The organism is Bacillus cereus group sp. N14, from assembly GCF_016483555.1.
Lineage (GTDB): Bacteria > Bacillota > Bacilli > Bacillales > Bacillaceae_G > Bacillus_A > Bacillus_A wiedmannii.
On sequence record NZ_JAEHBQ010000001.1, the window covers coordinates 402,535 to 633,220 of the forward strand.

Below are 230,686 nucleotides of genomic sequence, written 5' to 3' on the forward strand. Positions count from 1 at the left end.
GAAATACTCCTTGGCCCTTTTTTATTATTCAGTAACGATGCCGTGCACTAATGTTGGTGCATCTACATGTTCGTTAGCAATCTTCATGTTCTCATAAATTTTTGCTTTTACATCTTCCACATTTTCACGGTTTGCGTAAATTGTAACAAGGGATTCACCTTTTTTCACGCTGTCCCCTACTTTTTTGCGAAGCATTAAGCCAACTGCTAAATCAATTTCAGATTCCTTCGTCGCACGTCCTGCTCCTAAAAGCATTGCTGCTGTTCCGATTTCGTCTGCAACGATTTCTGATACATAACCGTCTTCCTTCGCTTCTACTTCAATTTTAAACTGTGCTTGTGGTAATTTAGAAGGATCATCAACAACAGAAGCATCGCCGCCTTGCGCTGATAAGAACGTTTTAAATGATTCTAGCGCTTTACCGTTGTTCATTACTTCAATTAATTTCTCACGTGCGTCTTCTAAAGATGAAGCTTGTCCAGCAAGGTATACCATTTGACTTCCAAGCGTTAAACATAACTCTTCTAAATCTTTCGGCCCCTTACCTTGTAATGTATCAATTGCTTCTTGTACTTCAAGTGCGTTACCAATCGCCTCACCAAGTGGTTGACTCATATCAGAAATAACAGCCATCGTATTACGACCAACGTTATTACCAATGCGCACCATTGCTTCTGCTAAACGTTTTGCATCTTCATCTGTTTTCATAAATGCACCTGCTCCAGTTTTTACATCAAGAACAATTGCATCTGCACCAGCAGCAATTTTTTTACTCATAATCGAACTTGCAATAAGCGGAATTGAGTTTACTGTTGCCGTTACATCACGAAGTGCATATAACTTTTTATCGGCAGGTGTTAAGTTTCCACTTTGACCAATAACTGCGATTTTGTTTTCATTTACAAGTCGCATGAATTCATCATTTTCGATTTCAACATGGAATCCTGGAACTGCTTCTAATTTATCAATTGTACCACCAGTATGTCCTAACCCACGTCCAGACATTTTTGCAACCGGTACACCTAAAGCGGCTACTAATGGACCTAACACAAGTGTTGTTGTATCACCAACACCACCTGTTGAGTGCTTATCTACTTTTACCCCTTCAATAGCTGATAAGTCGATTGTATCACCGCTATTTACCATTGCCATCGTTAAATCAGCACGTTCTTGATCGTTCATATCTTGGAAGAAAATTGCCATTGCAAGTGAACTTACTTGATAATCAGGAATATCACCATTCGTATATCCTTCAACAATAAATTTAATTTCTTCTGTCGCTAATGCATGTCCGTCACGTTTTTTTGCAATTAGGTCCACCATTCTCATTGTGAGGTCACCCCTTCATTTGTTTTACGATTGCTTTTACTAATGCTAAGAAGTTAGCTTTAACACGTTCTGTCGTTTCAATTACTTCATCGTGGTGAAGTGGCTGATCTAAAATACCAGCTGCCATATTTGAAATACAAGAAATACCAAGTACTTTCATACCAGCATGACGCGCTACAATTACTTCTGGTACTGTTGACATACCAACTGCATCTCCGCCAAGTGTACGAAGCATACGAATTTCAGCAGGTGTTTCATATACAGGACCTGTCATTCCAACGTATACACCTTCTTGTACTTTAATATTTAAGTCCGCTGCAACTTGTTTCGCCATTTCACGAAGTTCTGGTGTATATGATGTAGACATATCAGGGAAACGTACCCCCATTTCAGAATCATTCGGTCCGATTAATGGATTTGTACCCATGAAGTTAATGTGGTCTGAAATTAACATAAGATCGCCTGGCTCAAATGATGTATTTACACCACCAGCTGCATTTGTTACAACAACTGTTTCTACACCTAGTTCTTTCATAACACGAACTGGGAATGTTACTTTTTGCATGTCATATCCTTCATAGAAGTGGAAACGTCCTTGCATTGCTACTACTGTTACACCTTGAAGTGTACCGAATACTAGTTGACCTGCATGACCTTCTACAGTTGATACTGGGAATTCAGGGATTTCACTGTAAGGTACTGTTACTGCGTTCTCGATTTCATCTGCTAATACACCTAGTCCAGATCCAAGGATTAGTCCTACTTGTGGCGTTTCTTGAAATTTCTCTTTTAAGTATGAAGCTGATTTTGTAATAAGTTCACGATTCATTTGTTTATCCCCCTATTTCTTTAGCTCGTTTAAGAAGCTTGTTCCGTGTTCTGGCATTTTCACGCCGAAGTTTTCTGCTACCGTTGCACCAATATCAGCAAATGTTTGACGAAGTGCTAATTCTTGTCCGCCTTCTTTCATGCTTGGGCTATATGCTAATAACGGTACATATTCACGTGTATGATCAGTACCAGGATGTACTGGATCATTACCGTGGTCTGCTGTAATTAATAATAAATCATCTTCTTTTAGTTTTTCGAATACTTCTGGAAGACGTGCATCATAGTCTTGCAGTGCTTCTCCATATCCTTGTGGATCACGGCGGTGACCGAATAATGCATCAAAGTCAACTAAGTTTAAGAAGCTAAGACCTGTAAAGTCCATGTTTAATGTATCTACAAGCTTATCCATTCCATCCATGTTAGACTTCGTACGAAGTGATTCAGTTACACCTTCACCATCATATATGTCAGAGATTTTACCGATAGCAATAACATCGTAGTCACTATCTTTTAATTCATTCATTACCGTACGGCCGAATGGTTTTAACGCATAATCATGACGGTTTGGTGTACGTGTGAATTTCCCTGGTTCTCCAACGAATGGACGAGCGATAACACGACCTACCATGTACTTTTCATCTAACGTTAATTCACGTGCAATTTTACAAATTTTATATAACTCTTCAAGTGGCACTACTTCTTCGTGTGCTGCGATTTGTAATACGCTATCAGCAGAAGTGTAAACGATTAAAGAACCTGTTTCCATTTGTTCTTGACCAAGTTCATCAAGAATCTCAGTTCCAGAAGCTGGTTTATTACCGATAATTTTACGACCTGTTTTTTCTTCTAATTCATCAAGTAATTCTTTTGGGAATCCTTCAGGGAACACTTGGAATGGTGTATCAATGTAAAGACCCATAATTTCCCAATGCCCTGTCATTGTATCTTTACCAGTAGATTTCTCTTGCATTTTTGTATAATATCCAAGCGGTTTTTCTACTTTAGAGATACCTTTCATTTCACGAATGTTACCAAGACCTAACTTCACCATATTTGGCATTTGTAATCCATTCATATGCTCAGCAATGTGACCAATTGTGTCAGAACCTAAATCACCAAATTGCTCAGCATCCGGTGCTTCGCCGATTCCTACAGAGTCCATTACGACTAGGAATATACGTTTATATTTATTCATAACTGCGACCTCCTATAAGTTCAGTTCTACTTCTTGTAGTATGTTCAAAACGCTATAAAGTGAAACTGTTCTCCATAAGAATTCTCTTTCGTTCTCATTGTCAAACAGTACTTCTTTAATTGATTCTCTAACCTATTTCGTTTACTTCGAAACGACTCAAAAACATTTCTAGTTTTTTCTAAGTCAGATGTCAGACATCTGATACTGATATCATAACATGTTTACGCTTTCTTTTTAATACATTTTCGTAGAATTTCTCATTTTCTTCACACTTCTATTGTAATCCATTATGCAAATAAGTGCTAATTATTTTATGATTTATTTCTTCATATAAAGTGAAACTTTGATTAGCAGGAGTTTAGTTCTTCTCCACTGATTATTAGCCCTCATCAATTGGACGTTTACGGAATAAAAATAAAAATAAAAAGCAGCTCTAAAGAGCTACTTTTTATTTTATTTCTACTGTTTCTTCTTTATGTTCATGTAGTTCGCCTTTTTTAACATGAACTTTCACTTTGTAAGAACCGTTTTCTTTGAAAGTATGTTTCGTTTCATACTCTCCTTTATTTCCTTCTTTCGCTGGAATAAATTCGTGTTTTTCAACACCATCTTTCCAAATCTCAAGTTGTACTTCAGCACCAGTTAACGCTTCTTCTTTTTGTTTTAAATGAACTTTCATAGTTGATTCAGCATTTGCTTTTATATCACCAGCCATAAGATGGATCATTGTATCGCTTTTATGATCGCCATGCCCTGCACCGTGATCACTATTTTCTTTTTTCGCATCTTCTACTTTCGCATTTCCTACAGCCACTTTTACTTCTGGCATAACATGCATTTCACGTGCATTTGTGTGAGCGATAATATGGTACACTCCATCCGTCTCAAACGTTTTCTCTACTGCATAAACACCTTTTCCTTTATGCTTCCCATCTAACATCTCGTGCTTTTCGTCGCCAGCTTTCCAAATTTCAAACTTTACATCATCAGCATCTGTTACTTTTTCTTTTCCTTGTGTAACAAGTGCTTGTACTTCTGTTTTTTCACCAGGTTTAATTTCTTTCGGATTTGTTTGAACTGCTACTTTTACAGCTTCTAGTTTCTGTTCTTTTTTCGGTTCTTCTTTGTTTGTATTACAGCCAGCCAATGCTAGCATCGCGATAAATAAAGTCATAATAAGTTTTTTCATCATCATTTCCTCCTTCATACCTTATTTAGTATAGAGGAAATACATTGTAATATTCTAGTCTTCTGCTGAAAACAATGTACGAAATGTTTGTGAAGTTTTTGTGAAGTACTATAGCCTTTTGAATCTATGAAAAAAAGAGCATAGTAACTATGCTCTCGGATGAAACTGTTTATATACATCTTTTAATCTAGCTTTTGAAACATGCGTATAAATTTGCGTCGTTGAAATATCTGCATGTCCTAGCATTTCTTGCACAGCACGCAAGTCTGCTCCATTTTCTAATAAATGCGTAGCAAAAGAATGGCGCAACGTATGTGGTGTAAGCTCTTTTTCAATATTTGCTTCTTTCGCCAATCGTTTTAAAATTTTCCAAAATCCTTGTCTTGATAATCGATTCCCATGATGGTTTAAAAAGAGTGCATCTACTACTTTTTTACCCATCAATTCTCTTCTTCCCTTTTCAATATACTTTTGAATCGCTTCCGTCGCTAAACTTCCTAGTGGAATAATTCTTTCTTTATTCCCTTTCCCTATGCAACGAACAAACCCCATCGTTAAATGTACATCTTCTAAATTTAAGGCAATTAATTCCGAAACACGAAGTCCTGTTGCATACAATAACTCTAGCATCGCTTTGTCACGAACCCCAAAAGCACTCGTCATTTTTGGCGTCTGAAGTAACGCCTCTACTTCATCGATTGATAGCACTTTCGGTAATTTCCGTTCTCCTTGCGGCGTTTCAATATGTACGGATGGGTCGTGCTCTACCGCTCGTTCACGAAGTAAGAATTGGTGAAACGAACGAATCGATGCAATATGACGTGCTAATGTTTTCGAAGATTTTCCGTTTTCTTTTAAGTGCTGCAGAAAATTAACAATGTGCAAGCGTGTCACTTCATGAAAGCTTTTCGCCTGTTCTACATTTTGCAAATACTTTACATAACTTTTTAAATCACGTTCATAAGATACTACTGTATTTTTCGCTAGCCCTTTTTCGACAACCATATAATGAATAAAATCTTTTAATTGATCTTCCAATCTACACTACTCCCCATTTTCATAGAAAAACATCATTCTATTTACGAAAGCATCCTTTGCCGGCTCTTCATTCCCTGATACTTTTTCTACAGTCTCTTCTTTTGGTTTTTCATAACGATGATAACTTTCATATTCTTCATTTATCCATAGTATAGCGAAATAAAACAAAATCGTACAACTTGTAAATAATAAAAATACTTTTATCCCATCAAAAGTTAATTTTAAAGCTCGGCGCATTGTAAATTCCTCCAAAATATAAGTTATTACAACATATGCCAAGCTTTCACCAATTTATACCTTATTCAAATAAAAAACCTCTTCCTAGATAAATAGGAAAAGGTTATTTTTCATCCGTTTCATTTTCTTGACAATTTTTACAAATCCCATGGAATGTTAAACGATGATCTTTCACCTTAAAGCTCCAGTCACGTTCTACTTTCCTTTCCACTTCACCAAGTAAATCTTCTTGTATTTCTTGTACAGCACCACATTGTGTACAAATCAAATGATGGTGAAAACGCTGCGCACCTTCTTGGCGTAAGTCATAGCGTGAAACACCGTCTCCGAAGTTAATCTTATCGACAACTTTTAACTCAGATAATAGTTCTAAAGTTCGATAGACGGTTGCTAATCCGATCTCTGGCGACTTTTCTTTTACAAGGAGGTAAACATCTTCTGCGCTTAAATGATCTTCTTCATTTTCTAGCAGCACACGAACTGTTGCTTCACGTTGCGGTGTTAATTTGTAGCTCGCTGCATGTAATTGCTTCTTAATTCGTTCAATTCTTTCTTCCATTCGGTACTACTCCCTCCTCGCCACTCTTACACCATTATATCAGAAGAAGGGCTTCTGTCAAAAGAAAAACAATAAAAACAAATTGATAATTATTCTCAAAAAGTATTTATTGTTTATTAATAGCCTCAACGACTTCTTTCATTAAAACTGGTGATGCATAAGCTTCTACACTAGAAGCAAGAGCTAACACCGCTCCAATTACAAGAAAGAAGCATGTATAACGAATTAATAATGGTAATAATGGCTCGGTTATTTTCCTGATAAATTGATGCCTAATCATGCGTAAGGAAAAGCTTGCGGCAATTGTTGTCATAACGAGAAATACTGGAATAATAATGAGGTTTTGTGGCAATACAGAAACGAATGCTAATAATAATCCATTCCATCCATGCTGACTGACTAAAAAACCTACTGTAAATCCGACAACTACTCCTTTTACAAATAATAAAATAAAAATAAGTGGCAATCCAATAATTGAAATCCCCAAAATCCAAATAAATCCAATGTATTTTAATTGCGAAAAGTAACTTTCTCGAAACATTTCGCTCGCAATAGCAAATTCTCCTTTAGAAACTTGTCCAAAAAAACGTTGTAAATAAAATGATAAATCTTGTTTTTGATTTAATTGTAAACTATTTACAAGAATGGCCCCAAATATTACTCCCATCAATAATAAAACAGCGTTAAATATATATAATGAAGAGTTTTCCTGTATGTGAGACATTACACGGTCTTGCCAAGTTTTTCTCCACATTTTTCTTCCCTCCGTTCACACTCTTACTAAAAATGTATGAAAGAAAGAAAAAAGTATGACGAATTAACATTGAAATTCCGCTCTACTTTGCTAAACTAAAAAGTAGAGAATAGGAGGGATTTCTCTTGAAACCATTATTATTAGATTTTCCAACATTATTTCAAACTGAACGCTTACAAGTTCGTAAGCCATTTCCAGGTGATGGTGCAGAAGTGTATGAAGCAATCCAAGCTTCTCTAGAAGACTTAGTACCGTGGATGCCAATTAACGCTGAAACAGAAGAAAGTGCTGAAGAAATCGTTCGTAACGCTCACGGGCAGTTTTTACTTCGTGAAACACTTGATTTTCACTTATACGATAAAGTATCTGGTACATTCATCGGAGCTATAACGCTCAAGCCTGAAAACTGGGATATTCCAAAGTTTTCACTTCACTTCTGGCTGCATAGCGCTTATACAAAACAAGGCTATATGACTGAAGCCATTAAAGGTGCCATTCAATTTGCCTTTGATAAGCTAAGTGCTAGAAGAATTGAAATTCGTACTGATGCAACAAATGCAAATGCATGTAACCTAGCAGAACGTTTAGAATTTATTCTAGAAGGTACAATGGAAAATGATTTCATAGCACCAGATGGTAGCTTACGTGATGCACGCGTATACGCAAAAATCAATTAAAAAACACTCGCCTTTGGCGAGTGTTTATTTTTGTAGTTGTAAATATTGTACTGCAAACATCGTCTTCGCATCATGAATACGAAGATCTTTCATAAGAATAATCGCTTCTTCTAACGATACTTCCATCAATTCCACGAATTCATCTTCATCTAACTCGGCTTTATTTTCTTTTTTCGTCAAACCTGTCGCTTTATATACATATAAAATTTCATCTGCAAATCCTGGAGATGTATAGAAAGAAGTAATAAGCTCCATATTTTCACATACATATCCTGTTTCCTCTTCTAATTCACGAACTGCTGTCACCTCAGGTTTTTCACCAGGTTCTAACTTGCCAGCCGGAATTTCTATAATCGCCTTTTCAAGCGCTTTACGATACTGCTCAACAAGCACAATTTTCCCCTCATCAGTAATAGCAATAATAGCAACTGCACCAGGGTGATTTACAATTTCACGTTTACTCATTGCTCCATTTGGTAATACTACATCATCAACACGAACTTTTATAACTCTACCATCAAAAATTGGCTCAGTTTTTACTGTTCTCTCTGCAAGATTACTCATACTACTTCATCTCCCTGTTCTATTTCCTATTCTTTCCTCATACATTTTACCACATTGAAAGGAGCGTGATAGAAATGAAAGTTTATATTTTACCAAATCGCGTCACTTTAGTCGGAAAAGCATGGCAAATTCGCCATAAACTAAAACAATATAGCAAAGAGTATACAACTGTACAAGAGTGGATTACAGCAAATAAAGTGAAACTTTAATCAGAGGGGGTTTTGTTCATCCCCTCTGATTATTAGTTGAACGAATCGGGCTTTTACGGGCAGTTAATCTCCCACCTAACTTCCTCGTATGAGCCGAATTTTAAAGTGGGGGTCTTACTGCCCGTTAAAGCGGGGTAAAAAGTAAACGTTTGTCAACCTCTTTTTCCTTTCGTACAATAAAGGTAAGGAGGTTGACCTATGAAAAAACGTCAATTAGGAAACTCAGATTTGTTTGTTACAGAAATGGGCCTTGGCTGCATGTCTCTCGGTACATCTGAAACAGAAGCTATGCGTATTATCGATGAAGCAATCGATTTAGGAATCAATTTTTTTGATACAGCGGATTTATATGATTATGGATTAAACGAAGAATTTGTTGGAAAAGCCTTAAAAGGGAAACGAGACCAAATTGTTCTTACAACAAAAGTTGGAAATCGATGGACAGAAGAAAAAAACGGGTGGTCTTGGGATCCTTCTAAAAATTACATAAAGGCTGAAGTGAAAGAAAGTTTACGTAGACTTCAAACTGATTATATTGATCTTTATCAACTTCACGGCGGGACGATTGAAGATCCAATAGATGAAACAATTGAAGCCTTTGAAGAATTAAAAAAAGAAGGTATTATTCGCCATTACGGTATTTCTTCTATACGTCCAAATGTTATCCGTGAATATGCTAAACGTTCAAATATCGTTAGTGTGCTAATGGAATATAGCCTTTTAAATCGTCGCCCTGAAGAATGGTTCCCACTTCTAAGTGAACATCAAATTAGCATTATTGCTCGTGGGCCACTTGCAAAAGGAATTTTAACTGATAATAATGCAAGAAAGATAGAAAGAGTAAAAGAAAAGAATTATCTTTCTTATTCTTACGATGAATTATATGCGACACTCGCGAATGTAAAAGAAATAATCGGAGAAAGCTCTCTAACAGGAACAGCTATTCAATATTGCTTACATAACGAAACTGTTGCAGCTGTTATACCTGGTGCAAGCTCTATTCAACAATTGCAAGAAAATGTACAGGCTAGTAAACAAAAAAAGTTAACAACAGCAGAATATATACAACTTCAGCAAATTTCTAAATGTGATACTTACGCTTTACATCGTTAAAAAGACGCTACCATACCGGTAGCGTCTTTTTATAGCGTATCATATTTATCAGGATTCGTTCCTACATGTAAATTACGATTTAACGTATTAATTTGAGTCATCTCTTCTTCTGTTAGTGAAAAATCAAAGATAGTAAAATTCTCTTTAATACGGGATGGTGTAACAGATTTAGGAATCGTCACTACCCCGCTCTGAATATCCCATCTTAATATAACTTGCGCAGGTGTTTTTTCATATTTCGTAGCAATGGCCTGAATAATCGGGTGCTGAAATACTTCCCCGCCTCTCATTAATGGGCTCCATGCTTCCATTTGAATTTGCTCACCTTGACAGAAATTACGCAATTCAAATTGCGCTAACATCGGATGAAGTTCCACTTGGTTGACCATCGGCTTCACTTTACAATTTGGTAATAACAGTTCTAAATGATGTTTATGAAAATTTGAAACACCAATCGCGCGCACTTTACCTTCTTCATACAGTTTTTCTAGCGCTCGGTACGTATCGACATACTTCCCTCTAATTGGCCAATGTATTAAATATAAATCTACGTAGTCCATTTGTAATTTCTTTAAGCTTTTTTCAAACGCCTCAAGTGTTTCCTCGTATCCTTGATCGTCGTTCCAAACTTTTGTTGTAATAAATATGTCTTCTCTCGGAATCCCTGATTCACGAACCGCTTCTCCGACACCGCTTTCATTTTCATATACAGTTGCTGTATCAATCGAACGGTATCCAACTTCTAACGCTGTTTTTACTGCTTGTTTTACTTCGTCGCCTTCTTTCGCTTTATAAACGCCTAGACCAATCATCGGCATTTTTACGCCATTATGAAGTGTAGTTGTTGGAATGTGCACAGTCGTCTCCCTTTCATTCTTACATTTTTTATAAGCCACCACTTTATTTCAACAAGATTCAACCAAAAAGTCAAAACATATGTACAGTTTACATAATAATTTTATACACTAAAACGCAAACTCAATTATTCATATTTCCTTCTCTCCATTCTTTCGCTTTTTCATCAACACTACGCACAAACTCATTTTTTCCTTCCGTATATAACGTGCCATCATATGTATATTTTTCGGCTAATTCTTTCTTTAAGGTTGCATATGCCTCTGCTTCTTCACAATGAGCCATCATATAATCACGAAACGCTAAATGCCTTACTATCTCGGGATTTCCTTTTTCAAAAACGTGTAAGTGATACGAGCGTTTTTCCTCCGTTCCATGAATAAAATAACGACGTCTTGAAATACCATTTTCCCCTTTTACGATATAACCAAGCTCTTCAAAACGTTCATTCCAATGATCTACTCTGTCGATACTCTCTACTTCCATAATCATATCTATAATTGGTTTAGCTGCCAGTCCTGGCACTGATGTACTTCCAATATGATGGACTTTCACCATTTCTGGCATCGCCAATTTTAATCGTTCGGCCTCTATTTGAAATTTTTCATTCCAATGATTTTCATGCGGAACGACTACAATTTTTCTCATTAAAACTCCCCTTTTCTTACAAGCTCGTCAAAAAAATGATCAGCGGTATGCACTGATCATTTTTTATATTATTTAAAGTCTTTCCAAGTAAGGCTACTTTCACTTAACAGTTCTTCAAATGATTTATTCTTTTCACGTTCTTTTTGTTCTTGGCGCTTTCTTTCCAGTTCAGCTGCCTCTTTTTCCTCTTCTCTCACTTGCAATTCTTTCTTCTTATTCTTTAATTGCTGCATGAGTGAATCATTTAATTGATCGCCTAATGTAAGCGACTCTTTCTCTAATTTATTCACTTGCGATTGTCTTTGCATTTGTCTTTGTTTCTTTTTCTTCATGCTACTCACCTTTTACTTTTTTCTCCATTATAGTAGATACACGATGAAATCGACAACAAAAAAGGGTCATTACTCTATTATTCATCTTTTGTAAATATGTTAATTTTTCGAAAAAACTAAATTTTTATATAGATATAATCCTATGAATCTATTAAAATTATGTCGTATGATGTCAGATTATAAAAAAAGGAGAAATGAATTATGTGGAAAAAAATCATTCCTGCTGTTGCCGTTTTAAGCACCATTACTTTTTCAAGCGTATTTGCCGCTCCCCCATCTCAGACTCCAGCTGAACAAAACCGCTACATAGACGTACAAATGCTTGGTATTAATGATTTTCATGGACAACTAGATACTGTTAAAAAAATTTATAATAAAGAAGCTGGTGGCGCTGATTACTTAGCTACTTATTTAAAAGATCGGAAAAAACAAAACCCGAATACACTTCTCGTACATGCTGGTGATATTGTAGGTGCTAGCCCACCAGTTTCAGCATTATTACAAGATGAGCCTACAATTGAATTTTTAAATGACTTAAAGTTTGATGTTGGTACAATCGGAAACCATGAATTTGATGAAGGTATCGATGAAATGAAACGCCTCATTTACGGTGGATATCACGAAAAAACAGGGAATTTCAAAGGTGCTAACTTCCCTTATGTCGCTGCAAACTTCTATAACAAATCAACCGGTCGCCTATTTTTACCGCCATTTACTGTAAAAATGGTAAATGGTGTGCCTGTAGGATTCATTGGCGTTGTTACAACTGATACACCAAATGTCGTTATGCCTACTATGCTTAAAAATGTAGAAATCACTGACGAAGTAGCAGCAATTAATAAATCAGCGCAGCAATTAAAGCGTCTCGGTGTTAAATCCATCATCGTCCTTGCCCATGTCGGCGGAACAACTGATGATTCTGGCGTGACAAATGGAGACCTTACTCGAATTGCAAATGAAACAGACTCGGAAGTTGATGTTATTTTCGGTGGACATAGTCACACGTATGTAAATGGTACTGTAAATAATAAACTAATCGTCCAAGCGAACTCTTATGGAACAGCTTTCTCAGACGTAGATGTAACAATTGATCGTAAAACAAAAGATATTGTAAAGAAAAAAGCTGAAGTAATTACAACATATCATGAAGGTGTAGAACCTGATAAACAAGTAAAGCAAAAACTAGATCAATATAAAGAAAAAATCGCACCACTTGTAAATGAAGTTGTAGGAAAATCTACAGCACCTATCGACCGTAAACAAAATGATGCTGGTGAGTCCACTCTTGGAAATTTAGTTGCCGATGCCCAGCGCCAAACGATGCAAACTCAAATCGCACTTATGAATCCGGGCGGCATTCGTAATGACTTAGATGCTGGCGATATTACATGGGGCGAATTATATGGTATTCAACCTTTTGGAAACCAATTGATTAAAGTAGATTTAACAGGTCAAGATATTCGCGACATTTTAAATCAGCAATGGCAAAAAGGAACGACAAGAATGCTTCAAATTTCAGGTATTCAATATACGTGGGATGCAAACAAACCAAACGGTGAAAAAGTTACAAATATACGTTTAACAAACGGCGAAGAGTTATCTCCATCTAAAACGTATAACGTAGTTGCGAATGCTTTCTTAGCTTCTGGCGGTGACGGATTCGTATCATTTAAAAATGGCAAGAATTCAGAAACTGGTCCAAACGACTTTGAAGCACTAGTCGATTACGTAAAGCAATTAAAAGAACCAATTCAGCCAGTTATTGATGGAAGAATTCAAAAGGTAAATTAAGTATTTCCCTAATATGCGATCCAGATTTTTATTGTAAAGGATACGCACTTATACTTAATCCACAATATTAGTAAAACCTAAAAAGGATACTCGTTCTTACAATGAACATAGTATCCTTTTCTTTAGTTATCAAAATTTGATGTTTTGTTAAAATCATATTGTTGTAAAAATTGTTGTAACGCCTCTTCTACAAGTTTAGATTTTTGAATTCCTTTCGATTCTGATATAGCGTCTAATTTTGCTAATATTTCTTTATTAATAGAAAAAGTACGTTTCTTTTTTTCTGTACTTATATTCATAATGGGCGCAATTACTTCTTCCCTCTTTCTTAATAGCTCATAAATACTTTGTAATTGTTCATAAATTAATAATTGATAATCCGTTGTCGCATATTGAAGGGCTGTCGCTTCTTGGAGTTGTAAGTGACGCGGTTCTTCTCCATCTCCTACAAAAATACGTTTTTTCTGTTCTCCATCATATTCGTATCCAATCAACCTTAATTTCTTTGATAATGTATACGGGCTTATTTCAAGACGTTTTGCTATAATAGCGATGGATTCACGTCTATTTAAACAATCTATAATTTCTCCAATCGTCACAATTTCCCACCTCCCGTGTTGAAATGACACTAGTATGGTATGTTACAATGATTTTCTAACAGTATATGCAAAACGAATAGCCTGTGCGATTCATACGATTTCAGAAAAGGAGGTTTTCCATATGCTTTTTCGTAGCTATACCCCACAGTTTTATAATGAAAATAAACAATTCATTCCTAATAGTATCGCTACGATGGAAAGCGTTATGATTCATAATCGAAAACAAACTCTCCTTATGCGTGGGCAAAACGTAGAGCAGCCTATTTTATTATGCTGTCACGGCGGGCCGGGCATGGCACAAATCGGATTTATTCGTCATTTTCAAAAAGAATTGGAGAAACACTTCATCGTTATTAATTGGGATCAGCGCGGGGCAGGAAAATCCTTTTCAATGAAAGATTTCGGAGCAATTTTTACAATCGAACAATTCGTTTCCGATGCAAAAGAAGTGATTCAATATGTACTTAAAAAATTCAATAAACAGAAACTATTTCTCGCTGGTCATTCTTGGGGAAGTATTATTGGGCTTAACATAGCACATCAATATCCACAGTATATCGAGGCTTACATCGGTATTGGGCAGATTGTACATATGAAACAAAACGAAGAATTGCTATATCAGCATTTAATTCGTTCTGCAAAAAAACATGATCATAAAAAAGCATTAGCGTCCCTTTTAAAATTAGGCAAACCACCATTTTTAGATACGAGACGCCTTATTATTCAAAGAAAGTGGCTTGGCACATTCGGCGGAGCAATCCAAAACGGATCTTCCTTTTCTTTCATACGAAAAGGCTTCTTTTCCCCTGAATATACGCTATTAGATTGGTTCAAGTTTCTCGCAGGAAATTTAAAATCTGGCGTTTTATGGGAAGAAATGTTGACAATCGATTTCTTTTCTTCTATTTCAAGCTTATCTATTCCGGTTTATTTTTGTTCTGGTCGCTATGATTATCAAACTCCTTATGCTCTCGTTCAGGAATATTGTGATGTGATAGAAGCCCCCATAAAAAAAATGATTTGGTTCCCAAATTCAGCACATTCTCCTGATTTAGAAGAACCAGAATTATTCGCCAATTCTTTACAATCAATTAAACAAGAGCTAGCTTTTCAACATTAGTAACAAAAGGCTCTTTTACATTTCATAGAAAACAATTTATAATAATATGTCGCAACTATGTATAAATATAGTAAAGTGCTTCATATTTACTTGCCTTAGCACAATAAAATTTTAGGGAGATTACATTTATTATGAATGCTGTACTCGTCGCAGTAGCAGTTATGCTATTGCTTAGTTTGTTACGTGTCCAGGTCATTGTCGCCATCATTGTTGGAGCTTTAACAGGCGGAATTATCGGTGGACTCGGTATTTCAGAAACTATTAACACTTTTACAACTGGCCTTGGAAACAGTGCTCCAATCGCTTTAAGTTATGCAATGCTTGGCGGTTTCGCTATTTCCCTTTCCAAAACAGGACTTCCAGATGCCATGATTCAAACTGCACTAAAATGGATTGGCAATGAACAAGACACGAAAAAACAAGTTTATTCTAAAATACTAATTTTATTCATCATTTTAACGATGGCTTGTTTCTCACAAAATGTGATTCCTGTTCATATCGCTTTCATCCCTATCTTAATTCCAGCACTTTTAAAAGTATTAAATGAGCTGAAAGTGGATCGCCGACTTGTTACATGTATTATTACATTCGGATTGATTACTCCTTATATGTGGATTCCAGCAGGGTTCGGAAAAATTTATCATGACGTATTGCAAACAAATGCTGCGCAAAGTGGTCTTACATTTGATGTCGCACTTATTCCAAAAGCAATGACTATTCCAGCAATCGGTATGATTATTGGATTATGTGTAGCGGTATTCATTACGTACCGGAAACCTCGTACGTATGAAACAGAACAAGTTCATACTACCGCAAATGAAATCGTTCCCTATACAAAACGTAGCATTACTTTCGGATTGTTATCTATCATAGCCACATTAACTGTTCAATTAGCAACAGAATCAATGATTTTCGGTGCTTTAGCGGGGATTATCGTCTTATCAGTAAGTGGTAGTCTACCTCTTAAAGAAGCAGATGCGATATTAACAAGCGGAATGCGCATGATGTCCTTTATCGGTTTTGTTATGATCGCTGCCGCTGGATTTGGCGCTGTTCTTCGAAAAACAGGACATGTTGAATCTCTTGTGCAAACGAGTGCACATATAATTGGAAATAACAAACCACTCGCTGCATTTCTTATGCTTGTGATTGGACTTCTCGTTACGATGGGAATTGGTTCATCCTTTTCAACCATCCCTATTTTAACAACAATTTTTGTGCCTCTTTGCATGCAGCTTGGATTTAGTCCAATGGCCACAATTGCAATTATCGGTACCGCTGGAGCGCTAGGCGATGCGGGATCTCCAGCATCAGATAGTACACTTGGGCCAACATCCGGTTTAAATGCTGATGGTCAACACCATCATATATGGGATACATGTGTACCAACTTTTCTGCATTATAATATACCGTTACTTATATTCGGCTTTATTACCGCAATTACATTATAAAAGGTGCGTTTTATACGCACCTTTTACTTTTTTATTTTTTCTTTTAATTGTTGTAAAGCTATTTTCCCATTTTCTTCGGCGCAACTTTCAATTTTCATGAGTGACGAGCCTATCCATTCACTGTCTATGCTCCCGTTCGGTCCAATAATTTTCAACTTATCCGGTATACGGATATTGAAATTTTTCGCTGCTTGAATTAACTCAAAAGTAACCTTTTCACTTGAAGTTACAATTCCATCTATATACGGGTAAGTTTGTAAGAATGTAATAAACTGTTTATTCGTATACCCTTGTACACATACTTCTCGATAAGAGATCCCTTCCTCCCAAACAGCGTCTAAAAATCCTGATATGTGCTCTTCCATTTCTTCACTATCTTCTCCCTCATCGAAATAAGCAAGAAATTGACAGCCTTTTTCTTTTAATAAAGAAACCGTTCTTTGTCCACTTTCATAATAATTTGCATGGGATTTTTTTTCATCAATCACAACAAACGGAAGTGGAATTTCTCCTATACTTTTAAAAACGGATCTTGTTAAAATAACACCTGCAACGTTATTTTCCTTCAACATATATATGTATCTATCTTTATTCTCTATATTACAAACAATGATTTGATATCCTTCTTTATATGCTATTTCCTCAATACAATGTAGCAAAGTGATGTTTGATAGGTCATATAGATTATCTACAAGTAATGCAATTATCGTTGAATTCTCTTTAAATAATGGCTTTGCTGCATTATTTGGCCTATAACGTAATTCCTCAATTGCTTCCTTTACTTGTTTTACTGTGTCCTCATGAACGTATCCTTTTTCATTAATAACTCGTGAAACGGTTGCGACTGAAACACCTGCCAATTTTGCAACATCACGTATAGTTGCCACATCGTCACCCCTTAATATGGTAATAGATTACAATTTTACGGTAACCTAAATTACAATATTCGTCAAGGTTAATAACTTATATTTCTGAAAATTGTTACATCAGTTTATTAAACGATACTCCAACTGTATTTCATGTAAAATTGGGATGTTATCATATCCGATACGCGGAATTTCTTTCTTTATTTTTCGTGCCTCTTCCACTGCATTCACATATAAATTAGTCATCATAAAATTACGTTTTTGGTAAAAACGTAACGCATTCATATTATCATTTGTTGTTATGAGCCAAACCCGCCCGCACCGTTCTTCTTCTGCAACTTGTAATACACAATCTACAAGTTTCGTCCCTATTCCTTTTCTTTCTTCAAAGCTATCTAACGATACAATTTCACACATATTTCCGGTCACTTCATACGTTATAATTCCGATTATTCTGTCATCCGAGAGCGCAACAAATCCTGGCAACTCTTCTAACTGATGCCCCTTACCACGTGAAACCATCAATGAACTCCCCCAGTTCTCACACATGAACATTCGGATTGTTTCTTTCATCGCTGGCGTAATTTTTTGTATATACACCATTTCCTATTTCTCCCCTTTTCTATCATTGTGATACAATGTAAGTGTATCACATGTAACGGTATTTGGAGGATGAGGTAAAGTATGAAACGTTTTTTTGCAGCATTGTTTACTATACTAGGTGCGATAACTGCCCTTGGGATTTTCTTTACAAATAAAGTGATGTACTTAAAGAAAAAAACAGAGGAAGAAGTACTCGAAAGAGAAACGAAAAAACATTTTCGTTTAGAGGATTTTGATGCTCTTCATAAAGAAGAAATTCATATTCCTTCGCAATTCGGATATGATCTTCACGGATATTACATTCCTGCTGGTCATTCCAATAAGTTTATGATTTTTTGTCACGGCGTAACTGTAAATAAAATGAACTCTGTAAAATATGCAAGGTTATTTTTAAACAGAGGGTATAATGTCGTTATTTATGATCATCGTCGTCATGGTAAAACTGGCGGAAAAACAACAAGCTATGGATACTATGAAAAACATGATTTAAAATCTGTAGTTGACTGGCTAAAAAGTCGCTTTGGAACAAATATAACACTCGGTATTCATGGTGAATCTATGGGAGCTGCAATACTTCTTCAATACGCAGGACTTGTAGAAGATGGTGCTGATTTCTATATTGCAGATTGTCCTTTTTCTGATTTCTACGGGCAATTACAACACCGTTTAAAGGTTGAATTCCATTTACCTAAATGGCCTTTATTACCTTTAGCAAATGCTTTTTTAAAAGTACGTGACGGTTATACGATTCGCGAAGTTTCACCAATCGATTGTATAAAAAATATTAATAATCCCGTCCTCTTTATTCATAGTAAAGATGATGATTATATTTTAGCTGATATGACGAAATCACTATATGAAGCAAAAGAAAACAATAAACAACTTTATATTGCAGAACGCGGTGCACACGCTTGCTCTTATAACGAAAATAAAGAAGAGTATGAAGCAGCCGTTGATCAATTTTTAAACTCATATGTAAAAGAAACAAAAAACAGGCTTGCATAAGCCTGTTTTTTTATTGCGCTAAAACGTCTGTAACTTGTTCCATATTTACAGAAATCCATTGCATTGCATCATCTAACGTTGGAAATTCTGTCGTTTGAAATGTTACTTCATCTTGAAGTAACCAAACATCCTTTGCCTCTTGCCCTACACCTGCAATGGACCAATGTAACAAACTATATGGATGATTATCATTCAAAAATGATGCCCACGTGCGCTCATTTGCAATGTTTCGTAATGTATGTAATTGTTTATCCATCTCTCGTCACCTTACTCTAGTCAGTTATAAAAAACATTATAACACTCTCTTCTCTCCCAAAGAAAGTGCTCATTTTACCCCGCTATTTGCGGGCAGTAAAACTCCCACCTCAAAACTCAGCTAAAACAAAGAAGTTAGGTGGGAAATTAACTGCCCCTAAAAGCCCGATTGGTTCAACTAATAATTAGTGGGGATACCTCCCCCACTAATTAAAGTTTCACTTTATATTGTCAAGTACTTCTCTTAATTATATGATGAAATTAAGCGTTTGGGAAGGAGGGATGGCGTTGGCGAAAGTACAAATTAAAGTAAATGATAATGGCTCTTTTCGCGTTACAGGGGACGTGGAATTAGTCGATTCACAAGGGAATGTATTCCCAGCAAAACCGGCATTTTCTTTATGCCGTTGTGGTTTATCAAAAAATATGCCTTATTGCGATGCTTCGCATAAAGGGAAATTCGAGTCTGTCGTTAGAGCACCAGAGGCAGAATAATTTCACATGTGACATGCACATTTTTTTGTGCATGTTTTTTCTTTTCATTAACTCTCGTCCCCCTTTTCCTTACAACATTCCTCGTACTTTTGTCCTCATTCCAACTTACATATATTTTCACACAATTCTTCACATTCGAATATTTTTTTCTAGCCTTTTATTTTTTTTGTGCTATAATTTGAGCAAACAACATCCTTCGGGGTCGGGTGAAATTCCCAACCGGCGGTGATGAAGTGCAAACTTCTAAGTCCGTGACCCGTTTTCAACTCGAAAACGGTGGATCTAGTGAAACTCTAGGGCCGACAGTATAGTCTGGATGGGAGAAGGATATGTTTTCTAGTAATTTTATATAGCGAATACACTTTTATTTCAGTATGCATATTTTTAAAGTTTCGTTTTGAATCTTTATATATGTTTTATTTTGTATACTTATGTTTCTATACTGAAATAAAAAGATACGACTAGCGTTTGAAAAATCCGATATTTTTGCTAGTATTTTTCCTTATGCAAAAATACCAATCATCGTTAGGTTTCTTTCCTGTACTTTCGTATTCGAACTATATTTCTAGAAATCACGTCTCCCAAACCCCAAGGATATAAAATCCTTGGGGTTTTTTGATTTTTTCAGGAGAGGTGAAGAGAATGACAGATCAAGAATATATGAGGATTGCCCTGCAGTTAGCAGAAGGAACATCTGGACAAACAAGTCCAAATCCTATGGTTGGTGCTGTTGTTGTAAAAGAAGAAAACATCGTCGGTATTGGTGCTCATTTACGTGCTGGTGAAGAACACGCAGAAGTTCACGCGCTTCATATGGCTGGTGAAAAAGCAAAAGGAGCCACCGTTTATGTAACACTTGAACCGTGTAGCCATTTTGGAAAAACACCACCTTGCTGTGAATTGCTCATCAAAAAAGGAGTCAAACGGGTTGTAATTGCTACTCTTGATTGCAATCCTCTCGTTTCTGGTACTGGAAAAAGGAGATTAGAAGAAGCTGGCATCGAGGTAGCTACCGGTGTTCTTGAAACAGAAGCCACCTTATTAAATCGTTTCTTTTTTCACTACATGAAAACGAAGCGTCCATTTGTAACAATAAAAACAGCGATGAGCTTAGATGGAAAAACAGCAACTGTCACGGGGGAAAGTAAGTGGATTACAGGTGAAGAAGCACGAGCTGATGTTCACCAATATCGTCATACACATGATGCGATTCTCGTTGGAGTGAATACAGTTATAGCTGATAATCCGCATTTAACGACAAGAATTCCTAACGGGGGTAAAAATCCTATTCGTGTTATTTTAGATACTCATTTACGAACGCCACCATCTTCTCATGTCATAACAGATGGTTTAGCACCGACATGGATTATTGTCGGTAAGGATGTAAATAAAGAGAAAATAGCTTCTTATGAATCTGAAAATATAGCTATATTCCAAATGAAAACAAAACATATAGAAATCAAGGACCTCCTTTTCTTTCTTGGCGAGAAGCAAATTCTTTCTCTATTCGTTGAAGGTGGTCAAACAGTTCATGCAAGCTTCTTACAAACAAAACATCTCAATGAAATTGTAACTTATATAAGCCCTAAATTAATTGGCGGGAAAGATGCCCCTACTTTATTTGGGGGAAATGGTTTCGCAGCATTACATGATGCACTTTCCTTGGAAATTCAAGAGATGAAACAAGTTGGTGATGATATAAAAATCGTTGCGAATGCCCGAAGTGAGGTGACGGAATGTTTACAGGAATTGTAGAGGAGTTAGGAACGATTGCAAACATGCAACAAAGCGGAGAAGCGATGAAGTTAACGATCCATGCGAATAAAATTTTATCAGATGTTCACTTAGGTGATAGTATCGCGGTTAACGGTATTTGCTTAACTGTAACGAGTTTCACAACAGCTTCATTCACAGTGGATGCAATGCCTGAAACGATGCAATCAACATCACTTCGCATGCTTAAACCACACTGTAAAGTAAATTTAGAGCGGGCGATAGCTGCAAACGGACGATTCGGTGGGCATTTCGTTTCAGGACATATTGATGGCATCGGAACGATATTAAACAAAAAACAGCACTATAATGCCGTCTATTACAAAATAGCTATTGCTGATGAATTGCTGCGCTATTGTTTGCATAAAGGATCCGTTGCTGTTGATGGAACGAGTTTAACGATATTTGATATCGACGAATCTTCCATCACAATCTCACTCATCCCGCACACAGTAAGTGAATCTGTTATCGGAGAAAAGAATGCCGGTGACATCGTAAACATTGAGTGTGACATGATCGGTAAATATATCGAACGCTTTATTTCTAAACCTGTAAAACGAACAGGTTCAATGAGCGAAAGCTTTTTACAAGAAAACGGATTTCTATAAGGGGGAATCATTATGTTTCATCGTATTGAAGAAGCTCTAGAAGATTTAAAACAAGGAAAAGTCGTTATCGTATGCGATGATGAAAACCGTGAAAATGAAGGCGATTTTATCGCTTTAGCAGAGTATATTACGCCAGAAACGATTAACTTTATGATTACACATGGGCGTGGTCTCGTTTGTGTACCGATTACGGAAGGGTACGCAGAACGTCTACAATTAGAACCAATGGTAGCTCATAATACAGATGCGCATCATACTGCATTTACAGTGAGTATTGATCATGTTTCTACAACAACAGGGATTAGCGCTCACGAACGGGCAACTACGATACAAGAATTATTAAACCCTGCATCAAAAGGTGCTGATTTCAATCGTCCTGGACATATCTTTCCATTAATTGCGAAAGAAGGCGGTGTCTTGCGCCGTGCTGGTCATACAGAAGCTGCCGTCGATTTAGCACAGCTTTGCGGAGCAGAACCAGCTGGAGTCATTTGTGAGATTATCAATGAGGACGGTACGATGGCTCGCGTACCTGATTTACTACAGTGCGCAAAACAATTTGATATAAAAATGATTACAATAGAAGATTTAATTGCTTATCGCCGCCACCATGAAACACTAGTGACGCGAGAAGTGGAAATTACATTACCTACAGATTTCGGTACTTTCCATGCAATTGGCTATTCTAATTCATTAGATACGAAAGAGCATATCGCACTCGTAAAAGGTGATATTTCAACAGGAGAGCCTGTACTTGTACGCGTTCATTCAGAGTGCTTAACAGGAGATGTATTTGGCTCATGCCGCTGTGATTGCGGACCACAACTCCATGCTGCACTTGCTCAAATTGAACGTGAAGGAAAAGGCGTTCTTCTTTATATGAGACAAGAAGGACGAGGCATCGGCCTTCTTAATAAGCTTCGCGCTTATAAGTTACAAGAAGAAGGATTCGATACGGTAGAAGCAAACGAAAAACTTGGATTCCCAGCTGATTTGCGTGATTACGGTATTGGCGCTCAAATTTTAAAAGATTTAGGTTTACAACAGTTACGATTATTAACGAATAACCCGCGAAAAATTGCTGGCTTACAAGGTTACGATTTAGAAGTAATCGAGCGTGTTCCATTGCAAATGCCAACAAAAGAAGAGAATAAAACGTATTTACAAACGAAAGTAAACAAATTAGGACATTTACTAAACTTATAATAAAAGGAGAGATTCATTATGGTATTCGAAGGTCATTTAGTTGGTACAGGATTAAAAGTTGGGGTTGTTGTTGGACGTTTTAATGAATTTATTACAAGTAAGTTACTCGGCGGAGCTTTAGATGGATTAAAGCGTCACGGTGTAGAAGAAACTGATATCGATGTTGCTTGGGTTCCTGGCGCATTTGAAATTCCTTTAATCGCTAAAAAGATGGCTAATAGCGGAAAGTATGATGCTGTAATTACGTTAGGTACTGTAATTCGTGGTGCTACAACACATTACGATTACGTTTGTAATGAAGTAGCAAAAGGAGTTGCATCTTTATCACTACAAACAGACATCCCAGTTATTTTCGGTGTATTAACGACTGAAACGATCGAGCAGGCGATTGAACGCGCGGGCACGAAAGCTGGTAATAAAGGCTATGAATCCGCCGTTGCTGCGATTGAAATGGCTCATTTATCAAAACAATGGGCATAAAAAATAAAAAAGAGGCTGCGGCCTCTTTTTTATTTTTTTACTTTTTTCCGTACATCTTTTATTAATTCATCCATTGTTTTTCCTTCTGTTTGTATACGAAGCGTTTGTGCTGTTCTCCATACATTCTCTCTTTTCTTCGCCTCTTCTATAATAGTAATTTCTTTTCGCACTTCCTTTAAGTCTTTTCCTTCTGTTTTCAATCCAAAATGTTCAGCTTTCGTTCGAAAATGTTGTTCAATTCGTTGTTGCATCTCTTTTTGTTCAGGATTTTCGGCGGCCTTAACTGGATCAGCACTTATTGCTTTTAGTAAAATTAGACAAGTCATAATCGCTAATATATATTTGTGCATGTAAAATCCTCCAACCCAATATAAATTACATATTTACTATGTACAATTGGGGCTTGGAAAATTCGTCCACCAAAATTCTTTTTTTTGCTCAAAAACCAATAGTATCAAGCTTTCACAACTATTTATTACATTTTATTTACAAAAAAGCAAACTCTTTTACAAGTTTGCTTTTTATCTATCTTATAATGCACATTCTTCAATCTCAAACCCTAAATCTTCAATCATACCCCAGTCTGCAGTCGGTTCTTGTCCAGCTGTCGTTAAATAATCTCCAACAAAAATAGAGTTTGCTGCAAATAAACCGATTGGCTGTACAGAACGTAAATTGATTTCACGTCCCCCTGAAATGCGAATTTCTTTCGTTGGGTTTACAAAACGCATCATCGCCAGCACTTTTAAACATTCTACCGGCGTTAATTCTTTTTGTCCTTCAAGCGGCGTACCCTTTACAGCAACAAGGAAATTACATGGAATTGAATCTGCATCTATACGTTGTAATTCAAATGCAATTTCAGCACGTTCTTCTATTGTCTCCCCCATTCCAAAAATTGCCCCAGAGCATGGTGAAATGCCCGCTTGTTTTGCTTTTTGAACTGTATCAACACGATCGTCATACGTATGAGTGGAGCAAATGCTTTCGTAATTATTTGCATGTGTATTTAAGTTGTGGTTATAACGATGTACACCCGCGTCTGCTAAACGTCCTGCTTGATCTTCGTTTAAGAAACCTAAACAACAACAAATCTTTAAATCTGTCGTTTCACGAATCTCCTTAACTGCTCCAATTACGTGATTCACCTCTTTATCCGTCGGACGACGACCAGATGCCACAATACAATATGTACCTGCTTTACGGCGAATTGCTTCGTGTGCTCCTTCTACAATCTTTTCCTGCGTTAGCCATGCATATTTATCAATCGGCGCCTCTGAAATAATAGACTGTGAACAATATCCGCAATCTTCAGGACATAATCCAGATTTCGTATTAATAATCATATTCAATTTTACTTTCTTACCAAAGTGATGATGGCGAATGATGTAAGCTGCATTCATAATTTCTAACACTTCTGTATCATCAGCTTCTAATATCGCAATCGCATCCTCTTTCGTAATCATTTTCTCTTCTACTACGTCATGTGCAAGTTTTTTCCAATCCCTTTTTGTTTGTACTTGTTTCATTTCATCTCTTCCCCTCTTTTGTTATATGCATAAATAAAGCATGATACGTCGCCATTATCCCTTCATTTTCCGTGAAGTCTCTTTCGTATATGCGAAGCATCGCACGAAAGAGTGAGGGACTTTGACAATATGATTCTTCATTACTATTGGTCGCTCCTACTTTTCGAATAGAGTTTAGAAACTCCCTAACTTCTGTAAATCTCTCTATGTAACATGTTTCAGAAACATGCACATCCCCTGTTTCTATTTCACACATATGGCGCAACTGATTTTTCGAATAAAAACGTTGCCCAATCGATGTTTCATTTTGTATATTTTTTTCTTCTTTCGCCCGCTGGAACGAAGCATGCAATTCTTGAAATGTTTCATGTCCAAACGTTGAAAAGAGTAATATCCCATCTATAGACAAATGATGAAATAAATTTCTTATCACTTGTTTTAAATCATTTAGCCATTGAAATGTGGCATTTGAAATAATGACATCATATGTTTCTTCTAGTCGTAATCTTTCGATATCCTCACAGTAAAACGTTACATTTTTCACATTTTGTCTAGTTTTCGCAACTGCAATCATACTTTCAGCAAAATCAATGGCTGTAATATGTGCTTTCGGAAATAAGTTTGATAATTGCTCTGTAACATATCCTGTCCCGCATCCAAGTTCTAAAATACGTATCGATGAATTTGCACTATATCGCCGATTTAATGTAGAAAGTAATGAATGTGCCATCTTTTTTTGTACATTTGCATATTGATCGTAGGATACAGCTGCCGCGTTAAACCGTTTTTGTAGTAACGTTTTGTTGATCATGTCGTATCCCCTCTACAAATTGAATTATCTCATTTCCGCAATATTCGAAATTCGTTACACATAATGCGTGTCCAGCCTCACTTACTACCTTGAGCGTGGCAGTCTCATTCTCAGACATACTACGTGCTGCAGACAATGGACAAATTACATCCTGCTCTCCGTGAATAAGTAGTATAGGGACTTTAATTTCTTTCAGTTCTTCTCTCATATCTGCTTCTATTAAATACTTCAAACCTAATTGCAAAGACTGAATAGAATCACCTTTAAAGCGTTTTATCATATCTTCAAACCTTGTATTCTCTTTCAGCTCATCCTTTGTAAACATATTTTCATAAAACCGCTTGAGCGTATCTTCTTTCTTTCTCGCTACATTCTTTTTTAGCCGTTCTACATGCAGAGTATTCCATCCACTCGTATAATCGCTCGTATTTGTAAATTTGGCAGTACCACCAATTAGTACGATACCTTTTGCCTTAACCTTTTTATGAGCTTGAACTGCTGCTAACGCTCCTAGTGACCATCCAACTAAAATTACATTTTCATCTTTTGCTACATCTATTATTCGCCCCGCAAATTCACTTTGTTCTTTCACATTACGCCAATTGATACATTGAACAGAATATCCTTTAAAATACGGCAGAACTAAAGTCCAAACACCTTCTTCCATTCCCCACCCAGGAATAAAAATAATCTTTAGCTCTTTCATACGAAAAACCCCTCTTCTTTACCAATGCGTATAATATGCTGAATAGCCCATTTCAAATCAGCTATTGTATGTTGGGACGTAACCGCAAAACGGACCCGTGAACTATTAACTGGAACCGTTGGTGGACGAATTGCAATTGCTGCAATACCTACCTCTTGCAACCTTTTACTAAACCGTAAAGCTGTTTCATTTGAACCGACTACAATCGGTACAATATGAGTTGAGCTATTCCCAATATCAAAACCAGCTTCTTGCAAATGTGTCCTAAAATATGCTCCATTCTCTATAAGTCTCTCTCTTCTTTCATTATCTTCTCTCACAATTTCAATTGCTTTTTGTACCGCCCCTAACATTCCTGGTGGTAAAGCAGTAGTAAAAATAAAGCTTCTCATCATATTTTGTAAATACTCTATATACATTGCATCACCTGTCAAATACGCACCATAACACCCTAAAGCCTTGCTAAATGTCCCCATATGTATATCAATATTTTGAGCAATATTTTTTTCTATATGGGACAATCCTGCTCCATCAATTCCATATATCCCACTCGCATGTGCTTCATCAACTATAATCATTGCTCCATATTTCTCTTTCATTTGCACTAAATCTCTTAAATATGCAGTATCACCGTCCATACTAAAAACAGTATCTGTTACGATTAATTTCTTCTTTTTTGGCGGTGCTACTTGCAACAGCTTCTCTAAATGCTCTAAATCATTATGACGATACCTTTTATGCTCTGCTCCGCTTAATATAATTCCATCAACGATGCTTGCGTGATTTAATTTGTCACTAAACACAATGTCGTGACGACAGGCTAATGAAGAAATCACTCCAATATTTGCGGTATATCCGCTATTTACAACTAAGGCTTTTTCAGTGCCTTTCCAATCGCATATACTTCTCTCAACCTCTTCATACAGTGAATAATTTCCTACAACGAGCCTTGATGCCGTCGCCCCAGTTCCATATTTTCTTGTGCATGCAATAGCAGCTTCTTTTAACCTCTCATCTCCAGCTAACCCTAAATAATTATTTGACGCTAAATTTAACATCCTTTTTTCATCTCGAATAAGCCATGTCTCTTCTGCTTGTTCTGTTACATGCAAATTGCGATACTGCCCTTGCTCATTTAATTGTTGCAATTTAGATTGAAGATGTGTGCGCCACGTTTGATTCATTTCGGATAAACTCCTCTAATTTTGAAATCATTATATACTCTTTTGCAGATTCCAAGACTTCTTCTTTTGTAAACGCACCTTCAAAGAATGGTAATAAGCCTAAAACCGGTACCCCACTTAGCTCTTCAATCATTTCTTTATTTTCTTGTACTCTTTCCATTTCACATTCTTTGCAGCCTGATAAAATTATACCTGCTACTGTTAAGCCCTGTGCCTTTGCATAAGCAATCGTTAAAACTGTATGATTTACTGTTCCTAATGTAGGGCGTGCGACTATAATAAGAGGAAGCTGTAATTCCTTTGCGAAATCAATTACTAAAGCGTCTTCTGTATATGGAACAGCCAGTCCACCTGCTCCTTCTACAAATAGGCTATTAAACTCTTTCAATAGTTCATTATAATGATCAGTAATGTCTTTTAAATGTACTACTCTTCCAGCTCTTTTCATGGCAAGTCTCGGAGCAAGAGGCTCTTCAATAGAATAAGGACAAATTTCATTTTCTTTTGTCGGTACACCTGATAATGCTTTTAACCTTGCTGCATCTCCCTCTGGATTTGATGCAACATGTCCACTTTGCAACGGTTTATATACCCCGATGTTATATCCCAATTCTCTAAATACACCTGCTAATGCACCGGCAACTACAGTTTTCCCCACTTCAGTATCCGTTGCTGTTACAAAAAAACCGTTCATTATTCTCCCTCCGTAACATCCGAGATTGCTTTATACAAAATATGTAACATATCATCAATCTCATCAATTGTAGAAGCAAGAGGAGGCATAAATACAATTGTATTGCCGAGTGGCCGTAAAATCATGCCCAGCTCTCTTGAGCGTTTACATACTTGAACACCGACTCTCTCTGTCCATTCAAACGCTTCTTTCGTTTCCTTATTCTTCACAAGTTCAATTCCAACCATTAATCCGCACTGACGAATATCACCTACATGTTTATATGTAAAGAGTGCTTCTAATTGCGTCGCCACATATTCTGTTTTACGTGCTACTTCTTCTATTAAATTTGTTTTTTCGTATAGTTCTAGATTCGCAATTGCTACCGCACACCCTAACGGGTTCCCTGTATAACTATGACCATGGAAAAATGTTTTTTGTTCTTCATATCCTCCTAAAAAGGCATTATAAATTTCATCTGTCGTTACGGTGATTGCAATTGGTAAATATCCACCTGTTAAACCTTTTCCGGCGGTTAAAATGTCCGGCGTTACATTTTCATGTTCACATGCAAACATTTTCCCGGTACGCCCAAATCCAGTCGCTACCTCATCTGTAATAAATAAAACATTATATTTTGTACATAAATTACGTAGTCCTCTTAAGTATCCTTTTGGCATTGTAATCATACCACCAGCACCTTGCATTAAAGGTTCTACAATAATTGCTGCAATTTCTTCATGTTTATCTTTCAGCAGCTCTTCCATTTCTTCTAAATGTTTTTTTACAATTTCCTCCTTATTATTTCCGTAAGGAGAACGATATGTATATGGATAAGGCATTTTAATTGCCTCAAATAAAAGTGAACTATAAACTTGGTGAAACAAGTCTATCGCTCCTACTGAAACAGCTCCAATTGTATCACCGTGATATGCTTCTTTTAATGTAACAAATCTTTGTTTCTTCGGTTTTCCTTTATGCTGCCAATATTGAAAGGCCATCTTAATTGCAATTTCAACGGCGCTAGAACCAGAGTCTGAATAGAATACTTTCTTCAAACCTTCTGGCACAACTTCAATTATTTTTTCTGCTAATAAAATAGATGGAACGTTAGCAAGTCCTAGCATAGTAGAATGAGCAATTTTATTTAATTGCTCACGAATTGCTTCATCTAGTTCCGGTACTTGATGTCCATGAACATTTAACCAAATAGACGAAACACCGTCCCAATATTCATTTCCATTTACATCGTATAGCTTTCTTCCCTCTCCGCGTTCAATAATGACAGGATCTTCTTCTAAATAATCCTTCATTTGTGTAAATGGGTGCCATACATAGGCTTTATTTTTTTCCGATAACTCTTCATATGTATAAGACGATTTTTCAGTCGTATTACTATTAACAGTCACAATTGTCACCCCTAATGTTAACTTGTTTATAAATATAGTTAACATTAAATCCAAAAGACTGTCAATTATTTTTAAATCAAATAGTTCTTAAAAAAGAACAACTTATCGTATGATAAGTTGCTCTACTTTCCGTGTTGTATCTTTCCAATTTCTAAAATAATCTCTTCATCTTTTTTTCCTTCTGTATCAATTCCAAGTTGTTTTGCATGTTCAATTAATAGATCGTGACGTTTTTCAAATCTTGCAGTATTTACTTCTTTCTTAACCTCTTCTTTTGTTTTCCCATCAGTAGAAACTCCTAGTTTCTCAGCTGCTTTTTCCATCGACTTCTTCTCTTCCGTTTCTTTCACTTTCTTCACTTCTGACTGCTGTATTTGCTTTTGCTTCGCCTGCTCTGATTCAGCTGCAAAAGCTGTGTAAATTCCAGCACTTCCGCCAATGACTAGTAAGGTGGTAAAAAGAATTATTTTTTTCTTCACTCTTTTCCTCCCCTTTCAAATTCATTATAACGCACAAATTTAGAACATTAAAAATATTTAACCTTTATTTCCCTAAAAAAATATTGAACATTTTTATTGACATATAAGATGAAAATGTGATAAAAATTTAACTAACATCATATGAATCGGCATTGATAGGATTTAGTAGTATTTCGATTTCTGATTTCAGAGAGCTGGTGGTCGGTGCGAACCAGTACAGAGCGAATTATGAATTACCCCCTGGAGCTTCTTTTGCGAAACGTAAGGAGTAGTGAAAGACGGTTATAGACCGTTATATCTAAAGAGTGGTGAAACGAAACTGTTTCACAATTTAGGGTGGTACCGCGAATTTTTCGTCCCTGCATATATTGCAGGGGCGTTTTTATTTTATTAGCGCATATCATACGACCCTTTATTTTGTGATACATTCATTTCACAAGCTAGGGTGGTACCGCGATTTCTTCGTCCCTGCATAATTATATGCAGGGACGTTTTTTTATCCAATCATTTCCGTATCATATTGAAGGATCAACAATTACCGGTAATTTGTCGCGAAATTCTAAAATTTAGAAGGAAATAAACAATATTGGCGAATTTTATATAAAAAAGAGCTATTTTAGATTACTTAGGAGGGAAAAACAATGGTTTCAAAAATTGAATCTGTTCTTTTAACATTATTTATCTTTTTCTGTATTGGCTTTAGTGTTATCCAATTAGAAGTTTCACCACACATCCCAATTTTATTTGGTATCGTTCTTTTATTAGCATTTGGATTTATGAAAAAAATCTCTTGGTCTACTATGGAAAAAGGGATGATCAGTAGTATTTCAGCTGGTATTCCATCTATTTTTATTTTCTTACTGGTAGGCGTATTAATTAGTGTTTGGATCGCTGCTGGAACAATTCCAACTTTAATGGTATACGGGTTCCAGATTGTATCTCCTAAAATTTTCGTTCCAACTGTTTTTGTAGTTTGTGCAATTGTTGGAACAAGTATCGGTAGCGCCTTTACAACTGCTGCAACTGTAGGACTTGCCTTTATGGGTATGGGTAGTGCTCTTGGATACGATCCGGCTCTAATCGCTGGTGCAATTATTTCTGGCGCATTCTTTGGAGATAAAATGTCTCCTTTATCTGATACAACAAACTTAGCTCCTGCTGTAACGGGTGTAGATTTATTTGAGCATATTCGTAACATGCTTTGGACAACAGTTCCAGCTTTCATTATTGCTTTTATCGCATTTTTCATTTTAGGAAGCGGTACAAGTGGAGACGTTGACTTCACAAACTTTATTAGCACATTAGAGAAAAATGCAACGATTTCTATCGTTACACTTATTCCAATTTTATTACTGTTCCTATTCGCATTTAAAAAAGTTCCAGCTGTTCCAACATTGCTTGCAGGAATTGTGGTAGGAATTATTATTCTCTTTATTTTTAAACCTAGCACTTCTTTAGCTGATTTAATGAAAATTATGCAAGACGGCTACGTTTCTAAAACTGGTATTAAAGACATTGATAGCTTACTATCTCGCGGTGGTCTACAAAGCATGATGATGTCGATTGCCCTTATTTTCCTAGCTCTTTGTATGGGAGGATTATTACAAGGAATGGGTATTATCACGCAACTAATGAATATCATCTCTAGCTTTGTAAAAAATAGTACACGCTTAATTATTTCTACTGCTTCAACTGCAATTGGTGTAAACTTCTTACTTGGTGAGCAGTACTTATCCATCGTTTTAACAGGACAAGCATTCGCTAATAAATACGATGAAGTCGGTTTAGAACGTCGTAATTTATCACGCGTATTAGAAGATGCAGGTACAGTTATTAACCCGCTCGTACCATGGGGTGTAAGTGGTGTATTCTTAACAAACGTCCTTAGCGTTCCAACATTCGATTACCTTCCATACGCAATTTTCTGTTTAGCTTGCCCAGTCTTAACCATTATCGTCGGCTTTACTGGATTTGGCCTTTCATGGAAGAAAGAAAAAGCAGTAACAGTTTCATAATATACTAAAAAGGATTACCTGAATCGGTAATCCTTTTTTATATTTCTCGACTATCTATTTGCTTTCTTTCTTCTAAATAACAGAAGTAATCCCGCTCCAACAAACGCCAAGCCTGCTCCAATTGTAGAAGCAACACTTGTACCTGTTTTCGGTAAATCACGCTCTTCTTTCTTTTCACTTACAGTTGTTGTTGTTTCTTTTGAGTTTTGATTATCCGTTGTAGTTTGTCCAGATCCTGGCGGTGTCGTTGGATTTTCTCCATTACTGCCTTCACCTGTTGGTGGTGTCGTTGGATTTCCTCCATTATTTCCTTCACCTGTTGGTGGTGTCGTTGGATTCTCTCCATTATTTCCTTCACCTGTTGGCGGTGTCGTTGGATTTCCTCCACCAGTTTCCTTATCATCATCGTTCTTCTTCGTTATATCAATTGCATATTTAGCAAATTCATTTGCAGATGGTCCAACATATGATATTTTCCCATCTTTCTTTATATACTTTTGTGCATTTGGTGAAGAATCGAATGTTGTATTTAATTTTTCTGCAACAATCGGTTTAAACGTCCAATTTTTATCTGCTGCTGGATTAATAACTGGTGTTTCTTGCATATACTTCACAATGATTTGACGTGTTTCATCTTGTGATTGGTATACAACTTCTCCTTTACTTACACCTGGGAACGTTTGGCTACTTCCGCGATAGTTATTTGTAGCGACGATGAACTCTTGATTGTCAGCTACTGGCTTACCTTCATATGTCATATTTATAATACGATTCGTATTTGCATTTACAACTTTTCCATCTTTATCGTATTTCGTTGGTTGTGTTACATCAATTTCGTATTTTAAGCCATCTAAAATATCGAAGTTATATGTAGGATAGCCTATATTTACTAACGGCTGTTCTTCTGTTTTCTTTGGATCAATTTGATTAAACTGACCTGCAGACATTTCAAGCCATTCTTTCACTTGTGCACCATTTACTTTTACAGCATATAACGTATTTGGATATACATATAAATCTGCAACGTTTTTAATCGCTAACGTTCCAGCTGGAATATCCGTATAATATGTAGCACCGTTTCGGCCACCTGCTTTAAATGGTGCGCCTGCAGATAAAACTGGAATTCCTTTATATTTGCTATACTGTCCATTTTCAGCAAATAACTTTTCTACATACCATTTTTGTGCATTTGTTACAAGTTGTACAGAAGGATCATCTTGTACTAATGAGAAATAACTATTAATTGGCGCTGTCGTTTTTCCTACAGCTGTATTGACATAATCAATTGTCGCTTGGTGATCATCTTTAATTTCATTAACTAATTTTTCATCAGACTTTACTAATGGATTCCCTTTACTATCAGCAATCGGACGCAGTTGCGGCTTCGATTGCTCTTTTTGTATTTCCCATTTTCCGTTTACCTTTTTCAATTGCATATCAATAATACCTAGGTTACTTCCAAAGACACCAGGCATTACAACTGGAACACCATTAAATACATCCTTCATTTCAGTATGTGAATGTCCCATTAATACTGCATCTACATCTGGAACTTCTGTTAAATAATACGACGCGTTTTCCATGCCAACATTGTATCCACTCTTATCAACGCCCGAATGCGCTAGTGCAACGATAACATCTGCACCTTCTGCTTTCATTTTTGGCACCATTTTCTTCGCTGTTTCAACTATATCTTTTGCTTTCACTTTTCCTTCTAAATTCGCTTTATCCCAGTTCATAACTTGAGGTGGAACAAATCCCATTACGCCAATTTTCACTTTTTGCTTTTGACCTGATTCATCTTCTACTTCTTTTTCAAAAACATGATATGGTTTAAAGTAATTTTGGTCGTTCTCTTCATTATTATCTTTATCATCTTTATAGACGTTCGAGTTAATAACCGGGAACTCTGTTTTACTAATTACTTTGTTTAAATAGTCTAAACCGTAGTTAAATTCATGATTCCCAAGAGAGATGACGTCATACTTCATTAAATTCATTACACGATATAATGGATGTGTATAACTAGGATCCACAGGCTTCTTCGGATCATTTATTTTATTCGCTACATAATCTCCAAGCGGTGTCCCTTGTAATGCATCCCCATCATCAAATAGGACAGAGTTCTTCGCTTCTTCACGTGCTTTATTAACAAGTGTTGCTGTTTGCACGAGACCTACTTTATTATCTGTTTTCGTTTGATAATAATCGTAATTCATTAAGTTAACGTGAATATCTGATGTTTCTAGAATTCGTAAGTTAACCGTACTCTCCCCGTTGTTCTCATCCGCATGAGCTGTTGTTGGCAACACTTGCGGCGCTATTACACCTATAGCAAGAGTTGCTCCAGCTAGCATTTTTTTTGACTTTTTCACAAAAAATCCCCCTTATACAATTACCAAAAATAATGAAATAAACCTCTATTTGCCTCTAACCACATACCTTTTTTCTTCTATTAGAGACAGATTTTCATTTCATCCTGCGCTAATGAGTAGTCCCCTTAAACGCCCGATTAGTGAAACTTTAATTAGTGGGAAATAAAGCCCTACTCATTAAAATTTCACCTTATCTGACATTATCATATATAATGTACTTTCATATCGTCAATATTTTTTGACATACTTCTACAAATTTTCTGTAAAGTTGTTGTAAACTTTTCATAAACATATAATATGCCCTTACATTGTTAATACTGCTGAATATGATACAATTACCAATTACAAGGAGGATGAATATATGAAAAAAGTCATCTTAACAATTGTTTGTCTCCTCCTTCTAATCATTTCTTATTCTTATTTTGAAAAGAACGATGAGACAAAACAAAATGAACCCGAAGAAAACACAGAAAAAATATCTACTCCAAGTTGGATTGATAAGCAAACAAACGATTCCTTTTATCATCTCGTACTAGGTGATTCACTCGCCAAAGGATATGGATCGACACAAGGGGGATTTGCTGAATTAGCTTCTAGACAAATAGAAGCACAAATTCATAAACCAATTACCGTAGAAAACCTTGGGATAAACGGTCTTACAACAGATCGTCTCGCTAAAAAAGTGCAATCAGAAGATGTAAAGCAAAAAATTAAAGCTGCAAATATCATTACAATTAATATTGGAGGAAATAATTTATTCCGTTTAAATCGTGATGTCGGTGTTATAGATGGTATTAAAATGTTAAATAAAGAAAAAGCTCATTTTGAAGCGGATATAAAAAATATTGTAAAGACAGTTCGAGATCAAAATCCGAACGCTTTACTCATTCTCTCAGAACTCTATAATCCGTTACAACTCGATGACTCCATCGCCAGTTATGCAGATATGTTTTTAGATGGCTGGAATGAATCCGTTTATTCCATTTCAAAAGCAAATCAACCATCTATCGTTTTACCAATTCGTAAATTAATATCAAATGATAAAAAAGATTTACTCTTTGACCAAGTACACCCAAATGATGATGGCTACGCGATTATTGCCGATTCATTTACAAAAAAAGTGTTGGCCTACAAATATTAAAATTTCCATGAAACAATTCTATTTTTATAACATGTCTTTTTTGTTACAATGAGAGTGGAAGGGGGCCTTTATATGGAATCACGCGAGTGGGAACGTATTGTTGATCATCTTCTTTCGCTAGTGCCTCTTTTTTATCGCAAATTTATGCTTCCTGGAGAATTTTCTTCTCAAAGACATATGCCGCCATCACATACACAAGTATTACTGCTTCTGCATGAAAATGGCACATTAGCAGTTTCCGAAATCGGCAAGCGGCTAGCGATTTCACGGCCTAACATGACACCTCTATTAAACAAACTGATTCAAGAAGAACTAATAGAGCGTCATTATAGCGAAAAAGATCGACGGGTCATTTTAATTTCCTTAACAAGTGAAGGGAAATTGTTAGTAAATCAGTATCAACAATTCATTTTAGACAAATTAAAAGAAAATTTCCAAACATTATCTGAGGAAGAGCGTGAGAAGCTCATCCATTCTCTTCAAACCATTCAAAATTTAATTTTGAAAACAAACGCATAAAGCTGCTTCTAAATAGAAGCAGCTTTATGATTCGTAATAATTACCATAGTATACATTTGAATACGGCCATGTCGTTAAATATGGTTTTTGATCTTGCGTAGGTTGTTGTGATGGTATTTGTGGTAATTGCTGTAATTGTTGTTGTCGATATAATTCGTATTGTCTATTCATATCATAAACCGGATGATAATTTACATATGGATATACTTGCGGTACGTAATAATAATACATTCATTCTCTCCTCCTTTTTCTTAAACATATTCAAAGGAGAAAATGAATGTGACACTCTTTATATTTGCACGAGTGGCTCTCTCACTCGTTTCTTTCTGTTCTTCAAACGTAGCTTACGGTTCTTTTCATATAAATAATGCACAACGAAATATGAAATCCCCCCAAAAACAACTCCTAAAATCGCCATTCCAATTAATACATACACTTCACTCTGCAATAACCCCTTTAATATCGTAAAAATATGACTCGAAAACAAGTCAGATATCGTAAATGGTTCATGATGTATTTTTTGTATATGAAATGGATATATCATTTTTCCTAACGCATAAGCAAATGGAAATAAAAATATCGGTAGAAACGATATTTTTCCAATAATATTGCCAATAACCGCAGCAGGAAAAGATCCCTTTGCTAATCGAACAATCGGATAAAATATTATATATACGAGCGATGCCGTATATATGACCAACATCTCTAAGCCAAAACCAATCGCAAAACCTAATGATACTTTCTTTGCTCCTTCTGGTGATCGAAGTAACTTATAATATTGAAACTTTAATATTCTCCACATCCGCTGAAAAAACGAATATGTTTTCTTAGTTGTTTTCAAATTCATCATCTCTTTAACTATATTTTTTCTATCTAGCATGTCCTTACATGATATGAAAAACAAATTTAGTTTACTCTTTTTATTATAAATGATATAGAGATGATTAACCAAATATACATACGACATTTCAATCTAAAAAGCACACCTCCAATTGTTATTCGTGCTTAACAATTGGGGTGCACATCATTTAGGAAAGCTCTTCTACATTTTTAAATAAACTTACTAATAATGCTTTTTGCGCGTGCAATCGATTACCAGCTTGCTCAAATACGATAGACTGTGGTCCATCTATAACTTCTCCTGTTACTTCTTCTTCACGATGGGCAGGTAAACAGTGTAAGAAACGATATGTTTGCTTCGCATGCATAACAAGTTCTTTATTGATTTGGTAAGGTTGAAATAAAGTATATTTCTCTTCTTCTCCCTCTTGCCCCATACTCATCCAAACGTCAGTATAAATGAAATCTGCTTCACTCACTGCTAATTCAGGGTTATGCAAAATTTCAATTTCAGCTCCTGTTTCTTCAGCAATCACTAACGCTTTTTTTACAATTTCCTCACTCGGTTCATATCCTACAGGCGTTGCCACAGTCATATTCATTCCAACTTTTGCACTCGCTAACAACAAGGAATGACATACGTTATTCCCATCACCTACATAAGCCAATTTTATTCCTTTAAATGTATTTACTTCTTCATATATTGTCATTAAATCTGCCAACGCCTGACAAGGATGATGATCATCCGTTAAACCGTTAATTACAGGTATGCACGATTCTTTTGCAAGCTCTTCTACATCGGCATGTGAGAATGTACGTATCATGATCCCATCAATATAATGAGATAATACTTTCGCAGTATCTGAAACGCTCTCCCCTCTTCCAATTTGCATCTCTTTCCCACTTAAAAACATGCCATGTCCTCCCAGCTGTACCATTCCTGCTTCAAAAGATACGCGCGTACGAGTTGAATGTTTGTCAAAGATAAGCCCTAATATTTTGCCTTGTAATAAAGGCTCCTGCTTATTCTTTTTTAAATATATAGCGAACTCAATTAAAGAAATGATTTCTTCTTTCGTTAATTCTTCTAGTGTTAAAAGATCTTTCGTATTTAATTTCGGTACTTGTACAGTTGACATGAAATTTCCCCCTTATATGATTGATACGTTTTTTGTACAAACTACTTTTTTTATCATATATACTGCCTGTTCTAACTCTTCATTCGTTACAATAAGTGGCGGTAATAGTCTTATCACATTTGGCCCTGCTTGTAATACGAGAAGTCCCTCTTTTTCTAGTTCTTCTATAAAACTTGTAACTTCATGCTTACACTCAATCCCAATCATAAGCCCCTTACCACGTATATTTTGAATATATTCGACATGTTGTAATTCCTCTCGCAACTTCTCTAATACGTACTCGCCCTTTTCTTGTACTTCTTTTAAAAACGATGGTCTTTTACTTACTTGCAATACTTCTTTCGCTGCAGCCATTGCAACATAATTCCCGCCAAACGTTGAACCGTGTGATCCTGCAGTAAACGATGTTCCAAGTTCTTTCCGGCCAATCATCGCTCCAACTGGAATGCCATTTCCAAGCGCTTTAGCGGTAGTAACGATATGAGGATTTATTCCTATTTGTTCGTAAGCAAATAATGTCCCTGTTCTTCCGATCCCTGTTTGTACTTCATCTATAATAAATAAGGAACCGAACTTATTACATAATGCTTCAATCTCTTGCAAAAAAGATAGATCAGCAGGTATGACTCCTCCCTCTCCTTGAACAACTTCTACCATTACTGCCGCAACTTCTTCATTCATTACTTCCTTGAGCGCTTTTATATCGTTAAATGGGGTATGTAAAAAAGACGGAAGGAGCGGACCAAATCCTTCTTTCACTTTATTTTGTCCTGTCGCACTCATCGTTCCAAATGTTCTACCGTGGAAAGACTGTAGACATGTTACAACGAGAGATTTTCCAGTATGCTTACGAGCTAGCTTCAATGCTGCTTCATTCGCCTCTGCTCCGCTATTACAGAAAAACACATAATCTAATGCTATATTTTCTGTTAATAATGACGCGACTTCTTCTTGTAAGCCGTTTGTAAATAGGTTAGATATATGCCATATATTATCAAGTTGTTCTTGTACAGCTTTCATAACAGTAGGATGACAATGTCCTAAATTACATACACCAATTCCTGATGTAAAATCTAAGTATTGGTTACCTTTGTTATCAATAACTTCCGTTCCCTTTCCCTTTACAAACTCAACAGTTCTTCTCCCATATGTTTGAAAAAGATGACTTGTCATACAATACTCGCTCCTCTCGTTACCGTCGTTCCGATACATTCTCCTGTATCTTCAGTAAAATCTTTTGTACCATTTACGATACTTATCTTTTGCACTCCCATTTTTAATGAAGCTAGTGCCGCCTGTACTTTCGGAATCATCCCGCCTGTAATAACTCCTTTTTCTATAAGAGTTGCAATTTCAGACTCATCTGTTTTCTTTACCAATTTCCCTTCATGTAATATCCCATCTACATCCGTAATAAAAACGAGTTCTTTTGCGGATAGTGCGGCCGCAATCCCCGCTGCAGCGGTATCCGCATTTATGTTATAAATCTCATTATCATGAATCCCGACCGGAGCAATAACAGGAATATAATTCATATTTATTAATCCTTTTAGTAAGGCTGTTTCGACATAGCTTACTTCTCCCACATATCCTATCTCCTCGCTGACAGGTTGAACTTGAAGTAATTTGCCGTCACACCCTGAACAACCTACCGCCAGTAAATTATGCCTTTGCAAATTCATTACAAACTTTTTATTCGTACTCCCGCATAGCACCATTTGAACAATATCCATAACTTCTTTTGGTGTCACTCGTAATCCATCTCTTTTTTCTACTTTGATATTACAATTTTTTAAGTTGGTATCAATTTCTGGACCACCACCATGGACAATCACTACCTTATACTTCTGCTGCAATTTCTTTATACAATCAAAAAACACATCATTTAATTGCTCTAGCATACTACCGCCGCATTTCACTACAATATAATCGCTCATCTTCCCTCTCCTTATGTACGATAACAAGCGTTTATTTTCACATATTCATAGCTTAAGTCACAGCCCCAAGCTGATCCAGTCTCTTCTCCTAAATGTAAATACACATCAATCATAATTTCATGTTCTTGTAATTTCTTTTTCATTTCCTCTTCAGAAAACATTTGAGGTTCACTATTTTTCAGCACAACGATAGATTGAAGAGTAATATCAATTGTATTTGGATTAATCGCTACTTCACTTTGTCCAATACTGCTAATAATTCGCCCCCAATTTGGGTCTTCACCGTGTATTGCGGTTTTTACAAGACTTGAACCAATTATTTGCTTTGCAATTTTCTTTGCCTCTTCACTCGCTTTCGCGCCTAGCACATTTACTTCTATTAACTTCGTAGCACCTTCACCATCTTGTGCAATTTTTTTTGCTAAATCTTCACATACCTTCTGTAAAGCAAATACGAAAGCTTCCCAGTCTGTATGTTCCATATTGATTGGTTTCGTTTCTGATAATCCACTTGCCATAACGATGACCATATCATTCGTAGAAGTATCTCCATCCACCGTAATTTGATTAAATGTATGATTCGTTATTTGTGATAATGCTATTTGCAATACATCATGTTCTATATGAGCGTCTGTCGTAATAAAACTCAGCATCGTTGCCATATTCGGATGAATCATTCCTGAACCTTTAGCAACACCAGCAATCGTCACTTTTTTCCCATCAATAATCATTTCATAGCAAGTTTCTTTCGTTATAAGATCCGTCGTTAAAATCGCTTCAGAAAAAGAACGCGCTTCACTTTCTTCCTTCGTCGGTATAAGAGTTACAACTCCCTTTCGAATTATATCCATCGGTAAAGGAACACCAATTACACCAGTCGAAGCTACTGCAACGTAATTTTCTTTCACTCCAAAATATTCCGCCCCTAATGCACGCATCTCGTAGGCATCTTGTAATCCTTTCATTCCTGTACAAGCATTTGCATTTCCACTATTGACGATAATCGCTTGTAATTTCCCCTCAGCTGCTATACTGTCTTTCGTTACTTGCAAGGGGGCTGCTTGTATTTGATTAGTTGTATAAACAGCAGCACATGATGCCGGTACATCACAAACGATTGCTCCTAAATCCTTTTTCTCCTTTTTCAAACCAATTGCAGTACCAATTGCCGAGAAACCTTTCGGAGTTACAATCGAACCATTTTCTACTTTTATAATAGACGCTACTTTAATCATCATGTCCCCCTTATAGATAAAGCGGCATATGTTGTAAACCTGTTGTTTCTTCTAGTCCCGCTACTATATTTGCATTTTGAATCGCTTGCCCAGCCGCACCTTTCATCATATTGTCTATAACAGAAACGACTGTCACTCTTCCTGTTCTTTCATCGTAAGCTATCCCCATATCACAATAATTTGAGCCTCTCACTTCTTTCGGACTTGGAAACTCTCCTTGCGTGCGAATTCGAATAAAAGCCGATTGTTCATACGTTTCTTCATATAACTTTTGAAGTTGCTCTATTTCCATTTCTCGTTTTACTTTCGCATACAGTGTAACCATAATCCCTCGTGATATCGGTATTAAATGTGTACTAAACGTGATTGGCTTCGTTTCCCTATCCCACTCTGCAAGCATTTGCTCAATCTCAGGAACGTGTTGATGCTCATTTACTTTATAAATACGCAAGTTATCGTATAACTCTGGAAAGTGAGTCATCGTTGTTGGTGTTTTGCCTGCTCCAGATACTCCTGATTTTGCATCGATAATAATTGAATCTTCTTCAATCATGCCGCTACGTACTAACGGCAATATCGCTAATAACGAAGCTGTAGCAAAACATCCTGGGTTTGCAATTAAATTTGCATTTTGAATCTCGGACTTTTTCCATTCACTTAACCCATATACAGCTTCACTAAGAACTTCTTCTTTTGCAGCTGCCCTTTTATACCACTGTTCATATATGAAAGGATCTTTCATACGAAAGTCTCCAGATAGATCAATTACTTTTAAACCTACTGCTAATAATTTTGGAGTTAACTCTGCTGATACTCCTGCTGGAGTTGCTAAAAATACAATTTCTGCTTCCTTCTCTATTTCCTCCGCATTAATTTCTTGTAACGTATGAACAAGAATATTTCGAAGATGCGGATATACATTTGTTATACACTCGCCAACTTGTGAAAAAGAATGGAGAGATGCTATCGAAAAATATGGATGTTGCTCTAATAACCGAATTAACTCAATACCTCCATACCCAGTTGCTCCAATAATCGCGACTTTCATATGCTCCTCCTCATATCAATTCTTTAAATTAAGTATGATTATAATATTGTATATTTATAGAGTCAATTAAATATTTATTAATTTTATAAACTTACAAAACTTAATTTTACTAGAAAAACAATATACACAACCGAATTTTTATACAAAAATAGTGCATAGTAGTTTTTATATTTCACTTCAAGTACAATAAAACAATACATACGTACATACAGGTGGGGAAAACATGCATGCAAAATTAATTGAGAAAATGATTATAAAAAGTTTTCAGCAATATCAATGTAATCCTATGTCAAATGAGGATCAGGAAATGCTAATTAAACATATTCAAACGATAATTCATTCAAATACTGAAATTGATGTATACGAGGCAGTTGAGGATATCGTTTACGATTATGTGACTGGAAAATAAAAAAATAGGAGATTTCCATATGGAAATCTCCTATTTTTTACTTAATGATTTACCTGCAATACGCTCAAATAAACCTGGGAATAGTACATAAAGTTTCGGACCAATGCCCATCCACTTCGGTAAGTTTACTTCACGCTTTTTCGTTTGCATCGATTTTACGATTTGCTCTGCTACATATGTTGGTTTTAACATGTACCGTCCCATATTTTTCACATATGTACCGGATTGATCCGCTATTTCAAAAAAGTTTGTATCTATCGGACCTGGATTAATCGCTGTTACGAAAATATTTGTACTAGACAACTCCATGCGTAAACTATTCGTAAATCCTAATACTGCATGTTTCGTCGCTGCATACGCACTCGATTTTGGAGTTGCAATTTTCCCAGCAAGTGAAGCAATATTAATAATATGTCCTTCGTTCCTTTTCACCATATAGGGTAGTACCGCTTTCGTACAAGCTACTAATCCAAATACATTTACTTGGAACATATCTTTCACTTCATCCATTGACGCATCTTCAAATGTTTTAAAAATACCAAATCCCGCATTGTTTACTAATATATCAATACGTCCCACTTCTTGTAATACCTTTGAAAAAACAGATTGTACTTCCATCTCTTCACTTACGTCTAATACATAATAATAGCAAGGCGTATTATAAGTTTCTTTAATTTTCTCTGCTAACGCTTTTAATTTCTCTTCTGTTCTAGCCATTAATACTGGAGTCGCCCCCTGCTCTGCAACTTGCATTGCAACTTGCTCTCCAATTCCACTAGAAGCACCTGTAATGACGATTACTTTATCTTGTAAACGTCCCGTCATTGCTGTCACCTACTTTGCATAATAAATCAATTGTTGCGAAGATTCATCAATCATCACTTGTTGATTATATGCTAAAAAGTCTAATTGTCCAACAGTTTCTGAAATAGTAAGCGGCAATTGCTCCTTATATAATACCGGAAATAGTTTTACACATACTTCAAATGCTGTCATTGGTTTTTCCTTTAATAACTCAAGCACTTTAAACGCACGTGTTTCTTGCTTTTGTAATCTCGTTTCAATAAGTTGTTTCACATTTAGAACATCTTCTCCATGTCCTGATAAAATGCGCGAAATATTCATTTCACTTAAACGCTTTAACGTTTGATTATATTGTAATAACGGGCGCGCCCTTTCTGTTTGTCCTTCATATGGTGGTTCTAATATGGGATTCGAAGAAATATGGCTAATGAGAGCATCCCCGCCAATTAATATTCCATCAGATTCTCTATATAATGAAATATGAGTGGAAGCATGACCTGGTGTTTCGATTACTGTAAACCCAGGTAAAGAATCAATACGATCTCCCTCTCTCACAGTATGCGTTAACGATCTATTACAAGAATATTTAAGTGTCTTCGTCGTCAATAACGCCTCGTCTTTCAAAAATGCCGCTGGAACACCAAATTGCAAAGCTGTCTCTCTAAAAAACTCATGATACCGCTTTAAAAATTCTGGATTTTGCGTGATCCAAGGCTCATTCCAAGGATGTCCAATAATGTTCGTTTTCTCAGAAAATATATTTAAAAGCCCACAATGATCCGCATGATGATGCGTAATGACTACTGTTTTAATATCTTCTATCGCATATCCTAATGTACCCAATTGCCTTTCTAACGCACTTCTTGCCTCTTCTGTATTCGTCCCTGTATCAATTAATGTTAATGTCTCCCCCTCAACTAAAAACACATTCACAGTTTCAACTGCAAATGGCACAGGAATCTCCATTCGGTGAATCGCCGTCATGCTTAGCCCCCCTGTCTCTTTCCGGTTCAAAAATGAATACTTCTTCAGTTTACAACTTCTATATATATTTGTCATTATTTTCAGATAAAAAGAGGTGTTTCCTATAAAAAAACGAATGTATGTACATTTATAAGAATTTCTAACCAAATTTAAAGGAGGAACATCATGTCTATTCAAAACATTTCCTTTCTCGGTGCAGGCTCTATTGCTGAAGCTATTATTGGTGGCTTGTTACATGCAAATGTTGTGAAAGGCGAACAAATTACCGTAAGTAATCGTTCTAACGAGACAAGATTGCAGGAGCTACATAAAAAATATGGCGTCAAAGGTACGCATAATAAAAAAGAGCTACTCACTGATACAACTATTCTTTTTCTAGCAATGAAACCAAAGGATGTTGCAGAAGCGCTTACTCCTTTTAAAGAATATATACATAATAACCTGCTTATTATTTCCTTATTAGCAGGTGTTTCTACTCACTCGATTAGAAACCTACTTCAAAAAGATGTTCCGATTATTCGTGCGATGCCAAATACATCTGCAGCTATTTTAAAATCAGCTACTGCTATCTCGCCTTCAAAACATGCAACAGCGGAACATATTCAGACTGCCATAGCTTTATTTGAAACAATCGGTCTCGTCTCTGTTGTAGAGGAAGAAGATATGCATGCTGTCACTGCATTATCTGGAAGTGGGCCTGCTTATATTTATTACGTAGTGGAAGCGATGGAAGAAGCCGCAAAAACAATTGGTTTAAAAGAAGATGTTGCAAAGTCACTCATTCTTCAGACGATGATTGGTGCTGCTGAAATGCTAAAAGCAAGTGAAAAACACCCTTCTGTTTTGCGAAAGGAAATTACTTCTCCTGGCGGAACGACCGAAGCAGGCATTGAAGTATTACAAGAACATAAATTTCAACAAGCACTTATTTCTTGTATTACACAGGCTACACAACGATCACATAATCTTGGGAAAACATTAGAACAACTAACAAAAGAAAAATAAAAAATGGAGCTCAATCTTACTTGAGCTCCATTTTTTTATTAACATATATTGTTTAGTTATTAGTCTTCCCAAAAATCTCTTCTTGCAGACGGCGACCAGTTGGTGTTGCTGCAAGTCCACCTTCAGCTGTTTCACGAAGTGCTACTGGCATCGTTTGTCCGATTCTAAACATCGCCTCAATCACTTCATCACATGGAATTGTACTCGTTACGCCAGCTAATGCTAAATCAGCTGAAATCATCGCATTCGCAGCTCCTGCTGCATTACGTTTTACACAAGGTACTTCTACAAGCCCTGCAACAGGATCACATACTAAACCAAGCATATTCTTTAATGAAATCGCCATCGCTGTAGCTGCTTGATCTTGTGTTCCACCAGCCATCTCAACTGCTGCTGCTGCTGCCATTCCACTTGCTGAACCTACTTCAGCTTGGCAACCTCCTGCCGCACCGGAAATACAAGCATTATTCGCAACAACCATACCGAAAGCTCCTGCTGTAAATAAAAATTCGATCATCTCTTCGCGTGTCGGCTGTAACTTTTCTTGCAGTGCAAACAGTACACCTGGCACTGTTCCAGCAGACCCTGCTGTTGGTGTTGCACAAATAATTCCCATCGCTGCGTTTACTTCATTTGTTGCAACAGCTTTACTCACCGCGTCCAAAATCGTATCTCCAGATAATCCTTTTCCGCTATTCTTATACGCCTGAACTTTTACAGCATCTCCGCCAGTTAAACCAGTTGGTGATTTCACTCCGCGAATACCACGTTCTACTGCTTGCTCCATCACGACTAAGTTCTTTTCCATACCAGCAATTACTTCTTCACGTGAAATACTTCTTGTTTTCATTTCACATTGAATCATAATTTCTGCGATTTTTACATTTTGTTCTTTAGCTTGCGCCACTAGTTCCGCTGCGTTCCGAAACATGGTGTGTCCCCCCTGCAATTATTCCATAATAGTTACTTGACAAATATTTTGTTGCGCGTTTATTTCTTCAATCACTTCATCTGCTAATAATTCATCTGTTTCGATAACCATAAGCGCTCTTCTTCCTTTTTCTTTACGAGAAACACTCATTGTACTAATGTTAATTTCATGTTTCGCAAGGATTGAAGCTACTGCTGCAATAGCACCGAAGCGATCGTTATTTACAATAAGTAGTGCTGGACTCGTGCCTGTTAATTGAAGATCGAATCCGTTTAATTCTACAACTTCAATTTTACCGCCACCAATTGAGCAAGCAACAACTTCAATTTCTTCTTCACCTTTATACAAACGAATTCTCGCTGTATTTGGGTGAGGTGCATTTGCATCTTCTTCAATGAATTCTACTTCGATTTTGCGCTCTTTTGCTATGTCTAGCGCCTCTGGAATACGTAAGTCATCTGTTTCAAACCCTAATATTCCACCGATCAATGCTACATCCGTACCATGCCCTCGATACGTCTTTGCAAATGATCCATATAATGAAATGCTTACTCTTTCTGGTTCATGACGAAACAGCTGGCGAGCAACTTGCCCCATTCTTGCTGCGCCTGCTGTATGTGAACTTGATGGACCAATCATAACTGGACCAATAATATCAAATACTGAGCGATACTTCATCATAACTCCCCCTAAACCTCTATGCAAAAATTTTTTACTATTCTATTAAGCTACCGAATCGGTTGCTTTTCCAGTTGTACGACGAATTTGTTACGCTATACGAATTGGATAGTTTTTGAATAACAGTGAAACAATATATCCTGAAATAATACCAATTATCACAATAAATAAGAAACTTAGCATTACCTTCATTTAAAAATAATATAAGCTAATCCAGAATAAAGTCTGGTGGCAATCCAAAGTTTAACACAGAACCCCTTACAAGCATAGCATAAAGTGAACCTATAATCAGTGGGGGTTTTGTTCATCCCCCACTGATTATTAGTTGAACCAATCGGACGTTTACGGGCAGTTGATCTCCCACCTAACTTCTTTACCCCAGCCGAATTTTGAGGTGGGAGTTTTACTGCCCGTTAATGTCGGATAAACAAGTGAAACTCCCATTGCTTTCATACCTTTTAGTGCTTTAAAGCTAAAAAGTGAAAAAAGACTTAGTACAAATAATAGTAATATCCTTCTTATTTATAATTCTCATGTTTCCCTCTCACGATTTAGTCAACTCCACTTGTTACGACAAATGGCTAAAACGCATGTAGCCTACAATAAATTATAATCTGCCCTCATTATAGCTTGTTTTTAATAAAACGCTTACTTTTAATAAATTTTAAAAGTTCTGAATAACGATCCATTTTTGCTATTTGTACCACTCGTATGTCATCTGACTTATATAACAGTTTTTCTAAACAATCGGTACTATGTATTTTTATCCTATCTCTTCACATCATTAAAACTTTCTGTTTCATCCAATATAAACATAAAATGATAACAGTTTTATTTTAAATTTTTTTAGAAATAAAAAAATGGCAACCATTCGTCACCATTTTTTCACACCATTATTATCTATCTACTGGAAATGATTTCAAATCCGTAGCTATTTCTGTATTAGAAAATAGCTCTCTTGCCTCTTTCCATAATTCCTTATATGTATCTCCTTGATAACGAGAACTAATATGAGTCAATATTAATCTTTTTGCATTTGCCTGAAGTGCAATACTCGCAGCTTGCTTAGATGTAGAATGAAAATAATCATACGCTTGTTGTTCATCTTCTGCTGCAAAAGTGGCTTCATGAACAAGTACGTCAGCGTCTTGTGCCAGCTCTCTACTCGCTTCACAATATCTTGTATCACCTAAAATGGTAATAATTCTTCCCTTTTGAGGTGGACCAATAAAGTCTTTTCCATTTAGTATCGTACCATTTTCTAATTCAACTACTTCTCCATCTTTTAAACGTTTAAAGAGCGGGCCAGGTTTCACCCCCATCTCCAGCAATTTATCGACTAAAAGAGCACCTTGTATATCTTTCTCTACAATACGATACCCAAAACATTCAATACCATGTGACAATCTTTTCGTTTCCACGTGAAATTCATTATCTTCAAATACAGTACCTTCTTCTGTTATCTCCACAATTTCAAGTGGATATTTTACATGTGTCGTACTTACTGATAATGCCACTTCAATAAATTGTTTAATTCCTTTTGGTCCATACACTGTTAAAGGTGTAGTCCCTCCTTGAAATGAACGGCTTCCTAATAAACCAGGCAAGCCAAAAATATGATCACCATGTAAATGCGTAATAAATATTTTTTCAATGCGGCGTGGGCGTACTGATGTATGTAATATTTGATGTTGCGTCGCCTCGCCACAATCAAATAACCAAGTCTGTCCTCGTTCTTCTAACAATTGTAAAGCAATTGCCGAAACGTTCCTTCCTTTCGAAGGAACACCTGCACCAGTTCCTAAAAATACAAATTCCACTTTCTTTCCTCCAGCTCTTTATATAATCTACCTTTCATCTTACGGAATGTTATTTCAAATGGCAAATCGAATTTACATAACCAATCATCTAGACAACTATATATCACGAACGTTATACTCAAAAAACTTAGTAATCGTTCGTGTTTTATGTTAAAATGATTATACTACATTTTAAGGGAGCGTTTTATTATGAAAGAAGCATTTCGTTTACAAACTGATTTTTCATCTTCATTTGATCGCTGGGTAAGTTCTTTCGTGTCTGATCACCCAGCACAATTAGAATGGACGACTTTGAAAGAATTAATCCATGAATATACAACAACACATACAAATGATTCATTACCAACATATATTTCTTCAGCTTTAACATATTACGCACAACGCGTTTCAACAACAAACAGTTCAGAAATTGTTATTTTTGAAAATGTTACAATCTCTTAATCTATCATAAAAAAGCACTGGTTACAGTGCTTTTTTATTTATACTTATTTAGCAAATCGTCATATTCCGCCCCAAGATCTTTATACATACTTCTATCAAACTCATCTAAATTTATCCTTTCACTTAATTTATTTAATAATTCCTTTGCTTGTAGTGCAAAAGAAACAATTTATTTTCTATAAAAACTTTATAGTAAAAAATTTCATAGTTAATTGTAAAAATAAAAGGTGTCATGATATTTACTACGTCATGACACCTTCTACATAAACTTATTTTCTAATTTTTGCTGAAAAGACTTTTCTTGCTTACGTAATAATTGACTACCTCGTTGTAAAATCGGCATTCCATACTTATCATTAATTTGATCGATGACAGCAAGTAGCGGCTCTTCTTTCGCATCTTCTTCAAATGAAAACAAATCTAATTGTTTCACCGATTCTGTCTTCCACTCTATTTCAGTAGCTGTAACACCTAGTAAACGAACGGAATCACCGTCCCAATGTTGCTTCCATAAACGAGATGCTGCCTGAAAAATATCTCGTTCTTCCCAAATCGCATTTTTCAATTGCTTACTCCGCGTTACTGTCCGCCTATCATGATATTTAATCATAATTTGAATATTATAGCTGACAAGAGTTCGCTTTTGTAATCTTTTACTCACTGATTTTGATAGCCGTTCTAACATATCAAGTAATTCTTTCTCTTCATCCATATCCTTTGAAAAAGTCATCGAATTACCGACACTTTTATGTTGTCCCATTTGACTCGGGTCAACTTCCCTATCATCCATACCTTTTGCCCGCCTTTGTAAATCAACACCATGCTTTCCAATTTTAGCGCGAATGATATGTTCGTTCCCTTTTGCTAACTGCTCAATTGTTTGTATATGAATATCATTTAATTTTTCAGCTGTTTTTTCTCCAATTCCATGCATCGCTTCAACTGGAAGTGGCCAAATCATTTCTGGAATATCTCGTTTTCGAAGCACGGTAATACCGAGAGGCTTTTTCATATCAGAAGCTGTTTTTGCTAGGAAAAGGTTAGGAGCAATTCCGATGCTACACGGAAGCTGTAACTCTGTTAATAACACCTGCTGAATCATCTTTGCTATTTCAAGAGGTGAACCGAGTGCGTAGCAATCTGTAATATCTAAATACCCCTCATCTATAGAGACTGGTTGTATTTTTTCCGTAAAACGGGAAAGGATTTGAAACATTTGAAATGAAGCTTCACGATATAATGTAAAATTAGGACGCATTACAACTAATTGCGGGCATAACCTTTTTGCTTCCCAAAGAGGCATCGTTGTACGTATTCCATAGTCTCTTGCCTCATAACTACATGTTATAATAATTCCTTTTCTTTCTTTTTCATTTCCAGCAACTGCTAACGGCTTCCCTTGTAATGATGGGTCATGAGCAATTTCAACAGATGCGAAAAAACAATTCATATCTACATGCAAAATAACACGACCATTTTTCGGATACATTTCTCGCATAGTACTCACTCCCTAATCAGAACGTTCGTTCTTTCATTATATCAAATTTTGCATAATAGTTATAATAATTACTTGTTCTTTTCCCTTTATATATTCGATATAATTTACATAAAATAGATATAATTGTAAAAAGGGGTGATTGTGATGAAGTCAACTAATAAACTCAACTATACGTTCCTTGTGATTATATTAATCATAGCCATTAATTATTTACTACTTCCTATTTTCAACTTTAATACATTTGGATTCTTCCCTCGTCTAGTACATATAGCAACAACTTATATATTGCCATGGATTTTCTTGTATTGGCTGATCCGGCTTGTAAAAGTAATCGAATCAAAATAAAAAGCGTGTAAATCAATTGTGATTTACACGCTTTTTCTATTACATTACTTCGCTACTTCTTCAATAATTGCTATAACTAATTCTGCTGTTTTTGCTAATTCTTCAACAGGAATCTTTTCGTTTGTTGTATGAATTTCTTCATAACCAACCGCTAAGTTAACTGTTGGAATACCATGTCCTGCAATTACATTTGCATCACTTCCGCCACCACTTTGGTGAAGAGAAGGTGTACGACCAATTTTTTCAGCTGCACGTTTTGCAACTTCTACAACGTGATCGCCCTCAGCAAATTTAAATCCTGGGTACATAACGTTTACTTCAACGTCTGCATGACCACCCATTTCTTTTGCAGTTGTTTCAAATGCTTCTTTCATTTTTGCAACTTGTGCTTCCATTTTTTCATTGATTAAAGAACGCGCTTCTGCAAAGATTTGTACATGATCGCAAACGATATTTGTTTGTGTACCACCTTCAAAACGTCCAATATTTGCAGTTGTTTCAGAATCAATACGACCAAGTGGCATCTTCGCAATTGCTTTCGCTGCGATAGTAATTGCAGATACACCTTTTTCTGGTGCTACACCAGCATGAGCTGTTTTCCCACGAATAATCGCATTCACTTTCGCTTGTGTTGGAGCTGCAACAACGATTTCACCAACTTTTCCATCGCTATCTAATGCATAACCGTATTTCGCTGTAATGCGCTCACGATCTAATGCTTTTGCACCAACAAGACCAGATTCTTCTCCAACTGTAATAATAAATTCAATTGTACCATGAGGGATATTTTTCTCTTTTAAAACACGGATTGCTTCGAACATGGATGCTAATCCTGCTTTATCATCCGCACCTAAAATCGTAGTACCATCTGATACGATATATCCATCTTTAATAGAAGGCTTAATTCCATTACCAGGAACTACTGTATCCATATGAGAAGTAAAGTAAATTGTATCAACGCCATCTTTTGTTGCTGGTAATGTACAAATTAAATTACCTGCACCATGCCCAGTAACAGCCATTGTGTCATCTTCAAATACTTCTACACCTAAATCTGTAAACTTCTTTGTTAATACTTTGCAAATTTCTGCTTCAAATTTCGTTTCAGAATCTACTTGTACTAATTCCATAAATTCATTTACTAAACGTTCTTGATTAATCATAAGACTGCGCCTCCTGCACTACCATTATGTATGTAACACTATTAATTATAACAGAATTTCGCAAAAGTTTCGAAATACAAGACAAAAAACAGACGGTTTATATGTCTAGATAACCATCTGCTTTCTATTACTCATTTAACAATACCCAGCGCATATGATCTTCCCATACTCCATTTACCATTAACATTTTCCTAGACACGCCCTCATATTGAAAGCCTATCTTCGTCACGACTTGTATAGATGCTAAATTTCGTGGCATAATCGGTGCTTCTATACGATGTAACTGAAATTCCTCAAAAGCAACTTGAATCGCTTTTCTAAGCGCTTCTGTCGTATAACCTTTGTTTAACTCTGCCTTATCTAATTTATAGCCGAGTACACAAGATTGATAAATTCCGCGAACAATTAAATTAAATGAAATACATCCAATTATTTTCGTATCATCACCCTTTTTAAAAATCCAAAGCCTGATGATTTTACCTTCTGCAAACTCTTTTCTATCCTTTTGTAACTTTTTCTTCTGATAATCTAACGTAAAAAAATCATCCGGTCTATACTCTTCCCAAGCTTTTAAAAATTCACGATTCCTGTCGTAATATTGAAGAACTTTTTCAGCATACGACTCATTAATTTCCCTTAAATGTAAACGATTTGTTTCATATATTTTCATCATCGTATCTCCATTCTTCAGCTTGCATAACAAAAAACTTATACTCTATCATTAATTATATATTCTCTACATACATACAAATTTCCTGTTATACTTTACATGCACTTCTCGAATTTTGTCACTTCTCTCCCCTTGTCCACAATATCATTTCTCGTTACAATGATATTGTACTGATTTGCAAGGAGGTTTAACGATGCATAAAAAAGCTCAAAAAGTTATGATTTATGTAATGCTAATTTCTATGCTTGTAACAACATTACTTGCTGGCGCAAGTATGTTTTGGTAAAAAGGACGATGTATTCGTCCTTTTTTTACTTTTTACACATAACATAATAAAATAAACCATCTCGATATCGAGATGGTTTATTTTATATAAAGCACAATCGCTACAATACTAAAGGAAAATGACATTACAAGTGCTGTTATAAAACTTGTATATTGTTTCTGCTGAAATGCTCCAATAACAAAAGTAAGATTGAGTAATGCCATACATACAATTGCTACAAGATAAGAACATATATTAAAAGTTGCCAATATGAATGTAATAACAAATAGAAATCCCATAAAAAATTGCATATACGAAATTTTTGGATTCAAGTACATATGAGCAACCCCTTTATCTAATTTTTTATCCCGATTGGTGAGGGCTGATAATCCGCGGGTAAAAAACATCCCACTGATTAAAGTTTCACTTTATCTTTCTATACTCTCATTAACTCATGGTTATGTACACATGTCAAGACAACTTATTGCATATGAAAAAGCCAACCTTTTCGTTGGCTTTTTCATATGCAATGGCTCCTTTTTGTTTTGCCAATTGCTGAAATGATTTTTTCGACTTCACAATCCATACTTTCGTTCCAATTGGAATGCGGTCAAATAAATACTCCACATCGTTTTTCTTCATTCTTATACATCCTTGTGAAATATACTTTCCAATTGAACTAGGTTGGTTTGTTCCATGTATTCCATATTTACTTCCATCAGTTCCTCTTGCATTAAATCCAATCCACCTTGACCCAAGTGGATTTTTCGGTGACCCACCTGGAATATCCTTCGCAATATAATACGGATCCTTCGCTTTCATTACAACATCAAAAGTTCCCTCTGGAGTTAATTCATTTGTCTTCCCTGTCGCTACTGGAAAAACCTTTTGAATCTTTCCATCGTCAATATAAGCTAGTTTATTCGTCGCTTTATTTACAATAATAAAAGGATCTCCGGCACGTGGATTGTCACCAAGAGGCCAAATAGGCGATAAAGAAAGACATAATATGAAAGAGAGAAGATACGGCATAATAATTCCTACCTTCTATATAAGTTCTTTTATATTATCCTTTCCCTTAAAACGGCTTTTAATGAGTAAATATTGTTCCATTTCATACACAAGTTGAACAAGCTTCGCACGTATCTCAAATTCTTCACGTGTAACGGGCAATGGCATGTCTCTAAATAATTCTCTCATTTCTTGAAGCTGTCTTAAGGAAATAACCCCAGTACTCTCAGGGCTAATAGCATTTCCAATGTTTTCAACCACATCCGCAATCATATCAGCTTGTTCATATGTCCATGATAAAGAAGCTGCTAATGGTATCATCCGTTCTAAAATTTCGAATTGTTGCATGCGCATATTAAAATAACGATAATAATAGCCATCTTCTCGCATAAATGCATTCTCAAGTTTCTTAAACGATAAATCCCTTGCTTCATTTAGCATATTTTCAGTTTCAATAAGTTCTGCCCCGCTCCAGCTACTTTCTCTGTTTCGTAAATACACGACCATTTCAAACAAAATTGTTTTAAAATTACTTTCTATTGTATCCTGATACTCTTTTAGCTTATTTTCACTACTTGGCATATACATATTCACTAATAAAGCCACGCTAATTCCTATCGTTAATATCGCAATTTCATTCCCAACAATAAGCCATGTAATTTGTTTCAATGAATATAGATGCATCACAATAACTGAACTTGTGACAATACCTTCTTGAATTTTAAGCATAACTGCAGTCGGAATAAATGTAAGTAATAATATACTAATTGCAAGTGGTGTATATCCAATTGTTTCAAAAATACAAAAAGCGAATACCATTGATAATACACAAGCTAAAAAACGATGTAACGACACTTGAAGTGATTTACGTTTCGTATTTTGTACACATAATATAACTAAAATGCCCGCTGAACTATAAAATTCTAATCCTAATAACTGCGCAATAAAAACTGCTGCGCCTGTCCCTATTGCTGTTTTTACTGTACGGTATCCAATTTTGAACATAGCACTGCTCCTATATGTATAAACGTATTTACAGTTAGTATAAAAAAAGGATGACACAATGTCATCCTTTTCTTCTTATTATTCACGCAACCTTTACATATTACAATATTTTTTGTAAAAATTGTTGCGCACGTTCACTTTTCGGTGCTACAAAAAATTCTGCTGGCGCACTATCTTCTACAAGCTTTCCACCATCTAAAAAGAGAACACGATCTGCTACTTCTTTTGCAAATCCCATTTCATGTGTAACAATCACCATTGTCATTCCTGTCGTAACTAATGATTTCATAACTTCTAACACTTCTTTTACCATCTCTGGATCTAGTGCTGATGTTGGTTCATCAAATAACATAACTTCTGGTTCCATCGCTAACGCTCTCGCAATTGCTACACGTTGCTTTTGTCCTCCAGAAAGACGATTGGGATACGTATCTTTTTTATTTAATAAACCGACCTTTTCTAAAAGTTTCTCGGCTTTCTTGTCAGCTTCTTGTTTCGTTACTCCTTTTACATTGATAGGAGCATACGTAATATTTTCTAATACAGTCATATGAGGAAATAGGTGAAAATGCTGAAATACCATTCCGACATTTTCACGAACGTGCATAATATTCGTTTTCGGATTCGTTACTTCTTCCGTTCCAATCCAAATGTGACCATTTGTCGGTGCTTCTAGCACATTCATACAACGTAAAAATGTTGATTTCCCTGATCCAGACGGTCCAATAATTGCTACTACTTCCCCTTTTTCAATCGTTGTTGTAATCCCTTTTAATACTTCGTTTTTTCCAAATGATTTATGAAGGTTTTCAATTTTAATCACTTTTCTTCATTCTCCCTTCAATTGCCTTCCCGACTAATGTAAGAATAATGACTAGCATATAATAAATTAGTCCAACAAAAAGTAATGGTTCAAGATATTTAAACGTCTCACCGCCTACAATGTAAGCACGGCGCATTAAATCGGTCGCTCCTATTACTGTTACTACAGCCGATTCTTTCGTAAGTGTCGCAAACTCGTTCACAAGCGCTGGTAATATATTTTTTAATGCTTGAGGGAAAATGATATTTCGCATCATTTTCCCGTAAGGAATCCCTAAAGCCATCGCTGCTTCTGTTTGTCCTTTATCAACCGCTTGAATGCCGGCACGAATTACCTCTGACATATATGCACCTGAATTTAAGCTAAATGCTAATACAGCTGCTACGAATGCTGGTATTTCATAACCAATTATTTGCGGGACACCGAAATAAATAATCATTAATTGCAATACAAGTGGTGTACCACGGAAAATTGATGTATAAAAATCTGCCGCTATATTTAATGCTCGTATTCTAGCAATTTTGCAAAGTGCTAATAACGTTCCTAAAATAAACCCAACTAACGCTGATACTGCTACAATTTTCAAAGTAACTTCTAGGCCTTTTAGTATATATGGTATCGAAGGCGTAATCGCCGAAAAATCTAAGTTCATTCTTTTCATTCCCCTCACAGAAAAGTGAAAGGCAGCTTACTTCTCGCTGCCAAACCATTTCTTCACTAATTTATCCATTTCTCCATTTTCTTGCATTTTTTTAATTACTTTATTAAATTCTGCTGTTTTATCACTGTTTTTCGGAAGGGCAATTGCTGCTCCTACTTCTTCTGGTGCTTCTTTAATTTCAATTCCTTGTAATTCTTTCATTTTTTCTAAATAATTTTTAGCAACTGTGTCTTCTATAATTGCAGCGTCAAAACGACCAGCTTTAATTTCTTGTACGATTTCTGGTATACGGTCACGTCCCTCAACTTTGAAATCTACTTGTTTTTTAAATTCTGCTGCTTTCTCTTCTTGAATAGATCCTGTTTGTACTCCTACTTTTTTTCCTTTTAAATCCTCTACAGATTTAATGTTAGAATCCTTTTTAGAAACGACCATGTTTTTTGCAACAAAATAAATATCTGTGAAATCAACATTATTTTTACGCTCTGCCGTTGGCGTCATACCTGCCATTACGAAATCAACTTTTCCTGAGCTAAGAGATGCTAATAAACCACCAAAATCCATATCTTTCACTTTCACTTCATAACCAAGTTCTTTTCCGATATATTTAGCAACATCAACATCAAAGCCGATAATTTCATCACTTTTTGAAGCTTCTACGTATTCATATGGTTTATAATCTGCTGAAGTCCCCATAACCAGTACTTTTTTATTTTTTCCAGTAGCTTTTTCTTCCCCATTACTACATGCGCTGAACATACTTACAATTAAAATAAGTGCAAACGATATTGATAATAACTTCTTCATCTTTCTTCCCCCTAATGATGTATATTTAAAAGTTTAATAGAATATTTATTCGATGTTTGTATTGTATCAGCACTTTAATTTTTATGCAATATATAAAATAAAAATAGATTAAAAAACACTATTAACAATGTTTAATATGTATAAAATAATGCATAAAATAACATGACTATGCATGTCCCATAAATTTTAATACTAAATAAAAAAGGCGGTACATCCACTTGATTGTGGACGTACCGCCTTTTTGCTTATTTTTATCCCGCTTTAACGGGCAGTAAGACTCCATCTCAACATTTAGCAAAAACAAAGAAGTTAGATGGGGATCAACTGCCCGTAAAAGCCCGATTGGTGAGGGCTGATAATCGGTGGGGATAAACCACCCCCACTGATTAAAGTTTCACTTTATAGTTCTTCACAATTCTCTTCGAAATAAGATTGTAGTTTTGCAATAACTTGCATTGGTTCATGACCTTCAATTTCATGACGTTCTACCATCGTTACAATTTTTCCATCTTTTAATAAAGCGAATGATGGAGAAGAAGGTGGATATCCTTCGAAATATTCACGAGCTTTTGCTGTTGCTTCTTTATCTTGACCTGCAAACACCGTTACAAGATGGTTAGGACGTTTATCATAATGTACGGAATGCGCAGCAGCAGGACGAGCAATACCACCTGCACAACCACATACAGAGTTTACCATTACAAGTGTTGTTCCATTTCTTTTAAACGCTTCTTCTACTGCTTCCGGCGTCGTCAATTCTGTATATCCAGCAGAGACAATCTCTTCACGTGCTTGGCGGACAACATCATTCATAAAAAAGTTAAAATTAATCAATCTTTTCCCTCCTCTAAAACTATCTATTTGTATCTTACCAGTTAATGTTTATGAAATACAAGTAAGTTTACTTGTATTTAGGCATAGAAAAGGTGTTAGAGCCCTTGCTCTAACACCTTTTTTTTAATGGCCACGATGCTTTTGCTTTGCTTTTTGTACTTTAATTAAACGTCTTCTTTGTTTTTCAGCTTCTCGCTTCTCTTTAGACTGCACTTTCTTTTCTTGTTTATGCAGTTCATAAGATAAGCTAATTGCCTCTTGTGCCTTAGTAAAACGTTTTACATTTACTTCTTTTGCCGCTTGTCGTATGATACGTTTTATATTTTTGGGACGCTGTTTTTCTTTCACTTCCACACCGCATTTTGCAACGTGCTGGAAATATGCTAACATTGGACCATTCACAAATATAAGTACTTCTTCGTCTGACGGCTCCGTTCCAAAAATATGCCTTGCTCCATACAATTTCCCTGTTTCTTTACATGTAATGATTCCAACAAAAAATTGGCCATCGTAATATACTGTCAAATCCATTGACAGCCCCTCCTTTAAAAAAATTAGAAATACGGGACATCCCGGAGGGGAAGGTTACTGACATGAAATCATGCGTCTGGACTACCAACCAGAACTGTGTTTTTGTATTTCTTTCACTATTATTACATCTTTTTTTCCATAATTTTCATATATTCAGCAATCATTTTTTTATGCGATCCTACAATATAGTCAGGTAGTTCTGTTAGTGGGAAGAATGTAAGCTGAACCGCTTCTTCTTTATTCATAACAAACTCCCCTTCATATTCCTCGGTATAATAGGCTGTCGTTACGGATTGAAATTCATCACCATTTGCTAATTTTGTAAAATAGTTCGCTCCAGAAAATACATTAATTAATCGTAAGTTCTTCACTTTTATTCCTGTCTCTTCATATACTTCACGGCAAGCTGTTTCTTCTGGTGATTCGCCAAGCTCCATTAATCCGCCAGGTAGCCCCCATTTTCCGTAAGGCTCTGTTCTTTGCTGTAATAATACATATCCATTTTCATTTATAACGAGTACAACAGCACCAACTAAAATTAAAGGGCGATGACCAACTACTTTTCGTAACTCCTCTACATATCCCATCGTATCCCTCCTTTTTCGTTGTCCACACTATTGTATCATATGTATGAAACGACAAAATGCGTATATTTTTCATTTTTTTAACAAAATATTTATTTTATGAGCTTCATCTACTGTAGCTAACATAATGGATTCGACTTCTGCACTCTTCTCTAGAAATTCTCTCGCCCACTCTTCTGTTTTTCCTACTAAAGCTAGAACATCTTGCTGAATCCTCCCATCCTTTACTAATACAAAAGAAACTGGAGATTTTTTTCCCGCCACTTTCAGATCAAGCCGCGAAACTGCTTCATATTCTGGATACCGAAATATAGAAACAACACCATTCGCTTCCCATAATGCTAATCTAATCGTTTGAATATCGCTCACATTTCGCATGCGAAGTTCCGAAAATAAATATTCCACCGTAATTCTCGCTTTTTTCAAATTGCTAAAATCAATGGAACCATTGTGTATAAGAATAATAGGTGCTGGCTCTAAAAAGCGTCTCCATCTATCCCATTTCAACATTAAGACTGAGCTTATAATGTGAAGTACAACGAGTATGAACGTTGTACTCATCGAGCCGAATAATCCCACTTTTTCATCAGATAATGCGTTAGAAATATTCCCACCAAGCAATAACACTAATACAACATCTAAAAAACGAAGTTGCGCGATGGACCTTTGCCCCATCGCTTTCGCAACTAATATTAAAAATATGTATGCTATAATAGCCCGAATAACCCATTCACTATTAGAAAGATGCCGTGCCCCTTCAAAAATATGCATATGCATCACTTTGCACTCCTTACCCATCTCAAACTGCTACTTTGCTTTAGTTTGCAACGTTTAAGAGCATATATGTAAAAAAGCTGATTCGTTTTTAAACGAATCAGCTTTTCTTACTTGACGGAAAACATATACTTTTTATACGTTTTTCGTACGGATAATATGAGACCCATCATAATCATATTCGAGAACAAGGAACTCCCCCCATATGATAAGAACGGTAATGCAATCCCTTTTACAGGCATTAATCCAACGATCATACCGATGTTTTGGAATATTTGAACCGTTAATATCCCAATTGATCCAGCACATAATAATGTACCGAATAAATTATCAGCAGAATAACCGATAATAATTGTTCGATATAGTAGTAATAGGAATAAGAATACAACTAACGCTGCTACGATAAATCCACCTTCTTCGGCAATTGTAGCGAAAATAAAGTCAGTATGCTTCTCAGGGATATAGACGTTCCCTTCGCCAAATCCTTTTCCTTCCATACCGCCACTACCTACAGCTAAAATCGATTGCTGTGTTTGATAACCTTGATCTGTATGTTCAAATGGATCTAACCAACCTAAAATACGTGATTGTTGGTGAGGTTTTAGTAACGTAACTAACTTATTAAAGAAGAAATCCTCATACCTTACGTAAATAAATATTAACGCCGATAATATGGTGACTGGAATAACTGTACATAACGCTATCAATTTCTTCTGAATACCTGACATAAATAAAATACATGCAATTGCAGCAGCATATAAGAACACCATCCCTGTATCCGGTTGGCTATATACAACAGCCATAGGCGGGAGGGATACTAACACAATTTTACCTACTAATTGTAAATCCGTTTGGAATGTCCTTGCCATATACTGTGCATTATGTTTCACTGCTATACTTGCTACTACGAGAAGCAATGAAATTTTGAAAAACTCAGATGGTTGAATTTGTCCAACTAACGGAAATACAAACCATCTTTTTGCACCTAATTTTTCAGGTGTGAAAGTGGAAACCGGTAGTATTTTCAAAAGAATAAGTGAACCAAATCCAACGATATAAAGTGGCCAAGACAATTTTTGTAATTGATCTAAGTCGATGCTTGCAACAAGCAATAACAATACAACTCCAATTATGTAGTTCAAACCCTGTTTCATCGCAAAGTTTGCCTCTCCATATTGGCCAGTTTGCTGACTGCTATATATAGCAGCTATACTCGTAACACATAATGCTAACAAAATTAATATTAATTTTACATCTAAACTTTTTAGAAACTCGGTACTTCTTTTCATGACATCCTCCTGAAACATTGTTACAGCAAAATAAAAAACCAGGAGTCAACATTCTTCATGTTTTGACGACTGATTACACATTATCTATAAAACACTTATATAGAATAACTCTCTTTTTCATACAATACAATATATTATACTACAGTTTCGTCAGTAAGATTTGCCAAAAAAATTATTCTTTTCTTATTTTATATCCATATACCATATATCAGCAATGTATTTTCATAAATTCCTAATACATAATCGTTCATTGTAAGATTACTGGGGAAGATATTATACATATAGTAGGATGTAGATGAAGAAATAAGATGATAAAAAGCTCGCATAAGCGAGCTTTTTATTAATATACAGATGTATTATTTTCTGACGTATTTTCTAAAATTTCTTTTACACGTCCTAAGAACTTACCACAAATTAAGCCATCTAGTACACGGTGATCAAGTGATAAACATAAGTTAACCATGTCGCGAGCACCGAACATACCATTATCCATAATTACTGGGCGTTTTACAATCGATTCAACTTGTAAAATAGCCGCTTGTGGGTAATTAATAATCCCCATAGATTGAACAGAACCAAATGATCCTGTGTTATTAATTGTAAATGTTCCACCTTGCATTTCGTCCGCTTTTAACGATTTCGTACGTACTTTTCCTGCAAGCTCTGTAATTTCACGAGCGATACCTTTAATCGTCTTCTCATCCGCGTGTTTAATTACTGGTACAAATAGTTCGTCCTCTGTTGCAACAGCGATAGAAAGGTTAATATCTTTCTTCTGAACGATCTTATCGCCAGCCCACATTGAATTGATTTGAGGATACTCTTTTAACGCTTGCGCTACTGCTTTTACGAAGAAAGCAAAGAACGTTAAATTAAAGCCTTCGCGCTTTTTGAAATCACCTTTAATTGAATTACGGTATGACACAAGGTTTGTCACATCTACTTCAATCATCATCCAAGCATGTGGTGCTTCGTGTTTACTACGTAACATGTTCGCTGCAATTGCTTTACGCACACCTGTTACTGGAATTTCGATATCGCCAGGCATTGTTGGTACAGAAACTGGTTTTGCAGCTTCTACTTTTTGTGCTACTGGCGCTGCTTTTGGTGCTTCTGGACGCGCTTCTACTACTGCTGCTACCGCTTCCTCTTTCTTCGCACCTGCTTGCGGAATATTTCCAGATTCCACTAGCTTTAAAATATCTTTACGAGTGATACGGCCATTTGCTCCCGTACCTTCTACTAAATCTAAATCAACATTATGCTCACCTGCAAGTTTTAAAACAGCTGGTGAAAAACGTGGTTTTCCATCAGTTGGTTGTTTTGCTTTCGGTGCTTTTTCAGACGTAGCTACTTCTGACTTTGGTTCTTCTTTTGTTTTTTCCTCAACAGCTGTCGCTGCTACTTCATCTGCGCCTTCTACTTGAATAACACAAACTACTTCACCTACAGCTAACGTCTCACCTTCACCAGCAATTAATTCTTTCACAATACCAGTGAAAGAAGATGGTACTTCAGCATTTACTTTATCAGTCATTACTTCTGCAAGTGGATCATACTTGTTTACATGATCGCCAACATTAACGAGCCATTTACTAATTGTACCCTCTGTAACGCTCTCCCCGAGCTGAGGCATTGTGATATTTTCTACAGCCATGTATAGTCCCCCCGATTAAAATTCCGCAAGTTCACGCATTGCTTTTTCAACTTTATCTGGATTTACCATAAAGAATTTTTCCATTGTTGGTGCATATGGCATTGCTGGAACGTCTGGACCTGCAAGACGTGCGATTGGCGCATCTAAATCAAACAGACAGTTTTCAGCAATAATTGCTGCCACTTCACTTATAATACTTCCTTCTTTATTGTCTTCTGTTACAAGAAGAACTTTACCTGTTTTAGAAGCTGCTTCAATGATTGCTTCTTTATCTAATGGATATACAGTACGTAAATCAAGAACATGTGCAGAGATGCCATCTTGCGCTAACTTTTCAGCTGCTTGAAGAGCAAAGTGAACACATAATCCGTACGTGATAACAGTAATATCATCACCTTCGCGTTTTACATCTGCTTTTCCGATTGGTAATACGTAATCATCCTCTGGCACTTCACCTTTAATTAAGCGATATGCACGCTTATGCTCAAAGAATAATACTGGATCTTCATCACGAATTGCTGCTTTTAATAAACCTTTTGCATCATATGGTGTAGAAGGAATAACAATTTTCAAACCTGGTTGGTTCGCAAACATCGCTTCCACAGATTGCGAATGATACAATGCACCGTGAACACCGCCGCCAAATGGCGCACGAATTGTAACTGGACAAGTCCAATCGTTATTAGAACGATAACGAATTTTTGCTGCCTCAGAAACAATTTGGTTTACTGCTGGCATGATGAAATCGGCAAACTGCATTTCAGCTATTGGACGCATACCATACATTGCCGCACCAATTGCTACCCCAGCAATTGCAGATTCTGCAAGCGGTGCATCAAGCGCACGATCTTCACCAAATTGATCATATAATCCGTGTGTCGCTTTAAATACGCCACCTTTTTTACCAACATCTTCACCTAAAACAAATACTTTCTCATCGCGTTCCATTTCTTCGCGCATTGCTAATGTAATAGCATCAATATAAGACATTACAGCCATGAAACGTTCCCCCCTATTCTGCGTATACGTGCTTCAATGCATCTTCAGGTGCTGCATACGGAGCATTTTCTGCATATTCTGTTGCTTCATTTACGATATGCATAATTTCGTCTAACATTTGTTTTTCAAATTCCTCAGTTAACACGCCAGCTTCTTTTAAATAAGCTGCAAATGTTATAATTGAATCTTTTTTCTTTGCTTCTTCTACTTCTTCTTTATCACGATAAACACGATCATCGTCGTCACTAGAATGTGCTGTTAAACGATATGATACTGTTTCAATTAAAGTTGGGCCTTCACCACGACGGCCGCGGTCTGCTGCCTCTTTTACAGCTTTATATACTGCAAGTGGATCGTTTCCGTCTATTGTATATCCAGGCATACCGTAACCAATTGCACGGTCTGATACGTTTTTACATGCTAATTGTTTTTCAACTGGAATAGAGATTGCGTATTTATTATTTTCACACATGAAAATAACAGGTAGTTTGTGTACACCAGCAAAGTTTGCCCCTTCATGGAAGTCACCTTGGTTTGAAGAACCTTCTCCAAATGTAACGAACGTTACTAAATCTTTCTTTTCCATTTTTCCAGCTAATGCAATACCAACTGCATGTGGTACTTGCGTTGTTACTGGAGATGATCCTGTCACAATACGATTTTTCTTTTGACCGAAGTGACCAGGCATTTGACGACCACCAGAGTTTGGATCTCCAGCTTTCGCGAAAGCAGACAACATAAGCTCTTTAGCTGTCATACCGAACGCTAGTACAACACCCATATCACGGTAGTATGGTAATGCATAATCTTTCTCTCTATCAAGAGCGAATGCTGCTCCAACTTGTGCAGCCTCTTGTCCTTGACAAGAAATTACGAATGGAATTTTACCCGCACGGTTTAATAACCACATACGTTCGTCGATTTTACGTGCAAGTAACATCGTACGGAACATTTCTAATACTTGCTCATCACTTAAGCCAAGCTCTTCATGGCGCTTTTCTTTTACTTCTGCCATTTTTCATAACCTCCTAAATCCACATTTTTATGCGTGTAACGCTTTTCCATCTACAGCTAATGCTGCTTCACCAATCGCCTCAGATAATGATGGATGCGGATGAATTGTATGTGCTACTTCCCACGGTGTTGCATCAAGTACTCTTGCAAGACCAGCTTCAGAAATCATATCTGTTACATGTGGTCCAATCATATGAACACCAAGAATATCATTTGTTTCTTCATCAACTACAAGTTTTACGAAACCATCTGATTCGCCGTATACAAGTGCTTTTCCGATTGCACGGAATGAGAACTTACCTACTTTTAGCTTATAGCCTTTTTCTTTCGCTTCTTGTTCTGTTAAACCGACAGAAGCAACTTCCGGACTGCTATATACGCATTTTGATACCATAGAGTAATCAATTGGTGTAACTTCTTTACCAGCAATATGTTCTACTGCAACAATTCCTTCATGAGAAGCAACGTGAGCAAGTTGTAAGCCACCGATTACATCTCCAATTGCGTAAATATGAGATTCTTTCGTTTGATAAAACTCATTTGTTTGAATGTATCCTTTTTCCACAACGATATCCGTATTCTCTAAACCAATATTTTGCGTATTGGCTTGTCTTCCTACAGATACAAGCATTTTTTCTGCTTTAAATTCTTTATTCTCACCGTTATGTTCAGCTTGAATTGTTACTCCATTATCTTTTACCAATGTTTCTGGTAATACTTTTGCACCAGTTACCACTTTAATACCTTTTTTCTTGAATAGACGTTGCATTTCTTTTGAAACGTCCTGATCTTCTAGTGGTAATATCGTTTTCGCATACTCTAATACTGTAACTTCTACACCGAAGTCAGCAAGCATAGATGCCCACTCAATACCGATTACACCGCCACCAACGATAATAACTGAGCTAGGAAGCGTTTCCATTTTTAGAGCATGATCGGAAGACATTACATACTCTCCGTCTAATTCTAAACCTGGTAATGAATTCGGACGAGAACCTGTTGCAACAAGTACATTTTTTGGAATTAACATTTCATTCTCTTCTCCACTTGCAAGTTCAACTGAAATTGTCCCTGGCATTGGAGAGAAAATAGATGGGCCAAGAATACGGCCGATACCTTCAAACACATCAATTTTACCTTGTTTCATTAAGTGTTGAACACCTTTATGAAGTTGCGTTACAATCTTCTCTTTACGCTCTTGCACTTTCGCAAAGTTTAGTTCTACATTACTTGCAATAACTCCGAACTCTTCGCTTTTTTTAGCAGTTGCGTATACTTCCGCACTACGTAAAAGAGCTTTACTAGGAATACATCCTTTGTGCAAACAAGTACCACCAAGATTTTCTTTTTCAACAAGTGCAGTTTTTAAACCTAGTTGTGATGCTCGAATAGCAGCAACATATCCACCAGTACCGCCGCCAACGATGACTAAATCATATTCTCTTGCCATTATCTCAACCCCTAGCTACTGTTTGTTTTTCTCGTACAACATACTCTTTCGGCGCTTCTTCTTCACGTAATACACGAAGTGCTCCTTCTGCTAATGCTTGTAATTCATCTTCCCCTGGATGTACGATAACATCTGCAATCCAGTCAACACGTTCTTTTATTTCATCAACAAGAATTTTACTGTACGCAAGTCCACCAGTTAAAACGATTGCATCAATTTTCCCGTGAAGTACAGCGCTAGCTCCGCCAATCTCTTTTGCAACTTGATATGCCATTGCTTTATAAATAAGAGTTGCTTCCGGATCACCTTTTTCAACCATTTGTTCTACTTTGATCGCATCATTTGTACCGATTAGGCTTACAAGTCCACCTTGTCCAACAAGTTTTTTAACCATTTCGTCACGGTAATACTCACCAGAGAAACACATCTCCACTAATTGCCCTACCGGTACTGTACCCGCACGCTCTGGACTAAATGGTCCTTCTCCGTTTAAGCCGTTATTTACATCAATAACTTTTCCTTTTTTATGAGCACCAACTGTAATACCGCCACCCATATGTGTAACTAATAAATTTAAATCCTCGTATTTGTGATTTAATTCTTCAGCCACTTTACGAGCAACCGCTTTTTGGTTTAATGCATGGAAAATACTTTTACGTTCCATACCAGCAATACCGCTTATACGAGCAATCGGCTCCATTTCATCTACAACGACAGGATCTACTATAAATGCCGGAATATTTAATCCAGAAGCGATTTCATATGCTAAAATACCTCCAAGGTTTGAAGCATGATGACCGCTAAACCCATTTTTTAAATCTTCTAACATCGAATCGTTTACTGTGTATGTTCCGCCTTCGATTGGACGAAGTAATCCCCCACGCCCACAAACTGCGTTTAACTTTGAAATGTTAATACCATGAGAATGTAGAACTTCTAAAATCGTTTCTTTGCGAAACTCATATTGATCGATAATTCTCTTATATTTTCCAATTTGTTCTTCGTCATGACGAATAGTTTCTTCTAAAACGGGCCTTTCATTATCAAAAACACCAATTTTTGTGGATGTACTACCCGGATTAATAACAAGAATTCGATTTAAAGACACTGTTGCTACCTCCACTAATAAATTCAAAAGGAGGTGGAAACCTCATAAGAGGTAACCACACCTTTTGTAAAAGTAATATATGAATGATTAGCGACGGCTAATAATGTCGTGACCGTTGCGTAAGTATGTGCTACGAGAATTTTTCAAGCTTGCAATGCGCTCTTCAGCTAAACGATCTGCTGCTACATAAGTTGCAATGCCATCGCGTTTTGAAATTTCGATTACTTTTGCAATTGTGTCATAAATAGACTCAACACGTTTTAGTGCACGTTCTCTATTGTATCCATATAATTCGTCTGCTACGTTAATTACACCACCAGCATTAATAACATAGTCTGGTGCGTATACAATACCCATTTCATGAATCATGTCGCCGTGACGATTTTCTTTTAATTGGTTATTTGCAGAACCTGCGATTACTTTTGCTTTAAGTTGTGGAATAGTTTCGTCATTAACTGTTGCGCCTAATGCACATGGTGCGTAAATATCACATTCAACACCGTAAATTTCATTTGGCTCAACTGCTGATGCACCGAATTCTTCTACCGCGCGTTGTACAGCTTCTTTATTAATATCTGTAACGATTAATTTTGCTCCTTCAGCATGTAAATGTTTGCATAGGTGATACGCTACGTTACCAACACCTTGAACAGCAATTACTTTTCCTTCTAAATTATCAGTACCGAAAGCCTCTTTCGCAGCTGCTTTCATACCACGATAAACACCGTATGCAGTTACTGGAGATGGGTTACCAGAAGAACCGAATGATGGTGAAATACCTGTTACAAAATCAGTTTCTTCGTGAATAATATCCATATCATCTACTGTTGTACCAACATCTTCAGCTGTAATGTAACGTCCGTTTAGTCCTTGAATGTATCGTCCTAATGCACGGAACATCGCTTCGCTCTTATCTTTACGTGGATCACCGATAATTACTGTTTTCGCACCACCTAAGTTTAAGCCGGCTGCTGCGTTTTTGTATGTCATCCCTTTTGCAAGACGCAATGCATCTTCAATCGCCGCTTCTTCAGAATCATATGTCCACATTCTTGTTCCACCAAGAGCTGGTCCAAGTGTTGTATCATGAATTGCGATGATTGCTTTTAAACCAGATTCTTTATCTTGACAAAATACTACTTGCTCATAATCATATTTTTCTAAGTATTCGAAGATTTCTAATGTCATTGTCGTTTCCCCCTAGTGTTTTACCCTGTTTGGTTTATTTTGAAGCAGTCGTAACTGCCAATGCTAATGAATATACTTTTGTTTCTGCTGAATCAGCACGAGATGTTAAAACAATCGGTGCTTTTGCGCCAGCAATCATAGCTCCTACTTTTGCATCCGCAAAGTATACGAGTGATTTGTATAGCACATTTCCAGCTTCAATCGTTGGGACGAGTAAAATGTCTGCTTTACCTGCTACATCACTTACTATGCCTTTATGTTCTGCTGCAATTTGTGATACTGCATTATCTAAAGCAAGTGGTCCATCAACGACACAATTTTTAATTTGTCCGCGGCGATTCATTTGAGTTAACATCGCGGCATCAATTGTCGCTTGCATCGCAGGATTCACAACCTCTACTGCTGCAATTGGTGCTACCTTTGGCAAATCTATTCCTATTGCCTGGGCAACTTCTACAGTATTCTGTATAATAGCAGCTTTTTGTGTTACATCAGGTGCAATGTTCATCGCTGCATCTGTAACAAAGATAAGACGATCGTAATTTGGAACTTCAAATGCTGCAACGTGTGAAAGTACGCTACCTTTACGAAGTCCCCACTCTTTATTTAATACAGCTTTCAAAATATTTGCTGTTGGGATGTTTCCCTTCATAAGCACATCTGCTTCGCCATTTCTTACAGCTTTAACAGAAAGTTCTGCAGCCTCAGCACTTGACGCTGCTGCAATCACTTCAATGTGTTCTGAAGTTTGTAAACCATGTTCTTGTAGCATCCCCATTATTTTTTCTTGATTTCCATATAGACGAAATTGAGCTAGCTGTAATTTAATTGCTTTCGCTACAGCTTCAATTACTTCATGATCTTCAGCTACTGCTACAGCCACATTTTTTTTAGGCTGTCCTGCTGCTTGATCAATTAAGTGTTCTAACTTCATATTTTGTAATCAACCCTTTCCGTCGTCCCTCGTCTATTTATAAAGCAAATACCGTGCCAACTTTTAAAAGTGGTCTTACCAATAATGAAAACGCATTCAAAATGCAGTAAAATCAATACTTTGGAAAATAACAAAACATTCTGTCTTTTTTTGTCGCATTTTGTATACCATGCAATAAATTGCATGGTACGCAATTTATTGCATGCTATTTTTTGCACACTCATACTTTTCTAGCTTGTAATATAAATTTCGAACCGAAATTCCTAATGCTCTTGCAGTTTTTGTTTTATTTCCATCAAACCTCTCTAAACATTCATGAATGATACGCCCTTCAAACTCTGTCACTAAATGTTCAAGTGGCTTTTCTTCTAATTCAGGTAATAATTTATTTTGTTTTACCTCAGTCTGCTCTTCTGTATGTAAAGGTGGTAAATGATGGACATCAATATATATTTCATTATAATTCATAAAGATAATAGCTCGTCCTAAAATGTTTTCAAGCTCCCTCACATTTCCTGGCCATTCATATGATTGTAAATATGAAATAGCCGAATCAGTGAGCCCCTCTACATTCCGGCCATAATCTTGGTTAATTTTTTGAATCAATCTGTCTGCAATTGCTGGTATATCTCCTTTTCGCTGACGAAGAGACGGAATTTGAATTGGAATTTTATTTAATCGATAATATAAATCCTCTCTAAACTCTCCTTCTAGAATGCCCTTTTCTAAATTCACATGTGTTGCTGCAATTACCCGGACATTTATAGGTATCGCTTTCGTTCCACCAACTTTTACAATTTCTTTTTCTTGCAACACGCGAAGGAGTTTCGCTTGCGTATTTGCAGACAATTCTCCTATTTCATCTAAAAAGATACTACCGTTATTCGCTTCCTCAAAAAAACCTCGTTTTCCGCCTCTTTTTGCTCCTGAGAATGCACCTTCCTCATAACCGAATAATTCACTTTCTAATAAAGTCTCGGAAATAGCAGCACAGTTTACCCGGACGAATTTATTATATTTTCGATTACTTCCATTATGAATTGCATGTGCAAACAATTCTTTACCCGTTCCAGATTCTCCGCGTAGTAATACTGTTGCTGGTGTATTCGCTCCAAGTTTCGCCTGTTCAATAGCGGCCGTTGTTTCATCTGAATTCCCGACAATGTCATCAAATGAATATTTCGCTTCTAACGTTCGAATAATTTGCCTTGCTCTATTCAATTCATTTGTTAACTTTTGAATTTCTGATACGTCACGAATTACACCAACGCTTCCTTTCAATATCCCATCCACTATAACTGGCGCTACGTTTACAATTACATCACGCTTCTTTTGTCCAATCTTCATATGTATTCCGCGTACCGCCCTACGCGTTCGAAGTACTTTCATATGCATACTTTCACCTTCTACAATATCAGTTGTAGCCGGTTTCCCAATAATGTCCTCTTCTGTTAAACCTGTTAATTTCGTATAGGCAGGGTTAATTACTAATCCTCTTCCCTTTTCATCCACGACCGAAATTGCTTCCTCAGACGAGTTGATAATCGCCTCAAGTAACGTTTGAATCTCCTTTAAATCTGTAACTTCTTCCGCAAGATCTACAACCTCTGTTATATCTTTAAAAATCGCAAATGCTCCTTGTACCTCTCCTCCCTCTTTTAATATTGGAATACGGGTTGTAATAATTTTCTTTTCATTTTCTAATGTCAGTTCATAATTTACTTCTATTTGTTTGGTACGTATAATACGAAGCAACTTACTAGTCGGAATAACTTCTAAAATATATTTCCCTACCGCATCTTCTTTTTTATATCCGATAATACGCTCTGCACTTTTATTAAATAGGCGGACTTGTCCCTCTCGATCAATCACAATCATACCGTCATGCGTAGAATTTAAAATTAAATCCCCTTGCTGCGTCTGTTCTTCTAACTTTCCAATTAAACCTTCCTTCTCATGTGCTAATCTCGTAACAATTTTCGCAATATCACCTGGTATAAGAAGAGTATCTTTATGCTTTTTCTTTATTAAATCTTTATGTAAATCATCGTCACCCGTCATATCAAACATTACATCAATATGCATAGAAAGAAACGGCGTTACACTCTCTCCAATTGTAACCCCATATTCCTTAGCCATTTGTAATCCCTTTGCTATCGGATTTATATCAATAATTCCTATAATTTGAAATATATTTGAACTTTGTAACAGATTCAGCAGTGTACTACCACCTTCACCTGCACCAACAATTAAAACTTTTTGTTTCATATATTACACTTCCTCTCGAAGTATCTCTGCAAAATTTTTCACACCCTTATCTTACTCGTTCAGCCCCCTCTTGACAAACCCCCTTTTCATATAACATCATTGAAATAAACAAAATAATCTGAAAAGGAGCGTTTATATGCAGCGTTACCTTGCTCTATCATTAGCACTCATCCCTATTTCATTAGCTGTATTTGGCATTAAGTTAATGAGAGATACTGTATTCGGGATTCTATTTCCTCCACTCTCTATACTGTGGTTACAATTTTTAATTGGCGCTCTCTGCTTCGCGCTCGGGTTTTATATCTTCGGAGGCTTCATCTTACACCGAGACCGTAAACAAAATAAAGTACAAGCTCGCTTTAAAAGATAGGAAAGCTCCACTATTTATAAATAAAAAATGAGACCGTTACACGCGGTCTCATTTTTTTATTGGCAATAACATTCTTGCCGTTTCAGGATAATCAGTAATAATCGCCGAAATATTCATATCAAAATATTTACGCATAAGCGTTTCTTCATTAATTGTATAAGGGCGAACCTCTACACCACTCTCCATCGTTAATTCAGCAACAGCATCTTGAAGATAACGATAATTAGGGTGCACTGCTGTAGCGCCCATTTTTTTCGCATACGCCCACGGACTATGCAAACCTTCGCGATATAAAATCGCTGTTTGAATATCAGGAGCCATCATATGACACCTTTTCATACTGTAGTGATTAAATGAAGAAAATATAACACGATCTTCTAGATTACATTTCCGTACAAGCGTTATAACTTCTTCCTCTAAATCTCTGTATGGAATTTTATTATTTTTCAGTTCAATATTAAGTAGCAACTCTGTTTTATCAATCCATTCTAACACCTCTTCTAAAAGAGGTATTTTACAAAAGCCTACTTTATCACCGAATTTATAGCTCGCATCTAATTTACATAAATCCTCATATAAATAATTACGAACCGCACCTTTTCCATTTGTTGTCCGGTCCACTGTTTCATCATGAATGACGACAACTTTTCCATCTTTCGTTAATTGAACATCAAGCTCAATTCCATCTGCTCTAAAAGATTCAGCTGCTTCAAATGAAATCATTGTATTTTCTGGGTACGTTCCCGCTGCACCACGATGTGCAAATATAAGAGTCATCCTCACTCCCCCAATCTTATGCTATACTATACGAAAAAGGAGGTACTTCTATGAGACCATTACAAATTTCTCCAGACACTGCAGTCCGCCTATCAAAAGCATTAGGTGTTCCACTTGAACAACTTATGCATATGCCGCAGCACATTCTAATTCAAAAGTTAGTTGAATTAGAAAAACAAAATAAAGACGAAGAATAATACAGTCCTGTTTTGCAGGGCTTTTTATTATTTTCTATTATATCACGGATGACTTCCCTACTAAAATCCTTTAACAGATGTACTGCGATGCGATTTAGCCGTTCCTTCATCATTTAATAATGAATTACATCTTTTCTTTTTTGTTACACGTCATAAAGAAAGCAGACTATTTATTTATAAGTCCCATTGCGTCCTTAAGACACGATAATAAAAAAACTAGAAGCCCCTTACATTATTTTTTATTGAACGTGCGGAGTATCCCCTGATTCGTACAGTTCTTTCGCTTTTTCCTCCCCGAATGTAGTTAAAATATAATGTTGCTCTTCTGCCGCATCCATCGCTCTAGTCGCTTTACAAGTGCTACCTTCTTGGGTATCCGAGAAATAATTGTGATCTTCTACAATTTGACTAAAATCTTTTTTCGCCCATCTATCAGTAATCTCTAAAAGCTCATTTTTTTTCGCAAAGCCACTCTTATTTATGATATTTTTTAATTTTTCAGCATTATTTTGAATCATTGGAATGGATTCTGATTTTCGTTCTGCCACTACTTTTTGATGAGTCATGTGATGCATCACTGTAATGACTTCGCTTTCAGTAGAATTTTCAGTAACATACACATCAACAAAGACTCCATCTACCTCTCTACCTACTATCGTTGGATCTTCTTTTTTATCTATTTGAGCATTCACTTCTTTATCTACTGGATTATCGGCAAGTTCTAACATTCCAAATGTAACTGCAACAGCAAGAACTCCCATAGCTGCTACTATTCCTAGCCAAGTTAATATTTTATTTTTCATTCCCCTTCTCCCTATCTATACCTATTTAATTATCTTATAAAAAAACTCACTTATATGTAATATTAATAAAAACGGGATTTATCTTCCATGATATCAAATGATCTCTTGTTCTCAATAAAATAAAAAGACCAACGAATTCTAAAATTCATTGGTCATTAAATAAAAAGTTCATTGGTTTTACATTTAATATCGAGTATAAATTTAAAGAATGATTAAGCTTTACTAAAACTTAAATCCCTTACTATCTTTACTCTCAGCTAGCCTTATGTTCAAGTCTAAGCTTATCCGCAACCATCGCAATGAACTCGGAATTCGTAGGTTTTGCTTTTGACATGGATACTGTATAACCGCCGCTATATCAAGGCATTGTATATTTCATAACTATCATTAAATGCTTCTATTTATTGGTTAGAAGTGCAAAATTTATCGCTTATCTAAATTTGATTGTATCATCTATTCAAAGTACCATCAATAAAAAAAGGTAATGGACATTATAAAAGCTTATGATTAGATATTTTTCAAATCCTACACCTTACAGCAAGTCTTAAAAAGATTAAATATAATAGTCCGGATTTTCATCCATTTTAATTAAAAATCCTTCTAAAGAATCCGCTATTTTCTCATCTTCAGAGTAAATAGGACATTGACCTAACTCATTTTCCTCTTTAAATTTAATTGTTAAAAAGTTAAGTTCTGTTACTTCAAAAAACACTAATGATTCTTCATCATCTACATCATCTAGGTTTGGATTATATTCATAAATATCTTGCCTTAAACGGAAATCTGCAACTGAAATTGGGTCCATAAATCTGTTGAAAAACGTTCTTTTATCAGACTTTAAAAACCCACAACCTATTTCTTGATAAAAGCGTTTCAGTTCTTTTGGAAGTTCCATTTGTAATAAGCTTTCTGCCTCATCTATCTCATCTTGATATATAGGATAGAAAATAGGTTTTTGTTTAGAACGGACACTTCTGTCTGCTACAACATATTCTTTCAAAAAATTAAACATAATTTTTACTACCTCCGTTATTTACTTTTTCTTGAAAACCTCTTTTGAAATACCTTCCTTGCCATGGATTCCACCTTGGTGTTCATTAGGATATCTAGCTGGATGCATATTCCACCATTCATGTTCTCCACCGTGTGCATTTTCAATAAAGTGATGGGCATCATACGGGTCATCTACATGTCTTAGTGGTATTCCTCTTCTTGAAAGAATTTCTTCTTCATAAGTAGGCCATTTTTGATTAGTCTCAAGTTCCCACTCTTTTATTAAACCATCTTTTAATCTACCAAATTCACTTCTTCTTTTTGCAACTTCTTCTTTGCTTAATCGTTCATACGCATTTTTTTCTATAGCTTCCTGAAGTAATTCTCTTTGATTTTCAGGAATTTTCCTATTTGTTATTTCTTCTACTTGGCTAAGATAGTCTTGGAATTTAGGTGTATTTAAATTACCAGAGTCAGCAAACATAAATGTATTACGTGCTTCTTCTAAAGAATTAAAAGAAGTTTTTGGAATATCTCTAAACTCACCAATACCAGCATAGGCAAAGCGGTCTCCCGTTTGCAATTTATTTGAAAAATGTAAAATGCTTTGCTTGGCTTTTTCCCCTAGTGTAGTTACTTTACTCACTTGACCTAATTTACTTGCTTTACTTAATCCTTTATCACCAATGAGACCTAGCCCAACTTGAGTTAAAGCATAACTTCCCCACTTTGCCCGACTTTCTGCGTCACCATTTATTACATCATTAATAAATGAATCCGACAATGCATTATACATGGTACTAAGGGTATCAATAGGGTGCAAAGCAGCGTTCCCCATGTTTTCCCACGTTTCCCAATCTCCTAAAGCTTTTATTCCGTCTATTGTATCGCTAACTGCTTGTCCCGTACCATCTACAATACCGTCCCAAATTTTTTCACCAGTAGATTTTTCAGGTAGCTTACCACACATTTCACCTTCTTCAATTGAATTGGCAGCTTGACGTGCCCTCTCCTCTGTAATTGCTTGAATTGAAGTTGTCCATTCCATATTCAATCCTTGCGTACTAAATGTACCACTTGCAGGACTAAAACCTTTTCCACTTTGTACCTCTGCTAAACCTTGTGCGATACTAGTAGCTAGTTGAAGTGCTGTATCATAATTACTACTAGAAGCATAATTAAATTCGTATAAATGTTCTAGTTTCTCTTGCAGTTTTTTCCTCATGACAGTAAAAAGATTCGCCATAGCGTCCATACCTGGGATTGGCATAGCTTGACTGATGGCTTCCATACTTGTCTTCATTCGGTCAATTTCTCGAATTTGTTCTAGTATCTCTTGTTCAATAACATCTGTCGAAGCTACTTGTGATTGAAAGGCACTTGGAAAAGCATCATTTTGACGGATTAATTCTTCACATAAGTAAATGATTCCTTGTGCTAAAGGACGAAAGGTTTGTACAAAAAATGATTTTGCACTACTATAAGTTTGTCCTTGTAGAACAGTATCAATTGCAAAAGCGTCAATCGACTGAATGGCTTGTTCCATACCTTGAATAGTAGCAGTACATACAGCATTCATGCTTTGAGTTTGGTTTTGTACTTCTCCCAAATACATATTTAAACTCATGCGTTATCCTCCCTTGCTAGTTGTTGCTGTTGATAGGAAAAATCATTTTTCACTCGAACCATAATACCCCTTCTTTTCCTAGTATTTCATAAGGAAATTATACCATGCTTAATTATTGCACCGTTCTAAACACTTGGCTTTTTTTAAGAAAAATTTAATATGCCTCCTTTAAAAAAGGTCAATTAACCAGTTTTCTTCTATTATAAATAAAAAGAACATATACGGCAGTCCTTTCAAGATATATCCTTTCTTAATTTTCTCTTTGCAGAATCAAGTATCCGTCTCACTCTTTCAGGATGATTTATCCCATGTAAATGCCCTAAGTCTCTATATGATAAATGAGGACTTTCTATATACGTTGTTATTAAATCCGCTTTAATATCATTACAATACTGATTAATTAATAGTTTAATTTCTATATCATTCTCAATACGAAAAGGTGAATCCATCTTTTCTAAGTCTGCCATAAGGTCAACATTTTGATGATTAGCCCTTCGCTTATCCGTCGTTAATTTCGCTTTTACTAGGTTATAACCTGTACATTCTAATGACTTTCTGATTTTTTCATACAGATAATACTCATCGTTCCATGAATGTTCTCGACACACATGCCATAACTTCTCCCAAAATACACTTTCAAAATCATCTCGATAAATCCACTTATTTTTCCATGCATTTTCAAATTTATTGAGATTTGTTTGAATTAACCATCCTATTAAATAATCATTAAAAATGATATGGAAGGCATCCTCTCCTTCTTCCAATCGAAGTAAAGCATACTTATCCCATGTTTTTTCTACTGCAAGCACCTGCTTTACTTTTTTATCATCATAAATTCGCTTTATTCGTTCTAGCTTATCTTCCTGCTGTATTTGAATGTGTGTTTTCTTTTCTCTTTTGTATAATTTCATGTTGCCGTCCCTCACTGATTTTTATAATTTTAAAAGTTTACTGTGACAAAATCATAAAAAATGTTGTATTTATGAATGTCTAAGAAGGAAAAGAAAGTATTTCCCTCCCCTTTCTATTGGTCTTTACACACACAAAACGTGACACTAAATCCTAAAAAATTATTAATCCATGAATTGACGACACTAAAACAAAAAAGGCAAGGAACAATCCCTTGCCTTTTTACAATCAATGCTTATTTGCTAACATACCCAATCTCTAATAATGAAAATTAAATTGTTAGACAAATATTGAGAAATATAAAAATTGCATTTCCATTGAATTATATTCTTGCTATCCTTAATTATAAGAATATTCTAAAATAGGAGGGGACTTCATGAACGTTCATACAAAAGATGATAAACAGATTACGCAATTACTAAACGAATGGTATCAATCTATGTTGTCACAACAAAATATGCAGGCAACAAACTTAAAGCAAGAGATAGAAAATAGACTTTCCAATACCAAGAAAGATGAACACTTATCACTATATTATTCGTTACTAAACTTTAGATATACAGTATTAACAGATGGACTTAGCATCACAAAAGATAGTTTTAATAAAATTAATTCCTTCGATATACCCGAAAATAGCTTTCTATCCTATTATTATTACTTCTTCAAAGCTATTCATGAAACAATGATTTCAAACTACAATAAAGCTAGAGAAGAATTTGAAAAAGCAGAAAAACTTCTAATGTATGTACCAAATGAAATAGAACTTGCGGAATTTAATTACCGTATTGCTTCATTCCACTATCAAACATACCAACCTCTAGTGGCAATTCAACATGTAACGAAAGCGAAAGATATCTTTTCCAAACATGAAGGTTACGAAATTAATGTAGCTTCCTGTAACAATGTTTATGGGCTATCATGCATAGATTTAAGACAATTTGAACAAGCGGAAATCAATCTTAATTCTGCGTTAGATATTCTACAAAGACACAATGAAGAATCTTTAGCCCTTAGGGTAAGGCATAACTTAGCATGGTTATATGCAAACCAAAATCTTTCAAACCTAGCAATTCGACATGTATCTGAAGTAACAAAGAACAATCCTAAACATTTCAAAGCCCTTTTTGTAGAAGCACGTGAATATTATAAATTAGGAGAACATGCCCGTGCGGACGAATTGATTGACAAAGGACTGCACATTTGTAATGAACTTAAAAATGAAGAACTTCTACCTCATTTTATGATTTTAAAAGAACTAAATAATAAAACTTCTGCATTATCCTTAGAAAAAATAATTTTAGAAGGGATTTCTTATTTTGAAGGAGAAAAACTATGGGATTGCGTGCAAGAATACAATGAAATTCTAGCAAATGCATTCTATCAAGAAGAAAATCATGTACAAGCTAGTAAGTATTTTTATATGAGTAATGAAGCAAGGAGAAAATATGAAGAAAAAGGGGCGTTAAAGTAATGAAAAAGATTGGATTAACAATAGTTGGATTATCCGTATTAGGAATTACGTCTTTAGGATTTGGGCATACAAATGAAATAGCAAAAACGAAACAAAAACTAATAGCAGTAAATATAGGCGATACCTGGTCACCTCAAAGACCTGATTTAGCTTACAGTCACGGTCATACTGGTGGTTCTCCTGAATATACACATGGAGAAGGTTGGTCTCCATCTTACACACACGGGGAACCTTGGGGTATAGCTGATGGCAATACTGGTGCACCTGCTTACGACCATGGAAGACCGCCTGCACCTACGAACACACATGGTGAAACAATAATTTAACAAACAAAAAGAACGTCCTAACCCTTACATTAGGCGTTCTTTTTTCGTTGTAAAAATAAAACCCGCGCATTAAATCGCGGGTTCTTGTAATAATTCTTGGGCATCTATCATAATATCCGAGACGTTAACACCTCTACTCTTGCACATTCCTACTATTGCAGGAATAATGATTTGAAATTCCTTTTCTTTGATAACACTTGTATACGAAGCCCTAGCATTAGTTTCTCTTGCGATAGTTCTCCGAGATTTTAAATTAATCCCGTTCTCTATCTTGTTTAAAAGATGACTGCAAAGTTCTTGCCAGCCTTTATTTGTACGAATAGTACCATGAATAACCATGGAATAACGGTTAACAAGTTTACATAGAAGTTTTTTAGGGTCTTTATATTGCATTTCCTCTTTAGCTAACGTTTTAATAACCATTTTTTGTTCCTGTAACTTGTTTTCAACTTCCTTAATATGACGACTTTTAAACTCTATTAATTTTTCAGATGCGTGTGCTAACGCATTAATATCGCCCGACATAAACGCCTGTCCTACCGCCATTTGTAGCGATTGTTCTTCGTTAATGTCCGCGACTTTAACTTCTTTTGTCGTCTTCTCTTCAATGTTTAATAGTTGGGTGCGAACTTCTTTCGCAATTTCACTATCTCGTAATAACATTCCAACTCTTAAAATGGCACGACGTGGGAAAAGTCCATTCGGCTGATAGCTTAATTTAGTTTCGTTTCCTTCATATTTGTAAATAAAGTGTCCTCGTTTGCGAATTATTTCTTGCCCTTCCTTTAAGGAAGACTCTAAGTCTTCTCGAATATCTTTACCTTTAACCGTTATATAACCATCTGAAGCAACTTCTTCCCGATTGTCATGCACTAAACTATAAACAGCTTGTGTCGGAACGTCATAAAAATCGGCAACTTGTTGTGTTGTCGCCATTTCTAAATTGGGTAATAGTAATAAACCTTTCACCTTTTCCAATACCTCGACACGGTTCATATGTGATTCACGAACGTTAGCGTCAATAATGAATGTCTCTTCGTTTTTAATAATTGTAGTCATAATAAAATTCCTCCGAAAGTGTTTGATTTTTTTCCTTACACTTTCTATTGGTCTCTCGTTCCTCAATTTGTGACATGCATTTTGTGATTAACAAAAAGAAAATTCATTACGAAAGGAACTAATTGGAATAAAATTTATTACGTGTATTTTCGATGGGCTTTACTTCAGGGCTATTTGCCCCCTTCCCCCGTGATGGGGGCCTTATCGTCTTTCGATTAAATTTATAAATATATTCTACTGGGGCTAACCCAATGAAGAGAATCGAAATATTTACGAAAGAAAAAATTGAAAATTAATATTCAAAACAAAGTAATTCAAATAGATTAAATGATGAAAGGTTTGAATGAAGATTCAATTACAATAAAACATTAGCAAATCAATATCAATGAATGATAAGTAGACAATTATCATTGTTGTTCCATACTCAAGACATACGTTTTGTATGTAATAGTAATAACATTTATTAGTAGTCATTGCGTTACGGGAACAATGGGATTCGATATCCATAATGAGATACGATAAACAATGCGTCATGGTGTTGCTTACATGTTATTCGATAGCGATAGATAGGTAATGATATACGTGTTTAACTGCCCTGCTTCCCTCCTGCCGTGTGATAGCATTGACCTAATATTAGTTGTTCCATACCGTTTGGAATAGGGTTCGTACAAATGAAGTACAGGGGCTTTAAATACGTACCACCTTTTGAAGTGTACCCCCTGTTAATTTGCGGTGACCTTGCAATGACACTGCGGATACATTTGCAAAGACAGGGCGGGGGTGCAATGTACCGCACCCCTTAAATTCTACTCTCGTACTCTTTTACTTTCTTGTAGAACGTCGCTTTCTTCATATCTACCTTGTCCATAAATTCAATGGCTTTAATCTTTCCGTCTTTCCATTCTTTGTATAGCTTATCCCACTCTTTAGGAAGTTCCATAACAGGACGTCCCAAATGCTTACCCTTTGATTTTGCAACGTCGATACCTTCTCTTTGTCGCTGTCTGATTGTTTCTCTTTCTTGTTGTGCGATAGAAGTATAAACCTCAATGATAATATTATTAATCATATCTATAACCCATTCTTGCCCTGCGGGAACGTCCTGCATTGTCGTAGGTAAGTCGATGATTTTAACTCGGATTCCTTCTTTTTTGAAGTATTCCAAGTAATCCTTGATTTGTTGTTTGTTACGTCCTAAACGGTCAATAGATTTAATGTAAAGAGTGTCGCCCCCACGCATAGCTTTAAGCATGTTTTGGAAACCCTCGCGTTCCATATCTTTACCGCTTGCTTTATCACTGTATATGTATTTCTCGTCCGTTACATACGATTGTAACGCCGTGAATTGTCTGTCTAAATTCTGTTCCTTAGTTGATACACGAATATAACCGAAGTTGATTCCCATAATTAAAACCACCGTTCATTTATTTGATAGTCTTAATATATAACGACAGTCCATAAAGGTCAATTACTTTATAGACGTACATAAAGGTTTATTTCCGTTAATTAATGTACTGTTTTATGATGGATTACCTACCGTCTACAAACGTGTACCTTTTAAGACTATCAAATTTTGTTTTCACATTCCCTTTTAGAATAATCCTTTGGGATTGCTTACAACCCTTACAACGATGCGAATTCTTTCGGCTTCGCTACACAAATACGGAAATGAAATCTGTTACACATTCGGGTGGTTTCGTGGATAGTTATAGCTTCAATTTCAACGTATCTAGCGTCCTTCTAGCGACGTCCTAACGATTCATAGATTTTATTTGTTCTATACAAATAAAAAAGAGAGGAACAGACATCCTACGCCGCCCATTCCCCTTATTGTGCATATTTATCATGAATAGCCGCTATACGCCCAGCAATCGCTTCTTGTTCAGCTTGAAGACGTTGAATCTTTCTAGCGTCTTTATGAAGACCGGGGGCGTTTTCCCCAACACTCTTTGCATAGCCATTGCTGATATTTACAAATGCATTGACATTGCTATATGGATTATTTGTTAGCATTTGTCCGAATGTTTTCGTTTCAGGTCGTTGTTGATTCGTTACCGCTTCCGTAATTTCTTTTTCATCTGTATAAGGGTCTTCGATTGCCCCATAACCTAACATTACTTTTTCCATTGGTGATAAATTGTGTATCATAATTATTTTCCTCCTATAAGATAAACAAACTAACCTTTCAATAATGCGTCTAGTTCCGCAAGTAGGTCATCCGTAATTCCTTCTTCTTTGATTGTGATTGCTTGTTTGGTTTGGATTTCAGCGACGTCTTTAAGTCGCCCAGTTGATTTTAAATAGAGTTCCGTCCATTTTGGCGATTTCCCCGAAACCGCGTTTTTAACTAACGTTTCCATAACGGATTCGTACGCATCATTAATAAGACGTCTTCGCAATTCCTTTTCCATTTCGGCCCATTCAGTACGTTGACGCCAATTGTAAATGGTCCGACGGTCTAGTTTCATATCTTTTGCGATAGCTGTTAACGTTTCGCCCGCCCTTTGTCTCTCGAATATTTGTGTTAGGACTTCTAATTGTTGAGGTGTAAGTTTACGCTGTTTCATCCACAACGCCCCCCTTTTTGTTCTACAAACATATTGATTACGTAAATATCCTCTACGGAATATCCAAGCCCCGCTAACGCTTTCCATAAACGAACGTTCATTATATTCGAAATCAGGACTTGTCCGCATTCGGCTTTCTTTACTACCGAATGACTTACAAACATCCTGTCAGCTAATTGAACAGCCGTAACACCTTTGATTCGACGTAAAATACCGACTGTTTTTGGCTTCAACATAATTTCGATTTTGAGTTCTTTTTGTTCCATATGAATATTCCCCCCGTTTGTTTTTTTACTACGGAAAAGGTAGCTAAGCTTTCCCTACTCTTATGTCCATCTGTACCTCTATTTAACAAGAAGAAAATGAAACTTTTTATACAAATTGAGAAATATGAAGACATAAAAAAGAACCCACGACAAAACGCCGTAGGCTTCAAGAAGAAATATTAATTTAGTAAGAAAACGAAAAGGCTTATCCTCTAATTTATCTTGTAGTTTGTTGGAGACTTATCAAATATCTTTTTCTAAAAAAACTTGGCGTAGCCTAGTGAAGACCATTAGGTCTGAATGACTTGTTTTATCTTTTCAACGAAATCTCGTTAGATTTATTCATTAAAAAGAGTATAAGCAAAGCTTTAAATTTATTAATAACGTTTATTTCTTTCGTTTAAGTTCTTCTTTACTTATAGCACAATCTGTGTGACCATTTTACAAGAAATAAAATGTTGAATTTTCATGACAAATTAACTTTGCTTTTATGTAACCTCATAATAAGCCTATTGCACAGCATACACCTTAAAAATTCTCTACGTTATGTTGTAACATACAATTTTCTTTTTTTCTAAGACGAAAACTAACCAAGAATAAAACAATGCTTAATGCAAAGAAGAAAGTCATCCAAAAATGATTTTGACTGTTCTCTTCTACGAAACTTAATGGTGCAATGTATATTAACCACCACCAAGATATAAGATTAGGAACCTCAATAATAGCCAGCATAAAGAACTTGGTTAATTTAATTTCTATATTATCGCACCAATCAATAATAAAACCATTATATATAAAAGTATATAATGCGAAGAAATATACACTTGTGAAACTCGTATCATTATTTAAAGGAAGATATTCAAGATGAAAATATCCCATCTTTTCAAAGATATAACAGAATGAATAAGAAGACCCCAAAACAGCTGTTATAGCAATTCCAATGTACATTATTCTATTTCTATTCACCTCACGATTGGTCAGCAATTCAAACCCTTTTATAGCAACACATATAACCCCAGTTACCATTATAAAAGCATTAAGTAAATTAAATTCTATAGGACGAATATTTGCAATTGGAAATTGTGCCCTTATACACATTACCAAACCAATTAGTAATGAAAAAGAAGCAAATAATGCTACAGATTTCCCTCCACTTAATTTATTCGATTTCTTCATCGATTATCCCCCCGAACGTAAAACGCTTATCATATATAATTCCTTAACGAAGATAGCCTCCATATAAATTTTACCATAATTTTAAGGGGTCTATGTAGCATTGGAACCAAATCACGCTATAATGCCAGCGGACATAAAAGTAAATTTTCTCCCTGGAAAACATTAAAATCTTCACCGAGAAACACATTTCTAGACAACTAACTTTGCTTTTATGTATCTTTTGCTAATTCCCTTCTACCCCCCTTCGATTCTGTACGTTCTTATCTACTTATTCATTCGAGAAGATACTGAATATTAATAGGCAATACTACATAAGCCTTCATAATATATTGTTGCGTAGTATTAACTCCTTTCCCGTCTTATACAGTAATAAATACAATATTTTTCGTTAGTTTGTCACAACAAATAATATTTTTATCCGAATAACAAAAAAGCAAGAACGTAAATTCGTCCCCGCTATACAACATTTGCTATCTATCTGTATTTCTCATTACACCTTGTTATTAATAAGGTATCCCCGTCACTACTGAAAGCATTTAGCAGTCTTGTCGGTTTATCAGCCTCTTTAGGTTTACCTAAATTTTATCCATGATATTGACAAAGAAACCTACGACCTTATTATGAAAGTATATTCGAGAAAGATTCTCTTAATTGTTCTATTTGTTGCTTATTAAACCTTTTTATTTCAGAAAGTGTGCCAGCACTCTCTATTTCTACTAATAAATAGTCGTTAGTTCTGTAATCTTTCATAATTCGAATATCTTGTTTTGGGGGATTCTGTTGTTTTTCCGAATCCTCTTTTTTTATCGGCTTCACTGTGTCCTTTATCTCTTTTAGTTTCCCTATTAACTCATCATCAAATATAATCTTTCCCATTTCATCCCTTTTTACAGAGAGATTATTTCGTTTAATCCAATAGCTAATAGTACTCTTTCCAATCCCTAGGATTCCAGCTACTTCAGTACGGTTCAAATACTTTCTACCTTCATCGTTATGCAATACTAACTGCTGTTGCATTGATGTTTGAGATTCTTTATTTTGAATTTTTGATATAGGTGGCACTTTTTTCTTCAATTTTTCTATCTCACTTCTTACATCTGACTTTTGATTATCTCCACAATTCGTTACAATTAAATTGCATTTTCTCAAATCATAAGGATTATCTGTCAAATTTACAACGTGTTTTATCCTACTATCAATACCCATAATGAGTCGTGCCAAATTAATTGTTTTTCTTCCAACACTTCCACCTATATACTTTTTCTTATCCCTTTTCCAACTTTTCCATGCCCCCTCGATAGCCATATCAACCTTTGAAAAATCTTCTGTTTCAATATACACTTCTTTCACTTGTTTTGTTGCTGCATCCGGACAATATATTACTGTATACCCTTCTCCCAAATGCCTAAATTCATTTATCATCGATTATCAACCTTTCATTTAACAGAAATTTTTAAATCAATTAAAATTTTATAATTTTCAATCTTAAAAATCTACATAAACTTACAATTTCGTTTAAATACGGTGACAAATCCCCTAAATCTAATCATATATTCCATTCCTTCCAATAGTACTTTTACATGTTCCTCTATATCTACTCTCTATACAGTAATCATTTGCTATAGTTTCACTATACTTTGCATATTAGTTTTACCTTAGGCGACTAACAGCTTAAGGTTTTTAGATTTCGGTGTTATTCGCATTGACTTTTTTCTTTGAAGGTCTTCATACTATCGAATTGTTACGAGGAAAACGGCTTGGTGGATAGACTTCTCCCTTTCAAAAATTCACAAGATTAAAGTCTATCCACAATACTATCGTCATGCCGACGAGGTCTCCGTATTGTATAGAAAGACGCATTGACTGCAATCAGTTATAGCTGTAAAAAGGCTATACTATTTGCTTGTAACTTATCGGCTATTAATACAACATGTTTTTTCGCCGTACGGTGCGTGTCCACGCCCTACACCGTTCCCTTTCGGGTAATTCGTTACAAAACCCGCTAGCCTCGTAACAAAGTACGAAAACAGCCGTGAATCAGTGTCGTAATCGCCGCTTAATAGTAAATGGCTAACTACAGCCGTACAATTACGTCTTATTTGACCCTCCAGACACTCTTTACCATCCACGTCTTGGCTATCATCGCGGCTAGAACTTACGTCCCTTAGGCTTCGGTATACAAGGCTTTTGTCCTTTACCTCGCTTACGTTATACGGTTGTAAATGCGTCAATGAACCGATATCCGAATGTATTTTCTGCGTTGGCTACATTAAACCCCGTTTATTGTAGGATACACTTCACAGCGTTCCTTCATGGGCACGGTATCCACGTTCGGAATTCCCGCACACCAACGCCACTAATCACCTAAAAAAGACAATAAGAAACTAGACCTCTTGCTATCCATTTTTCAAAAATGGTATAATACAAGTGCTGAATGTACGGAATATCCGTTATTTAGTTTTGAATTTAAACTTAACTTTTGGCCCTCAGTTCCCGCTGGGGCCTTTTTTTCTTTTACTTAGAATTTCATACTTGCTAGCGGTGAATGACGTTGATATTTATTTTTAATCTCATCATCAGTAAAGTCTAAATACGCCCTTTGAGTTACTTCTACCGACGAATGACCTAATACCCTAGACAAACTAAACCAATCACCACCATTAAGAATGTAATACTTTGCAAAGTTATTTCTTAATTGGTGAGGCGTGAAATGTACACCTACCTTTTTACCAATACTTCTAATACTCGCCTCAAAATTATTGACGTTCAGCATTGTCCCTCTTATCGTAGGAAACAAATACTCTGCATCACTAAATCTATCCCTATACTTCAACCAACGCTTTAAATCGTTAGCCATGATATTAGAAAAATACACATATCGTTGTTTCTTATTTTTCGGATTCGTAATTAGGATACTTTTATTTTTTATATCCAGGTCTTCGGCTTGCATACTACAGCATTCTCCTGCACGTATACCTGTATCTAAAATAAGTTTAATCATGACGTAACTTCTAAACCCATGGAATGTACTTATATCAATTGAATACAGCACTTTCTTTATTTCATCTACTGATAACAATATCTTTTGTTTCCGTTGCGGCTTAATCGACTCAATTTTAGATACCGGATTCTTAACAATATCCTCTTCAGCTTCTAAAAAGTTAAAAAACACCTTAATATTACGAAGGTAATTAGCAATTGTTGTTTCACTAATGGTCTTTCCATAATCTGTTCTACGTGTTGGATAATTAATTTGTTCACTAGCCGTATTAGATGTAAATGTGTATTTACCACGTTCCCGCAAATATTTAATGTAAGTTCGAATATGGAGAGGTTTCACCTTATCAACATCCGTAATCTTTAGTTCTCTTTCCAAATATGAAGCAAAAAGTTTCAATGTTTGGTCGTATGACCGAATTGTTTTCCTACTTAAATGCTTTCCATCGCAATGAAGTAAAAAGTTTTCAACATTCATCTGAAAGTTATTCATACAACAAAAAAACCCCCTAACTATTGGAATTAAAATTTCAATCCAATAAATAGAAGGTTTTTAAATTAACCGCCAATTACCTATGTACTTTATTGCCGACATACGTAATTCGTTGGTTATTAAATTTTGTTATGAAATACGCTTAACATCTTGATAATACAGCGTTTACGAAGCTTTATGTTCAAGTCTTAGCTTATCCGCAACCATCGCAATGAACTCGGAATTCGTAGGTTTTGCTTTTGACATGGATACTGTATAACCGAATAAGGACGAAATAGAATCAATATTCCCACGACTCCATGCTACTTCAATTGCGTGACGGATTGCACGCTCGACGCGGCTTGCTGTTGTATTATATTTCTTCGCGATATCTGGATACAATACTTTCGTAATAGATCCAAGTAATTCGATATCATTGTACACCATAGAGATTGCTTCCCTTAAGTACATATACCCTTTAATATGAGCAGGTACACCGATTTCATGAATGATACTCGTAATGCTCGCGTCTAAGTTTTTCGGTTTTCCATCTATTGTAGTTGCTGAACGGAAAGATGGAAGTGGACGTTTAATGGTAGCGTTCGCCTTACCGCTCACTTGACGAATATGACTCGTTAAATTCTCCATATCAAATGGTTTTAATATGAAATATGAAGCACCTAAGTCAACTGCTTTTGTCGTCACATCTTCTTGTCCAAATGCTGTCAACATAATTACGCTAGGCTGTCTTAGCCTTTCAATATTTCGCATTTTCTCTAGTACAGCTAAACCATCTAAATGTGGCATAATAATGTCTAAAACAAGTACATCCGGCTGCTTATCATTTAATAAATTTAAACACTCTTGACCATTATAAGCAGTACCGATTACTTCCATATCATCTTGAGCAGCTACGTAACTCTCTAGCATTGATACTAATTCTTTATTATCATCCACAAGACAGACTTTAATTTTCTCCACAGCTTTTCCTCCCTTACCGAATCGATTCTCCGACATGTGTATCCTTCTAGGCTACATGAATTGTTCGACAATTGTGTGAAAATTCCCTTTTAAAGTTTGTTACTTTCCGATAAAATCACAAAAAAATATGTTTATCGTTCATTTATTCCCTTTCGCAACACATTCCATCATAGAAATACAACGAAACGTTCAACCCTTTTCTTTTATTTTACAACAAAAAACACCTCTTGCGGAGCTTTTACAAAATTTCAACGAATTTTTCAACAGAAAAGCGAGCTAATTAATAATTAGCTCGCTTTTCTTTCTTGTTCATAAATGTTAATTCCAGCCTCATGTAACATCCATTCAATATGAACACCATATCCTGATGTTGGATCATTTACAAATACATGTGTAACAGCACCAATTACTTTCCCGTTTTGTACAATTGGACTTCCGCTCATGCCTTGTACGATACCACCCGTTTTCGCTAATAAACGTTTGTCTGTTACTTTTATTACCATGCCTTTTGTAGCTGGAAACTTTTGCGGTACTGTACTTACAACTTCAATATCAAACGCTTCCACTTTATCTTTATCAATAACTGTTAATATTTTTGCCGGTCCCTCTTTTACTTGATGAGATAGTGCAATAGGCATCGCTTTATCCATTACGCCATTTGGTATATTTGTATTTAATTTCCCGAATATGCCAAATGGACTATTTATTGTAATATTACCAATCACTTCACGATCTGGTGAGAACCTCGCTAATTTCTCTCCTGGATTCCCATGACTACCTCTTTCAATTGATGTAACTGTCGAACGCATAATTTGTCCATCTTCGACTTGAATCGGCTTTTTCGTATCGTTATCAGAAATGACATGACCAAGTGCCCCATATTTCATAGAATCAGGATGAACAAATGTCATTGTTCCGATTCCAGCTGCCGAATCACGAATATATAAACCAATACGATAAGACGATTCTCCACTGTCTTTTTGTGGTGTTAACTTAGTGCGAATATGTTTTCCATCTCTTAACAAAACAAGATTAAGCGGTTCACCTGTTTCACCACTATTATGAATAAATGGTGCTACATCACTCATCCTTTCAATTGTTTTACCATTAATTTCAGTAATCATATCTCCAATTTGCACACCAGCTGTTTCACCAGGAGATACTTTCCCTTTTTCAGTTTGAATTAAATGATGGCCTACAACAAGTACCCCTTTTGTATTTAACTTCACACCAATTGATTGTCCACCTGGAATAACTTTAAAATCTTTCAATACTTTCACATTTACTTTTTTCACTGGAAAACCAGCAAGCTGAAACACCATATCTGCTTCACCATTTTGATGAGGATTTACCATAAGTCCTTGTTTTTGTTCATTGGAACTTACTGTAAACACATGACGATCTGTAGATGAAGCTTGAAAAACTGGTAATGAAGCTATTTCTGATTGTTGCCCTTCAAAAACAACAAGTTGCTTCGGGGATGAAATAAACGTCCGAAGCGGTTTAAAACACCCAATAAAAACTAAAGAAACAAGGAGACAAAGACCTATTATTTTGCGAAATCTTTCTAATCTCAATTTGTTCACTCTCCTCGCTCCTACCCCACATTCAGCCTCTTGGCTTCACTTTTTAATCTCTCCTTGCAGTGCTTTATTTATAACCGGAAGAATTAAGAAATCATTATTTGAGAAAAAAAGCTATCCATTACTGGATAGCCTCTGCTGTCTGTTTAAAATGATGCGCTTGCGTAAGTAATTCTTTCGCATGTTCTGTCGTTAAATCTGTAATTTCCACACCAGAAATCATTCGAGCTATTTCTGTTACTTTATCCTCCATAGTTAAAACGGTAACTGATGTAATTGTCCGATCATTCGCTACTTGTTTTCGAATAAATAAATGTGAATCCGCCATTGAAGCTACTTGAGGTAAGTGCGTAATACAAAGTACTTGCGAGTTTACTGATACTCGATAAATTTTTTCCGCAATAGCCTGTGCAACCCGACCACTTACACCAGTATCCACTTCATCAAAAATAACAGATGCAACACCTTGATGCTTAGAAAAAATGCTTTTTAAAGCTAAAATAATACGAGATAACTCTCCGCCCGAAGCGACCTTTGAAAGTGGTTTTAGCGGCTCACCTGGATTTGTTGAAATATAAAATTCCACATGATCGTAGCCATCCGCCGTAAGTCTTACCGGGGCACCCTCAACAAGAGGCTCTTCAGCATTTCCTTCTCTCTTCATGATTCTCACTTCAAATTTTGTTTTCTCCATATATAATTCTTTTAATTCCTGATGAATGGCATTTGTAAGATGCTCTGCAAGCTCATGACGCATATTACTTAACGACGTTGCTTCTTGCATAATAACACTTTCTAATTCCTTTAATTGCTTCTTCGTCGTTTCAATATGAACGTCTTTATTTTCAATCGTAAAAATTTCTTGTTCAATTTTATCAGCATACGCTAAAATCTCTTCTACAGTATTTCCATATTTTCTCTTTAGCATACGAATTTCATTTAAACGCGTTTCAATTTCGTCTAAACGCTTCGGATCATATTCCATCATATCGAGCTTTTCTCTAAGTTGATATGCAACTTCTTCTAATAAGTAGTAGCTATTTGCAATTGAATCATGATTTTCTTGATAAACTTCATCTAAATGTGTAATACTCTCCATTTGTCCCATTGCGCTTCGTACATTATCTAACCCTTGTCCGTCAGCGCTTAATGAGCGATATGCATCGCCTAATGCTTTATAAATTTTTTCAAAATTAGAAATTCGCAATCGTTCTTCAGTTAATTCAATTTCTTCATCCATCTTTAAATCCGCCTTACTGATTTCTTCATGCTGGAATTGAATTAAATCTAAGCGATGCGCCATTTGTTGTTCATTTTCACTTAACGATTTTAACTGTTTTTTTAATTTCTCATAGTCAGCGTATACATTTTGATATATACCCAATTGTTTAACAATGCGATCTCCATCAAAATGATCAAGCATAAATAGATGACGCTCTTCATTCATTAAATCTTGTGTTTCGTGCTGCCCATGAATATCAACAAGTGTTTTTCCAATTTCCTTTAATATACTAAGGGTGACCAGTTTCCCATTTACACGACATACACTTTTTCCGTTTGCAGCGATATCACGCTTCAAAATAATCATGCCGTCTTCTATTTCTATATCCAACTCTTCTGCTTTTTCAATACACGGATGCTTATCATCTTCTACATAAAATAGCCCTTCTATCTCAGCTTTTTCTGTTCCGTATCGAACAAATTCCGCTGAACCACGGCCACCTACAAGTAAACTAATCGCATCAATAATAATCGATTTTCCGGCCCCTGTTTCACCACTTAAAACCGTTAACCCTTTTTGAAAAGAAATATTTAATGCCTCAATAATAGCAAAGTTTCTAATCGATAATTCCGATAACAATGCCCCATTCACCTCGTTATAAACTAATCCCCTATTAAGGGCTTTTCTCAGTTCTTCATTCAAATAGTCAAACTATATGTTTGTATGTATAAATTACTTTTCTAACCGCTCCATTGTACCAAACATTCGTTTTACGGGTCAATCCACCTATTTTCTAATTTTATTCAAAGAAAATATTATATTACAATTAAGAATTCACATTTTTAACCAATAAAAAAATCCTGTTCACTTTCCACTTTACAGAGGAAAGTAAACAAGATTTTTTTTACAACATATTTAAGAAACGATCAGAGACAACACCTGTATCTTCAGGTGTACGGCAAATAATTAAGCAAGTATCATCACCACAAATGGTTCCGATGATCTCATCCCACTCTAAATGATCAATAAGTGCTCCAAGTGAATGAGCGTTACCAGGCAGTGTTTTTAGCACAAGCATATGTCCTGCCGTGTCTAATTTTACAAATGAATCCACTAGATTGCGTTTTAATTTTTGTAACGGGTTAAATCGTTGATCTGCTGGCAAGCTATATTTATAGCGCCCATCATGTAATGGCACTTTCACTAAGTGCAGTTCTTTAATATCGCGCGATACTGTTGCTTGCGTTACATTAAATCCCTCATTACGTAAAATATCAACTAATTCATCTTGTGTTTCAATTTCTTTGTTCGCAATAATTTCCCTGATTTTAATATGGCGCTGACCTTTATTCATACATTTGCACCTCACACTATCTCTTACCATAGTTTAAACATTGGTATACTTCACTTATTTATGTTAACTTATAATTCGTTGCTTGTACACAATTGTTTTTACAATCATTATACAATTACAACAAAAAGAGGAACAACATATGTTATTCCCCTTTTCCTTTTTGTTTTAGGACATCATGCGCCTCTGTAACTACTTGCTCAACAGAAACTGGAGAATGATTTTCGCCATTCTCACGTTCACCATGCCATTTCAGATGAACTAAAAATTCAATATTACCATCCCCGCCCGTAATTGGTGAGAATGTTAAACCTTCTACGTCGTACCCTTCTTTTATAGCAAAGTCGACAATCATTTCTACGACAGCCTCATGTACTTTTCGATCACGAACGATACCTTTTTTCCCAACTTGCTCTCTTCCAGCTTCAAACTGTGGTTTAATTAACGCTGCTACATCCCCATTAGGCATAAGCATTGTTTTTAAAACCGGCAGTATAAGCTTTAATGATATAAATGAAACATCGATACTAGCAAATTGCGGTAAACCACGGTCTAAGTCTGCTGGTGTCACGTAACGGAAGTTTGTCCGTTCCATTACGACAACACGCTCATCTTGACGCAATTTCCACGCAAGTTGATTGTATCCTACATCTAATGCATAAGATAATTTCGCTCCGTTTTGAAGCGCACAATCTGTAAAGCCACCAGTTGATGAACCAATATCTATCATAACTTTATCTTGTAAATCCAGGTGAAATGTCTCTAATGCCTTTTCAAGTTTATAACCACCACGGCTTACATACGGCATAACTTGTCCCTTCACCGTAATCTCTGTATCTTGTGGGATCTTCTCTCCTGGCTTATCAAGTCTCATCTCATTCGCATATACAAGTCCGGCCATAACGGCGCGTTTTGCTTTCTCACGTGTTTCTATAAGCCCTCGCTCTACTAATAGTACATCTACTCTTTCTTTTTTTGCACTCATTTGTTACGCCCTTTTTTGTTTTGATGGAATCATTGTATGAATACGGTCTACAACAGCATCTGTCGTTAAACCAATTTCTTCTAATAATTTTGTTACACTACCGTGCTCTATGAAACGGTCTGGAATACCCATTCGTTCAATTAACGCACTATGGTACCCGTTCTCAGATGCAAATTCAACTACTCCCGTTCCAAAACCACCAATTAAACAAGCTTCTTCAATCGTTAAAATCGGTATATTTTTCCCTAAGAGATCATGTAAATATGCTTCATCCATCGGTTTAATAAAGCGAGCGTTCACTACTTTTACTGAAACTCCAGCCTTTTCAAGACGCTCAGCTGCTTCCATTGCCATTGGTATTGTCGTACCAAATGTTAAAATAGCCGCTTGTGTACCTTCTTTTAACGTTTCCCAAGTACCGATTGGAATCGCCTTTAATTCTTCATCCATATGAACACCAAGTCCATTACCGCGCGCATAACGTAATGCGATTGGTCCATCTTCATATTGCATCGCCGTATATACTAAATGTTGCCCTTCATTTTCATCTTTCGGCATCATAAGTACCATGTTCGGCAAATGACGTAAGAATGAGATGTCAAATACACCTTGATGCGTTTCACCATCTGCTCCTACTAAACCAGAGCGATCGATTCCGATGAAGACATTTAAATTTTGGCGGCATATATCATGAACAACTTGATCATATGCTCTTTGTAAAAATGTTGAATAAATCGCTAAGAATGGCTTCATTCCTTGCGTTGCCATACCCGCCGCCATTGTTGTAGCATGCTGTTCTGCAATACCTACATCAATCATACGATCGGGGAATTCTTTTTGGAATTTCTCAAGTTTCGATCCAACAGGCATTGCAGGTGTAATTGCAACGATACGCTCATCCGTTCTCGCTAGCTTAAGTACTGTATCACTAACAACAGTACTCCATGCTGGTGCAACTTCTTTCGGTTTAACGAAGTCACCTGATTCAATTTTATAAGGCCCTGTTCCATGCCAAGTTCCAATAACATCACTCTCAGCTGGTTTAAAACCTTTTCCTTTTTTCGTAATAACATGAACAAGCACTGGGCCTTTTGTTTTCTTTGCATATTGCAACGTTTCGAATAACTTTTCATAATCGTGCCCATCAACTGGACCTAAATATGTAAAGCCTAATTCTTCGAAAAAGACACCGGATACTAGTAAATATTTAAGACTATCTTTTATTTTCTCTGCTGTCGCAGCAACTTTCCCACCGACTGCTGGGATTTTCTTTAATATATACTCTAGTTCATCTTTTACCCAATGGTATTTCCCTGCGGTACGTAGACGTCCAAGTACATTATGAAGCGCACCAACGTTTGGTGCAATTGACATTTCATTATCATTCAAAATAACAATCATGTCCGTTTTTTCATGTCCAATATGGTTCAATGCCTCTAAAGCCATTCCGCCGGTTAGAGCACCATCTCCAATGATTGGTATAACATATTCTTTCGTTTTCTTTAAATCACGTGCTAGAGCCATTCCCATTGCAGCAGATAATGATGTCGAGCTATGGCCAGTTTCCCATACATCATGCTCACTCTCGCAACGTTTTGGGAAACCACATAGACCTTGATATTGCCTTAATGTACCGAATTCCTTTGCACGTCCTGTTAAAATTTTATGTACATAGGATTGATGTCCTACGTCCCATAAAAATTTATCTTTCGGACTATCAAATAATTTATGCAGAGCAATTGTGAGTTCTACTACACCTAAATTAGGTGCAATATGTCCACCTGTTTGAGAGAGCTCTTCAATTAAAAACTTACGAATATCCTCACTCAATCCCTCTAGTTCACCGATAGACATATCTTTCAAAAAACTAGGGTTTTGAATTTGCGTTAGATCCACATGGATCACTCACTTTCATTTCATAATCTGTCAACATGTCAAATATTATAAAAAACATTTACACAAAACAAGAAATTATCTTTTTTTTATTTTTCACCTTGTCCTGCAATTAACCAGTCTATTGCGCCCTAATCCTATTATAAACCATATTTCTTTAGGCGATGAAAAAAATAGCCGCTAACACGAAGTGATAACGGCAATGTAATCTACATATATTTTTGCCAATAACAAGAAAAGAAAAACCTTTTCCTACATTTATATCATAAAATGATGAATGACTCAACAAATGGAAACGCTGTTATATTAGTTATTACGTTTTGCAATCAAATCGCAAATAGATAGTAAATATTCATCTTGTAATTGCAAGGAACGAATAGCACCTTTTGCTTTTGCAATTGTTTCTTCTAAAATATCCTTTGCTCTATCTACAGTAAATAACGTCGTATATGTGCTCTTTTCGTTGGAAACATCACTACCAATCGGTTTTCCAATCTCTTCTTCGGTTCCTTCCACATCTAAAATATCATCTCGAATTTGGAAAGCTAGGCCGATATATTTTGCAAACGCAAGTAACTTTTCTTCTTGTTCTTCTGTGGCATCAGAAAGTATCGATCCTGCAAGTACAGCGAATTCAAGTAGTTTCCCAGTCTTATGCTTATGAATATACTCCAACTCATCAATCGTAAGCTGTTTCCCTTCAGCTTCCATATCTGCCACTTGTCCGCCAACCATTCCTTCTGGTCCTGCCGCTTTTGCAAGCTCAAGTACAAGTCTTACTTTTTTTTCAGCAGAGATTTCCTTTTGTTCATATGCCATAATAACTTGAAAAGCATACGTCAACAAACCATCGCCTGCTAAAACTGCCATCGCTTCACCAAATACTTTATGATTTGTGGGCTTACCTCTTCTTAAATCATCATCATCCATACAAGGTAAATCATCATGAACTAACGAGTATGTATGTATCATTTCAAGAGCACAAGCTGCACCTATTCCAAGATTTTTTTCTTTACCAAACGCTTGTAATGTCGCAAATAAAAGTAACGGGCGGAGACGCTTTCCACCCGCTTCCAAAGAATATGCCATCGCTTCACGAAGTACATTTGGACATTGTAATTCATTTGCATAGCTTACAAGCTTCTCTTCTACGAAAGTTTTACTTTCTTTCAAAAAAGTATCAAAAGCAATAGTCACTATGCTTCATCTCCTAAAGCAGTAAACGGTTCAAGCTCTCCATCTTCCCCAAGAATAACTGCCATTTGTTCTTGTACGTTCTTCAACTTCTCATCACAAAGCTTAGATAATTCCATACCCTCTTTAAAATAAGAAATTGCTTCTTCTAAAGGTACGTCACCTTGCTCTAGCTTAGAAACGAGGTGCTCAAGTTGCGAAATTGCCTCTTCAAAGCTTAATTTATTTTCCATTATTCAATTCACGCTCCTCTATGCCTGATACGCTACAATCTAGTATTCCATCTTGTAATTGAACTGAAACAGCATCTCCAAGGCTGACATCTTTCACACTTTTTAACACTTGCTTCTCTTCATCATATACAAGCCCGTACCCTCTCATCATTACTTTAAGCGGACTTAACGCTTCAAGTTTTTGAGCAGCTCTTACAAAGGCAAATTCTTTCGTTTGAAGTAATGTTTGCATTTCACGTTGCAATTGCTTTTGCAATGTTTCAACCGCTACCTTCGTTTGCATAATTTTTTGAGCTGGGTGGTGCTTCTCTAAATAAAATGAAAGCTGTTTTAACTGATTTACCTTTTTATCAATATAGCGCTCTTTCGCTAAAACAAGCTGTTCTAACGCTCTATCTAATTGCTCTTCTTTTTGCTCATATACTTGTCTTGGATAACGGAACGCATAAGATTTTTGCAATACTTGTAGTTTTTCTTCTTTTTTATGTACTAACTCTCTCATTGCTCTTTGCAATCTTAGAGTTCTTTGTAATACCTTTTCTTGTAACTCTATAATGTTAGGCGCTGCCAGCTCAGCTGCTGCAGTCGGTGTTGGCGCACGTAAATCGGCAACAAAATCCGCAATTGTAAAGTCCGTTTCATGGCCTACTGCCGAAATAATAGGGATCTCACTCTTAAAGATTGCCCTTGCTACCATTTCTTCATTGAAAGCCCATAACTCTTCAATAGAGCCTCCCCCTCGCCCAACGATTAGGACATCTATCTCTCCCATTTCATTCGCTGTACGAATCGCTTGTACAATTGAGGGAGCTGCTGACTCCCCCTGTACAAGTACCGGAAACACAATAACATTTCCAATTGGATAACGACGTTTAATCGTTGTTATAACATCACGAATCGCTGCCCCTGTTGGCGACGTAATCACACCTATTGTTTTAGCATAAGGAGGAATTGTTTTTTTATAAACTTGAGAAAACAAACCTTCTTCCTCTAAACGAACCTTTAATTGTTCGTAAGCTAAATGCAGGTTTCCGACTCCGTCAGGCTGCATGTCTTGAATATAAATTTGATAAGAACCACTCGCCTCGTAAACGGAAATTTTCCCTTTCACAAGTACCTTCATCCCATTTTCAGGTCTGAATTTAATATTACGATTATGACCCGCAAACATAACCGCTGCGATTCTTGCATTTTCATCTTTCAATGTAAAGTACATGTGGCCACGACTATGATTTTTAAAGTTGGAAATTTCACCTTTTAACCAAACAGACTGCAAATGCGGATCATATTCTATTTTTGTTTTTATATAGCGTGTTAACGCTGTAACGGTTAAATATTGTTTTTCCATTTCTCTCTCCTCATAGCCGACTCAAATTATTTACAAACGACACCTGCACGCTTAGCAGATTCAACAGTATTATGAAGAAGCATTGTGATCGTCATTGGACCAACACCCTTTGGCACAGGTGTAATGTAACCTGCAACATCTAACACGTTGTCAAAGTCAACATCACCACAAAGTTTACCTGTTTCTAAACGGTTCACACCAACGTCGATTACAACCGCTCCTTCTTTAATATAATCAGCTGTTACCATTTTAGGTCGTCCAACAGCTACGATTAAAATATCAGCTAACTTCGTTAACTCTTTCATATTTTGCGTTTTAGAATGACAATATGTTACAGTTGCATTTTCATTTAAGAACAATTGCCCCACCGGCTTGCCGACAATATTACTTCTTCCAATTACTACAACATGTTTTCCTGAGATATCAAGATTTGTTTCTTTTACTAATTCTACGATACCGTGCGGTGTACATGGAAGGAATGTATCTTGTCCCGTCATCATACGTCCCACGCTGATTGGGTGAAATCCATCTACATCTTTTTCTGGTGAAATTCTTTCAATGATAGCTTTTTCTTCAATATGTTTTGGTAAAGGTAATTGCACTAAAATGCCATTAATACGGTCATCGCCATTTAAGCGATCGATTTCAGCAAGCAAACGCTCCTCAGTAATTGTTTCAGGAAGTTCAATTAGCTCTGAATAGATTCCTACTTGTTCACAGCCCTTTTCTTTTCCTTTTACATAAGAACGAGATGCTGGATCTTCTCCAACTAGAATAACTGCTAATCCTGGTACAATCCCTTGCTCTTTCAACTTCACAACTTCTTCTGTTAATTGTGCTCGTTTTTTCTCCGCAACTTCATTTCCTTTGATGATTACTGCTACCATTTTAAGATTCCCCCTTAAAGAAATTACAGTGTATCTTTTATATTAGATAAAACGCCGTTAATAAAACGACGAGATTCCTCATCCCCAAATGTTTTAGCAATTTCAATCGCTTCGTTAATTGTTACGTTGTGTGGAATTTCTTCCATGTATTTCATTTCATACACAGCTACACGTAAAATACTGCGATCAACAATACTAATACGCTCCAGCTTCCATTTTTTTAAGTTTTGACGAATCGCTTCATCAATTACTTCTTTATTTTCTACAAAACCTACTACAAGTGATTCTAGAAAATCATTTGTTTCTTCACCTTCATCTAGCGTGTTTTCCACCGCTACTTTCGGTTCTAATTCACCTGTAATATCCATTTGGTATAATGCTTGCATAGCTCTTTCTCTAGCCGTCCTACGTTTCATTGTAACTCTCCTTTATGCTTCAAGTCTTTCCTTATGCTTTGTTATATTATTATAATTTATAAGCCGTCAATTCACTTACTCTTACAGTTTTCATTGATTTTCCAACCTTATAATACAATGATAATAACACAATTTATCGTTTCACACACGGGTTACAAGGCTGAAAAATAATAAAAAGATTAACTTCAAGTTACATATCTTATCACAATGTACGTTTTTTGGAAAAACGAAACATCTTCTTTTTGATTTCTTATTTTTTGAAATAGTATAATAATTAGAGGGTTTTAATTTGTGAAGAAATGAAACGATAAAAAAGATGCCTATGTTACTAGGCACCTTTTTCATTCTTACACTGGTTCAATTTCTGTTTTTTGTGTTTCGAATGTTACGCCAACGATGTGAACATTCACTTCTTTTGGCTCAAGCCCTGTCATTGTAAAGAGTGCCTGGCGAATGTTGTCTTGAATCTTTTGTGCAACAACTGGAATTGCTACGCCAAAATACATTACAACATAAAGGTCAACGATAATATCTTCGTTTGCTAATTCAACCTTTACACCTTTACCATGATTTTTCTTACCTAACTTCTCAACAACATCTGTAGCAAAATTACCACGCATTGCCGCTACACCTTCTACTTCAGCAGCTGCAATACCTGCGATTACTTCAATTACTTCTGGTGCAATTTCTACTTTACCAAGAGTTGTATCTTGACCCATATCTAACATATGTTCAGCCATGAAAAAAAACCTCCTTTAATGTATCACTGCGTCACAAGTTCATGCTCTTCCAAAAACTTCGTATTAAACTCACCTTTTACAAAATCAGGATGATCTAGCAATTGCAAATGGAACGGGATTGTTGTATGTACGCCTTCAATGACAAACTCACTGAGTGCACGCTTCATTTTTGCAATTGCCTCTTCACGTGTTTTTCCGTGAACAATTAATTTAGCAACCATCGAATCATAGAAAGGTGGGATTGAATATCCCGGATATACAGCTGAATCGACGCGAATACCAAATCCGCCTGGTGGCAAGTACATTTCTACTTTACCTGGGGATGGCATGAATTTTTTGGCAGGGTTTTCCGCATTAATTCGGCATTCAATTGCCCAACCATTAAATTGTACTTCTTCTTGCTGTAACGATAACTTTTCTCCAGAAGCAACACGAATTTGTTCTTTAATTAAATCCATCCCTGTTACCATTTCAGTAACTGGATGCTCAACTTGAATTCTCGTATTCATCTCCATGAAATAAAAGCTTTTCGTTCTATATTCATAAATAAACTCAACCGTACCAGCACCTGTATAATCAACCGCTACCGCCGCTTTAACTGCCGCATCACCCATCTGCTTGCGAACATTTTCATCAAGTGCAGGTGATGGACTTTCTTCTAGTAGTTTTTGCAAGCGGCGCTGAATTGTACAATCACGCTCTCCTAAATGAATGGCATTTCCATGTGTATCTGCCATTATTTGAATCTCAACATGGCGGAAATCTTCAACGTACTTTTCTAAGTATACACCAGGGTTCCCAAAAGCGGTACTAGCTTCTTGCTGTGTAATTTGAATTCCTTTTACAAGCTCTTCTTCATGGCGTGCAACACGAATACCTTTTCCGCCGCCACCTGCAGTCGCTTTAATAATAACTGGATATCCAATTTGATTAGCAAGCTCGATCGCTTCTTCGGTATTTTTAATAATCCCTTGTGAACCTGGTACAATCGGAACCCCTGCTTCTTTCATTGTATCACGAGCAACGTCTTTTGTGCCCATCTTTGAAATAGCTTCTGGACTTGGACCGATAAAAATCAAGTTACATTCACGGCATAGCTCTGCAAAATCTGCATTCTCTGCTAAAAATCCGTATCCTGGATGAATAGCATCGCAGCCTGTTAACTTCGCAACACTAATAATGTTCGTCAAATTTAAATAGCTTTCTTTCGAAATCGTTGGTCCTACACAATACGCCTCATCAGCAATTTGTACGTGAAGTGACTCTTTATCTGCTTCTGAATAAATTGCGACTGTTTCAATATCCATTTCTTTACAAGCACGAATAATTCGTACAGCAATTTCCCCACGATTGGCTATTAATACTTTTTTTATCATCACAAAGACTCCCTTATTACGCTTTTACAAGAAATAGCGGTTGTCCATACTCAACAAGCTGTCCATTATTAACAAGAATCTCAACAATTTCACCATCTACATCTGCATCGATTTCGTTAAATAACTTCATAGCCTCAACAATGCATACGATAGAATCTTTTGATACTCTGTCTCCTACACTTACATATGCAGGTGTATCAGGCGAAGATGAAGAATAGAATGTACCTACCATCGGTGATGTAATTTTATGTAGGTTTTCATTTTGAACCACTTTTTGCTCTTCTTGTTTTGGTACTTCCACTTGTGCTGCCGCTACTGTTGTTTCAACTTCAACAGGTGCTACTGGTTGCACGACTTGTTTTGCTACAGGTGCTTGCACCGCAACAACTTCATTACCACGCTTTTTCATTTTGATTGTCGTACCATCTTTTTTGTATTCAAATTCATCAATATTAGAGCTATCAATTAATTTAATTAATTCACGAACTTCTTGAATTTTAAACATGTAAAATCCACTCCCATACTCTTGTTTGTCTCGTTTTTACAGATTCTCGTCACTAAAACTAGATTGACTGTAAAAATACGATGTACTCTATTAGAAAATGTATTTCATTTACTAATAGAAATAATTGCTATTTCCATCTTACGATAAATTTTTTAAACATTCCAATTTATATTTCTTTATAATAAATCGAAACTCCTGTAAAAATATTATTTCAATAAAAATTTATTACCTAGTAATAATACCAAGTTTCACACAAAATTGGCAAGACCACTTCCTAAAAAACATTCCTTACTTTTTCAAAATGCTACACAATAAACAGATCATTACCGCTCCACTCTTCACTTCATCTATAGTCAACAACATATTTTTACCAAATATTATTTTTTTGTTTACACACCGTTCATCATTCCTTCATATAAGAATAGTATGTTCAAAGTGTAGAAAATATATCGTATCGAGGTGTGGACATATGATATGGCTCATTCTCTTCTTACCTGCCGTAATGGTCTGGGCATTCGTTCTCTTCATCCACGTCAAATCTGGAAAAAGTAATCATCATTACCATGAACCGCTAATCTTTTACTCACAACGTATTTCTCCGTTCCGAGTTGAACATAATAAAAACAACTACAAAGACGAAACAGAAAAAAGCTATCGAAAATGATAGCTTTTTTCTATAACTATTTTCAAACAATTCGATTTGTAAAAACTAATAATCCGCGAGGGAATCCCTCGCGGATTATTAGTTTTTATTTTGTTGGTGGATCAAATTTCACACCTACATCTTTTGATCCGCCTTCACTTCTTACAAGCTGTATAATTTTATTCGCTTCTTTTTGTGAATGCTTTGCTGCTTTCACAGTTACTTTAATGTCAGTTCCATCAGCTCTTACAAGGGCATCTTTATATCCTCCTTGAGACTTAATCACTGTCTCAAGTAATTCTTGCTTCGTTTCCATTGTAGTAATTGCATCAAAATTATCTTTCGCTTTACTCTTTTCTGTTGCTGAAGATTTTGCTGAATTCATCACTTCTTGTAATCTTGATTTTTGTTCACTTAGCTGATCTTCCATTTGCATACGTAACGCTGTGAAATTTTCATCACTGGATTGAACTGTTACGTTAGCATCTTTTTTACTTGTTTCTTTTTGAGCACTCTCTTTTTTGTTCGTTTCTTTGTTTGTTTCTTTATTTGATGTTTCCTTGCTTGTATTTTCTTTTTTTGGCGTTTCTTTAGGTGCTTCATTTGTTACTGCTTTATCAGTACCTTGTTTTTCTTGTCCAATCTTTTCACCTGTTGCCGGCGATGCTGTATTCATTTTGTCAGGAGTTGTTACGTAATAAACAGATAGTACAACAACTAAACTTAACATCGTTAATAGCCAAACCGTTTGTTTTTTTAACACTTTATTTCCTCCCTATCAATTTTTCGGTGATACTGAAACACGATGAGCTGGTACATCTAGCAGCCGTATGACAGCTTCTTTTACCATCGCTTTAACTTGTATATTATCCACTCCTTTTGCTACGACAAGAACACCTCGTACTTTCGGTTTCTCTGTTCGTAAAACAACGGGAGTTTCTTTATCACCTTCACGTATAATGACTGTCTTTTCATCAAGGGACTCATCTTCTACTTCCCTCTTACCACCTGTCTTATCTGTTTCACCTGTTGTTTGTGAACGTTTCACTGTGTTTTTTTCTAATATTTTTTCCTCAGATGAATCTAAATTTACTTTAATCGTTACATTTTTTACTCCCGCTATTTCTTCTAAGGCTGCTTTTAATTCTTGTTCATACGCTTTTTCATACTTTTCTACATTTGACATACTATCATTATTTTTTTGTCCAAAAGTTGGTACGTCTTTTTCTTGGTTTTGCGTTTTTTGTTCTTTAAATACAGGTACTTCTTCTTTTTCACTTGAAAAAAGACTACTAGAAAACATAAGCAAAATCCCAAGAATGAGTAGGACAAGTAAAAACTTAGGTGTTATCTTTTTTCCCTTCTCATTGCTTTCTTTTTCATCCCCATTCAATAAGTTTCGAAAAAATGAGAACTTCGAATTTTTATCTTTATTGTCCATTTACTCTACCTGTCCTCCCTTCCATTTGAACTTGGATTTGTTTATTCTCTAGTTGCCACCTGCTTGAAAAGAAATCTTTCATTTCTACATTCGTTTCTTCTACTTTTTTCGGAGGTTCCTTCGTGTTAATTTCAACTGGTTTTACTGTTTCGATTGCATCATTTTTACTACGTTCTTTTTCTTTCAACGTCACAACAACAGTTTGAATATCTTTTGCTGACTTTACTTCCGCTGTACTTTCCGCTGCGACTATTTGTATTTCAGAGACTGTCATACCATACTTTTTCTCGAATTCTTTTCCTACTTCTTTTTTCATTTTGGTAGCCATCTCTTCTAAACTATATGCACGTGTTAGAGCTTGTATTTCTTTTTTCTTCGAATCTATTGAATTTTTTACAGATCCTTCTGCTACGTACTTCTCTTCATTAAAATTTGCGATTACTTCATTCACATCTGTTTGCAGTAGTTTAAAAAGGGGCGTTAAGATTAAAACAACTAATAATAGACTTACAACGAATTTAACGTACTTTTGCAAATTTGAATTTGGAAGAATAAGATGAAGCATTGTCGCTAAGAGTAAAAAAACGATAATGTTTCTAATCCACTCTGTAACAAATTGCATACCCTTCACCTCCTACCGCATCATAAGTGTAATGTTCCCCGCAGCGATAATAATTGTGATACTTAAAAAGAACATAAATGATACGATAGCTAAGCAAGCAAATACATAAATGATGCTTCGCCCAATAATATCTAAACATTGAATAATTGCTCCGCTGCCAACTGGCTGTAATACTGCTGCTGCGAATTTATAAATAAACGCAATACAAAAAATTTGAATCGCTGGAAAAGCAACAATTAAGCATAGAATGACGAGCCCGATAATTCCGACTGTGTTTTTTAATAATCCCGATGCACTAATAACAGTATCCGCCGCCTCTGTAAACATTCTTCCTACTACGGGAATAAAGTTCCCTGTTACAAATTTAGCAGTTTTCACAGCGATTCCATCAGCAACAGCTGTCGCTGTTCCTTGTACAGATAATACCCCTAAAAAAATCGTTAAAAAAATACCGATAATCCCAACGCTAACGTTTTGCAGAAGCTTGGACAATTTCGTAACTTTATATTGATCACTCATCGTACTTACAATACTTAATATCGTTGCAAGTAATAAAAGTGGTAGAACGATATAATTCATCAAAAGCCCGCTCGTGTTCATTAAAAAGATAATAATTGGATGAAAAAACGATACAGATACAACACCACCTCCAGTTGCTATAAGTGCAAGCAAGATTGGCAATAGCGCTAATATGAAATCTACCATTGTTTGTATCGTTTCTCTTGCATATGTCATGACGACATAAAAACTATTTAAAGCGAAAATAATAAGTACCATATATACAACAGCATCGGCAATTTTACTTACACTGCTCTTTGAAAATGCAGATTGCAGTGATTGCAACAATGCACTAAAAATTGTAAGCATAATGAGCGTTCCAAGTAGCTTCCCATTTGCAACAAGCTCGTGAAATAAATACTTTAATAAACCTAGCATCCACTCTTTTATAGAAATTTCTTTTTCTCCCTTTACAAACTCCATAAAACTACCTTTTTGACTCTCTGGTAAATAACCTCCATATTTTGTAACAAGCCCGTCCCAAAATTGCTTCACATCTTCAATTCCGAGCTTATCCAATTGTTGATCAACGACGTTTGTTTCTACAGGAGAAGCTTGTACAACAACCGGTAAAGAAAAGAAAAGGAAGCAAGCAAATAGCAGCTTAGCTCCAAACCCCCTCAACATTCACTCCCCCTTATCCCGTCGGTAAAAATCCGAGAATAGTTTCAATGACAACCGTCAAAATGGGAATCGCCATTACTAAAATTAAGATTTTTCCAGCTAATTCAATTTTTGAAGCGATTGCACCCTGCCCTGCATCTTTTGTAATTTGTGCTCCAAACTCAGCAATATAAGCAATCCCAATAATTTTTAGCAACGTTTCTACATATACGTTGCTAACTTTCGCTTCACTCGCTACTCTCTCAATCATTTGTAAAATAGAGTGAATTTGATCAATTAAAATAAGAAACATCACGCTACCTACGAACACAATAAATAACGACGTAATGCTAGATTTATGCTGATTTAATACAGCCGCTAAAAACGTAGCAACGAGGCCTAATCCGACAATTTGTATAATTTCGATTCGAACCGCCTCCTTTACTGGAAGAGAAAGACACTCTTAATCTTGTCGAATAGCGTATTAATTAAAAATGCCACATGAAATAAAATAACGACAAAACCGACAAGGATAACCCAATTTGCAATATCCTCTCGCTTTAATTCTTTTAGTACGGTATGAATAAAAGCTAAAACAATGCCGATTCCGGCGATTTGAAATATTAATCCAACATCAATGGACATCGCCTTTCTCCCTCCTATAGTAGTAAAATTACGATAAGTAGCCCCGCTAGTACCCCTAAGCTCTTGATCATTTTTTCGTATTGCAGTTGTAATGCTTTCGCTTCTTCTTCTTCTCTCTCTAAATGTGTAATGCATAAGCGAATATGTTTTTGTTGTGATTCACGATCATGTTGTCCGAGCGTTTCACCAAATTGCTGCAAAATTTCGTACTCAGTTTGTTGAAATGCTGTTAGCTTCCAATTTTCTTTCAAACTATCTATCCAAGCTTCTCTTACTGTTTGTTCTCCGCCTTCTAGCCTTCTAGCGAAACTTTGAAATATCCAATTTAACGGCTTAGGCATTTGTTTCACTAATCGCTCGGCAGCTTCAGACAAAGGTGTGTGCCCATACATAATTTCTGCCTCTAATGATTGAAGTGCCGCTTTTAATAATCTAAGTTGCCTTGGTCTCTCACTGTATCTTTTAGCGTATGAAAATCCGAAAAAGGTGCTGACCGCAACGATTAACACTGCACCAAATATTTTCACCATACGCTTTGCGCCTTTCTATGAGGTAATACCGATTTTCCATATTTATCTTTTACTTGCATAACTGTTCCTGGCCCTCTTGCTTTTGATAGCTCCACAAACCTATCAAATATACCGAGCTCCAGCACCGCTTTTAGTGATGGACGTTTCACAACATCATCATAAGAAAATCCATGTGCACTTATAAAAAGCTGAACCCCAGCATGCACCGCCTCCATAATTGCTTCACTATCTTCTTTACGCCCAATTTCATCTACAATCAAAATATCTGGACTCATAGAACGAATCATCATCATCATTCCTTCAGCTTTTGGACATGCGTCTAACACATCTACTCGTGTGCCGAAGTCATATTGCGGAATACCTTTCACACAACCTGCAATTTCTGACCGCTCATCAACAATCCCCACTTTACAAGAAGGAATTTTCGAAGCACTTACACCTTGACTCATACAACGTGCTACATCTCTTAAAAGTGTTGTTTTCCCCGTTTGCGGTGGGCCAATTACCATCGTGTTTAACCATCGTGATTCATACAAATACGGCAAAAGTGGTTCAGCAATTCCTATTTTTTGACGAGCGATACGAATATTAAAGGAAGAGACATCTCGAATCATTTTCACTGCGCTTTTTTCTGTAATGACTTTTCCAGCTAAGCCGATTCTATGTCCTCCTCGAAGTGTCACATACCCACGTTTTAATTCCTCTTCCATCGTATAAATTGAGAATTGACTTAACTTATTCAATAAGTAAACGGCATCCTCTGCTGTAACGATATAGTCATAAAAAAACACTTCGCCATGAGCAATACACTCTAGCGGTCTTCCAATTCGAACACGAATTTCCTCTAGAGCATCATATTGCTTACAACTTTCCACTAGCCGCTTCATCGTTTTCGGTAAAACTTCTAATACTTCTTTCATCAGCTTCTCCCCACTATACTCGACTTACTATTTCAACAACGCGATAAAAATGCAGCCAATTCCAAGCGCTAGAAAAAAGAGTTTCAAGAAAGAAATCTCACTTGCCACACTCGCTATGCCTATTGTCATTGTTAAAATTAATACGGTCGGTCCAACAAACGCCAACATACCATTTATAAACAATGCTTTCTTCGCATCATTCACATAAAGCATAAGCAAAGCGGCGAATATTTCCGCGCTACCTGAAAACAACCGAAGTAACCCCATTACAAGCACGGATGTTTCCATTGCCGCTAGCCACTGTTTCATTCTCCCACCTTCTCCCATAACGGTTACTAATGCTATATGCTGAAAAAGAATATATTTGTACAACCATATGCAAGGGTTGTCTATTTCAGAAGTAAAAACATAATATTTCTCTATCTTCTATACGTAGTCCGAATATTCGTATTGTTCAATGGGATATTATGGTATATTCAGTAGTGATGGAGAGTATAGACGATGCAGCATGAGAGATAGAACTAAAGTCATCTCGTGTACTACATATCGTATCGCGCCATTTTTAAAAAATTGACTATATGTGCAAAATGAGGGGGGGGAAAGTATGAAGGTATTGAAAATTAGTTTAACAATTGTAATAGAATTAGCTCTTATTTATCTTTTTTCAAAATTGGTCGGTTGGTCATTTATGGAGACCTTTTTCCTTGGAAGTTTAGCGATATTTGCAATTATGTGGTTAATTATTATGAATACTCATAGAAACAACATTACGGATCACGCAATCAGTAAAACACTGACTGGCGTTGAGACTGGCGAAATAAAACCATTTCAAATTGTTTTCACTCCATATATGGCGGGTACTCTTTCACTTGTTTTAGTTAGTTTTATTATCACTACTATTTACTATCTACCCTATTTCCTATAAAAAAAAGCACTCGTGATGATCACGAGTGCTTTTCTACTATGCACGAGAAACGTATTTACCTTCACCAGTGTTGATGATAAGCATTTCGCCTTCGTTAATGAAGATTGGTACTTGTACAACAAGACCAGTTTCTAATGTAGCTGGTTTTGTTACGTTAGAAGCCGTATCGCCTTTAATACCAGGCTCTGTTTCTGACACTTTTAATTCAACTGTGTTCGGAAGTTCAACACCAAGTACTTCATCTTGGTATGTCATAATAGATACTTCCATGTTTTCTTTTAGGAATTTAAGTTCGCGCTCGATTTGGTTTTCACCAAGTTCGATTTGCTCGTAAGTTCCGTTATCCATAAATACGTGAGACTCACCGCTCGCGTATAAGTATTGCATACGACGGTTTTCGATGTGTGCTTTTTCTACTTTTTCACCTGCACGGAATGTTTTCTCTTGAACAGATCCTGTGCGAAGGTTACGTAGTTTAGAGCGAACGAATGCGGCACCTTTACCTGGCTTTACGTGTTGGAAATCCATTACTTGCCAAAGGGCATTGTCCACTGAAATTGTTAAACCTGTACGAAAATCGTTTACTGAAATCATGTAAAAAAATCCTCCTGTATATTACAAAATAATAAGTTCTTTTGGTGATTTCGTAATTACTTCATTACCTTCACTTGTTACAATGATATCATCTTCAATACGTACGCCGCCAATACCTGGAATATAAATACCTGGTTCTACTGTTACAGCCATTCCTGGTTCAAGTACTGTATCAGAACGGAACGCTAAACCTGGTGCTTCATGGATTTCAAGACCAATTCCATGACCAGTAGAGTGTCCAAAGTATTCACCATATCCTTTTTCCGTTATGTAATCGCGCGTTAACGCATCCGCTTCACGGCCTGTTAAACCAGCTTTAATACCGTTCACACCACGTAATTGTGCTTCTAAAACGATATTATAAATTTCTTTCAATTTATCAGATGGTTCACCAACTGCAATCGTACGAGTAATATCAGAACAATATCCTTTGTAATAAGCGCCGAAGTCTAATGTAACGAAATCTCCTGTTTCTATCACTTTTTCAGATGCCACGCCGTGCGGTAATGCCGAACGAAGACCTGAAGCAACGATAATATCAAACGAAGAAGATGTTGCTCCTTGTTTTCTCATGAAAAATTCAAGTTCATTTGACACTTCAATTTCAGATACTCCCGGGCGAATGAATGATAGAATATGTTCAAAGGCAGCATCTGCAATCTGTGCAGCTTCCTTTAATATCTTAATCTCTGAATCAGTCTTTATCAAGCGTAACTTTTCTACAAGCCCAGAAGTTGGGATAAATTCAGCATCGATTACTTCTTTATGCGCTGAATAAGAACTATATGTAAGAGTATCTTGCTCAAAGCCAAGCTTTTGAATTCCCAGTTCCTTCACTTGCTTTGCAACTTCATCAATGATTAATCCTGCATGCTGTACAATCTCGTATCCAACCGCTTGTTTACTAGCCTGCTCTACATAACGGAAATCTGTAATAAATTGAGCACGATTTTTCGAAATCAGTACAACACCAGCTGTTCCTGTGAAGTTAGCCATATATCTACGACTATGTTCATTTGTTAACAAAATACCGTCAATACCAGCCTCATCAAATGCACTTCTTACTCTTTCGATTTTCTCCATTACTTTATGCCTCCCTCAATTTCTCCATTAATGCAAATAACGCTAACTTATAGCCATAAAAACCAAATCCAACAATTTGTCCCGCACAAACAGCTGCCGTCACAGATTCATGACGGAACGACTCACGCTGATGAATGTTAGAAATATGTACTTCAATAACAGGAATCGAAATGCTCGCAATTGCATCTCGAATCGCATAGCTATAATGCGTAAATGCTCCAGGATTTAAAATGATCCCTTCATATATATCTTCCGCCTCATGAATACGATCGATAATCGCACCTTCATGATTCGATTGGAAACATTCTAACTCCACTCCCATTGTTTCTGCTTCTTGCTTCATATCTGCTTCAAGTGTCGCTAGCGTGCCCTTTCCATATACATTTACCTCCCTGACACCGAGGCGATTTAGGTTAGGACCGTTTACGAGGAGTACCTTTTTCATATGTTTAAAACTCCTTAATATTAAATATCTATATAACATTTTAACATAGGAGTCACTTATTTGAATAGTTTGTCTTCTCTTCCCCTTCTCGCTCAGCTTTATTCGTATTTACTGCGTAGGAAACAGAGTATGCTATAAACACACCATACAATATAAAAATACATACCGTCGTCACAATTGTTTCTTTCGGTAAATGGAGTGCACTTTTAATGGCAGGCGCTATTAATCCCATTCCGAAAAATAGTAACGCCCACCAAAATAGCCCATAAATCATCCCTGGAATAATTCCTTCAAACTTTGCCAAAAACGCTTTATACAAAAAGGCAATTAAAATCGAAAGTAGTCCCATACAAACAATTCCTGACACATTGCCCCATACCCCTTCTTTCCAGCTTCCAAAGGCAAATGGTAAAAGTAAATAGTTCGGTCCTGCTTCCGTAAATGAAAATATATGAAGGAAATACCATATCCCTCCCCAAAAGATTCCACCAAATAAACCAATTTGTACAAAATTCCTTGTTCCTAATTGTTCTTGACTCACATCGACACCTCCGCTCAATAGTATGCCCGAAACTATTTTGAACCATGTTTAAATACTGCGAAATTTGTCTATAAAAAGAATAAGAAATGTCCGACTCTCGTAACATTTTTCCTTGTCATATACTTGTATTTGTCGATAAAATAAAGGAAACTCGGTGATTGTCTTATTTCAAAATGACAGAACCCAGTATGACAATTGCCTCTTTTTCTACATAAGAGAGAAACAAATACAGGTTGGTGTTAACATGGCAGAAGAGTCAAAACAAATATATGGCGGGCAAGCAGTCATAGAAGGAGTTATGTTTGGCGGTAGAGAATATACTGTTACAGCGGTTCGTCGTAAAGATAAATCGATTGAATTTTATCGATTACCACGCGTTCGTAATAAAGCATTATCTATCCTGAAAAAAATTCCATTTTTACGAGGGATTGCCGCTATTGTGGATGCAAGTGCGAATGGAGCAAAACATTTAAACTTTGCTTCAGAACGATTTGATGTCCACCCAGAAGAAGACGAACAAATTGCAAATAACAAAGAAGAACAATCGAAATTAACGATGGTATTAGGAGTTGCAGCAGTTGGCGTTTTATCTTTCATATTCGGTAAAGTCATTTTCACAGCAGTTCCTGCACTACTAGCTGAATTAACGAGACCAATTTTCCCTTCTCATACAGGGCAAATCATTGTCGAAAGTGTCATTAAGCTCATGCTATTATTGAGCTATATATACTTTATTTCTTTAACCCCACTTATTAAGCGGGTATTTCAGTACCATGGTGCGGAGCATAAAGTAATTAATGCCTATGAGAATAATCTTCCAATGACTGTAGAAAATGTGCAAAAACAAACTCGCCTTCATTATCGCTGCGGCAGTAGCTTTATTATATTTACAGTCATTATTGGAATGTTTGTTTATTTCCTTGTCCCTACAGATCCACTTTGGGCCAGAGTCGTAAACCGAATTTTATTAATCCCAGTCGTTCTCGGCATTTCTTTTGAAGTGTTACAATTTACAAATCGATTACGCGATATTCCAGTATTACGCATACTTGGATATCCCGGATTATGGCTGCAACTATTAACAACGAAAGAACCAACAGATGATCAAGTGGAAGTAGCCATTGCATCGTTTGAAGAATTATTACGTTTAGAAAACAAACAATAATTATTTAAAATTGGTGTTCAACTCCTTTCCTCATCGTTAATATACTAATTTTAATATATGTTTTTAGGAGGTGTCCCTTATGAACGGTCGTTCGTTTACATTCGCTATAGTTATGCTTATTATCGGATTAGCAATATTCGGCCTTGTTTCATCTGTCATTACAAATCCAATGGGTGTATTAAGAAATATCGGGTACATGTTACTTGTTGTCGGTATCTTTTATTTGCTATACAAGATGTTTACAAATTCTAGTGGTTCTGCAAATTCGCAAAGCTCTTATAAGCGTGCAGCGAAACAATCGAACCGCAAACATGGGAAACAAAATGTAGCACCCCTAAGCAATTCTTTCTTGAAATCAAACGCTTCTAATGACAAAGGTAAGAAAGGCGCTCCTTCCACTTTGAAGCGAAAGAGAAAACAATCCCATTTAACTGTCATTGAAGGCAAAAAAAACAAAAAGAAAGACCGTGCTTCCTTTTAGGAAATACGGTCTTTTTTTATATTTTGTAGTACTTCTTTCAAACTTTTAACTTTCATACTTTCAATTCGAAGATGATGATTTTCAAATGGTAAATTCCGTGTCACATCATTAGGTACAACAACGCACTTTAATCCTGCTGCAATCGCTGCTTTTAATCCGTTTAACGAGTCTTCAAATACAACAGCTTCAGACGGATCAATCCCTAAATCTTCTATCGCAATTCGATAAAGTGCTGGATCCGGTTTTACCTTCTCAACATCCTCCCTTGTTTTAATGACTTCAAAATAATCTCGAATTTGTAGCTCTTCCAAAAAAGAAGTAACCCATTCTCTAGATGAACTGGAAGCTAATGCGATTTTCAATCCCATTTCTTTCGCATCCTCTAAATATTCTTTTACCCCGTCACGAGCTTCTGGTATTTTCATTTTCTCTTTATGTAAAGTTTTCACTTTTTCTTTTAATGCATCCTTGTTAAACTTCTCTTTTAATTGCTCATTTAAATATGCATATAGTACATCATCTGTCGTTCCAATACATTTTGCAAATTCCTCTAAAGGTAACTCCCCACCGTACTCACGAACGGCGTCTCTGAAAGAGTGGAACCATATTGTTTCTGTATCCACAATTAATCCATCAAAATCAAAAATAATTGCTTTCATAATTTCCCCATCCTTTTCGGTTGAAATAAAAAAGGAAACGACATACGTTCCCCCTTAATTACTTTTCTCTTCATTTGCTTTTTGAACGCCACGAAGTGTTTCCACTCGAATCTCATCTTGTTCAAAATATTGCACTAGATCACCAATGCGGTCAATTGCTTCCCAACTTAAATGATGTTCAATTCCTTCTACATCATTGTAAATTTTACTTTCATCCAAACCGATAATACGCATAAATTGCTCTAGCAAGTCATGACGGTATACGAGACGCTCTCCGATTTTTTTACCTTTTGATGTTAATACAAGCCCTCTATATTTTTCATAAATTAGATATTCATCTTTGTCTAATTTTTGCACCATTTTTGTTACAGAGGATGGATGTACACTCAGCGCTTCAGCAATATCAGATACGCGGGCATAACCCTTTTCATCAATCAACAAATAAATTTGTTCAATATAATCTTCCATACTAGGGGTAGGCATCGGTTTCCTCCATCCAATTTCATTTTGCTCATTCCGTACGAAGCAATCAATAAAATGATACACCAGAAAGAATAACGTGACAAGTTGAAAACAAGCCTAAATATTTAAAAGAAAAAAGAACTTGCATTCCAATACAAGTTCTTTTCATGTAAAATATTGAATTTCTGCGTTAGGAAAAAAGTGATGAATATATCCTCTAATCGTTTCTTCCAATACTTCTGCATCATCTTTTTTATATACGTATTTCCCGATGCCATATCGTCCCCATTTATATTTGCGCTTCTCTTCATCCATTTCAAGCTTCGTATTCGGATAACGCTCTTGAATGACTTTTTTTGCTGGTTTTGTAAAGCGATGTTGAATTAATTCAAATGTTAAATTCGGTATCGACAAATCTTTTAGCGCATTGTACAGTCGCTCAAATAGTTCACGGTATCCTTCTTCCCATCCTTCATGCATATAAAGTGGCGCAACTATAAACCCAAGTGGATAACCCGCACCTGCTACTTTACGAGCTGCTTCAATTCGTTCTTCAAAAGGTGATGTCCCCGGCTCAAAATTTTTGATTACATACCGTGAATTAATACTAAATCGAAAACGAGTTTTCCCATTATGTTTTGCATCTAATAAATGATCAACGTGCGAATATTTCGTAACGAAACGTAAACGCCCATGCTCACTTTCTCCAATGAATTCAATCGCCCGCTTTAATGCATGTGTTAAATGATCAATTCCAACAATATCTGATGTACAAGCCGCTTCAAACCTTGTTATTTCTGGTGCTCTTTCATACATATACTGCTTTGCCTTCTCAAATATTTCATCAAGATTGACATACACGCGAACGTAAGGCTTACTCCCAAGTGTCGTTTGCAAATAGCAATAATGACAATGTCCCATACACCCCGTTGCGAGCGGGATTGCATATTCAGCTGACGGTTTTGACGTATCAAACTTTAATGTTTTCCTCACCCCAACGACAAGTGTTGCCTTTGCATTACGATACTTTTGCAAGTCATTTTCACCTGGCAAATTTCTAATTTGATTATGGGATGTCGTTTCACGAATTTCTAATCCCATCTTCGTAAACTTCTCATACAGCTCTTTTCCAAGCGGATATTCGAGTGCCTTCGGTTCAAAGTAAACGAGTTTTGGCATAAATGGTTTCATATACTTCCCTCCTCTCGTTAGTATGGGAAACGATGAAAAATTAACACTCATTAAAGTTTTCCACTTCAGTAACTTGCGTTGCAAGTTACTGAATGTTATAATTTGGATAACAGCTACCTTGCAACGCAAGTTACCTGAGTGAAAGGTGGTGAAATCATGCACAGCCAAATGTTAAAAGGTGTGCTCGAAGGTTGCATCCTATACATCATTTCACAAGAAGAAGTGTACGGATATGAACTGAGTACAAAATTAAATAAACAAGGATTTACATTCGTAAGCGAAGGAAGCATATATCCGTTATTGTTACGTATGCAAAAAGAAAAATTGATTGAAGGAACATTAAAAGCCTCCTCACTCGGTCCAAAGCGAAAATATTATCACGTAACCGCTAAAGGATTAGAACAACTTGAAGAATTTAAACAAAGCTGGGGAATGGTTTCAACTACGGTGAACAATTTATTACAAGGGGAGTGATAGGGATGAATGCACAAGACATGATTGAATTGAATAATAAAAAACGTGAGCTTCTAACTTCCGAAAATGAAACTGCTTATGGCGATATGCTAGTATATCTTCGATTATCTAATGTACCCGAACATCAAGTAGAAGAACTTTTATTAGAAATATTAGACCACCTTATCGAAGCACAAGCAGAAAATAAAAATGCTTATGACATTTTTGGAAATGATTTACGCTCTTATTGCGATGAGCTTATATCAGCTTTGCCTGTCCAAACAAAATTAGAAAAAACTTCTTTAATCGGTTTTGTTATTAGCTTACTTCTTGCTATACAGTTTGGAATGGATGCCCTTGCTTCTCTTTTCATTTTCCTGTTTGAAAAAGATACCGATATAATAAGCCCACCTTTTAGCATCCCTGGAACTACTTTGTCTGTTTCACTAATTGTACTAGGAGTACTACTTATTTTATATTTATTAAAGCGTTACTCCTTTGATCAAAAAATAAATTGGAAAAGACGAATTCTATTCGGGCTCGCTTTTGCTACTCCATTTTGTTCAGCTATATTCGTAAATATTTATTTTAGAAAACAACCTTACCTCATTTATCATCTAACCTTTTGGCAAAACGCCTTAATCGCTATCTTATTTTTTGTTTTATATAAATTACTATACAAAAAATCAAATTTTTAACAGCCTTTCAAAAGGCTGTTTTTCTTCTGTCTAATTTTACAAATTGAAAAATTTCATAAAGAAAATAAGAAAAATGCAAAATAATTAAAGTTAATTGTTGACGTGATGCTTTTATTATCGGTATCATAAATCTTCGTGAGCAATTATTTTTCGTTATACGATTTTTTTATTATTACTGAATTTTTGAGAGGAGAAATTAAATGTCAGTTAAGAAGAAAACGCAAGTACGCACCGGCAAAATGGTACGTGAACTAATGTTAGCAGACGAAGATGTAAATGCTTCGCTAATTATGGTATATAGTGAAAACGGTGTAAACGCAGAAATTAAAATCGAGGGCTTAACGCCGAAATGTAACGAAGAATTATTTTTGAGCGGAAACGTGGATTGGAACAAGAGTGTTATTTATAAAATTGTTGATTTCACTGGGAACGCTGAAGTTGGTAAAGTTACATTAACAGCGATGAACAAAAATAATGTTTCTCTAGAAGTTGAACGCGTTATGTGGAGCAAAGAAAATAAAGAAGCTGCTGAGCAAGAAGAAACTGTTGTAGAAGCTACTCCGAAAAAAGAAGTAGTTGTAGAAGCTCCAAAAGCAGTTACACCTGCTCCAAAACCTGTTACGCGAGTAGAAACACCTGCAGCATCTAAACCTACTCCGGTACCGACACCGAAGCCAGTAAGTGTAGAAGCAGCCGTGGAACTATCTACTCCAGCACCTGTGAAAAAAGCAGCACCAACTCCAGTTACAAAGCAAGAGACAGCACCGGTCGCTCCTGCAAAACCGAAGCAACCTGCTTTGACTGAAACAAATACAAAACTACAAGAAAATTATGTTAAACTTGTGAAAAAGACAATTGAAGTTTGTCAAGATTACGAGCTTGGCATCGACATAGATGATTCTATTGAAAGCTTAAAAAAAGAACTACAAAGCCAAGGTATTAGCGTTACATTTGACAAAGAAATTATGGACGTTGTAAATCGCCTTCGTTCTTTACAAGATAAAGGAATCAAAGTAGAAAAAGTACTTAATTTACTATAAAAAAAATAAGAGGTGGCAATTGCCACCTCTTATTTTTTATAATTCCATTCCTTACTCTCATACTTCTCTTTTGCTAATGTTTGGACTTCATGTAACTGTTCTTCTGTTAATTCATACGGAACAAGCTCTACATCTAATCCTTTTTCAAACCCAACCTCAAACGCTTTAATTAACTGCTCGATTGTAAACGTGCGGTCTGTTAATTCATTAATGGCTACCGCTTTAGAAGAGAACATACTCTTCATACGCTCTTTTACACGTTCACTCGGGAATAAAAACAAATCGTATAATTCATCTAAATCTATTTCTAACGGAATCGAGCCGTGCTGTAAAATCACACCTTTTTGACGTGTTTGAGCACTACCTGCGATTTTTCTTCCTTCTACTACAATTTCATACCAAGATGGTGCATCAAAGCATACGCCTGAACGTGGATTTTTTAAATTTTCACGGTCTGCTTCTGTTTTTGGAACTGCATAATACGCTTCTAATCCTAATGCCTTAAAACCGTCTAATAAACCTTGCGAAATAATACGATACGCTTCTGTAACTGTTTTTGGCATATTTGGATGATCTTCAGACACAATAACACTGTACGTTAATTCTTTATCATGTAGTACACCCCTGCCGCCTGTTTGACGACGAACGAATCCATATTTCTTTTCGTTAACTACATCCATGTTAATATCTTTTTCAACACGCTGGAAATACCCAACTGTTAATGTTGGTACTTCCCATTCATAAAAACGAATGGTTGGTGGCATTTTCTTTTCACTTTGCCAATTTAATAAACATTCATCTAACGCCATATTAAATGCCGGTGAACATTGACCAGAGTTAATATAACACCATTTTTCTTTTCCCATCCTGCACCTCATATAACCAATTATTTTTCACATTCTCTAGTCTACCAAATTCGACAAAATTTGTGAAAGAATACGAAATTTCTTCTTATATGCAAATGAATCTGTTGCATAAATACATACGGGCATTATAATATTGAAAGTAGGATAAGAAAAAAGGGAGCGATAGAACCGTGTCAACAACTTGGATTATTTTATTAGCCGTAATCGTAGCGTTCATCGGCTACACTGTATGGATGTATTTCTATCAGAGAAAATTAATTAAAACACTTTCAGAAGAAGAGTTTCGCGCTGGCTACCGCAAAGCACAGCTTATCGATATTCGCGAAGCAGACGAATATACTGCAGGACATATTTTAGGCGCACGTAACATTCCATTATCACAAATTCGCCTTCGTCATAAAGAACTTCGCAAAGATCAACCAGTTTACTTATACTGCCAAAGCGGATTTCGTACTGGTCGTGCAGCTCAATACTTAAAGAAACAAGGCTACAAAGATTTCTACCAGTTACAAGGTGGATTTAAAACGTGGACTGGAAAAATTAAAAAGAAATAATAACATACAAAAACTAGCTGAATCATTCAGCTAGTTTTTTCATTCCATATTATTCGCAATGTATAATAAATTTTGCTTAATCACATATTTATCATTCTCTTGCACATTACGATACAGCAGCTGATATTCAAGTCCTTTCTCTTTCCAAATAAGCGTAGCGAATTCATCTCCTCGCCCAGAGTCATCCTTATTTTTAAAATAAGCGAATGCTCCACTATTCAATTTCATTTGTTCTTGAAATCGCTTCTCTTCCACGAGATCCGGAAAACTATAAGGAAAGTTCGCAACATTTAACTCAATATACTCATTTCTACCTGGCTCCCGCTGTTTATATTTAATCATTAAGACAGCGTTCTTTTTCCCAATCGCTCTAACTTCCCCCTTCACATCACTCGTAATGTCATACGGTAAAAACGCCGGAACTTTAAATTTCACTGGAAAATATTTCGGAAGCTCCTTTAGCGGAATAGGATCCGTAACACGATCCATCGCTCCCCCTGTTGTTCCCACAAATTTTTTTTCTTCTTGCATCGTTTGCTGAAACGAACATGAACTTAGCACTAGACTAGAAAACACGAAACAAATGATTCTTTTTTTCAATTTGTTTCCGCCCTTTCTTCATACCGCTCTCTTTATGAATAACACGTTAATGCCCGATTGGTGGAGCTAATAATCCGCGGGACATGCCCGACTGATTAAAGTTTCACTTTGTATGCTATTCATATTCGCCTCATTTACAAACTCCCCCTTTGAAAACTTTCCACGTTATTCTCACACATTTTGACAAAAATTCTTTTATAGACGCAAAAAAGACCCCCATCATTCTCACGCTCAACTAAAAAGGTTACGCGAATAACAGAAGTCATGTTTATAACATAGTTTGTGAAAAGCTTTTCAGGTCAAGATTTTTTCATTCTTATTATTTTCCCTTTATAATAAAGGAAAGAGGTGATACATATGGCCAATATAAAACAAATTGCAAAAACCGCTGGTGTATCCATATCAACTGTTTCCCGCGTCCTTAATAATCACCCTTACGTAAAAGAAGAAAAACGTAAGCGTGTTCTAGATGCTGTTGAAGAATTGAACTATGCAAAAAATATAAATGCTATTCATTTAATAAAGGGAAAAACATATACAATCGGGGTTATGCTCCCTTTCATTAATCTTCCATACTTCAGTACAATTATTGAAGGAATCGGAAACGAAGCGTTAGCAGCTGGATATCACATTAATTTATGTCAAACAAATTACGATAGCCTCGAAGAGATTCGTGTTCTTGAAATGATGAAAATGAAACAATTCGACGGAATGATTATTTGCTCTCGAACGAGTTCTTGGGAACAAATTGAACCTTTCGCAAAATTTGCCCCTATTATTTCATGTGAAAAGATAAAGCATCCCCTCATTTCATCCGTCTACGTAGATCACTATGAAGGCTTCCGTCTCGGCACTGCCTATTTACTCAGTAAAGGCCATGAAAAAATCGGAATCTGTTTAGCAAGAAAAACGAGTGCAAATTCTATAGAGCGCGAAAAAGCATTTGCTGATACGCTGCATAACGAAGGTAAAACGGTACATCCAGATTGGATTTTTCATCAATGCTATACGATGCAGGATGGTGCAAAAATACTTCATCGCATTTTAAACATGCAAAATCGCCCAACCGCTATTTTTACAGCGAACGATCAAGTTGCAGCTGGTTTATTAACAGAGGCGCGAAAATATGGCATTCGAGTCCCTGAAGAACTTGCTATCCTTGGATTTGATAATCATGAAATTTCAAAGGCGTTAGAAATTTCCACAATTGAACACCCCGGTCTCGCAATGGGCTCACATGCTTTTTCTTTATTCCATAAACAAATCCAAAGCGAGCAAATTGCTGGGAAGGTAGAAGAGCTTTCATTCCATTTAATTGGGCGAGATACTGTCTAAAAAAAGAGCGTTACCTGTAGCGCTCTTTTTCAGCTCTTCACCTATTGACTTTATATTTTCCATCTCATATAATAAACCTAACGAACGGTAGGTAGGGGATGAAAATGACAGCAAACCGCATTAAAGCTGTAGCACTTTCTCATTTCGCACGCTACGGCTACGAAGGAACTTCATTAGCAAATATTGCTCAAGAAGTTGGGATTAAAAAACCATCGATTTACGCACACTTTAAAGGAAAAGAAGAGCTATATTTTATATGCTTAGAATCCGCTCTTCAAAAAGATTTACAAAGCTTCACAGACGATATCAAAAATTTTTCAAATTCGTCTACTGAAGAATCGCTCTTACAGTTACTAAAGGGCTATGCAAAACGATTTGGTGAAAGCGAAGAATCAATGTTTTGGTTACGAACTTCTTATTTTCCGCCCGATGCATTTCGCGAACAAATTATCGAAAAAGCGAATACACACATTGAGAACGTCGGAAAACTTTTATTCCCTATATTTAAACGGGCAAACGAGCAAAGTGAACTGCATAACATTGAAGTAGAAGACGCTCTAGAAGCTTTTCTATGCTTACTAGATGGACTTATGGTTGAACTACTATTCGCAGGTTTAAATCGCTTTGAGACTCGTTTAAACGCCTCTTGGCAAGTATTTTGGCGAGGCCTTTCAAACTGACGGATTGCTCCTTTGCAATGCGTCGTTTTTAAGCCCTTTACCTAACGACTGGTAGGAAGGAGAAATGACATATGGCATGGATTTATGTAATCATAGCTGGTATTATTGAAATCTTTTGGGTTATTGGACTTAAAAAAGCAGAGGCACCACTTGAATGGGCTGGTGTTGCGTTATTAATTACAATTAGTTTCGTCTTATTATTTAGAGCTTATAAAGATTTACCTGTCGGTACTGTATACGCAGTCTTTACAGGAATTGGAGCTGGCGGGATCGTTCTTACAGAAATTTTCGTCTTTGGAGAACCTTTCTCTATTGTAAAAGTTTTATTAATCGGTTTAATCTTCTTCGGAGTAATTGGGCTAAAACGAGTAACAGAAGAAAAAGAAGCGAAGGAGGCCGCATAAAATGGCTTGGTTATTTTTAATTCTAGCTGGTATTTGTGAAATTATTGGTGTACTCTTTATGAAAGTAGCCACTGAAAAGAAAGGCTGGGCACCAAAAGTTATTTTAATCGCTAACTTCGGCGTAAGTTTCTTCTTCTTATCCCTTGCGATGAACACGTTACCGATGGGAACTGCTTACGCGATTTGGACTGGAATCGGAACTGCGGGAAGTGCACTTCTAGGTATTCTTATTTTCCGCGAATCAGCGGATTGGCGTCGTCTTGCCTTCTTAAGTTGCATTCTATGCGGCGCTGTTGGCTTAAAACTATTAAGCTAACGTGAGGTGACTGTCATGTGGAAAGAAAAAGGAAAACAAATGTTAGCATGGATTACACTCGGGATCGTCATTCTATTGCAAATCAGTTTTCATATAATAGAATGGTTGTTTCATAGAGTCGTATCCATTCTTACATTTCTTCCTAACATGGCACTTGAAATTGCATCTATTGTTTGGTCAGTTATTGCCTCCATTGCAATCGTCATTATATGGAGTATCGCCAAACTATGGAATAAATTATTTAAAAAGGACAGTACTTCTGAAAAAGAGTAACTGTCCTTTTTTATATTCATTCAGACTTTCTGTAGAAGTTTGATGTGATAAGACAAAGAAGACCAACTATGACAATGCTTATACCAATCCCTTTATGCAAATTAGGAAATGGCGATGGTATATCTGCATAAACATTTGCTAATATGAGACCGATTGAAAATAAAAATATCCCTATTCTATATAACCATTTTCTTTTGTTCATCATTCTCCCTCCTAACATTTTTCATACACTCCTTTCCTTTGGACATACTACCTAAAAAAGGAGTGAATACTATGCAAAATTCTATACATAAGCAGATCCTATTTTTATTTTTCCTCTTTCTCATTCTCGTTATCATTTTCAGCTTTATATTACATACTCCGAAAGATGTTGTACCGAATAGCCTCTCTGTTTATAAACTCTTACTTTCCTATTGTCGTTATTGAAGAAGGTGCCTTATATAAGGCACCTTTTAAAATTCTCTCTTCTCATACAATTTCACTGAAACGAAGATAGATACTATGAACATGCATATTGAACTAACGAATAACATGCTGTTATATAATTGAATTTGTTCCATGCTGATTTCAAAGAACATGGTACCAATTGCTGTCGGTGCTATTAGTATGAAAAGCGTAATAAAAGAAGCTTTTTTATACCCAAACCAAAACAATATCGGTAATACAATGCTTAAATATATAAAAACAAAGCCAGAAATCGTAATTACTGTTGTCGTTATAAATTCAAAAGTTCCATCTTCAAATCGATTGATTACTACAGGACTAGACACTATCATACTTATAATAAAAATAATAAGTGCCATTATGTATTTAGCTAACACAATTTGCTTTTTCGCTAGCGGTAAACTATTTACTATTACTTCACTATTATATTTTTTATCGTCATTGAATGTTTTTAAAATTGCTATTACTGGAATTATAGCTGACATAATTATGTAAAAACTTTTAATATCTATTAATGTCATATACAAGAGAAGAGGATAGATTAAGTGCCATATTAAATATTTCCATTGCATGATAAAGTCTTTTATTATAAGTTGCTTCACAATCGCTCCCTCCTTATAAATCACGCTCATTGTACAAATGAATTGAGATAAACATAGACATAACATATAAAAGAAGCAATCCTGCTATAAAACAACTATTTACAACAAGACTCGTGTTCCAAACATTCTCTACATCTAACCATACGTTACTTACAATCAGTCCACTTAAATACCCAAATACAATTCCGATGAAGGGAGCAATTTGTTTTGCACTGCTATATCCTACTGAAAATTCGATTGGGAGTACAATTATGCTATAAACCAATCCTCCCGTTATTCCGCCAAGAATCTCTCCCCATAACATAAATCCAGTCATATGCCCATCTTGTAGCTGTATTAAACCAACCACTAGTGAAAAACATCCACCTAGAGCAACTAAAATACTTACAAATATGTATTTTCCTATGACAATATCTTTACGGTCAAACGGTAAACTATTTACTATCAGTTCACTTTTATTTTTCCCCTCATAACTCATTGACAGTATCATGCCAAGAGCAGGTACAAACATGCTAAACGTCATCAAAAAACTATCACTACGAAAATCAACAATGAGCAGGAACAAGAAACATATAAGATAAACAAACCCTAACTTTCTTTGCATCATCATATCTTTTAAAACTAATTGCTTGATCATGTATTACACCTCCTAATATGAAAATGCCCCTTCTATAACTCTGCCTCCTGAAACATTTTCATTGAGAGCAACATTGATATGACTATACTTACTAACACTCCGATACCAAGAACACTCATTGATAATGTAGCATCTTCAGAGTGAAGTACTTTTAACATGATTATTTCATCACCAAAAATATTGCACATAAAGCCAATCATACCCATTAAAGGAAAAATCATAATCACATTCAAGACAGTAATAGCTTTATATCCTCCAATGTAATTAGTAGGTATCGTTACTACACAATAAATCAAAGTTGCTACTATTCCTGAAAACACTGCATATCCAGGCATAACTATATCCCCGTCCAACAAAATATTTTTTAATATTATGACTATAAAAGTTGCACTCAAACCAACCATAATAAATACTGTGCTTGAAATATACTTAGCTATAACTATCTCTTGTCTCGTTATAGGCAAACTCACTAATACTTTTTCTGCTTTACTTTTCTCCTCATGATAAAAAGAAATATAAATAATTGTACTACATGTTATAAATAATCCTATTGCAACCCCCATTGGTTGAACGGAATCCTTAAAAATAGATAACATAGGTATTAAAAAATAGAAAGGAAATATCTTCTTCTGTAAGAAAAACTCCTTCAAAATCAACTGTTGCATCTGAATTCTCCTCTCTATAAATCACGCGTTTCATAAATTTTAATTGTAAGAAACATAGAAGCAATGTAAATACTAACTAATGTAATAATTCCAACTATAAACATACCAACATGCATAGGATTCATAATCCACTCAATGAACGAAGGTGCTGTTTTATTCAGTCCATCACTAATAAATATCCAAAGTATCCCACCCACTCCTATTGAGGCTGCTGATATTATACTTCTTACTATCTTCGATTTTGTACCATAATAACTAGGGTAAAAGGTGACAACTAAAAACACGGCGTAAATAAGCCCATTTACTACTCCATACCATGGAATTTCAATGTATAAATTAGGATGATATGCACCTATATCACCTATAACAGCGATACCTCTTATAAGAAAAGCAACCAACATCGTAGAGAACATGCCACCTACAATAAATATTGCACAGGAAATATATCTAGCAATTATGATATCCTTTCTGCTTAACGGTAAACTATTCATAATAATGTCACTTGTATTTCGTTCATCTATTGCGACTAATATCATAACTGCGGAAAGAGTTATAAATAAACAACTCATAGGAAACAGCATTCCATCACCGTTTTCAAATAAAAAGAATATAAAGGGTATAATAAGATACACTGGCCATATCCCCCGAAAAAAGAACAAATCTTTATAGATGAGCTGACGCATAGGCACCTCTCCCTTTTGCGGTGTAAACGATAATATCATCTAATGTAGGCTTTTCTAGTACAACCTCATTTCCAAACCAATCGATAATTGCTTGTTTATCCTTTGCTAAACCTTCGAAACCAAATTTATTTTTTCGTAATCCAACAAATAATTCTTTTCCTTCTCGGTCTAATAAGTCATTACTTCCTTTTACGATTACGTAGTTCTCCATTAGTTCATCTTTCTCACCAGTAAATATAGTTTCTCCATCATTGATGAACGTAATATAATCTGCGATGCGCTCTAAATCTGTTGTAATGTGCGTTGAGAATAATACAGATACTTCATCCTCCATTACAATTTCTTGCAAAATATCAAGTAATTCACTTCGAACAACTGGATCTAATCCTGCTGTCGGTTCATCCATAATGATAAACTCTGCGTGATGTGAAAGTGCGATAGCAATCGCAAATTTCATTTTCATCCCTTTTGATAGTTCTTTAATTTTTTTATACTTCGGAACTTGTAATCTGTGCATATACGATTGATACTGCTCTTCGTCCCACTTTTTATATAGCGGTGCAATAATACGTTTCATTTGTTCACACGTTAAATCTTCGTAGTAATGATTTTCATCATATACAAAACCGATATTTTGTTTTATTTCCTTCTCGACTTTTTTATTGTCCTTACCAAAAATTTTTATATCACCGCTATCTTTTCTAATTAAATTCATAATCATTTTAATCGTCGTACTTTTCCCTGCTCCATTCGGTCCGACAAATCCCATAATATATCCGCGTGGTAACGTAAAACTTATATTTTTCACTGCAAAATCTTGATAACTTTTACAAACGTTTTTTAGCTCTAACATCTCTTATTCCCCCTCATATAAACACGCAATCATCTGCTGTAAATCTTCAAGTGAAAGCTGCAACGCTTTACTTTCATTTACAACCTCTTCCGCTTTACTTTCCAATAGACGTAGCCGCTGTTCTTTTAGTAGTTCATTATTTTTACGTGAAACATAAGTCCCCTTCCCAGCAACAGTTTCTATATATCCTTCTTTTTCAAGCTCCTCGTACGCACGCTTCGTTGTAATTACACTAACTTGTAATTCCTTCGCTAAGCTACGAATAGACGGTAATTGGTCTCCACCCTTTAAACCACCATTTAAAATAAGCTGGCTTAATTGTTTTCTTATTTGCACATAAATAGGGTCTTGGGAAGAATTCGAAATAATAATATTCATGTTTTCCTCCAGTGTGTGTATATACTGTATATACCTTATATATACAGTATATACACACTATCCTATTTTTGGCAAGAAAAAAAGACCAACATTTTCCTGTTGGTCTTTCGTATATGTATCACTTTTCAAAGCGATCTAACATCTCATCTCTCATTCCAAAACTCACTACCGCAATTCCTACATACATAAACAGAAGGAACGCCGGATGAACTGTGTTGTACCAAGTGCTATCAACAATTAAATAAATCGTTAATGCTACAACAAGAACAAACGCTAAGATAAACATATAAAAGTGTCTTGTACTACCCATAATAAACTCCTCTCTTCTCTCGTCACCATTCAACAGTATATTGTATCGAATAATTCGATATGACTCAAGGTTAACTTTCTGTTATGTAATCAAGTTCCACCTTTACAATGTCCTCACATGCTATTGAAATGATGGTTCCTTTCTTATCAATTGCCGTCACTTCTCTATTATCCATTACACGATGTGCTACTCTTTCTAATACTTTTCTTTGATCTCGATAACAAAATTCTTTTACATCTTTAATCGTTTTTCCGTTTTCTAAATGGTATATCATTCTATAACACCGATATCCCACATTTTCACCCCCAACTTGCTCGTTTTTTCACATATACATAAAAATGAGTCATTCCTATCTCATTGCATCTTCTTAATTTCAATAAAATTCTAACAAAAATAAATACTTTTATCAAACTGACTTTTTCAACAAAATCACCTATGAAACTACTTCTTTACACCATTATGAAACAAAAAATATAAAATTTTAACATTTTCTTCACTAGTTCTGCATAAAGTGAAACTTTAATCAGCGGGGGATTTTTGTTCATCCCCATTGATTATCAGCCCACAAATCGCGGGACAAATTCTCCATACAAAAAAAGAACCCGCATATAGCGAGTTCTTCCTTTGTTATGCTAATCAAACTTGTACAGGAGCTAGCTTTTCATAACGTAAAACTGGTTTACGAGCAGCCAATGTTTCATCCAAACGTTTAATTACCGTTGTATGTGGCGCTTCTTGTACAACTTCTGGATTTTCTTCTACTTCTTTAGCAATTTGAATCATCTTATCAATGAAACCGTCTAATGTTTCTTTTGATTCTGTTTCTGTCGGCTCAATCATAATACATTCTTCCACATTTAATGGGAAGTAAATTGTTGGTGGATGGTAACCGAAATCAAGCAGGCGTTTTGCAATATCTAATGTACGTACACCAAGTTTCTTTTGACGACGACCTGATAATACAAACTCATGCTTACAATGTCTATCGAATGGAAGATCATAGAATGGCGCTAGTCTTCTCATCATATAGTTCGCATTTAATACCGCATACTCCGTTACTGCACGTAGTCCATCTGGACCCATAGAACGAATATATGTGTATGCACGAACGTTAATTCCGAAGTTACCATAGAATGGTTTTACGCGCCCAATTGCTTCTGGACGATCATAGTTAAAGTGATAGCCATTTTCTGTTTTCTCTAAAATTGGTTTTGGTAAGTACGGAATTAAATCTGCTTTCACACCTACTGGACCAGAACCTGGGCCACCGCCGCCGTGAGGACCTGTAAATGTTTTATGAAGGTTTAAATGCACAACGTCAAATCCCATATCTCCTGGGCGCGCTTGGCTTAATACCGCATTTAAGTTTGCACCATCATAGTATAATTTACCGCCTGCGTTATGGACGATTTCTGCCATTTCTAAAATATTTTCTTCGAATAGACCTAATGTATTAGGATTTGTTAACATAAGTGCTGCTGTTTCTTCGTTTACAACACGTTTTAAATCTTCTAAGTCAACAAGACCATGTTCATTTGATTTTACTGTAATTGTTTCAAAACCAGCTACAGTTGCAGATGCTGGATTCGTTCCGTGAGCAGAGTCAGGAACAATTACTTTCGTACGGTTAAAATCACCATTTGCTTCATGGTATGCACGAATTAACATTAAGCCTGTCCATTCTCCGTGTGCACCAGCTGCTGGTTGTAATGTAACAGTATCCATACCTGTAATTTCAATTAAATGCTCTTGTAAGTCGTACATTAATTCCATTGCACCTTGTACTGTCTTTTCATCTTGTAATGGATGAATATTTGCAAATCCTGCGAAACGAGCTACATTCTCATTAATTTTCGGATTATATTTCATCGTACAAGATCCAAGTGGATAGAATCCAGAATCTACACCGTGGTTACGGTTTGAAAGTGCTGTATAGTGGCGCATAATGTCAAGTTCAGATACTTCTGGTAGCTCAGCATCTTCTACTCGAATATAATCGCTCTCAAACACATCTTCTAGTTTCACTTCTTCTACATCTAATTTTGGTAGGCTATATCCTATGCGTCCTTCTTTACTCACTTCAAAGATAAGTGCTTGGTCTTGGTTCTTCATTGGATAGCCCCCATTTCGTTTACAAGTGTGTCAATTTCCTCTTTTGTACGAAGCTCAGTTACTGCTACAAGCATATGGTTTTCATGCTCTTTATAATCACGGCCTAGATCGTAACCGCCGATAATATTCTTTTGTAATAATGCATCGTTTACTTCTTTCACTGGACGCTTGCAATCTACAACAAACTCATTGAAGAATGGTCCAGCAAATGTAACTGTGAAGCCTTGCGCTTCAAATTGACGTTTTGCATATTGTGCTTTAGAAATATTTTGACGTGCCATTTCTTTCACACCTTGTTTTCCAAGTGCCGTCATTGCAACTGATGCTGCTAATGCATTTAACGCTTGATTTGAACAAATGTTAGACGTCGCTTTGTCACGGCGAATATGCTGTTCACGTGCTTGTAACGTTAATACAAACCCACGTTTACCATCTGAATCTACAGTTTGTCCAACAAGACGTCCTGGAATTTTACGCATAAATGCTTTCGTTGTTGCAAAGTAACCACAGTGTGGTCCACCAAACTGCGTTGGAATACCAAATGGTTGTGCATCACCGATTACAATATCAGCACCAAATTTTCCTGGTGGTGTTAATGCGCCTAATGATAATGGATTTGAAGAAACGATAAATAATGATTTTTGTTGATGAACGATTTTTTCAATATCAGCTAATTTTTCAACTTGTCCGAAGAAGTTTGGATATTGAACGATTACACAAGCAACTGTATCATCTACTTCACTTTGTAATACGTCTAAATCTGTTACACCATCTTTATGATTAATTTCAACAACTTCAAGATGTTGACCTTTTGCATACGTTTCAAGTACTGCTCTTGATTCTGGATGAACTGCGCTAGATACAAGAATTTTCTTTTTACGAGTATGGCCAGCTGCTAGCATTGCCGCTTCAGCTAAAGCTGTACCTCCGTCGTACATAGAAGAGTTTGCTACATCCATTCCTGTTAATTCACAAATCATTGTTTGGAATTCAAAGATTGCTTGTAATTCCCCTTGTGAAATTTCTGGTTGGTATGGCGTGTAAGCTGTATAAAATTCTGAGCGAGAGATAACGTGATCTACAATTACTGGAGCGTAATGATCGTATACACCTGCTCCTAAGAAAGAAGCGTACTCTTTTAAGTTAGCATTTTTACTAGCCATTTGAGTCAACTCTTTTAACAGCTCTGGCTCTGATTTTGCTTCTTTAATTTTTAAATCCCCTTTAAAACGAACACTCTCTGGAATATCAGAGAATAACTCATCGATCGTTTGAACGCCGATCGTTTGTAACATTTCTTTTTTGTCTTCTTCTGTCATTGGAAGATAACGATGCAACATGAAATCTACCCCTCTCCCCGTTACTTTGAACGTTTATAAAATGGTGTTGGAACAACTACTGCTTTGACGCGTTTATTACGAATTTCAATTTCTACTTCTGTATCAACTGCTGCGTATTTTACATCAATTAGTGCTAAACCAATGCTTTTCTTTAACGTTGGAGATTGTGTACCACTCGTTACTTCCCCGATTTTTTCTTCTCCAATAAATACAGGGTAATGTGTACGAGGAATTCCACGTTCGATTACTTCGATGCCGACTAACTTACGAGGCGCACCGTTTTCTTTTTGCTCTTTTAACGTTTCTTTTCCAAAGAAGTCTGCTTCTTTATTTGGTTTTACCGCAAAGCCAATGCCAGCTTCAATCGGTGTAATATCTTTTGATAATTCTTGACCATAAAGTGGTAATGTTGCTTCGAAGCGAAGTGTATCACGAGCACCTAAACCACATGCTTTTAAGCCCTCTTCTGCTCCAACTTCAAGAAGTTTCTCCCAAAGTTTTGCAGCATCTTCACTCTTACAGTAAATTTCAAATCCATCTTCACCTGTGTAACCTGTACGAGATACAAGTGCTGGAATTCCATCTACAAGAATATCGTTTTTAAATTTAAAGAACTTAATTTCTTTCAAATCTTCTGACACAACTTTTTGTAAAATGCCTTCTGCTTTTGGACCTTGAATTGCAAGCTGTGCAACTTCACTAGAAACATTGACTACTGTCGCATCGCCAATTACATGACTAGCTAACCATTCGTAATCTTTCTCGATATTTGATGCATTGATTACTAATAAATAGTCTTCTTCACCACGTTTGTAGATTAATAAATCATCTACTGTACCACCATTTTCGTAGCACATAGCTGTATATTGTGCGCCTCCTACCTTTAAAGTAGAAACGTCATTTGTAACAACACGTTGTAAAAATGCTAAACTATCTACACCTTTTACCTCAACTTCTCCCATATGAGACACATCGAACAAACCTGCAGCCGTACGTACAGCTTCATGTTCTTCTTTAATGCTTGAAAATTGAACTGGTAATTCCCAACCACCGAAGTCGATTGTTTTTCCACCATACTTCGCGTATACATCAAATAACGGTGTACGTTGTAATGTAATCATGCTCTCTCCCCCTTATGCTTTGACAAATCAATAAAAGTTGCTCGCCATATCTAAACATTTTCACTCTGAAAAGATAGGATATACGGAATCTCATTATATTTTTTTATGAAAGCGTAAATAAAAAATCACTTTCTTGGATAAAATACGAAAGATTCCACACATTTCACACCATTATCCTAACATTATTCGCTATATTTCATCAATATTCTAGCATAAAAAATAATTTAGAATTTTTCATTCTTAATCTTATTAAATACAACTTTCAAAATTCATCCCTTTATCTTTGCCTATTCTTTAACTTTCAGTATGTGTAATAGCGCCTTATTACAAGGTTTATATAATAAAGATTTTTTTAATAATTACTTTAGTTTATAAAAGGTGGGAGAGTCGTAATGAATGTCGATATTTCCGTAGATCGAACGTGGCAAAACAATTTTTTAAATAGAATTAATGAAGATGGCCCTTGGACAAATTGGGATTTATATCATTTAGCTTATAAAACAGAAAAATCGTTACTTGTTCCTACTTTCGATGGATTACAAGCACCGAAACATTTATCTCATTTCACACCACTTCCTCATCAATTAGAAGTCGCTCAAAATGTCATTGAACAAATGAATGGTAAAGCGATACTAGCAGATGAAGTGGGACTTGGGAAAACGATTGAAGCTGGGCTTATTTTAAAAGAATATATGGTCCGCGGCCTTGTGAAAAAAGTACTTATACTCGTCCCTGCCTCTCTCGTATCACAATGGGCATACGAATTAAATACAAAGTTTTTTATTCCAGCTGTAGCCCAAAAGAAAAGCTACTCGTGGGAACAAGCCGATGTGATTGTATCATCAATTGATACTGCAAAACGTTCACCGCATCGTGATATCGTTTTGAACCTAGAATATGACCTTATTATTATCGATGAAGCACATAAACTTAAAAATAATAAAACAAAAAACTATGAATTTGCACAACGATTAAAAAAGAAATTTTGTTTATTATTAACCGCTACGCCTGTTCAAAATAAGATTGATGAAATTTTCAACCTCGTTTCTTTATTAAAGCCAGGACATTTAGGCAATCAATCCAACTTTGAAGAATATTACGCTTCAAAAAATCGTTCAGCCGAATCTGATGAAGATTTAAAAGCTCTTATTAACAAAGTGATGGTCCGAAATCGACGTCATAATACCGGAATTGATTGGCCAAAGAGACATGTACGTACAATTTTTGTTGAGTTTAATGAAGAAGAGCAAGCTTTGTATAATGGTATTGAAAATTGGCGAGGACAAGATGCCTTCACATCTGCTTTCTCATCGTTAACTTTAAAACGGGAAGCGTGTAGTAGTCGTGAAGCTGTTTACTACTCATTAAAAAAACATGTGGAAAAAAGGCAGAAAGAAAATGAGCATTACATAAAAGACCCGCATATTGATGTGCTAATGGACAAAATTAATCATATTCCTTTCAACTCAAAAGCGAATAAAGCACTAGAGCTTATAAAAGAAATTGACGATAAAGTCATTATCTTCACTGAATATAGAGCTTCACAAATGTATTTACAATGGTTTTTACAACAACACGGTATTTCTTCCGTTCCATTCCGCGGCGGGTTTAAACGCGGGAAGAAAGATTGGATGAAGGAGCTTTTCCAAAACCACGCACAAGTATTAATTGCAACGGAAGCTGGTGGCGAAGGGATTAACTTACAGTTTTGTAGCCATATGATCAATTATGACTTGCCATGGAATCCAATGCGTCTTGAACAAAGAATCGGACGTATTCACCGTCTTGGTCAAAAGAATGATGTTCATATTTATAACTTAGCTACAAAACATACTGTTGAAGAACATATTTTGAAACTGTTATATGAAAAAATCAATTTATTTGAGCGTGTTATCGGCGAGCTTGATGAAATTTTAACGAGAATTAATATGAAAAACATCGACGCGCATATTCAAGAAATCTTTGCGCAGTCAAAAAGCGAAGGAGAAATCCGAATTAAGATGGAAAACTTAACATCTATTATCGACTTCGCGAAACGAAATGAAGCTGAGGTGCAAGGCTATGCAGCAACATGAAATTCATAATTACTTATACAATTTTTTTGAGGCAAATAACTGCGAAATTTTAAAGCACTCCCCTCATCTATTAGATGTGCAGTTAACAATTGAGATGGATAAATTATTAATGAACCGTCCTTTTTATTGGCACTATCTTGAGAAAACAGGAGGCGTACCGAATCCGATGCGCCTTACTCTTCTTACAAATCCAGAAAGTGAAGAAAACGATGGTGAGCTTATTCACTACGGTTCACCACGTCTTCATCAAATTTTCCAAACGACAAAAGAATTAGGCTCTTACATACGTTTATATGAGGAAGTACGGCATAGCGGGGCAACGCATACACCGCTCCATCCTTGGCTCGGTGTAAATATAAAGGTTTCCTATCAATGTGATCGAAAAAAAGACATCCTTCACTCCATTGGGATTCATCTCATTTCTGGCACAATGATTGCAAACTTTCATGAAACATTAGCTAAAATTAAACTTACACCGAAAATACCTGACTTTTGTTTTACGCTCTCGCCTATCATTAAACCGCAAAGCGGTTTACAACGTATAGAGGATGCTTTAAAGAATATTATTGCAGAAGATGACCATACGTGGGCGAAAGAAGCAAGAGTGCGCTGGAATCACGATTTAGACCTTTTAAATCGTTTTTATGAAGAGAGTGATGAACTTCCCGAAAGCTATGAAATTGAAAAGCAAGCCTTGCAAGAACAATATGAACCCCGCATTACAGTGCAAATTATTAACGGCGGACTCTTTTATGTTACTGCGAATCATTTTCTTTCTTAAAAAGCCCCTTCTGTTTTAGAAGGAGCTTTTTTTGAGTTATCCTCTATCGCCATTACGCTCTTGTTGTTTTTGCTTTGCCATACGTTTTTGATGCGCACGATCCTTTGCGCTCACATGATTAGCATCAGTTGGAAGGTTTTCTTTTGAACGACCAATTCCATTGCTCATCTTTATCACTCCTTTTTATATCTTTCAAAATACATCCTTATTTTCAGCTAGAGATACAATCCTTATACAAAAAAATAAGAGCAGCCATTGGCTACTCTTACTCACTCACGTATTTTTGAAACATATCATGGATGCCTTTATTTACTAGGTTCGAGATCTGCTCGTCAGATTTATTCGGATAACGATCACGCAATCTGATAGATGCCTTCACCATTAAATTTTCTAATACAGAACGGCCACCTTCTCCATAAATAATTTCAGCATACTTAACAAGCCTTCCATCCTCTACTGTTGCTGGATTATGATTGAAGAAAAATTTACTCATTGTCTCCACCTCTCTATTTTGATAACGTTTACATTTATATAGATTATTTATGTTATTTATTTCACAATATTGTATGCATGTATATTTAATTAGTTTCATTATAAAGCAACATATCGATAGTAAATATGTGATTTTCCGTCCATTTTGTGAACAAACCAAAAAATGAAAGCGTTTCCTTTATTATATACTAAAAAAACTTACTACGCTAGGGGCAATTTTTTTAATCTACTAATCCCTCAAAAATTAATATATTTTTTCTTTTCCCATTCAACCTTATATAATTTTCAGAAATTATATTATAAAATATATGTATGACTTAAGGAGGCCATGTATGAATCAAAATAAAAAAGCTATATTGGATCTTGTCTTTTATCTCGTAATCCCATTCCTCATTTGGAAATTCGCAAAACCTTATATCGACCCTTATTACGCGATGTTACTTTCCTCTGTTCCGGGGATTATTTATACACTGTATACCTTTAAAAAAGAAAAACAGTTTAACGTAACAGGATTCTTTATTTTAATTACACTCATTTCTAATACAACGGTAGACCTATTATCTGGATCAGCTGAACGAATGTTATGGAACGATGCGTATTATCACATCGTGCTCGGTATTATCGTTATATGTACCATTTTTATAAAAAAACCACTTATGTTATATTTCGCAGCAGATATTGCCGCATTGCAAGGCCATGACCGTGATAAAAGTCGTGAACTGTATCGTGATAGTCGCATCTATCCAGCACTACAATACTTAACGCTATTTTTCGGCCTACAATTCATATTAAAAAGCTTCTTAAAAATTTATTTCATCTCTGTTTTCGGTGTAGATGGCTATGGTGAAATGAGAGCAATTATGACCGCTGTTGGGTGGGGCATTTCCATTTGTATCGGAATTGGATTTGTCTGGGTAAACAATAAAATACATGCCGTTACAGAAGAAAAGGAATCCGTGCAGTAAATAAAAAATCCCCTAGTAGTATGATGCTACTAGGGGATTTTCATTTTGCTATACATATTACGAAATCGTTAACTTGATTTTTTTCTTTTATTTTTTACGTTTCGATAAAACAAAGCAGCACTAAGCGGCATAACACCAAACCACTTATTCATAAATGGCTCTTTTTCAGCACGGCGTTGTTCTTTCTTTTGTTTACGATCTTCTTTTGGAGCATCCATATACGACACAAACTGCTGTGTCACAAAGCGAACATAATCATTAGTAGACATATTATCATCACCTCTACTTGATTAGTATGTCCACTTTTTTATGCATTAATCTTTTCTTTTAATTCATTCATGATTTGTTTTACCGATTTATTCGTCGTATCGATATGAATATGAGCCTCTTCATAATGAGCTCGGCGCGATTCGAATTTCATCACAAATGCCTCTATATCTTTCTTCTGAAATAGTGGACGTGTCGTATCTTCACGAAGCCTTTCTGCAATTACATGTGGATCACAATATAAATACACGACAGTTCCATTTTCCTTCATCCACTTTCGGTTTTCCTCTCGTTCAATGATTCCGCCACCAGTTGTAATAATTACATTACAACTGGGGAGTGAACGTAACATTTCACTTTCATATTCCCGAAAAGCCATTTCGCCTTCTTCGGCAAAAATATCACGAATTTCCTTCTCTTGCTTCTCTTCAATCTTTTGGTCTGTATCTACAACATCCATATGAAGTTCTTTACTTAATTCTTTTCCAATTGTTGTTTTCCCAGCTCCCATATAACCGGTTATGTATATAGATTTCATGTTCGTTCCTCTCAATCATCCGTTATTATTTGTTATTATAACGAAAGATTTCATTATTTAATAAAAAAACGTTTTGTTCTCCTTATACAATGAAGAACAAAACGTTATATACACGCTTTTACTTATAAGCGCCTCTTCTCACCCACTGTGTTGCAATCCATTTCTCACCTTTCGTTACAGGTGCCCCTCCATGTAACGTAAGCTCATTTAATGATTGGTCTTGATAAAAATACTCAAAGTATACTGCCATTCCCTTTCTAGGGTGCACAGAAAGATTTAATTTCGGAAAGAACGTTTCTCCGCCTTCTTCTACATCATTTAAGTACATGACAAGCGTACTAATACGATTATTAGCAGCTGATCTACTATGTTCCGCAAAATAATCATAGTGCGATTTATATTGTTGATCCACTTCATAATTTAAAATGTGTAATCCTTCTCCATGCGACGCAGGAACATTCATGATAGATGAAATTCGTTTTTCAATCTTCGCAGTAAGTTCATTATCGTCCAAAAATGCACCACTACTCGTTCGAATATCATTTACATCACGTGATGAACCAACTTTAGAACGCTTCATTTTACTTTTAGACAATTCAATCAATTTGTCGCATTCTTCATCACTTAATACATTTCCTAACACGACAATAAGAGGTTCTTCGAATTTTGAAATAATGTGTATTTCCCTATCTTCCGTCATAATTGCATTTCCTTTATGATCAAAAATAGTTTGTTCCTTATTTTCACCTATTTGATTGTTATTTGTCATTTCCCTATTCTCCCTAAAAAAATATGTTTGGATAGCTTGAATATATCATATTCTTTCTACCTTTCTCTTTTTTGAGAAAATTTAAACTTTAAATTGTTTTATTTATCCATTTCCTTTCAAAAACAATCTATTACAAAATGAGAAATTATGGTTTTCATCCGTATATTTCACAGACTATCCTTCTATCCAATCGAATATTTTCTCATCCTTTTTTCTATACCGAAAGCTTACTTTATAGAAAACTTCTTGTTTTATTTTGCACTGCAACGAAACGAGAATATCATCGTTTTCAAAGACGTAATTTCCACTTGCTTCGCCCTTTTCATATTGAAAGAAAAAAGTATCTTCCTTTTCTTTTTGCTGTAAGTCTTTTTTTATATTTGTAATAGATCGATTTAGTAGTTCTTCCAGTACAAACTTTTGCTCTATTTCAATATAAAATTTTTTATCTATAAGCAACATATTCGTTTCGTATACAAAGAACGAAGTTAATAATACAAGAAAAATGATTGTTCCTGGCATCGTAAATCCATCTTGTTTTCTCATGTATTTATTTCCATTTCGCTATATCTTACAGCTACACCTTCATATATTTTCCCACTCATATCTTTCACATTTATAAAGAGCAAATGAGGTGTTACTTCATACGAAACCATTTCAACATTTTGTAATATAACTTCTCTTCCGCGCATATTCACTTTTCTTATAAGATGATTATTCAATTTTTCATACGTCACTTCATCTCCAGTGCGAAGACGGAAGCGCAAAAGATTATCTTTATTTTCAGGGACTATTTTTTCTACAAAAGATACTTCACGAAACTCTAACTGTACTTGTCCTATAAACACATCCCATTCCCAATTATTTAATCCTTTTGATTGGTTGTTTTCTATTCCAATAAAATTCAAACGTGGTAAGAGTAAAAAGAACAGTGATAACAGAAAAAAACATACAATCATTTCTATTAATGTAAACCCAACTTCTAATTTATTTTTTCTCCTGCATAAAAGCATTGTTCCATCATTCTTCCTTTCACATCTTTCCACATAGCACAAACTTCATTTCCTCCCCAATATGTGTAATATACATTTCCGTTTACAACTTTTTCTTGCGGTCGTTTCGCCCCATTCTCATACATATATAAAGCTGCTTCCCTTTTTAATAATACAAATGCTTTATAACGAATTTGTATGTTTTTTCGTTCTTGCATAACCAATACTGTTTGCGGAAGTAGTAAAGATACTGCCATCATTACTATACTTAATGCTACAAGCATCTCAGCCATCACTGACCCTTTTTGACATTTCACGATACGTAAATCTCCCTCTCCCAAGCTGAAATACAATCTCATATTTATAACTTCGATACGAAAGTAAAATAGTGCCACCTCTATTAATATTTCCACTCAGATTATATGTCATCGGATTTGGAAAAGTATTCAAATCAATTTGTATATCGCTATCATATTCTCTTTTAATGATAGTAAGATTCTCACTTAGCTCCCCTATATAATACGTATGTCTATCTTTATACCATCGTAATGTATAGTGTTTTTGACGGTTTATCGCTAATTGTTGCATATACAAAATATCGTTTGAAAACTGTCTTAAAAATTGCTCCACTTTTTGTTTTTCATGTAATGAATGTACGTTAAAATACGTGACCATACTTAGTACAGAAATTGCAAATAGAACGAGTAGCATTTCTAAAAGAGTAAAACCTTTTTGTTTCACAGTTTCCCAGTTGTTACTGTGCCATCATTTGAAATATGAATGGATTCACCATTCGGACACTCATCAGCTGTAATATATTTTTCATCCCTTAGCTCTTTTAGCGAGGGAATTTTATTATGTTGTAAATGGTATGCTTGTATTTGAGCTTCTATAGATTTCACATAGGCTTTACATCCTTTTCCTTCGACGGATGAACGCTGTGTAACTACATTCGGAATAATTAATAGTAATAATACAGTTATGACGACCATAACTAATAACATTTCTAAAAGGGTAAACCCTTCTTCATTCTGCATGTAAATGCCTCCTAAATAGAATTCATCATTTGAAACATTGGCATAATCATTGCTAAATACATAAGAACGACTATTCCCCCAATACACGTAAATAAAATTGGTTGAATGATCACTAACATACGTTTAACTTTTTGCTCCATTTTTTCCATAATAAGATCGCTATAGTCACCTAATTCAATCGCCAAATTACCGTTTGCTTGTCCATGCGTAATAATATAAGAAAGTTCTTCCTCATAATATCCGCTTTTAGCAATAATAGATTGCAACGGTTCTCCCGCAATTAATTGACGTTCAATTCGGCCCGCTTCATATTGAAAAAACGGATGATAATGTTGCTCCATCATTATTGTTAGAGCCTCAAGTACTGATAGTCCGCCGTGTAATAAACCGCTCAATTGAGTGGCGAAATAATGTGAATGCTTTAAAATAAGAATTTTTTTTACGAGGGGGATACAAAGCTTAATTTTTACCTGCTTCATATGCGGGAGTTTTTGAAAGTAAAATATATATAGACTACAGCCAATCATAACGATAAAAATAGTGCTAAAAATAAGATAGGGTAGTAGCTTAATTGCACTTAATATTTGTTCTGTAAATAACGGTGCTGTGGAACCGAATGAACTATATACCATGTCAACCTGTGGTAATAAAATGCGATTAAAAATCAAAATCATGATTAGTAAAAAGAGCGCCAAAAACATAGGATACTGCATTATTTTCATCATATCTTTCCTATACTTATCCTTTTTATAAAGAAGTGCGCTCCCTTGTTGCAATGCAAAAGAAATATCACCATGTTTCTCGGCATAAAATAAATAACTTAACATCTCCTGATGAAACTTTAATTGATGAAAAGAATCGTGTAGACTTTTTCCATCTTTTAATCCATCAATCATGCGCTGCAATTGTACTTTCTTTTCTAAAGGTAATTGAAACCGTAAAAATTCTAATGCCTGCAAAAGGGAGTATCCTTTTTCTAATAGTTCTCCCAATCGTTTCAGCAATACGACTTGATCACTTAAACTCCATATCTCCTTAAACATAAACATCCTCTTCTAAAAATCCTAAAGCGTATCCTTTTCGTATCAAAGATTCTAATGTTTCATGCTTGTATGTGACACATTCCCCGTTCGCTTCTTTAATCGCTTGTTTTAACTCATATCCATATAACAACTCATAAATACTCGCTTGTCTTACCTCCCTCATTGATTTACATAAAATTGAGCACTTTCTTTGGCAAAACGGACACTTCAATTCGACAAGTCGCTGTGCAGCTATAGCCAATAAAGATTGTTCAATCTCTTGCCTCGTTATACCGAAATCCATAAATCGGAGTATTGCCCCTTTCGCATCACTAGTATGCAGTGTCGTCATTACTAAATGTCCAGTCAAACTTGCTCTTATAGCGATTTTCGCTGTTTCTTCATCACGAATTTCACCGACTAAAATAATATCTGGATCATGACGTAAAATGGCCTTTAGTCCCGCCTCATATGTGATACCTGCTTTTTCATTTATTTGAATTTGTAATACATCGTCATTTCTTTTTTCAACTGGATCTTCAAGTGTAACGATGCGACGTGTTTTCTTTTTTTTAATTACCTCTAATAATGCATACATTGTTGTTGTCTTCCCCGAACCAGTCGGTCCAGTAAATACGAGTAACCCATGTGAATAGTGTAAAAAAGAGAGTAGTTTTTTCGCTGTACTTGGAAATAACGAAAGATGAGATAACGGCTGAATAGATGCTTGTAAATGAAGACGAATAACGAGACTTTCTTGGTATACGGTTGGAAGCGTGGAAAGGCGTAAATACACTTCTTGTCCATCCATTTGTAAATACAGTGAACCATTTTGTGGCTTCCGCCTCTCCCCTATATCCATGGATGCTAAAAATTTAAAGTGTGAAACAAGCTTTTCTCCAAATTCCTTCTCGATACAGTGTTTCGTCATTAAATCTTTTCCTATACGCAGTTGAACCGCTACATCCTTCTTCCGGGGCACAATATGTAAATCCGAAGCTTGTACCCTACACGCCTCTTTCAAAATCATATTCGCAAAGCTTTCAATTCCATTCATCATTTTTCCCTCCCCACTATGTATATAGCATGAAAAAATCCATCTGAAAAATCGGTATTTTTACATTTTCACTAGAGAGAAAAGGAAAAATATGTTTGTGAAATTATGAACAATTTCCGAATTATTGTCTGAAATTACCTATATGGAAGTTTATCTGTATTATAATGTTATTATCTTGGATAAAGTGATAAAGGTGGAGATCCTCATGGAACAAGCTTTAAAAATTACAGGCGTATTATCTGACCCAACTCGTTATTACATTTATAAATATATTTCTCAAAAACATAGTTACGTAACTGTACAAGAAATTGCAGATGAGTTTGACATTCATCCAAACGTAGCGCGTTTACATTTATCTAAATTAGAAGATGTTCATATGCTGAAATCGGAAACAAAGAAAACTGGAAAAGGCGGAAGACCAAGCAGATTATATGTATTATCTGAAGATGTGATTCAATTACAATTTCCATTCCGCGATTATCAATTGTTAGCAAGAATAGCATTTAATTCTTTACTTAGTCTTGGCGCCGCTGGTGAAAAAGCGCTATACGAAACAGGAAAACAATTCGGGGCCGAGTTAATGCAACAACATATGCAGCGTTTACATGTGAGTGAAGATGCTTTAACAGTAGAGCAAAAAGTCCAAATTGCAAAAGAAGCTTTCTCAACAGCTGGTTTATCACCTGCATTTGAATTAAGTGCAGATGGAACGAAAATTTTCTACGATGTACACAATTGTCCATTTAAAGAAGTTGCTGTTCATCACCCAACTGAAATTTGTAACATGCACGGAGATATGATGAAAGGGATTTTTGAAATCCTATTCCCTAACACGGAATTAACACGAAATGATAGTCTACTAGATGGATGTAAATCTTGTAATTACAAACTAACAATTTAATTTTCTCATATAAAAAGAAGCCAATTATAATTGGCTTCTTTTTATATGAACGAATATTTACAATAGCAAGAAAAATGAACTATAATGAGGTGAGGTTTACTTTTTTTAGAAAAGGAGGGAGATGGCATGGAGCGCATGTTTCGCGTTCTCGGCTTTTGGACTGGAATTTTCTCGGTTATGTTTTACGTAGGGGATATGCAACAGGCTGCACTACTATTTTTAGGACAAACGGGTTTCTTCGTACTTTTAAGCTATTTAAATTTAACAGAGCGTATGTATATATACGTATTCGGGGCATATTTAACTGTTTTCTTCATAGGATTTACATACTACACGACGTTTTTACTTGTCCCTGGAGCTGGACATTAAAGATGGCATTTTGCCATCTTTTTTTAATTCCGCAATTTCCTAGTTGACTTATAGGTTTTATTACCTTATATTCTATATAACAGATTGGAATTAGGGGGAATTAACATGAATACACTGCTTGTCGGAATTAACGTTGCAGTCATGCTCATCTTAGTTGGCGTATTATATTATATGCAACGTAAGCATGTATCTTTTAATAAACGTGTATTTACTGCTTTAGGAGTCGGAATTATATTCGGTCTTATATTACAATTTATTTATGAGCCAACTTCTAAAGTAATTATTGAATCAAATACTTGGTTTAGCTTGATCGGTAACGGTTATGTGAAATTACTTCAAATGATCGTTATGCCACTTATTTTAGTATCTATTATTTCAGCATTTACAAAATTACAGTTAACGAAAAACCTTGGTAAAATTAGCGGTCTTATTATCGGAATTTTAATTCTTACTACAGGAATCGCTGCAGCTGTCGGTATTGCTGCAAGTGCAGGATTTGATGTATCAGCAACAGGCTTACAACAAGGTGATGCAGAATCCGCTCGTCTGAAGTTAGTTGAAGAAAGATTTACTTCTATTGAAAAAACAACAATTCCAGATAAATTATTAGAGCTGTTGCCTACAAATCCGTTTCTTGATTTAACAGGTGCTCGTCCAACATCAACAATTTCTGTTGTAATATTTGCAGCCTTTATCGGTATCGCCTTTATAGGGGTAAAACGAAAATATCCAGAACAAGCAGAACTATTTAAGAAAATGCTAGATGCTGTATATGCAATCGTAATGCGTATGGTTACATTAATTTTACGTCTTACTCCATATGGCGTATTAGCTCTTATGGCAAAAACAGTTGCTGGTAGCGACATAAATGCTATTTTAAAACTTGGTAACTTCGTGTTAGCGTCTTACGTGGCACTTATCGTAATGTTCGTTATCCACTTATTATTAATTGCTCTATCTGGTTTAAATCCAATTCAATATTTAAAAAAGGTGTTCCCTGTATTAACATTTGCATTCACATCTCGCTCTAGTGCTGGTGCAATGCCATTAAATATTGAAGCGCAAAAAGAAAAGCTTGGTATTTCCGAAGGGATTGCAAACTTTGCAGCATCATTCGGAGTATCCATCGGACAAAACGGTTGCGCAGGTATTTATCCAGCAATGCTTGCAATGATGGTCGCTCCAACTGTAGGAATCGATCCATTACAACCACAATTTATTTTAACTTTAATCGCTGTCGTTGCTATTAGCTCATTCGGTGTTGCCGGTGTTGGTGGTGGTGCAACATTCGCAGCGTTAATCGTACTATCTACAATGAACTTACCAATCGGTATTGTCGCTCTTGTTATCTCAGTTGAACCATTAATCGATATGGGTCGTACAGCTCTTAACGTAAGTGGTTCTATGACAGCAGGTCTTATTTCTAGTAAATGGCTTGGTGAATTAGATCAAGATACGTACAATCAAGATGATACAAAAACTGGTGAAATTGCTTCATAATAAAAAGGACGCTAACAAAAACTGTTAGCGTCCTTTTTTAGTTCTTTTCATCTTCCTCTTTTTCTTTTATACATAAGGTATAACATATTGTCTCAAATACTATAAGTAAAGCTCTACCAATTACTTCAGCCATGATAAGAACACCACTTCTATATCATTACGTATAGATATAACGAAAATTTACCATTTTTCATTTTTTTAATAACTATTAATTATAAACTAAAGACTAACTATTATTCCTCATCTGCAAACTGTAAAAACTCTTCCAACCGCTCCTTTAACTCCTCCTCTATCTCACAATAAGTTTCATCAACAAGTTCACCACTTAACTTACTTCCCCAAAACCTTATTTGAAGCGGTACCCCTAAAAAATAATTACAACATTCCCAGATAGGAACTGTATAAAATTCAATCATCTCTCCTTCTTCATCTAATACAGCTATCGAAATGGATGAAGAATATCCTGTTTCAAAAGGATCTTCTTTATCTCTGATGAGTTCTATAAATAATTCCATGTTTTTTTCTATGTACAAATGTGAATAATCTTTAAAAAGTTTAAATGATATTCTCTCTGTTTCCTTCTCCATGCATTGAATCTTCTCTTTTAACTCCAATGTAAAATCTTGTTCTTTATACTTCATTTCCGTCTCCTTACACATAGAAAAAGAGAATACAATAACATATTCTCTTTTCTCAAATATACTTCATTATCTCACAGCCCGTCCTTCTCACAAATAACCATTTTGTTCGCACCATTTATGAAATTGTCCTACGTCTACTCCAACTAACACGATATCCTTTAGCTCTACATCAATGATTTGTTCTCCAATTACAATAGCAAACTGCGATTCTAATTTTGTCTCGCTGTTCTTTACAATTCCAATTCGGTTCCGATGCGGTCCATCTTTTATATATGCTTTTTGTCCTACAATATCAAAGTTCAAGTCTCTCACCTCTTTTATTGCGCTTAAATTTGAAATACGAACTCAAATTCGGAAATTTTCCTTTCCTTGCACTATTTCTCTATATATATGACGAAACAATAAAAGAGTCCTCCCTTCTTTACAATTATTTTTTCTTTGTTTCATTTTTGTGATTGAAACGTAAAGTTTATAATAAAATACACTTGGAAGCGCTTTCTATGTAATTTTTTATGTTATAATATATAAGTAGAACTTCGCAAAGAGGGTTAAAAAAATGAATACAAAAATGATTAAAAAAGTAATTGACGCATTAAAAGTATATGGCTTTCAGAATGTATCATTCTGTGACAAAACGAAACAATTTTTATTTCATAACGAAATGGATATTATGAGCGGCTATGCAGAAATAACATATAGTAGTCAATTTGAAAAATTCAACGTACAAATTCATCCGATTGAAACACATCACCAAGCAGAGTTACAAGAGGTTGAAAGACATATACAGGCCTGTATAAGAAAAGTGGAATATTTAAACGCACTTCTTAGCGGACAAACAAAACTAGATGACAAAATTATTATAATGTAAAAAAAAGAACGTGAGAATATCACGTTCTTTTTTTTACATTATACGTTCATCTTTTCCTTCAGTTGTAATCCTGTAATGGATTCTAATACATCCATTGCTTCTCCAAATGTCATATCAAATATCGTCTTATCCTCTATGTATGGAAATTGTCTAAAGCGCTTTTCTAACATTTTCACGGCGTCCGACGTAAAGTGTACACTATCAATGCCAAATTCTGTTTCAAGAAGAACGATCCAATCTAACACATGAAAACCTAATCCATTTACGAATGAAATAAGTTTTTCTTCTGGCTGTGAAGATAAGAATACGTGTCGTTCCATCTCATCGAAAAGTTCTTCACCTAAAACTTCTGCTAATTCATCATCATGTTCGCGTTCAATAATCTCTTCATATCCGTAATCATCCACAAGCTCTTCTACTTCTTCACTGTCCTCACAAAGCAATTGACTAAGAACGGCCCCTTTCTTAAATTCACTATTTTGTACAACTTCTAAAAAGCTCGTTTCCCATCCATTTTCTAATTTCATATTATATACTCCTTTATATACGTTTCTTATCATCACTGTTCCCAAAAGATCACCTTTATAACCTTTTAGGTCGTTATTATTATTTCACATGATTCATAACATAAGATGCAAATTCAGTTGCATCTCCTTCAAAAATATTTATTTCTGGCAAATGATAGAACGTTGTTTGAAGCGGGTTTCTTTCATGATATACATATATCTTTTTCTCTAGCGCAATCGCCATTCCAAACTCTGTATGGCTCCCGTTTCCGCCATCTAATATAAGTAAAAAGACATCCGCTTCTTTAATAGCATTCTTTTCTGCCTGACCAATTTCTCTTAATTGATCTTGATTCACTGCTCTTTCGTTTCTTGTCCAATCATATGTATGGTGCCATCCTGCATGTTTCAGTTCATTTGCTATAGAACGTACAAGATGTTTATTTTGGAATCCTGAGGCGACATAAAAATTCATTTATATACACTCCTTCATTATGTACGGGAAACTCCTTTTAGCGTTACTTGCTATAAACATAATAAAGAACTAAAGAACGACTTCAAAAAAAAAATCCCCATCTTTAAAACTTATTTGCGTTTAAATGATGGGATTCTTCATGCTCTTCTTTTATTTTCTTCTTTTTATAACTTTCATCAGCTAACATTTCTAGTTCAGCTGTTATTTCTGATTTTTCAAGCTCTCTTTCTTGCGAAAATTTCCTTGAAATATAAACAATAACACTACCAACGTACAACACAAAGCATATAATAAGTGCAGTATTTTCATAGAGACTTAGCTCCAACACAGTCACTCCTAATCCATTCGTATTTTCACGCTTCATTAATTGGAATTTCCCTACTAATCCATTTGTTATTGTAACATAAAAATATCAATCCTTGGAATCTTTCATCCTACTAAAAAAGACATGATTGTTTCATCATGCCTCTGAAATATGTTGAACGATTGTTTGAATTGCTTCTTTTCCATTATATTTTTTTAGTGCTGTTTTATACATCTCATTATTTTGATTTAATTCTTCGACATGCTTTATAAGTGATTTCACAGTCACATCTTCTTCATACAATACGGAAGCATATCCTTGTCTTTCAAAAGACTCTGCATTTAGTATTTGATCTCCACGACTTGCAAATTTCGATAGCGGAATTAAAACCATCGGCTTTTGCAATGTTAAAAACTCAAAAATGGCATTAGAGCCCGCACGTGAAATAACAAAATCTGTTATCGCTAATATGTCTGGCAGTTCTCCATGTATATATTCAAATTGTTTATATCCTTCTTTATTTTGTAAGCTTTCATCAAGATTACCTTTTCCGCAAAGATGAACAATTTGATATTTTTTCAAAAGTTCTGGTAACGCTTCTCGAACCGTTTCATTAATTTTCTTTGCGCCCAAACTTCCTCCCATAATTGTAATAACTGGCTTTTTACGTAAAAAACCTAAAAACGCTAAACCTTTTTCACGATTTCCCTTTAGCACTTCTTCACGTACAGGAGATCCTGTATAGATTACTTTTTCTTTCGGTAAATGTTTCGCAGCTTCTTCAAATGTAACAAATATTTTCGAAGCAAAACGGAGCGCAATTTTGTTTGCTAGTCCTGGCGTCATATCAGATTCATGTAATAAAACAGGGACTCTATTTAGCCAGCCTCCAATTACGACTGGTACAGATACGAAACCACCTTTTGAAAAAATCACATCCGGTTTTAGTTTTCGAATCCTTACATACGCATCCATAACACCCTTCATTACAAGAAAAGGATCTTTTATATTTTTTAAATCAAAATAACGACGTAGCTTTCCACTTGCAATACTATAGTACGGAATGCCTTCCTGTTCTATAATCGTTTTCTCAATTCCTTGATGAGAACCAATATAAGAAATATCCCAATTCCGTTCTTGTAAATGTGGAATGATGGCTAAATTAGGTGTTACATGCCCTGCCGAACCACCACCTGTAAAGACTATTTTCTTCATACGTCTCCCCCTTCTACACTATAATACACTAAAATATCTTGCCTCAGGGTGAGAAAATACCATAGCCGTCACAGATGCTTCTGGCTCCATCATAAATCCTTCTGTTAATGAAATACCTATTTCTTCTGGATGAATAAGGCGAAATAACTTTTCTTGATCTGCAAGTTCTGGACATGCTGGATAACCGAAAGATACTCGTATCCCTCTATATTTCGTACGGAAACGTTCTTCCATCGTCAGTTCTGGTGAATCTGGAATACCCCAGCGATCACGAATGAGCATATGTGTTTTTTCAGCAAGACCTTCTGCTAGTTCAAGCGCTAACGATTGAATGGCATGACTGCGTAAATAATCCCCCTTCGCCTTCCACTCTTCAGCAATGTCCCGAACGCCTTCCCCAACCGTAACAGATAGGAAAGCAACATAGTCCATCTCATCTCCAACTGGTCGTAAATAATCACCTAAAGTACGATATGGTGCTTTTCCTTGTCTTGGGAATGTGAAACGCTCTATAACACGCGTATGATCTTCTGGATCATATATTACAATGTTTTGTCCGTCACTTTGCGCTGGGAAAAATTGATACACCGCTTTCGGTTTTAACCAAGATTGTCCTTCCTGCAATAATTCATCTATTAAATCATTTAATTCGTGTGCTCTCTTATCTCCCTCTCGCAAAAGCTTCTTCACATTTCCTTTTAATCCAAGGTGATGTCCAAGTAGCATTTGTCTATTTAAAAATGGAGCGAGATGGAGGGCTGGGATATCACGTAATACAATTCGTTTTGTTGAATCAGGTATCATAACCTCTGCCTTCGCTAATGGCTCAATTACTGCTGGAATTTCTACTTTCTTCTCCTCTTTTTTTACGATATGAAGATGACGCTCTTTTTTATCTTGTTTCATCTTCTCACGCTCTTCTTCTTTTTGAAGCTTATTAATAATATCAAGACCAGTCATCGCATCACTCGCATAACATACGAGCCCTTTATATGATGGTGAAATACGATTTTCTGTAAATTTTCTCGTTAACGCTGCCCCGCCTACAACGATTGGAACATCAATATTTGCAGCTTTTAAATCTTCAGCAGTCGTTACCATTTGTTGCGCTGATTTTACTAATAAACCAGAAAGACCAATAATGTCAGGCTTCTTTTCTTGTACTTCTTGAACAATTCGATCCGAACGAACATTGATTCCTAAATTAATAATCTCATATCCGTTATTCGATAAAATAATTTCAACGAGGTTTTTCCCAATATCATGTACGTCACCTTTAACAGTTGCTAATAATACTTTCCCCTTTTTCGCACTCTCGCTAGATTCCATATGTGGCTCTAAATAGCTTACGGCAGCTTTCATACTTTCAGCACTTTGCAATACTTCGGCAACGATAAGCTCATTATTATTAAATAATCGTCCCACCTCATCCATTCCTGTCATAAGTGGGCCATTAATAATATCCAAAGGTTTTCTCCCTTCTGTAAGTGCGAGACTTAAATCTTCTTGTAGCCCTTGTTTCGTACCTTCTACAATGTAATTTGCCAGCCTTTCATCAAGAGTTAATCTTTCTTGGGTAACGACATCTTTCTTTTTTGCCGCGCGATAAAAATTTGTAAATTCTTCTAACGTCTCTTGCGTCGTTTCAAAAAGTAGTGCATCAGCAAGACGTTTTTCTTCCTCTGGAATTGACGCATACCGTTCTAATTTTTCCGTATTCACAATCGCGTAATCTAATCCTGCTTTCGTTGCGTGATATAAAAAGACGGAATTTAATACTTCTCGGCCAGCTGGTGGTAAACCAAAAGATATGTTACTTACACCTAAAATCGTTAAACACTCTGGTAAGGCTTCTTTAATAAGGCGAATTCCTTCTATCGTCGCTGCCGCTGAACCAATATATTCTTCATCACCTGTACCTACAGGAAATACAAGTGCATCAAAAATAATATCTGACGGGCGTATACCATATTTCGTCGTCAATAACTCATAACTTCTTTTCGCGATTTCGAGTTTTCGTTCTGCACTAACCGCCATACCATCTTCATCAATTGTTCCTACAACAATAGCAGCACCATATTTCTGAAGAAGCGGCGTCACTTTTTTAAATCGTTCTTCTCCATCTTCTAAATTAATTGAGTTAATAACAGCTTTTCCTTGAATATAAGTAAGAGCTCGCTCCATCACATTTTCATCTGTTGAATCAATCATAATCGGTACTTTTAACACTTTCGTAACTTCTGCCAAGAAGTTTTCCATATCTTCTATTTCATCGCGATCAGGATCTGCCATACAAATATCAATAATATGAGCATTTTTCTTCACTTGCGCTCTTGCGACTTCAGCAGCCTCTTCAAATTTCCCTTCTGCTACTAATCGTTTAAATTTACGTGACCCAATAACGTTTGTTCTTTCACCAACAAATAATGGTCTCATAGAGTCATCATATTGAAGTGCCTCTAATCCACTAACCCCGTGTCCAGCTCTTTCGTGGTGTTCACGCGGCTTATGAGAAGCTAACGCGGATTTCATTGCTTTTATATGTTCTGGTGTTGTGCCACAACAACCACCGATAATATTAACCCATCCTTCTTCAGCAAATCGCTTCACTTTTTCAGCGAGAGAAGATGGAGATTCATGATAATGTCCATCTTCATCAGGAAGACCTGCATTTGGATAACAAGAAATGTAACACTCCGACAAATCAGATAGTGAACGAATATGGTCTCTCATAAACTCTGGACCAGTCGCACAGTTTAATCCAACAGATAATGGCTTCATATGTTCTACTGATAAGTACAAAGCCTCAATTGTTTGCCCAGCCAGAGTCGTTCCCATCGGTTCGATCGTTCCCGAAATCATAATAGGTACAATTTTATTTAGCTCATCAAAAGCTGCTTGAATTCCAATATAAGCAGCCTTCACGTTACGCATATCTTGACTCGTCTCAACGAGTAATACATCTACGTCGCCATTCAATAAGCCTCTAGCCTGCCGTGTATAGGCTTCAATTAATTCTTCAAACGTCACACCACCTGTAACGCTAATCGCTTTCGTTGTTGGTCCCATTGCTCCCGCAACATATACTTCCTTCCCGCTTTCTTTGACCGCTTGCTTCGCTAAACGTGCTGCCTTCTCATTTAATTCCTCATCTAAATGAGACAACTCATAATCACTTAATACAATATTCGTCGCCCCAAATGTATTTGTTTCAATAATATCCGCTCCAGCTTCAATATAAGCTTTATGAATCTTTAAAATGACATCAGGCCTTGTTTCTACTAAATATTCATTACAGCCTTCGTACTCTTCTCCTCCGAAATCTTCCGCAGTTAAGTCCTCTTGCTGGATCATCGTTCCCATTGCACCATCTAATATTAAGATGTTATTTTGTAATTTTTCTTCTATACATTTCATCAGTTAATACCTTCTTTCACTTCTTGCTTTTCTCTCACATATTTAACAAGATGTTCTGTAATTTCATATTTTAGAAATGGTGTAATAAGATAGATGCCGTTAAAATACTTCATCGCCGCATCGATTAATTCTTGTGAAATGAGAATTCCTTCCTCAATTGCTGCCTCTTTCGTTTCATGTCCGTCCATTCTCTCCCTTATTTCTTCAGGTAGTGTAATACCCGGTACCTCAAAATGAAGGAAATCTGCATTCCTTTTACTTATTAATGGCATAATCCCAATAAAAATAGGTTGTTCCAAATGCTTTGTCGCTTCATACACTTCTTCAATTAACGCAATATCATAAATTGGCTGAGTTAAGAAATATTCCGCTCCAGCATCTATTTTCCGTTCCATTCGCTTAACCGCTGCTTTTAAATGTCTTACATGCGGATTAAACGCACCTCCCACTGAAAACCTTGTTGCTGGACCAATTGATTTCCCTAAAATCGAGCGCCCGTCGTTCATTTCTTTAATCATTTTAATGAGCTCAATAGAGGACAAATCATATACAGAAGTGGCACCTGGAAAATCACCAACGCGTGCTGGATCCCCAGTTAAAGCTAACACTTCTTCCATACCTAATGCTGATAGGCCTAGTAAATGAGATTGTAGTCCGATGACGTTATGGTCTCTACACGTTAAGTGCGTTAATACCGGAATATCGTGCTTCGTTAATAATGCCCCCATTGCCATATTCGAGATGCGAGGCGATGCTAATGAATTATCTGCTAGAGTAATAGCATCTGCACCAGCTCTTTTCAATGCTCTTGCTCCTTCAAAAAATCGCTGCGTATCTAACGTTTTCGGTGGATCTAATTCCACTACTACTGTCGTTTGTTTTTTTGCTTTCTCTGCTAAAGTGACATGAGCTTTCGAACGTTTTTCATGTGTATGAACTACTTTCGGTCTTTGAATCGTATCCTTTTCTATTACAGGCGTAATATTTAGAGTAGCACGTTTCATACTTTCAATATGTTCTGGAGTAGTGCCACAACAACCACCCAATAACCGGATACCTTGCTCAATAAATTTCGGTGTCATCGCTTCGAAATAAGCCGGACTTCCCTCATATACGTAGCGTCCCTCCACATAATTCGGGAGACCTGCATTTGGATATGCTGACAAGTAGCCATTTTGAGGAATCGATATCATTTTAAAAGCTTCCGTCATATGAAGTGGCCCTAGTTGACAGTTCAATCCAACGACATTTGCACCGTAATCTAAAAGCTGTTTTAATATTTCATTTACATCATTTCCATTTTGAGTCGTACCTGCCTCATGTAACGCTAATTGAGCTACAATTGGAATATTCGTTTGTTTTCGTAACACCTGAACAGCATGAAGTAATTCAAACTCATCATAGAAAGTCTCTAATAGCAGTCCATCAACCTGTTCTTCTAGTAATGCACTTGCCTGTTCCAGTAACATAAATTCTCGCTCCATATCAGTTGTCGTAACAGCTCCGATATGTTTCATACCACCAATTGTCCCTAAAATTGCATTTCTATCTGTAACAGATGCTTTCGCAATCTTCACTGCCGCTTTATTAATTTGAACAACTTGATTCTCTAAGCCATACATACGTAATTTCGCTTCATTTGCTCCGTACGTATTTGTTTGAATCACATCTGCCCCAGCAGCTACATATTGTTTATGAATCGATATAATTAAATCTGGATCAGATATATTCAATTCTTCAAAACTACTTTGCAAACCATGTGAATGTAATAACGTCCCAACCGCACCATCACCTATTACAATTCCTTTTGATAATAAATCTAGTAATTTCACAAATCTCCCTCATTTCTATCAATATAAAAAACCCCCTCTTCACTTTGAAGAGGGGGACATAATTGTTCCTCCTCTTATTATGCAAAACATTCGTTTTGCAGGTATTAGCACCGTTTCAAACATTTCGTTTAAAGGTTGCCGGGTTTCACAGGGCCTTTCCCTCCACCGCTCTCAATAAGAGTTTGTCTTTATTATTTTATTTATGTAGCTAAAAGGAAATACGTTCCCCTTTTAACAATGTTTGTTAATTTTTTAATAAATTTAGCATGCACAAATGCAAAAGTCAATGACACTTGCGGAAAAATAAAAATTATTTAAAATAAAGTTGCAATTCAATTATCTTTTGTTGTAAAGTTAAAAACATAATAAAATTTCATACGAACATTCTTATCTAGAGAGGTAGAGGGACTGGCCCTTTGACGCCTCAGCAACCATTAACATTTGTTAATAAGGTGCTAATTCCAGCAAATTGTGAAAGATTTGACAGATGAGAAGAAGACTCTATTCAAACCGAAAGCCTTCTTCTTTAGAAGGCTTTTTTTATTTTACATTCACTTAATTGTTAATTTAAAAAGGAGGAATTTTCACATGTCAACTATTGAAACAAAACTAGCACAAATCGGAAACCGGAGCGAAACTACAACAGGAACTGTTAACCCACCTGTTTATTTTTCAACTGCTTATCGTCACGAAGGAATTGGTAACTCTACTGGCTTTGACTATTCACGAACTGGCAATCCAACTCGCGGTCTTTTAGAGCAGGCAATCGCAGATTTAGAGTACGGTGAACAAGGTTATGCCTGTAGTTCAGGGATGGCAGCTGTTCTCCTCGTCCTTTCCCTATTCCGTTCCGGAGACGAACTTATTGTATCTGAAGATTTATACGGGGGCACTTATCGATTATTTTCTGAGCACGAAAAAAAGTGGAATGTTCGATGTAGATACGTAAATACACAATCTATTAAACAAATTGAGCAAGCTATCACAACTGAAACGAAAGCTATTTTCATAGAAACTCCAACTAATCCGTTAATGCAAGTTACTGATATTGCCGCTGTCGCAACTGTAGCGAAAAGACACGGACTACTTCTTATTGTAGACAACACATTCTATACGCCTTATATACAGCAGCCATTAACAGAAGGTGCCGACATTGTACTTCATAGCGCAACGAAATATTTAGGGGGACATAACGATGTCCTAAGCGGACTTGTCGTTGCAAAAGGAAAGGAACTTTGTGAGGAAATCGCTCATTATCATAATGCCTCTGGTGCGGTCTTAAGTCCATTTGACTCATGGCTATTAATTCGTGGTATGAAAACGTTAGCGCTTCGCATGAGACAACATGAAGAAAATGCAAAAGCAGTTGTTGCTTATTTAAATGATGAAGACGGGGTGACAGATGTATTTTATCCTGGAAGAGGCGGCATGATCTCATTTCGTCTGAAAGATGAAACATGGATTAATCCATTCTTACAATCTTTATCCTTAATTACATTTGCTGAAAGTCTTGGTGGTGTTGAAAGTTTAATGACGTATCCAGCAACGCAAACACACGCTGATATTCCTGAAGAAATCAGAACAGCAAACGGTGTATGTAATCGTCTTCTGCGATTTTCCGTTGGCATTGAAAATAGTAACGATTTAATCCAAGACTTAAAGCAAGCCATTAAACTTGTAAAAGAAGGTGTAAGAATATGAGTTATTCTATAGATACACTCTTACTGCACAACCAATATAAACATGACTCGCAAACAGGAGCTGTTAACGTTCCCATCTATAATACATCAACATTCCACCAGTTTGATGTAGATACGTTCGGAAAATATGACTATAGTCGCTCTGGTAACCCAACTCGTGAAGCTCTTGAAGATATCATTGCTTTATTAGAAGGAGGAACAAAGGGATTTGCCTTCGCATCAGGAATTGCAGCGATTTCTACTGCATTCCTCCTTCTTTCACAAGGCGATCACGTACTCATTTCAGAAGACGTATACGGAGGAACTTACCGAATTATAACTGAAGTGCTCTCCCGTTACGGTGTGTCACATACATTTGTTGATATGACAAATGTAGAAGAAATAAAGCAAAACATTAAGCCAAACACAAAACTCTTTTATGTGGAAACACCCTCTAATCCACTTTTAAAAGTGACAGATATTCGTGCTGTTTCTAAACTTGCAAAATCTATTGACGCCCTTACTTTTGTTGATAATACATTTTTGACACCACTATTCCAGAAACCACTTGATTTTGGCGCCGATGTCGTTCTTCATAGTGCCACAAAATTCATTGCCGGTCATAGTGATGTTACTGCCGGATTAGCGGTTGTAAAAGATGCCGAACTCGCTCAAAAACTTGGATTTTTACAAAATGCATTCGGCGCTATTTTAGGTCCTCAAGATTGTTCTCTCGTACTTCGCGGTCTAAAAACATTGCATGTACGTCTTGAGCATTCAGCTGCAAACGCCAATAAAATTGCACATTATTTACAAGAGCACGCTAAAGTTAAAAATGTCTATTATCCTGGCTTACAAACACATCTTGGATTTGATATTCAACAATCTCAAGCTACATCAGCCGGAGCTGTCCTATCTTTCACTTTACAATCAGAAGACGCACTCCGCCAATTTTTATCAAAAGTAAAATTACCTGTCTTTGCAGTTAGTTTAGGAGCTGTCGAATCGATTCTTTCCTACCCAGCTAAAATGTCACATGCAGCACTGTCGCAAGAAGCTCGTGATGAAAGAGGGATTTCTAATTCATTACTTCGGTTATCCGTCGGCCTTGAAAATGTTGACGATTTAATATCCGATTTTGAAAATGCCCTTTCTTATGTAGAAGAACCTGTAAATGCATAGAACGAACAGAAGATATGAAATTAAGTTTTCATATCTTCTTTTTTATACCGTTAAGTATATTTTTTACTTTTCGTATAGTCCATAAAAAAACAAAAGAGCACCATCTATTTCTAAATAATGAATTAATTGATATATTAAGAAGTAAAAAAGGGGGCAAAAATAATGGATACTTGTGCAGATGTTTTAATCGTTATCGATTTACAAAATGGAGTATGTTATAGCGAAGAGCATTTATTCGATTTACAAAATTTACTTACAAAAGTAAATAAAAGAATTTCTTCATACAGAAAATCAAATAAACCAATCATTTTCATTCAACATTGTGACGATGATTTAGTACCCGAAAAAGAACTTTGGGCTATTCATGCTGATCTAGATGTTCAGGAACAAGATTTTTTTGTAAGAAAAACACATGCCAATTCATTTTATAAAACAAACTTGAAAGAGATTTTAGAACAATTATCTGTACACCGTATTGAATTTTGTGGTGCCCAAACAGAGTACTGTATGGATGCTACGATTAAATTTTCCCATGGACTAGAATACGAAAACTTCATGGTACAGAAAGCAACCTCTACGTTAAATAATCCATTTATGTCCGCAAAAGAGACAATTGATTTTTATGAGAACATATGGAACCGCAGATTTTTAAAGCTGATAAAAGATGAACTCTAGAATATATAACTAATGTCTTGGTAATTCTAAAATTTATCAGCTATACTCAAATATTTTGTTATCACCATAAAGAAGCTGACTATATTCAGCTTCCTTTCTTTTAACCTGTTTTATATTCTATATATAACATTATAATTCCTTTTTCTTATTATTTTAAAAATTTTGTATATTCATTTGAAAGAATAAGAAAATCATGATAAAATTGTGTTACAAATATATCTATATCTTTCAATTTTTAAAACGCATCGAAATTTTCGCCCAAAAATGTCATTTTACAAAACCATGCAAATTTATCTACTTTATTTACATCAGGGTCTCTTTTCTTACAATTTCTTTACTTTAGGACTTTTTTTCTGCAACAACTGTTTCCTTTTCTTTAATTTTTTGGTATGTATAGTATGGTATAACAGCTCACACGGAGGTGGAAAAGAACATGTTAGAAACCTTTCAAAAAGAAATAGAACTATATGAAAGCAATGCAGAATTATTGAAAGTACTTGCTCATCCTGTTCGCTTATGTATTGTAAAAGGATTAATTGAACGTGGTCCGAGCAACGTTTCAACAATGTACACTGGCTTAAACATGCCACAATCTACAATTTCACAGCATTTAGCAAAATTAAAAAGTGCTAAAATCGTTTCAAGTGAAAGAAAAGGATTGGAAATTTATTACAAAGTAGAAAACGAGACAATTATTCAACTCGTTCGCGTATTATTAGGTTAAGAGCTCATAAACAGAGAAAAAGGGCGTATTTTATATTTTTTATCTCATATCTTTAATATAAATATATATCATGAGAGGAAATATATGATGCTACATAATTAAAAAGTCGTATTAAAAAACAAGACACAGAAATATGCTGTGTCTTGTTTTTTTATATTTTCAAATACTGATCCAAGTGTAACTGTTGCATATGTTTCGTATGTATCACAACATCAAATGCACTCCCTAATCCTCCGCTCAAAATCATAGAACGAACTGCACGATTTTGTTTTTGAGTTTCAGAAAAAGGATTTCGATCTTGGTGACCCGTAAGCTGATCTAATATTCCTGCTGCTAACAAAAACTCAGATTGCTTCTTATGCCATACTATATTCATGCCTTGCAGGCTAAACATCTCTTTCAGTTCGTCCCAATGAATATGAGTAGTAAGATCCATTTCACCTGGATGCTCTAAAGGATTACGGATTAACTTATGCTCGTAATATCCTCGTAAACTTCCTTCTTGATGTGCAGGCTGCATCCATTCTTCTTTTGTGTATCCATAATCAACGGTAATACATACACCTCGTTGAAACCATTTCGCAATTTCTACTATATATTCTTCCATCGCAAGTGGCACTTCAAAACGCTGACCTTCAGCAAGATGAATATTATATTTCAATAAGTATCGACCAATATTTTTCTGTAGCGGTCTACATACTTCTGCGAGTTTCCCTTCCTCTGTGTACGTAATGCGTACTTCATACAATATTCCATTTCTCTTCTCAATTACTTCAACAGGAAATGCATCAAATAACTCATTCGAAAAAAGAATCCCTTCGAATGATTCTCCCATTTCACTATGCGACGTATAATACGACACATTAGAAAACGAACAAAGATTTTTCTGCTGTAAGTTTCTATGAAAAGGGCTCATTTCAATCATTGAATAGTTTAAATCAATAAAGGTTTTTGGAGATACTTGCTTCCACTCTTGTAAAACATCATAGGCAAACCTTCCTGTTCCCCCACCAATCTCACAAATATTCGGAGCAACTTCACCATTTTCAACAAGACGAATAAAAAACTTAGCAAATGTTTTTGCAAAAACAGAGGATACGTTGCTACTCGTAAAAAAATCCCCTTGTCTTCCAATTTTTTCACGTTCCTTCATATAATAGCCATGTCCCTCTGTGTACAATACGAGGTTCATATACGTACTATATGAAATTGAATAATCCTTCTCTTTCTCCATCCATTCTTTTAAAATGAGCTCCATCTCCATACTAGCTCCTTACTGTAAAAATGGATTATTTTCTTTTTCAAAACCAATGCTTGTTTCTGGACCATGTCCACATAGCACCGCTGTTTCATCTGGTAATACAAATAATTTTTCTTCAATACTTCCAATCAATTCAGCAAAACTTCCACCGGGTAAATCTGTTCTTCCGATGCTCATTTGGAACAATACATCACCAGAAAATACAGCATTCGCCTCTTTACAATAATAAGAAATACTGCCTGGAGAATGTCCTGGCGTCTCAAAAATCTCAAAATTAAATGAACCAATTGCTAATGCACCTTCTGCATTAATAATATGATCTGCTGGTTTTGCTGTAATACTGCGATTCATCATAAAAATTTGAGAGCCATTTACAGTTGCATCGCCTAACCAATCTGCTTCTTCTTTATGTACGTACACAGGAATATGAAAAGCGTCTCTTACCGCGTCAACAGCACCAATATGATCAAAATGAGCATGTGTTAATAAAACAGCAAGTGGCTTTAATTGTTCTTCTTGTAAATATGTAACGAGCTTCTCTCCTTCGTGACCAGGATCAAAGATAATACACTCATTTTGATCATTCGTTAAAATATAAGCATTCGTTTGTAATGGGCCTAACGGCATTTGTATCCATTTCATATGAAAATCTCCTCCAATTATTAAACTTACTTTCAATGATACAACATTTTTTTCTCTTAGGAAAAGAAAGGATGCTATCTCGACAATCATTTTTAAAACATGTACAATATAAAAGAGTTAATATTCTAAAAACTCATATTGAGGAATGGGTAGACAGAGGAGGATATTGTATGGGCCTTGTTATTATTTTTGCGCTAGTCACTCTGTTAGCTGTATTCGCTACGCTTAGAACTCTTCGCGAAAAAAACTTATTCGCGGGCGGCTTTGCAATTGCAACTGTACTCGTTTTCGGATGGTTTACGATCATGACTGTTCTATATAACGGGTACCCACCAGCAGCTTAATTCATTTACATGTTATTCTTCATCAAGATTTCACACAAAAAGAGGAAGGGTTTCCCCTTCCTCTTTTCATATTTCACAACTTATACCATCTTCGCTTCGTATTTGTGCTTTTTTACAAGCCAAGCTCCTCCGATAACACCTGCATCATTACCAAGTATTGCAATCGCTAACTTTGTGCTCTTTACAGCACGTGAGAAAGCATATTGCTCGAAATAACGTTGAATTGGCTCTAATAGTGCATCTCCAGCTTTAGACACGCCCCCGCCAATAACAATTTTCTCTGGGTTCAACGTACTAGCAAGGTTCGCTACAGCTAACCCTAAATAAGAAGCTACTTTTTCTACTACTTCGCCTGCTAGCTCGTCACCTTGTCCAAGTGCCTCAAACACATCTTTTGATGTAATACGCCCTTCTTCTGCTAACATAGAACGTAGAACACTCTCTTTATTAGTCTCTTGTATTTTTTGCATAGCAACACGCACAATACCCGTTGCAGATGCTACAGTTTCTAAGCAACCAGACTTCCCGCAATTACATGGGAAAGCATTCTCTGTAACTACTGTAATATGTCCAATCTCACCAGCAGCTCCGCTTACGCCGTGTACAATCTCACCATTGGCGATTACACCACCACCAACACCAGTGCCAAGTGTCATACAGATTAAATCTTTTGCTCCTTCACCAGCACCTTTCCACATTTCACCAAGCGCTGCTAAGTTTGCATCATTATCAATAACAACAGGTAATCCTGTTTCTACTTCTAATAAATCTTTTAACGGATAGTTTTTCCATCCTAAATTGACCGCTTCATAAATCATTCCAGACGCCACGTGTACAGGACCAGGAGCTCCCATACCAATACCGATTAACTTGCTTTTCAATTCACCTAACTCTTCTAACTTTTTATCAATAGCTTTCGCTACATCAAGCGTAATATGTTTTCCTTGCTCATTTGTATTCGTAGGGATTTCCCACTTATGTAAAATTTCACCGTACACATTAATAAATGCTAATTTAATTGTTGTACCACCAAGGTCAACCCCAACTAACCATTTCTCTTCCATGTTGCTTACCTACCTTTATCTAATTCTTATTTAGCTCTTTTTGAATTTCTTGCTTCAATAAAAATAAAGCTGTTTGATAGTCTTGTGGATCGATTAACTGTGATTGATTTAATTCACGCAATTCATCTTGCATTAATTGTAAATCTGCAATTCGATCACCCGTATAAATAATCGTACCAAATTTCTTTAGCAATTGCTGAATATCATAAATAGATACCATTTTATCACCCTCTATGCTCACTTACTATAAAAAATTATAATAAGAAAACGTTCACATATTTTATTATAATCAAGAAGAAAAAGTCTCGTCAATTTTTATTTGTCTATACAAGCCCATTTTTAACCATTGTTCCTTTTTCTGTAATAATTTTTTCTACGTTTTTATCAAACGGCTCTACTGGAATATGTTCTACTATTTGAAAACTATAAGCTAATGATAGCGTTTTCCCTTTATAATGCAAGAGATAACGATCATAATACCCACCGCCATATCCAATCCGTTCTCCTCGCTCTGTATAAGCTACACCTGGCACGATTTGAAGATCAATGTCATCTGCATTCACTTCTTCCGTACGCGCTGGAATTGGTTCACGTAAATTCATATACACTATTTCTAATTGATCAAAATTACTAATTTGCCGGAAAGACATCGTTCGTGTTTCTTTATTACACTTTGGAACAACAACTTTCTTTCCTTCTTCCCAAGCTTTTTCGATAATAGCATATGTATTCACTTCATTTTCCATTGAGAGAGTGATTCCAACTGTTTTAGCTTCAGCCCACTCTTTTTGCGCATACAACGAAAATGCAATTTGCTCTGATAAAGTTGTATACCGTTCTTCTGATAAAGAATTCATGTGCTCTATTATTTGTTTACGTAAACGTACTTTCTCTTCTCTCACACACTTTCCCCCTCACAGTGATACTTTGCTCTACGATGATAGTGTATCACTTTTAACAGAGGAATCGAATAAAAAAAGAAACAGTAGGAAAATATTCCTACTGCTTACTTTGTTTCACGGTGTAACGTAGACTTCTTGTCACGCTTGCAATACTTTTTAAGCTCGATACGCTCAGCGTTGTTACGTTTGTTTTTCTTTGAGATATAGTTACGATCTCCGCATTCTGTACATGCTAGAGTAATATTCACACGCATTCTTATTCCCTCCAGTACTAATAACTTAAATCAGACTATACTATAATACCACTTTTAAAATAAAAATTCTACACCTTTTGATATTGTCTAATTTTTTCTATAAGATTTTTCATGTTTTCCCTTGCTATTACTGGGTTTCTGGCATGCGAATACACTAAAAATTTCGGTTGTTTTGTGTCAGAAACGATATAAGACCACTCTTTTTCGGTATATTTGAACTGTACTCCTTCAAATATACCTTCTTCCTTTCTTTCCATATCAGCCAATAATTTCCTCATTACTTTTCCTTTTTCATTCCATGAACATACAACTTCATCACAAAGTAGATAAAGCGGCGGTGATTGCTCTACTATGCTGAGAAATGTTTTCCCCTGCAATGCTATTAACTCGAATAATTTTCCAATTCGATATAAAATATCTCGCTTCCATCTCGCTTGAAACGACTTTTTTTCATCCTGCGTATAAAATAGAAGGTAACATTCTCCTAATTTCAAAGACATCGGGTAAATATTTCCTGCTGATTCAAGTAATAAATCTGGAATATCTACCTCTTCAAAATCTGTTCCTTGGTAAATATTACTATGATTATCATATAACTCGAAATAATTTCCTTGCTCTGAAAACATAAGTGCCATATTTGCTTTGCTTGATTTCATCAAAGCTTTCACATGATCCTTTTGTTCGCCCGCATAAATCCATGTAACTGTGCATCCGAGCCTTTGTAAAAAGAGCATCAGTAAATGTTGTAACATATCATTCCTCTTATTAATAAGAAGATGAAACTTTTGTTTTTGTATTTTCTCAATATCAACGCGCTCTAATACAGCCTCTATATAATCATGTAAAGAAACGTGGACTAGCTTATTCCGCCCCATTTCTTTCTCACATACGTAATAAAACGACTCAGACATATATACTTGTTCTATCGCTTTTTGCTGCTTATACGTTAATTGTACCCCCTCCTTACCATATAACTTTATAACAACCTCTTTTTCGTTTTCCACTTGAATGAAAACCCCACCTGCACATTGTAAATCCTGAATGCTATACTGAAAAAGTGACTCGTTCATTTCTTTGCATTCCATCGTATGAATCCCGATACCATGAATCGCATGAAGAAAGAGATTTTTATAAGAAGTCGTTTCTATATGTTCTTGACTCCCAATTAATATACTTTCTCCTTTGGCAAAAAGAGATCCATACGCCATCGCAACCTTCACAATAAATTGAGGAGTGATTTCAACATTACCTCTTCCTACAATGCGGCTTTTTTGCAACCATCCTGCACTCTTTTCACTTTCTTGAACACCAGCCGATCCTACTACTGAATAGCTGTCAATCGCCTTATATGGCCATAGTTTTCCCTTTTGCTTAATTACCGTACTTTTCCCTATATGACAATGATCCGCTACAATGCTTTTTTGAAACAGTGTAACGTCATCTTCCACCATTGTATGCTCTCCTATGGTCGTTTCTAATAGCTCGCAATACTGACCAATGTGCGCATTTGCAAAAACAATACTTTTTTGAAGATGAGAATAACTTGAAACCACACTATTTTTCCCGATAATAGAGTATGGCTCAATTACAGCTCCAGCACCAATCTTTGCTCCTTCTCCAATAAAAGAAGGACCGTGAATTTTCGTTCCTTTTCCAATCGTCACACCTTCCCCCATCCATACCATCGGCAATACTTCCGTGTAAGGAATAGGTACTTGCAATTTTTTCGTTAACAAATCAAATTGTGCTTGTCGATATTGATCAAATGTACCGATATCTAACCAATAACCTTCTGACAAATATGCAAATAACGCGTTCTTATTTGCCAATAGCGGAAACACATCTTGACTGAAATCAAAAAACTCTCGGGGCGGTATGTAAGAAAAAATTTCTGGCTCCATAATATATATACCTGTATTCACAATATTAGAGACTACTTCATTCCAGCTAGGTTTTTCTATATATCGTGTAACCTCTTGTTCTTTGTTCATTACAACTAAACCGAATGAGAGTGGGTTTTCTACTTCCTTTACAAACATAGTTACCATTCTTTTCTTTTGTTCATGAAACATAATTCCTTCTGATAATTGAAAATCAGTTAACGCATCCCCGCTTATCACAACAAACGTTTCATCTAAAAATGTTTCCGCTTGTTTAATACTCCCTGCGGTTCCAAGCGGGGGAGAATCTTCAAAGTAGTACAAGTTAACTCCCCATTTGCTACCGTCACCAAAATATTGTTTAATGGCTGTACTCATATACTGAACAGTAATTGCAATTTCACGAATACCATGCTGACGTAATAATTCAATATTGTATTCCAAAACTGGCTTTTCTAATAATGGTAACATCGGCTTTGGAGTATTACATGTTAATGGTCTAAGGCGTCGTCCTTTTCCTCCAGCTAAAATAACCCCCTTCATATACTTCAGCCTCCACTTATATAATGATCAGTAACTTCATATACGATATGTATATTATCTACCCCGCATTAACTAGCAGTATAAAATGAAACTTTAATTAGTAGGGATTTTGTGCATCTCCCACTGATTATTAGCCCTGACCACTCGGGCTTTTACAGGCGGTAAAACTGTCTATATACATGTACCTTTTCAACACCACAAAAGAAAGCGCTTACCATTAACTTAGTAAAATATCCCTTAATAAGTGAACAACATATATGTCCTATTTTTTCCATTATATTATGATACATCTTATCATCATAAACTAAAGGAAACAACGAGCTTTTTTTGTCATGTTTTGACTAAAAAAAGCAGGTGATGTTTCACCTGCCTTTTTCTTTATTCATTTAATAAGTAATGCTTTCCTTTTACTAAATAAAAAATATTTTCAGCAATATTTGTAATATGATCTGCTACACGCTCGATATATCTCGCCACAAAGGATAATTGTGTAATTTGTGTAATTGCTTCTGGTTGTTCTGGAACTGAAGATATAAATTCACGAATCGCTTTCCCATATATTTCATCAACTGAATCATCCATTTCGGCAATTTGTTTCGCAAAAGTTAAATTTTCTTGCTCATATGCTTCTAGCGCTAACTGTAGCATCTTATTTGCAATTGCAAACATTTCATCAAGATTGTGCAAACTCACAACCACCTCTTTTTCCCCGAGACGAATTGTTGATTTCGCAATATTAACAGCATGATCTGCAATACGCTCTAAATCTGTCGCTGTTTTAATTGAAATGAAAATCCTTCTTAAATCACTTGCTACAGGTTGCTGCTTCGTAATAAGCATAAGCGCAAGGTCATTTATTTCCTCTTCTAAATTATCCATACGATAATCACCATCTATTACCTCTAACGCTTTCTCTACATCCCTTTTATGAAGACCTTCCATAGCAAGCAATAAAGCTTCCCTCGCTAGCTCTCCAAGCTCAATCACCTTTTGCTGTAACATTTTTAAATCACATTGAAACTGTTCTCTTACCATCGTTTCTTCCCCCTCAATATTATGTGCCATTATATATAGATCTCCTACCTAGCCTACTTGTAATAAGCCTTAAGATAGGAGAAGTATTACTTCTCTAATTAAATGAGGTAAAAATAAGAAATACCCTCTGTTAAGAGGGTATTTACTCTTATCCTTGCAACGATATCAACCGAATCGGCCTGTAATATAATCTTCTGTACGCTTATCTGAAGGTGTCGTAAATAATTTATTTGTATCTGTATACTCCACAACTTCTCCACTTAAGAAGAAAGCAGTTTTATCTGAAATACGTGCCGCTTGTTGCATGTTATGCGTTACGATCACAATACTAAAGTCTTTCTTTAACTCTTGAATTAATTCTTCTACTTTTAATGTTGAAATTGGATCTAGTGCCGATGTTGGCTCATCCATTAAAATAACGTCTGGTTCAATTGCTAAACAACGTGCGATACATAGACGCTGTTGCTGTCCACCAGATAAACCGTATGCATTATCATGCAAACGATCTTTTAACTCATCCCAAATCGCTGCTCCACGTAAACTTTTTTCAACAATTTCATCCAATGTTTTTTTATCACGAATACCATGAATTTTCGGGCCATATGCTACATTTTCATAAATAGATTTCGGAAATGGGTTTGGCTTTTGGAACACCATTCCCACATGAGTTCTTAATTCTTCAACTGGGTATGATTTTTCAAATATATTGCGCTCTCTGTATTCAATTACACCTGTAGTTCGCACGATTGGTACTAACTCTACCATACGATTTAATGTTTTTAAGTACGTTGATTTACCACAACCACTTGGCCCGATAATTGCTGTAACTTCATTCTCATGAATGCTTAAGTTAATATCTTTTAAAGCATGGTCTTCTCCGTACCATAAATTTAAGTTTTTCGTATCAAATACTACTTTCTTTGGTGCAGTCTCGATTTTCTCCTCGTTTTTCACCTGTACATTTACTACTGTTGCTACCATTTGAATTCCCCTTTCATCCATTTCCAACTTATTTTCGATTTCGTAACCATAAGACAAATATATTGATAAAGAGTAATAAACCTAACAAAACAATCATCCCAGCAGCTGCTACATACTGAAATTCTTCTTGCGGTCTACTCATCCAATTAAAAATTTGAATTGGTAAAACTGTAAATCTATCAAACATACTAAATGGAACATAATTTGCAAATGCAAGTGCCCCGATAACTAATAGCGGTGCCGCTTCTCCAATCGCCCTTGATATCGCTAACGTACAACCCGTTATAATTCCTGGGAAAGCAGATGGCAATACAATTTGATACATCGTTTGCCACTTCGTAGCACCTAATCCGTAAGAGGCTTCTAATAATGAACTTGGTACAGATCGTATCGCTTCTTGACTCGCTACAACAACTGTCGGTAAAACGAGTAAACTCATCGTCAGTGCCGCCGCAATAATACTCTCACCTAAATGAAGAGCATATACAAAAATAGTTAAGCCGAGTAATCCAAATACAACGGAAGGTACTCCTGCTAACGTTTGATTATTAATTTCTATTACCTTTTTAAATATAGATTCCTTCGCATATTGCTCTAAATAAAGAGCAGTTCCAACTCCAAATATAAAAGAGACTGGTATAACAATACTCATAAATAATATTGTTCCTGACAAAGCTGCAGCAATCCCAGCTTCTTTCGGATTACGCGAAGCGAAGTTTGTAAAGAAATCTAACGAAAGGTAACTTATACCTTTTTCAAAAATTTGAAAAAGTAAAATAAGCAGTATTACTATTGAAAACAAAATTGCTATATAAAATAACAATTTGTAAACTCGGTCTTTTAAAAAGCGTGATGCCATATTCTCTTGTATTTTTTTATGATTCAACATTCGCATATTATGTCACCCTCCTAAAGCGGCGCATAATAGACTGCGAAATGATGTTCATGATAAAAGTAAATAAGAATAAAGTTGCGCCTACAGCATACATGCTGTAATACGTAATTGTTCCGTGCGGAGCATCACCTAAACTCACTTGCACAATATAGGCTGTTAGCGTTTGAATAGAGTGTGTCGGATCGAGCGATACATTCGGTGTAGATCCCGCTGCAATTACAACGATCATCGTTTCACCAATTGCCCTGGAAACAGCTAATATGATCGCTGCCATAATCCCTGTAAAAGCCGAAGGAAACACGACTTGTTTTACCATCTCAAACCGAGTTGCTCCAAGTGCTAACGAAGCTTCTTTCGTTCCTTTCGCTACAGCTCTCATCGCGTCTTCAGATAGAGATGCAATTGTAGGTATCATCATAAAGCCAATAACAATACCTGGACTAATCGCATTAAAAAACTGTAAATCTGGTATAATCCGTTGTAAAAGTGGTGTGACAACTGTTAATGCAAAAAAACCATATACAATTGTCGGAATACCTGCTAATAGTTCTAACATCGGTTTTAATACTTTCCTTGCACCGTTTGAAGCATATTCGCTTAAAAATACAGCACACGCTAAACCGATAGGAATTGCTACGAACATGGCAATTGCTGTTACAAGGAACGTTCCACATATAAGTGGTAATATACCGAATTTAGGATCTTCAAAAAAAGGTAACCATTCTTTTCCCGTCAAAAAGGAGTGTAATGGTATTTTTTGAAAAAACATCAATGTTTCATTTGCCAATGTAAAAATAATTCCAAGTGTCGTTACAATAGACACGCTAGCAATTATTTTTAGTAATAATGGAACGATTCGATTGATTCGCTGCGTTTTTTTTCTTTGTTTTGTATTTCTTTCAATCAAATGTTGTACAGAAAATGTAATTTGACTTTTGTCATTATGAGCCAAAGATGAAAACCCCTTTCCACCCTGACATTACCTTTTTATTTCTGTTAACATCCGCAGCTGTTCATTGTATTTTTCTTTTGGTAATTTTACATATCCAACCTCTTCAGCAAGATTACCTACATGCTGAATCATAAACTCAATATAATTTGCTACATTCATTTTATTTCGGATAGATGCATCATTTACATAAGCAAATAACGGCCTAGATAATGGCTTATACTTACCTGATTGAATGGTATCTTTCGTCGGAAGTACACCATTCACTTTTATTGCTCTCACCTTATCTCGATTGGCCATATAATAAGCATATCCTACAAAAGCAATGGCATTTTTATCATTCATTACCCCTTGCATAATAACTTGATCATCTTCAGACAAAGAGACTTTTTTTACAATGCGACTATTTTGTAAGATGACATTTTGAAAATAATCATACGTACCAGAGTCTACACCTGGCGCATAAAACTTCACCTGTTCACGTGGCCATGATGAATGAATTTGTGACCATCGCTTTTCGCTTCCATCTTCACTCCATAATAGACGTAACTCGTCTACCGTCATATTGTCTACCCAAGTATTTTGGCGACTCACAACGATCGTAAGGCCATCGTAAGCGACTTCAAACGGTGTAAACTGAATGGAGTTTTTTTTCATCTCATTTTCTTCCACTTGTTTCATTGCTCTCGAAGCATTATTTATATCTACTTCTCCTTTACTGAAACGATTAAATCCTCCTCCTGTTCCAGAAACACTGATGGAAATTTTCACGTTTGGATGCACCTTTGTATATTCCTCCGCTACCGCTTCTATAATAGGAAAAACTGTTGAGGATCCATCAACTCTCACTTCTCCCATTTCATTCACAGCAAATGCAGTAGACGTGCCAACATAAAAGAAACATGTCGACAATATGAAAACTTTAATCGATGCACTTATCCATTTCACGTGTTCTTCCTCCTAGAAGTAACCGGAAATAACAGGATTACAGATATAAGAATACTGCTAAACTATTAATTCGGTTTTAATTGTTTGTAAAAGTTTTGTAAAGTTCCACAAGAATCAACATTAGGTGAAATTCTAATCCGTAGCCACCATTCATCTTCACTAATGATTGGTCCATAAAATCCTTATCCTCCATAGGGAAATGCATACGTATCATTTGCGAGGTCCCTTAATTTCCCGATATGATATGCTTGTCCACTTTATTAAAACGTATGCATGAACCATAAAAAAAAGCACACTATCTTTTCAGATAGTGTGCTTTTTTTACAACTTTTTTATTCATCATCTTGCTCTTTATTTTTCTTATCTATTTCATCTTTTGTAGCTTCGCCATTTTCTACCTTTTTCAAATCAAAGTACGCGTCCATAATGTCACGGCTAATATATCCATTAATACCTGATTTATCATCTACCCAAGGTACAACAACAGAAAATGCTACTTCAGGGTCTTCAAATGGCGCATAACCTACTAACGTTAAGTTATATGTCTCTTTGCGCTCACCTTTTGCATTTCTACCAATCTCTTTATCTCCGCCATACACAGTTTGAGCTGTACCTGTTTTACCAGCAGCTTTATATGGTGCACCTGTAAAGTATTTCGTAGCTGTACCACCAGTATCGTTAAATACTTGTCTAAATCCTTCTTGAACACGTTTAATTTGTGATTCAGGCATATCTACACGGTTTAGTACTTTCGGTTCCATTGAATGAACCACTTTTCCAACTTCATCTTGTTTCACTGCCGGTTGACGAATTTCTTTTACAACTTGCGGCTGCATACGGTAACCACCATTTGCAATTGTTGAAACATATTGTGCTAATTGAAGTGGTGTATACGTATCATACTGTCCAATTGATAAATCCAATAAGAAACCTGGCATATGATCTGTTCTACCTCTTTGTCCAGCCGTTTCATTCGGTAAATCAATGCCAGTTTTTACACCAAGTCCAAATTGACCGAAATAGTAACGCATCGTATCATATGATTTTTGTTTTATATCTAACGTACCGCCTCGTACATAGGGAACACCAGCAATATTCATCGCTGTTTTAAACATATAAACGTTTGAAGACATTTTTAACGCTGTAAGGTCATTAATATATCCCATCGTCTTCCAAGACGATTTTTTTAGCGGTCCTTTTAATACAATTGGTTCATCAAGTTGAACCGAACCTGGTTGAATAGCGCCTGTTTGATATCCAGTAAGTATTGTAGCGCCTTTTACAGTCGATCCCATCGGATAAGAACTTGTCATTGTTCCTAATGCGAAATCTTGTACTTTCGTTTCACCATTTTCATTCACTAACTGTTTCCCTGCCATAGATAAAACTTCACCATTTTTCGGATTCATCATTACAACGAATGCACGATCTAAAAGTGGTTGCCCACCTTTATATTTCAATAAACTTTTAGTGATAATTTCTTCTACACGCTTTTGTAATTCCATATCAATTGTTAAATTCAGATCATTACCACTTTGCCCTTTTGATACATTAATCGTTTCTAAAATATTACCATTTTTATCTGTAATATTTTTCACTTCCGCTTTCGTACCATGTAGGCTATCTTCATATTGCTGTTCAAGATAACTTTTTCCTACTCGTTCATTTCGATTATAATCACGAACAAGATAGTAATCTAGTCTTTCTCTCGGTAAACCTTCATCAGACGTTGACACCCCGCCAAGTACACTTCGGAATAAATCATCATAAACATATTTCCGATCCCAATCAACATTCGTATCTACACCCGGTAATGCTGCTAGATTTTCACTAATAATCGCATATTCTTCTTCTGTAGCATCCTTTTTAATGACTTGTGGCGTCATCGCATATCCGCCGTCCATTTTGCTTTTAATCGCTAGTATTTCTAAATCTTTTGCGGATAATTGATTCACTTCTTCTTCTGTCACGCGATTTCGTTGACGCTCATCTAATTCTTTATCGTCAATTTTTTTATCTTTAAACTCTTGACGATCTTTATTCGTAATTTTTTCTTTCGCTTCCTCTTTATGAATAGCAAGCCAATAATCTTTTTTATCACGATCTGTTAATTTATCTGTCGGTACTTCAATCAAATCTGCCAGCTTTTTCGCTGTTTCTAAGCGAGCCTCTGCAGTTGATCCTTTCATTTTTGTAAATGTAATCGTACGTACAGCTGCATTATCTACTACAGCTCGCCCATAACGGTCAAATATTTTCCCACGTGGCACAGGATTACTTATCGTCGAGTTCTCTTTCCTCTCCACTTCATTCTTATATTCCTCACCGCGAACAATTTGTACATATCCTAGCCTTACAATAACCGCGGAGAACATTAAAAACACGCAGAAAAACAGCACGTTTAACCGAAAAGGAACGTGAGTCTTTTTCTTTTGTTGTTTCTGCTTCTTGCTCATACAAACCCCCTCTACCAACAGCTATGTAATGTGAAAGGGACACCTTCATACAGGTGTCCTCACTGCTGTCTTACATCTTTTTCTATTCTAGCATAAAACAACCGAGAAGTTAACCTTCTGGTTCTGTTTGATTCTGCGCATTTGCTTGCGTTACAACACTTGTTTTACTTGCATTTCCCTCATCATATTTGACATTTTTAACTGCAAAATAAATAAGAAAATGTCCTGCACCTAAAATACATAATAAGTAAGGTAAACTTTTTTCGGGCGGAAAGAATAGTACAGCACATAAAAAACTTAAAATCGAGCAAATTCTTCCTGCATTTAACCATAATTCTCGGACAACTACATACTCTACACGCCACTCTCTCGCATTTTTCGCTCTGCCAATTACATCATATGTCATGGACCCGTACGGAACAAGCAAAATAGGGTATGCAACCGCAATACACGCTGCATAAATAAGTAATTTTGCGTATGTAACGTTGAATATAACTAAAAATACGACAGCATATAAAATAATGCCTCCAAGCAAAATTGCTTTTTTCCGCCACTCTTTCTTTAACATACGAGTGACTAAGTAGTAACATACAAATGATACAGCAGAATTTACTAAGCTATATTTTCCTAAGGCGAGTTCGCTATCCGTCGCTAAATACACGTACACGGAAATCACAAAAATAAACGTTCCCTCTCTCAACCCTTGGAAAAAATGAGCACGTGTAATTCTTCCCCAATTTTTATCAATCTGCCGCTCTTTCAATACTTGTACAATTTCATACCGTCCTTCACATTCTCTCTTAGATACAAAAAAGCTTAAAATAACAGCAATTGCAAATAACAGTAACGAAAGAAAGAATATGACCGTATAGCCACTCCATTTTTCCATACGTGAAATTGTGTATCCAGCTGCTATCGGTCCAATCATGCCAGAGAAGGATGTAAGAAGTCCAAGAAACCCATTAAAGAAATCTCTTGTTTCTGGTTCTGTAATCTCAAATGTTAATAAGTTAAACGCGAGCCAGTAAAAACCATATCCGACTCCTAAAAGAGCCCCCATTAATAAAATATAGTGAGAAGCGCTTTTTCCCGCTACTAAAACAACGATAAAAAAAATAGCTAACGTGCCTACGCCTATTCGTAACAAGATTGAGCGATCAATACGCTTCGCTAATTTCCCACCTATAAGAAATGTGAGAGGCTGTAATACAACGCTGGCCAAATTATACAGGCCAAGATTCACATAATTTTGTGTTTGTTTCCATAAATAAATGTTAACAAACGTATTCGATAAAGAAATTGCGAGCGTGTATAAACCTCCAATAAGGAGCAACAACACTAAATCCCGATTCACTTCAACGTCACCAATTATATGTTTCCACTTCATACACAACTCTCCTTTACTTCATGTTCTAGTCTTCCAAAGACAAGCCCAATTATGTAAAAGGAAAGCATAGAAAAAAGCTAGGAGCATTCTCCTAGCTTTTTCTATCGTTATTACAATTATTTTGCTTCTTGGTAACGTTTTTCAGCAGCGTTCCAATCTACAACGTTCCAGAATGCACCGATGTAGTCAGGACGACGGTTTTGGTAATTTAGGTAGTAAGCATGTTCCCAAACATCTAAACCTACAACTGGAGTTTTACCTTCAGTTAGAGGAGAATCTTGGTTTGGCGTGCTTGTTACTTCTAACTCACCATTGTTTACTACTAACCAAGCCCAACCAGAACCGAAACGAGTTGCGCCAGCTTTTGCGAATTCTTCTTTGAATGCATCGAAGCTACCGAATTTCGCTTCAATTGCAGTTGCAAGTTCGCCTACTGGTTGTCCGCCGCCGTTTGGAGATAAGATTGTCCAGAAGAATGTATGGTTAGCATGTCCGCCACCATTGTTACGTACTGCTGTACGGATTGCTTCTGGTACTTCGTTTAAGTTTGCAACTAATTCTTCTACGCTTTTGTCAGCTAATTCTGCATGACCTTCTAAAGCAGCGTTTAAGTTGGTAATGTAAGTGTTATGATGTTTTGTATGATGGATGTTCATTGTTTCTTTGTCAAAGTGAGGCTCTAAAGCATCATACGCATAAGGTAAATTTGGTAATTCGTGTTTTGCCATTGTTATATTCCTCCCAGTTTATGTATTGCCACTTAAGTGACATACAACTTCATTCTACCCTAATTGCCATAGGGTGCAAACAAATAAATCACATTGTCTTGCTATCATTAACGTAGCAAAAATCCCACTTCTTTTCAATTAAAATGCTCATATATTCCGTAAAAAAAGCTCCCTTCTACAAGGAAGCTTCCCACTGACATAATAAACATGCGAAATGGATATGGACCCTGTAGGACTCGAACCTACGACCGGACGGTTATGAGCCGTCTGCTCTAACCAGCTGAGCTAAGGGTCCACAATTATGTATGTAACAACATATCAAATAAAGGAATTCCTATCGGATATATCCTTTAAGAAATGTAAGATAAATTTACCATATGGCAAAGAAAAGTGTCAATTGTATTTTTCTCATATAAAAGAAGAAAATTAATAAAAAGAAATTTAGTTATCTCCACTATATGTAAATATAATATATCTTGAGATTCTCTAGATTCCTACGTTACAATGATTTTATACATACATAAAGGAAGTGAATCTATGTCCATATTTACCCAATTAGCAAAAAGCGTATATTCGCCTAAAGATATGGCGCTATTCCGTTTTCAAAAAATCGGAAAAACCATTTTGTATATTATGCTACTTTGTCTAATCACTACTATTCCAAGAACATTCTTTTACGGCAGCTTTATCCAAGATAGTGTCAGCATGGTAAATCAAGCGATTGAAAAAGATTTACCTGATTTTAAAATCGAAAACGGTGAACTAAAAGCAGATATTGAACAACCTATTCAAAAGGAAGAAGGAGATGCTCTTTTCGTATTTGATCCCAATACAACAGATATAGAAACATATAAAAACAAAACTGGTTTATTTATTTTAAAAGATAAAGTAGTTTCTATAGGAAATGGTCAAACACAAACATACTCCTATAATGATTTATTAGGAACATCTCTTGAGAAGAAAGATTTACAAGATTTCATTTCTGTATTCGATAGTATTTATCCAATTTTACTAGCCGTTATCGGCGTGTTAGTATACCTATTCCAATTGTTTATTACTTTCTTAGGAATTACTTTACTTGCGTTTATAGGTTCTGCTATGAGTGGTCAACGTAAATTATCTTATAAGCAAGTATGGACGTTAACTGCATACAGCTACACAATCCCAACAATCTTCTTTATGATTATGGATCTATTCAAAATCGTTGTACCTGGTTCAACATTTATTTATATCGCAGTTGTTTTAATTGTTCTTTACTTAACGATTAAAGAAGTTCCAAAACCGAAAGAAAAATAAAAACGAAAAAATGCCTAAATAGGCATTTTTTTTTTGGACAAGCATATATTCCTAGCAAAGGAGTGAAGAATATGAAAAGATTAGGTATATTCTTATTCGTGCTTGTTCTTGGTTATATATTTTATTACGATATAAAAATCGGCACTTTACCGATGTTAAGTTCATATAAAAAAACAACCGCGGCCCAAACGATAAAGCAAGAAAATACAGATACAAAACAAAATAAAGAGAACAAAGCAGAAAAAGAAACAGATGTAACTTATAAAACAATTGAAGTCAAAACAGGTGAGACAGTTCTTTCTATTACCGAACAAATTAATAAGAAAAAAATCCCTTCCATTGAAAAGGTAATTGATGACTTTAAACAACTAAACAAAAGTACATCTGCTACAAAAATACAAATTGGAAAGTCTTATAAATTCCCGTTATATCAATGAGCAATCACTTAATCCTTGTCAATTACATAAAGGCGCTGATACAATAGTAAAAGTGAAACCGAGCACTTCGGTTTCTATAGCCCTGTATCACGTATACTTTCATTGATATGAGGGACTAAATAAGAAACTTCTTTTATAAGGAGAGCGATCTATTCGTGAATGAAATGACTCATCGTACAAAAACACGTCCAGTTAAAGTCGGTAATTTAACAATTGGCGGTAATAATGAATTAATTATACAAAGTATGACAACAACAAAAACACATGATGTTGAAGCAACAGTTGCTGAAATTAAACGTTTAGAAGAAGCTGGCTGTCAAGTTGTCCGTGTTGCTGTTCCAGACGAACGCGCAGCAAATGCTATTGCTGATATTAAAAAACAAATCAACATTCCACTTGTTGCTGATATTCATTTTGATTATCGTCTTGCTTTAAAAGCAATTGAAGGCGGCATTGATAAAGTACGTATCAATCCAGGTAACATTGGTCGTCGCCATAAAGTAGAAGCTGTTGTAAATGCGGCAAAAGAACGCGGTATTCCAATTCGTATCGGTGTAAACGCAGGTTCATTAGAACGTCACATTTTAGAAAAGTACGGATACCCAACTGCAGATGGTATGGTTGAGAGTGCCCTACATCATATTAAAATTTTAGAGGACTTAGATTTCCACGATATTATCGTATCTATGAAAGCCTCTGATGTTAACTTAGCAATTGAAGCATACGAAAAAGCTGCTCGTGCTTTTGATTACCCATTACATTTAGGTATTACAGAATCCGGAACATTATTTGCCGGAACTGTAAAAAGTGCCGCTGGTCTTGGCGCAATCTTAAATAAAGGCATCGGAAATACACTACGTATTTCATTAAGTGCTGACCCAGTTGAAGAAGTAAAAGTTGCGCGTGAACTATTAAAGTCATTCGGTCTTGCATCTAATGCAGCAACACTTATTTCTTGTCCAACTTGTGGTCGTATTGAAATTGATTTAATTAGCATCGCTAACGAGGTGGAAGAATACATCTCTACACTAAAAGTACCAATTAAAGTTGCAGTACTTGGTTGCGCTGTAAACGGTCCTGGTGAAGCTCGTGAAGCTGATATCGGTATTGCCGGTGCACGTGGAGAAGGATTATTATTCCGTAAAGGGCAAGTTGTTCGTAAAGTACCAGAAGAAATAATGGTAGAAGAACTGAAAAAAGAAATCGATGTAATTGCTGCTGAAATGGCTGCTGAACGAGAAAAAGAAAAAGAAACACAAGAACAATAAAAAGAAGGTTGCCACAATATTTGTGGGCAACCTTCTTTTTTACGTAAAAAAGCTCGTCAATTATGTAACCGACGAGTTCTTATTTTACACATTTTGGACAACGGCCGTATATTTCAAACTTATGCCCGGTTACTTCATAACCGTTAAAATCTTTATTCATAAAATCCATCGGGCAGGAAGTAATCTCTTTCGTCCCCCCGCAATCTAAACAAATAAAATGATGATGATGTTCCATAATAGAACATGTAAAACGAAAATGTTTTTCACCATTTAATTCCGTTTGTTCTAAAACACCGATTTCAGCAAACACCGTTAAGTTACGATAAATCGTATCAAAGCTAAGACCTGGATAATCATCCTTCATATGCTCTAAAACGTCTTTCGCCGTTAAATAACGATTGTGAGCTGCAAATAACCTGAGCATTTCTTCCCTTTTCCCAGTATGTTTGTATCCTTTATCTTTCATTAGGCGTAAAGCTTCTGTTAGATTCATATCTATCCCTACTTTATGCAGTTTTTTTCTTTTTCCATAAAATCGCACCAATTAAAATAAGAACTGCTATCATAACAATTGTACCACCTGGTGCTAGATCAAGTTGATATGAAGCAAACATTCCGCCAATTACTGCAATTTCACCAAATAAAATGGAAAAGAAAATTGTTTGTTTAAATCCATTTGCAATACGAATACTTGCTGCAACTGGTAACGTCATTAATGATGATACGAGAAGAACCCCTACTACACGCATTGATACTGCAATAACAAGAGCAACCAATATAATGAAAATAAAGTGAATCCACTTTGCACTCAAACCGGTTGATACAGCATATTCCTCATCAAACGATAGTAAAAATAACTCTTTGTATAATAAAGTAATCGTTACAATAACAACAATTGCTACAATGCCGATGATTATTAAATCCGTACTTGTTACAGCACTTACACTCCCAAATAAATAACTAAATAAATCAGTGTTAAATCCATTTGCAAGTGATATAAAAATAACCCCAATCCCCATTCCTGCTGAAAGAATAATCGGAATTGCTAATTCTTGATAATGTTTATATACAGTACGTAATTTTTCAATTAGTAACGCCCCACCAATAGAAAAAATCATTCCCATATATAACGGATTTAAAAATCCTCCTGTGAAAATTGTTTTTTCTAGTAGTAAACTTGCAGCAATACCCGATAATGTCACGTGACTTAAAGCATCCGCAATAAGCGACATTCGGCGAATGACAACAAATACACCGATAAGCGGCGCAACAAGTCCTATTAAAATCCCTGCATATAAAGAGTTCTGTAAAAAGTCATATTGTAAAAAATCTTGTATCATTATATCCTCCCGTGATGCTCATGCTCGTGTTCTAAACGATGAACATGATGTCCATATAAGACGGACATTTCTGCATCTTCTAACTCTCGGAACTTCTCTACATTTCCATGGAAATGTAGATGTTGGTTTAAGCATGCAACATGTGTTACCTTCTCAGTAACAGCTCCCATATCATGAGTAACGAGAATTAATGTGATTCCTAACCTTTTGTTTAAATCCTCTAATATCTCATAAAAACTTTCTACATTCTTCACATCGATTCCAACAGTAGGCTCGTCCAAAATAAGTAATTCAGGATCACTAACGAGCGCACGAGCAATAAATACACGCTGTTGTTGTCCACCAGAAAGTTCTCCGATATTGCGCCCTTGAAACGCACTCATCCCTACATCAGCAATCGCTTTTTCTACCTTTTCCTTATCGTTTTTCGTGAAAAAGCGAAACAGCCCTTTTTTCGAAACGAGTCCCATTGATACAACTTCAAAAACAGTGGCGGGAAAACCAGAATTAAAGCTATTTGCCTTTTGCGACACATAACCAACTTTGTTCCATTCTTTAAACTTCTTACTGTCAACACCAAACAAACGAATACTTCCCTGTTTTGGCTTTAAAACGCCTAATAAACATTTTAGCAAAGTTGATTTCCCAGAACCATTTGGCCCAACTAAACCTAAAAAAGCTCCCTTCGGAACTTGCAAATTAATATCTTCTAACACATTTCGATCTTCATATCGAAATGACAATCCTTCTATTTCTAATATATTATTCATAGCATCTCACCTATTTTAATTCAGAATGATTCCGATTTATATCTATTTGAATTATAGTACAGCTTATTATAGTTGTAAACCAATCTGCCTAAAATATATCAATTTTTTCAAGAAACCTTACTATTATAACAAAAAGCAGAGAAAAATTCTCTGCTTTTGAAAAATATTCCTATAAAATGAAACCTTAATCAGATGAGGCCATCCCCCAACGATTGGCGAGGGCTTTTACTGGATAAATTTTCTAGTGGATAGCCGATTTAAACTTGCCACCATTTGTCTCTTGTGTATTCATAATCGTAACAAACGCATTCGCATCAATTTCATACACAATTGATTTTAACTTCGTCACTTCCAGACGCGTTACAACTGCATAAATAACTTCTTTTTCTTTATCCGTGTAACCGCCTTTCGCTACAAGCTTTGTAGTTCCACGACCAAGACGATGCAAAATCGCATTTGATACTTCCTCATATTGATCTGATACAATTAAAACTGCTTTCGTTTCATCTAAACCTTGAATGACTGTATCAATTGTTTTGAATGCGATATAGTACGTCATAACAGAATACATAGCTTGTTCAACACCAAATACAAATGCTGCCCATGCAAAAATGAATAAGTTCACAAACATTACAAATTCGCCAACAGAGAAAGGTAATTTCTTCGTTAATAAAATACCCATAATTTCTGTTCCGTCCATTGATCCACCATGGCGAATAACGAGCCCTACACCAATACCTAAAATAAGGCCACCAAACACTGTTGCTAAAATCGGCTCTGTTGTAAATGGCGGAACAGCATGTAACGTTGATTCAATAAACGCTAAAGCTACAATACCGAACGCCGAAGATAACATGAACGTTTTTCCGATTTGCTTATAACCTGAATACATAAATGGGATATTGAGAATAACGACTAAAGTAGAGAAACTTAACCACCAAATATTAGGAGTAAGATAATCTAATATAAGAGAAATACCAATAATTCCACCATCAATAATTTTATTTGGCATTAAAAATAGTTCAATCGCTACCGCTGCGCATGCTGCCCCAAAAATAATCATAACTAAACGATAAATAAGATGGATAACACTTTCTTTTCGGTGTTGCTTTTGTTCCATAAGTCCTCCTTATACTCTTTTTCTATAGTTTTGTCCTTATATTATAACATACGCTTCTTTTTCTCATGAAAAAAGAAACTCTATACGAATATGTACAAGCTACGTACTCATATATTTCGATAGAAGAACGTGTGAAGGAGGATAACTCAATGAACCTCATTAAACAACTTGTAAATAAAAAATTAAATCATATTTCTACAAAAGAGTTATTGAAATATAGTAAAGAGTATGAAGTTTCTATTACGACTGCACAAGCGGATCAAATTGTTTTACTTATGAAAGGAAAGAATATTAACATTTACGATAATGACGAACGGCTAGAGCTCTTAAAACAAATAGCAAAAGTAACCTCCCCTGCTACTGCCCAACAAGTAAATACTTTATTTCAGCAACTACTAAAATAAGGAGGGGAAAATCCCCTCCTTATTGCTTATTACGCTTTAATTTTCTCAAGAATCCCTTCATCAAAAGTACCATTTTTCAGCATTTCGATTTCTAATTTATATGGCGGCTTCTTATCTTTTTTATCTTCACCTACATATGGCGTTTCAAGGATTTTTGGTACGTGCATTAACTGCGGATGATGCACAATATGATGTAACGCTTTATAACCGATATGACCGAAGCCGATATTTTCATGACGGTCCTTTCCTGCGCCGCATACATTTTTACTATCATTAATATGAAGTACTTGCAAACGATCCATACCAACAATCTTATCAAATTCATTTAATACGCCGTCAAAATCATTTACAATATCATATCCTGCATCGTGCGTATGACACGTATCAAAGCATACTGATAATTTTTCATTATATTTTACACCATCAATAATCTTTGCAATTTCTTCAAAGCTACGACCGCATTCTGTTCCTTTTCCTGCCATCGTTTCTAACGCAATGTTAACCGTCTGCTCTGGCGTTAATACTTCATTAAGCCCTTTAATAATTTGTTGAATACCAGCATCTGCTCCTGCACCAACGTGCGCACCTGGGTGAAGAACGATTTGTTTCGCTACACCTAATGCCGATGTTCTTTCAATTTCCATGCGAAGGAAGTCTACACCTAATTGGAATGTTTCTGGCTTCGTCGTATTCCCAAGATTAATAATATATGGCGCATGTACGATAATTTCCTCAATACCGTTTAGTTCCATATGTTTTCTTCCTGCTTCTATGTTCAATTCTTCAATTGGTTTTCTTCGTGTATTTTGCGGTGCACCTGTATAAATCATAAACGTCGTTGCACCGTATGAAACAGCCTCTTCACTTGCTGCTAATAACATTTTCTTACCACTCATAGAAACATGAGATCCAATCTTTAACATACAATCACCTCTTCAATATACAATAGATATAATGATAGCATAATTTGTAGAAATATGTAGCGAATTGTTTGTTCCTAAAACACTACGCAAATTGTAACTAGCTACACCGAAACTTTAATCAGTGTTTTTCCATTCCCCACCGATTATTATCCCGCAAATATCCGGATAAAAAAAGATAAGGGGGCTCCCCTTATCTTTTTTTATTGCTATATTTTTTCTTCACTTTATCACGTTCTGTTGCAAGTTTACGTTTATAGTTTGGTTTTACTTTTTTCGGCTTTTTAATAACTTTCGTTGCCATAACATCAAGTTCATCATTTGGTTTTTTACGGCTCTTACGACGACGACGTTCACCTAAATCCGCCCACTCATCTCCGCGTAACTCTACATGCTTGAACTCAATATGACGTTGTTTTTCTAAACTATCTAACGCTTCTTCGTTTGCTGGATCATAAATCGTCACTGCAATACCTGAATGCCCCGCACGTGCTGTTCTTCCAACGCGGTGAACGAAGAAATCTAAATCTGATGGAAGTTCGTAGTTAATAACATGACTAATTCCTTCAATATCAATACCACGTGCTGCTAAATCAGTTGCAACAATATATTGGAATTCAAGATCACGAATTTGTTTCATCATTTTTTTACGATCACGCGGTGATAAATCTCCGTGAATTCGTCCAACTTTTAAGCCACGTTCCATTAATCCGTCAGCAACTTGATCCGCCATCTTCTTCGTATTCGTGAAAACAACTGCTAAATACGGTTTAAATTGTAGCAACATTTTGTTCACTAAATCGATTTTGTTACGATGTTTAGAAGGTACTAAATAATGCTCAATATTCCCAGCCGCAACTTGTTTTGGATTGATATGAATATGCTCTGGATTCTCCATATATTTCTTCAGAAACGGTTTTAGTTTTTGAGGAATTGTTGCAGAGAAAACTAGCATTTGCAAGTTTCTAGGCATGCGTGATGCAATTTTGTCTACATCATGAATGAATCCCATATCAAGCATTAAGTCTGCTTCATCGACAATAATAGTATTTGCTTTATGAACAAATAATGCTTGTGCTTCTACTAAATCTTTAATACGTCCTGGTGTTCCAACTACAATATGAGGTTGTTTTTTCAACTTTTCAATTGATCGTTGTTTATCAGTTCCACCAATTAAACAACGTGCTGTAATCATTTGATCTTCCGCACAAAACTTTGTTAATTTCACGATTTCTTCGTAAATTTGTTGTGCTAACTCACGAGTAGGCGCTGTAATAACAAGTTGTACTTCTTCACGACTTGCATTAATTCTGTTCAATGTAGGAAGTAAGTATGCATGTGTTTTCCCAGAACCTGTTTGGGATTGTCCAATTACACTTACACCTTTTTTCACGACCGGGAAAATTTTCTTTTGAATTCCTGTCGGCTCTGTAAAGCGTAGTTCACGAACTGCATCTATTAAAAATGGTTTAAAATCATACTGTGTAAAAGTTTGTTGTGTCATAATTTACACCTTCTTTCTAAATTTCTACTGCGCGCACAAATCAGCCAAGTCTACATTATATCGAAATCTACAAGTAAAATCCATCTTTAGTTTAGGTTTTTACTTCAAAAACTAACCTTCTTCCCTCTTATTGCATATTGTATGTGTATATACCTAACTGAAGAAAGGAGGATTTCTCACATGTTTCCAAAATCCCATACAAGGCAAATGTATCCGAATCAAGGACAGCAACCTTATACACCATATCCAATTCCACAGCTACCACCGATGGCGCAAAAAAAGAAAGGTTTCCTTGCTAAACTCTTTAAAAAACACGATCCAACCGAGCCTTTCATGCAAATGGTTCCACCTTATCGACAAATGGATGGACCGCCGCCAATGATGCACCAACAACCGCCGCCCCCATATCAACAACAATACCAATACCAACAGCAATACCCGCAGCAGTACTCACAACAATATCAACCATACATGCAGCAATATCCAGAGCAAATGCCCCCCCCTCAAATGTATGAATCAAATGAAACGCGCGGCGGTGCAGCAACTACAGCAGCATCAAGTAGCGGCATCGGCAGTTTTTTTGCAAATTTAATTTCGAATCCAACTAATATGATAAACAATATTGAAAAAGTATCCCAAGTCGTTCAATCTGTAAGCCCTGTCGTCGAACAGTACGGTCCTATTATGCGTAACCTACCAAGCATTGTTAAAATCCTCACCTCTGGAAAAAGTACGGAAGAAGATCCAACTGAAAATCCAACTGAAGACATAACAGAAAAGGTTGAGGTAGCAACTCCGCCTCCTCCACAAAAAAAAAGAAAAAGAAAAAAATTAGTGATTGAGCCTGTCATAGAAAAAGAATTACGAGAGGAGCCTGTTCATAAAATAGCAACAAAACCAAAACTATATGTGTAACAATCCTTTGTTTTCTATCCATTCCTCCTTTATAATGTAAAAGACTATGCACAAAAGTATCCCTTGTTTAGAAGGAGAGGATTACTCATATGAAAATTGTTAAAATTTCCCCTCGTGGTTATTGCTACGGTGTTGTGGACGCGATGGTTATTGCACGTAACGCCGCATTAGATACATCATTACCAAGACCTATTTATATTTTAGGTATGATTGTTCACAACAAACATGTAACAGATGCATTCGAAGAAGATGGCATCATTACGTTAGACGGTCCAAGTCGATTAGAAATTTTAGATAAAATCGAATCTGGTACTGTTATTTTCACAGCACACGGTGTTTCTCCAGAAGTTAAACAACGTGCAAAAGAAAAAGGTTTAACGACAATCGATGCCACTTGTCCAGATGTTACAAAAACACATGATCTTATTGAAGCAAAGAAAGCTGAAGGTTACCATGTCATTTATATCGGTAAAAAAAATCATCCAGAACCAGAAGGCGCAGTTGGTATTGCACCTGACATCGTTCACCTTATCGAAAGAGCTGATGATTTAAAAACATTAGAAATTCCAACAGATAAAATTTTAGTTACAAATCAAACAACGATGAGCCAATGGGATGTTCAACATTTAATGGAGGACATTCAGAAAAAATTCCCAACAGCAGAATTCCATAAGGAAATTTGTTTAGCAACTCAAGTTCGCCAAGAAGCTGTCGCTAAACAAGCTGATGTTGCAGACTTAACAATTGTTGTCGGTGATCCGAAAAGTAACAACTCAAACCGTTTAGCACAAGTATCACAAGAAATCGCTGGTACGAAAGCATACCGCGTTGCAGACGTAAGTGAGATTAAATTAGAGTGGCTACAAGGTGTAGAAAACGTAGCTGTTACAGCAGGTGCTTCTACTCCAACTCCAATTACAAAAGAAGTTATCGCTTTCTTAGATCAATATGATCCAATGAATCCCGCTACATGGGAGAGAGTTCGAAAAGTACCGTTACAAAAAATATTACCTCGTGTAAAAGTGAAAAAAGAACAATAATAAAAACCGTTGCCTATACGAGCAACGGTTTTTATTTTTCTTATACAAATGTAAATGGATCTGTATGTAATTGCGAAGCATGAATGTGTACATTGAATTTCTTTGCATCTACTTTTTCTTGTAATTGCTTTTGTACACCTTGCTTCATTACTTTTTCAACGTTATGTCCTGGGTCAACTATATTTAAACCGAGCATCATCGCATCATGAGCAACATGATAATACATGTCACCTGTTACATATACATCCGCTCCTTTAAATTTAGCTTGATTGATGTATTTGTTACCATCGCCACCAAGTACAGCCACTTTACGCACTTTATCATCTAATTTCCCAACAACTCTTGCGCCCTTCACATCTAATGATTGCTTTACATGTTCCGCAAACTGTCCAAGTGTCATTTCTTCTTGTAAATATCCTATTTTTCCAAGCCCTAATGTTTCACCTTTGTTATCAAGTGGATACACATCATATGCTACTTCTTCATATGGATGTGCCGTTACCATTGCTTTAATCACTTTTCGCTGTAGTGAAGCTGGAATTATCGTTTCGATTCGCACTTCTTCTACGCGTTCTAACTGCCCAGTTTCCCCGATATAAGGATTTGTTCCCTCTTGAGGTACAAACGTGCCTGTACCCTCGCTATTAAACGTACAGTGGCTATAATTGCCGATATGACCAGCACCTGCGTCTCCTAATGCTTTTCGTACTTCTTCTGCATGAGTTACTGGCACAAACACAACAACTTTTTTCATTTCTTCTGCATATGTCGGTGCCAAAACTTCTGTATTTTGCAATCCTAACGCCTCAGCAAGTAAATCATTTACCCCGCCCTTAGCAACATCCACATTTGTATGTGCTGCATAAATGGCAATATCATTTTTAATACACGTTTCAATAATTCTTCCATACGCTTTATCTGTATGAATCGCTTTTAACGGATTAAAAATTAAAGGGTGATGCGCAATAATGATATTCGCCCCTAATTGAATTGCTTCATCCACAACTTCCTCCGTTACATCTAACGCAATCAATACGTGTTGTACGGGTTTATTAAGCGCTCCAATTTGCAGGCCAATCTTATCTCCTTCCATCGCCAAATGCTTCGGATACATACTTTCAAATAAAGAAATAATTTCATGGCCATTTGGAATTTTACTCATGATAAAACCTCCCGTATCATTTTCATTTTCGCTTCTACTTCCGCACGCTTCGCTTTTGTTTCTTCAGAATCAGCCGCACGTTCTAACTGCTTTAAAATATTTTGGAAGTTTTTTAATTCCCCTTCCCATTTTTCAACGAAAGCTTCACCTTTTTCTTTTATTAAAAATGGCCCCATAAATAATTCCGCTTGTTTATTCTCAGAATAAGGCACCGCGATGTTTCCTCGCTCGCCTACTAAAATCTCGTAAATTTTCCCATCTTCTTTTACGATTTTTTCATGGATAAGCTCCCATCCATTCTCAATAAACCATTCACGAATGTGATGCGCTGCAATATTCGGCTGTAAAATTAAACGAGTTACCCCTTCTAATTTTTCTTTACCACTTTCTAAAATGTCACGAATTAACGCTCCGCCCATTCCAGCAACCGTAATTACATCTACTTCTCCTGGCGCGATAACAGCTAGTCCATTCCCTTTACGCACATCTATTTTATCTTGTAAGCCACTTTCAGCTACAGTTGCTTGTGCAGAGCGAAATGGGCCATCTACAACCTCTCCAGCAACTGCTTTTGTAGCAATATTATTTATAATTGTATAACACGGTAAATACGCATGATCCGATCCAATATCAGCTACTGTAGATCCTACCGGTATTTCACGCACTACTTCTTCTAATCGTTTTGAAAGCTTTACTTCATTCATGTATTTCCATTACTCCTTCTCTTGTCAGTCTGTCTCCATGATAATGAATTTATAGTAGTTGTTGCAAGCCTATAAAAACAATTCACTTCTCTATCACTCATCGTATTTTAGAAAATATAGAAAAACAAGCCCTTTGCATAAGCAAAAGACTTGTCATACGGAACTTTATTTTTTCTTCGATAACCAATCAGCTACTTTAGCAGCTTGATCAGCTGGAACTAAATTGGCAGGCATATTTCCTTTTCCTTTCGAAAGAATTTCTTTAATTTCATCTTTTGAAAGTTTCCCACCAATTTTTTGTAAATTAGGTCCTACTGCCCCTTGTAACTGGTCACCGTGGCAGCTCGTACAGCTTTGCTTCACAATATCCTCTGGCTTTGATGCTGTTTGTGCTGGCTTCCCACCATTTTTTGCATCAGCTAACTCTTTAGATTTATTTAGCCCCTGAAATGAAAATACAAACATAACGATAATACCTAATGCTGCAATAAGAGCGAACGGAATCAGCGGATTACGTTTCATATCTCTTCTCCCCCCTCTATACCCCTAAATAGTTAGATGATTCAGTCATTTCCATTGTACTTGAAAACGTTCTATCAGAAAAGAGTAAACTACTAATCGTTAAAAATATTCCATAAATTCAGTTTATTGTTTTTTATTGTTATATCGCTTATTATTTCGATAATTATTAACGTTTCTCATCATATTTTTCACTTTTCTACATATATTTTTGTATAGAATACACAAAATTAATCGAAAAATCGAAAAATGAGCATTTGCAAATCAAAAGACAATTCTGTAAAATAAATTACAAGAAATTGTAATCGTTGCCGATAGCTAAAGTTTAACAAAAGTTAACAAAATAAAAAAGTTTACTTCACAAAGGTGAAGTAAACTTAAAAGTAGCCTATTCTAAGAAATCCTTAAGACGCTTACTACGGCTTGGATGTCTTAATTTACGAAGTGCTTTTGCTTCAATTTGACGGATACGTTCTCTCGTTACGCCGAATACTTTCCCAACTTCTTCAAGCGTACGAGTTCGTCCATCATCTAAACCAAAACGAAGACGTAGAACATTTTCTTCACGATCTGTTAGTGTATCTAACACATCTTCTAATTGTTCTTTTAGCAATTCATACGCTGCATGGTCCGCAGGCGATGTTGCTTCTTGGTCTTCAATAAAATCACCTAAATGGGAGTCATCTTCTTCACCAATCGGTGTTTCAAGAGAAACTGGCTCCTGTGCAATTTTTAAAATTTCGCGTACTTTTTCTGGAGCAAGATCCATTTCTTCACCAATCTCTTCAGGAGATGGTTCGCGTCCTAAATCTTGTAGTAATTGACGTTGTACACGAATTAACTTATTAATCGTTTCAACCATATGAACTGGGATACGAATTGTTCGTGCTTGGTCTGCAATCGCACGTGTAATCGCTTGGCGAATCCACCAAGTTGCATACGTACTAAATTTGAAACCTTTACGATAATCGAACTTTTCAACCGCTTTAATTAGACCCATATTCCCTTCTTGGATTAAGTCTAAGAAAAGCATACCACGGCCTACGTAGCGCTTTGCAATACTTACTACAAGACGTAAGTTTGCTTCTGCAAGACGACGTTTCGCTTCTTCATCGCCTTCTTCAATACGCGTTGCAAGTCGAATTTCTTCTTCTGCAGATAGTAAATCTACACGACCAATTTCTTTTAAATACATACGAACAGGATCATTGATTTTAACCCCAGGTGGTACACTTAAATCATTAAGGTCGAATTCTTCTTCCGCTTTTGTAATTTGGCGATTATTAGGACCTTCGTCGTTATCATTGTCACCAACTAAGTCAATCCCTTGTTCACCTAAATATTCATAGTATTCATCCATTTGATCGGATTCAATTTCAAATCCATTCATGCGTTCTGCAATCTCTTCATATGTAAGAACGCCACGTTTTTTTCCGAGCTCAGTGAGTTGTTCTTTCACTTGCTCAAGGGTCATTTCAGTTTCAATTTGTTTAGAACGAGCTGGTTTGTCAGCCATCTGTTCCCCTCCTTACGCGAGATACAAACATTCATTATACTAAAAATTTATCAAAAAAGCTATTTTCTCGCTTTTTGATTTTGTAAATATGCTACATAATATTTAGCAGCCTCTACAGGATCTGTTTTTTCCATTTGTTTTACCTTAAAGATGATTTCCATCTTTTCAAGTTTTTCTTGATGACGGCTGAGCGTCTCTAAATGGCCTTGTAACACTTCTTCTGTGTATTCTGGATTAATAAATTCATCCGTCGAAATATCAGTGATAATATTTTTCAACTTCTCATCAGAGAGCCAACTTAAAAATGTTCCGACTGAAGGTTCATTTCCCTTTTCATAATATGCGTATAGTTCATATAAAATCCCTTTATGTTCTTCTGTATGAAAATCTTCTATGTGGGATTCCATACGAACAGCCACTTCCGGACTTTGCAACATATGATAAATAATTTCTCTTTCTGCCCTTTCAAAACCTGTTAACTTCGGTTTTGTTTGAACAATTTGAGACGGCTTAGAAACCTGCTTTACTTGTTTTTGCTGTACCTTTTGTTCTTTGCGATATTGGTGCAATTGATTCAAAAGAGTTTCCATTGAATACGAAAATTCTTGCGATAATGACTTCAAATATGATTCTGCCTGCATCGCATCCTGTAGCAACGATAACTCTTTTAAAACACTTTTCACATATTCTTCTTTGCCAGACTCATCTTGCAAATTTTTCCCTAAACGCAAATAATTTATTTTAAAACCAACAAAACTTATACTTGATTTCACAAGATTTTCAAAAGCAGTTGTCCCATATTGTTGCACATATTCATCAGGATCAAGCTTATCTGGCAAGGATGTAACTTTCACTTGGCAACCAACTTTTAGCAATAATTGCCCTGCTTTCATCGTTGCTTCTCGCCCTGCTTTATCACCATCATAGCAAAGAACAACAGTTTCAACGTTACGTCGCAGAAGTTTTGCTTGTTCTTCAGTTAAAGCTGTTCCCATTGTCGCGACAGCTTCTTCCACACCACTTTTTACCGCAGCCATTACGTCGGCATACCCTTCAAAAAGGACCACTTGCCCACGTTTTCTAATAAACGGCCTCGCTTGGTGGAAGTTATACAACAATTTACTTTTATGAAAAATCGGTGTTTCAGGGCTATTTAAATATTTCGGAGTGTCATCTCCTAATGCCCTTCCACTAAACGCTATCACTTTACCTTGTAACGTATAGATTGGAAACATAACTCTTCCACGGAAGCGATCATAATGACTACCATCCTTCTCGCTTCTTATGAGAAGACCAGCTTGTTCCATACTAGACAGCGATAAACCTCTTTTTTGTAAAATTTTCGTTGCTGCATCCCAAGCAGGTGACGCATAACCAATTTCAAACTTCTCAATCATCTCTTTCGTAATACCACGTTTTAACAAATACGAAAGTGCTTCATTTCCTTCTTCTGTATTTACTAATAAATGATGATAATACTTTTTCAAAAGTTCATGAGCCTGTTGCATGATGACAGTGTCATCAGATATGTCTTCTTGTTGTCCTTGCCCTGATGTATACTCTGCAACCGCCATTCCATTTCTTTCACCTAGCTTTTGAACAGCCTCGGTAAAAGCCAATCCTTCCATTTTCATTAGAAAGGAAAATACATTTCCACCTTCTCCACATCCGAAGCAATGAAAAATTTGCTTATCAGATGAAACAGAGAATGAAGGAGAATTCTCACCATGAAATGGACAAAGGCCGAAATAGTTACGCCCCTGTTTTCTAAGTTGAACGTATTCACCAATCACTTCTACAATATCCGATGACGTCCGAATCTGTTCAACAACTTCTTCGGGAATTCTGTTCCCCATAAATCCATCTCCGTGTCGTATTTTGTATTCGATAAAAATTAAAAAATTCCTTTATAATTCGACAATATTTTTTCTAAACTTATTAGAAAGTGTTGTCGATCACGTTATCAAACGATTTTGTAGGCCCTTTTCTGCGTAATTTCGCAGATACGTACCTACTATATAAAATTGTATCCATTTGCTCACCTGTTACAAATGTACCTCCTGGAGACAATACATATACACTTTTTTACAAGAAGACTAGCAAGCACCATATCCTATGTGATCACGAGATCTGTTTTTTTGCATGTTGATACATATAAAAAATCAACTTTAGCTTATTCAGTATCTACATAGATCCAATTTCCCTTGCTTCTTCCTTAAACGATGAGCATACGATGTGACAAACAAAATTTCGACATGAACTTTCGTTCCAACTTGCACAGTTTTCAGCATTCACAGGCTATGCATCTGCATCAACTAATACGATATTGATGTTTTGCATATTTCTGTATTCTACATCCCTTCTGCGAATCCTTCCATAATGTGCGTTTTCTTGTATAGATTTTGTCGATTTAACGTAATTACATGTCTTTTCGTAAATCCTATCCCTAGTTTATTCTGAAAAATTAAAGTCTAAACGTAAAATATAGGTTTTTATCACAATTTTTTATTATAATATATTTTCTTCAACTACGCTACATATCCCTTTATTTTTTCATCTTCTATTTCAGGATAACGAAACCCTGCCTTTAGCATAATAAAAAGACAGAAGAATATAAGTATAACCACTCCGCTATAATCTATTACGAAATCAACAGGTATTGTGTTTCTCACGAGCGAAAAAAGCACATTCACCTTTGGTAAATGTGCTAAAACAATTTTTGGTTTTGCACTGCATTCACAATAATGTTGGCTGTTTCTTCAATCGCTTTATTCGATACATCAATTACTTGACAATTTATTTTACCAACTACATTCTCAAAGTGATCAATTTCTTCTTTAATACGATTAATATTGGCATATGTTGCACCATCACTTAGTCCAAGTGATTTCAATCGCTCTTTTCGAATATGATTCAACTTCTCTGGCGTAATTTTCAAACCGAAGCATTTTTCTTTAGCCACTTGATATAACTCTTCAGGCGGATCTACTTCTGGTACGAGCGGTACATTAGCAACTTTCAAACGTTTGTTATGAGCTAAATATTGAGAAAGTGGTGTTTTTGATGTGCGCGAAATCCCAATCAACACGATATCTGCTTTTAAAATACCACGCGCGTCTCTACCATCATCATACTTTACAGCAAACTCAATCGCTTCAATCTTTTTAAAGTATTCTTCATCTAATCTACGAACAACACCCGGCTCATATCTTGGTACTTGCCCTGTAATTTCTTCAATTTGATCGATAAGAGGCCCGATAATATCATATGCCTCTACGCCTTCTCTCGCAGCCTCTGTCACTAAATACTGACGCATGTCAGGCTTTACTAACGTAAAACAAATAAGCGCTTGATTGCTCTTAGCAATCGAAATCACTTCTTTTAATGTCCCTGTATCTTCTACATACGGTACACGTCTAATATCAGGAGCAAATGGGAATTGCCCCATCGCTGCTCGAACAACCAAATCAGCCGTTTCTCCAACAGAGTCAGATACGACATATACGATTTTATTATCCATTATATTACCTCACTTTAAACAAATTACACTTATTCGTTATTTACTAAGTTTACAAACGCACGTGTAATATTTGTTTTTGTAATTCGTCCAATCACTTCTAAACCTTGCTTCGTATCTTTCACAACCGGCATCGCATCAATCTGTCTTTCTATTAATTCCATCGCAATATCATATAAAGAATCCTCTCTACGACACATCGTAATGTTTGGCATCCTTGTCATGATAATATTAACCGGAAGAGAGGTTAAATCCTGCTTTCCAAGGCTAGCTCTTAATAAATCTTTACGAGACACAACACCAACTAATAGAATCGCCTGATCTACAACAAATAAGGTACCTACGTCCTCTAAAAACATTGTACAAATCGCATCGTATACTGATACATTTTTATCAATTACAGCTGGTCTAGATTGATAATCTTGTACTTTAATTTTCTTAACAGCCTCAGATAATAGCTGCCCCCCGGTTTTACCCGTATAAAAATAACCTACGCGTGGACGCGCTTCTAAATAACCAGCCATCGTTAAAATTGCTAAGTCTGGTCTTAGCGTTGCACGTGTTAATCCTAATTGCGCAGCAATTGACTCCCCTGTAATAGGACCGTGATCTTTTACAATCTGAATGATATGTTCTTGCCGTTTATTCAGCTCTATGATAATCACCACCTTTAATGCACAACGAAAAAAGTTATACTATCTCTTAAATATTATATACTAAATATGCTATTTGAAAAAGATAGGATGTAAAAAGGACCGTATACGGCCCCAAATTATATTTGAAACTTATCAAGTTGTTCTAAGAAACGTCTTGACTTCAAATAAATCCCGCAATATTCATCATAATATGTATTCAATACTAAACGCATTTGTTTTTTTGTGCTATCCTTCACCGATACATTGCCAAGTCTATGTAAATCGAAGTGGTAGAAAAGACGTAATAATTTATGAACCGCTTCCCCCACTGGTATACGATACTGGTCTTGCTCAGCATGACGCGAGCACAGAAAACCGCCTTCCCGGACAGAGAAGGCGACAAAATCTGTTTCTTGATGACAAATCGCACATGTATCAAAGTACGGGCGCATCCCTAATACCGGAAGCATTTTCGTTTGATAAATTAATGATAATACTTCTGAATCAACACCCTCACACATATAATGCAACGTTTGATATAACATTTCAAATAAATATGGATTATGTTTTTTATCTTCTGTTGCTTTATCAGTTAACTCAACAATAAATGATGCATAAGCAGTTAAAAATATATCCTCGCGAATTTCTTTCATAGTTGAAATAATCTCGCCTTGTTGCAAAGTTCCAAGTCCAGATCCCATTTGAATAAGAAAATTACCATGGGTCATAAGTTGCGAAACAGATGCTAACCGGCTTTTCGGTTTTTTCGCTCCTCTTGCCATTGCACTTACCTTACCCAATTCTCTTGAGAATATTGTAACAATCTTGTTCGTTTCTCCGTAATCTGTCGTACGGATAACGATGCCCTCAACTTTTTGAAACATGTTCGTCACCATCCAAGGTTTGAACAAAACGGGTCAAGAAATTGGAGAGTCTAGATGCGCTAGCTCCTCTTCATGTTGATCCATCTCATCGTTTACGTCTTTTTCCATTTCTTTCAAAAGCAAGTACGTTTCAATGCTTCCTGTTTTGGAGAAAAACTTCCAGGTAAAATCTAGCATAAGAATCCACCTTTCTCAATAAGCGTAGCCTATAAACCAATTTCCTTTGTTGTTATTAAATTGACCCATTTTGTCCATTTTCATGTGAGAAAAATTTTTCCTAATTTATCAAAACTCATAAAAACCAATAATCAGCGGATGAACAAAACATCCGCTGATTACAGCTTTACTCTATTTTAGTACTCGTCTTCGCGGAAACCAAGGTCACGAAGCTGAGACATTTTATTACGCCAATCTTTTTGCACTTTTACCCATACTTCTAAAAATACTTTAGAACCAAGTAATGCTTCAATGTCAAAACGAGCTCGCTTACCGACTTCTTTTAACATCTTTCCTTGCTTACCTATAATAATTCCTTTTTGTGATGCACGTTCAACAACAATCGTTGCGTTTATATAAACCGCTCCGCCCTCACGTTTTTGAATTGCATCAATAACAACCGCTACAGAGTGCGGCACTTCTTCACGTGTTAAATGTAATACTTTTTCACGAATAAGCTCTGAAATAATAAATCGCTCTGGATGATCCGTTACTTGATTATCTGGGTAGTATTGCGGTCCTTCTGGTAAATACTTTTTAATTGTTCCAATTAAAGCATCCACATTATTGCCGTCTAATGCAGAAATTGGTACAATCTCTGCAAACTCATATAGTTTACGGTATTGATCAATTAACTCTAATAATTGCTCTGGATGAAGTTGGTCAATTTTATTAATTACTAAAAATACTGGTTGTTTCGTTTCTTTTAATTTCTCAATAATGAATTCCTCACCACGACCAAATCCTTCAACTGCATTGACCATAAACAGAACAATATCAACTTCTTTTAATGTCGTTTGAGCCATCTTCACCATGAAGTCGCCTAATTTATGTTTAGGTTTATGTATTCCTGGTGTATCAATGAAAATTACTTGTGAATCATTTTCTGTATATACGCCTTGAATTTTATTACGAGTTGTTTGTGGCTTGTCACTCATAATGGCAATTTTCTGGCCGATAATACGATTTAAAAATGTAGATTTTCCAACATTCGGTCTGCCAATAATAGAGACAAAACCTGATTTATAACCTTTTCTATTCATGTAAATCCTCCGCTAAAAATGCTCCTGGTAACAATTCTCCAACTGTAGTCTCTTGAACGTCACCATGTAAATTTGATAGGTATACTTTCGTATCCTGTTTACATAATTCTACCATAACTTGTCGGCATGCTCCACAAGGAGGTACCGGACGCTTTGTATCCGCTACAACTGCAATAGCTACAAACTCTTTATCTCCTTCAGAAATCGCTTTAAATAAAGCTGTTCTTTCTGCACAGTTACATAAACCATATGATGCATTTTCAACATTACATCCACGATATACTTTTCCATCCTGTGTTAATAATGCTGCACCTACTTGAAATTTAGAATATGGTACGTACGCTTGTTTACGCGCTTCGATTGCTTCTTGAATTAATTGTTTACTATTCATATTCCCGCATCCTTCCTGTCCACAGCTGTGAATAGATACACTCTCTTATTAAAGGCCTTTACAGCACTTTCAAAGCTTCATAAAAGCTTTGGAATGCAACTATACCACATACGGCAAAAAGATAATAGCACCAATTATAACGGCTATTATCGCAAACAATAAAACCGATCCGGCTGCGACATCCTTTGCAATTTTCGCAAACGGATGTATATCGGTAGTCGCTAAATCTACTGTTTTTTCCACAGCCGTATTTACCATCTCTAAACTCATTACAATTCCTATTACAATAAGTAATACCGTCCACTCTACTTTCGTAATATGGAAATAAAAGCCGCAGTATATAACAATGACTGCGGCTAAATAATGAATTTTCATATTTCGTTCATGACGAAGACAAAAGAATATACCTGCTATAGCATATCCAAAACTATTTATAAGTTTTCCTTTTTTCATCGACCTAATCCAAATGCCTCTAAAATTTCTTTTTGTCTTCCAAACATTTCTTTTTCATCCTCTTCTGTCATGTGGTCATAACCAAGTAAATGTAAAAAGCCATGTAACGCTAAAAAGCCAAGTTCACGATCAAAAGAATGTCCATACTCTTCAGCTTGTTCTTTCGCTCTCGGAATAGAAATAATAAGGTCACCTAACATACGAGGCATCTCTGCACCTACAATTTCCATTTCTCCTTCTCCCATTTCTTCCATAGCAAAGGAAATGACATCAGTAGGCTGATCCTTATCTCGGTAATCACGATTAATCTCGCGAATGCGTTCGTTATCTACAAATGTCACTGATAACTCCGCACCATCCTCTATTTTTTCCATTTGAGCTGCTTTTTCTAATATCTCACGAATTAGATTCACATATTCTTCTTTCACTTCTTCTGTTTCATCAATGAAATCAATTAATAAACTCATTCTTTCTCCTTCTCTTCCGGTGGTTCCGGATATGTAATACGCGAATGGAAAATCCCATTTAACGTTTCACATAACGTTTTTCCAACGATTTGTAGTTCCTTAAACGTCAAATCACATTCACTAAATTGCCCATCTTGCAGGCGATCTTTAATAATACTTTGTACTAAATTATTAATTTGATCTGGCGTTGGGTGATTCATAGAACGTACCGCCGCCTCAACACTATCAGCAATACCAACAATTGCCGACTCTTTTGAAGTTGCTTTTGATCCCGGATAGCGAAACATCTCTTCTGTATATTTTTCTTTATCTTCTTTAATTGCCTTATAATAAAAATATTTAAGTAATGTTGTACCATGGTGTTGTCCAGCAATATCGATAATTTCTTGCGGAATATGGTGTTCTTCGAGCATTCTGACTCCATCTGTTACATGAGCAATGATAATATCTTTACTCGTCACAGGATCTAATTTATCATGTGGATTTTCAATTCCCATCTGGTTTTCAATAAAGAATTGCGGTTGTACCGTTTTTCCTACATCATGATAATACGCCCCTACACGTGCTAATACACCATTTGCTCCAACCGCTTCACACGCTGCCTCAGAAAGATTCGCTACCATTACACTGTGGTGATACGTTCCTGGAGCTTCTAACAAAATTCTACGCAAAAGCGGATGATTCGGACTTGATAGTTCCATAAGCTTCATGCTTGATACAATTCCAAGTCCACTCTCTAAATATGGTAATATCCCCATAGCCAAAACGGATGAGATAATTCCCGAAACGGAAGCCATCAATAATTGCGTTCCAATTTCAAGAGGTGAAAAATTCCCATTACGTAATAATAATAACGCCGCTAAGACGACCACATTTAAGATAGAAACGAGTATACCAGCTTGCAAAATCATCGTACGACGATTTTTTTCCCTTAAGAAAATGCTTACTGATAATGAACTTAACAACACATAAATACCTACACTATAATTCAGTGTACTTGTTACCCCTTCATTAAACATAATACTTCCGCACACAGAAAAAATCATACTTGTTAAAAATACAAATCGATCGCCAATCATTAGTTTTACAAGTATTGTTCCCATCGCAACCGGGACAACATACGCAATTCCTGCATATTCAAGCTTTTGAAACAAACTAATCGTTTTCATTAAAACAATCGTGATAGATAAAATTGTAATATACGCTAAAATATACGGTCTATCTTCTCTTTTACGCTGTAAAAATACTTCAAACTGCTTATGCATAAAGTACAGTAACACACCAATGAGCACTGCTAATCCAACATAAGGCTGAAAGCTATTACCTTTCTCTAATAAACCGACTAATTTCAACTGATTATACATATCACTTGAAATTGTTTCACCTTCTCTAACAATAACTTGTCCTTGAAGAATATAAACAGGTGGAATTAAATCTTCTTCCGCTTTCTTCTTCTCTTTCGTTACAGCCGGATCATAAAAATAATTTGCTGTAATCGCATATGATCCTAGCGCGTTCACAGCTTCCTTCAATCCGCTATTCACATTGAGGCTTTTCATTTCATTAACAAATCGCTCTTTTGCTGCTATTTCTTCGGACATTTTAATATTTCCACCCATAATAACACTAATAGACGTTAGAGCCGCGTTCTTTGCTAATTCTAATTGATCCGGTTCTGCATTAATAAAATATAATAAATTCTCATCAGATAATTCCTTTGTTAAATTAGATGGCAACTTCTTCTTCAATTTTTCTAATTTATTTGCATCGGTCATCTTTTTTTGCTCTTCAGGTCCAGCAGCTTTCATCTCTTGAATTGCTTCATTTACCTTAGCAAAAACATCATTTACAATATCTACTCTATTTTGTTTATATTCACTTCTATATGTATATTGATCCCCAACTTTTTGAGCGGCCTCTTGTTTTTTTCTGTCCGTTATAACCTTATCTTCAATTTTAATAGGAGAATGAATTGTTTTTTTCGCAATAGAATACATATCAACATCTAATTGCTCTGGTTTTACATTATTCATAAGTGCAAAAAACAGCACTGCTCCTAATAAAACGTAAGAAATCCAACTTAGTTTTTTCGAATGTTGTAAATTACGAAACCACTTAGAAATTTCTTCAGATCTTAACATGATTTCAATACCTTCTCCTCTCCAGAAATAAAGTGAAACTATTTATAGCTTTCATTTCTTCTAGCCAACGATACTTTTAAGTAACATTTTGATACACCAGTACCTTTAGTTTATTTCTCTTATCTTTTATGATAGTAAAAAATATGCCGTTCGCCAACCTTAATACAAAAAGAAATGATCCTGACAAATAGGATCATTCCATTTTATCATATGCCTCAATAATACGTTGCACCAGCGGATGCCTCACAACGTCCGTTTGTTCTAATGTAATGAATGAAAGGCCTGATACACCAGATAAAATGTTAGAAGCTAGCGAAAGCCCTGATTTTACCCCTTTTGGTAAGTCTACTTGTGAAGGGTCCCCCGTAATAACCATTTTAGAGCTAAAACCTAATCTAGTTAAAAACATTTTTATTTGTGCACCCGTTGTATTTTGCGCTTCATCTAAAATAACAAATGAATCATCGAGCGTACGCCCCCTCATATAAGCAAGAGGTGCAATTTCAATTACTCCTCGCTCCATCATACGTTGCGTATATTCTTGTCCAAGAATATCGTGCAAAGCATCATACAATGGACGTAAATACGGATCTACCTTCTCTTTCAAATCTCCTGGTAAAAAACCTAAACTTTCTCCAGCTTCTACAGCAGGTCTCGTTAAAATAATTTTCTTTACATACCCTTGCTTTAAAGCTCTCACAGCCATCACTACAGCTAAGTATGTTTTCCCAGTCCCAGCAGGTCCCATTCCAAATACAATATCATTCTTCTTCATTGCATGAATATATCTTCTTTGCCCCATTGTTTTTACACGAATGGATTTACCTTTTGCCGTTTTAAAGATTTCTTCTTCATATAACTCTTCAAATTGAGCAATTTTCCCTTGTTGTGCGAGCTGAATTGCATACGCAACATCTCTTTCTGTAATTGATATACCTTTTCGAATAACAACAAGTAATTGCTGTAAGATTTTTTCTACGAGTGTCACAGTTTCAACTGCTCCAGATGCATGAACAGTTTCACCTCTAGTTACAATCGATACATTCAGTTCCCGTTCAATTACTTTCAAATGAGCATCATTGACTCCAAAAAGAGCGATTGCTTCGTTAGCATTTTCCAATTGTTGGTTCATTTCTACTAATTGTTCTGCCATTACTCAGTCTCCTTGAATATCGGATTCGGATATTGGTTGTGGCTCTGCAATATTTTCGATCACAGTATAATGCAATGTGACTTTTAGTTGATCCGCCTCAACCTCTTTACTCAAAATCTTATCACTTACAATCATAGCATGTTCATCCAATTTTTTCTTTAGTTCTTTTTCAGCCATCTCTTTCGCTACTTTCATTGCCTGTTTTTCTGTATATTCCCGATTCGCTTCTTCCTCTTCTCGTACAATATCTTTTTCATACGCGATCGGCAGTGTAAAACCAAATAGTTTCACATCGTGTTTTACACTTTCAGTACGAGAGCGTTTATACTTATCATGTTGAAATCCCCATATTTTTATTTTCACACTCCCAAATGTAAGGTAATGCTCATTATATGCATTGCCAGTATATACTTGAAATTGCGTCTTTAGTGGCACACTCACCTCAGATGTGTACCACGTTTCTCCATATACAATACCTTTCGCCGAAACAATCGTCGGACTCTCCTCATTACCGTATATCCCTGATACGAGAAGCTGTCCTTTTTCAACATGGTCATTTTTCAAGACAACTGGTTTTCCTACTTCAACAAATGTTTTTGTCACAATCGCTTCTTTTTTTGCAACTAAATTTTGCGGCCTTTGTTCCTTTTCTTTTTTCGGCTCGTTTTTTTCAACAATTTTAAAATGGTACGTCGTTCCTCTTATTTCTAATCCCGCCCAAGTAATCGCATTAATATTGTCTGTCAAATGACGTTGTACATCTTCTACATTAGGCATTTGGAATTGTAATTTCCCTTTTTTAATACCCATTTTGTCCAATTCTTTCATCAATATATATTCTGTTTCAGGTTTCGCTCCTGTAATTTCAATTTTCCAAACCATATTGGATAATGCAATCATGCCAAAAAAGAAAATTAAAAAACCAATTAAGAATCCACTATTTTTAATTAAACGCTTATTCAAAAAAGGAAAACCGTAACGCCCAATAAAATATAGTTTACATTCATTTTTTCTATAAATTGGTTTTATTTTCTTCACATCTCGTAATAACATACAAAAAACTAACGTTTCATCAGCAATCTTCTTAACATCCCAAACTAATAATTTTCTACGTACACATTCGTTAACGAACCGTTCCGCACCTCTACCTTCAATTCGTACTTTTACATATCCAAGCCACTTTATAAACCATTTATTTTTCATCTACTATCTCCACTACCTTTCCAAAAGTATACACACTACTTTTTTCACTTTAATTATCAAAATAGCTCGTACGAAAATGAAATAAAGAGTTCTACCACCCATAAATAGCGAGATAAATTGAATAGTAAGGTCGAATCACGAAAATAACGAAGAAAAACTTCACATATGGAAGTTTCCCTCACTCCTCTTTTTTTTCGTTTTCTAAAAACGTCACTTGCTCAATTATTCCTTCAAGCAAAAGTTCTTCTGGAAGGATTGTTTTAATAATAAAGGATTGCCCTTTAATTAATAATTGACCGTGCTTTAATAACAATCTTACTTCTTTATCCGAAAACACTAATAAACCCCGATGATTCTCTATATAGATATGCACTTGCCCAACAAGCGTAATCCGAGGTAGATCCATTAGCACATCCACTGGCAGGTCTATTTGCTTTGTTAACCAATTCTTCATTTGTTCTAATTTTTTCATCTCAAAAGACCCCCTCTCATCCCATATGTATGAAAAAAGAGCTTGTAATATCACGTCCAAACTGAAAAAAAGCATAAAAAAACGTCTCATACGAAATGAGACGTTTTTTTATGCTAATAGCTGGATAACCAGCTTATTCACAAGTGATCCGTCTGTTTTACCTTTTACTTTCGGCATAACAGCAGTCATCACCTTACCCATATCTGCTTTAGAAGTTGCACCAACTTCAGAAATAACTTGCTTAATTACATTCGCTAGTTCTTCTTCTGTTAATTGCTCCGGCAAATATGCGCTTAAAATCTGAATTTCACTTTGCAGTTTATTAACAAGGTCTTCACGACCAGCTTTTTTAAATTCAAGGAGGGAGTCCTTATACTGTTTTACTTCACGAGCTAAAACTGTTAATTCCTCTTCTTCAGTAAGAGTATGTTGCAGTTTAATACCTTCATTTTGTAAAGCAGCCTTAACCATACGAATAACGGTTAATTTTTCTTTTTGTTTATTCTTCATCGCTTGTTTCATATCATCGTTTAAACGACCGAGAAGACTCATAACTTACACCCTCTCTTAGAATTTACGCTTTCTTGCCGCTTCAGATTTCTTCTTACGTTTTACACTTGGTTTTTCATAAAACTCGCGCTTTCTTGCTTCAGCAAGTGTACCAGTTTTAGAAACCGATCTTTTAAAACGGCGAAGTGCATCCTCCAAAGACTCGTTTTTACGAACGACTGTTTTTGACATTCTCTTTCCCTCCCTCCGAAACATCACACTTACATACTAATTTCAGCATGCAAAAAGAAACCCTTCTTCAGCATGTCTTTTACGATTATAATACATTTTATCACTTCAGGTCAACTATTTGGCAGAATAAAAGAAGAATAGATGCCCTTTCCTGTTCAAAAGCTATGTAGATAGCTATTATCCTTTTCCCCTGAAAACAACTATATTTTTATCATTACATCTTTTTTAATGCAGGAATGTACGAAACAACTACTCATTCGACGTACCTGTCTTTTCAGTACTTAACTTCTCCACGAAAAAAAGAAAGCATGCAAATCGTTTCCGTTTGCATGCTTTTTTTATCCCGCTATTTGCCGGGCAGTAAGACCCCCACCTCAAAATTCAGCAAAAGCAAAGAACTTAGGTAGTAATCCGGCTGATAATTAGTAGGAAGGAACAAAAACCTCACTCATTAAAGTTTCATTTTATGCGCTTGCTGATTCTTTTTTTACATCATCTTCAAGAACACGAACAAATTGCGCTTCGTTATATGGATAACCAGCTTTCGTAATTTTCACTTTCACTAGCTTACCAATTAACTCTTCTGATCCTTCAAATACAATTTTTAAGTAGTTATCCGTATAGCCTACATATAACCCTTTACGGTCGCCCTCTTTAAATTGCTCTTCCGGAATGATTTCAAGCACTTCCCCTTCAAACTGTGATGCATACTCTTTCGCTAATTGGTTAGATAGTTCAATTAAACGATGAACACGATCATTCTTCACATCTTCAGGAACTTGATCTTCCATACGCGCTGCAGGTGTTCCTGTACGCTTTGAGTAAGGGAATACGTGTAACTCAGAGAAGCGATTCTCTTTAATGAAATTGTATGTTTCCATGAATTCTTCTTCTGTTTCACCTGGGAAACCAACAATTACATCCGATGTAATCGCAAGGCCTGGTAACGCTTCTTTCAATCGATCTAAACGCTCTTGGAAAAATTCCATCGTATACTTACGACGCATACGCTTTAATACAGTATTAGATCCAGATTGCAATGGAATGTGCAAGTGACGTACAACTACTTCAGACTTATCTAACACTTTAATTACTTCATCTGAAATCTGACTCGCTTCAATAGAAGAAATGCGTAGACGTTTTAATCCGCCTACTTCCGCTTCCATATCACGAAGTAATCCAGCTAAGTTATAATCTTTAATATCTTCACCGTACCCACCTGTATGAATACCTGTTAATACGATTTCTTTATAACCTGCATCTACTAATTGCTGCGCTTGTTTAATAACTTCTTTTCCATCACGAGAACGCATTAAACCACGTGCCCAAGGAATGATACAGAATGTACAGAAATTATTACAACCCTCTTGTATTTTTAAAGATGCACGTGTACGATCCGTGAAATAAGGTACATCCAGTTCTTCGTATACACGTGTTTTCATAATGTTGCGGACAGCATTAATTGGTTGACGCTCTTTGCGGAATTCTTCGATGTATCCTAACATCTTTTCACGATCCTGTGTACCAACTACAATATCTACGCCTGGAATCGCCATAATTTCCGCTGGAGATGTTTGTGCATAACATCCCGTTACACAAATAACCGCATCCGGATTTTGACGAACAGCACGTCTAATAACTTGACGGCTTTTCTTATCTCCCGTATTCGTTACTGTACACGTATTAATAACATATACATCAGCTTTCTTTTCATATTCAGTTCTTTCATATCCACCTTGTTTAAACAATTGCCAAATGGCCTCTGTTTCATAGTGGTTTACTTTACAACCTAACGTATGGAACGCAACAGTTGACATTGATCATCACCCCATCAATTCAAAATGATACGAAGCAGCACTTAACGCGTATAACGGCGCCGTTTCTGTTCTTAAAATTCTTGGTCCTAAACTACATGGTACAAATTTATGTTCACGAAGCGTAGTAATCTCTTCCTCCGCTAAACCACCTTCTGGTCCAAATACAATCAATAGTTTTTGACCTGGTTTCATCGTCGTTAAAGCTTTAGCAAAATTGGATTTCTCACCTTGTTTTGCTTCCTCTTCGTACGCAACAAGACATACATCATACTCATTACTCATTGAAAGCAATTGCTTAAATGATGCCGGAGCATGCACTTCTGGAATTTCGCTTCTATGCGATTGTTCCGCAGCTTCTTTCACAATTTTTCTTAAACGCTCAACTTTTTTATCAGCTTTTTTCGCATCCCATTTTACAATAGAGCGAGATGCTTGAAATGGTAAAAATGCGGCCGCCCCAAGCTCAGTTCCTTTTTGGAAAATTAACTCTAGCTTGTCTCCTTTTGGCAGTCCACTTGCAATCGTCACGAAAACAGGAAGTTCACTTGACGCCTCTACCCATTCTACAATAGCCGTATTAATAAATTCACTGGTAATTTCATCAATTGAACATATTGCTGTTTTTCCGTTTACACAGCAATAAATGTGATCACCAGCTGACATACGCATCACTCTTGCGATATGATGTACGTCATCACCTACAATGCGAATACTTGTCTCATTTACATATTTCTCTTCTACAAAATAACGTTGCATATAATCACCTTAGTAGAGTTTCGTTCCTTTCGTAAGTCAACACTTACGAAAAGAACGAAACGTTATCATTTTTTCATATAACAAACGGCAAGTCCCTCACCTTATAGTGAGAGACTCCCCTTTTCATTATAAACTAAAATCTATATTACGCATTTCGTGCAATAATTGCTACCCAATCTTCCATTCGTAATACTTCTTCAATTGTAAATCCAGCTTTTTCTAGCGCTTCAGAAATTATCTTTTCCTTCGCTGCAATAATGCCCGATGTAATAAATAATCCGCCCGACTTCACAACTCTTGCTGCATCCTCAGGGAATAAAAGAATAATTTCTGCTAATAAGTTAGCTACGATTAAATCAACAGGACCTTCAATACCTTCTAAAAGACTATTTTGCCCAACAGACACGATATCATCTGTTTTATTTAAACGTACATTCATTTCTGCACTTTCCACTGCAACCGGATCTAAATCATACGCTTGAACAGAAGACGCACCTAATTTTGCCGCTGCAATACTAAGTACACCAGAACCTGTTCCTACATCAATGACAGTATCACCTGGCTGAACTGTTTTTTCTAAAGCACGAATACACATCGTTGTTGTCGGATGAGTTCCTGTTCCAAACGCCATACCTGGATCTAATTCAATAATTTTTTCTTCCGGAGAAGCTGGTGTATATTCTTCCCACGTCGGCACAATTGTGAATGTATCAGAAATTTGTACTGGATGGTAATATTTTTTCCAAGCAGTAGCCCAATCTTCTTCATTGACTTCGTTAACGGTAATATTTCCAGTACCAATTTCGATGTCGTAAGATGGAAGCATATCAATAGATGATTTTACACCCGCAATCGTTTCCTGTAAAGAATCCGTTTGTGGGAAATATGCTTTTATTAATACACCTTCCGCCGGATATTCATCTGGGTTCAATGCATAAATTTCACCATATTGTTGCTCGCGCTCTTTCGTCAACTCCGCTGGATCCTCAATCGCAACTCCACTAGCACCAGCTTCATGTAAAATATGAGAGACAGCTTCTACTGCTTCTTCTGTTGTATGAATACTAACTTCTGACCATTTCACAATTTACCAACTCCATTTTTCATTTCCATTATTCCCCTTTGAAAGCACGTTTAAGCTTTCCAAATAAACTATCATCCTGCTCTTCTTGTCCCGCAAATTCACGTAATAACTCTTTTTGATGTGAAGTTAATTTCGTCGGTACAACAACACGAACGACTACATATTGATCTCCTTGACCGTATCCACGTACGTTCGGAGCACCTTTTCCTTTTAAGCGGAATTCTGTTCCTGTTTGTGTTCCTGCTGGAATTTTTAGCTTCACTTTCCCATGAACAGTAGGAACTTCCACTTCAGCACCAAGTGCCATTTGCGCAAATGTTAATGGCATTTCACAAATAATGTGATCTCCTTCACGCTCAAAGAATTCATGATTTCTCACATGAACAACAACATATAAATCTCCTGCCGGTCCGCCATTTACGCCCGCTTCACCTTTTCCAGATACACGAATTTGTTGACCATTATCAATACCTGCTGGAATTTTAACATTGATTTTTTTACGTTTACGTACTTTACCAGAACCGTGACATGTCGTACATTTTTCTTTAATCATTTGACCAGTTCCTGAACAATGACCACAAGCTTGACGGTTTACGATACGACCAAATGGTGTATTTTGTTCTACACTTACTTGCCCTGATCCTGAACAATGTTTACATGTTTCTTTTGAAGTTCCTGGTTTCGCTCCGCTACCTTTACAAGTATCACATGGATCTTCTACTGGAATCTCAACATTTAATTCTTTACCAAAAATAGCTTCCTCAAACTCTAAAGTAACTTGATATTGTAAGTCAGCACCTTGACGCGGAGCATTTGGATCACGACGTCTACCGCCACCGCCGCCAAAGAACGAACTAAAGATATCTTCGAAACCGAAGCCACCGCCGAAGTCTCCTCCGCCGCCAAAGCCACCGAAACCTTGATTTGCACCAGCATGACCAAATTGATCATATTGCGCGCGCTTTTGATCGTCGCTTAATACTTCGTATGCTTCTTGTACTTCTTTAAACTTTTCAATTGCATTTTCTTCTTTACTTACGTCTGGATGGTATTTTTTAGCCAAACGACGATACGCTTTTTTTATTTCATCTTTTGAAGCACCCTGGCTAAGTCCAAGGACCTCATAATAGTCTCGTTTACTCATAAATTTACAACCCCCGAATCTTTCACATAAACGTAATTTTAACACCGAAAGAAAGTGCTTTGCAACAAAGTTTCCTCACTTACAGTATGCAAAGTAAAAAACTTAAGAACCTCACACTTTTCTTTTCATTCGTGAAAAAAGCCAAAGTCAAGGCACGCTTGACTTTGACTTTTTGTCATCCTACTTATTTATATTACTTATCTTCTTTTACTTCTTCGAACTCAGCGTCTACTACATTGTCTTTCTTCGCGCCAGCATCTTGTGCTCCTTGTGCACCTTCTGCTTGCCCTGCAGCTGCTTGAGCTTGCTCGTATAATTTAACAGTTAATTGTTGTACGATTTCTTGTAAAGCGTCTTTTTTCGCACGGATTTCCTCAAGCTCGTTCTTCTCAATCGCAGCTTGTAATGCTTCTTTCGCTTCTGTTGCTTTTGCAACTTCAGCCGCATCCACTTTACCTTCTAAATCTTTTACAACTTTATCTGTTTGGAATACAAGTTGATCAGCTTCGTTACGAAGTTCAACTTCTTCCTTACGTTTTTGGTCAGCGTCAGCATTTGCTTCTGCTTCTTGTACCATACGATCTACTTCTTCATCAGAAAGACCTGAAGAAGATTGGATTGTAATAGTTTGCTCTTTGCTTGTTCCTAAGTCTTTTGCACGTACGTTAACGATACCGTTCGCATCAATATCGAATGTTACTTCGATTTGTGGAATACCACGTGGTGCTGGTGGAAGGTCTGTTAATTGGAAACGACCTAATGTTTTGTTGTCAGCTGACATTGGACGCTCACCTTGTAATACGTGAATATCTACTGCCGGTTGGTTATCAGCAGCTGTTGAGAATACTTGTGACTTACTTGTTGGAATTGTAGTGTTACGCTCGATTAATTTCGTGAACACACCACCCATAGTTTCAATACCTAAAGAAAGTGGAGTTACGTCTAATAATAGTACGCCTTCTACATCACCAGTAAGTACGCCACCTTGAACTGCAGCACCTAATGCTACAACTTCATCAGGGTTTACACCTTTATATGGTTCTTTACCAGTTTCACGTTTAATAGCTTCTTGTACAGCTGGGATACGAGTAGATCCACCAACAAGGATAACTTTATCTAATTCACTTGGAGCAAAACCAGCGTCTTTTAATGCACGACGAGTTGGCTCTAACGTTCTTTCAACAAGACCTGCTGAAATCTCTTCGAATTTCGCTCTTGTTAACGTTAATTCTAAGTGTAATGGACCAGCAGCTCCAGCACTAATGAATGGTAATGAAATTTGTGTTTGTGTTACGCCAGAAAGATCTTTTTTCGCTTTTTCAGCTGCATCTTTCAAACGTTGAAGTGCCATTTTATCTTGGCTTAAATCAATGTTATTTTCTTTTTTGAACTCAGCTACTAAGTGGTCAATAATAACTTGGTCAAAGTCATCTCCACCAAGACGGTTGTCACCAGCAGTTGAAATAACTTCGAATGTTCCATCTGCTAACTCAAGGATAGATACGTCAAATGTACCGCCACCTAAGTCATATACTAAGATTTTTTGCTCTTCATCTTGTTTTTCTAAACCGTAAGCAAGCGCTGCTGCTGTTGGTTCGTTAATGATACGCTCAACTTCTAAACCAGCGATACGACCAGCATCTTTTGTTGCTTGACGTTCTGCATCGTTGAAGTATGCAGGTACTGTAATAACAGCTTTTGTTACTGTTTCACCTAAGTATGCTTCAGCAGAAGCTTTTAAGTTTTGTAAAATGATTGCAGAAATTTCTTGAGGTGTATAATCTTTACCTTCAACTTCTACTTTGTAGTCTGTACCCATATGACGTTTAACAGACATGATTGTATTTGGGTTTGTAATTGCTTGACGCTTTGCAACTTCCCCAACTTGACGCTCTTCATTTTTGAAAGCTACAACAGAAGGTGTTGTACGGTTTCCTTCTGGATTTGGGATAACCTTTGGTTCTCCACCTTCCATAACAGCTACACAAGAGTTTGTTGTACCTAAGTCAATACCGATAATTTTACTCATGGCGAATCCTCCTACTTTTATGTAAATTATTGATTTACTTTTACCATTGATGGGCGAATCACACGGTCTTTTAGTTTATAACCTTTTTGGAATTCTTCAACTACCGCGTTTGATTCAAATTCACTATCTTCCACTTGCATAATAGCTTGGTGTTCATTAGGATCAAACTGTTTACCAACAGCTTCAATCGCTTCAACGCCTTCTTTAGTCAACGCTTCTAACAATTGACGATGCACCATTTCCATACCTTGTAACAAGGATTTCGTTTGCTCATCAGTTGCTTCCACTTGCATCGCTCTTTCAAAATTATCAAGAGCTGGCAAAATATCTGAAACTAGACTTTGTGCTCTATATTTTTCAGCAGCCTGTTTATCCATTTGGACACGACGCTTATAATTTTCAAAATCAGCTTGTAGACGTAATGTGCGACCTTCCGTTTCCGTTAGCTTCGCTTGTAACTCATCTACTTTTTCTTGTAAAAGAGCAGCCTCACTTTTTTCTTCTACAGTTTTTTCACTGTTTTCTGTCGTGACAGCTTCTTCAACTTGCGCTTCTTTTACTTCTTCTACCACTTGTTCGTTACGCTCTTCCACAATATTCACCTCCTTAAAAGGTATTAGGTATTATGCTGAACACAATTCCTTAAGCATTATATATTACACACAGCAATGAAAATTTCATTACTTGAGCGAATGTATTACTCTCATTTACTTTTTAAGTCCATCAGTAAATTGTCTCGTAAATAACTGTAACAAACTAATTACCCGAGAGTATTGCATTCTTGTCGGACCTAAAATAGCAATTGTTCCAAGCTGTTCTTCTCCAATCGAATATGTTGCAGAAATTAAACTACAATCTTCCATGGCCGTCGCAGAGTTTTCCCTACCAATGTTCACTTGAATACCTACTTGTTTATGACGCAAAATGTCATAAAACTCGGCTTCATTATCAATCATCGTCAGCAAGGATCTTACTTTGTGAATGTCATGGAACTCTGGTTGCGAAAGCATATTTGCTTTGCCTCCAAAGTATATCTTTTCCGATAAAGGAACTTGAAATGTACCATCTAACATTTTTATTGCACTATCGTAATTATGAACATATCCACGTAAAACTGTAACAATCTCTTTAAAGATTTTGTTATGCAGTTCTGCCATTGGTACACCCGACAGCTTTTCATTTAAAATATTAACCATTTTTTCTAAATCTGATAAATCAACAGATTCCGGAACGGTAATCGTTTTGCTTTGTACATGCCCTGTATCCGTTACAATAATAGCGACTGCAGTTTGATGGTCAAGCGGTACAATTTGTACGTTTTTAAGTTTATTTGTGCTTAACTTCGGTCCAAGAACAATGGCCGTATAATTCGTAAGCTCTGATAAAATTTGAGCCGATTGTTGTGCAATCTTTTCCGCTTCAAAAATTCTTTCAGCAAATAAATCTTTAATTTGTACAATTTCATCGTTCGGTAAGTTTTGCGGCGCTAAAAGATGGTCTACATAAAAACGATATCCTTTTTCAGAAGGAACACGTCCTGAAGAACTATGCGTTTTCTCAATAAATCCTAGTTCCTCTAAATCAGCCATTTCATTTCGAATAGTAGCTGAACTAAACGTAATTTCATCTTTCTTAGCCAACGTCCTCGACCCAACAGGTTGCGCTGATCCAATAAAGTCATCAATAATTGTTTGTAAAATTAAGAGCTGACGTTCCGTAAGCATCTCATCATCACCTCTGTTAGCACTCTTTGTCTTCGAGTGCTAAATCTATTAATAACTTACCAAAATTGACATTCAATTGTCAACGGAAACGTCACGAAATAATGAAACTTTTTCACGTTTATGGAACATTTAATTAGTCAATCAAAAATGATTGGAATACTTCATTCCCTAATAATTTTCCTTTTCGCGTTAAACGAACATATCCATCTTTCTCTTCAAGCAATCCTTGTTCTTGATTTTTTTGCAACTGCTTCGCGAAAACTTGATTCATCTCCATATTAAATTTCTTTTGAAACAATATTTTAGATACACCTTGTGTTTTTCGAAGTCCTAAGAACAACTCTTCTTCCATTCTTTCTTTCTCCGTCACCGCGTGAACATCTAAATATGGAAATCCAGTTTCATCGATTTTATTGAAATATTGCTTGAGCGGCCCTACATTTTGGATACGTTCTCCATTTACATAACTATGCGCTCCAGCTCCAAATCCATAATACTCCTCATTATTCCAGTATGTGAGATTGTGTCTACTTTCATTATCACCTTTTGAGAAATTGCTAATTTCATACTGGCTATAGCCGTGTTTCTCCATTTCATCCATTACCATTTCATACATTTTCGCTTCATGATCTTCACCTGGAAGTCTTAATTTCCCTTTATTCATTAAGTTATAAAACACAGTTTTCGGTTCCACAATTAATGAATATGCTGAGAAATGTTGTACACCCAGCGTAAAAGCAATGTCTAATGTTTCTTTTACATCTTCTATCGTCTGCCCTGGCAGAGCATAAATAATATCTACATTTATATTTTTAAAGCCCACTTCCTGCGCTTCTCTAATTGCTACAAATGCATCTTCCCTCGTATGCTTACGCCCAATTTTCTCAAGCAACTCATCCCGAAATGTTTGCACACCAAAACTAATTCGGTTCACTCCACCTTCTAGCAATACATTTAACTTCTCTTTCGGTAAATCACCTGGATTCGCTTCAAATGTTAATTCACAATTTGGAGCAAATGGACGTAAGCGACGGTTTATAATATCTAGTAACTTTTTTGTCTGTTCCATATTTAACGCTGTCGGAGTTCCTCCACCAACAAAAATCGTTTTCATACTATCAAACGGTACTTTTTGAACTGTATTTATTATTTCTTTCTCTAAATACTCTAAATATTGATCGACCGGTTGGCGTTCAATAAACACTTTATTAAAATCACAATAGTGACAAATATGCTGACAAAATGGAATATGAATATATGCAGCTTGAACCAAATATAACTCCTACCTTTCTAAAAAGAAAACCTCCGCACTCCGGAGGAATCTTCACTTCTCTAACGTATTACGAATTTGTTCCATTCGCATTTTTCCCCAATCATACATCATTTCAACGATCGGTAAAAGCGACATGCCTAATTCCGTCATATAATACTCTACTCGCGGAGGAATTTCTGGGTATACTGTTCGGTCAACAATCCCATCTTCCATTAACTCTTTTAATTGGTTCGACAAAACTTTATGAGAAATGCTTGGGAATAATCGTTGTAATTCACTAAAACGATGAGGCCCTTCCACACCAAGATGCCACAGTATCACAACTTTCCACTTCCCGCTAATAATAGAAAGCGTCAATTCCTTTTCACAATTAAAATTGCCATTTTGTATTTTTTCGTGAATATCTTTTCGAATATTTTCGGACATTAATAGTCTCCTAACTCTATATCAATCATTCATAAATATAGCCACCTCACTATTGTAAATGAGAGAAGCTACGTTGTCTAAAAAGTAATTATACATAAAAAAGAAGCCGTATAAACGACTTCTTTTTTTATCTCAATCCGCATGAAATAACAATCAATTATTAGTTGTCATCCATTTTCAGTACAGCCATGAATGCTTCTTGCGGTACTTCTACAGAACCAACAGACTTCATACGTTTTTTACCTTCTTTTTGCTTATCAAGAAGTTTACGCTTACGAGAAATGTCACCACCGTAACATTTCGCAAGTACGTTTTTACGCATTGCCTTAATTGTAGAACGTGCTACAACCTTGTTTCCGATAGTCGCCTGAATTGGTACTTCGAACTGTTGTCTTGGAATTAATTCTTTTAATTTCTCTACGATTACTTTACCACGATCATACGCTGAATCACGGTGTACGATAAATGATAGAGCATCGACTTGTTCGTTATTTAAAAGAATATCCATTTTCACAAGTTTCGATGGTTTGTAACCAATTAACTCGTAGTCAAACGATGCATATCCTTTCGTATTTGATTTCAACTGATCGAAGAAGTCATATACGATTTCTGATAACGGGATTTCGTATGTTAGTGTAACACGTGTTTCATCTAAATATTGCATATCAATAAACGTTCCACGTTTACCTTGGCAAATTTCCATTACAGCTCCAACATAGTCATTCGGAACCATAATTGAAGCCTTCACAAACGGCTCTTCTACACGATCAATAGACTGTGGATCTGGCATATTAGATGGATTATCAACAATAACATCTTCACCGTTCGTTAAATAAACTTTATAAATAACGCTTGGTGCTGTTGTAATTAAATCGATTTTAAATTCACGTTCAATACGTTCTTGAATGATTTCCATGTGAAGAAGTCCTAAGAAACCACAACGGAAACCAAATCCTAGCGCTTGAGATGTTTCTGGTTCAAACTCAAGAGCAGAATCGTTTAACTCTAATTTTTCTAACGCATCACGTAAGTCGTTGTAACGTGCAGAATCGATTGGATATAAACCACAGAATACCATCGGGTTTAATTTACGATAACCTGCTAACGCCTCTGCAGCCGGACGTTTTGCATGTGTGATCGTATCACCTACGCGTGTATCACCTACGTTTTTAATAGATGCTGCTAAGAAACCTACATCACCTACTGTTAACTCGTCACGTTGCGTTGTTTTCGGTGTAAACACACCTACTTCTGTTACTTCAAATTCTTTTCCAGTTGCCATCATACGTACTTTATCGCCAACTTTTACCGTTCCATTTACAACACGGATATATGCAATTACACCGCGGTACGGGTCATATAAAGAATCGAAAATCATACATTGTAAAGGCTCTTCTGAATCACCTGTTGGAGCTGGTACCTTTTCAACGATTTGTTCTAAAATATCTTCAATACCAATACCAGCTTTCGCTGAAGCAAGTACAGCTTCCGATGCATCTAAACCAATTACATCTTCTACCTCTTGACGTACACGTTCTGGGTCCGCACTTGGTAAGTCGATCTTATTAATAACTGGTAATATTTCTAAATTATTATCAAGCGCTAAATATACGTTCGCTAATGTTTGCGCCTCAATCCCTTGTGCTGCATCCACAACAAGAATCGCACCTTCACAAGCCGCTAAACTACGAGATACTTCGTACGTAAAGTCGACGTGTCCTGGAGTATCGATTAAGTGAAGAATATACTCTTCACCGTCTTTCGCTTTATACGTTAGTTGTACTGCATTTAATTTAATTGTAATACCGCGCTCACGCTCTAAATCCATAGAGTCAAGCAATTGAGCTTTCATTTCACGTTGTGTTAACGCGTTTGTTTTCTCTAAAATACGGTCTGCTAACGTTGATTTTCCGTGGTCAATATGAGCAATGATAGAGAAATTACGGATTTTGGACTGTCTTTTTGCTCTTTCTTCTTTGTTCATCTATGTTCTCAACTCCTAATAGTCTCGCCAATATACACTAGCACTGATTATATCAATAGAGCAGCAAAGATTCAATGAAAACTCGTGCTGCTTACAATACAAATCATTCTATTTATATCTTATGCGAACAAACCATAAGAGACAAACCTTTTTCAAATTTAAAAACGGCTGTCGTACAAAATGGTAAGACAACCGTTCTTCCTGCTACCCTTAACTAAAAATCTCTCTCACTTTCCCAACAACTATATCCGTTCCGAACTTTGTTACTTCATAAGTAGCACTTGCTATTGCCATACCAATTCCTTCTACAACATTAAAGCTTTTTAAGCTTTCTAATTGTTTTTGTTTTTCAGCAACGGAAAACGAACTTCCCAAAATTTCCGATTCAGCACCCGCACCCTCTGTTCCTGTCATATGAGCGATTTGTTCATACGACATTTGCTGATAACCTTTCATACTTTTCAAACCATGATTAGCAAGTGCCACCCCTGCTATTATCATAAGTAAACATAAGGCCGCACTACATATACATAAAAGCGAAAAACGGCTTAAACGATTATCGTCTCTTCCCATCAATGTGTATATGCTCCTGTATTATCTTGGTCAATTTGATGATGCAAGGCTGCATTTAAACCACTCGCTATTACATTCGCCATATCCTCTATGAAAGCATCCACTTCTTTCGGAGTCACCATTAAATTATGACCAAGAGGAGATAACACTTCATAAATTAATTTTCTCTTCTCTTCATCTTCCAGTGTACCTACAGCACCTAAAAACATATTCCGACTCTTTTCATCCGGCATATCTTCTTCTGTTAATTTTTTCTTTTCTCCAAATGTAAAACCGGCTGGCAACAAAGAACGGGAAGGTTTGTTTCCTTCTTTCATCTCCCGTCCAAAATGTTTCAAAATAAAATCAATTGTATCGCTTGTAATCGAAACTGCATCAACCACAGTCGGAACACCAATCGCGATAACAGGAATACCCAATGTTTCTTTACTAAGTTCCTTACGCTTATTCCCAACACCCGATCCAGGATGAATTCCCGTATCAGAAATTTGTATCGTACTATTTACTCGTTCAATAGAGCGGGCAGCTAATGCATCAATTGCAATGACAAAGTCTGGCTTCGTCTTCTCAATGATTCCATAAATGACATCGCTCGTTTCGATTCCTGTAATTCCCATTACCCCCGGCCGAATTGCACTAACAGGCCTAAACCCTTCTTCTACACTTTCAGGCTGCAATTGAAACAAATGTCTCGTTACCAATACATTTTCTACAACGATTGGTCCAAGCGCATCTGGCGTTACATTCCAATTCCCAAGGCCAACAATTAAACAACTCGCTTCTTTCGTAACGCCAACCTCTTCTAAGAAATAAGAAAATTCTTTTGCAAAAATGCGCTCTACTTTTTGTTGCAGTTCCGTATCTTGTTGACGTATACCTTGTACTTCAAGCGTTAAATAACTCCCAGGTTTTTTACCCATCGATTCAGAGGCAATTTCATCAATCGTTACTTTTGTAATGGTAATACCTTCTTCTTCCCTCTCTTTGACAATAACTCCTTGTATCCCTTTTTGCTCTTCTTGACTCTCTTGCAGCATTTCATGTGCCTCTACAGCAAGGTCCGTTCTAACACTATATTTACTTAAATCTAATGGTTCTTTCATCGTATCTCCTCCGTAATTCATAGTAAATATCGTTAGATTTCCCAAAGTTATATAAGGTCATTCTTTCCTTTACGTGAAATTTCATTGATATACTATTGCAATTCTCTTCACCGTTTGATAGAATATCACTTGTTCTATGTTAAGAATCGAGTCATTCGATTGCACCAGGGAGGTGAAAAGTATGGCAAACATCAAATCTGCTATCAAACGCGCTAAACTTAGCGAAGAGCGTCGTTCACATAACGCTTCTATCAAGTCTGACATGCGTTCTGCTGTTAAAACTGTAGAAGCTTTAGTTACTAATAACGATCTTGAAAATGCTAAAGAAGCTTTCAAAACTGCTTCTAAAAAACTTGACAAAGCAGCTCGTAAAGGTCTTATCCACCAAAACGCTGCAGCTCGTCAAAAATCTCGCTTAGCGAAACAAGTAAACGCGTAAGGCGTTTAAAAAACGATCCATTTGGATCGTTTTTTTATATACAAAAAGTTCACGTGCTAAGCACGTGAACTTTTTGTTTCATCACATATGATTTAACCGCATTAAGAAAAACTCAAGCACAAGTTTCTTATCCATTTTTCCAGTCTTCATACTATAATCAGCTTCCGCTAATTCTATAATCACTTTTTTTAATTCTTCAAAAGAGAAAAACTTCGTTTGATTCATCGCTAACTTTACACGATATGGATGCACACCAATATGAGACGCAATTTGATTTTGTCCATAACCACGCTGCTGTAACTCTTTCACTTGATAGAGCAAGCGGAATTGACTTACTAATAACGCAAGCAGTTTAATTGGTTCCTCTTGCTGCGTAAATAATCCATCCAAAATTTGCATCGCACCCGCGATATCTTTTTTTACCACTTTTTCTGTCAAAGCAAACACATTTTGTTCAACCGATTTTGGCACAAGCTCCCCAACAAGTTTCGGTGTAATCTCTCCGCCCATACCGACGTATAACGTTAACTTGTCCATTTCCTTCGCCAACATCGTTACATTACTTCCCACAAGCTCTAACAACAAACTAACAGCTGCATTATCTATATGCACATGCACCTCATCTGCACGAGCAACAATCCACTTCTGAACATCCTGCACTTGCATCGCATTCGCTTCTACTACGTCCGCTGTTTTCTTTAATAATTTTGTAATTTTTTTTCGTTCATCAAGTTTTTCGTAAGGCGCAACAAAAACAAGAATAGAAAATGGAGAAGGCTCTCCAATATATTCTTCTAAAATTTTTATATTTTGCTCTAATTTTTCTTTTTGTGAAGTTAAAAATAGTGGTGATTTTATTAATATCACTTTACGTTCCCCGAAAAAAGGAAGTGTACGTGCATCCTCAACCACATCTTCTAAATACGCTTCTTCTAAATCATATGTCACAACATTAAACTCGCGATCTTCCTCTTCAAGCGCTTCTGTTGTAATAAGCTTTATCGTTTCATTTATAAAAAACGCTTCCGTTCCATACAGTAAATACACTGGAGCAAACTGCTTCTTTTTAATCTTTTTATGTATATCACTCATACTTTTTCCTACTCCCTAACTTGGCAATATATATTTATACTACTGCCCTAGCTTTTGTTTTACAAGTACAAAGGAACAGGCTTTATGACCCGTTCCTTTATTTATATTAAACGCCACGCAATAAGCCCCGGGTTTCTTATTGGTGTGCGGTAATCACCTTCCCTTTATTATTCACAATAAAAATTCAAGTATAAGTGCCAACTGTTAACATGCTTGGAAACAAAACACTCACGTTCCTTAACGATCTAAAGTAGTAAAAACGCTCGATTTCTCTTCATATGGAAATTGTAGATTTTTTTCTGACAATATTTTATACTAAAGTGGAATGTTGGGGAGGGATTCTAAATGAATGATTTTGAACAGAACGTTCAAAGTAAACGCAATGACGCTATTGATTCAGGGGTAGGATTTATCGTCTCATTTGGTTTTTTCGCAACACTTTTCATCATTGCAACTGTTATTAAATTTATCGGTTCTTAAAGACTGCTGCTTACTGGCAGTCTTCTTTTTTATCTATTATGTGTTTCATCGTATGTGATTTTGCTACGAAAGGTTCCGTGTTCCACTTTAAAAACATAGGAAATAGCGCCTTGCTTATCCGTACGCCATATTTCAATCCCCATCTTCTCCAAACGCTCTATCACTTCCTTATGAGGATGCCCATACCTATTACGCTCACCGACAGAAATAATCGCTATATCAGGCTGTACAGCGCTCAAAAAAGGCACTATAGATGACGTATTACTCCCATGATGAGCAACCTTTAAAACATCCGCCCGTAAATCTGGATACGTAGCTATTAAAAATTTCTCTCCTTCTTCTTCTAAATCACCTGTAAACAGCCACGTTGCCCCTCCTAATTTTGCCCATATTACGATTGAAGCATTATTTTCACTTCTTGCTTTTCCTGTTGGAGCTAACACAAAAAATTCCGCTTCATTTACGCTCCAACTCTCTCCTCCCCCCACTTCACTTATTTTCACTTCCTTTTCTAATGCCTGTTTCTTTAATACTTTTTCTAATACCGCATCTTGTTCTTTTCGGCCAAATACAACTTCTTTTACGCTTATATTTGATAATAACTCTTGCGCAGCACCTATATGATCCGCATCTCCATGCGTTACGATTAATTTATCAATTGTTTTAATCCCTTCCTTTTGTAAATAAGGGATTAAAATATCATTTCCAACAGAAAATTCATGCTTTTTCCGTTGCCATTCTTCCTTATTTGCACGCATTGTGCCACCAGTATCAATGAGGTAAATCTCTTTATCGTACGGGAGGCGAATTAAAATTGCGTCTCCCTGTCCAACATCAAGAAATGTAACACTCCCACTTTCTCGAAAATACGGATATACATAATGACATGTACAAACGAAAAGAAATATACCCGAAGCTACGAACATAATTTTCTTCGACACCCGCCTTTCCCAAACCATCAATATACTAACAATACTCGCGTAATATAGAGCTACAAGAAGTATAGGTGTTTGCCCGAAAACAAGGCGGATAAACGGTAAATTTTCACAATAACTTAGAAAATCATTAGAAAGATTCAAACCTATTGATAGTACATTCGCAAGTCCTTTTGCAAGAAACGGGAAGATCGGTATACATACCAAAACAATAATACTACACGGCAATACAATAAGAGATAAAAACGGAACGTATAGGATATTAAGAAAAATACTATATGGAGAAAAATAACCGAAGTGATATAACAAAATCGGAGTACTAACGAGTTGTGAAATAAAAGAAATATAAATGGAATTTCGGATTACTCCATTGCTACTATCTAGTAAAAGCGGGGCTGACAAAAGCAAGGCGAAACTACCCACGAACGAAAACTGAAAGCCAATATTAAAAACAAGATACGGATCAAATATAAGCATACATATAGCTGTAACGCTTAAAGCATCTAAGCTAGATAAACGAATAGAACATATGAAAGCAATCAACATCAAAACTCCTGTTATAGAAGCTCTTATAACAGACGGTGATTCTCCTGCTAAAATCATATATAGAGGAATGCAAAAGATAAGACATACTGTCGCTATCTCCCTCGTCACACCACTTCTTAGCAAAATAAAATACACAATTACCATTAACAATACGATATGCGATCCTGAAATCGCCAACAAATGTACAAGACCAAATTGCTGATATTGCTCTTCAACTTCAAATGTCATTTGTTGTCTATCACCAAATACTAATGCATTCATAAAAGCACCTGATTGCTCCGGAAACATTTCTGTAACGCCCGAGATTGATTGCTGTCTCAAAAGAAGAATCCATTGCACGAGTGACAACGATGTTTTTTGGCATTCAGAAATATGTATAGCCTCCAATATGAAATGAATATTTTGCTTATACAAATAATCACGATAATTAAAACCATGAAAGTTCCGAGCTATTGGTGGTTCTTTCCTCTCACCTTCGAATACACATGATACTCCTGCATGTAATTGTCGCAGTTGTTTCTTTTCCAAGGCCGATTTAATTTTGTAACTTAACTGCACTATATTTTTATTCTGATCTTCAACTTGAAATGTTAGGCGATCCCCGTTAATAAGAGGTGTATTTTGTATTAGCCCCCTTGTAACTTCGTAAGACTCTCCTAGAGGCTTGTTTTGCCCTTGAATATACGCAGTGTACATAGCGCCACTAAAACACGCTAACATACAAAAAAAGAAGGTTTTACGCGAAGTACGGTATAAACAATAGAAAACATACAAAACGAGACAACAAGTCAGCAATAAAACTGAAGTGGAAAAGGCAATTGCAATCCCTATGATAAATGAGATTGCAACATAACCCCATTGTCCATACAACTATACTCACTCCTTATAGCATCATTTTTGCTTTCGTGAATACATGCTGTAATTCTTCCATTGATAAGTTTTCTTTTTCTAAAGATGCAAATAGTTCTTTTAACTCCATATGACGCTTTTGATCCTCTAATGCTGCAATATTATATTCTAGCGGAACGTGTTTCACTGTTACATCCGCTTTTTCAAATAACTCTACGGCATATGGATGATTTTTATAATCCTGCGCATAATAAACTGCTGTAATACCACTTTGAATAATCGCCTTACAGCATTGTAAACAAGGGAAATGCGTAACATAAATTTCCGCTTCCTCCGTTTTCACACCGAATTTTGCACACTGTAATAAAGCATTCATTTCTGCGTGAATTGTACGAACACAATGATTATCAATAACGTAGCATCCATCATCTATACAATGTACGCCACCTTTAATTGAACCATTATATCCACCAGCAATAATTCGTTTATCACGAACGATTGTCGCTCCTACTGCAAGCCTTGTACATGTACTACGTAAAGATAGCAGATGGCTTTGCGTCATAAAATATTGATCCCATGAAATTCGTTCCATATTTTTCACCTACTTTTTTGTCTACTTGTAGTGTAGCGAATGAAGAAAAACTTCGTCAATCTTTTACGGAATAATAATTTGATCTTTTATTCTTTCCAATGACTTCACACCGATCCCATCAATCTCCAACAAATCTTCTATTTTCTGAAAAGGACCATGTTCTTCTCGATATTTCAAAATACTTTCTGCTTTCCGAGAACCAATGCCTGTAATTTTTTCAAGTTGTTCTTTAGAAGCTGCATTTATTTGAACTTTCCCCTCCCCCTTTGCAATAGCAGCTACCTCTTGCACTTGTTCGTTTTCATTCGGTACATAAAGGATCATTTGGTCTTGTACCATTTGTGCTAAATTTACCTTCTTCCTATCTGCCTCAGGTAAAAAACCACCTGCCTTTTCAATAGCATCCTTGACCCGGTCCCCTTCTTTCATTTCATACACCCCCTCTTTAACAACAGCCCCTTTCATATCAATTACAATTATTTTTTTCTGCTGCTTTGTATCCGATATTTTCGGTTTACTTTTCTTCTCTAGCTCTTTCGCTTGAACATCCGTTGCAATGACCGTTCGCTCTGTATGCTGGTTCGTTTTCCAAAAAAGAAGAAAAAGTACAGTTCCAATAATAGCTACTAATCCTAACCATTTCTTTGGAAAATCCCACATCATTTTACACCTCTAATCATAAATTTATAACATCATTCATATTGTTTAGGAGAAAGCTGTTACGAAGGAGGGATGAAACATTGAACATAGGAATTATAGGGACAGGGAACATGGGGAATATACTAATCGACGCATTTTTAGAAACCCGTGCTGTCAAACCTTCGTGCCTTACAATGATTAATCGAACGCCCGCCAAAGCATATCATATAAAGGAAAAACACCCTTCTGTTCATATAGCCAAAACTATCGATGAGGTAATCGAACGATCACATCTTATTTTTATTTGCGTAAAGCCGATAGATATATACCCGATCCTACAAAAATACGCTGAACATTTTTCTGATGAAAAGTGCTTAGTTTCTATCACAAGTCCAATATCTCCGTCACAATTAGAGACGCTTGTACCTTGCCACATTGCACGTATCATTCCGAGCATTACAAACCGCGCCCTGTCTGGCGCATCACTATTTACATTTGGAAGTAAATGCTCTGAAGAGTGGCAACAAAAGCTATTTCGCCTATTCAAAAACATTTCTACTCCTCTTATGATAGAAGAAGATATAACGCGCGTTTCATCTGATATAGCAAGCTGCGGCCCTGCATTCTTTAGTTATTTATTACAATGTTTCATTAACGCTGCTGTAGATAAAACAAATATTACACATGAAGAAGCCACTACTTTAGTAAGTGAAATGGTCGTTGGAATGGGGAAACTACTTGAAAAAGAGATTTTCACATTGCCTACTTTACAAGAAAAAGTATGTGTTAAAGGCGGCGTTACAGGAGAAGGCATTCGTGTTTTAGAAGAACATGTTGGGGATATGTTTCATAAATTAATTGAGCGGACACACGAGAAATTTGATGAAGATTTAAAATGCGTCGATCAGCAATTCAATAAACACACATAATAAATACGTCATCGTCATTCCAAATCCTTTTTATAAATACTTACTTTTTTACATTACATTTTCACTTAAACTAGTATTTTCACACTTCACGTATATCATCTTCTTATTATGCTAGAACTAAAATTACAACTTCTTTATAAAACAAAAGCAACCTTCTCGGTTGCTTTTGTTTTATGCGTTTTTCTTCGCCATGAAGAAAATACGCTCTGTTTGTTCTGTAACTTCAAGTCGCTCAAAGTCACCAGTCACACGAAGCACTGTAAAACCAGCTTCTTCAAGCCATTTCGTTAACTCTTCAACCTGATATGCACGTTGCACGTGACATTCGTCAAAACGATGGTACACATCTTCTTCTGGGTCTTGAACAAAGAATGTTAAATCATGTTCTACACTATTTGATTCTTCACCAGGGAAGCAATTCCAAATAAGAGATATTTCTTCTCCATTCACTGTGTATGTTTCATTTTGAAATACATGATGTATTTTATATAAAGAATGTACATCAAATAAAAACAAACCATCTTGACGTAAATGGTGAAACACTCTTCGAAATGTTTCTTGCACTCCATCTTCTTGCAATACATAATTTAATGAATCACAAAAGATCGTTACACAGTCAAACTCACCTGGAACATCAAGCTCTCGCATGTCTTGTTGGTAAAAAGGAATAAAGTATCCTTCTCCGCCTAGTTTTTGCTGAGCGACCGTTAACATCTCTTCTGAAAGATCGACACCGATTAAATCGTAACCCTTTTGTACAAGCGGAAGTGTTACATTACCAGTACCGCATGCTACATCAAGAATCTTCGCCTCTTTCATATCCGCTTGCTGTAAACTTTCCTCTGTGAATTCCACCCATTTATCATAAGGAACATCATTCATTAGTTCGTCGTACAACAATGCAAATTGTTCGTATTTCATTGGTCTAGCTCGTCTGTAATATCCTCACGTGGCACATCGCCCCAAAGACGCTCTAAATTATAGTGATTACGCTCATCTTTATGGAATACATGAGCAACTACATCTCCAAGGTCAACTAATACCCAGCGTGCTTCGTCAAAACCTTCCATACGTTGTACGTCGATTTCAAACTCATGTGCTTTTGATTTAATTTCACGCGCAATTGCTTGCACTTGCTTATCTGAGTTACCGTGACAAATAATGAAATAATCTGCAATCGGTGAAATACCTTGCATATTTAGGACAACCATATCTTCTGCTCTCTTATCATCAGCCGCTTTTGCTGCTAATACTAATAAATCTTTATCTTTCATTTACTAATTTCCTCCTTGATAACTGCGTTGTATGTTTGGAATGTTAATGGATAAATCGTTTGATTTTTTTCCATTAAAAATTGAATTGTTCGCTTTAACGCAAATAATAAAGCTTGATTTATATCCGTATATGCGAGTTTACGAGCTTCCTCCACCCCTGGAAACTTTCGCCCAGGCTCAATGTAATCAGCTACATAAATTACTTTATCTAACATCGTCATTTTCTCATGACCACTTGTATGATATGTAATAGCTTGCAGGATTTCAGGATCCGTAATGCCTACTTCTTTTTCTACTAAGTATGCCCCAACAGGTGCATGCCATAACTCTTTGTTATAACAAAGTAAATCTTTCGGCAAATCTTCACTTTTAATAATCTCTTCCATCTCAGAAATCGCTCTACACTTCGCATAATCATGGAATATAGCTGCAACTTCAGCCTTTTTTTCATCCACACCGTATAACTTAGCAAGTTCAATTGCTGTCTCCATTACACCTATTGTGTGTATATAACGTTTTTCATGCATTTGTTGTTTGACAATATGAAGTGCTTTCTCACGATTCATACAACCCATTCCTCTCGATATACACCTGTACTTTTTCAGGAAGTAAATATTTACATGTTCTCTTCTCTTTATATCTCTCACGCAATAAAGATGAAGAAACTGCAAACTCCGGAATTTCCACAGTGGTGATAGGATAAGGCGTACGCAATGTATAACCAGGTCTTGCAACCCCAACAAACGTCACAAGATCGAGTAACGCTTCAATGTTATACCACTTCGGTAAATACTCAACCATATCTCCACCAATAATAAAGTGAAACTGCACATCCGGATACTTCTTCGTCAATTGTAACATAGTGTCATACGTATAAGATGGGCCCTTTCTGCTTAGCTCTTCTAAACAAATAGAAAAATGTTCCTCCGCCTCAGTCGCAAGCTCTAACATTTGTAAGCGATTTTCTACACTTGTAATATTCCGTCCTTGTTTATGCGGTGGAATTTGGTTCGGTAAGAACCATACTTCTTCTAAATTCAAAGCGTGATATACTTCATTTGCAATTAGCAAATGCCCATAATGTGGCGGATCAAATGTACCGCCAATGATGCCAATTTTTCTCAAAAGAAACGCCCCTTCCTTTTACCTACAGTAACTCTCTTCATTCCTATCCGAAGAGAGTTCACTGTTAATAAAAGTTCAATTGGTTTCGCTCTCTACATCATTACGCACTAACGATAAAAAATAGCATATGCTATTCTTTTGATCGAGGAAGCTTAATTTGTTTATTTTCTCTAGATTCTTTGTATAAAACGATTGTACTTCCAATTACTTGAACGATTTCAGCACGTGCGCCTTTTGCAAGTTCTTCTGCAACTTCACGACGATCGAATTCACAGTTTTGTAGCACACTTACTTTAAATAGTTCACGAACTTCTAAAGTATCTGCGATTTGTTTAATCATATTTTCATTTACTCCGCCTTTTCCTACTTGAAAAATTGGTGTTAAATGATGTGCTTGTGCACGTAAAAATCTTTTTTGTTTTCCTGTTAACATATATGTTAGCCTCCAAGCTTTCTTATAACTAATTGTTTCATTCTATCGATATTCGGTACACGCCCTGTCCACATTTCAAATGCAAGTGCACCTTGATAAACAAACATATCAATACCATTTTGAATCATTGCACCTTGCTCTTTTGCCTCACATAAAATTTTCGTTTCAAATGGATTATAAATTATATCTGATACAATCGTCCCTTTTTTTAACGAAGAAATTTGTAATGGCGTATATTCGACGCGTGGATGCATACCTATTGTTGTCGTCTGAATGATAATATCATAATTTCCTTGTTCTTCTGTTGCTTTTTCTAGCGATAAAGCAACAGAATTAACAGTAGCCGTACATGCAGCAATAAGTTCTTTCGCCTTATCTGCTGTACGATTAGCTACATCAATCTCTTTCACACCTACATCAGCAAGAGAAAAATAAATAGCTCGACTAGCACCACCTGCGCCAAGCAATAAAATACGTTTCTCCTGAAGTGGTTCACTACTAATTGACTGCAGCGCTCGGACAAAACCAATTCCATCTGTATTATAGCCAATCAGTTTTCCATCCTTATGAACCACTGTATTTACTGCACCAATTTGTTTTGCTAGCGGGTCAATCTCATCCAAATAATCCATAATAGCAACTTTGTGCGGCGTTGTTACATTAAATCCTGAAATACCTAATGCTTTTAAACCTCTTACTGCTTCCCCTAGCACTTCCTCTTTAACAAGAAATGCATGATAATGGGCATCCATATTCAAGTGTTCAAATGCATCGTTATGCATAACTGGCGATAATGAATGTCCAATTGGATTTCCGATTACACCATATAATTGTTTCATAAATCCCTCTCCATATTAAATTAAAGATTTACGTAGCGAAACACTTACTCCTTTTGGTACGTGTGCAACAATTTTTGCTCCCGGTTCGTTTACCGTAACCCATCCTAATCCAGAGAATACAACATCCGTTTTTGGTTCACGAATATTAAATTCGTATTTCACTAACTCTGGCATATTTTCTAATTCTTCTGGTGTTGGCGGGCTTAGTAAATCCCCAGCATGATTTTTATACAATTCATCTGCTTTCTCAAGCTTTGTACGATGGATTGTTAAACGATTCGAGAAGTGACAAGTAAATGCACGACGACCACCACTTACATAATCAAAACGTGCCAATCCACTGAAGAATAGTGTTTGTTCTTCATTTAATTGGAACACCATTGGCTTAATTTCTTTTGTTGGTGTAATAAGCTTTAAGCTTTCTTTTCCAACATAATGAGCCATTTGATGGTGGTTAATAATACCTGGCGTATCATATAAAGAAGATTCTTCGTCTAACGGAATATCAATTAAATCAAGTGTTGTTCCTGGGAAATGAGATGTTGTAATTACATTTTCAGTCTCATCACTAAATTCTTTAATCATACGATTAATAAATGTTGACTTTCCTACATTCGTACATCCAACAACGTAAACATCTTTTCCGCCGCGGTAATACTCAATAGCATCTGCCAACTCAGCAATCCCTTGTCCCTTTGCTGCACTAATTAAAAAGACATCTTCTGGCTTTAATCCTAGCTGCTTTGCACTATAGCGCATCCAATGCTTTACTTTATCATGTTTTACTGACTTAGGAATTAAATCAGCTTTATTTCCAACAAGTAATACTTTATTATTTCCCACGAAACGATGTAGGCCAGGTAACCAGCTACCATTAAAATCAAAAATATCTACAATTTTAACTACTAACGCATCCGATTTTCCAATTCCATTTAGAATACGTAGGAAGTCATCATCTGTTAATGATACATCTTGAATTTCGTTATAATGTTTCAAGCGAAAACAGCGTTGACAAATTACTTGTTCTTTCTCTAAAGATGAGGTAGGAGCATATCCCACTTCGTTTTTATCTTCTGTTTGAATTTCTACACCGCAACCAATACATTTAATTGTTTCAGTCAAACTTTATTCCTCCCAGTTAATTAAACCTTTTTTCTTCATATTTCTCATAATTCTTCGTTCAATTTTTCGATTAAAGCGCGTTACTAATCCGTCCGTTTGTGCTACCGGTACAACTAAAATTGTATGAAGTCCCACTCGGTTTCCACCTAAAACATCCGTTAGTAACTGATCTCCAATTACTACAACTTCATCTGGTTGCAGGTGCATCTCTTGTATCGCACGCTTAAACGCGCGAACAAATGGTTTACGCGCACTATGAATAAATGGAATACCTAATGGATCAGCAAAGTCTTTCACACGTTGCTCATTATTATTTGAAACGACCGTTACTTGAATACCTTGCTCTTTCATTTTCAAAAACCATTCTTCAAGTTGTGGCGTTGCATTTGGACGATCCCATTCAATTAACGTGTTATCTAAATCAGTAATGACACCTTTAATTCCACGTTTTTTCAAATCTTCTGGTTGAACATGATATACATTTTTCACATATTCATTTGGTAAAAATAGCTTCAATTTCTTTCACCTCTTTGAGGAGTTTTCATAAAAATTTTTCGACAACATATTTCGATATATGACCTGTGGATAAAATTGTACACATTTTCCACATTAATTTTTCAGCCAATTTGGAATTTACTAACAATCTATACACATTTTATCCACCTAGGTATGTGGATAACCACTCGTTTGTGACTGTCATATTTTTTTGGTACATTAAATGCAACAACGAATCAATCCTTAAATTATTAGGAGGTGACTCACCTTGAAAACAAAATATATGGAACAGTTGTCTACTGAGTTACTCACTGAGTCTTATTATAAAGCAAAAGAACTAAAATTAAATCCCGACTTCATTTTACTTATAAAACAAGAAATGATTAGACGCTCATTAGAGGACAAGCTTGTCAAATCGTCTTGATTACATATAAAGTGAAATTTTAATGAGCTAACTTGTAAAAAGAGCCATCCTGCGATGGCTCTCGAATAAACAAGTACTCCCATCTAGGGAATTTCATCATTAAGCATCTTTGTCCATAACTCTTGCTTACAGTTATAAAATGTTTTCTTTACTTATGAGCCGAACGAGTAGCAATTTTTTCACCAAGACGAAGCTCTTGTCCACTCTTCAATTCCTGCACTACTTCTATCATATCTTTTTCAAACAATAACACAACTGTTGAGCCAAATGTAAAGTATGCCATTTCTTCACCTTTTTGAACAGTGTCTCTTTCATGCAACAGCTCAATACTATTAACAAACATAGCTCCTACTTTTACAAGTGCCATATGTTCACCGTCACTATTTACTTCTGTAACAGAGCGATAATT

General features: G+C 36.0%; 261 protein-coding genes, 1 tRNA gene, 2 pseudogenes, 3 riboswitches and 1 other annotated feature (1 of these 268 cut by a window edge). Of the genes and pseudogenes, 60 read left to right on the forward strand and 204 right to left on the reverse strand.

Annotated features, from left to right (window positions below; genetic code table 11):
- Positions 1-24: 24 nt before the first annotated feature.
- The 8 genes from JDS82_RS02050 to spoIIM all read right to left on the reverse strand — a co-directional run bounded on the left by JDS82_RS02050 (position 25) and on the right by spoIIM (position 7,102).
- Complete coding sequence (locus JDS82_RS02050; RefSeq protein ID WP_048562381.1) at positions 25-1,329, reverse strand: pyrimidine-nucleoside phosphorylase; 1,305 nt, start codon at positions 1,327-1,329, stop codon at positions 25-27.
- 7 nt (positions 1,330-1,336) lie between these two features.
- A complete protein-coding gene (locus JDS82_RS02055) occupies positions 1,337-2,158 on the reverse strand; it encodes a purine-nucleoside phosphorylase (protein WP_001078443.1) in 822 nt (273 codons plus the stop codon).
- A 12-nt stretch (positions 2,159-2,170) separates the two neighbouring features.
- On the reverse strand, positions 2,171-3,355 hold the full coding sequence (gene deoB / locus JDS82_RS02060) for a phosphopentomutase (protein ID WP_001046086.1): 1,185 nt from the start codon (positions 3,353-3,355) through the stop codon (positions 2,171-2,173).
- A 448-nt stretch (positions 3,356-3,803) separates the two neighbouring features.
- Entirely contained in the window at positions 3,804-4,547 is a 744-nt protein-coding gene (locus tag JDS82_RS02065) for a FixH family protein (protein WP_199712531.1), read from the reverse strand.
- A gap of 144 nt (positions 4,548-4,691) precedes the next feature.
- Entirely contained in the window at positions 4,692-5,582 is an 891-nt protein-coding gene (xerD, locus tag JDS82_RS02070; RefSeq protein ID WP_000390083.1) for a site-specific tyrosine recombinase XerD, read from the reverse strand.
- A gap of 6 nt (positions 5,583-5,588) precedes the next feature.
- Complete coding sequence (locus JDS82_RS02075; protein ID WP_001250432.1) at positions 5,589-5,819, reverse strand: YqzK family protein; 231 nt, start codon at positions 5,817-5,819, stop codon at positions 5,589-5,591.
- A 103-nt stretch (positions 5,820-5,922) separates the two neighbouring features.
- Positions 5,923-6,378 carry a ferric iron uptake transcriptional regulator gene (fur, locus tag JDS82_RS02080; protein ID WP_000392657.1) on the reverse strand — a complete coding sequence of 152 codons (456 nt, stop codon included), beginning with the start codon at positions 6,376-6,378 and terminating at the stop codon, positions 5,923-5,925.
- Positions 6,379-6,484: 106 nt separating this feature from the next.
- Positions 6,485-7,102, reverse strand: a complete 618-nt coding sequence (gene spoIIM, locus JDS82_RS02085) for a stage II sporulation protein M (RefSeq protein WP_226544967.1) — start codon at positions 7,100-7,102, stop codon at positions 6,485-6,487.
- Between the two features lie 155 nt (positions 7,103-7,257).
- On the opposite strand from spoIIM, the gene JDS82_RS02090 reads away from it, so the two are divergent.
- Positions 7,258-7,809 carry a GNAT family N-acetyltransferase gene (locus JDS82_RS02090; protein ID WP_000803489.1) on the forward strand — a complete coding sequence of 184 codons (552 nt, stop codon included), beginning with the start codon at positions 7,258-7,260 and terminating at the stop codon, positions 7,807-7,809.
- 24 nt (positions 7,810-7,833) lie between these two features.
- On the opposite strand, the gene JDS82_RS02095 is transcribed toward JDS82_RS02090, so the two are convergent.
- Positions 7,834-8,373, reverse strand: coding sequence for an NUDIX domain-containing protein (locus JDS82_RS02095; RefSeq protein WP_000067040.1), 540 nt, complete (start codon positions 8,371-8,373; stop codon positions 7,834-7,836).
- Positions 8,374-8,447: 74 nt separating this feature from the next.
- Here JDS82_RS02095 and mciZ point away from each other — a divergent pair, with 74 nt between their 5' ends.
- Both mciZ and lolS read left to right on the forward strand, forming a co-directional pair.
- Entirely contained in the window at positions 8,448-8,582 is a 135-nt protein-coding gene (gene mciZ / locus JDS82_RS02100; protein ID WP_098058182.1) for a Z-ring formation inhibitor MciZ, read from the forward strand.
- A gap of 198 nt (positions 8,583-8,780) precedes the next feature.
- Complete coding sequence (lolS, locus tag JDS82_RS02105) at positions 8,781-9,695, forward strand: aldo/keto reductase (RefSeq protein ID WP_000747223.1); 915 nt, start codon at positions 8,781-8,783, stop codon at positions 9,693-9,695.
- Positions 9,696-9,724: 29 nt separating this feature from the next.
- Here the strand turns inward: lolS and JDS82_RS02110 are convergent, their stop codons facing one another.
- From JDS82_RS02110 to JDS82_RS02120, 3 genes are all read right to left on the reverse strand, one after another.
- Positions 9,725-10,552: an aldo/keto reductase gene (locus JDS82_RS02110; protein ID WP_048562379.1), complete on the reverse strand. Its 828-nt coding sequence runs from the start codon at positions 10,550-10,552 to the stop codon at positions 9,725-9,727.
- 121 nt (positions 10,553-10,673) lie between these two features.
- Entirely contained in the window at positions 10,674-11,198 is a 525-nt protein-coding gene (locus tag JDS82_RS02115) for a GrpB family protein (protein ID WP_088059589.1), read from the reverse strand.
- Between the two features lie 68 nt (positions 11,199-11,266).
- The gene (locus JDS82_RS02120) at positions 11,267-11,530 is read right to left on the reverse strand and encodes a YqkE family protein (protein WP_016086415.1); all 264 of its coding nucleotides are present in this window, start codon (positions 11,528-11,530) and stop codon (positions 11,267-11,269) included.
- 201 nt (positions 11,531-11,731) lie between these two features.
- Between JDS82_RS02120 and JDS82_RS02125 the strand changes: the two genes are divergently transcribed.
- Positions 11,732-13,321, forward strand: coding sequence for a bifunctional metallophosphatase/5'-nucleotidase (locus tag JDS82_RS02125; protein ID WP_199712532.1), 1,590 nt, complete (start codon positions 11,732-11,734; stop codon positions 13,319-13,321).
- Between the two features lie 122 nt (positions 13,322-13,443).
- Here the strand turns inward: JDS82_RS02125 and JDS82_RS02130 are convergent, their stop codons facing one another.
- Positions 13,444-13,920, reverse strand: a complete 477-nt coding sequence (locus JDS82_RS02130; RefSeq protein WP_048562375.1) for a ribbon-helix-helix domain-containing protein — start codon at positions 13,918-13,920, stop codon at positions 13,444-13,446.
- A 121-nt stretch (positions 13,921-14,041) separates the two neighbouring features.
- Between JDS82_RS02130 and JDS82_RS02135 the strand changes: the two genes are divergently transcribed.
- Together JDS82_RS02135 and JDS82_RS02140 are read left to right on the forward strand one after the other, a co-directional pair.
- A complete protein-coding gene (locus JDS82_RS02135; protein ID WP_088091748.1) occupies positions 14,042-15,040 on the forward strand; it encodes an alpha/beta fold hydrolase in 999 nt (332 codons plus the stop codon).
- 131 nt (positions 15,041-15,171) lie between these two features.
- A complete protein-coding gene (locus tag JDS82_RS02140; protein ID WP_199712533.1) occupies positions 15,172-16,491 on the forward strand; it encodes a Na+/H+ antiporter family protein in 1,320 nt (439 codons plus the stop codon).
- Between the two features lie 23 nt (positions 16,492-16,514).
- Here the strand turns inward: JDS82_RS02140 and JDS82_RS02145 are convergent, their stop codons facing one another.
- Positions 16,515-17,378, reverse strand: a complete 864-nt coding sequence (locus JDS82_RS02145; protein WP_000201337.1) for a LacI family DNA-binding transcriptional regulator — start codon at positions 17,376-17,378, stop codon at positions 16,515-16,517.
- A 99-nt stretch (positions 17,379-17,477) separates the two neighbouring features.
- Positions 17,478-17,960 carry a GNAT family N-acetyltransferase gene (locus tag JDS82_RS02150; RefSeq protein WP_000262551.1) on the reverse strand — a complete coding sequence of 161 codons (483 nt, stop codon included), beginning with the start codon at positions 17,958-17,960 and terminating at the stop codon, positions 17,478-17,480.
- A gap of 81 nt (positions 17,961-18,041) precedes the next feature.
- Between JDS82_RS02150 and JDS82_RS02155 the strand changes: the two genes are divergently transcribed.
- On the forward strand, positions 18,042-18,965 hold the full coding sequence (locus JDS82_RS02155) for an alpha/beta hydrolase (RefSeq protein WP_098058183.1): 924 nt from the start codon (positions 18,042-18,044) through the stop codon (positions 18,963-18,965).
- Between the two features lie 10 nt (positions 18,966-18,975).
- Here the strand turns inward: JDS82_RS02155 and JDS82_RS02160 are convergent, their stop codons facing one another.
- Positions 18,976-19,221 (reverse strand): DUF2552 family protein, encoded by a 246-nt coding sequence (locus JDS82_RS02160; protein ID WP_000360794.1) that lies wholly within the window; start codon positions 19,219-19,221, stop codon positions 18,976-18,978.
- A gap of 287 nt (positions 19,222-19,508) precedes the next feature.
- On the opposite strand from JDS82_RS02160, the gene JDS82_RS02165 reads away from it, so the two are divergent.
- The 5 genes from JDS82_RS02165 (at position 19,509) to ribH (ending at position 23,782) form a co-directional block, all read left to right on the forward strand.
- Positions 19,509-19,715 carry a CDGSH iron-sulfur domain-containing protein gene (locus tag JDS82_RS02165; protein ID WP_001151582.1) on the forward strand — a complete coding sequence of 69 codons (207 nt, stop codon included), beginning with the start codon at positions 19,509-19,511 and terminating at the stop codon, positions 19,713-19,715.
- Between the two features lie 188 nt (positions 19,716-19,903).
- A riboswitch (FMN riboswitch) is annotated at positions 19,904-20,047 on the forward strand.
- 310 nt (positions 20,048-20,357) lie between these two features.
- Positions 20,358-21,470 (forward strand): bifunctional diaminohydroxyphosphoribosylaminopyrimidine deaminase/5-amino-6-(5-phosphoribosylamino)uracil reductase RibD, encoded by a 1,113-nt coding sequence (ribD, locus tag JDS82_RS02170; protein WP_199712534.1) that lies wholly within the window; start codon positions 20,358-20,360, stop codon positions 21,468-21,470.
- Positions 21,452-22,096, forward strand: a complete 645-nt coding sequence (gene ribE / locus JDS82_RS02175) for a riboflavin synthase (protein WP_088091751.1) — start codon at positions 21,452-21,454, stop codon at positions 22,094-22,096. Before ribD ends, ribE begins: the two co-directional genes overlap by 19 nt.
- A gap of 12 nt (positions 22,097-22,108) precedes the next feature.
- Positions 22,109-23,302 (forward strand): bifunctional 3,4-dihydroxy-2-butanone 4-phosphate synthase/GTP cyclohydrolase II, encoded by a 1,194-nt coding sequence (gene ribBA, locus JDS82_RS02180; protein ID WP_199712535.1) that lies wholly within the window; start codon positions 22,109-22,111, stop codon positions 23,300-23,302.
- An 18-nt stretch (positions 23,303-23,320) separates the two neighbouring features.
- On the forward strand, positions 23,321-23,782 hold the full coding sequence (ribH, locus tag JDS82_RS02185; RefSeq protein WP_000230900.1) for a 6,7-dimethyl-8-ribityllumazine synthase: 462 nt from the start codon (positions 23,321-23,323) through the stop codon (positions 23,780-23,782).
- Between the two features lie 29 nt (positions 23,783-23,811).
- Here ribH and JDS82_RS02190 read toward each other — a convergent pair whose 3' ends face one another.
- The 8 genes from JDS82_RS02190 to JDS82_RS02225 form a co-directional block, all read right to left on the reverse strand.
- Positions 23,812-24,132 (reverse strand): hypothetical protein, encoded by a 321-nt coding sequence (locus tag JDS82_RS02190; protein ID WP_000549778.1) that lies wholly within the window; start codon positions 24,130-24,132, stop codon positions 23,812-23,814.
- Positions 24,133-24,312: 180 nt separating this feature from the next.
- Entirely contained in the window at positions 24,313-25,311 is a 999-nt protein-coding gene (gene bioB, locus JDS82_RS02195; RefSeq protein ID WP_000815837.1) for a biotin synthase, read from the reverse strand.
- 1 nt (position 25,312) lies between these two features.
- On the reverse strand, positions 25,313-26,122 hold the full coding sequence (gene bioC / locus JDS82_RS02200; protein WP_199712536.1) for a malonyl-ACP O-methyltransferase BioC: 810 nt from the start codon (positions 26,120-26,122) through the stop codon (positions 25,313-25,315).
- The gene (locus JDS82_RS02205) at positions 26,088-26,828 is read right to left on the reverse strand and encodes an alpha/beta fold hydrolase (RefSeq protein ID WP_098058188.1); all 741 of its coding nucleotides are present in this window, start codon (positions 26,826-26,828) and stop codon (positions 26,088-26,090) included. The genes bioC and JDS82_RS02205 overlap by 35 nt, the downstream gene beginning before the upstream one ends.
- Complete coding sequence (gene bioF / locus JDS82_RS02210) at positions 26,825-28,012, reverse strand: 8-amino-7-oxononanoate synthase (protein WP_001077313.1); 1,188 nt, start codon at positions 28,010-28,012, stop codon at positions 26,825-26,827. The genes JDS82_RS02205 and bioF overlap by 4 nt, the downstream gene beginning before the upstream one ends.
- Positions 27,978-28,706 carry a dethiobiotin synthase gene (gene bioD, locus JDS82_RS02215; RefSeq protein WP_001013033.1) on the reverse strand — a complete coding sequence of 243 codons (729 nt, stop codon included), beginning with the start codon at positions 28,704-28,706 and terminating at the stop codon, positions 27,978-27,980. Before bioD ends, bioF begins: the two co-directional genes overlap by 35 nt.
- Positions 28,706-30,139, reverse strand: coding sequence for an adenosylmethionine--8-amino-7-oxononanoate transaminase (gene bioA / locus JDS82_RS02220; RefSeq protein ID WP_199712651.1), 1,434 nt, complete (start codon positions 30,137-30,139; stop codon positions 28,706-28,708). The genes bioD and bioA overlap by 1 nt, the downstream gene beginning before the upstream one ends.
- 77 nt (positions 30,140-30,216) lie before the next feature.
- Positions 30,217-30,573, reverse strand: a complete 357-nt coding sequence (locus JDS82_RS02225; protein ID WP_142950428.1) for a hypothetical protein — start codon at positions 30,571-30,573, stop codon at positions 30,217-30,219.
- A 143-nt stretch (positions 30,574-30,716) separates the two neighbouring features.
- Positions 30,717-30,937: a binding site (T-box leader), on the forward strand.
- 277 nt (positions 30,938-31,214) lie between these two features.
- Here JDS82_RS02225 and nhaC point away from each other — a divergent pair.
- Positions 31,215-32,588 (forward strand): Na+/H+ antiporter NhaC, encoded by a 1,374-nt coding sequence (nhaC, locus tag JDS82_RS02230; RefSeq protein ID WP_000253739.1) that lies wholly within the window; start codon positions 31,215-31,217, stop codon positions 32,586-32,588.
- Between the two features lie 50 nt (positions 32,589-32,638).
- Here nhaC and cpdB read toward each other — a convergent pair whose 3' ends face one another.
- Positions 32,639-34,963: a bifunctional 2',3'-cyclic-nucleotide 2'-phosphodiesterase/3'-nucleotidase gene (gene cpdB, locus JDS82_RS02235; protein ID WP_199712537.1), complete on the reverse strand. Its 2,325-nt coding sequence runs from the start codon at positions 34,961-34,963 to the stop codon at positions 32,639-32,641.
- 361 nt (positions 34,964-35,324) lie between these two features.
- Between cpdB and JDS82_RS02240 the strand changes: the two genes are divergently transcribed.
- Positions 35,325-36,104 (forward strand): GDSL-type esterase/lipase family protein, encoded by a 780-nt coding sequence (locus JDS82_RS02240; RefSeq protein ID WP_000755845.1) that lies wholly within the window; start codon positions 35,325-35,327, stop codon positions 36,102-36,104.
- Positions 36,105-36,176: 72 nt separating this feature from the next.
- The gene (locus JDS82_RS02245) at positions 36,177-36,623 is read left to right on the forward strand and encodes a MarR family winged helix-turn-helix transcriptional regulator (protein ID WP_060632191.1); all 447 of its coding nucleotides are present in this window, start codon (positions 36,177-36,179) and stop codon (positions 36,621-36,623) included.
- A gap of 24 nt (positions 36,624-36,647) precedes the next feature.
- Here the strand turns inward: JDS82_RS02245 and JDS82_RS02250 are convergent, their stop codons facing one another.
- The 7 genes from JDS82_RS02250 to argC all read right to left on the reverse strand — a co-directional run bounded on the left by JDS82_RS02250 (position 36,648) and on the right by argC (position 42,822).
- Positions 36,648-36,854: a hypothetical protein gene (locus tag JDS82_RS02250; protein ID WP_060632192.1), complete on the reverse strand. Its 207-nt coding sequence runs from the start codon at positions 36,852-36,854 to the stop codon at positions 36,648-36,650.
- Between the two features lie 58 nt (positions 36,855-36,912).
- On the reverse strand, positions 36,913-37,473 hold the full coding sequence (locus tag JDS82_RS02255) for a DUF2062 domain-containing protein (protein ID WP_088091784.1): 561 nt from the start codon (positions 37,471-37,473) through the stop codon (positions 36,913-36,915).
- Positions 37,474-37,651: 178 nt separating this feature from the next.
- Positions 37,652-38,602 carry an ornithine carbamoyltransferase gene (argF, locus tag JDS82_RS02260; RefSeq protein ID WP_199712538.1) on the reverse strand — a complete coding sequence of 317 codons (951 nt, stop codon included), beginning with the start codon at positions 38,600-38,602 and terminating at the stop codon, positions 37,652-37,654.
- Positions 38,603-38,614: 12 nt separating this feature from the next.
- Complete coding sequence (gene argD / locus JDS82_RS02265; RefSeq protein ID WP_199712539.1) at positions 38,615-39,775, reverse strand: acetylornithine transaminase; 1,161 nt, start codon at positions 39,773-39,775, stop codon at positions 38,615-38,617.
- On the reverse strand, positions 39,772-40,539 hold the full coding sequence (gene argB / locus JDS82_RS02270; protein ID WP_001286788.1) for an acetylglutamate kinase: 768 nt from the start codon (positions 40,537-40,539) through the stop codon (positions 39,772-39,774). Before argB ends, argD begins: the two co-directional genes overlap by 4 nt.
- A gap of 11 nt (positions 40,540-40,550) precedes the next feature.
- On the reverse strand, positions 40,551-41,774 hold the full coding sequence (gene argJ, locus JDS82_RS02275) for a bifunctional glutamate N-acetyltransferase/amino-acid acetyltransferase ArgJ (protein WP_199712540.1): 1,224 nt from the start codon (positions 41,772-41,774) through the stop codon (positions 40,551-40,553).
- Positions 41,775-41,784: 10 nt separating this feature from the next.
- Positions 41,785-42,822 carry an N-acetyl-gamma-glutamyl-phosphate reductase gene (gene argC / locus JDS82_RS02280; RefSeq protein ID WP_000861236.1) on the reverse strand — a complete coding sequence of 346 codons (1,038 nt, stop codon included), beginning with the start codon at positions 42,820-42,822 and terminating at the stop codon, positions 41,785-41,787.
- Positions 42,823-43,045: 223 nt separating this feature from the next.
- Here argC and JDS82_RS02285 point away from each other — a divergent pair, with 223 nt between their 5' ends.
- Positions 43,046-43,231: a YqzH family protein gene (locus tag JDS82_RS02285; protein ID WP_199712541.1), complete on the forward strand. Its 186-nt coding sequence runs from the start codon at positions 43,046-43,048 to the stop codon at positions 43,229-43,231.
- A 30-nt stretch (positions 43,232-43,261) separates the two neighbouring features.
- Here the strand turns inward: JDS82_RS02285 and JDS82_RS02290 are convergent, their stop codons facing one another.
- Positions 43,262-44,056 carry an SDR family oxidoreductase gene (locus JDS82_RS02290; protein WP_000147782.1) on the reverse strand — a complete coding sequence of 265 codons (795 nt, stop codon included), beginning with the start codon at positions 44,054-44,056 and terminating at the stop codon, positions 43,262-43,264.
- A gap of 9 nt (positions 44,057-44,065) precedes the next feature.
- On the reverse strand, positions 44,066-45,019 hold the full coding sequence (locus tag JDS82_RS02295) for an MBL fold metallo-hydrolase (protein ID WP_000125142.1): 954 nt from the start codon (positions 45,017-45,019) through the stop codon (positions 44,066-44,068).
- 165 nt (positions 45,020-45,184) lie between these two features.
- Between JDS82_RS02295 and proI the strand changes: the two genes are divergently transcribed.
- Positions 45,185-46,024 carry a pyrroline-5-carboxylate reductase ProI gene (gene proI / locus JDS82_RS02300; RefSeq protein WP_000027262.1) on the forward strand — a complete coding sequence of 280 codons (840 nt, stop codon included), beginning with the start codon at positions 45,185-45,187 and terminating at the stop codon, positions 46,022-46,024.
- 52 nt (positions 46,025-46,076) lie between these two features.
- On the opposite strand, the gene sdaAA is transcribed toward proI, so the two are convergent.
- The 3 genes from sdaAA to rnz form a co-directional block, all read right to left on the reverse strand.
- Complete coding sequence (gene sdaAA, locus JDS82_RS02305) at positions 46,077-46,955, reverse strand: L-serine ammonia-lyase, iron-sulfur-dependent, subunit alpha (protein WP_061672350.1); 879 nt, start codon at positions 46,953-46,955, stop codon at positions 46,077-46,079.
- Positions 46,956-46,973: 18 nt separating this feature from the next.
- Complete coding sequence (gene sdaAB, locus JDS82_RS02310) at positions 46,974-47,633, reverse strand: L-serine ammonia-lyase, iron-sulfur-dependent subunit beta (RefSeq protein WP_000877441.1); 660 nt, start codon at positions 47,631-47,633, stop codon at positions 46,974-46,976.
- Between the two features lie 896 nt (positions 47,634-48,529).
- A complete protein-coding gene (gene rnz, locus JDS82_RS02315; RefSeq protein ID WP_000397451.1) occupies positions 48,530-49,453 on the reverse strand; it encodes a ribonuclease Z in 924 nt (307 codons plus the stop codon).
- A 189-nt stretch (positions 49,454-49,642) separates the two neighbouring features.
- Between rnz and JDS82_RS02320 the strand changes: the two genes are divergently transcribed.
- Complete coding sequence (locus tag JDS82_RS02320) at positions 49,643-49,894, forward strand: DUF3932 family protein (RefSeq protein ID WP_000656497.1); 252 nt, start codon at positions 49,643-49,645, stop codon at positions 49,892-49,894.
- 259 nt (positions 49,895-50,153) lie between these two features.
- Here JDS82_RS02320 and JDS82_RS02325 read toward each other — a convergent pair whose 3' ends face one another.
- A complete protein-coding gene (locus JDS82_RS02325) occupies positions 50,154-51,392 on the reverse strand; it encodes a DNA polymerase IV (protein ID WP_001208849.1) in 1,239 nt (412 codons plus the stop codon).
- 144 nt (positions 51,393-51,536) lie between these two features.
- Here JDS82_RS02325 and JDS82_RS02330 point away from each other — a divergent pair, with 144 nt between their 5' ends.
- The gene (locus JDS82_RS02330) at positions 51,537-51,737 is read left to right on the forward strand and encodes a hypothetical protein (protein WP_071743122.1); all 201 of its coding nucleotides are present in this window, start codon (positions 51,537-51,539) and stop codon (positions 51,735-51,737) included.
- Positions 51,738-51,781: 44 nt separating this feature from the next.
- On the opposite strand, the gene JDS82_RS02335 is transcribed toward JDS82_RS02330, so the two are convergent.
- On the reverse strand, positions 51,782-52,900 hold the full coding sequence (locus JDS82_RS02335) for a tripeptidase T (RefSeq protein ID WP_000609809.1): 1,119 nt from the start codon (positions 52,898-52,900) through the stop codon (positions 51,782-51,784).
- 127 nt (positions 52,901-53,027) lie between these two features.
- Positions 53,028-53,573 carry a GNAT family N-acetyltransferase gene (locus JDS82_RS02340; RefSeq protein WP_199712542.1) on the reverse strand — a complete coding sequence of 182 codons (546 nt, stop codon included), beginning with the start codon at positions 53,571-53,573 and terminating at the stop codon, positions 53,028-53,030.
- A 190-nt stretch (positions 53,574-53,763) separates the two neighbouring features.
- Here JDS82_RS02340 and prli42 point away from each other — a divergent pair, with 190 nt between their 5' ends.
- Positions 53,764-53,856: a stressosome-associated protein Prli42 gene (gene prli42, locus JDS82_RS02345; RefSeq protein WP_000549038.1), complete on the forward strand. Its 93-nt coding sequence runs from the start codon at positions 53,764-53,766 to the stop codon at positions 53,854-53,856.
- A 77-nt stretch (positions 53,857-53,933) separates the two neighbouring features.
- Here the strand turns inward: prli42 and JDS82_RS02350 are convergent, their stop codons facing one another.
- The 19 genes from JDS82_RS02350 to JDS82_RS02440 all read right to left on the reverse strand — a co-directional run bounded on the left by JDS82_RS02350 (position 53,934) and on the right by JDS82_RS02440 (position 72,772).
- Positions 53,934-54,173: a DUF3894 domain-containing protein gene (locus tag JDS82_RS02350; RefSeq protein WP_000281162.1), complete on the reverse strand. Its 240-nt coding sequence runs from the start codon at positions 54,171-54,173 to the stop codon at positions 53,934-53,936.
- 133 nt (positions 54,174-54,306) lie between these two features.
- Positions 54,307-54,867, reverse strand: coding sequence for a L,D-transpeptidase (locus JDS82_RS02355; protein ID WP_120341528.1), 561 nt, complete (start codon positions 54,865-54,867; stop codon positions 54,307-54,309).
- 15 nt (positions 54,868-54,882) lie between these two features.
- On the reverse strand, positions 54,883-55,851 hold the full coding sequence (locus tag JDS82_RS02360; protein WP_000472675.1) for an aromatic acid exporter family protein: 969 nt from the start codon (positions 55,849-55,851) through the stop codon (positions 54,883-54,885).
- Positions 55,852-55,951: 100 nt separating this feature from the next.
- Positions 55,952-56,674 (reverse strand): amino acid ABC transporter ATP-binding protein, encoded by a 723-nt coding sequence (locus JDS82_RS02365; protein ID WP_000590215.1) that lies wholly within the window; start codon positions 56,672-56,674, stop codon positions 55,952-55,954.
- Positions 56,667-57,326 (reverse strand): amino acid ABC transporter permease, encoded by a 660-nt coding sequence (locus JDS82_RS02370; protein WP_001046922.1) that lies wholly within the window; start codon positions 57,324-57,326, stop codon positions 56,667-56,669. Before JDS82_RS02370 ends, JDS82_RS02365 begins: the two co-directional genes overlap by 8 nt.
- A 36-nt stretch (positions 57,327-57,362) precedes the next feature.
- Complete coding sequence (locus tag JDS82_RS02375) at positions 57,363-58,142, reverse strand: transporter substrate-binding domain-containing protein (protein ID WP_000735474.1); 780 nt, start codon at positions 58,140-58,142, stop codon at positions 57,363-57,365.
- A gap of 399 nt (positions 58,143-58,541) precedes the next feature.
- The gene (locus JDS82_RS02380) at positions 58,542-58,955 is read right to left on the reverse strand and encodes a BrxA/BrxB family bacilliredoxin (protein WP_002003484.1); all 414 of its coding nucleotides are present in this window, start codon (positions 58,953-58,955) and stop codon (positions 58,542-58,544) included.
- A gap of 144 nt (positions 58,956-59,099) precedes the next feature.
- On the reverse strand, positions 59,100-59,507 hold the full coding sequence (locus JDS82_RS02385; protein ID WP_002107745.1) for a YjdF family protein: 408 nt from the start codon (positions 59,505-59,507) through the stop codon (positions 59,100-59,102).
- A gap of 122 nt (positions 59,508-59,629) precedes the next feature.
- Complete coding sequence (locus JDS82_RS02390; RefSeq protein ID WP_199712543.1) at positions 59,630-60,094, reverse strand: NUDIX hydrolase; 465 nt, start codon at positions 60,092-60,094, stop codon at positions 59,630-59,632.
- A 69-nt stretch (positions 60,095-60,163) separates the two neighbouring features.
- Positions 60,164-60,868 (reverse strand): DUF421 domain-containing protein, encoded by a 705-nt coding sequence (locus tag JDS82_RS02395; RefSeq protein WP_199712544.1) that lies wholly within the window; start codon positions 60,866-60,868, stop codon positions 60,164-60,166.
- A 107-nt stretch (positions 60,869-60,975) separates the two neighbouring features.
- Positions 60,976-62,154, reverse strand: coding sequence for an FtsW/RodA/SpoVE family cell cycle protein (locus JDS82_RS02400; RefSeq protein ID WP_000831201.1), 1,179 nt, complete (start codon positions 62,152-62,154; stop codon positions 60,976-60,978).
- Positions 62,155-62,494: 340 nt separating this feature from the next.
- Positions 62,495-63,811, reverse strand: coding sequence for a dihydrolipoamide acetyltransferase family protein (locus JDS82_RS02405; RefSeq protein ID WP_000257677.1), 1,317 nt, complete (start codon positions 63,809-63,811; stop codon positions 62,495-62,497).
- 15 nt (positions 63,812-63,826) lie between these two features.
- The gene (gene bfmBAB, locus JDS82_RS02410; RefSeq protein WP_000290073.1) at positions 63,827-64,810 is read right to left on the reverse strand and encodes a 3-methyl-2-oxobutanoate dehydrogenase subunit beta; all 984 of its coding nucleotides are present in this window, start codon (positions 64,808-64,810) and stop codon (positions 63,827-63,829) included.
- A 13-nt stretch (positions 64,811-64,823) separates the two neighbouring features.
- On the reverse strand, positions 64,824-65,825 hold the full coding sequence (gene bfmBAA / locus JDS82_RS02415) for a 3-methyl-2-oxobutanoate dehydrogenase subunit alpha (protein ID WP_000852549.1): 1,002 nt from the start codon (positions 65,823-65,825) through the stop codon (positions 64,824-64,826).
- 27 nt (positions 65,826-65,852) lie between these two features.
- Positions 65,853-67,274, reverse strand: coding sequence for a dihydrolipoyl dehydrogenase (gene lpdA / locus JDS82_RS02420; RefSeq protein ID WP_048562342.1), 1,422 nt, complete (start codon positions 67,272-67,274; stop codon positions 65,853-65,855).
- 4 nt (positions 67,275-67,278) lie between these two features.
- Positions 67,279-68,382: a butyrate kinase gene (gene buk / locus JDS82_RS02425; protein ID WP_000056195.1), complete on the reverse strand. Its 1,104-nt coding sequence runs from the start codon at positions 68,380-68,382 to the stop codon at positions 67,279-67,281.
- A gap of 87 nt (positions 68,383-68,469) precedes the next feature.
- The gene (locus JDS82_RS02430) at positions 68,470-69,570 is read right to left on the reverse strand and encodes a leucine dehydrogenase (protein ID WP_000171359.1); all 1,101 of its coding nucleotides are present in this window, start codon (positions 69,568-69,570) and stop codon (positions 68,470-68,472) included.
- A 34-nt stretch (positions 69,571-69,604) separates the two neighbouring features.
- Entirely contained in the window at positions 69,605-70,504 is a 900-nt protein-coding gene (gene yqiS / locus JDS82_RS02435; RefSeq protein ID WP_199712545.1) for a phosphate butyryltransferase, read from the reverse strand.
- 195 nt (positions 70,505-70,699) lie between these two features.
- Positions 70,700-72,772: a sigma-54 interaction domain-containing protein gene (locus JDS82_RS02440; RefSeq protein WP_000810987.1), complete on the reverse strand. Its 2,073-nt coding sequence runs from the start codon at positions 72,770-72,772 to the stop codon at positions 70,700-70,702.
- 136 nt (positions 72,773-72,908) lie between these two features.
- Here JDS82_RS02440 and JDS82_RS02445 point away from each other — a divergent pair, with 136 nt between their 5' ends.
- Positions 72,909-73,142, forward strand: a complete 234-nt coding sequence (locus tag JDS82_RS02445; RefSeq protein ID WP_199712546.1) for a DUF2627 domain-containing protein — start codon at positions 72,909-72,911, stop codon at positions 73,140-73,142.
- 48 nt (positions 73,143-73,190) lie between these two features.
- On the opposite strand, the gene JDS82_RS02450 is transcribed toward JDS82_RS02445, so the two are convergent.
- The gene (locus JDS82_RS02450; protein ID WP_199712547.1) at positions 73,191-73,919 is read right to left on the reverse strand and encodes a glycerophosphodiester phosphodiesterase; all 729 of its coding nucleotides are present in this window, start codon (positions 73,917-73,919) and stop codon (positions 73,191-73,193) included.
- A gap of 50 nt (positions 73,920-73,969) precedes the next feature.
- On the opposite strand from JDS82_RS02450, the gene JDS82_RS02455 reads away from it, so the two are divergent.
- Entirely contained in the window at positions 73,970-74,116 is a 147-nt protein-coding gene (locus JDS82_RS02455; protein WP_001247671.1) for a YycC family protein, read from the forward strand.
- 239 nt (positions 74,117-74,355) lie between these two features.
- Here the strand turns inward: JDS82_RS02455 and JDS82_RS02460 are convergent, their stop codons facing one another.
- The 5 genes and pseudogenes from JDS82_RS02460 to JDS82_RS02480 form a co-directional block, all read right to left on the reverse strand.
- Positions 74,356-74,919, reverse strand: coding sequence for a PRK06770 family protein (locus JDS82_RS02460; RefSeq protein WP_064470281.1), 564 nt, complete (start codon positions 74,917-74,919; stop codon positions 74,356-74,358).
- 253 nt (positions 74,920-75,172) lie between these two features.
- Positions 75,173-75,268: pseudogene (locus JDS82_RS02465) on the reverse strand (sporulation initiation factor Spo0A C-terminal domain-containing protein); the annotation flags it as partial.
- A 204-nt stretch (positions 75,269-75,472) separates the two neighbouring features.
- On the reverse strand, positions 75,473-75,931 hold the full coding sequence (locus tag JDS82_RS02470; RefSeq protein ID WP_016136809.1) for an SMI1/KNR4 family protein: 459 nt from the start codon (positions 75,929-75,931) through the stop codon (positions 75,473-75,475).
- Positions 75,932-75,952: 21 nt separating this feature from the next.
- Positions 75,953-77,539, reverse strand: coding sequence for a T7SS effector LXG polymorphic toxin (locus JDS82_RS02475; RefSeq protein WP_199712548.1), 1,587 nt, complete (start codon positions 77,537-77,539; stop codon positions 75,953-75,955).
- Positions 77,540-77,772: 233 nt separating this feature from the next.
- Complete coding sequence (locus JDS82_RS02480; protein ID WP_199712549.1) at positions 77,773-78,450, reverse strand: sigma-70 family RNA polymerase sigma factor; 678 nt, start codon at positions 78,448-78,450, stop codon at positions 77,773-77,775.
- A gap of 374 nt (positions 78,451-78,824) precedes the next feature.
- On the opposite strand from JDS82_RS02480, the gene JDS82_RS02485 reads away from it, so the two are divergent.
- Together JDS82_RS02485 and JDS82_RS02490 are read left to right on the forward strand one after the other, a co-directional pair.
- Positions 78,825-79,919, forward strand: a complete 1,095-nt coding sequence (locus JDS82_RS02485; protein ID WP_199712550.1) for a response regulator aspartate phosphatase — start codon at positions 78,825-78,827, stop codon at positions 79,917-79,919.
- Positions 79,919-80,245: a hypothetical protein gene (locus tag JDS82_RS02490; RefSeq protein ID WP_199712551.1), complete on the forward strand. Its 327-nt coding sequence runs from the start codon at positions 79,919-79,921 to the stop codon at positions 80,243-80,245. The genes JDS82_RS02485 and JDS82_RS02490 overlap by 1 nt, the downstream gene beginning before the upstream one ends.
- A 69-nt stretch (positions 80,246-80,314) precedes the next feature.
- Here the strand turns inward: JDS82_RS02490 and JDS82_RS02495 are convergent, their stop codons facing one another.
- The 23 genes from JDS82_RS02495 to accB form a co-directional block, all read right to left on the reverse strand.
- Complete coding sequence (locus JDS82_RS02495) at positions 80,315-81,304, reverse strand: hypothetical protein (protein ID WP_199712552.1); 990 nt, start codon at positions 81,302-81,304, stop codon at positions 80,315-80,317.
- 799 nt (positions 81,305-82,103) lie between these two features.
- Positions 82,104-82,709 carry a recombinase family protein gene (locus JDS82_RS02500; RefSeq protein WP_199712553.1) on the reverse strand — a complete coding sequence of 202 codons (606 nt, stop codon included), beginning with the start codon at positions 82,707-82,709 and terminating at the stop codon, positions 82,104-82,106.
- A gap of 422 nt (positions 82,710-83,131) precedes the next feature.
- Complete coding sequence (locus JDS82_RS02505) at positions 83,132-83,452, reverse strand: hypothetical protein (protein ID WP_199712554.1); 321 nt, start codon at positions 83,450-83,452, stop codon at positions 83,132-83,134.
- Positions 83,453-83,481: 29 nt separating this feature from the next.
- On the reverse strand, positions 83,482-83,871 hold the full coding sequence (locus JDS82_RS02510) for a phBC6A51 family helix-turn-helix protein (protein WP_199712561.1): 390 nt from the start codon (positions 83,869-83,871) through the stop codon (positions 83,482-83,484).
- Positions 83,868-84,137, reverse strand: a complete 270-nt coding sequence (locus JDS82_RS02515; protein ID WP_199712563.1) for an XRE family transcriptional regulator — start codon at positions 84,135-84,137, stop codon at positions 83,868-83,870. The genes JDS82_RS02510 and JDS82_RS02515 overlap by 4 nt, the downstream gene beginning before the upstream one ends.
- A 528-nt stretch (positions 84,138-84,665) precedes the next feature.
- Positions 84,666-85,313 (reverse strand): hypothetical protein, encoded by a 648-nt coding sequence (locus JDS82_RS02520; RefSeq protein ID WP_199712565.1) that lies wholly within the window; start codon positions 85,311-85,313, stop codon positions 84,666-84,668.
- Positions 85,314-85,931: 618 nt separating this feature from the next.
- Positions 85,932-86,735: a MerR family transcriptional regulator gene (locus JDS82_RS02525; RefSeq protein WP_199712567.1), complete on the reverse strand. Its 804-nt coding sequence runs from the start codon at positions 86,733-86,735 to the stop codon at positions 85,932-85,934.
- 488 nt (positions 86,736-87,223) lie between these two features.
- Entirely contained in the window at positions 87,224-87,544 is a 321-nt protein-coding gene (locus JDS82_RS02530; RefSeq protein WP_199712569.1) for a hypothetical protein, read from the reverse strand.
- A 287-nt stretch (positions 87,545-87,831) separates the two neighbouring features.
- Positions 87,832-88,803: a tyrosine-type recombinase/integrase gene (locus tag JDS82_RS02535; protein ID WP_199712578.1), complete on the reverse strand. Its 972-nt coding sequence runs from the start codon at positions 88,801-88,803 to the stop codon at positions 87,832-87,834.
- A 165-nt stretch (positions 88,804-88,968) separates the two neighbouring features.
- On the reverse strand, positions 88,969-89,763 hold the full coding sequence (gene spo0A / locus JDS82_RS02540) for a sporulation transcription factor Spo0A (protein ID WP_033658812.1): 795 nt from the start codon (positions 89,761-89,763) through the stop codon (positions 88,969-88,971).
- A 287-nt stretch (positions 89,764-90,050) separates the two neighbouring features.
- Positions 90,051-91,349, reverse strand: a complete 1,299-nt coding sequence (gene spoIVB, locus JDS82_RS02545; protein WP_002096319.1) for a SpoIVB peptidase — start codon at positions 91,347-91,349, stop codon at positions 90,051-90,053.
- Positions 91,350-91,467: 118 nt separating this feature from the next.
- Positions 91,468-93,207, reverse strand: a complete 1,740-nt coding sequence (gene recN / locus JDS82_RS02550; protein WP_199712585.1) for a DNA repair protein RecN — start codon at positions 93,205-93,207, stop codon at positions 91,468-91,470.
- A gap of 265 nt (positions 93,208-93,472) precedes the next feature.
- Positions 93,473-93,922 (reverse strand): arginine repressor ArgR, encoded by a 450-nt coding sequence (argR, locus tag JDS82_RS02555; RefSeq protein ID WP_001032581.1) that lies wholly within the window; start codon positions 93,920-93,922, stop codon positions 93,473-93,475.
- Positions 93,923-94,064: 142 nt separating this feature from the next.
- A complete protein-coding gene (locus JDS82_RS02560; RefSeq protein ID WP_001274750.1) occupies positions 94,065-94,904 on the reverse strand; it encodes a TlyA family RNA methyltransferase in 840 nt (279 codons plus the stop codon).
- Positions 94,905-94,907: 3 nt separating this feature from the next.
- Positions 94,908-96,800 (reverse strand): 1-deoxy-D-xylulose-5-phosphate synthase, encoded by a 1,893-nt coding sequence (dxs, locus tag JDS82_RS02565; RefSeq protein WP_199712592.1) that lies wholly within the window; start codon positions 96,798-96,800, stop codon positions 94,908-94,910.
- A gap of 303 nt (positions 96,801-97,103) precedes the next feature.
- Positions 97,104-97,994, reverse strand: coding sequence for a (2E,6E)-farnesyl diphosphate synthase (gene ispA, locus JDS82_RS02570; RefSeq protein ID WP_000150358.1), 891 nt, complete (start codon positions 97,992-97,994; stop codon positions 97,104-97,106).
- Positions 97,994-98,224, reverse strand: coding sequence for an exodeoxyribonuclease VII small subunit (gene xseB, locus JDS82_RS02575; RefSeq protein ID WP_000428423.1), 231 nt, complete (start codon positions 98,222-98,224; stop codon positions 97,994-97,996). Before xseB ends, ispA begins: the two co-directional genes overlap by 1 nt.
- Complete coding sequence (xseA, locus tag JDS82_RS02580; protein ID WP_000415269.1) at positions 98,214-99,572, reverse strand: exodeoxyribonuclease VII large subunit; 1,359 nt, start codon at positions 99,570-99,572, stop codon at positions 98,214-98,216. The genes xseB and xseA overlap by 11 nt, the downstream gene beginning before the upstream one ends.
- 26 nt (positions 99,573-99,598) lie before the next feature.
- Positions 99,599-100,459, reverse strand: coding sequence for a bifunctional methylenetetrahydrofolate dehydrogenase/methenyltetrahydrofolate cyclohydrolase FolD (gene folD / locus JDS82_RS02585; protein ID WP_000226735.1), 861 nt, complete (start codon positions 100,457-100,459; stop codon positions 99,599-99,601).
- Between the two features lie 23 nt (positions 100,460-100,482).
- Positions 100,483-100,875, reverse strand: a complete 393-nt coding sequence (gene nusB / locus JDS82_RS02590) for a N utilization substance protein NusB (RefSeq protein WP_000830244.1) — start codon at positions 100,873-100,875, stop codon at positions 100,483-100,485.
- A 347-nt stretch (positions 100,876-101,222) separates the two neighbouring features.
- On the reverse strand, positions 101,223-101,615 hold the full coding sequence (locus JDS82_RS02595) for an Asp23/Gls24 family envelope stress response protein (protein WP_000807630.1): 393 nt from the start codon (positions 101,613-101,615) through the stop codon (positions 101,223-101,225).
- A 23-nt stretch (positions 101,616-101,638) separates the two neighbouring features.
- On the reverse strand, positions 101,639-102,991 hold the full coding sequence (accC, locus tag JDS82_RS02600; protein ID WP_000592872.1) for an acetyl-CoA carboxylase biotin carboxylase subunit: 1,353 nt from the start codon (positions 102,989-102,991) through the stop codon (positions 101,639-101,641).
- Positions 102,992-103,007: 16 nt separating this feature from the next.
- Entirely contained in the window at positions 103,008-103,496 is a 489-nt protein-coding gene (gene accB, locus JDS82_RS02605) for an acetyl-CoA carboxylase biotin carboxyl carrier protein (protein ID WP_000472875.1), read from the reverse strand.
- A 469-nt stretch (positions 103,497-103,965) separates the two neighbouring features.
- On the opposite strand from accB, the gene JDS82_RS02610 reads away from it, so the two are divergent.
- A complete protein-coding gene (locus JDS82_RS02610; protein WP_002107729.1) occupies positions 103,966-104,160 on the forward strand; it encodes a hypothetical protein in 195 nt (64 codons plus the stop codon).
- An 85-nt stretch (positions 104,161-104,245) separates the two neighbouring features.
- Here JDS82_RS02610 and JDS82_RS02615 read toward each other — a convergent pair whose 3' ends face one another.
- Genes JDS82_RS02615 through JDS82_RS02655 form a run of 9 tightly spaced genes read right to left on the reverse strand, consistent with a single transcriptional unit; the run spans position 104,246 to position 109,767 of the window.
- Complete coding sequence (locus JDS82_RS02615; RefSeq protein WP_000914707.1) at positions 104,246-104,902, reverse strand: SpoIIIAH-like family protein; 657 nt, start codon at positions 104,900-104,902, stop codon at positions 104,246-104,248.
- 15 nt (positions 104,903-104,917) lie between these two features.
- Positions 104,918-105,580 (reverse strand): stage III sporulation protein AG, encoded by a 663-nt coding sequence (gene spoIIIAG, locus JDS82_RS02620; protein ID WP_060488304.1) that lies wholly within the window; start codon positions 105,578-105,580, stop codon positions 104,918-104,920.
- A complete protein-coding gene (gene spoIIIAF / locus JDS82_RS02625) occupies positions 105,570-106,202 on the reverse strand; it encodes a stage III sporulation protein AF (protein ID WP_001161039.1) in 633 nt (210 codons plus the stop codon). The genes spoIIIAG and spoIIIAF overlap by 11 nt, the downstream gene beginning before the upstream one ends.
- Before the next feature lie 12 nt (positions 106,203-106,214).
- Positions 106,215-107,387 carry a stage III sporulation protein AE gene (gene spoIIIAE, locus JDS82_RS02630; RefSeq protein WP_000943696.1) on the reverse strand — a complete coding sequence of 391 codons (1,173 nt, stop codon included), beginning with the start codon at positions 107,385-107,387 and terminating at the stop codon, positions 106,215-106,217.
- 10 nt (positions 107,388-107,397) lie between these two features.
- On the reverse strand, positions 107,398-107,781 hold the full coding sequence (gene spoIIIAD, locus JDS82_RS02635; protein WP_077393170.1) for a stage III sporulation protein AD: 384 nt from the start codon (positions 107,779-107,781) through the stop codon (positions 107,398-107,400).
- A 23-nt stretch (positions 107,782-107,804) separates the two neighbouring features.
- A complete protein-coding gene (gene spoIIIAC / locus JDS82_RS02640) occupies positions 107,805-108,008 on the reverse strand; it encodes a stage III sporulation protein AC (protein ID WP_000020914.1) in 204 nt (67 codons plus the stop codon).
- Between the two features lie 14 nt (positions 108,009-108,022).
- Positions 108,023-108,538: a stage III sporulation protein SpoIIIAB gene (spoIIIAB, locus tag JDS82_RS02645; protein ID WP_000238693.1), complete on the reverse strand. Its 516-nt coding sequence runs from the start codon at positions 108,536-108,538 to the stop codon at positions 108,023-108,025.
- Positions 108,532-109,458, reverse strand: coding sequence for a stage III sporulation protein AA (spoIIIAA, locus tag JDS82_RS02650; protein ID WP_199712594.1), 927 nt, complete (start codon positions 109,456-109,458; stop codon positions 108,532-108,534). Before spoIIIAA ends, spoIIIAB begins: the two co-directional genes overlap by 7 nt.
- A 27-nt stretch (positions 109,459-109,485) precedes the next feature.
- Positions 109,486-109,767: a YqhV family protein gene (locus JDS82_RS02655; RefSeq protein WP_000816054.1), complete on the reverse strand. Its 282-nt coding sequence runs from the start codon at positions 109,765-109,767 to the stop codon at positions 109,486-109,488.
- A 295-nt stretch (positions 109,768-110,062) separates the two neighbouring features.
- Here JDS82_RS02655 and JDS82_RS02660 point away from each other — a divergent pair, with 295 nt between their 5' ends.
- A complete protein-coding gene (locus JDS82_RS02660; protein WP_064470276.1) occupies positions 110,063-110,383 on the forward strand; it encodes a hypothetical protein in 321 nt (106 codons plus the stop codon).
- A gap of 36 nt (positions 110,384-110,419) precedes the next feature.
- Here JDS82_RS02660 and efp read toward each other — a convergent pair whose 3' ends face one another.
- Genes efp through JDS82_RS02680 form a run of 4 tightly spaced genes read right to left on the reverse strand, consistent with a single transcriptional unit; the run spans position 110,420 to position 113,046 of the window.
- Complete coding sequence (gene efp, locus JDS82_RS02665; RefSeq protein WP_000626521.1) at positions 110,420-110,977, reverse strand: elongation factor P; 558 nt, start codon at positions 110,975-110,977, stop codon at positions 110,420-110,422.
- 21 nt (positions 110,978-110,998) lie between these two features.
- Positions 110,999-112,060 carry a Xaa-Pro dipeptidase gene (gene pepQ, locus JDS82_RS02670; RefSeq protein WP_048562330.1) on the reverse strand — a complete coding sequence of 354 codons (1,062 nt, stop codon included), beginning with the start codon at positions 112,058-112,060 and terminating at the stop codon, positions 110,999-111,001.
- Between the two features lie 4 nt (positions 112,061-112,064).
- Positions 112,065-112,505: a type II 3-dehydroquinate dehydratase gene (gene aroQ / locus JDS82_RS02675; RefSeq protein WP_000757087.1), complete on the reverse strand. Its 441-nt coding sequence runs from the start codon at positions 112,503-112,505 to the stop codon at positions 112,065-112,067.
- A gap of 52 nt (positions 112,506-112,557) precedes the next feature.
- The gene (locus JDS82_RS02680; RefSeq protein WP_000076891.1) at positions 112,558-113,046 is read right to left on the reverse strand and encodes a YqhR family membrane protein; all 489 of its coding nucleotides are present in this window, start codon (positions 113,044-113,046) and stop codon (positions 112,558-112,560) included.
- A 244-nt stretch (positions 113,047-113,290) separates the two neighbouring features.
- On the opposite strand from JDS82_RS02680, the gene JDS82_RS02685 reads away from it, so the two are divergent.
- Both JDS82_RS02685 and JDS82_RS02690 read left to right on the forward strand, forming a co-directional pair.
- Positions 113,291-114,211: a DUF1385 domain-containing protein gene (locus tag JDS82_RS02685; RefSeq protein ID WP_000807116.1), complete on the forward strand. Its 921-nt coding sequence runs from the start codon at positions 113,291-113,293 to the stop codon at positions 114,209-114,211.
- Between the two features lie 79 nt (positions 114,212-114,290).
- Positions 114,291-114,692: an SA1362 family protein gene (locus JDS82_RS02690; protein WP_001014467.1), complete on the forward strand. Its 402-nt coding sequence runs from the start codon at positions 114,291-114,293 to the stop codon at positions 114,690-114,692.
- Here the strand turns inward: JDS82_RS02690 and JDS82_RS02695 are convergent.
- The 3 genes from JDS82_RS02695 to splB form a co-directional block, all read right to left on the reverse strand.
- The gene (locus JDS82_RS02695) at positions 114,689-115,351 is read right to left on the reverse strand and encodes an HAD family hydrolase (RefSeq protein ID WP_199712596.1); all 663 of its coding nucleotides are present in this window, start codon (positions 115,349-115,351) and stop codon (positions 114,689-114,691) included. The two genes, JDS82_RS02690 and JDS82_RS02695, sit on opposite strands and share 4 nt — an antisense overlap.
- A gap of 54 nt (positions 115,352-115,405) precedes the next feature.
- The gene (gene mntR, locus JDS82_RS02700) at positions 115,406-115,834 is read right to left on the reverse strand and encodes a transcriptional regulator MntR (protein WP_001143070.1); all 429 of its coding nucleotides are present in this window, start codon (positions 115,832-115,834) and stop codon (positions 115,406-115,408) included.
- A gap of 144 nt (positions 115,835-115,978) precedes the next feature.
- Positions 115,979-117,004: a spore photoproduct lyase gene (gene splB / locus JDS82_RS02705; protein WP_000802113.1), complete on the reverse strand. Its 1,026-nt coding sequence runs from the start codon at positions 117,002-117,004 to the stop codon at positions 115,979-115,981.
- 156 nt (positions 117,005-117,160) lie between these two features.
- On the opposite strand from splB, the gene JDS82_RS02710 reads away from it, so the two are divergent.
- The 3 genes from JDS82_RS02710 (at position 117,161) to JDS82_RS02720 (ending at position 119,195) form a co-directional block, all read left to right on the forward strand.
- Positions 117,161-117,478 carry a PadR family transcriptional regulator gene (locus JDS82_RS02710; RefSeq protein ID WP_000556089.1) on the forward strand — a complete coding sequence of 106 codons (318 nt, stop codon included), beginning with the start codon at positions 117,161-117,163 and terminating at the stop codon, positions 117,476-117,478.
- A gap of 5 nt (positions 117,479-117,483) precedes the next feature.
- Positions 117,484-118,155 (forward strand): DUF1129 domain-containing protein, encoded by a 672-nt coding sequence (locus JDS82_RS02715; protein ID WP_048565705.1) that lies wholly within the window; start codon positions 117,484-117,486, stop codon positions 118,153-118,155.
- Positions 118,156-118,355: 200 nt separating this feature from the next.
- Positions 118,356-119,195 carry a hypothetical protein gene (locus JDS82_RS02720; protein ID WP_000111931.1) on the forward strand — a complete coding sequence of 280 codons (840 nt, stop codon included), beginning with the start codon at positions 118,356-118,358 and terminating at the stop codon, positions 119,193-119,195.
- 29 nt (positions 119,196-119,224) lie between these two features.
- On the opposite strand, the gene JDS82_RS02725 is transcribed toward JDS82_RS02720, so the two are convergent.
- Positions 119,225-120,061 carry a lipoate--protein ligase family protein gene (locus tag JDS82_RS02725; RefSeq protein ID WP_000514072.1) on the reverse strand — a complete coding sequence of 279 codons (837 nt, stop codon included), beginning with the start codon at positions 120,059-120,061 and terminating at the stop codon, positions 119,225-119,227.
- Between the two features lie 170 nt (positions 120,062-120,231).
- Between JDS82_RS02725 and JDS82_RS02730 the strand changes: the two genes are divergently transcribed.
- The gene (locus tag JDS82_RS02730) at positions 120,232-120,615 is read left to right on the forward strand and encodes a rhodanese-like domain-containing protein (RefSeq protein ID WP_000108656.1); all 384 of its coding nucleotides are present in this window, start codon (positions 120,232-120,234) and stop codon (positions 120,613-120,615) included.
- Positions 120,616-120,654: 39 nt separating this feature from the next.
- On the opposite strand, the gene JDS82_RS02735 is transcribed toward JDS82_RS02730, so the two are convergent.
- The gene (locus JDS82_RS02735) at positions 120,655-121,191 is read right to left on the reverse strand and encodes a DNA polymerase III subunit delta (RefSeq protein WP_199712659.1); all 537 of its coding nucleotides are present in this window, start codon (positions 121,189-121,191) and stop codon (positions 120,655-120,657) included.
- A 381-nt stretch (positions 121,192-121,572) separates the two neighbouring features.
- On the opposite strand from JDS82_RS02735, the gene JDS82_RS02740 reads away from it, so the two are divergent.
- The 5 genes from JDS82_RS02740 (at position 121,573) to JDS82_RS02760 (ending at position 124,223) form a co-directional block, all read left to right on the forward strand.
- Positions 121,573-122,550, forward strand: a complete 978-nt coding sequence (locus JDS82_RS02740; protein ID WP_199712598.1) for a LacI family DNA-binding transcriptional regulator — start codon at positions 121,573-121,575, stop codon at positions 122,548-122,550.
- A gap of 98 nt (positions 122,551-122,648) precedes the next feature.
- The gene (locus tag JDS82_RS02745; RefSeq protein WP_002096317.1) at positions 122,649-123,230 is read left to right on the forward strand and encodes a TetR/AcrR family transcriptional regulator; all 582 of its coding nucleotides are present in this window, start codon (positions 122,649-122,651) and stop codon (positions 123,228-123,230) included.
- Between the two features lie 71 nt (positions 123,231-123,301).
- Positions 123,302-123,634 carry a DMT family transporter gene (locus JDS82_RS02750; RefSeq protein ID WP_000312344.1) on the forward strand — a complete coding sequence of 111 codons (333 nt, stop codon included), beginning with the start codon at positions 123,302-123,304 and terminating at the stop codon, positions 123,632-123,634.
- 1 nt (position 123,635) lies between these two features.
- Positions 123,636-123,950, forward strand: a complete 315-nt coding sequence (locus JDS82_RS02755) for a DMT family transporter (protein ID WP_046956356.1) — start codon at positions 123,636-123,638, stop codon at positions 123,948-123,950.
- A gap of 15 nt (positions 123,951-123,965) precedes the next feature.
- Positions 123,966-124,223: a DUF3975 family protein gene (locus JDS82_RS02760; protein ID WP_076540163.1), complete on the forward strand. Its 258-nt coding sequence runs from the start codon at positions 123,966-123,968 to the stop codon at positions 124,221-124,223.
- A 16-nt stretch (positions 124,224-124,239) separates the two neighbouring features.
- Here the strand turns inward: JDS82_RS02760 and JDS82_RS02765 are convergent, their stop codons facing one another.
- The 12 genes from JDS82_RS02765 to gcvT all read right to left on the reverse strand — a co-directional run bounded on the left by JDS82_RS02765 (position 124,240) and on the right by gcvT (position 133,368).
- Complete coding sequence (locus JDS82_RS02765; protein WP_199712600.1) at positions 124,240-124,428, reverse strand: hypothetical protein; 189 nt, start codon at positions 124,426-124,428, stop codon at positions 124,240-124,242.
- A gap of 247 nt (positions 124,429-124,675) precedes the next feature.
- The gene (locus JDS82_RS02770; protein WP_088059640.1) at positions 124,676-125,269 is read right to left on the reverse strand and encodes an ABC-2 transporter permease; all 594 of its coding nucleotides are present in this window, start codon (positions 125,267-125,269) and stop codon (positions 124,676-124,678) included.
- Between the two features lie 13 nt (positions 125,270-125,282).
- A complete protein-coding gene (locus JDS82_RS02775) occupies positions 125,283-125,906 on the reverse strand; it encodes an ABC-2 transporter permease (RefSeq protein WP_199712602.1) in 624 nt (207 codons plus the stop codon).
- A 32-nt stretch (positions 125,907-125,938) separates the two neighbouring features.
- On the reverse strand, positions 125,939-126,571 hold the full coding sequence (locus JDS82_RS02780) for an ABC-2 transporter permease (protein ID WP_001186541.1): 633 nt from the start codon (positions 126,569-126,571) through the stop codon (positions 125,939-125,941).
- 14 nt (positions 126,572-126,585) lie between these two features.
- Positions 126,586-127,254 (reverse strand): ABC-2 transporter permease, encoded by a 669-nt coding sequence (locus JDS82_RS02785; RefSeq protein WP_001249420.1) that lies wholly within the window; start codon positions 127,252-127,254, stop codon positions 126,586-126,588.
- A complete protein-coding gene (locus JDS82_RS02790) occupies positions 127,235-128,107 on the reverse strand; it encodes an ABC transporter ATP-binding protein (RefSeq protein ID WP_199712603.1) in 873 nt (290 codons plus the stop codon). The genes JDS82_RS02785 and JDS82_RS02790 overlap by 20 nt, the downstream gene beginning before the upstream one ends.
- A 3-nt stretch (positions 128,108-128,110) precedes the next feature.
- A complete protein-coding gene (locus tag JDS82_RS02795) occupies positions 128,111-128,485 on the reverse strand; it encodes a GntR family transcriptional regulator (protein WP_001021362.1) in 375 nt (124 codons plus the stop codon).
- 118 nt (positions 128,486-128,603) lie between these two features.
- Positions 128,604-128,795 (reverse strand): hypothetical protein, encoded by a 192-nt coding sequence (locus tag JDS82_RS02800; protein WP_000535935.1) that lies wholly within the window; start codon positions 128,793-128,795, stop codon positions 128,604-128,606.
- Between the two features lie 70 nt (positions 128,796-128,865).
- A complete protein-coding gene (locus JDS82_RS02805) occupies positions 128,866-129,069 on the reverse strand; it encodes a DUF3929 family protein (protein ID WP_199712661.1) in 204 nt (67 codons plus the stop codon).
- Between the two features lie 362 nt (positions 129,070-129,431).
- Positions 129,432-130,907 (reverse strand): aminomethyl-transferring glycine dehydrogenase subunit 2, encoded by a 1,476-nt coding sequence (gcvPB, locus tag JDS82_RS02810; RefSeq protein WP_000795689.1) that lies wholly within the window; start codon positions 130,905-130,907, stop codon positions 129,432-129,434.
- Positions 130,904-132,247, reverse strand: coding sequence for an aminomethyl-transferring glycine dehydrogenase subunit 1 (gene gcvPA, locus JDS82_RS02815; protein ID WP_000903245.1), 1,344 nt, complete (start codon positions 132,245-132,247; stop codon positions 130,904-130,906). The genes gcvPB and gcvPA overlap by 4 nt, the downstream gene beginning before the upstream one ends.
- 20 nt (positions 132,248-132,267) lie before the next feature.
- Entirely contained in the window at positions 132,268-133,368 is a 1,101-nt protein-coding gene (gcvT, locus tag JDS82_RS02820; RefSeq protein ID WP_000631766.1) for a glycine cleavage system aminomethyltransferase GcvT, read from the reverse strand.
- A gap of 392 nt (positions 133,369-133,760) precedes the next feature.
- Between gcvT and JDS82_RS02825 the strand changes: the two genes are divergently transcribed.
- Together JDS82_RS02825 and JDS82_RS02830 are read left to right on the forward strand one after the other, a co-directional pair.
- Positions 133,761-135,443, forward strand: a complete 1,683-nt coding sequence (locus JDS82_RS02825) for a DEAD/DEAH box helicase (protein ID WP_001100048.1) — start codon at positions 133,761-133,763, stop codon at positions 135,441-135,443.
- Positions 135,430-136,224 (forward strand): YqhG family protein, encoded by a 795-nt coding sequence (locus JDS82_RS02830; protein ID WP_048562315.1) that lies wholly within the window; start codon positions 135,430-135,432, stop codon positions 136,222-136,224. The genes JDS82_RS02825 and JDS82_RS02830 overlap by 14 nt, the downstream gene beginning before the upstream one ends.
- 36 nt (positions 136,225-136,260) lie before the next feature.
- Here JDS82_RS02830 and JDS82_RS30020 read toward each other — a convergent pair whose 3' ends face one another.
- Together JDS82_RS30020 and JDS82_RS02835 are read right to left on the reverse strand one after the other, a co-directional pair.
- Positions 136,261-136,392: a hypothetical protein gene (locus JDS82_RS30020; RefSeq protein WP_000064661.1), complete on the reverse strand. Its 132-nt coding sequence runs from the start codon at positions 136,390-136,392 to the stop codon at positions 136,261-136,263.
- 97 nt (positions 136,393-136,489) lie between these two features.
- Positions 136,490-136,717: a hypothetical protein gene (locus tag JDS82_RS02835; protein ID WP_000032702.1), complete on the reverse strand. Its 228-nt coding sequence runs from the start codon at positions 136,715-136,717 to the stop codon at positions 136,490-136,492.
- 73 nt (positions 136,718-136,790) lie between these two features.
- On the opposite strand from JDS82_RS02835, the pseudogene JDS82_RS02840 reads away from it, so the two are divergent.
- Positions 136,791-136,908: pseudogene (locus JDS82_RS02840) on the forward strand (GTP pyrophosphokinase).
- A gap of 140 nt (positions 136,909-137,048) precedes the next feature.
- Positions 137,049-137,681: a VC0807 family protein gene (locus JDS82_RS02845; protein WP_001073110.1), complete on the forward strand. Its 633-nt coding sequence runs from the start codon at positions 137,049-137,051 to the stop codon at positions 137,679-137,681.
- Positions 137,682-137,749: 68 nt separating this feature from the next.
- Here the strand turns inward: JDS82_RS02845 and JDS82_RS02850 are convergent, their stop codons facing one another.
- From JDS82_RS02850 to comGA, 10 genes are all read right to left on the reverse strand, one after another.
- A complete protein-coding gene (locus JDS82_RS02850) occupies positions 137,750-137,950 on the reverse strand; it encodes a YqzE family protein (protein WP_000106081.1) in 201 nt (66 codons plus the stop codon).
- Between the two features lie 38 nt (positions 137,951-137,988).
- Complete coding sequence (locus JDS82_RS02855; RefSeq protein ID WP_199712605.1) at positions 137,989-138,486, reverse strand: shikimate kinase; 498 nt, start codon at positions 138,484-138,486, stop codon at positions 137,989-137,991.
- A 118-nt stretch (positions 138,487-138,604) separates the two neighbouring features.
- Positions 138,605-139,255, reverse strand: coding sequence for a 2OG-Fe(II) oxygenase (locus tag JDS82_RS02860; RefSeq protein WP_199712607.1), 651 nt, complete (start codon positions 139,253-139,255; stop codon positions 138,605-138,607).
- A gap of 174 nt (positions 139,256-139,429) precedes the next feature.
- Positions 139,430-139,801 carry a competence type IV pilus minor pilin ComGG gene (gene comGG, locus JDS82_RS02865; RefSeq protein ID WP_098653278.1) on the reverse strand — a complete coding sequence of 124 codons (372 nt, stop codon included), beginning with the start codon at positions 139,799-139,801 and terminating at the stop codon, positions 139,430-139,432.
- Positions 139,798-140,268, reverse strand: a complete 471-nt coding sequence (gene comGF, locus JDS82_RS02870) for a competence type IV pilus minor pilin ComGF (RefSeq protein ID WP_048562311.1) — start codon at positions 140,266-140,268, stop codon at positions 139,798-139,800. The genes comGG and comGF overlap by 4 nt, the downstream gene beginning before the upstream one ends.
- Entirely contained in the window at positions 140,238-140,540 is a 303-nt protein-coding gene (locus JDS82_RS02875; RefSeq protein ID WP_000829516.1) for a hypothetical protein, read from the reverse strand. Before JDS82_RS02875 ends, comGF begins: the two co-directional genes overlap by 31 nt.
- Entirely contained in the window at positions 140,533-140,988 is a 456-nt protein-coding gene (gene comGD, locus JDS82_RS02880) for a competence type IV pilus minor pilin ComGD (protein ID WP_199712609.1), read from the reverse strand. Before comGD ends, JDS82_RS02875 begins: the two co-directional genes overlap by 8 nt.
- Positions 140,985-141,284: a competence type IV pilus major pilin ComGC gene (gene comGC / locus JDS82_RS02885; protein ID WP_001178693.1), complete on the reverse strand. Its 300-nt coding sequence runs from the start codon at positions 141,282-141,284 to the stop codon at positions 140,985-140,987. Before comGC ends, comGD begins: the two co-directional genes overlap by 4 nt.
- Before the next feature lie 11 nt (positions 141,285-141,295).
- Positions 141,296-142,327: a competence type IV pilus assembly protein ComGB gene (comGB, locus tag JDS82_RS02890; RefSeq protein ID WP_199712610.1), complete on the reverse strand. Its 1,032-nt coding sequence runs from the start codon at positions 142,325-142,327 to the stop codon at positions 141,296-141,298.
- The gene (gene comGA, locus JDS82_RS02895) at positions 142,320-143,363 is read right to left on the reverse strand and encodes a competence protein ComGA (RefSeq protein ID WP_199712613.1); all 1,044 of its coding nucleotides are present in this window, start codon (positions 143,361-143,363) and stop codon (positions 142,320-142,322) included. The genes comGB and comGA overlap by 8 nt, the downstream gene beginning before the upstream one ends.
- Positions 143,364-143,568: 205 nt before the next feature.
- Here comGA and JDS82_RS02900 point away from each other — a divergent pair, with 205 nt between their 5' ends.
- The 3 genes from JDS82_RS02900 (at position 143,569) to JDS82_RS02910 (ending at position 146,133) form a co-directional block, all read left to right on the forward strand.
- Positions 143,569-144,264, forward strand: a complete 696-nt coding sequence (locus tag JDS82_RS02900) for a helix-turn-helix transcriptional regulator (protein ID WP_098777135.1) — start codon at positions 143,569-143,571, stop codon at positions 144,262-144,264.
- Positions 144,265-144,390: 126 nt separating this feature from the next.
- Complete coding sequence (locus tag JDS82_RS02905; RefSeq protein WP_000440719.1) at positions 144,391-144,633, forward strand: DUF2626 domain-containing protein; 243 nt, start codon at positions 144,391-144,393, stop codon at positions 144,631-144,633.
- Positions 144,634-144,738: 105 nt separating this feature from the next.
- Positions 144,739-146,133 (forward strand): L-cystine transporter, encoded by a 1,395-nt coding sequence (locus JDS82_RS02910; RefSeq protein ID WP_048562307.1) that lies wholly within the window; start codon positions 144,739-144,741, stop codon positions 146,131-146,133.
- Positions 146,134-146,366: 233 nt separating this feature from the next.
- Here JDS82_RS02910 and JDS82_RS02915 read toward each other — a convergent pair whose 3' ends face one another.
- Complete coding sequence (locus JDS82_RS02915) at positions 146,367-146,774, reverse strand: hypothetical protein (RefSeq protein WP_199712615.1); 408 nt, start codon at positions 146,772-146,774, stop codon at positions 146,367-146,369.
- Positions 146,775-146,861: 87 nt separating this feature from the next.
- Positions 146,862-147,077: a DUF3912 family protein gene (locus tag JDS82_RS02920; protein WP_001008334.1), complete on the reverse strand. Its 216-nt coding sequence runs from the start codon at positions 147,075-147,077 to the stop codon at positions 146,862-146,864.
- Positions 147,078-147,330: 253 nt separating this feature from the next.
- On the opposite strand from JDS82_RS02920, the gene JDS82_RS02925 reads away from it, so the two are divergent.
- On the forward strand, positions 147,331-147,642 hold the full coding sequence (locus JDS82_RS02925) for a hypothetical protein (RefSeq protein ID WP_001093232.1): 312 nt from the start codon (positions 147,331-147,333) through the stop codon (positions 147,640-147,642).
- 38 nt (positions 147,643-147,680) lie between these two features.
- On the opposite strand, the gene JDS82_RS02930 is transcribed toward JDS82_RS02925, so the two are convergent.
- The 6 genes from JDS82_RS02930 to JDS82_RS02955 all read right to left on the reverse strand — a co-directional run bounded on the left by JDS82_RS02930 (position 147,681) and on the right by JDS82_RS02955 (position 155,391).
- A complete protein-coding gene (locus JDS82_RS02930) occupies positions 147,681-148,169 on the reverse strand; it encodes a hypothetical protein (RefSeq protein WP_000764276.1) in 489 nt (162 codons plus the stop codon).
- A 79-nt stretch (positions 148,170-148,248) separates the two neighbouring features.
- Complete coding sequence (locus tag JDS82_RS02935) at positions 148,249-148,623, reverse strand: nucleoside 2-deoxyribosyltransferase (RefSeq protein ID WP_001012499.1); 375 nt, start codon at positions 148,621-148,623, stop codon at positions 148,249-148,251.
- Between the two features lie 103 nt (positions 148,624-148,726).
- Positions 148,727-148,987, reverse strand: a complete 261-nt coding sequence (locus tag JDS82_RS02940; protein ID WP_000817963.1) for a DUF3966 domain-containing protein — start codon at positions 148,985-148,987, stop codon at positions 148,727-148,729.
- 96 nt (positions 148,988-149,083) lie between these two features.
- A complete protein-coding gene (murG, locus tag JDS82_RS02945; RefSeq protein ID WP_000724756.1) occupies positions 149,084-150,142 on the reverse strand; it encodes an undecaprenyldiphospho-muramoylpentapeptide beta-N-acetylglucosaminyltransferase in 1,059 nt (352 codons plus the stop codon).
- Positions 150,143-150,160: 18 nt separating this feature from the next.
- Positions 150,161-153,559 (reverse strand): methionine synthase, encoded by a 3,399-nt coding sequence (gene metH, locus JDS82_RS02950; protein ID WP_199712617.1) that lies wholly within the window; start codon positions 153,557-153,559, stop codon positions 150,161-150,163.
- Positions 153,559-155,391, reverse strand: a complete 1,833-nt coding sequence (locus tag JDS82_RS02955; RefSeq protein WP_064056480.1) for a bifunctional homocysteine S-methyltransferase/methylenetetrahydrofolate reductase — start codon at positions 155,389-155,391, stop codon at positions 153,559-153,561. The genes metH and JDS82_RS02955 overlap by 1 nt, the downstream gene beginning before the upstream one ends.
- Positions 155,392-155,462: 71 nt before the next feature.
- Positions 155,463-155,572: riboswitch (SAM riboswitch) on the reverse strand.
- Positions 155,573-155,775: 203 nt separating this feature from the next.
- A riboswitch (SAM riboswitch) is annotated at positions 155,776-155,885 on the forward strand.
- A gap of 94 nt (positions 155,886-155,979) precedes the next feature.
- On the opposite strand from JDS82_RS02955, the gene metI reads away from it, so the two are divergent.
- From metI to JDS82_RS02975, 4 genes are all read left to right on the forward strand, one after another.
- Positions 155,980-157,092, forward strand: coding sequence for a cystathionine gamma-synthase/O-acetylhomoserine thiolyase (metI, locus tag JDS82_RS02960; RefSeq protein ID WP_000103901.1), 1,113 nt, complete (start codon positions 155,980-155,982; stop codon positions 157,090-157,092).
- Positions 157,089-158,252 (forward strand): cystathionine beta-lyase, encoded by a 1,164-nt coding sequence (gene metC, locus JDS82_RS02965; protein ID WP_000122284.1) that lies wholly within the window; start codon positions 157,089-157,091, stop codon positions 158,250-158,252. Before metI ends, metC begins: the two co-directional genes overlap by 4 nt.
- A gap of 162 nt (positions 158,253-158,414) precedes the next feature.
- On the forward strand, positions 158,415-158,927 hold the full coding sequence (locus tag JDS82_RS02970) for a cysteine hydrolase family protein (protein ID WP_000379163.1): 513 nt from the start codon (positions 158,415-158,417) through the stop codon (positions 158,925-158,927).
- A gap of 433 nt (positions 158,928-159,360) precedes the next feature.
- Positions 159,361-159,651, forward strand: coding sequence for an ArsR/SmtB family transcription factor (locus JDS82_RS02975; RefSeq protein WP_000894375.1), 291 nt, complete (start codon positions 159,361-159,363; stop codon positions 159,649-159,651).
- Positions 159,652-159,802: 151 nt separating this feature from the next.
- On the opposite strand, the gene JDS82_RS02980 is transcribed toward JDS82_RS02975, so the two are convergent.
- Both JDS82_RS02980 and JDS82_RS02985 read right to left on the reverse strand, forming a co-directional pair.
- A complete protein-coding gene (locus tag JDS82_RS02980; protein ID WP_000425117.1) occupies positions 159,803-160,915 on the reverse strand; it encodes a class I SAM-dependent methyltransferase in 1,113 nt (370 codons plus the stop codon).
- A 9-nt stretch (positions 160,916-160,924) separates the two neighbouring features.
- Entirely contained in the window at positions 160,925-161,554 is a 630-nt protein-coding gene (locus JDS82_RS02985; RefSeq protein ID WP_000871245.1) for an MBL fold metallo-hydrolase, read from the reverse strand.
- A gap of 170 nt (positions 161,555-161,724) precedes the next feature.
- On the opposite strand from JDS82_RS02985, the gene JDS82_RS02990 reads away from it, so the two are divergent.
- Positions 161,725-161,898, forward strand: a complete 174-nt coding sequence (locus JDS82_RS02990) for a DUF2759 domain-containing protein (RefSeq protein ID WP_000524847.1) — start codon at positions 161,725-161,727, stop codon at positions 161,896-161,898.
- Between the two features lie 80 nt (positions 161,899-161,978).
- Here the strand turns inward: JDS82_RS02990 and glcK are convergent, their stop codons facing one another.
- The 14 genes from glcK to JDS82_RS03060 all read right to left on the reverse strand — a co-directional run bounded on the left by glcK (position 161,979) and on the right by JDS82_RS03060 (position 176,215).
- Positions 161,979-162,962 carry a glucokinase gene (gene glcK / locus JDS82_RS02995; RefSeq protein WP_000391711.1) on the reverse strand — a complete coding sequence of 328 codons (984 nt, stop codon included), beginning with the start codon at positions 162,960-162,962 and terminating at the stop codon, positions 161,979-161,981.
- Between the two features lie 19 nt (positions 162,963-162,981).
- Positions 162,982-163,182, reverse strand: a complete 201-nt coding sequence (locus JDS82_RS03000) for a YqgQ family protein (RefSeq protein ID WP_000253699.1) — start codon at positions 163,180-163,182, stop codon at positions 162,982-162,984.
- A gap of 103 nt (positions 163,183-163,285) precedes the next feature.
- The gene (locus JDS82_RS03005) at positions 163,286-163,864 is read right to left on the reverse strand and encodes a 5-formyltetrahydrofolate cyclo-ligase (protein ID WP_001206435.1); all 579 of its coding nucleotides are present in this window, start codon (positions 163,862-163,864) and stop codon (positions 163,286-163,288) included.
- A gap of 104 nt (positions 163,865-163,968) precedes the next feature.
- Positions 163,969-164,118 carry a 50S ribosomal protein L33 gene (rpmG, locus tag JDS82_RS03010; protein WP_001265616.1) on the reverse strand — a complete coding sequence of 50 codons (150 nt, stop codon included), beginning with the start codon at positions 164,116-164,118 and terminating at the stop codon, positions 163,969-163,971.
- Between the two features lie 68 nt (positions 164,119-164,186).
- A complete protein-coding gene (locus JDS82_RS03015; RefSeq protein ID WP_199712619.1) occupies positions 164,187-166,541 on the reverse strand; it encodes a sugar phosphate nucleotidyltransferase in 2,355 nt (784 codons plus the stop codon).
- Between the two features lie 378 nt (positions 166,542-166,919).
- A complete protein-coding gene (phoU, locus tag JDS82_RS03020; protein ID WP_033658807.1) occupies positions 166,920-167,576 on the reverse strand; it encodes a phosphate signaling complex protein PhoU in 657 nt (218 codons plus the stop codon).
- A gap of 165 nt (positions 167,577-167,741) precedes the next feature.
- On the reverse strand, positions 167,742-168,557 hold the full coding sequence (gene pstB, locus JDS82_RS03025) for a phosphate ABC transporter ATP-binding protein (protein ID WP_000226689.1): 816 nt from the start codon (positions 168,555-168,557) through the stop codon (positions 167,742-167,744).
- Between the two features lie 28 nt (positions 168,558-168,585).
- Positions 168,586-169,452 (reverse strand): phosphate ABC transporter permease PstA, encoded by an 867-nt coding sequence (gene pstA / locus JDS82_RS03030; RefSeq protein WP_001242549.1) that lies wholly within the window; start codon positions 169,450-169,452, stop codon positions 168,586-168,588.
- 1 nt (position 169,453) lies between these two features.
- A complete protein-coding gene (gene pstC, locus JDS82_RS03035; protein WP_000940907.1) occupies positions 169,454-170,404 on the reverse strand; it encodes a phosphate ABC transporter permease subunit PstC in 951 nt (316 codons plus the stop codon).
- Positions 170,405-170,431: 27 nt separating this feature from the next.
- Complete coding sequence (gene phoX / locus JDS82_RS03040; protein ID WP_000871256.1) at positions 170,432-171,349, reverse strand: phosphate ABC transporter substrate-binding protein PhoX; 918 nt, start codon at positions 171,347-171,349, stop codon at positions 170,432-170,434.
- Between the two features lie 332 nt (positions 171,350-171,681).
- Positions 171,682-173,805 carry a peptidoglycan D,D-transpeptidase FtsI family protein gene (locus JDS82_RS03045; protein WP_048565715.1) on the reverse strand — a complete coding sequence of 708 codons (2,124 nt, stop codon included), beginning with the start codon at positions 173,803-173,805 and terminating at the stop codon, positions 171,682-171,684.
- Positions 173,806-173,914: 109 nt separating this feature from the next.
- Positions 173,915-175,192, reverse strand: a complete 1,278-nt coding sequence (locus JDS82_RS03050; RefSeq protein WP_193671994.1) for an MFS transporter — start codon at positions 175,190-175,192, stop codon at positions 173,915-173,917.
- A 116-nt stretch (positions 175,193-175,308) separates the two neighbouring features.
- A complete protein-coding gene (sodA, locus tag JDS82_RS03055) occupies positions 175,309-175,920 on the reverse strand; it encodes a superoxide dismutase [Mn] (RefSeq protein ID WP_001052034.1) in 612 nt (203 codons plus the stop codon).
- Between the two features lie 221 nt (positions 175,921-176,141).
- Positions 176,142-176,215 (reverse strand) — tRNA-Ile (locus tag JDS82_RS03060).
- 242 nt (positions 176,216-176,457) lie between these two features.
- Between JDS82_RS03060 and JDS82_RS03065 the strand changes: the two genes are divergently transcribed.
- The 3 genes from JDS82_RS03065 to ispG all read left to right on the forward strand — a co-directional run bounded on the left by JDS82_RS03065 (position 176,458) and on the right by ispG (position 178,921).
- Positions 176,458-177,216 carry a DUF1189 domain-containing protein gene (locus JDS82_RS03065; RefSeq protein WP_000021901.1) on the forward strand — a complete coding sequence of 253 codons (759 nt, stop codon included), beginning with the start codon at positions 176,458-176,460 and terminating at the stop codon, positions 177,214-177,216.
- Between the two features lie 71 nt (positions 177,217-177,287).
- On the forward strand, positions 177,288-177,653 hold the full coding sequence (yqfZ, locus tag JDS82_RS03070; protein WP_000825418.1) for a protein YqfZ: 366 nt from the start codon (positions 177,288-177,290) through the stop codon (positions 177,651-177,653).
- A 164-nt stretch (positions 177,654-177,817) separates the two neighbouring features.
- Positions 177,818-178,921 carry a flavodoxin-dependent (E)-4-hydroxy-3-methylbut-2-enyl-diphosphate synthase gene (gene ispG, locus JDS82_RS03075; RefSeq protein WP_075308387.1) on the forward strand — a complete coding sequence of 368 codons (1,104 nt, stop codon included), beginning with the start codon at positions 177,818-177,820 and terminating at the stop codon, positions 178,919-178,921.
- 79 nt (positions 178,922-179,000) lie between these two features.
- Here ispG and JDS82_RS03080 read toward each other — a convergent pair whose 3' ends face one another.
- From JDS82_RS03080 to JDS82_RS03095, 4 genes are all read right to left on the reverse strand, one after another.
- Positions 179,001-179,414 carry a Fur family transcriptional regulator gene (locus JDS82_RS03080; RefSeq protein WP_002107670.1) on the reverse strand — a complete coding sequence of 138 codons (414 nt, stop codon included), beginning with the start codon at positions 179,412-179,414 and terminating at the stop codon, positions 179,001-179,003.
- 13 nt (positions 179,415-179,427) lie between these two features.
- On the reverse strand, positions 179,428-180,261 hold the full coding sequence (locus JDS82_RS03085) for a metal ABC transporter permease (RefSeq protein WP_064459831.1): 834 nt from the start codon (positions 180,259-180,261) through the stop codon (positions 179,428-179,430).
- Complete coding sequence (locus JDS82_RS03090; RefSeq protein ID WP_001059648.1) at positions 180,261-181,031, reverse strand: metal ABC transporter ATP-binding protein; 771 nt, start codon at positions 181,029-181,031, stop codon at positions 180,261-180,263. Before JDS82_RS03090 ends, JDS82_RS03085 begins: the two co-directional genes overlap by 1 nt.
- A gap of 241 nt (positions 181,032-181,272) precedes the next feature.
- The gene (locus tag JDS82_RS03095; protein ID WP_000435955.1) at positions 181,273-182,151 is read right to left on the reverse strand and encodes a YitT family protein; all 879 of its coding nucleotides are present in this window, start codon (positions 182,149-182,151) and stop codon (positions 181,273-181,275) included.
- A 149-nt stretch (positions 182,152-182,300) separates the two neighbouring features.
- Here JDS82_RS03095 and JDS82_RS03100 point away from each other — a divergent pair, with 149 nt between their 5' ends.
- Complete coding sequence (locus tag JDS82_RS03100; protein ID WP_001048965.1) at positions 182,301-182,555, forward strand: DUF2624 domain-containing protein; 255 nt, start codon at positions 182,301-182,303, stop codon at positions 182,553-182,555.
- A 29-nt stretch (positions 182,556-182,584) separates the two neighbouring features.
- On the opposite strand, the gene JDS82_RS03105 is transcribed toward JDS82_RS03100, so the two are convergent.
- Both JDS82_RS03105 and JDS82_RS03110 read right to left on the reverse strand, forming a co-directional pair.
- On the reverse strand, positions 182,585-183,478 hold the full coding sequence (locus JDS82_RS03105; protein WP_000912443.1) for a deoxyribonuclease IV: 894 nt from the start codon (positions 183,476-183,478) through the stop codon (positions 182,585-182,587).
- Between the two features lie 190 nt (positions 183,479-183,668).
- The gene (locus JDS82_RS03110; RefSeq protein WP_000194012.1) at positions 183,669-184,979 is read right to left on the reverse strand and encodes a DEAD/DEAH box helicase; all 1,311 of its coding nucleotides are present in this window, start codon (positions 184,977-184,979) and stop codon (positions 183,669-183,671) included.
- A 180-nt stretch (positions 184,980-185,159) separates the two neighbouring features.
- On the opposite strand from JDS82_RS03110, the gene vrrA reads away from it, so the two are divergent.
- On the forward strand, positions 185,160-185,894 hold the full coding sequence (vrrA, locus tag JDS82_RS03115; protein WP_000484132.1) for a VrrA/YqfQ family protein: 735 nt from the start codon (positions 185,160-185,162) through the stop codon (positions 185,892-185,894).
- Positions 185,895-185,983: 89 nt separating this feature from the next.
- Positions 185,984-186,934: a 4-hydroxy-3-methylbut-2-enyl diphosphate reductase gene (locus JDS82_RS03120; RefSeq protein WP_000706674.1), complete on the forward strand. Its 951-nt coding sequence runs from the start codon at positions 185,984-185,986 to the stop codon at positions 186,932-186,934.
- A 40-nt stretch (positions 186,935-186,974) separates the two neighbouring features.
- On the opposite strand, the gene JDS82_RS03125 is transcribed toward JDS82_RS03120, so the two are convergent.
- From JDS82_RS03125 to gpr, 31 genes are all read right to left on the reverse strand, one after another.
- Complete coding sequence (locus tag JDS82_RS03125) at positions 186,975-188,096, reverse strand: Nif3-like dinuclear metal center hexameric protein (RefSeq protein ID WP_199712627.1); 1,122 nt, start codon at positions 188,094-188,096, stop codon at positions 186,975-186,977.
- A complete protein-coding gene (locus JDS82_RS03130) occupies positions 188,093-188,800 on the reverse strand; it encodes a tRNA (adenine(22)-N(1))-methyltransferase (RefSeq protein ID WP_001006534.1) in 708 nt (235 codons plus the stop codon). The genes JDS82_RS03125 and JDS82_RS03130 overlap by 4 nt, the downstream gene beginning before the upstream one ends.
- Positions 188,801-188,965: 165 nt before the next feature.
- On the reverse strand, positions 188,966-189,322 hold the full coding sequence (gene cccA, locus JDS82_RS03135; protein ID WP_000828143.1) for a cytochrome c550: 357 nt from the start codon (positions 189,320-189,322) through the stop codon (positions 188,966-188,968).
- Between the two features lie 385 nt (positions 189,323-189,707).
- Entirely contained in the window at positions 189,708-190,835 is a 1,128-nt protein-coding gene (rpoD, locus tag JDS82_RS03140) for an RNA polymerase sigma factor RpoD (protein ID WP_000764061.1), read from the reverse strand.
- A gap of 59 nt (positions 190,836-190,894) precedes the next feature.
- Complete coding sequence (gene dnaG / locus JDS82_RS03145) at positions 190,895-192,691, reverse strand: DNA primase (RefSeq protein ID WP_000528234.1); 1,797 nt, start codon at positions 192,689-192,691, stop codon at positions 190,895-190,897.
- An 851-nt stretch (positions 192,692-193,542) separates the two neighbouring features.
- A complete protein-coding gene (locus JDS82_RS03150) occupies positions 193,543-194,355 on the reverse strand; it encodes a pyruvate, water dikinase regulatory protein (protein ID WP_000368948.1) in 813 nt (270 codons plus the stop codon).
- A 29-nt stretch (positions 194,356-194,384) separates the two neighbouring features.
- Positions 194,385-195,017, reverse strand: coding sequence for a transcriptional regulator CcpN (locus JDS82_RS03155; RefSeq protein WP_000583754.1), 633 nt, complete (start codon positions 195,015-195,017; stop codon positions 194,385-194,387).
- Positions 195,018-195,124: 107 nt separating this feature from the next.
- Positions 195,125-195,871, reverse strand: a complete 747-nt coding sequence (gene recO / locus JDS82_RS03160; RefSeq protein ID WP_000487012.1) for a DNA repair protein RecO — start codon at positions 195,869-195,871, stop codon at positions 195,125-195,127.
- Between the two features lie 33 nt (positions 195,872-195,904).
- Entirely contained in the window at positions 195,905-196,048 is a 144-nt protein-coding gene (locus JDS82_RS03165; protein WP_000883924.1) for a YqzL family protein, read from the reverse strand.
- Between the two features lie 176 nt (positions 196,049-196,224).
- Entirely contained in the window at positions 196,225-197,130 is a 906-nt protein-coding gene (era, locus tag JDS82_RS03170) for a GTPase Era (protein ID WP_001080239.1), read from the reverse strand.
- Positions 197,123-197,521, reverse strand: a complete 399-nt coding sequence (locus tag JDS82_RS03175) for a cytidine deaminase (RefSeq protein ID WP_001086293.1) — start codon at positions 197,519-197,521, stop codon at positions 197,123-197,125. The genes era and JDS82_RS03175 overlap by 8 nt, the downstream gene beginning before the upstream one ends.
- 99 nt (positions 197,522-197,620) lie before the next feature.
- Positions 197,621-197,974 carry a diacylglycerol kinase family protein gene (locus tag JDS82_RS03180; protein WP_199712629.1) on the reverse strand — a complete coding sequence of 118 codons (354 nt, stop codon included), beginning with the start codon at positions 197,972-197,974 and terminating at the stop codon, positions 197,621-197,623.
- On the reverse strand, positions 197,971-198,441 hold the full coding sequence (gene ybeY / locus JDS82_RS03185; protein WP_000054689.1) for an rRNA maturation RNase YbeY: 471 nt from the start codon (positions 198,439-198,441) through the stop codon (positions 197,971-197,973). Before ybeY ends, JDS82_RS03180 begins: the two co-directional genes overlap by 4 nt.
- Positions 198,438-200,582, reverse strand: a complete 2,145-nt coding sequence (locus tag JDS82_RS03190) for an HD family phosphohydrolase (protein WP_048562280.1) — start codon at positions 200,580-200,582, stop codon at positions 198,438-198,440. The genes ybeY and JDS82_RS03190 overlap by 4 nt, the downstream gene beginning before the upstream one ends.
- A gap of 193 nt (positions 200,583-200,775) precedes the next feature.
- On the reverse strand, positions 200,776-201,735 hold the full coding sequence (locus tag JDS82_RS03195) for a PhoH family protein (protein ID WP_000840500.1): 960 nt from the start codon (positions 201,733-201,735) through the stop codon (positions 200,776-200,778).
- Between the two features lie 3 nt (positions 201,736-201,738).
- Complete coding sequence (gene yqfD / locus JDS82_RS03200) at positions 201,739-202,938, reverse strand: sporulation protein YqfD (RefSeq protein WP_000792474.1); 1,200 nt, start codon at positions 202,936-202,938, stop codon at positions 201,739-201,741.
- Between the two features lie 178 nt (positions 202,939-203,116).
- Positions 203,117-203,410 (reverse strand): sporulation protein YqfC, encoded by a 294-nt coding sequence (gene yqfC, locus JDS82_RS03205; RefSeq protein WP_000732264.1) that lies wholly within the window; start codon positions 203,408-203,410, stop codon positions 203,117-203,119.
- A gap of 108 nt (positions 203,411-203,518) precedes the next feature.
- Positions 203,519-203,962, reverse strand: coding sequence for a GatB/YqeY domain-containing protein (locus tag JDS82_RS03210; RefSeq protein ID WP_000054579.1), 444 nt, complete (start codon positions 203,960-203,962; stop codon positions 203,519-203,521).
- Between the two features lie 15 nt (positions 203,963-203,977).
- Positions 203,978-204,151: a 30S ribosomal protein S21 gene (gene rpsU, locus JDS82_RS03215; RefSeq protein ID WP_000048061.1), complete on the reverse strand. Its 174-nt coding sequence runs from the start codon at positions 204,149-204,151 to the stop codon at positions 203,978-203,980.
- A 464-nt stretch (positions 204,152-204,615) separates the two neighbouring features.
- A complete protein-coding gene (gene mtaB, locus JDS82_RS03220) occupies positions 204,616-205,968 on the reverse strand; it encodes a tRNA (N(6)-L-threonylcarbamoyladenosine(37)-C(2))-methylthiotransferase MtaB (protein ID WP_000108690.1) in 1,353 nt (450 codons plus the stop codon).
- A 6-nt stretch (positions 205,969-205,974) separates the two neighbouring features.
- Complete coding sequence (locus JDS82_RS03225; RefSeq protein ID WP_001190150.1) at positions 205,975-206,724, reverse strand: 16S rRNA (uracil(1498)-N(3))-methyltransferase; 750 nt, start codon at positions 206,722-206,724, stop codon at positions 205,975-205,977.
- A gap of 145 nt (positions 206,725-206,869) precedes the next feature.
- Positions 206,870-207,808: a 50S ribosomal protein L11 methyltransferase gene (prmA, locus tag JDS82_RS03230; protein WP_000872122.1), complete on the reverse strand. Its 939-nt coding sequence runs from the start codon at positions 207,806-207,808 to the stop codon at positions 206,870-206,872.
- A gap of 28 nt (positions 207,809-207,836) precedes the next feature.
- Positions 207,837-208,952, reverse strand: a complete 1,116-nt coding sequence (gene dnaJ, locus JDS82_RS03235) for a chaperone protein DnaJ (protein WP_000043954.1) — start codon at positions 208,950-208,952, stop codon at positions 207,837-207,839.
- A gap of 193 nt (positions 208,953-209,145) precedes the next feature.
- Positions 209,146-210,981, reverse strand: coding sequence for a chaperone protein DnaK (gene dnaK, locus JDS82_RS03240; protein ID WP_000034697.1), 1,836 nt, complete (start codon positions 210,979-210,981; stop codon positions 209,146-209,148).
- A 26-nt stretch (positions 210,982-211,007) separates the two neighbouring features.
- Positions 211,008-211,574, reverse strand: a complete 567-nt coding sequence (gene grpE, locus JDS82_RS03245; protein ID WP_000392716.1) for a nucleotide exchange factor GrpE — start codon at positions 211,572-211,574, stop codon at positions 211,008-211,010.
- Between the two features lie 114 nt (positions 211,575-211,688).
- A complete protein-coding gene (hrcA, locus tag JDS82_RS03250; protein WP_000954944.1) occupies positions 211,689-212,705 on the reverse strand; it encodes a heat-inducible transcriptional repressor HrcA in 1,017 nt (338 codons plus the stop codon).
- Between the two features lie 133 nt (positions 212,706-212,838).
- Positions 212,839-213,978 (reverse strand): radical SAM family heme chaperone HemW, encoded by a 1,140-nt coding sequence (gene hemW, locus JDS82_RS03255; protein WP_000249446.1) that lies wholly within the window; start codon positions 213,976-213,978, stop codon positions 212,839-212,841.
- A gap of 51 nt (positions 213,979-214,029) precedes the next feature.
- Positions 214,030-214,404: a winged helix-turn-helix transcriptional regulator gene (locus JDS82_RS03260; RefSeq protein ID WP_001293536.1), complete on the reverse strand. Its 375-nt coding sequence runs from the start codon at positions 214,402-214,404 to the stop codon at positions 214,030-214,032.
- A gap of 160 nt (positions 214,405-214,564) precedes the next feature.
- Positions 214,565-216,388: an elongation factor 4 gene (lepA, locus tag JDS82_RS03265; protein WP_001030960.1), complete on the reverse strand. Its 1,824-nt coding sequence runs from the start codon at positions 216,386-216,388 to the stop codon at positions 214,565-214,567.
- A 210-nt stretch (positions 216,389-216,598) separates the two neighbouring features.
- Entirely contained in the window at positions 216,599-216,964 is a 366-nt protein-coding gene (locus JDS82_RS03270; protein ID WP_002107663.1) for a YqxA family protein, read from the reverse strand.
- Positions 216,961-218,064, reverse strand: a complete 1,104-nt coding sequence (gpr, locus tag JDS82_RS03275; protein WP_000662625.1) for a GPR endopeptidase — start codon at positions 218,062-218,064, stop codon at positions 216,961-216,963. The genes JDS82_RS03270 and gpr overlap by 4 nt, the downstream gene beginning before the upstream one ends.
- 181 nt (positions 218,065-218,245) lie before the next feature.
- On the opposite strand from gpr, the gene rpsT reads away from it, so the two are divergent.
- Entirely contained in the window at positions 218,246-218,503 is a 258-nt protein-coding gene (gene rpsT, locus JDS82_RS03280) for a 30S ribosomal protein S20 (protein ID WP_001274014.1), read from the forward strand.
- Between the two features lie 81 nt (positions 218,504-218,584).
- Here the strand turns inward: rpsT and holA are convergent, their stop codons facing one another.
- Positions 218,585-219,595: a DNA polymerase III subunit delta gene (holA, locus tag JDS82_RS03285; protein ID WP_001279932.1), complete on the reverse strand. Its 1,011-nt coding sequence runs from the start codon at positions 219,593-219,595 to the stop codon at positions 218,585-218,587.
- Positions 219,596-219,940: 345 nt separating this feature from the next.
- Here holA and JDS82_RS03290 point away from each other — a divergent pair, with 345 nt between their 5' ends.
- The gene (locus JDS82_RS03290) at positions 219,941-220,075 is read left to right on the forward strand and encodes a YqzM family protein (protein WP_000997609.1); all 135 of its coding nucleotides are present in this window, start codon (positions 219,941-219,943) and stop codon (positions 220,073-220,075) included.
- Between the two features lie 29 nt (positions 220,076-220,104).
- Here the strand turns inward: JDS82_RS03290 and JDS82_RS03295 are convergent, their stop codons facing one another.
- The 3 genes from JDS82_RS03295 to JDS82_RS03305 form a co-directional block, all read right to left on the reverse strand.
- Positions 220,105-222,426: a DNA internalization-related competence protein ComEC/Rec2 gene (locus tag JDS82_RS03295; RefSeq protein ID WP_199712631.1), complete on the reverse strand. Its 2,322-nt coding sequence runs from the start codon at positions 222,424-222,426 to the stop codon at positions 220,105-220,107.
- Positions 222,427-222,439: 13 nt separating this feature from the next.
- Positions 222,440-222,997, reverse strand: a complete 558-nt coding sequence (locus tag JDS82_RS03300; protein WP_000439780.1) for a ComE operon protein 2 — start codon at positions 222,995-222,997, stop codon at positions 222,440-222,442.
- A gap of 63 nt (positions 222,998-223,060) precedes the next feature.
- Positions 223,061-223,660, reverse strand: coding sequence for a helix-hairpin-helix domain-containing protein (locus JDS82_RS03305; protein ID WP_000989940.1), 600 nt, complete (start codon positions 223,658-223,660; stop codon positions 223,061-223,063).
- A gap of 77 nt (positions 223,661-223,737) precedes the next feature.
- Between JDS82_RS03305 and comER the strand changes: the two genes are divergently transcribed.
- A complete protein-coding gene (gene comER, locus JDS82_RS03310) occupies positions 223,738-224,565 on the forward strand; it encodes a late competence protein ComER (protein ID WP_001020561.1) in 828 nt (275 codons plus the stop codon).
- A 171-nt stretch (positions 224,566-224,736) separates the two neighbouring features.
- On the opposite strand, the gene JDS82_RS03315 is transcribed toward comER, so the two are convergent.
- From JDS82_RS03315 to JDS82_RS03350, 8 genes are all read right to left on the reverse strand, one after another.
- Positions 224,737-225,486, reverse strand: a complete 750-nt coding sequence (locus JDS82_RS03315) for a class I SAM-dependent methyltransferase (protein WP_000873068.1) — start codon at positions 225,484-225,486, stop codon at positions 224,737-224,739.
- Positions 225,483-225,839 carry a ribosome silencing factor gene (gene rsfS / locus JDS82_RS03320; RefSeq protein WP_000653202.1) on the reverse strand — a complete coding sequence of 119 codons (357 nt, stop codon included), beginning with the start codon at positions 225,837-225,839 and terminating at the stop codon, positions 225,483-225,485. The genes JDS82_RS03315 and rsfS overlap by 4 nt, the downstream gene beginning before the upstream one ends.
- A complete protein-coding gene (gene yqeK / locus JDS82_RS03325; RefSeq protein ID WP_001078363.1) occupies positions 225,836-226,405 on the reverse strand; it encodes a bis(5'-nucleosyl)-tetraphosphatase (symmetrical) YqeK in 570 nt (189 codons plus the stop codon). The genes rsfS and yqeK overlap by 4 nt, the downstream gene beginning before the upstream one ends.
- Positions 226,395-226,964: a nicotinate-nucleotide adenylyltransferase gene (gene nadD, locus JDS82_RS03330; RefSeq protein WP_001226041.1), complete on the reverse strand. Its 570-nt coding sequence runs from the start codon at positions 226,962-226,964 to the stop codon at positions 226,395-226,397. The genes yqeK and nadD overlap by 11 nt, the downstream gene beginning before the upstream one ends.
- 130 nt (positions 226,965-227,094) lie before the next feature.
- Positions 227,095-227,397: a ribosome assembly RNA-binding protein YhbY gene (gene yhbY, locus JDS82_RS03335; protein WP_000955225.1), complete on the reverse strand. Its 303-nt coding sequence runs from the start codon at positions 227,395-227,397 to the stop codon at positions 227,095-227,097.
- Positions 227,398-227,402: 5 nt separating this feature from the next.
- Entirely contained in the window at positions 227,403-228,236 is an 834-nt protein-coding gene (gene aroE, locus JDS82_RS03340) for a shikimate dehydrogenase (RefSeq protein ID WP_000812092.1), read from the reverse strand.
- Positions 228,237-228,251: 15 nt separating this feature from the next.
- Complete coding sequence (gene yqeH / locus JDS82_RS03345) at positions 228,252-229,358, reverse strand: ribosome biogenesis GTPase YqeH (RefSeq protein ID WP_048541493.1); 1,107 nt, start codon at positions 229,356-229,358, stop codon at positions 228,252-228,254.
- A 3-nt stretch (positions 229,359-229,361) separates the two neighbouring features.
- Entirely contained in the window at positions 229,362-229,874 is a 513-nt protein-coding gene (locus JDS82_RS03350; protein ID WP_000765308.1) for a YqeG family HAD IIIA-type phosphatase, read from the reverse strand.
- A gap of 247 nt (positions 229,875-230,121) precedes the next feature.
- Between JDS82_RS03350 and sda the strand changes: the two genes are divergently transcribed.
- Complete coding sequence (sda, locus tag JDS82_RS03355; protein WP_000853283.1) at positions 230,122-230,277, forward strand: sporulation histidine kinase inhibitor Sda; 156 nt, start codon at positions 230,122-230,124, stop codon at positions 230,275-230,277.
- A 148-nt stretch (positions 230,278-230,425) separates the two neighbouring features.
- On the opposite strand, the gene JDS82_RS03360 is transcribed toward sda, so the two are convergent.
- Positions 230,426-230,686: the 3' end of a phosphatidylserine decarboxylase gene (locus tag JDS82_RS03360; protein WP_001255007.1), read on the reverse strand. 528 nt of this gene lie beyond the right edge of the window; the window shows 261 of its 789 coding nt (coding positions 529-789); its start codon lies off the right edge, out of view; the stop codon is at positions 230,426-230,428.

Coding starts and splice junctions, on each gene's coding strand:
- ybeY (WP_000054689.1), bottom strand. CDS start 198,441: ATGAGTTTATTAATTGATTTCATTGATGAAACAGAAGAAGTGAAAGAA.
- JDS82_RS02740 (WP_199712598.1), top strand. CDS start 121,573: ATGGCCAATATAAAACAAATTGCAAAAACCGCTGGTGTATCCATATCA.
- sodA (WP_001052034.1), bottom strand. CDS start 175,920: ATGGCAAAACACGAATTACCAAATTTACCTTATGCGTATGATGCTTTA.
- JDS82_RS03195 (WP_000840500.1), bottom strand. CDS start 201,735: ATGGCAGAACAATTAGTAGAAATGAACCAACAATTGGAAAATGCTAAC.
- JDS82_RS03165 (WP_000883924.1), bottom strand. CDS start 196,048: ATGCTAGATTTTACCTGGAAGTTTTTCTCCAAAACAGGAAGCATTGAA.
- yqfZ (WP_000825418.1), top strand. CDS start 177,288: ATGAAAAGATTAGGTATATTCTTATTCGTGCTTGTTCTTGGTTATATA.
- metI (WP_000103901.1), top strand. CDS start 155,980: ATGTCAACTATTGAAACAAAACTAGCACAAATCGGAAACCGGAGCGAA.
- JDS82_RS03260 (WP_001293536.1), bottom strand. CDS start 214,404: ATGTCCGAAAATATTCGAAAAGATATTCACGAAAAAATACAAAATGGC.
- JDS82_RS02240 (WP_000755845.1), top strand. CDS start 35,325: ATGAAAAAAGTCATCTTAACAATTGTTTGTCTCCTCCTTCTAATCATT.
- JDS82_RS02140 (WP_199712533.1), top strand. CDS start 15,172: ATGAATGCTGTACTCGTCGCAGTAGCAGTTATGCTATTGCTTAGTTTG.
- JDS82_RS02055 (WP_001078443.1), bottom strand. CDS start 2,158: ATGAATCGTGAACTTATTACAAAATCAGCTTCATACTTAAAAGAGAAA.
- ribH (WP_000230900.1), top strand. CDS start 23,321: ATGGTATTCGAAGGTCATTTAGTTGGTACAGGATTAAAAGTTGGGGTT.
- nhaC (WP_000253739.1), top strand. CDS start 31,215: ATGGTTTCAAAAATTGAATCTGTTCTTTTAACATTATTTATCTTTTTC.
- prli42 (WP_000549038.1), top strand. CDS start 53,764: ATGCATAAAAAAGCTCAAAAAGTTATGATTTATGTAATGCTAATTTCT.
- JDS82_RS02285 (WP_199712541.1), top strand. CDS start 43,046: ATGCATGCAAAATTAATTGAGAAAATGATTATAAAAAGTTTTCAGCAA.
- JDS82_RS02125 (WP_199712532.1), top strand. CDS start 11,732: ATGTGGAAAAAAATCATTCCTGCTGTTGCCGTTTTAAGCACCATTACT.
- gpr (WP_000662625.1), bottom strand. CDS start 218,064: ATGAAAGAACCATTAGATTTAAGTAAATATAGTGTTAGAACGGACCTT.
- JDS82_RS03315 (WP_000873068.1), bottom strand. CDS start 225,486: ATGAAATACGAACAATTTGCATTGTTGTACGACGAACTAATGAATGAT.
- JDS82_RS03090 (WP_001059648.1), bottom strand. CDS start 181,031: ATGAATAATATATTAGAAATAGAAGGATTGTCATTTCGATATGAAGAT.
- JDS82_RS02910 (WP_048562307.1), top strand. CDS start 144,739: ATGAATACACTGCTTGTCGGAATTAACGTTGCAGTCATGCTCATCTTA.
- nusB (WP_000830244.1), bottom strand. CDS start 100,875: ATGAAACGTAGGACGGCTAGAGAAAGAGCTATGCAAGCATTATACCAA.
- bioD (WP_001013033.1), bottom strand. CDS start 28,706: ATGAACGGTTTTTTTGTAACAGCAACGGATACTGAAGTGGGGAAAACT.
- recO (WP_000487012.1), bottom strand. CDS start 195,871: ATGTTTCAAAAAGTTGAGGGCATCGTTATCCGTACGACAGATTACGGA.
- JDS82_RS02695 (WP_199712596.1), bottom strand. CDS start 115,351: ATGAAAGCAATTATTTTTGATTTTGATGGATTAATTGTGGATACAGAA.
- JDS82_RS02485 (WP_199712550.1), top strand. CDS start 78,825: ATGAACGTTCATACAAAAGATGATAAACAGATTACGCAATTACTAAAC.
- JDS82_RS02520 (WP_199712565.1), bottom strand. CDS start 85,313: ATGAAGAAATCGAATAAATTAAGTGGAGGGAAATCTGTAGCATTATTT.
- spoIIIAE (WP_000943696.1), bottom strand. CDS start 107,387: ATGTTGAGGGGGTTTGGAGCTAAGCTGCTATTTGCTTGCTTCCTTTTC.
- JDS82_RS02595 (WP_000807630.1), bottom strand. CDS start 101,615: ATGGCTGAACATATGTTAGATATGGGTCAAGATACAACTCTTGGTAAA.
- JDS82_RS02925 (WP_001093232.1), top strand. CDS start 147,331: ATGAATACAAAAATGATTAAAAAAGTAATTGACGCATTAAAAGTATAT.
- JDS82_RS02380 (WP_002003484.1), bottom strand. CDS start 58,955: ATGAATGATGTTGTCCGCCAAGCACGTGAAGAGATTGTCTCTGCTGGA.
- JDS82_RS02905 (WP_000440719.1), top strand. CDS start 144,391: ATGGAGCGCATGTTTCGCGTTCTCGGCTTTTGGACTGGAATTTTCTCG.
- JDS82_RS03095 (WP_000435955.1), bottom strand. CDS start 182,151: ATGGAACAAAAGCAACACCGAAAAGAAAGTGTTATCCATCTTATTTAT.
- murG (WP_000724756.1), bottom strand. CDS start 150,142: ATGAAGAAAATAGTCTTTACAGGTGGTGGTTCGGCAGGGCATGTAACA.
- JDS82_RS02685 (WP_000807116.1), top strand. CDS start 113,291: ATGGCAGAAGAGTCAAAACAAATATATGGCGGGCAAGCAGTCATAGAA.
- ispG (WP_075308387.1), top strand. CDS start 177,818: ATGACTCATCGTACAAAAACACGTCCAGTTAAAGTCGGTAATTTAACA.
- spoIIIAG (WP_060488304.1), bottom strand. CDS start 105,580: ATGGACAATAAAGATAAAAATTCGAAGTTCTCATTTTTTCGAAACTTA.
- pstB (WP_000226689.1), bottom strand. CDS start 168,557: ATGGTAGCAACAGTAGTAAATGTACAGGTGAAAAACGAGGAGAAAATC.
- JDS82_RS03190 (WP_048562280.1), bottom strand. CDS start 200,582: ATGTTAAGATCTGAAGAAATTTCTAAGTGGTTTCGTAATTTACAACAT.
- JDS82_RS02205 (WP_098058188.1), bottom strand. CDS start 26,828: ATGAAAGAGCTAAAGATTATTTTTATTCCTGGGTGGGGAATGGAAGAA.
- lpdA (WP_048562342.1), bottom strand. CDS start 67,274: ATGGCAAGAGAATATGATTTAGTCATCGTTGGCGGCGGTACTGGTGGA.
- JDS82_RS02395 (WP_199712544.1), bottom strand. CDS start 60,868: ATGCATATGCATATTTTTGAAGGGGCACGGCATCTTTCTAATAGTGAA.
- accB (WP_000472875.1), bottom strand. CDS start 103,496: ATGTTTAAAATTCAAGAAGTTCGTGAATTAATTAAATTAATTGATAGC.
- yqiS (WP_199712545.1), bottom strand. CDS start 70,504: ATGAAGTTAGAACACTTAATTGATCAAGCAGCAGGACAGCCTAAAAAA.
- fur (WP_000392657.1), bottom strand. CDS start 6,378: ATGGAAGAAAGAATTGAACGAATTAAGAAGCAATTACATGCAGCGAGC.
- JDS82_RS02790 (WP_199712603.1), bottom strand. CDS start 128,107: ATGTTAGAGCTAAAAAACGTTTGTAAAAGTTATCAAGATTTTGCAGTG.
- JDS82_RS02500 (WP_199712553.1), bottom strand. CDS start 82,709: ATGGGAATCAACTTCGGTTATATTCGTGTATCAACTAAGGAACAGAAT.
- JDS82_RS02970 (WP_000379163.1), top strand. CDS start 158,415: ATGGATACTTGTGCAGATGTTTTAATCGTTATCGATTTACAAAATGGA.
- JDS82_RS02150 (WP_000262551.1), bottom strand. CDS start 17,960: ATGGTGTATATACAAAAAATTACGCCAGCGATGAAAGAAACAATCCGA.
- rsfS (WP_000653202.1), bottom strand. CDS start 225,839: ATGAAAGATAAAGATTTATTAGTATTAGCAGCAAAAGCGGCTGATGAT.
- JDS82_RS02515 (WP_199712563.1), bottom strand. CDS start 84,137: ATGGAACAAAAAGAACTCAAAATCGAAATTATGTTGAAGCCAAAAACA.
- JDS82_RS02850 (WP_000106081.1), bottom strand. CDS start 137,950: ATGTCTACTAATGATTATGTTCGCTTTGTGACACAGCAGTTTGTGTCG.
- JDS82_RS02355 (WP_120341528.1), bottom strand. CDS start 54,867: ATGCCGTATCTTCTCTCTTTCATATTATGTCTTTCTTTATCGCCTATT.
- JDS82_RS02990 (WP_000524847.1), top strand. CDS start 161,725: ATGGGCCTTGTTATTATTTTTGCGCTAGTCACTCTGTTAGCTGTATTC.
- bioF (WP_001077313.1), bottom strand. CDS start 28,012: ATGAATCAAACGTGGCGCACACATCTTCAATCTAAATTGCAACAATTA.
- yqfC (WP_000732264.1), bottom strand. CDS start 203,410: ATGAAAAAATTAGAACAAATGAAGAATTGGTTAACAAAGCAAATAGAC.
- spoIIIAA (WP_199712594.1), bottom strand. CDS start 109,458: ATGAAAGAAGTATTAGAAGTTTTACCGAAAACGATGAAGCGGCTAGTG.
- JDS82_RS02445 (WP_199712546.1), top strand. CDS start 72,909: ATGCAGCGTTACCTTGCTCTATCATTAGCACTCATCCCTATTTCATTA.
- JDS82_RS02525 (WP_199712567.1), bottom strand. CDS start 86,735: ATGATAAATGAATTTAGGCATTTGGGAGAAGGGTATACAGTAATATAT.
- hrcA (WP_000954944.1), bottom strand. CDS start 212,705: ATGCTTACGGAACGTCAGCTCTTAATTTTACAAACAATTATTGATGAC.
- folD (WP_000226735.1), bottom strand. CDS start 100,459: ATGGTAGCAGTAATCATCAAAGGAAATGAAGTTGCGGAGAAAAAACGA.
- JDS82_RS02375 (WP_000735474.1), bottom strand. CDS start 58,142: ATGAAGAAGTTATTATCAATATCGTTTGCACTTATTTTAATTGTAAGT.
- phoU (WP_033658807.1), bottom strand. CDS start 167,576: ATGGTAAGAGAACAGTTTCAATGTGATTTAAAAATGTTACAGCAAAAG.
- JDS82_RS03110 (WP_000194012.1), bottom strand. CDS start 184,979: ATGACACAACAAACTTTTACACAGTATGATTTTAAACCATTTTTAATA.
- lolS (WP_000747223.1), top strand. CDS start 8,781: ATGAAAAAACGTCAATTAGGAAACTCAGATTTGTTTGTTACAGAAATG.
- JDS82_RS02845 (WP_001073110.1), top strand. CDS start 137,049: ATGAATCAAAATAAAAAAGCTATATTGGATCTTGTCTTTTATCTCGTA.
- JDS82_RS02405 (WP_000257677.1), bottom strand. CDS start 63,811: ATGGCTGTAGAAAATATCACAATGCCTCAGCTCGGGGAGAGCGTTACA.
- yqfD (WP_000792474.1), bottom strand. CDS start 202,938: ATGAAAAATAAATGGTTTATAAAGTGGCTTGGATATGTAAAAGTACGA.
- JDS82_RS03120 (WP_000706674.1), top strand. CDS start 185,984: ATGAAAATTGTTAAAATTTCCCCTCGTGGTTATTGCTACGGTGTTGTG.
- JDS82_RS02655 (WP_000816054.1), bottom strand. CDS start 109,767: ATGAAACAGTGGCTAGCGGCAATGGAAACATCCGTGCTTGTAATGGGG.
- argD (WP_199712539.1), bottom strand. CDS start 39,775: ATGACAAGTCATCTTTTTCAAACATATGGGAGAAGAACTGTTGAGTTT.
- glcK (WP_000391711.1), bottom strand. CDS start 162,962: ATGGAAGAGAAATGGTTAGTTGGGGTTGACCTTGGTGGTACAACAATT.
- spoIIM (WP_226544967.1), bottom strand. CDS start 7,102: ATGTCTCACATACAGGAAAACTCTTCATTATATATATTTAACGCTGTT.
- JDS82_RS03125 (WP_199712627.1), bottom strand. CDS start 188,096: ATGAGTAAAATTCCAAATGGCCATGAAATTATTTCTTTATTTGAAAGT.
- JDS82_RS02710 (WP_000556089.1), top strand. CDS start 117,161: ATGCACAGCCAAATGTTAAAAGGTGTGCTCGAAGGTTGCATCCTATAC.
- JDS82_RS02490 (WP_199712551.1), top strand. CDS start 79,919: ATGAAAAAGATTGGATTAACAATAGTTGGATTATCCGTATTAGGAATT.
- JDS82_RS02720 (WP_000111931.1), top strand. CDS start 118,356: ATGTCAGTTAAGAAGAAAACGCAAGTACGCACCGGCAAAATGGTACGT.
- rpsT (WP_001274014.1), top strand. CDS start 218,246: ATGGCAAACATCAAATCTGCTATCAAACGCGCTAAACTTAGCGAAGAG.
- JDS82_RS02935 (WP_001012499.1), bottom strand. CDS start 148,623: ATGAATTTTTATGTCGCCTCAGGATTCCAAAATAAACATCTTGTACGT.
- JDS82_RS03105 (WP_000912443.1), bottom strand. CDS start 183,478: ATGTTAAAGATTGGATCTCATGTTTCTATGAGTGGTAAGAAAATGTTA.
- dnaK (WP_000034697.1), bottom strand. CDS start 210,981: ATGAGTAAAATTATCGGTATTGACTTAGGTACAACAAACTCTTGTGTA.
- JDS82_RS02320 (WP_000656497.1), top strand. CDS start 49,643: ATGAAAGAAGCATTTCGTTTACAAACTGATTTTTCATCTTCATTTGAT.
- JDS82_RS02455 (WP_001247671.1), top strand. CDS start 73,970: ATGAGACCATTACAAATTTCTCCAGACACTGCAGTCCGCCTATCAAAA.
- JDS82_RS02795 (WP_001021362.1), bottom strand. CDS start 128,485: ATGAATATTATTATTTCGAATTCTTCCCAAGACCCTATTTATGTGCAA.
- gcvPB (WP_000795689.1), bottom strand. CDS start 130,907: ATGAAGAACCAAGACCAAGCACTTATCTTTGAAGTGAGTAAAGAAGGA.
- xseA (WP_000415269.1), bottom strand. CDS start 99,572: ATGGAAAAACAATATTTAACCGTTACAGCGTTAACACGCTATATAAAA.
- mciZ (WP_098058182.1), top strand. CDS start 8,448: ATGAAAGTTTATATTTTACCAAATCGCGTCACTTTAGTCGGAAAAGCA.
- JDS82_RS02135 (WP_088091748.1), top strand. CDS start 14,042: ATGCTTTTTCGTAGCTATACCCCACAGTTTTATAATGAAAATAAACAA.
- JDS82_RS02940 (WP_000817963.1), bottom strand. CDS start 148,987: ATGAAGCGTGAAAATACGAATGGATTAGGAGTGACTGTGTTGGAGCTA.
- argF (WP_199712538.1), bottom strand. CDS start 38,602: ATGTCAACTGTACAAGTACCGAAATTAAATACGAAAGATCTTTTAACA.
- JDS82_RS02750 (WP_000312344.1), top strand. CDS start 123,302: ATGGCATGGATTTATGTAATCATAGCTGGTATTATTGAAATCTTTTGG.
- JDS82_RS02480 (WP_199712549.1), bottom strand. CDS start 78,450: ATGAAATTATACAAAAGAGAAAAGAAAACACACATTCAAATACAGCAG.
- pepQ (WP_048562330.1), bottom strand. CDS start 112,060: ATGGAGAAAATCGAAAGAGTAAGAAGTGCATTTGATGAGGCTGGTATT.
- bfmBAA (WP_000852549.1), bottom strand. CDS start 65,825: ATGGCAGAAGTAAAAGAAAAGCGCCATGAAGAGCTTGGCTTAAGTGAT.
- spoIIIAB (WP_000238693.1), bottom strand. CDS start 108,538: ATGGTGAAAATATTTGGTGCAGTGTTAATCGTTGCGGTCAGCACCTTT.
- comGB (WP_199712610.1), bottom strand. CDS start 142,327: ATGTTTAAGGAGATATGGAGTTTAAGTGATCAAGTCGTATTGCTGAAA.
- mntR (WP_001143070.1), bottom strand. CDS start 115,834: ATGCCTACCCCTAGTATGGAAGATTATATTGAACAAATTTATTTGTTG.
- JDS82_RS02800 (WP_000535935.1), bottom strand. CDS start 128,795: ATGGGTAGTACAAGACACTTTTATATGTTTATCTTAGCGTTTGTTCTT.
- JDS82_RS02830 (WP_048562315.1), top strand. CDS start 135,430: ATGCAGCAACATGAAATTCATAATTACTTATACAATTTTTTTGAGGCA.
- JDS82_RS02715 (WP_048565705.1), top strand. CDS start 117,484: ATGAATGCACAAGACATGATTGAATTGAATAATAAAAAACGTGAGCTT.
- JDS82_RS02825 (WP_001100048.1), top strand. CDS start 133,761: ATGAATGTCGATATTTCCGTAGATCGAACGTGGCAAAACAATTTTTTA.
- JDS82_RS02725 (WP_000514072.1), bottom strand. CDS start 120,061: ATGGGAAAAGAAAAATGGTGTTATATTAACTCTGGTCAATGTTCACCG.
- JDS82_RS02190 (WP_000549778.1), bottom strand. CDS start 24,132: ATGCACAAATATATATTAGCGATTATGACTTGTCTAATTTTACTAAAA.
- JDS82_RS03015 (WP_199712619.1), bottom strand. CDS start 166,541: ATGAAGGGGGTTATTTTAGCTGGAGGAAAAGGACGACGCCTTAGACCA.
- yhbY (WP_000955225.1), bottom strand. CDS start 227,397: ATGTTAACAGGAAAACAAAAAAGATTTTTACGTGCACAAGCACATCAT.
- JDS82_RS02115 (WP_088059589.1), bottom strand. CDS start 11,198: ATGAGAAAAATTGTAGTCGTTCCGCATGAAAATCATTGGAATGAAAAA.
- JDS82_RS02535 (WP_199712578.1), bottom strand. CDS start 88,803: ATGAATAACTTTCAGATGAATGTTGAAAACTTTTTACTTCATTGCGAT.
- JDS82_RS02765 (WP_199712600.1), bottom strand. CDS start 124,428: ATGATGAACAAAAGAAAATGGTTATATAGAATAGGGATATTTTTATTT.
- JDS82_RS02160 (WP_000360794.1), bottom strand. CDS start 19,221: ATGGATAAACAATTACATACATTACGAAACATTGCAAATGAGCGCACG.
- JDS82_RS02755 (WP_046956356.1), top strand. CDS start 123,636: ATGGCTTGGTTATTTTTAATTCTAGCTGGTATTTGTGAAATTATTGGT.
- argJ (WP_199712540.1), bottom strand. CDS start 41,774: ATGATTAAAGTAGCGTCTATTATAAAAGTAGAAAATGGTTCGATTGTA.
- JDS82_RS03225 (WP_001190150.1), bottom strand. CDS start 206,724: ATGCAACGTTATTTTGTAGAAGAGAAATATGTAAATGAGACAAGTATT.
- lepA (WP_001030960.1), bottom strand. CDS start 216,388: ATGAACAAAGAAGAAAGAGCAAAAAGACAGTCCAAAATCCGTAATTTC.
- JDS82_RS02460 (WP_064470281.1), bottom strand. CDS start 74,919: ATGAAAAATAAAATATTAACTTGGCTAGGAATAGTAGCAGCTATGGGA.
- JDS82_RS03180 (WP_199712629.1), bottom strand. CDS start 197,974: ATGAAAAAAGGAAAACTTATAAATAGTTTTGGATATGCTATAGCAGGT.
- JDS82_RS03210 (WP_000054579.1), bottom strand. CDS start 203,962: ATGAGTCTTCTCGGTCGTTTAAACGATGATATGAAACAAGCGATGAAG.
- JDS82_RS03080 (WP_002107670.1), bottom strand. CDS start 179,414: ATGAATCTAACAGAAGCTTTACGCCTAATGAAAGATAAAGGATACAAA.
- JDS82_RS02780 (WP_001186541.1), bottom strand. CDS start 126,571: ATGCAACAGTTGATTTTGAAGGAGTTTTTCTTACAGAAGAAGATATTT.
- JDS82_RS03085 (WP_064459831.1), bottom strand. CDS start 180,261: ATGATACAAGATTTTTTACAATATGACTTTTTACAGAACTCTTTATAT.
- ribE (WP_088091751.1), top strand. CDS start 21,452: ATGTTTACAGGAATTGTAGAGGAGTTAGGAACGATTGCAAACATGCAA.
- JDS82_RS02120 (WP_016086415.1), bottom strand. CDS start 11,530: ATGAAGAAAAAGAAACAAAGACAAATGCAAAGACAATCGCAAGTGAAT.
- rpoD (WP_000764061.1), bottom strand. CDS start 190,835: ATGGCTGACAAACCAGCTCGTTCTAAACAAATTGAAACTGAAATGACC.
- proI (WP_000027262.1), top strand. CDS start 45,185: ATGTCTATTCAAAACATTTCCTTTCTCGGTGCAGGCTCTATTGCTGAA.
- JDS82_RS02075 (WP_001250432.1), bottom strand. CDS start 5,819: ATGCGCCGAGCTTTAAAATTAACTTTTGATGGGATAAAAGTATTTTTA.
- JDS82_RS02860 (WP_199712607.1), bottom strand. CDS start 139,255: ATGACAAATAACAATCAAATAGGTGAAAATAAGGAACAAACTATTTTT.
- JDS82_RS02975 (WP_000894375.1), top strand. CDS start 159,361: ATGTTAGAAACCTTTCAAAAAGAAATAGAACTATATGAAAGCAATGCA.
- bfmBAB (WP_000290073.1), bottom strand. CDS start 64,810: ATGGCTGTAATGTCTTATATTGATGCTATTACATTAGCAATGCGCGAA.
- aroE (WP_000812092.1), bottom strand. CDS start 228,236: ATGAAACAATTATATGGTGTAATCGGAAATCCAATTGGACATTCATTA.
- JDS82_RS02470 (WP_016136809.1), bottom strand. CDS start 75,931: ATGTTTAATTTTTTGAAAGAATATGTTGTAGCAGACAGAAGTGTCCGT.
- JDS82_RS02835 (WP_000032702.1), bottom strand. CDS start 136,717: ATGAGTAAATTTTTCTTCAATCATAATCCAGCAACAGTAGAGGATGGA.
- JDS82_RS02330 (WP_071743122.1), top strand. CDS start 51,537: ATGAAGTCAACTAATAAACTCAACTATACGTTCCTTGTGATTATATTA.
- JDS82_RS02930 (WP_000764276.1), bottom strand. CDS start 148,169: ATGAAATTAGAAAATGGATGGGAAACGAGCTTTTTAGAAGTTGTACAA.
- JDS82_RS02505 (WP_199712554.1), bottom strand. CDS start 83,452: ATGATACACAATTTATCACCAATGGAAAAAGTAATGTTAGGTTATGGG.
- JDS82_RS03045 (WP_048565715.1), bottom strand. CDS start 173,805: ATGAGCAAGAAGCAGAAACAACAAAAGAAAAAGACTCACGTTCCTTTT.
- JDS82_RS02155 (WP_098058183.1), top strand. CDS start 18,042: ATGAAACGTTTTTTTGCAGCATTGTTTACTATACTAGGTGCGATAACT.
- JDS82_RS03300 (WP_000439780.1), bottom strand. CDS start 222,997: ATGGAACGAATTTCATGGGATCAATATTTTATGACGCAAAGCCATCTG.
- JDS82_RS03065 (WP_000021901.1), top strand. CDS start 176,458: ATGTCCATATTTACCCAATTAGCAAAAAGCGTATATTCGCCTAAAGAT.
- JDS82_RS02400 (WP_000831201.1), bottom strand. CDS start 62,154: ATGAAAAGAAGTACCGAGTTTCTAAAAAGTTTAGATGTAAAATTAATA.
- rpsU (WP_000048061.1), bottom strand. CDS start 204,151: ATGTCAAAAACAGTCGTTCGTAAAAACGAGTCTTTGGAGGATGCACTT.
- JDS82_RS02440 (WP_000810987.1), bottom strand. CDS start 72,772: ATGAAACAAAAAGTTTTAATTGTTGGTGCAGGTGAAGGTGGTAGTACA.
- JDS82_RS30020 (WP_000064661.1), bottom strand. CDS start 136,392: ATGAGCAATGGAATTGGTCGTTCAAAAGAAAACCTTCCAACTGATGCT.
- JDS82_RS03130 (WP_001006534.1), bottom strand. CDS start 188,800: ATGAATGAAGTAAAGCTTTCAAAACGATTAGAAGAAGTAGTGCGTGAA.
- JDS82_RS02775 (WP_199712602.1), bottom strand. CDS start 125,906: ATGATCAAGCAATTAGTTTTAAAAGATATGATGATGCAAAGAAAGTTA.
- ribD (WP_199712534.1), top strand. CDS start 20,358: ATGACAGATCAAGAATATATGAGGATTGCCCTGCAGTTAGCAGAAGGA.
- JDS82_RS02340 (WP_199712542.1), bottom strand. CDS start 53,573: ATGATGAAAATATATGAAACAAATCGTTTACATTTAAGGGAAATTAAT.
- JDS82_RS02385 (WP_002107745.1), bottom strand. CDS start 59,507: ATGGATTTGACAGTATATTACGATGGCCAATTTTTTGTTGGAATCATT.
- JDS82_RS02250 (WP_060632192.1), bottom strand. CDS start 36,854: ATGTATTATTATTACGTACCGCAAGTATATCCATATGTAAATTATCAT.
- accC (WP_000592872.1), bottom strand. CDS start 102,991: ATGATAAAAAAAGTATTAATAGCCAATCGTGGGGAAATTGCTGTACGA.
- JDS82_RS03100 (WP_001048965.1), top strand. CDS start 182,301: ATGAACCTCATTAAACAACTTGTAAATAAAAAATTAAATCATATTTCT.
- JDS82_RS02295 (WP_000125142.1), bottom strand. CDS start 45,019: ATGACGGCGATTCACCGAATGGAGATTCCTGTGCCATTTGCAGTTGAA.
- JDS82_RS02660 (WP_064470276.1), top strand. CDS start 110,063: ATGAAGGTATTGAAAATTAGTTTAACAATTGTAATAGAATTAGCTCTT.
- JDS82_RS03305 (WP_000989940.1), bottom strand. CDS start 223,660: ATGATGTGGGATTTTCCAAAGAAATGGTTAGGATTAGTAGCTATTATT.
- dnaG (WP_000528234.1), bottom strand. CDS start 192,691: ATGGGGAACAGAATTCCCGAAGAAGTTGTTGAACAGATTCGGACGTCA.
- deoB (WP_001046086.1), bottom strand. CDS start 3,355: ATGAATAAATATAAACGTATATTCCTAGTCGTAATGGACTCTGTAGGA.
- pstA (WP_001242549.1), bottom strand. CDS start 169,452: ATGCGAATGTTGAATCATAAAAAAATACAAGAGAATATGGCATCACGC.
- spoIIIAF (WP_001161039.1), bottom strand. CDS start 106,202: ATGCAATTTGTTACAGAGTGGATTAGAAACATTATCGTTTTTTTACTC.
- JDS82_RS02450 (WP_199712547.1), bottom strand. CDS start 73,919: ATGACTCTTATATTTGCACATCGTGGTGCAGCGGGAACGTACCCAGAA.
- JDS82_RS02985 (WP_000871245.1), bottom strand. CDS start 161,554: ATGAAATGGATACAAATGCCGTTAGGCCCATTACAAACGAATGCTTAT.
- spoIIIAC (WP_000020914.1), bottom strand. CDS start 108,008: ATGTCCATTGATGTTGGATTAATATTTCAAATCGCCGGAATCGGCATT.
- JDS82_RS02350 (WP_000281162.1), bottom strand. CDS start 54,173: ATGTACTTGAATCCAAAAATTTCGTATATGCAATTTTTTATGGGATTT.
- holA (WP_001279932.1), bottom strand. CDS start 219,595: ATGAGTGATATACATAAAAAGATTAAAAAGAAGCAGTTTGCTCCAGTG.
- JDS82_RS03150 (WP_000368948.1), bottom strand. CDS start 194,355: ATGGATAATAAAATCGTATATGTCGTATCTGACTCTGTTGGAGAAACG.
- JDS82_RS02745 (WP_002096317.1), top strand. CDS start 122,649: ATGAAAATGACAGCAAACCGCATTAAAGCTGTAGCACTTTCTCATTTC.
- JDS82_RS03290 (WP_000997609.1), top strand. CDS start 219,941: ATGAATGATTTTGAACAGAACGTTCAAAGTAAACGCAATGACGCTATT.
- JDS82_RS02560 (WP_001274750.1), bottom strand. CDS start 94,904: ATGAGTGCAAAAAAAGAAAGAGTAGATGTACTATTAGTAGAGCGAGGG.
- sdaAA (WP_061672350.1), bottom strand. CDS start 46,955: ATGTTTCGGAACGCAGCGGAACTAGTGGCGCAAGCTAAAGAACAAAAT.
- JDS82_RS02335 (WP_000609809.1), bottom strand. CDS start 52,900: ATGATTAATCAAGAACGTTTAGTAAATGAATTTATGGAATTAGTACAA.
- JDS82_RS02495 (WP_199712552.1), bottom strand. CDS start 81,304: ATGACTACAATTATTAAAAACGAAGAGACATTCATTATTGACGCTAAC.
- JDS82_RS02430 (WP_000171359.1), bottom strand. CDS start 69,570: ATGACATTAGAAATCTTCGAATACTTAGAAAAATATGATTATGAGCAA.
- JDS82_RS02760 (WP_076540163.1), top strand. CDS start 123,966: ATGTGGAAAGAAAAAGGAAAACAAATGTTAGCATGGATTACACTCGGG.
- bioA (WP_199712651.1), bottom strand. CDS start 30,139: ATGTTAACTATATTTATAAACAAGTTAACATTAGGGGTGACAATTGTG.
- metC (WP_000122284.1), top strand. CDS start 157,089: ATGAGTTATTCTATAGATACACTCTTACTGCACAACCAATATAAACAT.
- gcvT (WP_000631766.1), bottom strand. CDS start 133,368: ATGATTACATTACAACGTACACCGTTATTTGATGTATACGCGAAGTAT.
- gcvPA (WP_000903245.1), bottom strand. CDS start 132,247: ATGTTGCATCGTTATCTTCCAATGACAGAAGAAGACAAAAAAGAAATG.
- JDS82_RS02805 (WP_199712661.1), bottom strand. CDS start 129,069: ATGATATACCATTTAGAAAACGGAAAAACGATTAAAGATGTAAAAGAA.
- JDS82_RS02690 (WP_001014467.1), top strand. CDS start 114,291: ATGAACGGTCGTTCGTTTACATTCGCTATAGTTATGCTTATTATCGGA.
- JDS82_RS02510 (WP_199712561.1), bottom strand. CDS start 83,871: ATGAAACAGCGTAAACTTACACCTCAACAATTAGAAGTCCTAACACAA.
- JDS82_RS02900 (WP_098777135.1), top strand. CDS start 143,569: ATGGAACAAGCTTTAAAAATTACAGGCGTATTATCTGACCCAACTCGT.
- JDS82_RS02245 (WP_060632191.1), top strand. CDS start 36,177: ATGGAATCACGCGAGTGGGAACGTATTGTTGATCATCTTCTTTCGCTA.
- JDS82_RS02855 (WP_199712605.1), bottom strand. CDS start 138,486: ATGAAATCTATATACATAACCGGTTATATGGGAGCTGGGAAAACAACA.
- rpmG (WP_001265616.1), bottom strand. CDS start 164,118: ATGCGTGTGAATATTACTCTAGCATGTACAGAATGCGGAGATCGTAAC.
- bioB (WP_000815837.1), bottom strand. CDS start 25,311: ATGAAACAAGTACAAACAAAAAGGGATTGGAAAAAACTTGCACATGAC.
- argB (WP_001286788.1), bottom strand. CDS start 40,539: ATGAGCGATTATATTGTAGTGAAATGCGGCGGTAGTATGCTAGAGCAA.
- JDS82_RS02255 (WP_088091784.1), bottom strand. CDS start 37,473: ATGATGAATTTGAAAACAACTAAGAAAACATATTCGTTTTTTCAGCGG.
- vrrA (WP_000484132.1), top strand. CDS start 185,160: ATGTTTCCAAAATCCCATACAAGGCAAATGTATCCGAATCAAGGACAG.
- dnaJ (WP_000043954.1), bottom strand. CDS start 208,952: ATGAGTAAACGAGACTATTATGAGGTCCTTGGACTTAGCCAGGGTGCT.
- comGA (WP_199712613.1), bottom strand. CDS start 143,363: ATGAATGGAATTGAAAGCTTTGCGAATATGATTTTGAAAGAGGCGTGT.
- argC (WP_000861236.1), bottom strand. CDS start 42,822: ATGAAAGTCGCGATTATTGGAGCAACTGGGTATGGAGGTATTGAGTTA.
- cccA (WP_000828143.1), bottom strand. CDS start 189,322: ATGAAACGTAATCCGCTGATTCCGTTCGCTCTTATTGCAGCATTAGGT.
- JDS82_RS03175 (WP_001086293.1), bottom strand. CDS start 197,521: ATGAATAGTAAACAATTAATTCAAGAAGCAATCGAAGCGCGTAAACAA.
- JDS82_RS02610 (WP_002107729.1), top strand. CDS start 103,966: ATGATATGGCTCATTCTCTTCTTACCTGCCGTAATGGTCTGGGCATTC.
- JDS82_RS02875 (WP_000829516.1), bottom strand. CDS start 140,540: ATGGCTGAGATGCTTGTAGCATTAAGTATAGTAATGATGGCAGTATCT.
- era (WP_001080239.1), bottom strand. CDS start 197,130: ATGAATAGAAAAGGTTATAAATCAGGTTTTGTCTCTATTATTGGCAGA.
- JDS82_RS02065 (WP_199712531.1), bottom strand. CDS start 4,547: ATGATGAAAAAACTTATTATGACTTTATTTATCGCGATGCTAGCATTG.
- comGC (WP_001178693.1), bottom strand. CDS start 141,284: ATGCAGAATGAAGAAGGGTTTACCCTTTTAGAAATGTTATTAGTTATG.
- comGG (WP_098653278.1), bottom strand. CDS start 139,801: ATGAGAAAACAAGATGGATTTACGATGCCAGGAACAATCATTTTTCTT.
- bioC (WP_199712536.1), bottom strand. CDS start 26,122: ATGATCAACAAAACGTTACTACAAAAACGGTTTAACGCGGCAGCTGTA.
- JDS82_RS02785 (WP_001249420.1), bottom strand. CDS start 127,254: ATGCGTCAGCTCATCTATAAAGATTTGTTCTTTTTTCGGGGGATATGG.
- efp (WP_000626521.1), bottom strand. CDS start 110,977: ATGATTTCAGTAAACGATTTTCGTACAGGTTTAACAATTTCAGTGGAC.
- JDS82_RS03000 (WP_000253699.1), bottom strand. CDS start 163,182: ATGGTATCTATTTATGATATTCAGCAATTGCTAAAGAAATTTGGTACG.
- JDS82_RS02980 (WP_000425117.1), bottom strand. CDS start 160,915: ATGGAGATGGAGCTCATTTTAAAAGAATGGATGGAGAAAGAGAAGGAT.
- JDS82_RS02095 (WP_000067040.1), bottom strand. CDS start 8,373: ATGAGTAATCTTGCAGAGAGAACAGTAAAAACTGAGCCAATTTTTGAT.
- argR (WP_001032581.1), bottom strand. CDS start 93,922: ATGAATAAAGGTCAGCGCCATATTAAAATCAGGGAAATTATTGCGAAC.
- JDS82_RS02915 (WP_199712615.1), bottom strand. CDS start 146,774: ATGAAGTATAAAGAACAAGATTTTACATTGGAGTTAAAAGAGAAGATT.
- mtaB (WP_000108690.1), bottom strand. CDS start 205,968: ATGTCAACTGTTGCGTTCCATACGTTAGGTTGTAAAGTAAACCACTAT.
- JDS82_RS02050 (WP_048562381.1), bottom strand. CDS start 1,329: ATGAGAATGGTGGACCTAATTGCAAAAAAACGTGACGGACATGCATTA.
- aroQ (WP_000757087.1), bottom strand. CDS start 112,505: ATGAAAAAGGTACTCCTCGTAAACGGTCCTAACCTAAATCGCCTCGGT.
- JDS82_RS02370 (WP_001046922.1), bottom strand. CDS start 57,326: ATGAACTTAGATTTTTCGGCGATTACGCCTTCGATACCATATATACTA.
- JDS82_RS02390 (WP_199712543.1), bottom strand. CDS start 60,094: ATGGGATATGTAGAGGAGTTACGAAAAGTAGTTGGTCATCGCCCTTTA.
- yqeK (WP_001078363.1), bottom strand. CDS start 226,405: ATGAATCGTGAGAAAGCACTTCATATTGTCAAACAACAAATGCATGAA.
- xseB (WP_000428423.1), bottom strand. CDS start 98,224: ATGGAAAATAAATTAAGCTTTGAAGAGGCAATTTCGCAACTTGAGCAC.
- JDS82_RS02290 (WP_000147782.1), bottom strand. CDS start 44,056: ATGACGGGACGTTTACAAGATAAAGTAATCGTCATTACAGGTGCTTCT.
- JDS82_RS02325 (WP_001208849.1), bottom strand. CDS start 51,392: ATGCGAGAAATGTATCCGAAAAATGGTCGTGTTATTTTGCATGTAGAT.
- metH (WP_199712617.1), bottom strand. CDS start 153,559: ATGAAATGTATAGAAGAAAAATTACAAAATAACATCTTAATATTAGAT.
- comGF (WP_048562311.1), bottom strand. CDS start 140,268: ATGCTTTTATGCAGGAGAAAAAATAAATTAGAAGTTGGGTTTACATTA.
- splB (WP_000802113.1), bottom strand. CDS start 117,004: ATGAAACCATTTATGCCAAAACTCGTTTACTTTGAACCGAAGGCACTC.
- sdaAB (WP_000877441.1), bottom strand. CDS start 47,633: ATGAAGTATCGCTCAGTATTTGATATTATTGGTCCAGTTATGATTGGT.
- JDS82_RS02475 (WP_199712548.1), bottom strand. CDS start 77,539: ATGAGTTTAAATATGTATTTGGGAGAAGTACAAAACCAAACTCAAAGC.
- JDS82_RS03050 (WP_193671994.1), bottom strand. CDS start 175,192: ATGAAGTGGAAACATATAATTGGTGACGTTGAAGTGAATCGGGATTTA.
- JDS82_RS02360 (WP_000472675.1), bottom strand. CDS start 55,851: ATGTTCAAAATTGGATACCGTACAGTAAAAACAGCAATAGGGACAGGC.
- ribBA (WP_199712535.1), top strand. CDS start 22,109: ATGTTTCATCGTATTGAAGAAGCTCTAGAAGATTTAAAACAAGGAAAA.